Annotated in this window: 230 protein-coding genes, 2 tRNA genes and 1 pseudogene (2 of these 233 only partly in view); 121 read left to right on the plus strand and 112 right to left on the minus strand. The window is 66.3% G+C overall.

Annotation, left to right across the window (positions count from 1 at the left end):
- Both rpsL and ACRYLO_RS08550 read right to left on the minus strand, forming a co-directional pair.
- Positions 1–160, minus strand: the 5' portion of a protein-coding gene (gene rpsL / locus ACRYLO_RS08545; protein WP_129523976.1) for a 30S ribosomal protein S12. 212 nt of this gene lie to the left of the window's left edge; only the first 160 of its 372 coding nucleotides appear in the window; the start codon lies at positions 158–160; the stop codon falls past the left edge of the window.
- A gap of 181 nt (positions 161–341) precedes the next feature.
- Entirely contained in the window at positions 342–974 is a 633-nt protein-coding gene (locus ACRYLO_RS08550) for an SAM-dependent methyltransferase (RefSeq protein WP_482659755.1), read from the minus strand.
- Positions 975–1,072: 98 nt separating this feature from the next.
- On the opposite strand from ACRYLO_RS08550, the gene ACRYLO_RS08555 reads away from it, so the two are divergent.
- The 3 genes from ACRYLO_RS08555 to ACRYLO_RS08565 all read left to right on the plus strand — a co-directional run bounded on the left by ACRYLO_RS08555 (position 1,073) and on the right by ACRYLO_RS08565 (position 3,886).
- Positions 1,073–2,308, plus strand: coding sequence for an MptA/MptB family glycosyltransferase (locus ACRYLO_RS08555; protein ID WP_482659756.1), 1,236 nt, complete (start codon positions 1,073–1,075; stop codon positions 2,306–2,308).
- A gap of 41 nt (positions 2,309–2,349) precedes the next feature.
- The gene (locus ACRYLO_RS08560; RefSeq protein WP_482659757.1) at positions 2,350–2,790 is read left to right on the plus strand and encodes a bactofilin family protein; all 441 of its coding nucleotides are present in this window, start codon (positions 2,350–2,352) and stop codon (positions 2,788–2,790) included.
- A 268-nt stretch (positions 2,791–3,058) separates the two neighbouring features.
- The gene (locus tag ACRYLO_RS08565; RefSeq protein ID WP_482659758.1) at positions 3,059–3,886 is read left to right on the plus strand and encodes a lectin OAA family protein; all 828 of its coding nucleotides are present in this window, start codon (positions 3,059–3,061) and stop codon (positions 3,884–3,886) included.
- Between the two features lie 56 nt (positions 3,887–3,942).
- On the opposite strand, the gene ACRYLO_RS08570 is transcribed toward ACRYLO_RS08565, so the two are convergent.
- The 7 genes from ACRYLO_RS08570 to ACRYLO_RS08600 form a co-directional block, all read right to left on the minus strand.
- On the minus strand, positions 3,943–5,181 hold the full coding sequence (locus ACRYLO_RS08570) for a Xaa-Pro dipeptidase (RefSeq protein ID WP_482659759.1): 1,239 nt from the start codon (positions 5,179–5,181) through the stop codon (positions 3,943–3,945).
- Positions 5,182–5,372: 191 nt separating this feature from the next.
- Positions 5,373–5,642: a hypothetical protein gene (locus tag ACRYLO_RS08575; RefSeq protein ID WP_482659760.1), complete on the minus strand. Its 270-nt coding sequence runs from the start codon at positions 5,640–5,642 to the stop codon at positions 5,373–5,375.
- Positions 5,639–6,571 (minus strand): hypothetical protein, encoded by a 933-nt coding sequence (locus ACRYLO_RS08580; protein WP_482659761.1) that lies wholly within the window; start codon positions 6,569–6,571, stop codon positions 5,639–5,641. Before ACRYLO_RS08580 ends, ACRYLO_RS08575 begins: the two co-directional genes overlap by 4 nt.
- Before the next feature lie 133 nt (positions 6,572–6,704).
- A complete protein-coding gene (lpdA, locus tag ACRYLO_RS08585; protein ID WP_482659762.1) occupies positions 6,705–8,105 on the minus strand; it encodes a dihydrolipoyl dehydrogenase in 1,401 nt (466 codons plus the stop codon).
- A 50-nt stretch (positions 8,106–8,155) separates the two neighbouring features.
- Positions 8,156–8,539 (minus strand): acyl-CoA thioesterase, encoded by a 384-nt coding sequence (locus ACRYLO_RS08590; RefSeq protein ID WP_482659763.1) that lies wholly within the window; start codon positions 8,537–8,539, stop codon positions 8,156–8,158.
- Positions 8,532–8,753, minus strand: a complete 222-nt coding sequence (locus ACRYLO_RS08595; protein ID WP_482659764.1) for a hypothetical protein — start codon at positions 8,751–8,753, stop codon at positions 8,532–8,534. Before ACRYLO_RS08595 ends, ACRYLO_RS08590 begins: the two co-directional genes overlap by 8 nt.
- Before the next feature lie 10 nt (positions 8,754–8,763).
- Positions 8,764–10,056 (minus strand): pyruvate dehydrogenase complex dihydrolipoamide acetyltransferase, encoded by a 1,293-nt coding sequence (locus ACRYLO_RS08600; protein ID WP_482659765.1) that lies wholly within the window; start codon positions 10,054–10,056, stop codon positions 8,764–8,766.
- 140 nt (positions 10,057–10,196) lie between these two features.
- Between ACRYLO_RS08600 and ACRYLO_RS08605 the strand changes: the two genes are divergently transcribed.
- Complete coding sequence (locus tag ACRYLO_RS08605; RefSeq protein ID WP_482659766.1) at positions 10,197–10,652, plus strand: universal stress protein; 456 nt, start codon at positions 10,197–10,199, stop codon at positions 10,650–10,652.
- A 6-nt stretch (positions 10,653–10,658) separates the two neighbouring features.
- Positions 10,659–11,975, plus strand: a complete 1,317-nt coding sequence (locus tag ACRYLO_RS08610) for a M28 family peptidase (RefSeq protein WP_482659767.1) — start codon at positions 10,659–10,661, stop codon at positions 11,973–11,975.
- 39 nt (positions 11,976–12,014) lie between these two features.
- Here the strand turns inward: ACRYLO_RS08610 and ACRYLO_RS08615 are convergent, their stop codons facing one another.
- From ACRYLO_RS08615 to ACRYLO_RS08650, 8 genes are all read right to left on the minus strand, one after another.
- Positions 12,015–12,905: an RcnB family protein gene (locus ACRYLO_RS08615; RefSeq protein ID WP_482659768.1), complete on the minus strand. Its 891-nt coding sequence runs from the start codon at positions 12,903–12,905 to the stop codon at positions 12,015–12,017.
- 262 nt (positions 12,906–13,167) lie between these two features.
- Positions 13,168–13,653, minus strand: a complete 486-nt coding sequence (locus ACRYLO_RS08620) for a GAF domain-containing protein (protein WP_482659769.1) — start codon at positions 13,651–13,653, stop codon at positions 13,168–13,170.
- A 92-nt stretch (positions 13,654–13,745) separates the two neighbouring features.
- A complete protein-coding gene (locus ACRYLO_RS08625) occupies positions 13,746–14,189 on the minus strand; it encodes a hypothetical protein (RefSeq protein WP_482659770.1) in 444 nt (147 codons plus the stop codon).
- 42 nt (positions 14,190–14,231) lie between these two features.
- A complete protein-coding gene (gene arfB / locus ACRYLO_RS08630) occupies positions 14,232–14,636 on the minus strand; it encodes an alternative ribosome rescue aminoacyl-tRNA hydrolase ArfB (RefSeq protein WP_482659771.1) in 405 nt (134 codons plus the stop codon).
- Complete coding sequence (locus ACRYLO_RS08635; protein ID WP_482659772.1) at positions 14,626–15,312, minus strand: RluA family pseudouridine synthase; 687 nt, start codon at positions 15,310–15,312, stop codon at positions 14,626–14,628. The genes arfB and ACRYLO_RS08635 overlap by 11 nt, the downstream gene beginning before the upstream one ends.
- A 230-nt stretch (positions 15,313–15,542) precedes the next feature.
- Entirely contained in the window at positions 15,543–16,331 is a 789-nt protein-coding gene (locus tag ACRYLO_RS08640) for a dioxygenase family protein (protein WP_482659773.1), read from the minus strand.
- Position 16,332: 1 nt separating this feature from the next.
- Positions 16,333–16,935: an NAD(P)H:quinone oxidoreductase gene (wrbA, locus tag ACRYLO_RS08645; RefSeq protein WP_482659774.1), complete on the minus strand. Its 603-nt coding sequence runs from the start codon at positions 16,933–16,935 to the stop codon at positions 16,333–16,335.
- Between the two features lie 179 nt (positions 16,936–17,114).
- A complete protein-coding gene (locus ACRYLO_RS08650; RefSeq protein WP_482659775.1) occupies positions 17,115–17,813 on the minus strand; it encodes a pirin family protein in 699 nt (232 codons plus the stop codon).
- Positions 17,814–18,004: 191 nt separating this feature from the next.
- Between ACRYLO_RS08650 and ACRYLO_RS08655 the strand changes: the two genes are divergently transcribed.
- Positions 18,005–18,907 (plus strand): LysR family transcriptional regulator, encoded by a 903-nt coding sequence (locus ACRYLO_RS08655; RefSeq protein ID WP_482659776.1) that lies wholly within the window; start codon positions 18,005–18,007, stop codon positions 18,905–18,907.
- Between the two features lie 59 nt (positions 18,908–18,966).
- Here ACRYLO_RS08655 and ACRYLO_RS08660 read toward each other — a convergent pair whose 3' ends face one another.
- Positions 18,967–21,945, minus strand: a complete 2,979-nt coding sequence (locus ACRYLO_RS08660; protein WP_482659777.1) for a TonB-dependent receptor domain-containing protein — start codon at positions 21,943–21,945, stop codon at positions 18,967–18,969.
- A 331-nt stretch (positions 21,946–22,276) separates the two neighbouring features.
- On the opposite strand from ACRYLO_RS08660, the gene ctrA reads away from it, so the two are divergent.
- Entirely contained in the window at positions 22,277–22,984 is a 708-nt protein-coding gene (gene ctrA / locus ACRYLO_RS08665; RefSeq protein ID WP_066656563.1) for a response regulator transcription factor CtrA, read from the plus strand.
- Between the two features lie 120 nt (positions 22,985–23,104).
- Here ctrA and ACRYLO_RS08670 read toward each other — a convergent pair.
- Positions 23,105–23,194, minus strand: a tRNA-Ser gene (locus ACRYLO_RS08670).
- A 133-nt stretch (positions 23,195–23,327) separates the two neighbouring features.
- On the opposite strand from ACRYLO_RS08670, the gene hspQ reads away from it, so the two are divergent.
- The 4 genes from hspQ to ACRYLO_RS08690 all read left to right on the plus strand — a co-directional run bounded on the left by hspQ (position 23,328) and on the right by ACRYLO_RS08690 (position 25,322).
- Positions 23,328–23,708, plus strand: coding sequence for a heat shock protein HspQ (hspQ, locus tag ACRYLO_RS08675; protein ID WP_482659778.1), 381 nt, complete (start codon positions 23,328–23,330; stop codon positions 23,706–23,708).
- A 239-nt stretch (positions 23,709–23,947) separates the two neighbouring features.
- Positions 23,948–24,316: a 50S ribosomal protein L21 gene (gene rplU, locus ACRYLO_RS08680; RefSeq protein WP_482661705.1), complete on the plus strand. Its 369-nt coding sequence runs from the start codon at positions 23,948–23,950 to the stop codon at positions 24,314–24,316.
- 13 nt (positions 24,317–24,329) lie between these two features.
- Positions 24,330–24,599, plus strand: coding sequence for a 50S ribosomal protein L27 (gene rpmA / locus ACRYLO_RS08685; RefSeq protein ID WP_257845123.1), 270 nt, complete (start codon positions 24,330–24,332; stop codon positions 24,597–24,599).
- Between the two features lie 168 nt (positions 24,600–24,767).
- Positions 24,768–25,322, plus strand: coding sequence for a GNAT family N-acetyltransferase (locus tag ACRYLO_RS08690; protein WP_482659779.1), 555 nt, complete (start codon positions 24,768–24,770; stop codon positions 25,320–25,322).
- A 751-nt stretch (positions 25,323–26,073) separates the two neighbouring features.
- On the opposite strand, the gene ACRYLO_RS08695 is transcribed toward ACRYLO_RS08690, so the two are convergent.
- The 4 genes from ACRYLO_RS08695 to ACRYLO_RS08710 all read right to left on the minus strand — a co-directional run bounded on the left by ACRYLO_RS08695 (position 26,074) and on the right by ACRYLO_RS08710 (position 32,995).
- The gene (locus ACRYLO_RS08695; protein WP_482659780.1) at positions 26,074–27,528 is read right to left on the minus strand and encodes an efflux transporter outer membrane subunit; all 1,455 of its coding nucleotides are present in this window, start codon (positions 27,526–27,528) and stop codon (positions 26,074–26,076) included.
- Positions 27,525–30,710, minus strand: a complete 3,186-nt coding sequence (locus tag ACRYLO_RS08700) for an efflux RND transporter permease subunit (protein WP_482659781.1) — start codon at positions 30,708–30,710, stop codon at positions 27,525–27,527. The genes ACRYLO_RS08695 and ACRYLO_RS08700 overlap by 4 nt, the downstream gene beginning before the upstream one ends.
- Before the next feature lie 12 nt (positions 30,711–30,722).
- A complete protein-coding gene (locus tag ACRYLO_RS08705; RefSeq protein ID WP_482659782.1) occupies positions 30,723–31,907 on the minus strand; it encodes an efflux RND transporter periplasmic adaptor subunit in 1,185 nt (394 codons plus the stop codon).
- 227 nt (positions 31,908–32,134) lie between these two features.
- Entirely contained in the window at positions 32,135–32,995 is an 861-nt protein-coding gene (locus ACRYLO_RS08710) for a metal-dependent hydrolase (protein WP_482659783.1), read from the minus strand.
- A gap of 47 nt (positions 32,996–33,042) precedes the next feature.
- On the opposite strand from ACRYLO_RS08710, the gene ACRYLO_RS08715 reads away from it, so the two are divergent.
- The 12 genes from ACRYLO_RS08715 (at position 33,043) to lptG (ending at position 45,630) form a co-directional block, all read left to right on the plus strand.
- Complete coding sequence (locus ACRYLO_RS08715; RefSeq protein WP_482659784.1) at positions 33,043–33,675, plus strand: TetR/AcrR family transcriptional regulator; 633 nt, start codon at positions 33,043–33,045, stop codon at positions 33,673–33,675.
- A 2-nt stretch (positions 33,676–33,677) separates the two neighbouring features.
- Positions 33,678–34,727, plus strand: a complete 1,050-nt coding sequence (gene obgE, locus ACRYLO_RS08720) for a GTPase ObgE (protein WP_482659785.1) — start codon at positions 33,678–33,680, stop codon at positions 34,725–34,727.
- Positions 34,728–34,805: 78 nt separating this feature from the next.
- Positions 34,806–35,588: a MipA/OmpV family protein gene (locus tag ACRYLO_RS08725; RefSeq protein WP_482659786.1), complete on the plus strand. Its 783-nt coding sequence runs from the start codon at positions 34,806–34,808 to the stop codon at positions 35,586–35,588.
- A 162-nt stretch (positions 35,589–35,750) separates the two neighbouring features.
- A complete protein-coding gene (locus ACRYLO_RS08730) occupies positions 35,751–36,572 on the plus strand; it encodes an alpha/beta hydrolase (RefSeq protein ID WP_482661706.1) in 822 nt (273 codons plus the stop codon).
- A gap of 89 nt (positions 36,573–36,661) precedes the next feature.
- Complete coding sequence (locus tag ACRYLO_RS08735) at positions 36,662–36,973, plus strand: hypothetical protein (protein WP_482659787.1); 312 nt, start codon at positions 36,662–36,664, stop codon at positions 36,971–36,973.
- A 185-nt stretch (positions 36,974–37,158) separates the two neighbouring features.
- Entirely contained in the window at positions 37,159–38,262 is a 1,104-nt protein-coding gene (gene proB / locus ACRYLO_RS08740) for a glutamate 5-kinase (RefSeq protein ID WP_482659788.1), read from the plus strand.
- A gap of 241 nt (positions 38,263–38,503) precedes the next feature.
- Positions 38,504–39,409: an NAD-dependent epimerase/dehydratase family protein gene (locus tag ACRYLO_RS08745; RefSeq protein WP_482659789.1), complete on the plus strand. Its 906-nt coding sequence runs from the start codon at positions 38,504–38,506 to the stop codon at positions 39,407–39,409.
- Positions 39,410–39,633: 224 nt separating this feature from the next.
- Complete coding sequence (locus ACRYLO_RS08750) at positions 39,634–39,876, plus strand: acyl carrier protein (RefSeq protein WP_482659790.1); 243 nt, start codon at positions 39,634–39,636, stop codon at positions 39,874–39,876.
- 116 nt (positions 39,877–39,992) lie between these two features.
- The gene (spt, locus tag ACRYLO_RS08755; protein WP_482659791.1) at positions 39,993–41,246 is read left to right on the plus strand and encodes a serine palmitoyltransferase; all 1,254 of its coding nucleotides are present in this window, start codon (positions 39,993–39,995) and stop codon (positions 41,244–41,246) included.
- 40 nt (positions 41,247–41,286) lie between these two features.
- Positions 41,287–43,245, plus strand: coding sequence for an ATP-binding protein (locus ACRYLO_RS08760; RefSeq protein ID WP_482659792.1), 1,959 nt, complete (start codon positions 41,287–41,289; stop codon positions 43,243–43,245).
- Positions 43,246–43,330: 85 nt separating this feature from the next.
- Positions 43,331–44,530: an LPS export ABC transporter permease LptF gene (gene lptF, locus ACRYLO_RS08765; RefSeq protein WP_482659793.1), complete on the plus strand. Its 1,200-nt coding sequence runs from the start codon at positions 43,331–43,333 to the stop codon at positions 44,528–44,530.
- A complete protein-coding gene (gene lptG / locus ACRYLO_RS08770; RefSeq protein WP_482659794.1) occupies positions 44,527–45,630 on the plus strand; it encodes an LPS export ABC transporter permease LptG in 1,104 nt (367 codons plus the stop codon). Before lptF ends, lptG begins: the two co-directional genes overlap by 4 nt.
- A gap of 10 nt (positions 45,631–45,640) precedes the next feature.
- Here the strand turns inward: lptG and ACRYLO_RS08775 are convergent, their stop codons facing one another.
- Positions 45,641–45,967 (minus strand): hypothetical protein, encoded by a 327-nt coding sequence (locus tag ACRYLO_RS08775; protein WP_482659795.1) that lies wholly within the window; start codon positions 45,965–45,967, stop codon positions 45,641–45,643.
- A gap of 7 nt (positions 45,968–45,974) precedes the next feature.
- On the minus strand, positions 45,975–47,096 hold the full coding sequence (locus tag ACRYLO_RS08780) for a fatty acid desaturase family protein (RefSeq protein ID WP_482659796.1): 1,122 nt from the start codon (positions 47,094–47,096) through the stop codon (positions 45,975–45,977).
- A gap of 125 nt (positions 47,097–47,221) precedes the next feature.
- On the opposite strand from ACRYLO_RS08780, the gene ACRYLO_RS08785 reads away from it, so the two are divergent.
- On the plus strand, positions 47,222–48,382 hold the full coding sequence (locus tag ACRYLO_RS08785) for an N-acetyltransferase (protein WP_482659797.1): 1,161 nt from the start codon (positions 47,222–47,224) through the stop codon (positions 48,380–48,382).
- A 91-nt stretch (positions 48,383–48,473) separates the two neighbouring features.
- Here the strand turns inward: ACRYLO_RS08785 and ACRYLO_RS08790 are convergent, their stop codons facing one another.
- From ACRYLO_RS08790 to erpA, 3 genes are all read right to left on the minus strand, one after another.
- Entirely contained in the window at positions 48,474–48,719 is a 246-nt protein-coding gene (locus ACRYLO_RS08790) for a hypothetical protein (protein WP_482659798.1), read from the minus strand.
- Between the two features lie 194 nt (positions 48,720–48,913).
- A complete protein-coding gene (gene xth, locus ACRYLO_RS08795; protein WP_482659799.1) occupies positions 48,914–49,687 on the minus strand; it encodes an exodeoxyribonuclease III in 774 nt (257 codons plus the stop codon).
- Positions 49,688–49,694: 7 nt separating this feature from the next.
- Positions 49,695–50,036 (minus strand): iron-sulfur cluster insertion protein ErpA, encoded by a 342-nt coding sequence (gene erpA, locus ACRYLO_RS08800; RefSeq protein ID WP_294019255.1) that lies wholly within the window; start codon positions 50,034–50,036, stop codon positions 49,695–49,697.
- An 89-nt stretch (positions 50,037–50,125) separates the two neighbouring features.
- Between erpA and ACRYLO_RS08805 the strand changes: the two genes are divergently transcribed.
- The gene (locus tag ACRYLO_RS08805) at positions 50,126–50,917 is read left to right on the plus strand and encodes a hypothetical protein (protein WP_482659800.1); all 792 of its coding nucleotides are present in this window, start codon (positions 50,126–50,128) and stop codon (positions 50,915–50,917) included.
- 69 nt (positions 50,918–50,986) lie between these two features.
- On the opposite strand, the gene ACRYLO_RS08810 is transcribed toward ACRYLO_RS08805, so the two are convergent.
- From ACRYLO_RS08810 to glnE, 4 genes are all read right to left on the minus strand, one after another.
- Entirely contained in the window at positions 50,987–52,162 is a 1,176-nt protein-coding gene (locus ACRYLO_RS08810; RefSeq protein ID WP_482659801.1) for a peptidoglycan DD-metalloendopeptidase family protein, read from the minus strand.
- Between the two features lie 98 nt (positions 52,163–52,260).
- Positions 52,261–53,019, minus strand: a complete 759-nt coding sequence (locus ACRYLO_RS08815; protein WP_482661707.1) for a ferritin-like domain-containing protein — start codon at positions 53,017–53,019, stop codon at positions 52,261–52,263.
- Positions 53,020–53,192: 173 nt separating this feature from the next.
- Entirely contained in the window at positions 53,193–53,669 is a 477-nt protein-coding gene (locus ACRYLO_RS08820; protein WP_482659802.1) for a peroxiredoxin, read from the minus strand.
- A complete protein-coding gene (gene glnE, locus ACRYLO_RS08825) occupies positions 53,669–56,353 on the minus strand; it encodes a bifunctional [glutamate--ammonia ligase]-adenylyl-L-tyrosine phosphorylase/[glutamate--ammonia-ligase] adenylyltransferase (RefSeq protein WP_482659803.1) in 2,685 nt (894 codons plus the stop codon). The genes ACRYLO_RS08820 and glnE overlap by 1 nt, the downstream gene beginning before the upstream one ends.
- 80 nt (positions 56,354–56,433) lie before the next feature.
- On the opposite strand from glnE, the gene ACRYLO_RS08830 reads away from it, so the two are divergent.
- Positions 56,434–56,634, plus strand: coding sequence for a hypothetical protein (locus ACRYLO_RS08830; RefSeq protein WP_482659804.1), 201 nt, complete (start codon positions 56,434–56,436; stop codon positions 56,632–56,634).
- Positions 56,635–56,651: 17 nt separating this feature from the next.
- On the opposite strand, the gene ACRYLO_RS08835 is transcribed toward ACRYLO_RS08830, so the two are convergent.
- The 3 genes from ACRYLO_RS08835 to ACRYLO_RS08845 all read right to left on the minus strand — a co-directional run bounded on the left by ACRYLO_RS08835 (position 56,652) and on the right by ACRYLO_RS08845 (position 58,339).
- Positions 56,652–57,266 (minus strand): sigma-70 family RNA polymerase sigma factor, encoded by a 615-nt coding sequence (locus tag ACRYLO_RS08835; RefSeq protein ID WP_482659805.1) that lies wholly within the window; start codon positions 57,264–57,266, stop codon positions 56,652–56,654.
- Positions 57,267–57,345: 79 nt separating this feature from the next.
- The gene (locus ACRYLO_RS08840; RefSeq protein ID WP_422057066.1) at positions 57,346–57,483 is read right to left on the minus strand and encodes a hypothetical protein; all 138 of its coding nucleotides are present in this window, start codon (positions 57,481–57,483) and stop codon (positions 57,346–57,348) included.
- Between the two features lie 49 nt (positions 57,484–57,532).
- Positions 57,533–58,339: a response regulator gene (locus tag ACRYLO_RS08845; protein WP_482659806.1), complete on the minus strand. Its 807-nt coding sequence runs from the start codon at positions 58,337–58,339 to the stop codon at positions 57,533–57,535.
- Between the two features lie 64 nt (positions 58,340–58,403).
- Here ACRYLO_RS08845 and ACRYLO_RS08850 point away from each other — a divergent pair, with 64 nt between their 5' ends.
- From ACRYLO_RS08850 to ACRYLO_RS08860, 3 genes are all read left to right on the plus strand, one after another.
- On the plus strand, positions 58,404–58,757 hold the full coding sequence (locus tag ACRYLO_RS08850; RefSeq protein ID WP_482659807.1) for a NepR family anti-sigma factor: 354 nt from the start codon (positions 58,404–58,406) through the stop codon (positions 58,755–58,757).
- 17 nt (positions 58,758–58,774) lie between these two features.
- Positions 58,775–60,340: a sensor histidine kinase gene (locus ACRYLO_RS08855; protein ID WP_482659808.1), complete on the plus strand. Its 1,566-nt coding sequence runs from the start codon at positions 58,775–58,777 to the stop codon at positions 60,338–60,340.
- Positions 60,341–60,651: 311 nt separating this feature from the next.
- Positions 60,652–60,786, plus strand: a complete 135-nt coding sequence (locus ACRYLO_RS08860; RefSeq protein ID WP_294018957.1) for an entericidin A/B family lipoprotein — start codon at positions 60,652–60,654, stop codon at positions 60,784–60,786.
- Between the two features lie 13 nt (positions 60,787–60,799).
- Here the strand turns inward: ACRYLO_RS08860 and tatC are convergent, their stop codons facing one another.
- From tatC to ACRYLO_RS08910, 10 genes are all read right to left on the minus strand, one after another.
- Positions 60,800–61,582, minus strand: a complete 783-nt coding sequence (tatC, locus tag ACRYLO_RS08865) for a twin-arginine translocase subunit TatC (RefSeq protein ID WP_482659809.1) — start codon at positions 61,580–61,582, stop codon at positions 60,800–60,802.
- Positions 61,579–62,019 (minus strand): Sec-independent protein translocase protein TatB, encoded by a 441-nt coding sequence (tatB, locus tag ACRYLO_RS08870; protein ID WP_482659810.1) that lies wholly within the window; start codon positions 62,017–62,019, stop codon positions 61,579–61,581. Before tatB ends, tatC begins: the two co-directional genes overlap by 4 nt.
- A gap of 47 nt (positions 62,020–62,066) precedes the next feature.
- Positions 62,067–62,312 (minus strand): twin-arginine translocase TatA/TatE family subunit, encoded by a 246-nt coding sequence (locus ACRYLO_RS08875; RefSeq protein ID WP_294018960.1) that lies wholly within the window; start codon positions 62,310–62,312, stop codon positions 62,067–62,069.
- A gap of 28 nt (positions 62,313–62,340) precedes the next feature.
- Positions 62,341–62,943: an SMC-Scp complex subunit ScpB gene (scpB, locus tag ACRYLO_RS08880; protein ID WP_482659811.1), complete on the minus strand. Its 603-nt coding sequence runs from the start codon at positions 62,941–62,943 to the stop codon at positions 62,341–62,343.
- Positions 62,940–63,671 (minus strand): segregation and condensation protein A, encoded by a 732-nt coding sequence (locus ACRYLO_RS08885; RefSeq protein WP_482659812.1) that lies wholly within the window; start codon positions 63,669–63,671, stop codon positions 62,940–62,942. The genes scpB and ACRYLO_RS08885 overlap by 4 nt, the downstream gene beginning before the upstream one ends.
- A gap of 177 nt (positions 63,672–63,848) precedes the next feature.
- Complete coding sequence (gene nagZ / locus ACRYLO_RS08890; RefSeq protein ID WP_482659813.1) at positions 63,849–64,850, minus strand: beta-N-acetylhexosaminidase; 1,002 nt, start codon at positions 64,848–64,850, stop codon at positions 63,849–63,851.
- 212 nt (positions 64,851–65,062) lie between these two features.
- Positions 65,063–65,773, minus strand: coding sequence for an SPOR domain-containing protein (locus tag ACRYLO_RS08895; RefSeq protein WP_482659814.1), 711 nt, complete (start codon positions 65,771–65,773; stop codon positions 65,063–65,065).
- Positions 65,774–67,501, minus strand: a complete 1,728-nt coding sequence (gene argS, locus ACRYLO_RS08900; RefSeq protein ID WP_482659815.1) for an arginine--tRNA ligase — start codon at positions 67,499–67,501, stop codon at positions 65,774–65,776.
- Positions 67,502–67,556: 55 nt separating this feature from the next.
- The gene (gene rarD / locus ACRYLO_RS08905; protein ID WP_482659816.1) at positions 67,557–68,474 is read right to left on the minus strand and encodes an EamA family transporter RarD; all 918 of its coding nucleotides are present in this window, start codon (positions 68,472–68,474) and stop codon (positions 67,557–67,559) included.
- A gap of 80 nt (positions 68,475–68,554) precedes the next feature.
- The gene (locus ACRYLO_RS08910; RefSeq protein WP_482659817.1) at positions 68,555–69,136 is read right to left on the minus strand and encodes a hypothetical protein; all 582 of its coding nucleotides are present in this window, start codon (positions 69,134–69,136) and stop codon (positions 68,555–68,557) included.
- 77 nt (positions 69,137–69,213) lie between these two features.
- On the opposite strand from ACRYLO_RS08910, the gene ACRYLO_RS08915 reads away from it, so the two are divergent.
- Positions 69,214–70,023 (plus strand): class I SAM-dependent methyltransferase, encoded by an 810-nt coding sequence (locus tag ACRYLO_RS08915; RefSeq protein WP_482659818.1) that lies wholly within the window; start codon positions 69,214–69,216, stop codon positions 70,021–70,023.
- Positions 70,024–70,026: 3 nt separating this feature from the next.
- Here the strand turns inward: ACRYLO_RS08915 and ACRYLO_RS08920 are convergent, their stop codons facing one another.
- Positions 70,027–71,181, minus strand: coding sequence for a DUF1501 domain-containing protein (locus ACRYLO_RS08920; protein WP_482659819.1), 1,155 nt, complete (start codon positions 71,179–71,181; stop codon positions 70,027–70,029).
- Positions 71,182–71,185: 4 nt separating this feature from the next.
- The gene (locus ACRYLO_RS08925; protein ID WP_482659820.1) at positions 71,186–72,631 is read right to left on the minus strand and encodes a DUF1800 domain-containing protein; all 1,446 of its coding nucleotides are present in this window, start codon (positions 72,629–72,631) and stop codon (positions 71,186–71,188) included.
- Here ACRYLO_RS08925 and ACRYLO_RS08930 point away from each other — a divergent pair.
- Both ACRYLO_RS08930 and ACRYLO_RS08935 read left to right on the plus strand, forming a co-directional pair.
- On the plus strand, positions 72,630–72,866 hold the full coding sequence (locus tag ACRYLO_RS08930; protein ID WP_482659821.1) for a hypothetical protein: 237 nt from the start codon (positions 72,630–72,632) through the stop codon (positions 72,864–72,866). The two genes, ACRYLO_RS08925 and ACRYLO_RS08930, sit on opposite strands and share 2 nt — an antisense overlap.
- On the plus strand, positions 72,863–73,138 hold the full coding sequence (locus ACRYLO_RS08935; RefSeq protein ID WP_482659822.1) for a hypothetical protein: 276 nt from the start codon (positions 72,863–72,865) through the stop codon (positions 73,136–73,138). The genes ACRYLO_RS08930 and ACRYLO_RS08935 overlap by 4 nt, the downstream gene beginning before the upstream one ends.
- A gap of 179 nt (positions 73,139–73,317) precedes the next feature.
- On the opposite strand, the gene ACRYLO_RS08940 is transcribed toward ACRYLO_RS08935, so the two are convergent.
- The 21 genes from ACRYLO_RS08940 to ACRYLO_RS09040 all read right to left on the minus strand — a co-directional run bounded on the left by ACRYLO_RS08940 (position 73,318) and on the right by ACRYLO_RS09040 (position 97,073).
- Complete coding sequence (locus tag ACRYLO_RS08940; protein WP_482659823.1) at positions 73,318–74,484, minus strand: deoxyguanosinetriphosphate triphosphohydrolase; 1,167 nt, start codon at positions 74,482–74,484, stop codon at positions 73,318–73,320.
- A 40-nt stretch (positions 74,485–74,524) separates the two neighbouring features.
- On the minus strand, positions 74,525–76,399 hold the full coding sequence (locus ACRYLO_RS08945) for a hypothetical protein (protein WP_482659824.1): 1,875 nt from the start codon (positions 76,397–76,399) through the stop codon (positions 74,525–74,527).
- A 130-nt stretch (positions 76,400–76,529) separates the two neighbouring features.
- The gene (gene ftsZ, locus ACRYLO_RS08950) at positions 76,530–78,017 is read right to left on the minus strand and encodes a cell division protein FtsZ (RefSeq protein WP_482659825.1); all 1,488 of its coding nucleotides are present in this window, start codon (positions 78,015–78,017) and stop codon (positions 76,530–76,532) included.
- A 113-nt stretch (positions 78,018–78,130) separates the two neighbouring features.
- Positions 78,131–79,393, minus strand: coding sequence for a cell division protein FtsA (gene ftsA / locus ACRYLO_RS08955; RefSeq protein ID WP_482659826.1), 1,263 nt, complete (start codon positions 79,391–79,393; stop codon positions 78,131–78,133).
- A gap of 3 nt (positions 79,394–79,396) precedes the next feature.
- Positions 79,397–80,308: a cell division protein FtsQ/DivIB gene (locus tag ACRYLO_RS08960; protein WP_482659827.1), complete on the minus strand. Its 912-nt coding sequence runs from the start codon at positions 80,306–80,308 to the stop codon at positions 79,397–79,399.
- On the minus strand, positions 80,305–81,243 hold the full coding sequence (locus ACRYLO_RS08965; RefSeq protein ID WP_482659828.1) for a D-alanine--D-alanine ligase: 939 nt from the start codon (positions 81,241–81,243) through the stop codon (positions 80,305–80,307). The genes ACRYLO_RS08960 and ACRYLO_RS08965 overlap by 4 nt, the downstream gene beginning before the upstream one ends.
- A gap of 103 nt (positions 81,244–81,346) precedes the next feature.
- Positions 81,347–82,240: a UDP-N-acetylmuramate dehydrogenase gene (gene murB, locus ACRYLO_RS08970; protein WP_482659829.1), complete on the minus strand. Its 894-nt coding sequence runs from the start codon at positions 82,238–82,240 to the stop codon at positions 81,347–81,349.
- Positions 82,237–82,431 (minus strand): hypothetical protein, encoded by a 195-nt coding sequence (locus tag ACRYLO_RS08975; protein ID WP_482659830.1) that lies wholly within the window; start codon positions 82,429–82,431, stop codon positions 82,237–82,239. The genes murB and ACRYLO_RS08975 overlap by 4 nt, the downstream gene beginning before the upstream one ends.
- Positions 82,428–83,858, minus strand: a complete 1,431-nt coding sequence (gene murC / locus ACRYLO_RS08980; RefSeq protein WP_482659831.1) for a UDP-N-acetylmuramate--L-alanine ligase — start codon at positions 83,856–83,858, stop codon at positions 82,428–82,430. Before murC ends, ACRYLO_RS08975 begins: the two co-directional genes overlap by 4 nt.
- A complete protein-coding gene (murG, locus tag ACRYLO_RS08985) occupies positions 83,855–85,018 on the minus strand; it encodes an undecaprenyldiphospho-muramoylpentapeptide beta-N-acetylglucosaminyltransferase (RefSeq protein ID WP_482659832.1) in 1,164 nt (387 codons plus the stop codon). The genes murC and murG overlap by 4 nt, the downstream gene beginning before the upstream one ends.
- Complete coding sequence (locus tag ACRYLO_RS08990; RefSeq protein ID WP_482659833.1) at positions 85,018–86,244, minus strand: FtsW/RodA/SpoVE family cell cycle protein; 1,227 nt, start codon at positions 86,242–86,244, stop codon at positions 85,018–85,020. The genes murG and ACRYLO_RS08990 overlap by 1 nt, the downstream gene beginning before the upstream one ends.
- Entirely contained in the window at positions 86,241–87,557 is a 1,317-nt protein-coding gene (murD, locus tag ACRYLO_RS08995; RefSeq protein WP_482659834.1) for a UDP-N-acetylmuramoyl-L-alanine--D-glutamate ligase, read from the minus strand. The genes ACRYLO_RS08990 and murD overlap by 4 nt, the downstream gene beginning before the upstream one ends.
- Positions 87,554–88,624: a phospho-N-acetylmuramoyl-pentapeptide-transferase gene (gene mraY, locus ACRYLO_RS09000; RefSeq protein WP_482659835.1), complete on the minus strand. Its 1,071-nt coding sequence runs from the start codon at positions 88,622–88,624 to the stop codon at positions 87,554–87,556. The genes murD and mraY overlap by 4 nt, the downstream gene beginning before the upstream one ends.
- Positions 88,624–90,003, minus strand: a complete 1,380-nt coding sequence (locus tag ACRYLO_RS09005; RefSeq protein WP_482659836.1) for a UDP-N-acetylmuramoyl-tripeptide--D-alanyl-D-alanine ligase — start codon at positions 90,001–90,003, stop codon at positions 88,624–88,626. Before ACRYLO_RS09005 ends, mraY begins: the two co-directional genes overlap by 1 nt.
- 121 nt (positions 90,004–90,124) lie before the next feature.
- On the minus strand, positions 90,125–91,540 hold the full coding sequence (locus tag ACRYLO_RS09010; RefSeq protein WP_482659837.1) for a UDP-N-acetylmuramoyl-L-alanyl-D-glutamate--2,6-diaminopimelate ligase: 1,416 nt from the start codon (positions 91,538–91,540) through the stop codon (positions 90,125–90,127).
- Complete coding sequence (locus ACRYLO_RS09015) at positions 91,537–93,279, minus strand: peptidoglycan D,D-transpeptidase FtsI family protein (protein ID WP_482659838.1); 1,743 nt, start codon at positions 93,277–93,279, stop codon at positions 91,537–91,539. The genes ACRYLO_RS09010 and ACRYLO_RS09015 overlap by 4 nt, the downstream gene beginning before the upstream one ends.
- The gene (locus ACRYLO_RS09020; protein ID WP_482659839.1) at positions 93,276–93,887 is read right to left on the minus strand and encodes a hypothetical protein; all 612 of its coding nucleotides are present in this window, start codon (positions 93,885–93,887) and stop codon (positions 93,276–93,278) included. Before ACRYLO_RS09020 ends, ACRYLO_RS09015 begins: the two co-directional genes overlap by 4 nt.
- Before the next feature lie 10 nt (positions 93,888–93,897).
- Complete coding sequence (gene rsmH, locus ACRYLO_RS09025) at positions 93,898–94,860, minus strand: 16S rRNA (cytosine(1402)-N(4))-methyltransferase RsmH (RefSeq protein WP_482659840.1); 963 nt, start codon at positions 94,858–94,860, stop codon at positions 93,898–93,900.
- On the minus strand, positions 94,857–95,327 hold the full coding sequence (locus ACRYLO_RS09030; protein ID WP_482659841.1) for a division/cell wall cluster transcriptional repressor MraZ: 471 nt from the start codon (positions 95,325–95,327) through the stop codon (positions 94,857–94,859). Before ACRYLO_RS09030 ends, rsmH begins: the two co-directional genes overlap by 4 nt.
- Positions 95,328–95,711: 384 nt before the next feature.
- Complete coding sequence (locus ACRYLO_RS09035) at positions 95,712–96,029, minus strand: hypothetical protein (RefSeq protein WP_482659842.1); 318 nt, start codon at positions 96,027–96,029, stop codon at positions 95,712–95,714.
- 51 nt (positions 96,030–96,080) lie between these two features.
- Positions 96,081–97,073: a cysteine synthase A gene (locus tag ACRYLO_RS09040; protein WP_482659843.1), complete on the minus strand. Its 993-nt coding sequence runs from the start codon at positions 97,071–97,073 to the stop codon at positions 96,081–96,083.
- Between the two features lie 104 nt (positions 97,074–97,177).
- Between ACRYLO_RS09040 and ACRYLO_RS09045 the strand changes: the two genes are divergently transcribed.
- The 14 genes from ACRYLO_RS09045 to aat all read left to right on the plus strand — a co-directional run bounded on the left by ACRYLO_RS09045 (position 97,178) and on the right by aat (position 106,242).
- On the plus strand, positions 97,178–97,474 hold the full coding sequence (locus ACRYLO_RS09045) for a type II toxin-antitoxin system VapB family antitoxin (protein ID WP_482659844.1): 297 nt from the start codon (positions 97,178–97,180) through the stop codon (positions 97,472–97,474).
- Positions 97,471–97,860, plus strand: coding sequence for a type II toxin-antitoxin system VapC family toxin (locus ACRYLO_RS09050; protein WP_482659845.1), 390 nt, complete (start codon positions 97,471–97,473; stop codon positions 97,858–97,860). Before ACRYLO_RS09045 ends, ACRYLO_RS09050 begins: the two co-directional genes overlap by 4 nt.
- Entirely contained in the window at positions 97,857–98,354 is a 498-nt protein-coding gene (locus ACRYLO_RS09055) for a DNA-deoxyinosine glycosylase (RefSeq protein WP_482659846.1), read from the plus strand. The genes ACRYLO_RS09050 and ACRYLO_RS09055 overlap by 4 nt, the downstream gene beginning before the upstream one ends.
- Before the next feature lie 133 nt (positions 98,355–98,487).
- A complete protein-coding gene (locus ACRYLO_RS09060; protein WP_482659847.1) occupies positions 98,488–98,772 on the plus strand; it encodes a PqqD family protein in 285 nt (94 codons plus the stop codon).
- A gap of 37 nt (positions 98,773–98,809) precedes the next feature.
- The gene (locus tag ACRYLO_RS09065) at positions 98,810–99,715 is read left to right on the plus strand and encodes a phosphoenolpyruvate carboxykinase (ATP) (RefSeq protein WP_482659848.1); all 906 of its coding nucleotides are present in this window, start codon (positions 98,810–98,812) and stop codon (positions 99,713–99,715) included.
- Positions 99,712–101,649, plus strand: coding sequence for an asparagine synthetase B family protein (locus ACRYLO_RS09070; RefSeq protein WP_482659849.1), 1,938 nt, complete (start codon positions 99,712–99,714; stop codon positions 101,647–101,649). Before ACRYLO_RS09065 ends, ACRYLO_RS09070 begins: the two co-directional genes overlap by 4 nt.
- A 75-nt stretch (positions 101,650–101,724) precedes the next feature.
- Positions 101,725–101,856 (plus strand): hypothetical protein, encoded by a 132-nt coding sequence (locus tag ACRYLO_RS09075; RefSeq protein WP_482659850.1) that lies wholly within the window; start codon positions 101,725–101,727, stop codon positions 101,854–101,856.
- 64 nt (positions 101,857–101,920) lie between these two features.
- The gene (locus ACRYLO_RS09080) at positions 101,921–102,058 is read left to right on the plus strand and encodes a hypothetical protein (protein ID WP_482659851.1); all 138 of its coding nucleotides are present in this window, start codon (positions 101,921–101,923) and stop codon (positions 102,056–102,058) included.
- Between the two features lie 132 nt (positions 102,059–102,190).
- Positions 102,191–102,337, plus strand: a complete 147-nt coding sequence (locus ACRYLO_RS09085; RefSeq protein ID WP_482659852.1) for a hypothetical protein — start codon at positions 102,191–102,193, stop codon at positions 102,335–102,337.
- A 71-nt stretch (positions 102,338–102,408) separates the two neighbouring features.
- Complete coding sequence (locus ACRYLO_RS09090) at positions 102,409–102,555, plus strand: hypothetical protein (protein ID WP_482659853.1); 147 nt, start codon at positions 102,409–102,411, stop codon at positions 102,553–102,555.
- A gap of 277 nt (positions 102,556–102,832) precedes the next feature.
- Complete coding sequence (locus ACRYLO_RS09095) at positions 102,833–104,137, plus strand: DNA polymerase Y family protein (protein ID WP_482659854.1); 1,305 nt, start codon at positions 102,833–102,835, stop codon at positions 104,135–104,137.
- 98 nt (positions 104,138–104,235) lie between these two features.
- Positions 104,236–104,619, plus strand: a complete 384-nt coding sequence (locus ACRYLO_RS09100) for a hypothetical protein (RefSeq protein ID WP_482659855.1) — start codon at positions 104,236–104,238, stop codon at positions 104,617–104,619.
- Between the two features lie 133 nt (positions 104,620–104,752).
- Positions 104,753–105,490 carry a ParA family protein gene (locus tag ACRYLO_RS09105; protein WP_482659856.1) on the plus strand — a complete coding sequence of 246 codons (738 nt, stop codon included), beginning with the start codon at positions 104,753–104,755 and terminating at the stop codon, positions 105,488–105,490.
- Entirely contained in the window at positions 105,487–106,242 is a 756-nt protein-coding gene (aat, locus tag ACRYLO_RS09110) for a leucyl/phenylalanyl-tRNA--protein transferase (protein WP_482659857.1), read from the plus strand. The genes ACRYLO_RS09105 and aat overlap by 4 nt, the downstream gene beginning before the upstream one ends.
- Before the next feature lie 35 nt (positions 106,243–106,277).
- Here the strand turns inward: aat and ACRYLO_RS09115 are convergent.
- From ACRYLO_RS09115 to ACRYLO_RS09135, 5 genes and pseudogenes are all read right to left on the minus strand, one after another.
- Positions 106,278–106,706 (minus strand): annotated as a pseudogene (locus ACRYLO_RS09115) (DUF2155 domain-containing protein); the annotation flags it as partial.
- Entirely contained in the window at positions 106,706–107,098 is a 393-nt protein-coding gene (locus tag ACRYLO_RS09120; RefSeq protein WP_482659858.1) for an NADH:ubiquinone oxidoreductase subunit NDUFA12, read from the minus strand. The pseudogene ACRYLO_RS09115 and the gene ACRYLO_RS09120, both read right to left, overlap by 1 nt.
- A gap of 57 nt (positions 107,099–107,155) precedes the next feature.
- Complete coding sequence (locus tag ACRYLO_RS09125) at positions 107,156–107,611, minus strand: DUF192 domain-containing protein (protein ID WP_482659859.1); 456 nt, start codon at positions 107,609–107,611, stop codon at positions 107,156–107,158.
- A gap of 10 nt (positions 107,612–107,621) precedes the next feature.
- Positions 107,622–108,212 carry a cold-shock protein gene (locus ACRYLO_RS09130; RefSeq protein WP_482659860.1) on the minus strand — a complete coding sequence of 197 codons (591 nt, stop codon included), beginning with the start codon at positions 108,210–108,212 and terminating at the stop codon, positions 107,622–107,624.
- A gap of 65 nt (positions 108,213–108,277) precedes the next feature.
- On the minus strand, positions 108,278–108,811 hold the full coding sequence (locus tag ACRYLO_RS09135; protein WP_482659861.1) for a regulatory protein RecX: 534 nt from the start codon (positions 108,809–108,811) through the stop codon (positions 108,278–108,280).
- A 136-nt stretch (positions 108,812–108,947) separates the two neighbouring features.
- Here ACRYLO_RS09135 and ACRYLO_RS09140 point away from each other — a divergent pair, with 136 nt between their 5' ends.
- From ACRYLO_RS09140 to ACRYLO_RS09150, 3 genes are all read left to right on the plus strand, one after another.
- A complete protein-coding gene (locus ACRYLO_RS09140; RefSeq protein ID WP_482659862.1) occupies positions 108,948–110,711 on the plus strand; it encodes a fatty acyl-AMP ligase in 1,764 nt (587 codons plus the stop codon).
- A 184-nt stretch (positions 110,712–110,895) separates the two neighbouring features.
- Positions 110,896–113,214, plus strand: coding sequence for a putative bifunctional diguanylate cyclase/phosphodiesterase (locus ACRYLO_RS09145; RefSeq protein ID WP_482661708.1), 2,319 nt, complete (start codon positions 110,896–110,898; stop codon positions 113,212–113,214).
- Between the two features lie 217 nt (positions 113,215–113,431).
- The gene (locus tag ACRYLO_RS09150) at positions 113,432–114,277 is read left to right on the plus strand and encodes a hypothetical protein (protein ID WP_482659863.1); all 846 of its coding nucleotides are present in this window, start codon (positions 113,432–113,434) and stop codon (positions 114,275–114,277) included.
- A 128-nt stretch (positions 114,278–114,405) separates the two neighbouring features.
- Here ACRYLO_RS09150 and ACRYLO_RS09155 read toward each other — a convergent pair whose 3' ends face one another.
- Positions 114,406–114,816, minus strand: coding sequence for a hypothetical protein (locus ACRYLO_RS09155; protein WP_482659864.1), 411 nt, complete (start codon positions 114,814–114,816; stop codon positions 114,406–114,408).
- Positions 114,817–115,184: 368 nt separating this feature from the next.
- On the opposite strand from ACRYLO_RS09155, the gene ACRYLO_RS09160 reads away from it, so the two are divergent.
- The 4 genes from ACRYLO_RS09160 (at position 115,185) to ACRYLO_RS09175 (ending at position 116,903) form a co-directional block, all read left to right on the plus strand.
- Entirely contained in the window at positions 115,185–115,385 is a 201-nt protein-coding gene (locus ACRYLO_RS09160) for a hypothetical protein (protein ID WP_482659865.1), read from the plus strand.
- Positions 115,366–115,596 carry a hypothetical protein gene (locus tag ACRYLO_RS09165; RefSeq protein ID WP_482659866.1) on the plus strand — a complete coding sequence of 77 codons (231 nt, stop codon included), beginning with the start codon at positions 115,366–115,368 and terminating at the stop codon, positions 115,594–115,596. Before ACRYLO_RS09160 ends, ACRYLO_RS09165 begins: the two co-directional genes overlap by 20 nt.
- A 155-nt stretch (positions 115,597–115,751) precedes the next feature.
- Positions 115,752–115,964: a hypothetical protein gene (locus tag ACRYLO_RS09170; RefSeq protein WP_482659867.1), complete on the plus strand. Its 213-nt coding sequence runs from the start codon at positions 115,752–115,754 to the stop codon at positions 115,962–115,964.
- A 258-nt stretch (positions 115,965–116,222) separates the two neighbouring features.
- Complete coding sequence (locus ACRYLO_RS09175) at positions 116,223–116,903, plus strand: DUF4145 domain-containing protein (protein WP_482659868.1); 681 nt, start codon at positions 116,223–116,225, stop codon at positions 116,901–116,903.
- A gap of 61 nt (positions 116,904–116,964) precedes the next feature.
- Here ACRYLO_RS09175 and nusG read toward each other — a convergent pair whose 3' ends face one another.
- The 4 genes from nusG to ACRYLO_RS09195 all read right to left on the minus strand — a co-directional run bounded on the left by nusG (position 116,965) and on the right by ACRYLO_RS09195 (position 118,590).
- Entirely contained in the window at positions 116,965–117,504 is a 540-nt protein-coding gene (gene nusG / locus ACRYLO_RS09180; RefSeq protein WP_482659869.1) for a transcription termination/antitermination protein NusG, read from the minus strand.
- A 23-nt stretch (positions 117,505–117,527) separates the two neighbouring features.
- The gene (gene secE, locus ACRYLO_RS09185) at positions 117,528–117,725 is read right to left on the minus strand and encodes a preprotein translocase subunit SecE (protein WP_294019046.1); all 198 of its coding nucleotides are present in this window, start codon (positions 117,723–117,725) and stop codon (positions 117,528–117,530) included.
- Between the two features lie 164 nt (positions 117,726–117,889).
- Complete coding sequence (locus ACRYLO_RS09190) at positions 117,890–118,468, minus strand: YqaA family protein (RefSeq protein WP_482659870.1); 579 nt, start codon at positions 118,466–118,468, stop codon at positions 117,890–117,892.
- Positions 118,469–118,513: 45 nt separating this feature from the next.
- Positions 118,514–118,590, minus strand: a tRNA-Trp gene (locus tag ACRYLO_RS09195).
- A gap of 272 nt (positions 118,591–118,862) precedes the next feature.
- On the opposite strand from ACRYLO_RS09195, the gene rplK reads away from it, so the two are divergent.
- The 12 genes from rplK (at position 118,863) to ACRYLO_RS09255 (ending at position 128,680) form a co-directional block, all read left to right on the plus strand.
- On the plus strand, positions 118,863–119,294 hold the full coding sequence (rplK, locus tag ACRYLO_RS09200) for a 50S ribosomal protein L11 (RefSeq protein WP_066663141.1): 432 nt from the start codon (positions 118,863–118,865) through the stop codon (positions 119,292–119,294).
- 4 nt (positions 119,295–119,298) lie between these two features.
- Positions 119,299–119,997 (plus strand): 50S ribosomal protein L1, encoded by a 699-nt coding sequence (gene rplA / locus ACRYLO_RS09205; protein ID WP_482659871.1) that lies wholly within the window; start codon positions 119,299–119,301, stop codon positions 119,995–119,997.
- Positions 119,998–120,215: 218 nt separating this feature from the next.
- Complete coding sequence (locus tag ACRYLO_RS09210; RefSeq protein WP_482659872.1) at positions 120,216–121,340, plus strand: C1 family peptidase; 1,125 nt, start codon at positions 120,216–120,218, stop codon at positions 121,338–121,340.
- An 18-nt stretch (positions 121,341–121,358) separates the two neighbouring features.
- A complete protein-coding gene (locus ACRYLO_RS09215; protein WP_482659873.1) occupies positions 121,359–121,775 on the plus strand; it encodes a protease inhibitor I42 family protein in 417 nt (138 codons plus the stop codon).
- A 123-nt stretch (positions 121,776–121,898) separates the two neighbouring features.
- Positions 121,899–123,632, plus strand: a complete 1,734-nt coding sequence (locus ACRYLO_RS09220; protein ID WP_482661709.1) for a DEAD/DEAH box helicase — start codon at positions 121,899–121,901, stop codon at positions 123,630–123,632.
- A gap of 157 nt (positions 123,633–123,789) precedes the next feature.
- Positions 123,790–124,248 (plus strand): YaiI/YqxD family protein, encoded by a 459-nt coding sequence (locus tag ACRYLO_RS09225; protein ID WP_482659874.1) that lies wholly within the window; start codon positions 123,790–123,792, stop codon positions 124,246–124,248.
- A gap of 126 nt (positions 124,249–124,374) precedes the next feature.
- Positions 124,375–124,695, plus strand: coding sequence for a DMT family transporter (locus ACRYLO_RS09230; protein ID WP_482659875.1), 321 nt, complete (start codon positions 124,375–124,377; stop codon positions 124,693–124,695).
- 93 nt (positions 124,696–124,788) lie between these two features.
- The gene (locus tag ACRYLO_RS09235; protein ID WP_482659876.1) at positions 124,789–126,264 is read left to right on the plus strand and encodes a L,D-transpeptidase family protein; all 1,476 of its coding nucleotides are present in this window, start codon (positions 124,789–124,791) and stop codon (positions 126,262–126,264) included.
- Between the two features lie 19 nt (positions 126,265–126,283).
- A complete protein-coding gene (locus ACRYLO_RS09240) occupies positions 126,284–126,604 on the plus strand; it encodes a hypothetical protein (protein WP_482659877.1) in 321 nt (106 codons plus the stop codon).
- Positions 126,605–127,050: 446 nt separating this feature from the next.
- Positions 127,051–127,566 carry a 50S ribosomal protein L10 gene (gene rplJ / locus ACRYLO_RS09245; RefSeq protein ID WP_300494638.1) on the plus strand — a complete coding sequence of 172 codons (516 nt, stop codon included), beginning with the start codon at positions 127,051–127,053 and terminating at the stop codon, positions 127,564–127,566.
- Between the two features lie 56 nt (positions 127,567–127,622).
- A complete protein-coding gene (rplL, locus tag ACRYLO_RS09250; protein WP_294019037.1) occupies positions 127,623–128,003 on the plus strand; it encodes a 50S ribosomal protein L7/L12 in 381 nt (126 codons plus the stop codon).
- Positions 128,004–128,302: 299 nt separating this feature from the next.
- Positions 128,303–128,680, plus strand: coding sequence for a hypothetical protein (locus ACRYLO_RS09255; RefSeq protein WP_482659878.1), 378 nt, complete (start codon positions 128,303–128,305; stop codon positions 128,678–128,680).
- Here ACRYLO_RS09255 and ACRYLO_RS09260 read toward each other — a convergent pair.
- From ACRYLO_RS09260 to ACRYLO_RS09285, 6 genes are all read right to left on the minus strand, one after another.
- Positions 128,677–129,882: a hypothetical protein gene (locus tag ACRYLO_RS09260; RefSeq protein WP_482659879.1), complete on the minus strand. Its 1,206-nt coding sequence runs from the start codon at positions 129,880–129,882 to the stop codon at positions 128,677–128,679. The genes ACRYLO_RS09255 and ACRYLO_RS09260 overlap by 4 nt on opposite strands.
- Before the next feature lie 109 nt (positions 129,883–129,991).
- Positions 129,992–131,329: a hypothetical protein gene (locus tag ACRYLO_RS09265; protein WP_482659880.1), complete on the minus strand. Its 1,338-nt coding sequence runs from the start codon at positions 131,327–131,329 to the stop codon at positions 129,992–129,994.
- A gap of 212 nt (positions 131,330–131,541) precedes the next feature.
- Entirely contained in the window at positions 131,542–132,957 is a 1,416-nt protein-coding gene (locus ACRYLO_RS09270; RefSeq protein ID WP_482659881.1) for a M16 family metallopeptidase, read from the minus strand.
- Position 132,958: 1 nt separating this feature from the next.
- Positions 132,959–134,380, minus strand: a complete 1,422-nt coding sequence (locus ACRYLO_RS09275; RefSeq protein ID WP_482659882.1) for a M16 family metallopeptidase — start codon at positions 134,378–134,380, stop codon at positions 132,959–132,961.
- A gap of 91 nt (positions 134,381–134,471) precedes the next feature.
- A complete protein-coding gene (locus ACRYLO_RS09280) occupies positions 134,472–135,659 on the minus strand; it encodes a tetratricopeptide repeat protein (protein ID WP_482659883.1) in 1,188 nt (395 codons plus the stop codon).
- A 93-nt stretch (positions 135,660–135,752) separates the two neighbouring features.
- Positions 135,753–136,508 (minus strand): competence/damage-inducible protein A, encoded by a 756-nt coding sequence (locus tag ACRYLO_RS09285; protein WP_482659884.1) that lies wholly within the window; start codon positions 136,506–136,508, stop codon positions 135,753–135,755.
- Between the two features lie 63 nt (positions 136,509–136,571).
- Here ACRYLO_RS09285 and map point away from each other — a divergent pair, with 63 nt between their 5' ends.
- The 4 genes from map to ACRYLO_RS09305 all read left to right on the plus strand — a co-directional run bounded on the left by map (position 136,572) and on the right by ACRYLO_RS09305 (position 141,176).
- Positions 136,572–137,399 (plus strand): type I methionyl aminopeptidase, encoded by an 828-nt coding sequence (map, locus tag ACRYLO_RS09290; protein ID WP_482659885.1) that lies wholly within the window; start codon positions 136,572–136,574, stop codon positions 137,397–137,399.
- A gap of 1 nt (position 137,400) precedes the next feature.
- The gene (locus ACRYLO_RS09295; protein WP_310040644.1) at positions 137,401–137,583 is read left to right on the plus strand and encodes a hypothetical protein; all 183 of its coding nucleotides are present in this window, start codon (positions 137,401–137,403) and stop codon (positions 137,581–137,583) included.
- A gap of 166 nt (positions 137,584–137,749) precedes the next feature.
- Positions 137,750–138,949 (plus strand): BaiN/RdsA family NAD(P)/FAD-dependent oxidoreductase, encoded by a 1,200-nt coding sequence (locus ACRYLO_RS09300; RefSeq protein ID WP_482659886.1) that lies wholly within the window; start codon positions 137,750–137,752, stop codon positions 138,947–138,949.
- Between the two features lie 256 nt (positions 138,950–139,205).
- Positions 139,206–141,176: a hypothetical protein gene (locus ACRYLO_RS09305; protein ID WP_482659887.1), complete on the plus strand. Its 1,971-nt coding sequence runs from the start codon at positions 139,206–139,208 to the stop codon at positions 141,174–141,176.
- A 66-nt stretch (positions 141,177–141,242) separates the two neighbouring features.
- Here the strand turns inward: ACRYLO_RS09305 and ACRYLO_RS09310 are convergent, their stop codons facing one another.
- Positions 141,243–143,054, minus strand: coding sequence for a DUF885 domain-containing protein (locus ACRYLO_RS09310; protein ID WP_482659888.1), 1,812 nt, complete (start codon positions 143,052–143,054; stop codon positions 141,243–141,245).
- A 290-nt stretch (positions 143,055–143,344) separates the two neighbouring features.
- Between ACRYLO_RS09310 and ACRYLO_RS09315 the strand changes: the two genes are divergently transcribed.
- From ACRYLO_RS09315 to ACRYLO_RS09335, 5 genes are all read left to right on the plus strand, one after another.
- Entirely contained in the window at positions 143,345–143,683 is a 339-nt protein-coding gene (locus ACRYLO_RS09315; RefSeq protein WP_224923404.1) for a P-II family nitrogen regulator, read from the plus strand.
- Positions 143,673–144,014 (plus strand): DUF6968 family protein, encoded by a 342-nt coding sequence (locus ACRYLO_RS09320; RefSeq protein ID WP_482659889.1) that lies wholly within the window; start codon positions 143,673–143,675, stop codon positions 144,012–144,014. Before ACRYLO_RS09315 ends, ACRYLO_RS09320 begins: the two co-directional genes overlap by 11 nt.
- A 130-nt stretch (positions 144,015–144,144) precedes the next feature.
- A complete protein-coding gene (gene glnA / locus ACRYLO_RS09325) occupies positions 144,145–145,557 on the plus strand; it encodes a type I glutamate--ammonia ligase (RefSeq protein WP_482659890.1) in 1,413 nt (470 codons plus the stop codon).
- 213 nt (positions 145,558–145,770) lie between these two features.
- A complete protein-coding gene (locus ACRYLO_RS09330; protein WP_482659891.1) occupies positions 145,771–148,116 on the plus strand; it encodes a TonB-dependent receptor plug domain-containing protein in 2,346 nt (781 codons plus the stop codon).
- Entirely contained in the window at positions 148,116–149,165 is a 1,050-nt protein-coding gene (locus ACRYLO_RS09335) for a phytase (RefSeq protein WP_482659892.1), read from the plus strand. The genes ACRYLO_RS09330 and ACRYLO_RS09335 overlap by 1 nt, the downstream gene beginning before the upstream one ends.
- 125 nt (positions 149,166–149,290) lie before the next feature.
- Here the strand turns inward: ACRYLO_RS09335 and ACRYLO_RS09340 are convergent, their stop codons facing one another.
- Positions 149,291–150,082 (minus strand): hypothetical protein, encoded by a 792-nt coding sequence (locus ACRYLO_RS09340; RefSeq protein ID WP_482659893.1) that lies wholly within the window; start codon positions 150,080–150,082, stop codon positions 149,291–149,293.
- A gap of 125 nt (positions 150,083–150,207) precedes the next feature.
- On the opposite strand from ACRYLO_RS09340, the gene ACRYLO_RS09345 reads away from it, so the two are divergent.
- The gene (locus tag ACRYLO_RS09345; protein WP_482659894.1) at positions 150,208–151,506 is read left to right on the plus strand and encodes a M20/M25/M40 family metallo-hydrolase; all 1,299 of its coding nucleotides are present in this window, start codon (positions 150,208–150,210) and stop codon (positions 151,504–151,506) included.
- Positions 151,507–151,541: 35 nt separating this feature from the next.
- Positions 151,542–152,153 carry a flavodoxin family protein gene (locus ACRYLO_RS09350; protein WP_482659895.1) on the plus strand — a complete coding sequence of 204 codons (612 nt, stop codon included), beginning with the start codon at positions 151,542–151,544 and terminating at the stop codon, positions 152,151–152,153.
- A 3-nt stretch (positions 152,154–152,156) separates the two neighbouring features.
- Here the strand turns inward: ACRYLO_RS09350 and ACRYLO_RS09355 are convergent, their stop codons facing one another.
- Positions 152,157–153,131: a quinone oxidoreductase family protein gene (locus tag ACRYLO_RS09355; protein WP_482659896.1), complete on the minus strand. Its 975-nt coding sequence runs from the start codon at positions 153,129–153,131 to the stop codon at positions 152,157–152,159.
- Positions 153,132–153,220: 89 nt separating this feature from the next.
- Between ACRYLO_RS09355 and ACRYLO_RS09360 the strand changes: the two genes are divergently transcribed.
- On the plus strand, positions 153,221–154,645 hold the full coding sequence (locus ACRYLO_RS09360; protein ID WP_482659897.1) for an aldehyde dehydrogenase family protein: 1,425 nt from the start codon (positions 153,221–153,223) through the stop codon (positions 154,643–154,645).
- Between the two features lie 178 nt (positions 154,646–154,823).
- On the opposite strand, the gene ACRYLO_RS09365 is transcribed toward ACRYLO_RS09360, so the two are convergent.
- The 3 genes from ACRYLO_RS09365 to ACRYLO_RS09375 all read right to left on the minus strand — a co-directional run bounded on the left by ACRYLO_RS09365 (position 154,824) and on the right by ACRYLO_RS09375 (position 157,301).
- On the minus strand, positions 154,824–155,192 hold the full coding sequence (locus ACRYLO_RS09365; RefSeq protein ID WP_482659898.1) for a TFIIB-type zinc ribbon-containing protein: 369 nt from the start codon (positions 155,190–155,192) through the stop codon (positions 154,824–154,826).
- Between the two features lie 50 nt (positions 155,193–155,242).
- Positions 155,243–157,015: an SLC13 family permease gene (locus tag ACRYLO_RS09370; RefSeq protein ID WP_482659899.1), complete on the minus strand. Its 1,773-nt coding sequence runs from the start codon at positions 157,013–157,015 to the stop codon at positions 155,243–155,245.
- Between the two features lie 73 nt (positions 157,016–157,088).
- On the minus strand, positions 157,089–157,301 hold the full coding sequence (locus tag ACRYLO_RS09375; protein ID WP_482659900.1) for a hypothetical protein: 213 nt from the start codon (positions 157,299–157,301) through the stop codon (positions 157,089–157,091).
- 178 nt (positions 157,302–157,479) lie between these two features.
- Between ACRYLO_RS09375 and ACRYLO_RS09380 the strand changes: the two genes are divergently transcribed.
- Positions 157,480–157,665 (plus strand): hypothetical protein, encoded by a 186-nt coding sequence (locus ACRYLO_RS09380; RefSeq protein WP_482659901.1) that lies wholly within the window; start codon positions 157,480–157,482, stop codon positions 157,663–157,665.
- Between the two features lie 10 nt (positions 157,666–157,675).
- Here ACRYLO_RS09380 and ACRYLO_RS09385 read toward each other — a convergent pair whose 3' ends face one another.
- Positions 157,676–158,308, minus strand: coding sequence for a S24 family peptidase (locus tag ACRYLO_RS09385; protein WP_482659902.1), 633 nt, complete (start codon positions 158,306–158,308; stop codon positions 157,676–157,678).
- 134 nt (positions 158,309–158,442) lie between these two features.
- Between ACRYLO_RS09385 and ACRYLO_RS09390 the strand changes: the two genes are divergently transcribed.
- Together ACRYLO_RS09390 and ACRYLO_RS09395 are read left to right on the plus strand one after the other, a co-directional pair.
- Positions 158,443–158,592 carry a hypothetical protein gene (locus ACRYLO_RS09390; RefSeq protein ID WP_482659903.1) on the plus strand — a complete coding sequence of 50 codons (150 nt, stop codon included), beginning with the start codon at positions 158,443–158,445 and terminating at the stop codon, positions 158,590–158,592.
- Complete coding sequence (locus tag ACRYLO_RS09395) at positions 158,589–158,903, plus strand: hypothetical protein (protein WP_482659904.1); 315 nt, start codon at positions 158,589–158,591, stop codon at positions 158,901–158,903. Before ACRYLO_RS09390 ends, ACRYLO_RS09395 begins: the two co-directional genes overlap by 4 nt.
- A gap of 146 nt (positions 158,904–159,049) precedes the next feature.
- Here ACRYLO_RS09395 and ACRYLO_RS09400 read toward each other — a convergent pair whose 3' ends face one another.
- Complete coding sequence (locus ACRYLO_RS09400) at positions 159,050–159,964, minus strand: hypothetical protein (protein ID WP_482659905.1); 915 nt, start codon at positions 159,962–159,964, stop codon at positions 159,050–159,052.
- A complete protein-coding gene (locus ACRYLO_RS09405) occupies positions 159,934–161,175 on the minus strand; it encodes a TIGR04063 family PEP-CTERM/XrtA system glycosyltransferase (protein WP_482659906.1) in 1,242 nt (413 codons plus the stop codon). Before ACRYLO_RS09405 ends, ACRYLO_RS09400 begins: the two co-directional genes overlap by 31 nt.
- Before the next feature lie 65 nt (positions 161,176–161,240).
- On the opposite strand from ACRYLO_RS09405, the gene ACRYLO_RS09410 reads away from it, so the two are divergent.
- Genes ACRYLO_RS09410 through ACRYLO_RS09420 form a run of 3 tightly spaced genes read left to right on the plus strand, consistent with a single transcriptional unit; the run spans position 161,241 to position 164,507 of the window.
- Complete coding sequence (locus tag ACRYLO_RS09410; protein ID WP_156442820.1) at positions 161,241–161,387, plus strand: hypothetical protein; 147 nt, start codon at positions 161,241–161,243, stop codon at positions 161,385–161,387.
- Positions 161,380–162,744 (plus strand): DUF5935 domain-containing protein, encoded by a 1,365-nt coding sequence (locus tag ACRYLO_RS09415; protein ID WP_482659907.1) that lies wholly within the window; start codon positions 161,380–161,382, stop codon positions 162,742–162,744. Before ACRYLO_RS09410 ends, ACRYLO_RS09415 begins: the two co-directional genes overlap by 8 nt.
- 17 nt (positions 162,745–162,761) lie before the next feature.
- The gene (locus tag ACRYLO_RS09420; protein WP_482659908.1) at positions 162,762–164,507 is read left to right on the plus strand and encodes an asparagine synthetase B family protein; all 1,746 of its coding nucleotides are present in this window, start codon (positions 162,762–162,764) and stop codon (positions 164,505–164,507) included.
- A 242-nt stretch (positions 164,508–164,749) separates the two neighbouring features.
- Here the strand turns inward: ACRYLO_RS09420 and ACRYLO_RS09425 are convergent, their stop codons facing one another.
- From ACRYLO_RS09425 to ACRYLO_RS09440, 4 genes are all read right to left on the minus strand, one after another.
- Entirely contained in the window at positions 164,750–165,376 is a 627-nt protein-coding gene (locus tag ACRYLO_RS09425) for a glutathione S-transferase family protein (protein WP_482659909.1), read from the minus strand.
- Between the two features lie 102 nt (positions 165,377–165,478).
- Positions 165,479–166,339: a dienelactone hydrolase family protein gene (locus ACRYLO_RS09430; RefSeq protein WP_294019358.1), complete on the minus strand. Its 861-nt coding sequence runs from the start codon at positions 166,337–166,339 to the stop codon at positions 165,479–165,481.
- Between the two features lie 175 nt (positions 166,340–166,514).
- The gene (locus tag ACRYLO_RS09435; protein ID WP_482659910.1) at positions 166,515–167,612 is read right to left on the minus strand and encodes an MBL fold metallo-hydrolase; all 1,098 of its coding nucleotides are present in this window, start codon (positions 167,610–167,612) and stop codon (positions 166,515–166,517) included.
- Positions 167,613–167,692: 80 nt separating this feature from the next.
- Positions 167,693–168,349, minus strand: a complete 657-nt coding sequence (locus ACRYLO_RS09440; protein ID WP_482659911.1) for a cell cycle transcriptional regulator TrcR — start codon at positions 168,347–168,349, stop codon at positions 167,693–167,695.
- Positions 168,350–168,538: 189 nt separating this feature from the next.
- Here ACRYLO_RS09440 and ACRYLO_RS09445 point away from each other — a divergent pair, with 189 nt between their 5' ends.
- The 12 genes from ACRYLO_RS09445 (at position 168,539) to ACRYLO_RS09500 (ending at position 184,517) form a co-directional block, all read left to right on the plus strand.
- The gene (locus ACRYLO_RS09445; RefSeq protein WP_482659912.1) at positions 168,539–168,820 is read left to right on the plus strand and encodes a hypothetical protein; all 282 of its coding nucleotides are present in this window, start codon (positions 168,539–168,541) and stop codon (positions 168,818–168,820) included.
- A 52-nt stretch (positions 168,821–168,872) separates the two neighbouring features.
- Complete coding sequence (locus ACRYLO_RS09450) at positions 168,873–169,031, plus strand: hypothetical protein (RefSeq protein ID WP_482659913.1); 159 nt, start codon at positions 168,873–168,875, stop codon at positions 169,029–169,031.
- Between the two features lie 275 nt (positions 169,032–169,306).
- Positions 169,307–170,131 (plus strand): phytanoyl-CoA dioxygenase family protein, encoded by an 825-nt coding sequence (locus tag ACRYLO_RS09455; protein ID WP_482659914.1) that lies wholly within the window; start codon positions 169,307–169,309, stop codon positions 170,129–170,131.
- Between the two features lie 9 nt (positions 170,132–170,140).
- On the plus strand, positions 170,141–171,037 hold the full coding sequence (locus ACRYLO_RS09460; RefSeq protein WP_482659915.1) for a LysR family transcriptional regulator: 897 nt from the start codon (positions 170,141–170,143) through the stop codon (positions 171,035–171,037).
- 149 nt (positions 171,038–171,186) lie between these two features.
- Entirely contained in the window at positions 171,187–172,404 is a 1,218-nt protein-coding gene (locus tag ACRYLO_RS09465; protein ID WP_482659916.1) for an FAD-dependent oxidoreductase, read from the plus strand.
- A gap of 53 nt (positions 172,405–172,457) precedes the next feature.
- A complete protein-coding gene (locus tag ACRYLO_RS09470; RefSeq protein WP_482659917.1) occupies positions 172,458–175,514 on the plus strand; it encodes a TonB-dependent receptor domain-containing protein in 3,057 nt (1,018 codons plus the stop codon).
- Positions 175,514–177,100 carry an N-acyl-D-amino-acid deacylase family protein gene (locus ACRYLO_RS09475; protein ID WP_482659918.1) on the plus strand — a complete coding sequence of 529 codons (1,587 nt, stop codon included), beginning with the start codon at positions 175,514–175,516 and terminating at the stop codon, positions 177,098–177,100. Before ACRYLO_RS09470 ends, ACRYLO_RS09475 begins: the two co-directional genes overlap by 1 nt.
- Positions 177,097–178,398: a dicarboxylate/amino acid:cation symporter gene (locus ACRYLO_RS09480; protein WP_482659919.1), complete on the plus strand. Its 1,302-nt coding sequence runs from the start codon at positions 177,097–177,099 to the stop codon at positions 178,396–178,398. Before ACRYLO_RS09475 ends, ACRYLO_RS09480 begins: the two co-directional genes overlap by 4 nt.
- 120 nt (positions 178,399–178,518) lie before the next feature.
- On the plus strand, positions 178,519–180,255 hold the full coding sequence (gene ggt / locus ACRYLO_RS09485; RefSeq protein ID WP_482659920.1) for a gamma-glutamyltransferase: 1,737 nt from the start codon (positions 178,519–178,521) through the stop codon (positions 180,253–180,255).
- Entirely contained in the window at positions 180,252–181,967 is a 1,716-nt protein-coding gene (locus tag ACRYLO_RS09490; RefSeq protein WP_482659921.1) for a gamma-glutamyltransferase family protein, read from the plus strand. The genes ggt and ACRYLO_RS09490 overlap by 4 nt, the downstream gene beginning before the upstream one ends.
- 1 nt (position 181,968) lies before the next feature.
- Positions 181,969–182,817, plus strand: coding sequence for a dienelactone hydrolase family protein (locus ACRYLO_RS09495; RefSeq protein ID WP_482659922.1), 849 nt, complete (start codon positions 181,969–181,971; stop codon positions 182,815–182,817).
- A 203-nt stretch (positions 182,818–183,020) separates the two neighbouring features.
- Complete coding sequence (locus ACRYLO_RS09500; RefSeq protein ID WP_482659923.1) at positions 183,021–184,517, plus strand: helicase HerA domain-containing protein; 1,497 nt, start codon at positions 183,021–183,023, stop codon at positions 184,515–184,517.
- A 130-nt stretch (positions 184,518–184,647) separates the two neighbouring features.
- Here ACRYLO_RS09500 and ACRYLO_RS09505 read toward each other — a convergent pair whose 3' ends face one another.
- Both ACRYLO_RS09505 and ACRYLO_RS09510 read right to left on the minus strand, forming a co-directional pair.
- Positions 184,648–184,800 (minus strand): hypothetical protein, encoded by a 153-nt coding sequence (locus ACRYLO_RS09505; RefSeq protein ID WP_482659924.1) that lies wholly within the window; start codon positions 184,798–184,800, stop codon positions 184,648–184,650.
- A 97-nt stretch (positions 184,801–184,897) separates the two neighbouring features.
- On the minus strand, positions 184,898–185,650 hold the full coding sequence (locus ACRYLO_RS09510; protein WP_482661710.1) for a TlyA family RNA methyltransferase: 753 nt from the start codon (positions 185,648–185,650) through the stop codon (positions 184,898–184,900).
- Positions 185,651–185,833: 183 nt separating this feature from the next.
- Here ACRYLO_RS09510 and ACRYLO_RS09515 point away from each other — a divergent pair, with 183 nt between their 5' ends.
- The 6 genes from ACRYLO_RS09515 (at position 185,834) to ACRYLO_RS09540 (ending at position 191,035) form a co-directional block, all read left to right on the plus strand.
- Entirely contained in the window at positions 185,834–186,376 is a 543-nt protein-coding gene (locus tag ACRYLO_RS09515; RefSeq protein WP_482659925.1) for a glycoside hydrolase family 108 protein, read from the plus strand.
- A gap of 36 nt (positions 186,377–186,412) precedes the next feature.
- On the plus strand, positions 186,413–186,826 hold the full coding sequence (locus tag ACRYLO_RS09520) for a holin family protein (RefSeq protein WP_300500351.1): 414 nt from the start codon (positions 186,413–186,415) through the stop codon (positions 186,824–186,826).
- Between the two features lie 92 nt (positions 186,827–186,918).
- Entirely contained in the window at positions 186,919–187,482 is a 564-nt protein-coding gene (hslV, locus tag ACRYLO_RS09525) for an ATP-dependent protease subunit HslV (protein WP_482659926.1), read from the plus strand.
- Positions 187,483–187,505: 23 nt separating this feature from the next.
- Positions 187,506–188,555, plus strand: a complete 1,050-nt coding sequence (locus ACRYLO_RS09530; protein ID WP_482659927.1) for an aldo/keto reductase — start codon at positions 187,506–187,508, stop codon at positions 188,553–188,555.
- A 17-nt stretch (positions 188,556–188,572) separates the two neighbouring features.
- Positions 188,573–189,865 (plus strand): ATP-dependent protease ATPase subunit HslU, encoded by a 1,293-nt coding sequence (hslU, locus tag ACRYLO_RS09535; RefSeq protein WP_482659928.1) that lies wholly within the window; start codon positions 188,573–188,575, stop codon positions 189,863–189,865.
- A gap of 117 nt (positions 189,866–189,982) precedes the next feature.
- On the plus strand, positions 189,983–191,035 hold the full coding sequence (locus ACRYLO_RS09540; protein WP_482659929.1) for a hypothetical protein: 1,053 nt from the start codon (positions 189,983–189,985) through the stop codon (positions 191,033–191,035).
- 100 nt (positions 191,036–191,135) lie between these two features.
- Here the strand turns inward: ACRYLO_RS09540 and ACRYLO_RS09545 are convergent, their stop codons facing one another.
- Positions 191,136–193,166, minus strand: a complete 2,031-nt coding sequence (locus tag ACRYLO_RS09545; protein ID WP_482659930.1) for a TonB-dependent receptor family protein — start codon at positions 193,164–193,166, stop codon at positions 191,136–191,138.
- 71 nt (positions 193,167–193,237) lie between these two features.
- Positions 193,238–193,630 carry a hypothetical protein gene (locus ACRYLO_RS09550; RefSeq protein WP_482659931.1) on the minus strand — a complete coding sequence of 131 codons (393 nt, stop codon included), beginning with the start codon at positions 193,628–193,630 and terminating at the stop codon, positions 193,238–193,240.
- 74 nt (positions 193,631–193,704) lie between these two features.
- Between ACRYLO_RS09550 and ACRYLO_RS09555 the strand changes: the two genes are divergently transcribed.
- From ACRYLO_RS09555 to ACRYLO_RS09570, 4 genes are read left to right on the plus strand one after another with little or no spacing between them, the layout of a single operon-like run.
- Entirely contained in the window at positions 193,705–195,225 is a 1,521-nt protein-coding gene (locus ACRYLO_RS09555) for a fumarate hydratase (protein ID WP_482659932.1), read from the plus strand.
- Positions 195,212–196,102 carry a hypothetical protein gene (locus tag ACRYLO_RS09560; protein ID WP_482659933.1) on the plus strand — a complete coding sequence of 297 codons (891 nt, stop codon included), beginning with the start codon at positions 195,212–195,214 and terminating at the stop codon, positions 196,100–196,102. Before ACRYLO_RS09555 ends, ACRYLO_RS09560 begins: the two co-directional genes overlap by 14 nt.
- Positions 196,103–196,154: 52 nt before the next feature.
- Positions 196,155–196,547, plus strand: coding sequence for a hypothetical protein (locus tag ACRYLO_RS09565; RefSeq protein ID WP_482659934.1), 393 nt, complete (start codon positions 196,155–196,157; stop codon positions 196,545–196,547).
- 8 nt (positions 196,548–196,555) lie between these two features.
- The gene (locus tag ACRYLO_RS09570; protein ID WP_482659935.1) at positions 196,556–197,059 is read left to right on the plus strand and encodes a hypothetical protein; all 504 of its coding nucleotides are present in this window, start codon (positions 196,556–196,558) and stop codon (positions 197,057–197,059) included.
- Here ACRYLO_RS09570 and purT read toward each other — a convergent pair.
- Entirely contained in the window at positions 197,056–198,222 is a 1,167-nt protein-coding gene (purT, locus tag ACRYLO_RS09575; protein ID WP_482659936.1) for a formate-dependent phosphoribosylglycinamide formyltransferase, read from the minus strand. The two genes, ACRYLO_RS09570 and purT, sit on opposite strands and share 4 nt — an antisense overlap.
- A 313-nt stretch (positions 198,223–198,535) precedes the next feature.
- Here purT and ACRYLO_RS09580 point away from each other — a divergent pair, with 313 nt between their 5' ends.
- A complete protein-coding gene (locus tag ACRYLO_RS09580; protein WP_482659937.1) occupies positions 198,536–199,927 on the plus strand; it encodes a methyl-accepting chemotaxis protein in 1,392 nt (463 codons plus the stop codon).
- Between the two features lie 52 nt (positions 199,928–199,979).
- Here ACRYLO_RS09580 and ACRYLO_RS09585 read toward each other — a convergent pair whose 3' ends face one another.
- Complete coding sequence (locus ACRYLO_RS09585) at positions 199,980–200,810, minus strand: 23S rRNA (adenine(2030)-N(6))-methyltransferase RlmJ (RefSeq protein WP_482659938.1); 831 nt, start codon at positions 200,808–200,810, stop codon at positions 199,980–199,982.
- A 206-nt stretch (positions 200,811–201,016) separates the two neighbouring features.
- Between ACRYLO_RS09585 and ACRYLO_RS09590 the strand changes: the two genes are divergently transcribed.
- Positions 201,017–201,337, plus strand: a complete 321-nt coding sequence (locus tag ACRYLO_RS09590) for a hypothetical protein (RefSeq protein ID WP_482659939.1) — start codon at positions 201,017–201,019, stop codon at positions 201,335–201,337.
- 24 nt (positions 201,338–201,361) lie between these two features.
- Here the strand turns inward: ACRYLO_RS09590 and ACRYLO_RS09595 are convergent, their stop codons facing one another.
- A complete protein-coding gene (locus ACRYLO_RS09595; protein ID WP_482659940.1) occupies positions 201,362–202,123 on the minus strand; it encodes a helix-turn-helix domain-containing protein in 762 nt (253 codons plus the stop codon).
- A gap of 255 nt (positions 202,124–202,378) precedes the next feature.
- On the opposite strand from ACRYLO_RS09595, the gene ACRYLO_RS09600 reads away from it, so the two are divergent.
- Complete coding sequence (locus tag ACRYLO_RS09600) at positions 202,379–203,137, plus strand: DUF5131 family protein (RefSeq protein ID WP_482659941.1); 759 nt, start codon at positions 202,379–202,381, stop codon at positions 203,135–203,137.
- On the opposite strand, the gene tcmP is transcribed toward ACRYLO_RS09600, so the two are convergent.
- Positions 203,076–204,014: a three-Cys-motif partner protein TcmP gene (gene tcmP, locus ACRYLO_RS09605; protein ID WP_482659942.1), complete on the minus strand. Its 939-nt coding sequence runs from the start codon at positions 204,012–204,014 to the stop codon at positions 203,076–203,078. The genes ACRYLO_RS09600 and tcmP overlap by 62 nt on opposite strands.
- Positions 204,015–204,295: 281 nt before the next feature.
- Between tcmP and acnA the strand changes: the two genes are divergently transcribed.
- From acnA to ACRYLO_RS09620, 3 genes are read left to right on the plus strand one after another with little or no spacing between them, the layout of a single operon-like run.
- Positions 204,296–206,968 (plus strand): aconitate hydratase AcnA, encoded by a 2,673-nt coding sequence (gene acnA, locus ACRYLO_RS09610; protein ID WP_482659943.1) that lies wholly within the window; start codon positions 204,296–204,298, stop codon positions 206,966–206,968.
- Complete coding sequence (locus ACRYLO_RS09615) at positions 206,965–207,333, plus strand: hypothetical protein (RefSeq protein WP_482659944.1); 369 nt, start codon at positions 206,965–206,967, stop codon at positions 207,331–207,333. Before acnA ends, ACRYLO_RS09615 begins: the two co-directional genes overlap by 4 nt.
- Positions 207,330–207,689: a hypothetical protein gene (locus ACRYLO_RS09620; protein ID WP_482659945.1), complete on the plus strand. Its 360-nt coding sequence runs from the start codon at positions 207,330–207,332 to the stop codon at positions 207,687–207,689. Before ACRYLO_RS09615 ends, ACRYLO_RS09620 begins: the two co-directional genes overlap by 4 nt.
- 3 nt (positions 207,690–207,692) lie before the next feature.
- Here ACRYLO_RS09620 and ACRYLO_RS09625 read toward each other — a convergent pair whose 3' ends face one another.
- Both ACRYLO_RS09625 and ACRYLO_RS09630 read right to left on the minus strand, forming a co-directional pair.
- Positions 207,693–208,625, minus strand: a complete 933-nt coding sequence (locus ACRYLO_RS09625; RefSeq protein ID WP_482659946.1) for a right-handed parallel beta-helix repeat-containing protein — start codon at positions 208,623–208,625, stop codon at positions 207,693–207,695.
- 84 nt (positions 208,626–208,709) lie between these two features.
- Positions 208,710–209,261, minus strand: a complete 552-nt coding sequence (locus ACRYLO_RS09630; RefSeq protein WP_482659947.1) for a type 1 glutamine amidotransferase domain-containing protein — start codon at positions 209,259–209,261, stop codon at positions 208,710–208,712.
- A 103-nt stretch (positions 209,262–209,364) separates the two neighbouring features.
- Here ACRYLO_RS09630 and ACRYLO_RS09635 point away from each other — a divergent pair, with 103 nt between their 5' ends.
- Positions 209,365–210,372 (plus strand): DNA topoisomerase IB, encoded by a 1,008-nt coding sequence (locus ACRYLO_RS09635; protein ID WP_482659948.1) that lies wholly within the window; start codon positions 209,365–209,367, stop codon positions 210,370–210,372.
- Positions 210,373–210,381: 9 nt separating this feature from the next.
- Positions 210,382–211,575: a mechanosensitive ion channel family protein gene (locus ACRYLO_RS09640; RefSeq protein WP_482659949.1), complete on the plus strand. Its 1,194-nt coding sequence runs from the start codon at positions 210,382–210,384 to the stop codon at positions 211,573–211,575.
- Positions 211,576–211,592: 17 nt separating this feature from the next.
- On the opposite strand, the gene ACRYLO_RS09645 is transcribed toward ACRYLO_RS09640, so the two are convergent.
- The gene (locus ACRYLO_RS09645) at positions 211,593–212,546 is read right to left on the minus strand and encodes a DUF2167 domain-containing protein (RefSeq protein ID WP_482659950.1); all 954 of its coding nucleotides are present in this window, start codon (positions 212,544–212,546) and stop codon (positions 211,593–211,595) included.
- A gap of 257 nt (positions 212,547–212,803) precedes the next feature.
- Between ACRYLO_RS09645 and ACRYLO_RS09650 the strand changes: the two genes are divergently transcribed.
- From ACRYLO_RS09650 to ACRYLO_RS09665, 4 genes are all read left to right on the plus strand, one after another.
- On the plus strand, positions 212,804–213,277 hold the full coding sequence (locus ACRYLO_RS09650) for a MaoC family dehydratase (protein ID WP_482659951.1): 474 nt from the start codon (positions 212,804–212,806) through the stop codon (positions 213,275–213,277).
- A gap of 126 nt (positions 213,278–213,403) precedes the next feature.
- On the plus strand, positions 213,404–214,579 hold the full coding sequence (locus ACRYLO_RS09655; protein ID WP_482659952.1) for an acetyl-CoA C-acyltransferase: 1,176 nt from the start codon (positions 213,404–213,406) through the stop codon (positions 214,577–214,579).
- A 124-nt stretch (positions 214,580–214,703) separates the two neighbouring features.
- Positions 214,704–215,078 carry a YkvA family protein gene (locus tag ACRYLO_RS09660; protein ID WP_482659953.1) on the plus strand — a complete coding sequence of 125 codons (375 nt, stop codon included), beginning with the start codon at positions 214,704–214,706 and terminating at the stop codon, positions 215,076–215,078.
- Positions 215,071–215,622, plus strand: a complete 552-nt coding sequence (locus tag ACRYLO_RS09665) for a demethoxyubiquinone hydroxylase family protein (RefSeq protein ID WP_482659954.1) — start codon at positions 215,071–215,073, stop codon at positions 215,620–215,622. The genes ACRYLO_RS09660 and ACRYLO_RS09665 overlap by 8 nt, the downstream gene beginning before the upstream one ends.
- A gap of 9 nt (positions 215,623–215,631) precedes the next feature.
- Here ACRYLO_RS09665 and ACRYLO_RS09670 read toward each other — a convergent pair whose 3' ends face one another.
- Complete coding sequence (locus ACRYLO_RS09670) at positions 215,632–216,861, minus strand: polyhydroxyalkanoate depolymerase (RefSeq protein ID WP_482661711.1); 1,230 nt, start codon at positions 216,859–216,861, stop codon at positions 215,632–215,634.
- A gap of 150 nt (positions 216,862–217,011) precedes the next feature.
- Between ACRYLO_RS09670 and ACRYLO_RS09675 the strand changes: the two genes are divergently transcribed.
- Positions 217,012–218,805 (plus strand): ABC transporter transmembrane domain-containing protein, encoded by a 1,794-nt coding sequence (locus tag ACRYLO_RS09675; RefSeq protein ID WP_482659955.1) that lies wholly within the window; start codon positions 217,012–217,014, stop codon positions 218,803–218,805.
- Here the strand turns inward: ACRYLO_RS09675 and ACRYLO_RS09680 are convergent.
- Positions 218,802–219,095 (minus strand): hypothetical protein, encoded by a 294-nt coding sequence (locus tag ACRYLO_RS09680; RefSeq protein ID WP_482659956.1) that lies wholly within the window; start codon positions 219,093–219,095, stop codon positions 218,802–218,804. The two genes, ACRYLO_RS09675 and ACRYLO_RS09680, sit on opposite strands and share 4 nt — an antisense overlap.
- A 136-nt stretch (positions 219,096–219,231) precedes the next feature.
- Here ACRYLO_RS09680 and ACRYLO_RS09685 point away from each other — a divergent pair, with 136 nt between their 5' ends.
- The 3 genes from ACRYLO_RS09685 to ACRYLO_RS09695 all read left to right on the plus strand — a co-directional run bounded on the left by ACRYLO_RS09685 (position 219,232) and on the right by ACRYLO_RS09695 (position 221,454).
- Positions 219,232–219,906, plus strand: a complete 675-nt coding sequence (locus ACRYLO_RS09685; protein WP_482659957.1) for an HPP family protein — start codon at positions 219,232–219,234, stop codon at positions 219,904–219,906.
- Between the two features lie 72 nt (positions 219,907–219,978).
- Entirely contained in the window at positions 219,979–221,145 is a 1,167-nt protein-coding gene (locus tag ACRYLO_RS09690; protein WP_482659958.1) for a saccharopine dehydrogenase family protein, read from the plus strand.
- A 30-nt stretch (positions 221,146–221,175) separates the two neighbouring features.
- Entirely contained in the window at positions 221,176–221,454 is a 279-nt protein-coding gene (locus tag ACRYLO_RS09695) for a hypothetical protein (protein WP_482659959.1), read from the plus strand.
- An 18-nt stretch (positions 221,455–221,472) separates the two neighbouring features.
- Here the strand turns inward: ACRYLO_RS09695 and ACRYLO_RS09700 are convergent, their stop codons facing one another.
- Entirely contained in the window at positions 221,473–221,787 is a 315-nt protein-coding gene (locus ACRYLO_RS09700; RefSeq protein ID WP_482659960.1) for a hypothetical protein, read from the minus strand.
- A gap of 130 nt (positions 221,788–221,917) precedes the next feature.
- Positions 221,918–222,088: the 3' end of a ribonuclease R family protein gene (locus ACRYLO_RS09705; protein WP_482659961.1), read on the minus strand. The gene runs 2,178 nt beyond the window's last position; the window shows 171 of its 2,349 coding nt (coding positions 2,179–2,349); its start codon lies off the right edge, out of view; the stop codon is at positions 221,918–221,920.

The raw sequence follows: 222,088 nt of genomic DNA on the forward strand, positions 1-222,088 counted from the left end.
TGGCCACCTTGCGCAATGCCGAGTTCGGCTTCTTCGGGGTCGTGGTATAGACACGGGTGCAAACGCCACGCTTCTGCGGGTTCTGCTCCATCGCAGGGACCTTCGACTTGGTCTTCTGCAAAACGCGGCCCTTGCGGACCAGCTGGTTAATCGTCGGCATGAAGCCCTTCACCTTCCAATGGTTACTTTGCTGGAGCCGTGTGACCGGAAAATACGAAAGGACCCTGGCGGCCTTAGCGCGGCCTCCGGGCCCTGGCGTCTCCAACAACGTTCAGCTCAATAAAGCTCGCGGGACGGAATCCCTGCGAGCGCGCGGCCTATATACGCGTGCCCCCCACCGGTCAACGGGGTGTTTCGGCGCTGGCGGGCGGCCGTTCGGGGATACGCCACATATATACGGTCGAGCCGCCCGCCTTCCGCTTCGCCTCCGGCTTCCAGTCGCCCATGTCGAACGCGTGGCTGACGACGCGGGTGCCGGGCTTCAGCTGCGCGAACAATTGCGGACGCAGGCGCAGATTCACTTCGGGCAGCAGATACATGGTGACCACATCGGCGGAGCTGAGGTCGGTCTTGAACAGATCCGCCGCCTCGAATCGCACGCGGTCCGCAACGCCGGCATCTTCGGCCGCATCGCGCGCCTTGCGGATCAGCACCGGATCGAGATCGACGCCCAGCCCCTGCGCACCGCGCTCTTTGGCCGCCGCGATCAGGATACGCCCGTCGCCAGTACCAAGGTCGATCACCGTGTCGCCGGCCTTCACCTCCCCCATCTCGAGCATCAGCGCCACCACCTCGCGCCGCGTGCTCTTGTAGGGCACGTCCAGCTTGGGCCCGCCAAAGATGGTGGATGCCGAACAGCTGACCATCGTCGGCAGCATGCACCGTCCGCCCAAAGCGATCAGTCCCAGCGCCACCACCGCGAGGAGCAGCGCAAGCAGGCGAAGACGGGCGGCGGAGGACAGGGAACGGAGCATCGGCGTGCGGTTTCTGCAACGGCGACAGCATCTTGTCCACCGGCCATGCACGCGCGGGCTTAACCCGATCTTCAACGCATCGCCCTATTCGCGATGCCATGTCGTCTGCCGCCATGCGTCCGGGATTGCCGGCCCCCTCCCCGCTGCTCGTCGCGCTGGTCGCGGCGGTGCAGGCCTGGGCACTGTGGCCGCTCTTCACCCCGGACATGACGGCCTATCTGATCCCGTGGCTGGAGACGATCCGCGCCAATGGCGTCGCCGACGCCTTTGCGCGCCCCTTCTCCAATTACATGCCGAGCTATCTCTATCTGCTCGCGCTGGTCAGCCCGCTTGCCAACTGGCTCGATCCGATGAGCGTGATCAAACTGCTCTCGGTCGCCGGGACAGTCGCGCTGGCCCTCGCGATGCACCGCCTGCTCGGCGCGCTCGGTGTGGCGCAGCGGGCGCACTGGGCCGCGTTGGTCGTCGCCCTCCCCTCGGTCGCCTTCAATGCGCTGCTGATGGGCCAGTGCGACGCCATCTATGTCGCCGCGTGTCTGATGGCGGTCGCCATGGCGGTTGAGCGGCGGCACATCGCGATGTTCGCCTGGTGCGGAGTCGCGGTCGCGTTCAAGGCGCAGGCGGTGCTGGTCGCCCCCTTCTTCCTCGCCATCGCGATCCAGCGGCGGGTGCCGCTGCTCGAGTGGCTCGCCGCTCCCGCCGCGCTGCTCGCTTTGATGGCCCCTGCCCTGCTCGCCGGCTGGCCGCCCGCCGACCTCGCCACGATCTATTTCCGGCAGGCGGGCACGTTCAGCAACGACATCGCGCGCAATGCGCCGAATATCTGGTCGCTCGCCGGCATGATCGCGCCGGACTTTGCCCCCCGCCTGTTCGGCCTCGCGCTCGCCGCAGCGCTCGGTGCAAGCGCGTGGTTCGTCGCCAAGATGCAGATCGTCCGCTTCGACGCCGCCGGGCTGGTTGGCATGGCTGCACTCGCCGCGCTGCTCACCGCCGGGCTGCTCCCGCGCATGCATGAGCGCTATTTCCTGCTCGCCGACATGCTGATTCTGGCGTTCGCCATCGCGCGCGGTACCCGCTCCGCCTTCGCTCTCGCCGCGTTGGTCCAGATCGGATCGTTCGCCGCGATCACCGGCTATCTCGGGCTCGGCGCACCGATGGTGGCGCTGGGCGCCGCCTGCATGATCGCGGCAACCTGGATCGCCGCGAGACCGCTCGCGGTCCCGAATGCAAACGATAATCCCCCAACGGGACGAAATCCGGGACCAGCCGTGCTGCGAGGCGGGTTTCGCTATGGTATTGAACAGCGACTCAATTTCCGGGGAAGTGGGGAGTAACCATGTTTAATAACAGCCGTTCGCGCGATGACCGTCCTGCCATGCCGCCTGCACCGCCGGCGCAGAGCAATGGCGCGTCGAAGCGCGGCATGTTTTCGGTTATCGGGCCGGACATCGTCATCACCGGAAGCATCAAGGCCAGCAGCGAGCTGCACATCGAGGGCCGGGTCGAGGGCGATGTCGATTGCGGCACGCTCGCGCAGGGCGCCGACAGCCAGATTTTCGGCAGTGTCACCGCCGAAAGCGCGCGTCTGGCCGGTGCGATCGAAGGTACGGTCCGCGCCAAGCTGCTGACGGTCGAGCGTACCGCGCGCATCACCGGCGATGTCGAATATGAAAATATCACGATCGAAAATGGCGGTCATATCGATGGGCGGCTCAAGCATCTGAGCGCGATCACCGCCGCACCGGTCCGTGCCGAACCGGTGCAGCCGGGCGCATCCGCACCGGTCACGGTCGCGTCGGTCATGGGATCGAACTGACACAGGCGTTTCGGCGCGGGCAGTGATCCGCGTCCAACATTTCAGGGCGCGTTCCTTGCGGAGCGCGCCCTTGTTGCATGCGGTCGCGATTCGCTGCGACAGCTGCATCCGTAATGGCGCTCACTCTCCAGCGCCCGAACGCGGGCCGGGCTAAGCTCGACCATCGCCGACTCCGGCGATCGGTCCCAGCGTATCGGCCACAGCACTGCCCCGATCCGGCCCGCCCTGGCGCGTCCGGGTTGCGGGCGGACGTTCAGGAGAGAGCAGCGTGACGATCTATGCGATTCAGAACCAATGGGGCGGCGACAGCGCGCCCTGGCACGATGGCGGTTTGCTCAGCATCGGCAACCGCGCCGACCAGAACCCGATCGCGCTGGCGATCAGCTCGGGCGATGGCGGGCGCAGCTTCACCGGATCGATGACCTATGAGGGCGAAGGGCCGATCGGCGTCCGCGCGACGCTGGTCACCACCAATTGCTATCAGGTCGAAAACCAGTGGGGCGGCGATGACGCACCATGGCACGACGCCGGTCTGTTCCTGCTCGGCGCGCGCAACGGCCAGAATGCCGTCGCGTTCGACCTCACGTCCAGCGACGGGGGCCAGACTCTCGGCGGCTCGATGACCTATGCCGGGGAAGGCCCGATCGGCGTCAAGGGCGCGATGTCCGATGGCACGGCGTTCGACGCGACCAACCAATGGGGCGGCAACAGCGCACCATGGCATCAGGGCGGGCTGTGGATCCTTGGCTGTCGCCCGGCCCAGCCGGTGGCCGCGATCGACGTGACCAGCCCCGATAATGGCAAGACCCTGATCGGAACCATGACCTATTCTGGCGAAGGCCCGATCGGGTTCAAAGGCACGCAGACCATGGCGAACACCTATAGCGTGCTCAACCAATGGGGCGGTGACAGCGCCCCCTGGCATCCGGGCGGCACCTGGGTGATCGGGTGCCGCGGCACGCAGGGCGTCGTGGCGGTCAACGTCACCGGCACCGGCGCGGCGCTGGAGGGCAGCATGACCTATTCCGGCGAGGGCCCGATCGGCCTCAACCTGGTCCCCGCTACCGCCACTGCCGACGCGCTCGCCCCCGCCTGAGCGCACCATCGCCGGGTCCACGGTTCCTCCCGCCGTGGACCCGGCCTTTTTGTCGCTCAGTCCGTGACGCGTTCGCCGCCCTTGATCACATCAGTGACCCTGGTCAGCACATCGACGTCCTTCAACGGATCGCCCTCGACCGCGATCAGGTCGCCATAGCGGCCCACTTCGATCGCACCGACATCCTTGGTCCGGCCAAGTGCCTCGGCGGCATTGAGCGTCGCGGCGCGGATCGCCTCGATCGGGGTCATGCCGTACTGAACCATGATGCGGAACTGACCCGCAGCGGTTCCATGCGGCATCACGCCCGCATCGCTGCCGAACACCATCTTGACGCCCGCTGCATGCGCCTTGCGGAAATTGTCGCGCTGGATCTGGGCGATCTCACGATCCTTGCGGAGGTTATCCTCCAGCACGCCGTTCTTCTTGCCCTCCGCCTGGGTGTAATCGGTGTTGTAGATATCCATCGAGAACCACACCGGCTGCTTGCGCGCCGCCGCCAGCTTGATCCCTTCGTCATCGACCAGGCTGGCATGCTCGATCGTGTCGATGCCGGCGCGGATCGCCGCCTTGATCCCCGCCGCGCCATGCGCGTGCGCCGCGACCTTCAGGCCCCACTGATGCGCCTCATCCGCGATGGCGCGCATCTCGTCCTCCGACAGCTGCTGCTGTCCCGGTTCGGTGTTGCGCGAAAAGACCCCGCCGGTCGCGCAGATCTTGATCACCTCCGCGCCATATTTGCGCTGCTCGCGCACGATCCGGCGCAGCTCCTGCGCTCCGTCCCCGACCGCGACGCCCTTTTGCTTGAACGAGGGGGGCAAATAAGTGCTGTCGCAATGCCCGCCCGTTGCGCCCAGCGAATGGGCCGCCGGCACGATGCGCGGCCCGGCGATCAGCCCTTCGGCAATCGCCTGCTTGTAGCCCACGTCAGCATAATTTTCGGACCCGACATTGCGGATCGTCGTAAAGCCCGCGCGCAACATCGCCCGCGCATTCGCTGTCCCCTGGATCGCCCAGAAGCTGTCGGTGAACTGCAGGCCGGTATAGCCCCCATAAACGGGATTGCTGTCGAGATGGACATGCATGTCGATCAGCCCGGGCAGCACCGTCTTGCCGCTCAGATTGATATGCCGAACGTCGCTGCCCCAGCGCACGACACGCGCGTCGGCGATGCTGGTGATGCGCCCATCGGTGATGAAGATCGCGGGATGCTCGACCACCTTGCCGCTGACCACGTCGATCATCCGGTCGGCGGTAAGCACCACGGTTTCGGCATGTGCCGGCGTCACAGCCATCGCTGTTACCGCCAGAGCCCAGCACCCACGCGTCATTCTCGTCTCCTTCAAACAGCTCACGCTGCGCCGGTGCTCATCCCCTGCGCGATCGAACGCAATCTGCGCGCTCGCCGGGTTGATCGCAAAGGCGATCATATCACGATCGGCACCAGCTGACGCGACCAAGCGTTACGCCATACGCCGCACGTCCGCTATTTGTGATACGCCGTGACCTGCTGCGACTGCCCCAGGACGCGAACCGTACCCGTGCAGACGACGGTCTCTCCGGCCCTAGGTTGCGCGCCGCCGGGACGGAGCACCAATGTCGGAGCTCCGGATTTGTCGCTGTCGAACGTTCCGACGGTCGACCCCTCATGATTGCCCAGATCGACCAGGGCACCCCAAAGGATCTCGTATCCGTCAAGTTGCGTAGTGAGTTCGGCGAGCGAATAGCTCCCCATGAATTTACCGTTCCGGATCATGGCAGCGTGAGCCTTGATTTGAGCCTAAGTTGCGATTCCAGCCCCTCCGCCGCTGTCTTGGAACAATAGGAGGTGCCAATCTTGGTCAAGATGGCTTGCTTTTGCGCATCGAAATTGCCTCCCTTCTCGGTCGCGGTGATATCGCTCACAGTGTCAAGCACTGGCTTGTCGGTCTGCGCGTCCAACGCGTTGAGCGCCGTCGCAATCTTGGTCCACACGGGCAGCGCGCCCGCCTCTACGGTGCAGGTTTCGATCAGATTTTCATATTCCCGGACCGCTTCCGCCTTTTCTGCGGACGCATCTGTCGTCGCCGCGCCGAGCGCCTCCGCGATTGCATCGTTGAGACTTCCGGTACGTTCATAATTGTCGAGATCGCTCATCGCAGCCCAGAGCGGGTACTCATGGATCGACTTCAGCGTCGCCTTTTCGAGGATCGCTGTCTTCGCCTTGAGGCGTTTAGCGTCCATTTTCATGAGCAAAGCCGGCAGGGACTGCTGAAAATAGACTTCGCGAAATAGCGCCGCGCGGGTTCCGGTGAGTCCTGCAGCGCCGGCCGACAGGATATTCGCCGCGCTCCCGCTTACCAGCGATCCGACGCCGGTGAGCGCCATCACACCCATGTCGAGACCGAAACTGGAGCCCCGCATCTCGCGCGAGAGCGCGCGCTTGTAGTCCTCGAACCGCGCATCATGCGCGCGCAAGTGAAGTTGAATGAAGTTGTTTCGAAACAGCTTCTTCTTGTCGTCCGTATTCAGCTCGTCGAGTTTTGAGTACGCCGCGGCCGCAGAATATGAACCCGTTGAAATGTCATGGATTTTGGTGGAGGTGGGGATACTGGGCTCTATAGCACCATCAAATGACGCACAGCCTCCCAGCACCCCGACCACAAAAATCAGCAATGGCCTTGCGACGAACAGCCGAACATTCATCATGAACCGCCCCCCCGATCCTATAAGGGGCTGTTAGCAAAGAATAACGGAAATTAATACTGCCGATTTATCGAAGAGCTTCTTGCCTCGACGAAATGTGTCGCGGGCCGACGGCGCCTCGTCATGCTTGAGTCTAGATGTGGATCACCCGCCCGTAAGCCGCAAGCACGCTTTCATGCATGGACTCGCTGATCGTCGGGTGCGGGAACACCGTTTCCATCAGCTCCGCCTCGGTCGTCTCCAGCGTCTTGCCGATGGTATAGCCCTGGATCATCTCGGTCACTTCCGCGCCGATCATGTGCGCGCCGAGCAGTTCGCCGGTTTTGGCGTCGAACACCGTCTTCACAAACCCGTCCGGCTCGCCCAGCGCGATCGCCTTGCCGTTGCCGATGAAGGGGAAATTGCCGACCTTGACCTCGTAACCCGCTTCCTTCGCCTTCGCCTCGGTCAGGCCGACGCTGGCGATCTGCGGGTGGCAATAGGTGCAGCCGGGGATGTTGCGCGGGTCCATCGCGTGCGGATGCTTGCCCGCAATCGCCTCGGCCGCGATCACGCCCTCATGGCTCGCCTTGTGCGCCAGCCACGGCGGCGCGGTGATGTCGCCGATCGCCCACAGCCCTTCGACATTGGTGCGGCACGCGCCGTCGGTCTTGAGGAAGCCGCGATCGTCCACCTCAACGCCCAGTTCCTTGAGGCCGATGTCCGCCGTGTTCGGCACGATGCCGATCGCAACGATGACATGGCTGAATTCGCCATCGACCGCCTTGCCGTCCTTGTCGGTGATCGTCGCCTTCACGCCGCTCTTGTCTGCGGCGATCTTGTCGATCTTGGCGCTGGTCATGATGGTCATGCCCTGCTTCTTGAGCGCCTTCTCCAGATGCGCGGAGATGTCCTTGTCCTCGACCGGCACGATGCGGTCGAGCATCTCGACCACCGTCACGTCCGCACCCATGTCGTTATAGAAGCTGGCGAATTCGATCCCGATCGCGCCCGATCCGATCACCAGCAGCTTCTTCGGCATTTCCTTCGGCGTCATCGCGTGGCGATAGGTCCACACCCGCTCACCATCGGCGGGCAGGTTCGGCAGGTCGCGCGCGCGCGCGCCGGTGGCGAGGATGATGTTCTTGGCGGCCAGCTCGGTCACCTTGCCGTCCGCGCCGGTGACGCTGAGCTTGCCCTTACCGGTCAGCTTGCCGGTGCCCATGTGCACAGCGATCTTGTTCTTCTTCATCAGGTGCGTGACGCCCTGATTGAGCTGCTTGGCCACCCCGCGCGAGCGCTTGACCACCGCATCCAGGTCGGCACTGATCTTTTCGGCGGCCAGACCATAGTCCTTGGCATGCTGCATGAAGTGGAAAATCTCCGCCGAGCGCAGCAGCGCTTTGGTCGGGATGCACCCCCAGTTGAGGCAGATGCCGCCGAGCAGTTCGCGCTCGACGATCGCGGTCTTGAGACCGAGCTGGCTCGCGCGGATCGCGGCGACATAGCCGCCGGGTCCGGAGCCGAGCACGATCACGTCATAGGATTCAGCCATGGTTTTGCCCCTGGGGAAGAGAGGGTTGAAAGGAAATGGGGTCGCGCGGACTAACCGTCCACCGGCCGCGGCTTGCGGTCCTCGCCGACCGCGACAAAGGTGAAGTTCGCCTGCGTCACCAGCTCGCGCTCCTCACCGTGGCGACAGCGGCGCCAGGCTTCGACCTCGATCAGCATCGAGCTGCGCCCGATCTTCACGATCTGGGCATAGACCGAGACTTCATCACCGACCGCGACGGGTGCGTGGAATTGCATCGAGTCCATCGCGACCGTGACCGCGCGGCCCTTGGCCCGGCGCGCGGCGACGAGGCCGGCGGCAAGGTCCATCTGGCTCACCAGCCAGCCGCCAAAAATATCGCCATAGGCATTGGCGTCTGCCGGCATAGTGCTGACGCGGATCGAAGGTTCGATCGCGGGGGGCTCCCGGTCAGGCATCGTCGCCGCCCTCCCCGCCCTGCGGGTTGCGCTGCAGCCACATTGCGCGGCGCATCGGCCCCACGCCCATCACGACGATGCACAGGATCGCGACCCCCGTGACCAGCCACACATCCCCCTGCGCGAGCGGATAGGCCCAACTCGCCAGCGCCCCGATCAGCAGCGCAACCGCGATTCCCGCGGCAATGTGCAATGCTTCGATCAGGACACGCATGACGGGGCGCTCAGGCCAGCAGGCCCATGGGCGATTCAATCAGCGCCTTGAGCACCTTCATCAGCTCGGCGCCATCGGCCCCGTCCACCGCGCGGTGGTCGAAGCTGCCGGTCGCCGACATCACCGTCGCCACGCCCAGCGCGTCGTCGACGATGTACGGACGCTTCTCGCCCGCGCCGACCGCCAGGATCATCGCCTGGGGCGGGTTGATGACGGCGTCGAACTGCTTGATCCCGAACATGCCCATGTTCGAGATGCTGGCGGTGCCGCCCTGATATTCGTGCGGCTGGAGCTTGCCCTCCTTCGCCCGGTCGGCCAGCTCCTTCATCTGGTTCGAGATCGACGCGAGGCCGATATTCGCCGCGTCACGGATGATCGGAGTGATCAGACCGGTCGGCGTGGACACCGCGACCGAGATGTCGGCGCGGCTGTATTTGACCAGCTTGTCGCCCGCATAGGTCACGTTGCACTTGGGCACTTGGCTTAGCGCGACCGCGAGCGCCTTGATCAGCATGTCGTTGACCGACAGCTTCACCCCGCGCCCTTCGAGGCTCTTGTTGAGCTGGCCGCGCAGCTTGAGCAGCGCGTCGAGCTGAATGTCGACGGTCAGATAGATGTGCGGGATCGTCTGCTTCGCCTCGGTCAGGCGGCGCGCGATCGTCTTGCGGATATTGCTGAGCTTTTCGACCTCGTGCGGGATGCTCTCGTCATACCACACCGATGCCGGGGCAGCGGCCGGTGCCGATGCGGTCGGCGCAGCAGCGGCGGCAGGCGCTTCGGCCGCCTTGGGCGCGGGCGCAGCACCGGGCTTCGCTTCTGCGACGTCGGCCTTGACGATGCGGCCGTTCGGGCCGGAGCCCGCGACGCCAGACAGGTCCACGCCCTTTTCCGCGGCGATGCGGCGCGCCAGCGGGCTCGCCTTGACGCGCTCGCCGTCAGCCTTGGGGGCGACAGTAGGCGCAGGTGCAGGCGCAGCGGCAGGCGCCGGAGCAGCCTCAGCCTTGGGCGCTTCCGCCTTGGGCGCCTCAGCCTTTGGTGCAGACACCGACGCGGCATCCTCGCCCTCGCCCGCCAGCACGGCGATGACGGTGCCGACCTTCACCCCGTCAGTGCCCTCGGCAATGACGATCTTGGCGATCACGCCTTCGTCGACCGCCTCGAACTCCATCGTCGCCTTGTCGGTTTCGATCTCGGCCATCAGGTCGCCGGCCTTGACCGTGTCGCCTTCCTTGACCAGCCATTTGGCGAGCGTGCCCTCCTCCATCGTCGGAGACAAAGCGGGCATCTTGATTTCGATCGACATGGGTGGGGAGGATCCTGTCGTGATGTGAGGTGGTTGTCGCGCCCTCCTTGCGCGATGAACGGCTTGGGTCAACCCCGCCCCTTGCGCTCGAGGCCGCGACGCGTCACCACCTGTCACCTACGGAGGGGGGAAGTAGTTTCATGCGCACCTATCTGGTCGTGATTGACGAAAGCCCCGAGGCGCAGATCGCGCTCCGCTTCGCCGCACGCCGTGCGGTCAAGACCGGCGGCGGGGTCGAGATTTTGGCGCTGATTCCCAAGCCTGACTTCGTCCAGTGGGGCGGCGTCATGGCGACGATCGAGGAAGAGGGGCGACAACGCGCCGAAGCTTTGGTCGCGGGCGCGGCCGGCACGCTGATCCAGGAATCGGGGCTCAAACCGACCATCACCGTGGTCGAAGGCGACGGCCCCAAAGTCATTCGCGACATGATCGAAGCGAATCCAGAGATCGCCGCGCTCGTCCTCGGCGCTGCGGTCGGCGGCAAACCCGGCCCGATCGTCACCCATTTCACCAGCGGCGACATGGCGGTTCTGCCGGTGCCATTGATGATCATCCCGGGAAGCCTCGACCGCGAGGCGATCGACCGGCTAAGCTAAGGCCCTATGCGAACCCTCCTTCTCCCCGCGCTGCTGATCGCAGCCCCCGCCGCCGCCCAGCAAAAGCCCGTCGAAGCGCCCAGCGCCGAGCGGCTCAAGGCCGATGTCGAAAAGCTGGTGAGCTTCGGCACGCGCCACACCCTCTCCTCCCCCGACGATCCGGTGCGCGGCATCGGCGCGGCGCGGAAATGGGGCGCGGAGGAGCTCGACCGGATCGGCGCGGCGTGCGGCGATTGCATCAAGGTCGCGCGGATCGGCCGCACCTTCACCGGCCCGCGCGCGCCGAACGGGGTCGAGGTCGTCAACGTGCTCGGCTTCCAGCAGGGCGAAGACCCCAAGCGCGTCGTGATCGTCCAGGGCCATATCGATTCGCGCGTCAGCGACGTGATGGACTTCACCAGCGACGCCCCCGGCGCGAATGACGACGCCTCCGGCACCGCATTGGTGATCGAGGCGGCACGCATCCTCTCCAAGCACAAGCTCAAGGCGACAATCGTCTATGCGCTGCTGTCGGGTGAGGAACAGGGGTTGTGGGGCGGCACGTTGCTCGCCGAAACCGCGAAGGAGCGCGGCTGGGAAGTCATCGCCGTCCTCAACAACGACATTGTCGGCAACACCGTCGGCCAGAACGGCGTCCGCGTCGCCGATCGCGTCCGCGTCTTTTCCGAAGGCATCCGCGCGTCGGAGGACCTGCCCGGCCAGATCGGCCGGCGCGGCGATGGCGGCGAGGATGATGGCCCCAGCCGCGCGCTCGCCAAGGCGATCGACAAGGTCGCGGATGGGATGCGCGAGTCGGACAAGGACGCACTCGACGTGTTCGTCGTCCGCCGCCCCGACCGCTTCGGGCGCGGCGGCGATCACGAACCCTTCCTGCGTCTCGGCTACCCCGCCGTCCGCTTCTCGGTCGCGGCCGAGAATTACGACCAGCAGCATCAGGACCTGCGGACCGAAAAGGGCCGGGTCTTTGGCGACACGGTCGACAAGATGGACTTCCCCTACCTGGCGAAGGTCACCGCGCTCAACATCGCCACGATCCGCCGTCTCGCCAATGCGCCGTCGGCCCCATCGGGCGTCGTGCTCGACGGCGCAGTGAGCGCGGATACCAAGGTGCGCTGGAACGCTGTCCCCGGCGCGCGCGGCTACAAGGTCTATTGGCGCCGCAACGACACGCAGAACTGGAGCGAGGTGCGCGGCGTCGCCGGGCGGACCGAGACAGTGCTGAAGGACGTGGTGGTCGACGATCACTTCATCGGCGTGTCGTCGGTCGCCGCGGATGGCAGCGAGAGCATCGTGACGTTCGGCACCCGCCCGCCACGGAACTGACCCAAAGCATCGCCCCGGCCTGCGCCGGGGCGAGGGAAACTACCGACAGCAATCCTTGGTCGACCGGCGCACCGTCTTGCTCGGATAGCGCCGCACGGTCTTCACCGGCGCGCGATAAGTGCGGACTTCCTCGACCTCCTCGATCACCTCTTCGGTGACCGTGGTCGTGGTGGTCGCGCCGGACTGGATGACGATCGTCGTCACCGTGGGCCCGGCCATGTAATAGCCGCTTCCGCCATAATAGCCGCGGGCATAGCCGCCGCCCTGCGCGCCACATGGGCTGGCGCAGGACGGCGGGGCATACCCCCCCGGGTATGGCTGTGCAGGCATTGGCCGCCGCTCGCGGCGATCGTCCGCATAACCGTCATCATCGTAACCGGGCGCGTCGTAGCGTGCGCCGTAGCCGCCACCGCCGCCGCCGCCGGCAGCAGCCGCCGCCGCATAGCCGCCACCGGCATAGGCCGTGGCCGATCCGCCGCCTCCGCCGCCATTCCAGTCGATCCCGCTGACCGAATCCCACACCCGGCCATCGCGGTCGGCCAGCACGGCATCGTCATAGTAACGCAGCCAGCCATAGCCCGGCGCCGGGCGGCTCAGACCCCAGCTCGACCAGTCGCTGATCCAGAAGCCACCACCGACCCAATAGCTTGGCAGCATCCAGCCGCGCACCGGCCGACGATAGGCGCTCCACCCGCCGGGCGCGCGCATCCCCGCGTGCCAGCGCCCGCCGACCATCGGGCCCCAGCGGCCACCGCCGTGGGTCGCGCGCGGCGGATCGATCCGCGTCGGAGGCACCGACCGCGACGGATAGCGCACCGGCTCGCGCTCGCGCTGGACCCACTGCCCATCGCGCCACACCCGCTGGGCCTGGGCAGGGGTCGCAACCGCAATCGCGGCAATCGACAAGGTCGTGAGGGTCAGGACACGCATTGGCACACTCGCTGTTCTGGCGAGGCGCGACCATTCAAGCAGGGAAGAAGGACCGCGCCTCTTTACAGCGTTTTAACACTGACAACGCGCCGATCCCACCGCGCACCTTGGTTAAGAAAGTCCCAATGCGGGGCAGCGCTCAGGTCGCTTTCAGCGGTCGCTGCACCGGCCCGCTCCCCCACCCGGCCACCCATAAAATACGATGCCGTTGGGTGGCCGGGTGGGGGAGCGGGCCGGTGCCGCTTCAGCGAAGCTGAAAAATCTAAGCCGCGAGTCGCGGGGCCAGCAGCGCCATCAGCGCCTCACACCCCGCCGCATCCTCGGCATCGAAGCGGCCGGTGACCGGGCTGTCGAGGTCGAGCACGCCGAACAGCTCGCCGTCATGCACGATCGGCACGACCAGCTCGGCATTGCTCGCCGCATCGCACGCGATGTGGCCGGGAAAGGCGTGGACATCCGCGACCAGCTGCGTCTCGCGCGTCGCCGCCGCCGCGCCACACACGCCCCGGCCGAACGGAATGCGGATACACGCCGCCTTGCCCTGAAACGGCCCGAGCACCAGCTCGCCGCCGACATTGCGGTAGAAACCGGCCCAGTTGAGGTCGGGCAAATACTGCCCGATCAGCGAGGCAGCATTCGCCATATTGGCAATCGCGTCAGGTTCCCCCGCCGTGAGCGCATCGAGCGCGGCGTGGAGATCGCGATAAAGTTCGGCCTTGGACCCGGCGGCAATGTCGAAGCTGTACATATGCCGCAGGTGGCGCGGGCGTTGCCGTGATGCAAGGGGCAAGACATGGTTCAGCGTCGCTCGATTGGAAGCGCCGTCTTGCTTCGCCGAGACTAGCGACAGCGCGCCCGCGTCATCCCCTCTGACGTCAGCACGTTGCCGTCAGCCGACAGGGCAAAGACGCGCGTCTGGTCCCAGGTTTCACCCTCGCCGGCATAGCGCGCGGTCACCCTGATTTCCGGCCCGGTCGCGACGACCCCGATGATGTCCGCAGTGCTTTCGTAAAAGCGCAACTCGGTCGGCGCGATCGTCAGCCGGGTGACGTCGCTACCCTTGCCGCAGTCCGCGACATTCGCGCTCCAGTTGCCATGAAAGGCCTTGGGGATTTCAGCGCTCGCCCCGTCGCTCGCGGTTTCGGCCGGGGTTGTCGCGACCGGATCGGGCGGAGTTGGGCGATCGGCCGTCTGCATATTGTTTTGCGTCACATCCTCCAGCGTCGGCTCCTGCGAACAGGCGCTGAAGAGGATGAGGGGCACAAGCCAGATCGATCGGTTCATGACGCGCAAACGCGCAGGAAGCGCGATCGTTGCGCGGCGACATCAATCGATCTGCACCCTGCCCCGCCCCGCCTTGATCGCCGCGCGGCCCTTTTTCTCGTCCACCCGCCGCGCCTTGGCCGCCTTGCCCGGCTTGGTCTTGATCCGCCGCGCCTGCCGCTCCAGCGCCTTTTCGATCAGCTCGATCACCCGCGCGCGCGCATCCTCGCGATTGGCATCCTGGGTGCGGAACTTGCGTGCGGTCACCACCAGCTCGCCGCCCGAAGTCATCCGGCTGCCCGCCAGCTCCTTGAACCTGGCATAGGCATAGGGCGGCAGGCCCAGCGCAAACACGTTGACGCGCAGCTGCACCGCGGTCGCGACCTTGTTGACATTCTGCCCGCCCGGCCCCGACGCGGCGAGGAACTTTTCCTCGACGATCGCCGCCTCGGGCAGTTCAGCCGGCATCGTCGCCCAGATCGTCCTGCGGTTGCCCGCCCGCAAAGCCGAACGCACGGAACGAATCCGGGGTCGGTGCCTCGGCATGAATGTCGGGCTTGCCCGGACGCGGCACGGTCAGCTGCGCGGCGTGGAGCATCATCTTGCGTCCGTTCGCCACACCGTAGACCGGGTCGCCGGTGATCGGAAAGCCCAGCCCCTCGGCGGCATGGACGCGGATCTGATGCGTGCGCCCGGTTTCGGGATAGAATGCGATGAACGCCCGCCCGTCCTTCTGCGCCAGCATCCGCCAGCGCGTCCGCGCAGACTTGCCGTTCGGGCTGCCAGTCATCCGCCAGCCGCGCTCGGCGCTCGACACCTTGATCAGCGGCAGATCGATCATCCCCGATGGCGCATCGGGAATTCCGTCGATCACCGCGAGGTAGCGTTTGGTCACCTGCCCCGCCTCGAACGCCTGCTGGAACCGCGCATGCGCCTTGGGATTGCGCGCGAGCAACAGGCACCCGCTGGTGTCGCGATCGAGCCGGTGGACCGGCGTCGGCCAGCGCTTGAAGCCGAAGGTCAGGTTGGCGAGGTGGTTTTCGAGGCTGATCGAGCCGTCGCGCGGCGGATCGACCGGAAGCCCGGCGGGCTTGTCGATGATGATCGCCTCGCCATCGATGAAAAGTACGTGATCCTGGATCATCGCCACGCCTTGCCACTGCTATGCGCCGGACGCCAGCCCGTAGGTCCTATCGCGGTTGCACAATCCTCCCCCGCCAGGGGGGGGGTGGCGCCGAAGGCGACGGAGGGGGAGGACGGCTGTCCGCTTGAGCCTCCTGCCGGCGTGCTTCCGCCCCCTCCGTCACGCTGCGCGTGCCACCTCCCCCTGGCGGGGGAGGATTGGGGCGACGCATCGCGCAATCTCGATCCGATCTAGCCGAAGCGATAGGCATCCATCGCCAACACGCCATAGGTATAGCTGTGATGCAGTCGCTGCGCCGGCTCGCCGCCCGCGCCCATCGCGGTGAACAGCGGCAGGATATGGTCCATCGTGGGATGGTTCGCCCGACCGTGCGGGCCGCGCTCGACCGCGTGGAGCACCGCGTCGGTGTCCCCGGCGTCGAACCGCTCCTTTACCCAGTTGGCGAACCCCGATACCCAATCCGGCACCGGCGCATCGTGGTTGCGCCCCTCGACAAAGATCGCACGCAGATTGTGCGTGAGGCTGCCCGATCCGATGATCAGCACATTGCGCTGGCGCAGCGGTGCGATCACCTGGCCGATACGGTGATGCCAATGCGGCGGATGCGCGCTGCTGATCGACAGCTGGACCACCGGGACATCGGCATCGGGCCAGCCCAGCATCAGCGGCACCCAAGCGCCGTGATCGAGCCCGCGCGCGGGGTCGAGGAACACCGGATGCCCGGCCTTCGCGACCAGCTGCGCCACCGCTTCCGCCAGCGCGGGATCGCCCTTGGCCGGATAGCGCAGGTCGAACAATTTCTGCGGAAAGCCGCCGAAATCATGGATCGTCGGCAGATCGCTGCCCGACGCCACTACCGCCTCCGCCATGTCGTGATGGGCGGAGATCATCAGGATCGCATCGGGGCGCGCCACATGCGACGCCAGCCCGGCGAGGAAATCCCGCGCCGGGCTGGGTTCGAACAGGATCATCGGCGAGCCGTGCGACACGAACAAAGCGGGTTGCACGGCGCGCGTCATGTCAGGCGATCAGCTTGGTCGCGACTTCGGCAATGCGGCGGCCCTGATAGCGCGCGCCAGCCAGGTCGATCTCGCTCGGCATGCGGCTGCCGTCGCCACCCGCGACCGTGGTCGCGCCATAGGGCGCGCCGCCGAGCACTTCGTCGATCTTCTGCTGGTCGGCATGACCGTAATCGAGGCCGACAATGGTCAGGCCGAAGTGCAGCAAATTGGTGATGATGCTGAACAACGTGGTCTCGTTGCCGCCATGCTGGGTCGCGCTCGACGTGAATGCACCGCCGACCTTGCCGTGCAGCGCGCCCTGATACCAGACGCCACCAGCGGTATCCCAGAACGATGCCATCTGGCTCGCCATGCGGCCGAAGCGGGTCGGCGAGCCGACGATGATCGCGTCATATTCGGTCAGCGCATTGGGCCCCTCGATCAGCGGATGCGCGCTGTCGGCCTTGAAGCCGGCGGCCTTGACCACCGCCTCGGGCGCGGTCTCGGGCACGCGGCGGATATCGACGGTCGCTCCGGCCGAGCGTGCGCCCTCGGCAACCGCTTCGGCCATCGCTTCGATATGGCCATAGGACGAGTAATAAAGCACCAGGACCTTGGTCATTTAAGTTCTCCTGAAAGTCCCCCCTCCCGCTTGCGGGAGGGGTCGGGGGAGGGAATGTTCGGGAGGGGGCTGACACGCCCTCCCCGAGCCCCTCCCGCAAGCGGGAGGGGAGTTTCTAGAAAAAGGGGTGGAGCGGCCCGCCTTGGGAGGGGGGGCTTGCGGACCGCTCCGGGGGGTCGTTAGTCTGAATCGACCAGGACGATCTCGGCGTCCTCGATCGCGGTGATCGTCACGGTCTGGCCACCGCTCAACGCGGCGCCGTCGCGGGCATCGAAGGGCTTGCCATCGATTTCGATCTTGCCGACCGCAGGGACGAGATAGGCATGGCGCCCCTGCCCCACGCTGTGCGTCACGCTTTCACCGGCCTTGATCGTCGCGCCGAGCACCCGGGCATCAGCGCGGATCGGCAACGCTTCGCTGTCCTCGGCAAAACCGCTGGCGAGCGTCACGAACTTGCCCGAGCGCTCACCCTTGGGAAAGGGCTTGGCGCCCCAGCTCGGCGCGCCGCCGCCGGCACGCGGCATGATCCAGATCTGGAACAGCGTCGTGGTTTCGGACTCCAGATTATATTCGGCGTGCCGCACCCCGGTGCCCGCGCTCATCACCTGGACGTCCCCGGCACCGGTCTTGCCGGTATTGCCCATCGAATCCTGATGCGTGATCGCACCGGTGCGGACATAGGTGATGATCTCCATGTCTTTGTGCGGGTGCGGCGGAAAACCGCTGTTCGGAGCGATCTCGTCATCGTTCCACACGCGGATCGCGCCCCAGCCCATGCGGGCGGGATCATAGTAATTGGCGAAGCTGAAATGATGGCGTGCGTTGAGCCACCCGTGATCGGCATGGCCTAGGCTGTCGAACGAACGTTTGTCGATCATCGGAACCTCCTTGCTTGAGGTTCAAGATAGTTCGGGAGTTCGGCGCGTAAATGGAAACGTTTGAAACGGATCGTTTCGTCATTTATGGTGCGGCACCGGCCCGCTCCCCCACCCGGCCACCCAACGGCAGCGTATCTTATGGGTGGCCGGGTGGGGGAGCGGGCCGGTGCCGAAACGCGGAGCTACAAAAAATGCGCCTTCCCGATTTTGAAGCCTGGGCAATCTTTGCATGCGTGGTCGAGCATCGCTCATTCAGCGGGGCAGCCTCCGCGATCGGGGTCAGCAAGGCCACGGTGTCCAAGGCGATCGCCCGGCTTGAGGCGCAGCTGGGTACCGCGCTGTTCCACCGCACCTCGCGCCGCCTGACCCTGACCGACAGCGGCACCGCGCTGGCCGAGCGCGCCGGTCGCATTCTCGCCGAAGCGCAGGCGGCGGAAGAGGCTGCGATCGATTCCGCCAAGGCGCCGTCGGGCCTGGTCCGCATCGCCGCGCCGATCACCTTCGGCATCCGCTTCGTCGCCGACGCCATCGCCGATCTGATCGCCGAATATCCCGGTATCCAGATCGACCTGCGCCTGTCCGACGCGCGCGTCGACATCGTCGCCGATGGCTTCGACATCGCGCTGCGTATCGCCGATCTGCCCGACTCTTCGCTGCGCGCGCGCCGACTGTCCCCGATCAAGGCGCGCGTGGTCGCCGCCCCGGCCTATCTTGCGCAGCACGGCACGCCGCGCCACCCAGCCGACCTCGCCCATCATGCCTGCTTCCTCTATGCCAATGCGATCGGCGCCTGGCAGTTTCGCAAGGCGGATGGTGAGGAAGCCGCCGTGCGCCCGGCCGGGCCGCTGACCACCGACAATGGCGATGCGATGATGCCGGCCCTGCTCGCGGGCCTCGGCATTGCGCGCCTGCCCGACTTCATCATCGACCGCGAACTGGCCGACGGTCGACTGGTCGAGATCCTCGCCGACTGGTCGCCGATGAACGTCGCGCTCCACCTGCTGACGCCACCCAGCACCCTGCGCCCGGCGCGGGTCGAACTGGTGATCGACTTCCTGTCGCAGCGCTTCCGCAACCTCTGCAGCCGGGTATAAAAAAGGCCGGCCCGCATCGCTGCGAACCGGCCCCCTTGCTTGGGTGGATGACCCCCGGCTTAGAACCTGGCCTCCGCCGAGATCGTGAACGAACGCCCGCGGGGATCGGCAACGCGCGGCTCCCACGAGCTGCCGGCACCGGTATTGCCGTCATAGGTGATCGCGAACGGCGGATCGGTGTCGAACAGGTTCTTCACGCCCATGGTGAAGGTATAGCCCTTGAACCCGGTGAACGTGATCGACGCATTGTAGATGATGTAATCATCGACGAACGCATTGTAGCCCGGGCGCGTCACCGTGCCCGCAGCGATGCCCGGCAGCGCCTGGTTCTTGTAGCCCGAGCGGAAGATCTGGCTCAGCGTGAAGCTCACATCCTCTGTGCGGTAGCCGATATAGGCATTGTGCTTCCACTCGTTGCCGAGGTCGCCCGCATAGGTGAACACCCCGATCAGGCTCGGGCCATAGGCCGAAGACGGCGTCAGCTTCTCACGCTTCTTGATCAGCAACGTGCCGTCCAGACCCGCCGAAACCGTACCGCCGATCGCATCGAACTGGCCGCGCGCAGCGAACTCGATGCCCTGAGTGCGACGCGAACCTGCGTTGATCCAGCGCTGGTCGATCCCGATCACGTCTTGCGTCACCGGGTCGCGGATGAAGCGCTCGGGGAACAGCGACGCGTTTTCGATCAGCTGACGCAGGGTCAGCAGCTGGATCGTGTCGTCGACCGCGATCGACCACCAGTCGACCGCCAGGCTGAACCCGCGGAACGGGGTCAGCACACCGCCGACGCTGAACTGCTTGGCCGACTCCGGCTGCAGCGTGGGCAGACCGCCGGTGGCGATTTCCGGGCGGATCTGCGCGCACGGCTGGCCGCTGCCAAACGCGCTGGTCGGAACGCCGCCCGGGCAACGCACCGGGTCGGCAAGATCGCTGCCCGAATAGGGCGACAGGGTGACGCCGTTGAAGATCTGGTTGAACGTCGGAACGCGGAAGCTGGTGTTGTACGACCCGCGGAACATCAGCTGGTCGAACGGCGTGAACCTGACCGAGACCTTCGGATTGGTGGTCGTGCCAAAGCCGGTATAGTCGTCGACACGCAGCGCGCCGGTCACCTCGAGCTGCTCGATGATCGGCACCAGCACTTCGGCATAGGCAGCCTTCACGTCGCGGCTCTTGGGCGTCAGCGCGTTGACGTTGTCGAATGCGGCCAGGAAGATCACCGGCGCAGTCGCGGCCGCCGCAGCAGATCCGTTGAACGAGTAGGTTTCACGGCGATAGTCGACACCTGCGGCCATCCGCACATCGCCACCCCAGATCGGGAAGAGCGAGCCGGACACCGACGCGTCGAACTGCTTCACCTCATATTGCCCGCCATAGAGCGTCGCCCCGCGCGCCGAGACCGATTCCAACGCGGCCAGGCCCGCCGCGGTCTGGGTCAGGCTGAAGGGGTTGATCAGGCCGCTGTTCATCACGCCGACCAGACCGCGGAACCCGGCCGGTGCGCCCGCAACCTGCGGTGCATTCGGATCGTAGGAGCCATTGGCGTTGGTGCCGCGATAATAATATCCGCTGCCCAGCACCGAGGAGCTTTCGCTCTTCGCATAGCTGGCACCGGCGCGGTAATCCCACCCGTCGAACAACGGACCTTCAAGGCCCAGCGCCGCACGGAAGGTCTTGGTGTCCGTCACATATTCGCGCGGCCCGCACGCGGCGCAGCGCCAGCGATAGGAAATCGGCAACTGTGCGGCCGCGCGGGCGTTGAAATTGGCCAGCTGGGTCGGGTCGGTGATGATCCCGCGGATCGCATTGACCACCGCGTCATAGGTCGCCGCCGTCGTCGGGTTGCGCGGATAGGCGATGTTGAGGTTAGTCGTGTTGGCCGAAAGCTGCGCGTTGCTGAAGCTCTTGGCGGAATGCGCGTCGGAACCCGTCACCTCGACCGACAGCTCGTGCGAACCGCCGATGCGAACGACGCCGCGGCCATAATAGGTCAGCGTTTCGATCGGCTGCTGGATCACCGCCGCGCGGCCCGTGTCCCAGGCGCAGGCATAGACCGCCGCCGGGGTATTCCACAGCTGCTCGTCATAGGCCATGCCGCCGTCCATCGAGCTGCAGCCCCCGCCGCCCGGCAGATCGAGGATATTGATACCGCCGCCGACGATGTTCGCGCCGTTGGGCCCCGTGATCGCAAGCGTCGGGAAGCCCGCCGCAGTCCCGAGCAGCGTGCCGCTCGCATTCTGGTTTGCGTTGGGACCGATGTTGAACACGGTCGCGATCGGCGTGCCGCGCGTGTCGATCGACAGGCCGCGTTCGGGCTGGTTGCCGTTGACGAAATCGCGGTCCTCGCCGCGCAGGATCTTGTTCCAGCGGTACGAAACCGCCGCCATGATGTTGAAGCCGTCTTCGTTCAGATTGCCATAACCGGCCACGCCGCCGACGCGGTAGATTTCGCCGCCGCCCGCTTCCGGCACGTCGACATAGCCGCTGACCGAAACGCCCTCGAACGTCTTCTTGGTGATGAAGTTGATCACGCCGCCGACCGCGTCGGTGCCATAGATCGCCGACGCGCCGTCCTTGAGCACTTCGACGCGCTCGATCGCGGCAAACGGGATCTGGTTGACGTCAACCGCCGAGCCCGACAGGCCGTGCGCCGCAACACGGCGACCGTTCAGCAGCACCAGCGTCGCCGCCGATCCCTGACCGCGCAGGTTCGCGGCCGACAGACCGTTGGTGCCGCGCTGCGCGCCGGTGGTCACGTCGGCGTTGGACGCCAGATTGTCCGCGCCCGACCCATTGGTCGGAAGGAATGCGATCAGCTGCTCGGGGCTGGTGATGCCGTTGCGCGCAATCTCTTCCTGCGTCACGATCTGCAGCGGCAGCGCGCTCTTGTTCGGGTCCTGCTTGATCCGCGAACCGGTGATCAACACCTCGCGCTCGCTGCTTTCCTGCCGGTCTTCCGACGATGTCGGCGCATCCTGCGCGAATGCCGGACCCGTGATGCAGCACGCCGTCACGAACAATGCGGTCTTGAACTTCATACCCCAACCCCCTTTTTGATCCGGCGCGCATTTTTGTGTCGGCTTCGCCGGAAACCACGAAATTAATCACGCATATTCGTTGTTAGCAAATGCAAAATATCAGCCAAGGCTATAACCTTGGGCTATATCACGCAACGTTGATCTTGACAGGATTTCGTTGAAATCGCCTCGACTGCGACCCCATCTCCGCGCCACCCCGATCCGCCGCGACTCGCGGAGTCAGGCCGGTTAGGGCAAAATTAACCTTTTGCCTTCATACCAGCTTAGGTTAATGAATCAGTCGCGTTGTGTGCCACAGGGGGCCTGCAACCGGCACAGGGGAAATCAGCCGATGCGCGTGCTGCTGATCGAAGACGAGCCGACGACCGCCAAGGCCATCGAGCTGATGCTCGCGACCGAAGGGTTCAATGTCTACACGACCGATTTGGGCGAGGAAGGCCTCGATCTGGGCAAGCTGTATGATTACGACATCATCCTGCTCGACCTGAACCTGCCCGACATGCACGGCTATGACGTGCTGAAAAAGCTGCGCGTCGCGCGGGTCCAGACCCCGGTCCTGATCCTGTCGGGCATCAACGAAATGGACAGCAAGGTCCGCTCGTTCGGCTTCGGCGCCGACGATTATGTTACCAAGCCTTTCCATCGCGAAGAGCTGATCGCCCGCATCCACGCCGTGGTGCGCCGCAGCAAGGGTCACAGCCAGTCGGTCATCCGCACCGGCAAGCTCGCCGTGAACCTGGACGCCAAGACCGTCGAAGTCGATGGCGCCCGCGTGCACCTGACCGGCAAGGAATATGCGATGCTGGAGCTGCTCTCGCTCCGCAAGGGCACGACGCTGACCAAGGAAATGTTCCTCAACCATCTCTATGGCGGGATGGACGAGCCTGAACTCAAGATCATCGACGTCTTCATCTGCAAGCTGCGCAAGAAGCTCAGCATGGCGTGCGAAGGCGAAAATTACATCGAGACCGTCTGGGGCCGCGGCTATGTGCTGCGCGAGCCCGAGGAAGCGGCTGGCGCGGTCAGCGCCGTCGCCTGACACACGTTCGTTGCGTGGGGCAAAAGCGGGCCGCGTCTTCCGGGGGGATGACGCGGCCCATTTTGCATGCGCACGCAGGTGTGCTCCAGCTGCGCCAACTACCTGAATCGAATGGATAAGTGGCGGAGAGGGTGGGATTCGAACCCACGTTACGGTTCCCCGTAAACCGCATTTCGAGTGCGGCGCGATCGACCACTCTGCCACCTCTCCGCGAGGGGTCCGCAGGGCAAATGCATGCCGCTCCGTCCGGTCGAGCGCGGGCCTCTAGACCAAGGTTCGCGGGCTTGCAAGCGCCTTGCCGCACTCTTCTTGTGCATACGCGAAAGCGCACTAGATTACATGTATGACTCGCGCCTCCGACCCGCTCGATCTGGCGATTGCCGGTGTCCCCTTCCCTCCTGTCGCGCATGCGCGCTTTAACCTGGGCGAAGTGGTGCGGCACCGGTTGTTCGATTTTCGCGGGGTGATCTTCGACATCGACCCGGTCTTCGCCAATACCGACGAATGGTATGAAGCGATCCCGGAGGATGTCCGCCCGCGCAAGGACCAGCCCTTCTACCATCTGCTCGCCGAAAACGCCGAGTCGAGCTATGTCGCCTATGTCAGCCAGCAGAATCTGGTTGCGGATGACAGCGAAGAACCGGTCGATCACCCGGCGATCGATGGGCTGTTCGATGAGCTGAGTGGCGGGCGGTACCAGCTGAAGCGCGAGCACCGGCATTAGCTTTTGATGCGCCAGACGGCGCATATGCGGTGCCAGCCCGCTCCCCCACCCGGCCACCCACTTCAGGGTATCTTTGATGGGTGGCCGGGTGGGGAAGCGGGCTGGCACCGCACTCCGGGCAGCGCCCGGACAAAGGCGCAAACAAGGTTGACTTCCCCGGCCGAATCCCATAACCGCGCCGTTCCTCCCGCCGGGCTTGTCCTGCGCGGGCACATGCTTTTGAAATTGAGATGAGGCCCATGTTCGCTATCGTGCGCACGGGCGGCAAGCAGTATCGCGTTGCCGCAGGAGACAAGATCGTCGTCGAGAAGCTCGACGGCGAAGCCGGTTCGACGATCACCCTGGGTGACGTGCTGCTCGCTGGCGAAGGTTCGGATCTGAAGTCGACCGACGGCCTGACCGTTTCGGCCGAGATCGTCGCCCAGCAGAAGGGCGAGAAGGTCATCATCTTCAAGAAGCGCCGTCGGCATAACTATCGCCGCAAGAACGGCCATCGCCAGAACCACACGATCCTGAAGATCACCGCCATCGGTGCGCAGGAGACCAAGAAGAAGGCCGCTAAGGCCAAGGCGACCGAGGGCGATGCCCCGGCGGCCGCGGAAGCGTAAGGAGTAATCCGAAATGGCACATAAGAAGGCAGGCGGCTCTTCGCGCAACGGTCGCGACTCGCAGTCCAAGCGTCTCGGCGTGAAGAAGTTCGGTGGCGAAGTCGCCATTGCGGGCAACATCCTCGTGCGCCAGCGCGGCACGAAATACTATCCGGGCGTCAATGTCGGCATCGGCAAGGACCACACCCTGTTTGCGCTTACCGACGGCCGCGTGCGATTCCACGACGGCAAGCTCGGTCGCAAATTCTGCTCGGTAGAAATGATTGCGGCTGCGGCCGAATAAGCTGGGCACCGTTCGGGTTGCCCGCCAGGGTGACCCGGGTCTCCAACAGGAGACCGCAAAAGGGAGACGGGTCACCCCGGTCTCCCTTTTTTATTGCTCCCTCCCCACCCCAACTGTCGCGCTCCGGTCATCATGCCGGGGCATCGGCTGGTCCGCGAGGAGAGTAAGATGTTCGCACGTACACAGCGGCTGATGCTGCGGCCCGGCTGGATCGAGGATGCGCCCGAACTGGCGCGCGCGATCGGCCATCACGAGGTTGTCCGCAACCTCAGCCGCGCCCCCTGGCCCTATGCGGTGAGCGATGCCGAAGAATTTCTGATGATCGAGCGCAAGGCGAGCGACCTGCCCGTCTTCCTGATCTGCGCGCTGGAAGACGCGACCACCCGTATCGTCGGCTGCATCGGCCTCGACCGCATGGAGAGCGGCAGCGTCGAGCTCGGCTATTGGATCGCCCCCGAGGCATGGGGCCGCGGCTATGCGACCGAGGCTGGCCGCGCGGTGATCGACATCGCCCGCACGCTGCGCGTCCCCACGCTCACCGCCGGCCACTTCGCCGACAACCCGGCGTCGGGCCGCGTCCTGCGCAAGCTCGGCTTCCGCCCCACCGGCCGCACCCAGCCCCGCCACTCGCTGGGCCGCGGCGGCGAGGATGTGACGGTGGAGTTCGAACAGCGCCTGTCGGACTCGGACTGCACCGACCCGTGCGACCGAATGGCGGCCTAAGCTCTAAAAGCCCCTCCCCTTCAGGAGTGGCGGGTTGGACTGCCCCCGGCAGTCCAAGCCCAGTCCGGGGGACTGGGCGACCCGCCACTGGGTTGGGGTGGGGCGGAGAAGTCTCACCGAGACTGCCTCTCCTACGCGGGTAACGTCAGTATCTGCAGATGGAAGATTAGAGCAACCCGCGTTAAATCCGACTCATTCTGCCGTTTGTGCTGAGCTTGTCGAAGCACCGTTCCCGCGCTCAGTGACGACGGGCACTGCCCTTCGACAAGCTCAGGGCAAACGGCCGTTGGGCAATCCAGATTAAGCGCTCGGCGACCCAGCTGTCGCTCCAGAATTTCTGTCGCTCGAACCGTAAGCTACAATTTCTCGGCCAAACTCTTCGCCAGCTTCCGTTGACCAATCGACCAGGGCCACCAGCTCGCAAGCGAGCAACGTCCCGTCTGGCTCTCTCAGCGCAAGCGGATTTGCAGGATCAAGGCTTACGCCATCCAGCTCTGTGGCATGCTGGCGAGGGTCATAGACACCGTTCGGCCGAAAGACGCCGCTGGCTACCGCCATACCGTCATCTCGCCCCGTGAACGTGACCGCGCCAATGGCTATGTCCCCGGCCTCGACTATGAATGATATCGGCGCGGACATAGGGCAAGCATAGCGCGAACCGGACCGTTCACAACTTCCTGCCAGCCTGTAATCCTAAAAATGATCAGACGGAGCCAGCTACGCAACACGGCTCCGCCCGAAACTCTGGATCTCAGTTAGTGGCAGCCGCCTCGCGCCGCACCACGTCCGGCGCGGTTTCCCAGCCGCCGCCGAGCGCCTTGAACAGCGCCACCTGCGCCTCCGCCAGCGCCGCGTTGGACTGGGCGAGCGCCGCACGCGCCCCTGCCCGCTCGCGTTCGGCGTCGATGCGCTGGAGCAGGCTGTCGCGCCCGGCCTCGAAGCGCAGGATTGCGATCCGCGCGGCGTTGGTCGCCGACGCATCGGCGCGGCGCAGCGCGACGTTGCGCTCGATCTCGCCCGAATAGCGTGCCAGCGCCTGCTCGACTTCGCGCAGCGCGGTCAGCACCGTGCCGTCGAACGCCGCGAGCGAACCCTCCGCCCCCGCCTCGGCCTGACGCACGCGCGAACGCGCCGCAGTCAGATTGGGGAAATTCCAGCTCAGCAACGGCCCGAGCGAGAAGTTGAACGACGAGCTCTTGCCCAGATCCTCGATATTCTGCGCGCCCAGCGACACCGATCCGCCCAGCGTGATCGACGGATAGAGCGCGGCGGTCGCCACCCCCACCCGCGCGGTATCCGCCGCCAGCTGGCGCTCGGCCTGGCGCACATCCGGGCGACGCGCGAGCAACGCCTGGCCGTCGCCGACCGGGATCAGCGCCGACACGCCGGGAGGCGTCGCGCACGCATCGGCCTGCCCGTCCAGCTCCGCCGGCGGCTTTCCGGTCAGCGTGGCGAGCGCATACAACGCCGCGCGCCGCTCCGCCTCGAACGCCGGCACCTGCGCGCGGGCATTCTCGGCAAGCACGCGCGCCTGATCGACATCGCGGATCGTGCCGCGCCCCGCATCGACCAGCCGCTGGGTCAGGTCGAGCGTGCGGCTCTGCAACTGCACCGTCTCGCGCGCCACCGCCGCCTGCGCGGCAAAGCCGCACGCCGCAGCATAGGTCCGTGCCGTTTCCGCAGCGATCGCCACGCGCGCGCCGTCGAGCGCCGCCTGCGCCGCATCGACATCGCCGCGCGCGGCCTCGATCGATCGGCTCACCCGACCGAACAGGTCGACCTCATAGGACGCGTCCAGCCCGACCCGGAAGAAGTCGCCCTCGACCCCGTCCACGCCAGCGGGCAGCGCACCCTGCGCACTCTCCGCGCTGGTGCGCGAGCGGGTATAGCCCGAACTCACGCTCGTCCCCGGCAGTCGTGCCCCACGCGATTCCGACAGGATCGCGCGTGCGCGCTTCAGGTTCGCCGACGCCTGGCGGATGTCGGTGTTGTAGGTCAGCGCCTCGACCACCAGCCGGTCGAGCACCGGATCCTTGAACAGCCGCCACCATTCGCCCTCGACCGCGCCCGGCGAAACCTTGGTCATGCCGGGATCGACGAACGCCGCCGCCGCAGCCGGCGGGGTTTCCGGCCGCTGGTAGGTCGGGCCGACCGAACAGCCCGCCAGCAACGCCGCGCTCGCGCTCATGATGAAAAGGCGCTTCATGCTGCAGGCTCCGTCACGGGGTCATGGGGTTTGCGGCCCAGGCGCGCGCGCTGCGCGTTCGCCCAGATGCCGAATTTGCGGCTGATGACATAGAAGGCCGGGGTGAAGATCAGGCCAAAGATCGTCACGCCGATCATGCCAAAGAACACCGCGACACCCAGCGCCTGGCGCAGCTCCGCCGCCGCCCCGCTCGCGATCACCAGCGGCAGCACGCCGAGGATGAAGGCGATCGACGTCATCACGATCGGCCGCATACGCTGGTGCGCGGCGTGCTTGGCGGCCTCGAACATGTCCATGCCCGCATCCTCGTTCTGCCGGGCGAATTCGACGATCAGGATCGCGTTTTTCGCCGCCAGCCCGATCAGCACCACCAGACCGATCTGCGTCAGGATGTTGTTGTCCATCCCCATCACGTTGACCCCAAGGATCGCGGCGAGCAGGCACATCGGCACGATCAGGATCACCGCCAGCGGCAGCACCAGGCTCTCATAGAGCGCGGCGAGCAGCAGGAAGACGAACACCACCGCCAGGCCAAAGGCGATCACGCCGGTATTGCCCGCCGATTTCTGCTCCAGCGCCAGCTCGGTCCATTCGAAGCTCATCCCCTGCGGCAGCGTCTGTGCCGCGAGTGCCTCCATCGCATCGAGCGTCTGGCCGGTCGAGTAACCGGGCTTGGAATCGCCCTGCAGTTCGGCCGCCGGATAGAGGTTGTGGCGCACCACGCGATACGGCCCGCTGTCGTTCTTCAACGTCATCACCGAACTCATCGGCACCATCTCGCCCGACGCCGAGCGGGTCTTGAGACCCTGAATGTCGGTGGCATCGTCGCGATAGGGTGCATCGGCCTGTGCCGTCACGCGGAAGGTGCGACCCAGATAGTTGAAGTCGTTGACATAGGACGAACCGAGATAGGCACCCAGCGTCGAGAAGACGTTGGACACCGGCACGCCCATCCGCTCCGCCCGCTCGCGATCGACATCCGCGGTCAGCCGCGGGGTGCCGGTGTTGAACAGGGTGAAGGCACCCGCGACGCTCTCCTGCTGGTTCGCGCCCATCATCATGCCGAATGCCGACTGCGCCAGCGCGTTATAGCCCAGCCCCTCACGGTCCTGGATCATCATCTTGAACCCGCCACCGGTGCCGATGCCCGGAACCGGGGGCGGCGCGATGACGAGGATGTCGCCACCCTTGATCGGGGCGAGCGCACCATAGAGCGCGCCCTGAATCTCGTCTGCGGTCGCGTCGCGCTCGGCATGCGGGGCAAGGCCGAAGAACAGCACGCCGGTGTTCGGCGCGGTCGAGAAGCTCGCGCCATCCAGTCCGGCAAAGCCGACGACATATTTGACGCCGGGAAGCTTCCGCGCCTCGGTGATCGCCTGCTGCACCACCGCATCGGTGCGGTTCAGCGACGAACCCGGCGGCAACTGCACCGCGCCGATCAGATAGCCCTGATCCTGCGGCGGGATGAAGCCCGACGGGGTCGACGTAAAGCGCCACCCCGCGACAAGGATCAGTGCGACATAAACCACGCCGACCACCATCAGCATGCGCACCAGCTTCGCGGTCAGCTTGCCGTAATTCTCGGACAGCCGGTTGAAGCCACGGTTGAACGCCGCCCCCGCCCGCGCGGGGAGACCACGCCAGCCGGGCGCAATCTCGCTGTGATGCCCCTTGTGCTTCAGCACCAGCGCGCACAGCGCCGGCGAGAGCGTGAGCGACACAAATGCCGAGATCAACGTCGCCGAGGCAATGGTGATCGCAAACTGCTGGTAAAAGGCGCCGGAAATGCCCGGGATGAACATCGTCGGCACGAACACGCCGACCAGCACCAGGCTGATCGCGATGATCGCGCCCGACACTTCGTCCATCGTCTTGTGCGCGGCTTCCTTGGGGGACAGCCCCTCCTCTTCCATCAATCGCTCGACATTCTCGACCACCACGATCGCGTCGTCGACGACGATTCCGATGGCTAGGACCAGGCCGAACAGCGACAGCGTGTTGAGCGAATAGCCGAATGCCAACAGCACCGCGAACGCGCCGACCAGCGAGATCGGGATCGCGACGATCGGCACCACCGCCGCACGCCAGCTCTGGAGGAAGATGATGACGACCAGCACCACCAGCACCAGCGCCTCGATCAGCGTGTGCTCGACCGCGGTGATCGACTCGGCGATATATTCGGTCGGGTTATAGTCGATCGAATAGGTCATCCCCGGGGGGAAGTCCTTGGCCAGGCTGTCGAGTTCGGCCTTCACCGCATCGGCGGTCGCCAGTGCGTTCGATCCGGGCAGCTGGAAAATGCCCATGCCGACCGCGCGCTTGTCGTTGAGATAGCCGTTGAAGTTGTAATCCTGCGCACCCAGCTCGACCCGTGCGACTTCGCGCAAATGGGTCAGGCGGCCGGTGGTGTCACGCTTGATAACGATCGCACCGAACTCGTCGGGCGTGGTCAAACGGCCCTTGGTCTGCACGCCCAGCTCGAATGCCGGGCTCGCATTGCCATAGGGCGGCGCACCGATGGTGCCGGCAGCGACCTGGACGTTCTGGCTGCGGATCGCGTTGACCACCTCGTCCACGGTCATGTCGCGCGCGGCGGCCAGGCCGGGGTCGATCCACACGCGCATATTATAGTCGCGCCCGCCAAACGCTTGCGCCTGACCCACGCCCGGGATGCGCGCGATGCGGTCCTGAACCTGCAGCGTGACGTAGTTGGAGATATACTGGATATCCAGGCTCTCATCGGGCGACGTGAAGAACGCGACCATCAGGAAGTCGGGCGAACTCTTGTTCACCGTCACGCCGATGCGCCGGACATCCTCGGGCAGGCGCGGCTCGGCGGTCGCGACCTTGTTCTGGACCAGCACCTGCGCCTGATCGACATTGGTGCCCTGTTTGAACGCGACCGTGATCTGGGTCTGACCGTTCCCGGTCGATGACGACGTCATGTAAAGCATGTTGTCGACGCCGTTGATCGCCTGCTCGATCGGCGCGGCAACGGTTTCGGCGACGGTTTCGGCGCTCGCGCCGGGATAGGCGGCGGTGACGACCACTGTCGGCGGGGCAATGTTGGGATATTGCGCGATCGGCAGCGACGGATAGGCAATGGCACCGACGATCACGATCAGGATCGACATGACGGCGGCAAAGATCGGCCGCTCAATGAAGAAATGCGGGAATTTCATGGCTTGCGCCCCTTACTGGACGGTCGCCTGGCCCGAAGCCGGCGGATCGATGGGACGCGTTGGTGCGGCCTGCTTGGTCGCGTCGGGCGTGATCTTGCCTGCCTTGGGCGTCACCGGAGCACCGGGCTGAAGCCGGCCGACACCGGTCAGGACGACGCGGTCGGTGGGCGCAAGGCCGTCGCGGACGATGCGCAGCCCTTCGGCCTTGGCGCCGATCTCGATGACGCGCGGGGTCGCCTTGTTGTCCTTGCTCACGACATAGACGAGACGCCGGGTCTGGTCGGTGACGATCGCTTCATCGGGGATCAGCATCGCACGATAGCTGCCCGATCCAAGCAGGCGCGCGCGACCGAACATGCCGGGCGTCAGGAAGCCGGTTGGGTTGGGAACCACGGCATGCGCGCGGATCGTGCCCGAATTGGGATCGACCGCATTGTCGAGGAACGCCATGCGGCCGTTCCAGCGATACTCATTTTCGTCGGCCAGCTGGATCTGCACCGGGTTGGCGGTGGTGCGCGACGATCCACGCTCGCCGCGCTGATCCTGACGCAGGTTCTTGAGGTAAAAGGCTTCGGCGCCCTCGAACTCGAACCAGATCGGGTTGAGCGAAACGACGCGGGTCAGCACCGTCTGCCCCTCCGCCACGAAGTCGCCAATGCTGACCTTGCGGTCGGAAATGCGGCCACTGAACGGCGCGCGCACGGTGGTGAAGCCAAGGTTGAGCATTGCCTGCGATGCCGATGCGCGGCCCGCGGCCAGATCGGCGGCGGCGCTGCGCTCGGCCGCGACATTCGCCTCCAGCTCCTCGGCGCTCACCGCCTGCGCACTCGCCAGCGCGCGGCTGCGTGCGGTGACCTGACGGGCATTGTTGAGCGCCGCCTGTGCCCGCGCGATCTGCGCCTGCGCCTGCATCAGCTGGGCGCGATAGGGGCGCGGGTCGATCGTGAAGAGCGCTTGTCCCTTGCGGACATCCTGGCCGTCGCGGAAATGGACGGCGGTGATGACACCGTTGACGCGCGCGCGCAGCTCGACATCCTCGGGCGCGACGAAGCGGCCCGTATAATCGTCCCAGTCGACCACTTCGCGCTGGAGCGGCGTCGCGACCATCACTTCGGGCGGGGGCGGCGCGGCGGGCGGCTGTCCGCCACCACAAGCACTCAAAGCCGCCAGTGCCACAAAGCCTGCCAGGACACGCATAGTCGTATTTCCCCTTATTGCGCTGCAGCAATTGGGGAGCGGGAAAAGCGGTTTCAACCCCGGAACGGATAATTTCCGATATTTTCCGTTCAGTAATTAAAAATGGGGTCGGGCTGCGCTGAAAAATGCGGCCCCGGACCGCCCCACCCTGCCTCAACCGAAGGCGAATGGGGAACGGGCCGGGGCCGCACGAGACTGGCGTTTACGCCCAATCTGCAACCGAATGTTCAGGCGGCGACGGTTCCGCGCGGCATGACGGCCGCCTCATAGTCGCTTTCCACCTTCTGGATCAGCGCACGATCATCATGATTCCACGGGTGGAACCCGGGCATGAAGTAGCTCAGCCACGCCGGAATCATCCGCGTGACAATGCCCGGCGAGACCAGCAGATACTTCGCCACCATCGCCTTGGCGCGCCACCCGGTGACGCCATCCTGCGCCATCAGGTCCAGCGTTCCTTCGATCCGGTGCTTCCAGAAGGTCACCGTGATCAACAGCATCGTCAGCGACTTGATCTTCCACCGCTTCCACCGGCTCATGCCGCGCGTCGCGTGGAGATAGGTGTCATAGGCGACGCCCTTATGCTCGATCTCCTCCAGCGCATGCCAGCGCCACAGATCGGCATTCTCCTTGTCCGCGCCGGCGAGATGCTTCGGATTCTTGATCAATTCCGACGCGAGGATCGCGGTATAATGTTCCAGCGCCATGGTCGCGGCGAGCTGGACGATCTTGGGCCGCGACCGTGCGATCTCCAGCACCTGATCGACACGCGCGTCCAGTCGGCTGATGTCATAGCCATGATCCAGCACGCGCTTGTTGAACGCGACATGCTCGCGGCTATGGACGACCTCCTGCACCGTGAACGCCTTGATCTCGCGCGCCAGCTTCTCGTCGACGCCGTCGCGGAACGCCTTCACGCTCTCGATGAAATAGGCTTCACCCTTGGGGAAGGTGACCGACAGCGCGTTATAGAACGCCGTCGCGGTCACGTCCCCGCCCAGCCACAGGCGGTTCTGCTGCTGGCCGCGCCCAAACCGGCGGTCGCGCGGGGTGATGGTCAGGTCAGAGGGAGTCTTTGCGTTCGACATGATTTTGCTCCAAGGCTTGGGTAAGGAACTAACGCTTACTTACACGAATGTCAATAACACCCATCTCCGAACGCCGTCGGCTCAGCCCGGAAGAATCACGCGACGCCGCGCTTGAGGCCGCACGTGCGATCCTGATCGAGGCTGGGCCCCAAGCCGTCACCCTCAAGGCCGTCGCCGCGCGGATCGGGCGGACCCACGCCAATCTCCTCCACCATTTCGGTTCGGCGGCGGGCTTGCAGCGCGCGCTTGCCCGCAGTCTTGCGGAGACCGTCTGCGCGCGCATCGTCCGCCTGATTCAGGAGGCCCGTGCCAACGGCACCGCGCCGACCGAAGACAAGCCGCGCGAAGTCGTCGATCTCGCCTTCGATGCGTTCGACAAATCGGGCGCGGGCGCTCTCGCCAGCTGGATGATCCTGTCCGGCAATGAAGATGCGCTCGACCCGATCCTCGAAGTCATCCACGGCCTGGTCGATCAAATCGCCGCAGCCGAGGGTCAGGACACCGCGACCGAACTGCGCGAAGACACGCTCGCGCTGGTTCTCATGGCCATGGGCGACGCGCTGCTCGGCGAACAACTGGCCCGTTCACTCGACCTCCCCCGCGGCGCGGCGCGCGAAATCGCCCTGCGCCAGCTCACCGGATCGCCCCGCTTTCGCAAGATGTGGGGCCAGGACATTTAATCATGCATTTTCTCGACCAGGCCAAAATCTATATCAAATCCGGCTGGGGCGGCGGCGGCGCTGTCGGCTTCCGGCGAGAGAAATATATCGAATATGGCGGCCCGGACGGCGGCGATGGCGGCAAGGGCGGCGACATCATCTTTGAAGCCGTGCCCGGCCTCAACACGCTGATCGACTTTCGCTACACCCAGCATTTCCGGGCCGAACGCGGGCACGGCGGATCGGGCAGCAACAAGACCGGCGCGGGTGGCGAGGATCTGGTGATCAAGCTGCCCGTCGGCACCCAGATCCTGGCCGATGACGAAGAACGCACCCTGCTCGCCGACCTGACCGAGCCGGGGCAGCGCATCGTCTTCCTCAAGGGCGGCGATGGCGGGCGCGGCAATGCCAGCTACAAGACCAGCACCAACCGCACCCCGCGCCAGCACGGCACCGGCTGGCCGGGCGAGGAAATGTTCGTGTGGCTGCGGCTCAAGCTGCTCGCCGATGCGGGCCTTGTCGGCCTGCCCAACGCCGGCAAGTCCACCTTCATCAACGCCGTCACCAACGCCCAGGCCAAGGTCGGCGCCTATGCCTTCACCACCACCCGCCCGCAGCTCGGCGTGGTGCGGCACAAGGGCAACGAGTTCGTCATCGCCGACATCCCAGGCCTGATCGAGGGCGCAGCAGAAGGCGCCGGTATCGGCGACCGCTTCCTCGGCCATATCGAGCGATGCAAGGTGCTGCTGCATCTGGTCGACGCCAATGACAAGGACGTCGCCACCAGCTACCGCATCGTCCGCGACGAGCTCGAAGCTTATGGCGCCGGCCTGCTCGACAAGCAGATCATCGTCGCGCTCAACAAGATCGACATGCTCGACGACGAGCTGATCGCCGCCCTCTCCGCCGAACTGGAAGAAGCCAGCGGGGCTGAGGTCATCGCGATCTCGGGCGCGGCGGGCATCGGCGTCGACTGGGCGCTCGACAAGCTGCTCGAAGCGATCGGCCCCGACCACGCCCGCGTCAGCGACGACGATGACGGCGCGGAAGAAGTGGAGTGGTCGCCGATCTGAATCGCGCGCCTCCCGCACGACGCGATTTTCGCGCGCGACTGACTGGCGCTCGTGCCGCAATCGCCTAGATTGTGCGCCATGCTTTATCGCGTCGCCCCGCTCGCCCTGATCGCCATCGCCCTGCCCGCCACCGCGCAGGAGCAGGAACAGAAGCGCGAGCCGCTGCGCACCCGCATCTATCTCGGGCCGCAGCTGTCGCCCAAAACCCCCGGCGCCAAGGACCTCTCGTTCGGCCCCTTCTTGGAAGTCTCCCGCGCACGCGGCAATGACCCGTTCGAGTTCGAAGCGCCGGATGAGAGCTTCGGCTTTCCGGTCGTTAAAGCCGGCGGCGTCGAATTCGGCCCAGCGCTTGGCTTCAAGGGCAAGCGCAAGGCGACGGATATCGGCGTTCCGCTCCATGAGGTCGGCTTCAGCTTCGAAATCGGCGGCTTTGCTCAGACCTATGTCGCGAAGAACATCCGCGTGCGGGCGGAGGCGCGCCAGGCGGTAAGCGGCCATGATGGCCTGGTGGGTGAGCTCAGCGCCGATTACATCGCACGTGACGGCGACAAATGGCTGGTCTCGATCGGGCCGCGCGTGACCTTGGCCGACGCCAAATATCACCGCGCCTGGTACGGCATCACCGCAGCGGACAGCGCGGCATCCGGCCTCGCCCAGTTCCGCCCCGATGGCGGGATCGAGGGCATCGGCCTCGCCGCAGGTTATCTGCGCCAGCTCAACAAGCGCATTGGCATCGCCGCCTATGCCCGCTACGACCATCTGGTCGGCGACGCCGGGCGCTCGCCCTACGTCCGCGCCGCTGGGTCGCGCAGCCAGCCTTCGGTCGGCCTCGCGCTCAGCTACACCTTCGGCGGCCGGTAGCCCCGCCCGGACAGTTTCGGTTCAGCAACGATCTGACAGGCATCCGCGCAACATCAGCTGGAGGATGACATGATCCGAGTGATTCTGGGTGTTGCCGGGCTGGCACTGGTCGCGGTTCCGGTGGCGGAAGCGCAGCGATTGCGCGAGCGGCTGGCGGAGCGGATGGCCGAACGCGCCGCCGCCCGCGGTGCCGAGGCTCCCGCCGCCGGCATAGTCGAACACAGCTTCGGCACCGACCCCCTGCAAAAGCTCGATTTCTGGCCAGCAAAGGACAAAGCGAAACCCGCGCCGATCGTGATCTTCGTCCATGGCGGCGGGTGGAAGCGCGGCGACAAGCGCAACGCGACCGGCGCGGACAAGGTGACGCATTTCCTCGATCAGGGTTATGCCGTCGCCTCGGTCAACTACCGCCTCGTCCCCGCCGCAAAGGTCGAGGATCAGGCCGCCGACGTCGCCGCCGCCTTCGCCTGGCTGCGCAGCAACGCGACCAAACTCAACATCGATCCGGCCAGAATGGTGCTGATGGGCCACAGCGCCGGCGCGCACCTCGTCGCTCTGGTTGGCACCGACCCCGGCTATGCCCGCGCCGCCGGATTTGCGCTCAGCGACATTCGCGGCGTCATCCCGCTCGACGGCGCGGCCTATGACGTTCCCGCCCAGATCGCCGACGGCGGGCGGTTCATGCAGGATACCTATGCGCAAGCCTTCGGCAGCGATCCGGCGCGGCAAAAGGCGCTGTCCCCCACCCTCCACGCCGCCGGGCCGAACGCCCCTGCTTTCCTGATCCTCCATGTCGACCGCGACGACGGCAAGCGCCAGTCCGAAGGCCTCGGCGCCGCGCTGCGCAAGGCCGGCACCCCGGCCCAGGTCACGCGGATCGAGGGGCGCGGGCTGGTCGGCCATGCGGAGATCAATCGAAAGCTGGGGCAGCCCGACTATCCGGCAACGCCGATCGTCGATGCCTGGCTGAAGACGCGCTTCTAGGCCGTGAACCCATGACGACCGCCTTTGGCGCGATGGCTGAACGGCTTAAATTGGGTGGGAAGCTGACACGCTGCTATTAGTGTAACCATATGCAGCAGGACCCCCGATACCGCGATACGCAAAGTCGCTATCTGCACGCGATGTATCGCCGAATGAAGTCAAGGCTCGACATATCGGCGGCAGGATGGGGGATCGTGTTTCTCGGGCTCGCGCTGGCAGGGTTGGTGGATTGGCTGGGTTCGCTCGGCTGGGGACTTGCGGCCGATATTTGGACCTTCGCCGGTTTTGCCCTTTTTGCCCCCGCCTTTTGGGTTTTCGGGTTGATCATTATCAAGATCAATCTGGCGTATGTTCGCCACACTTACGGACCTGAACCGAGAGAACGGGCAGACGGGTCCTGACGACCGGTTTGGGGTCGTTAGCGGCCTGTCCGCTTGCCCGTTCGCCCTGAACTTGCCGAAGCGCCACAGCCGGCCTTCACTGAGCGCAGGAGCGGTGCTTCGGCAAGCTCAGCACGAACGGCGTGAGGTCGCACTTACACTTCCCCACTTCCCAAATCGCCCGCCTCGCCTGTATGCGGCGGGCGATGAACCTCTTCCCGCCCGCCTCCTGCCCGCGCCTCGTCGTCAAGATCGGATCGGCGCTGCTCGTCGACCCGGACGGCGGCGTGCGGCGCGGCTGGCTTGAGGGGATTGCCGCCGACATCGCCGAACGCGTGCAGGCGGGGCAGCAGGTTGCGGTCGTCTCCTCCGGCGCCATCGCGCTCGGTGCGCGCCGCCTCAGCCTGCCCAAGGGCGGCCGCGCCAGCCTTGAGGATGCACAGGCCGCCGCCGCGACCGGCCAGATCGCGCTCAGCCAGGTCTGGGCCGAAGTGCTGGCCGCCAACGGCCTCACCGCCGCGCAGATGCTGGTCACGCTCGACGACCTCGAGGATCGCCGCCGCTACCTCAACGCCGCCGCGACGCTGGGCCGCCTGCTCAGCCTCGGCGTGGTGCCGATCATCAACGAAAATGACAGCGTCGCGACCGCCGAAATCCGCTTCGGCGACAATGACCGCCTCGCCGCCCGCGTCGCGCAAGCCGCCGACGCGAATGGCGTCGTCCTGCTCAGCGACATCGACGGCCTCTACGACCGCAACCCCGCCCTCCCGGGTGCCGAGCATATCGCACAGGTCACCCAGATCGACGCACGGATCGAGGGGATGGCCGATCGCGGCTCCGCGTCTGGCATGGGATCGGGCGGCATGGTGTCGAAGATCGAGGCGGCGCGGATCGCGGCGAGCGCCGGGGTCAGCCTCGCCATCGCCAGCGGCCGCATCGACCGCCCGCTGTCCGCCGACGCCCGCCACACCATCTTCCTCCCCGAAAAACGCACCCGCGCCCGAAAAGCCTGGCTCGCCGGACGCCTCACCGCCAAGGGCAGCATCGCAATCGACGCCGGCGCCGCCGCCGCCCTCTCCGAAGGCCGCAGCCTGCTCGCGATCGGCGCGACCAGCGTGCGCGGCATGTTCTTTCGCGGCGACCTCGTCACGATCGAGGGCCCCAACGGCCCGATCGCACGCGGACTCGCCGAATATGACGCGGGCGAAGCGCAGGCGATCCTCGGCACCCGCAGCGACGATCAGGGCGAGATCCTCGGCTACGCCCCCCGCGCGGCGCTGGTCCACCGCAACCATATGGTGCTGCTGTGATTTGGTTCACGCGAAGGCGCGAAGGCGCGAAGAAAACTGGTTCACGCGGAGGCGCGGAGACGCGGAGATTGAACCCCCGCCGCGCCAGCGGCCCTCCAATTCACACGTTCGCCGACCATTTTTCTTTCGCGAGGGCGGCTAACGCCGCAACCCAGCATGCAGTCTCCGCGTCTCCGCGCCTCCGCGTGAAACCAACTTCTTCCGATCTTCTTCGCGCCTTCGCGCCTTCGCGTGAACCAACATGAAAACCCTCGCCCTCACTGGCGCCACCGGCTTCGTCGGCAAGGCGACCGTCGACCACGCCCTCGCCAGCGGCCACCGCGTCCGCGCGCTCACCCGCCGCGCGCAGCCGCCGCGCGAGGGCGTCACCTGGGTCGCCGGCAATCTCGACAGCGAAGATGCGCTCGCCCGGCTCGCCAGCGGTGCCGACGCGGTGATCCACATCGCCGGGGTGGTGAACGCGCTCAGCCCCGCGGGCTTCATCAACGGCAATGTCCACGGCACTGCGCGCATGGCCGCCGCCGCCGCATCGATGGGCGTGCGCCGCTTCGTCCACGTCTCCTCGCTCTCGGCGCGCGAGCCGCAACTGTCCGAATATGGCCGATCAAAAGAGCGCGCCGAGGACGAAGTGCGCAAATCCGGCCTCGATTGGACGATGGTCCGCCCGCCCGGCGTCTATGGCCCCGGCGACATGGAGATGCGCGACGTCTTCCGCATGGCGAAGTTCGGCTTCGTGGTGCTGCCTCCCGCAGGCCGCGTGTCACTGGTCCATGTCCACGACCTCGCCCGGCTGCTGGTGGCGATGGCCGAGAGCGACACGGGCCGCCACATCTATGAATGCGATGACGGGGTCGATGGCGGCTACAGCCATGCCGAATTCGCCCGTCTGGTCGGCGGCGCGGTCGGCAAGCGCCCGATCCCGATCCACGTCCCCCACGCGCTGCTCCACTTCGTCGGCCATGCCGACCGCTTCCTGCGCGAGGCGAATGCTAAACTCACCCCCGACCGCGCCGCCTATCTGAGCCACCCCGACTGGACGGCAACCCCGCACCACCGCCCGCCTGCAAGCCTGTGGACGCCACAGATCGCCACGCTCGACGGCCTGGTCCAGACCGCCGACTGGTATCGGTCGAACGGATTGCTTTAGGCACTGCAACCAGCCTTGAAATGTTGGATTTTCGCTGCTTGGGTCGGCCCATGGTTCCGGTCCGCCCCCTCCCGTCATCGCGTCGCTCGGACTGCCTGACACGCGCATGACAACCCCGCAAAATTGTCAGCTTCCCCTCCACGGGGTGTCAGGCACGCCCCGCTCTCCCCGCAATTCCGCCGCAATCGCTTGGCAGTGCCAGCCCACACCAGTAAGGACCGCGCATGAGCGACCGTAACGACATCTTCGCAACCATCTCGGCCCAGATCGAACCCTTCAACAAAAAGGGTGTCGCGCTGACCGACTCCACCACCTTTGCCGGCGATCTCGAATGGGACAGCCTGACGGTGATGGATTTCGTAGCGGCGATCGAGGATGAATTCGACATCATCATCACCATGAACATGCAGGCGGAGATCGAAACCGTCGGCCAGCTGGTCGATGCGGTCCAGAAGCTGAAGGCGTGAATTGAAAATACCGCTCGCCCTGAGCTTGTCGAAGGGCCGTCCTGCTCTTCCCCGAAACAAGAAGGAAGAACAGGGCTTCGACAAGCTCAGCCTGAACGGGTTTGGGAACTATTGAGATGACCGACGCTATCGCCACCTCCGACGCACCCGTTCCGATGACCGGCCACAAGCCCGATCTGATGAGCAAGTTCGACGCCATCATCGCGGAGCGCAAGGCGCTGCTCGATGCTGGCTTCACCGATCCCTATGCGGTGGTAATGGAACAGGTGAAATCGCCGACCGAGGCGGTGATCAAGGGCAAGGACACGATCCTGCTCGGCACCTACAATTACATGGGCATGACCTTCGACCCCGACGTGATCGCAGCGGGCAAAGCGGCGCTGGACCAGTTCGGCAGCGGCACCAACGGCAGCCGCATGCTCAACGGCACCTTCCGCGACCATATGGAGGTCGAACAAGCGCTGCGCGACTTTTACGGCACGACCGGCGCGATCGTGTTCTCGACCGGCTATATGGCCAATCTCGGCATGATCTCGACGCTTGCGGGCAAGGGTGACTACATCATCCTCGACGCCGACAGCCACGCCTCGATCTATGACGGGTGCAAGCAGGGCGTCGCCGAAATCGTCCGCTTCCGCCACAACAGCGTCGAGGATCTCGACAAGCGCCTCGGCCGCCTGCCGCCTGAGGCCGGCAAGCTGGTGGTGCTTGAGGGCGTCTATTCGATGCTCGGCGACATTGCCCCGCTCAAGGAAATGGTCGCCGTCGCCAAGAAGCATGGCGCGATGGTCCTGTCCGACGAAGCGCATTCGATGGGTTTCTACGGCCCCAATGGCCGCGGCGTGTATGAGGCGCTGGGCTGCGAGGACGATGTCGATTTCATCGTCGGCACCTTCAGCAAGTCGGTCGGCACCGTCGGCGGCTTCTGTGTGTCGAACCACCCGAAGTTCGAGGCGATCCGCCTCACCTGCCGCCCGTACATCTTCACCGCGTCGCTTCCGCCCAGCGTCGTCGCCACCGCCGCGACCTCGATCCGCAAGCTGATGACCGCGACCAAGAAGCGTGAACAGCTGTGGGACAATGCCCGCACGCTCCACGCAGGCCTCAAGGAAATGGGCTTCAAGCTCGGCACCGAACAGGCCGACAGCGCGATCATCGCGGTGATCCTGACCGATCAGGTGCAGGGCGCGGCGATGTGGCAGACGCTGCTGGAAAACGGCCTCTACGTGAACCTCGCGCGTCCCCCCGCGACCCCGGCCGGCACCTTCCTGCTGCGCTGTTCGCTGTGCGCCGAGCATACACCCGAGCAGATCCAGCGCATCCTGGGCATGTTCAAGGCTGCGGGCCAGGCGGTCGGCGTCATCGCCTGACCGCTGGTGCCGGTCGCCGCCCGGGCCTAGACAGTCGCGCATGAGCGAGACCCGCTATTCCCGTCTGATCCGCCGCTTGCCCGCGCTGGACTGGCGGGTCGCGTTGATGATCGTGGTCGCGCTGCTCGGCTGCAGCGTGCTCGTGCTGCTCGTGGTCAACCAGCGCGACGCCGACGCCCAGCATCAAGCCGCGCTGGCCCGCCAGTCGCAAAGCTACGAAGTAATGGTCCTGTCGCAGAGCTTCGCCGCCAGCATGGCGCGCGCAGAGGCGACGCTGGGCCGGTATGTCGTCGCCGGCGAGCGCGCGGTGGGACGTGATTTCGTCGCCGAATGGCAGCGCGCGAGCGGCCAGCTCAGTCTGCTGGAGCGACGGGTGCGCGGCAATGGGACGCAGGTCGATCGCGCCGCGCGCCTCCGCGCTGCTTATGCGGCGCGCGGACTCGAACTCGCACAAATTGCCCGGAGCACCGATCGCGGCCGCGACGCTGCAGCCTATGCCTATTACAATGAGGCGCGCCGCTCGCCGCATCTTGCCGCGTTATCGCTGCAAACACGCGCGATTTTCGATGCCGAGCGCCTGTTGCTGAGCGCCCGGGCCGAAGAGGCGCGGATGACCGCCGCCGGCGCTGCCGATGAGACCCGCAACCTTGTCCTGTTCGGCGCATTGCTGGCGGCCGGCGCGATCGCGCTCGGCTGGCTCAACGTCCGTGCAATCCGCGACCGCGCCGCCGCCGCCGCCGAGGCCGAGGCGCAGCGCGCACGATCGGAAGAGCTTCAGGCTGCCGTCACCGCCGCGACCGCCGGGTTGAAGGCGGAGGCGCGCGAACGGGCGGCTGCCGAGGAAAAGCTGCGCCAGGTCCAGAAAATGGAGGCGGTGGGCCAACTGACCGGCGGGATCGCGCATGATTTCAACAATATGCTGGCTGTCGTCCTGGGCGGAATCGAACTCGCCCGACGCAACCTGCCCGACGGCGCGGACGCAGCGCTGCGCCATATCGACAATGCTGCGGAAGGCGCCAACCGCGCCGCCGCATTGACCCGGCAGCTGCTCGGCTTCGCCCGATCGGAGGCGTTGGCGCCCGAAGCGATCGAGCCGACCGAGCTGATCGAAGGCATGTCGGTCCTGCTCGATCGGACGTTGGGTGAAGGCATCACCGTCGAAACGCAGAGCGAAGGGAGGCAGTGGAAGGTCTGGGCCGACCGGGTGCAGCTCGAAAATGCACTGCTCAATCTGGCAGTCAACGCGCGCGACGCGATGGACGGACGCGGCACGATCACGATCTCCTCGGGCCATGTCGCGCTTGACGGCGACGATGCCGGCGAATGCGCGCCGGGGGACTATGTCCGCATCGCGGTCAGCGATACCGGCACGGGCATGACCTGCGAAGTGATGGACCGCGTGTTCGAGCCATTCTTCACCACCAAGCCGGTCGGCAAGGGCACCGGCCTCGGCCTCAGCCAGATTTTCGGCTTTGTCCGGCAGTCGGGGGGCGAGGTGCGGATCGAATCGACCGTGGGTGCGGGTACGACGGTGACCATGTTCCTCCCCTGCCATGCCGGTACCACAAGCTCCGCTCCGCTGGCCGACCGGGTGGGGCCGCGGGCCGGGCCGCATCGCGCGCTCGACATTCTGGTGGTCGAGGATGATCCGCGCGTCCTCACCGCCACGCTGGCTGCGCTGGAGGAGCTCGGGCACCGGCCCGTCGCGTGCAGCGACCCGCTGACCGCGCCGCGCATCGTCGCGGGGCTGCGCGCGCTCGACCTGGTGATGAGCGATGTGCTGATGCCGGGCCAGACCGGACCGGAAATGGTCGCCGCGCTCCAGCCGCAGCTGCGATCCGTCGCCATCCTCTATGTCACGGGCTATGCTGGTGAGGGGGATGAGGATCGGTTCGCCGGCCGTCCCGTGCTCCGCAAGCCCTTTACCCTTGCGGGCCTGGAGCAGGCGCTGGCGGACGCGATCGCGGTCCAAGGGCATACCGACGCGGCCACAGGCTAGATTTACCTGCAACCTTCGATATAGCAGGCCTATTCCCGTCGGCGCGGCCGACATGTGATCAGTTTGAAGGCGCGAACCCAATTCGATGACCGCACTCGACCGGTACATGGCGCGCCTGATCGCGGTCCCGTTGATCTCCACGCTGCTGATCTCGGCGATGCTGCTGGTGCTCGACCGGATGCTGCGCCTGTTCGACTTTGTGGCGAGCGAGGGCGGGCCGGTCAGCGTGGTGTGGCAGATGCTCGCCAATCTGCTTCCCGAATATCTCGGCCTTGGTATTCCGATCGGGCTGATGCTCGGCATCCTCCTGGCCTTCCGCCGCCTCGCCACGACGTCCGAGCTCGACGTGCTGCGTGCGGTGGGCATGAGCTATGGCCGGATGCTGCGCGTGCCGTTCATGTATGCCATCGCGCTCGCCGCGCTGAACCTTGCGATTGTCGGCTATATTCAGCCGCTTTCTCGCTACAATTATGAAGGGCTGCGGTTCGAGCTGCGCACCGGCGCGCTCGGCGCGTCGATCAAGGTGGGTGAGTTCACCAATCTCGGCGACCGCATGACGCTGCGGATCGAGGAGAGCAAGAATGAGGGGCGCGACCTATCCGGCATCTTCGTCAGCGCCCGTGCCCCCGGCGGCGACATCGTGTCCGCGACCGCCGAAAAGGGCCAGTTCCTGCGCACCGACGATCCCGACGTCATCATCTTCCGCCTGACCAAGGGCACGCTGATCCACCAGTCGCCCAAATTTCAGGTACCACGCGTCCTGACGTTCGACGCGCACGACCTGCCGATCGATCTGCCGAAATTCGAACAGTTTCGCCAGCGTGGCGAGAACAAGCTGGAGCTGACCCTGCCTCAGCTTGCCAAGATCGGCAGCGACCCCACGGCCAGCGAGCAGGAGCGCGACGCCAGCCGGTCGACCTTCCACTTCCGCGTGGTGGAGGTTGCGACGATGCTGCTGCTGCCCTTCCTCGCCCTGGCGCTGGGTGTCCCGCCCAAGCGATCGACGTCCGCGCTCGGCGTCTTTCTGTCGATCGTGATGATCGTCACCTATCACAAGGTCAACGAATATGCCCAATCGATCGGCAGCCTGGGGCGGATCGACCCGCTGATCGCGTTATGGGGGCCGTTCCTGATCTTCGCCGCGCTGGTGTTCTGGATGTATTACACGATCGCCTTCGTCCCCGGCGGGCAACCGATCGGCGCACTTGAGAAGTTCTTTGCCAAGGCGTGGAAGTCGGTCGCGAAATATCTACCCGGCCGCCGCAAGCGGAAGGCGGCGGCATGATCCACGCACTCACCGATTTTTTCCCGTCACGGACCGTGTCGCTCTACATGGCGCGGTCGTTCCTCATCAACACCTTCGCCTTTCTGATCGGGCTGGTGCTGATCCTGCAGACGCTGGATCTGCTCAGCGAATCCGGGCGGATCCTCGCCTATCCCGGCAATGGCGATGCGCAGGTGTGGCGCTATGTCAGCCTGCGCGTGCCGCAGATCATCGCGACCTTCCTGCCCTTCTCGGTGCTGCTCGGCACGATCATCACCTTCAGCACGATGAACCAGAATAGCGAGATCATCGCGTTGAAGGCGTCGGGCCTTTCGGCGCATCAGGTGCTCGCACCGCTGATGATCGCGGGGCTGGGCGTCGCCATCATCTCGTTCAACTTCAACGACCGCATTGTCTCGCGCGCCAGCACGACGCTGGCGGCCTGGAAGAAGGTCGAATATGGCCCGCTGCCGATCGATCGTGGCGACCGTTCCAACGTGTGGGTGCGCGATGGAAGCCATCTGATCCATGCCCAACAGATCAAGGGCCGCGGCGATGCCGCGATCCTCGGGGGCGTCACCGTCTATGAACGCGACGGCGCCGCGCTGAAATCACTGGTGCGCGCCAAAACCGGGCGGCGCGAGGGCGATGGTTGGCGCGTCGCTGGGGCCGAGCGGTTCGATGTCGCAACCGGCAAGCTGACCCCGCTGGGCAGCGTCGTGGTCGCCCAGGGCGTCCGCCCCGATCAGTTCACGCTGTCCAATGTCGACGCCGAAAGCATGTCGTTCGGCGCGCTGTCCGAAGCGATCGACGACCTGCGCGCTGCCGGCCGCCCGACCAAGGCGCTGGAGGGCGCATTGTGGCACAAGCTATCCGGTCCGCTCTCGGCCGTGCTGATGCCGCTGCTCGCCGCCGTCGCCGCCTTCGGTATCGCGCGCTCGGGCAAGCTGTTCGTGCGCGCGGTGATGGGAATGGGCCTCGGCTTTCTCTACTTCGTCGCCGACAATTTCGCGCTGGCGATGGGCAATCTCGGCGCCTACCCGCCCTTCCTCGCCGCCTGGGCTCCTTTCCTGCTGTTCGCGATGATCGGCGAAGCGGTACTGCTCAAGAGCGAGGAATAGCCGTCGCTTGTCAGCGATTGCGTGAGAACAAATCCCGCTGCGCCTGATTGATCGCACCGTCGGCCCAATCGACCTCACGCTTGGTAACCGGCACATGCTCCCACCGACCGAAAAACAAGGTTCCGTGGATGCCGCCCGCATTGCGCTTCAGCACCGGACGAGACCAAATGGCGTTCAGCGCTCGGCCCGCTGCCGCCTCGCCGACCCGGTCGAGGAAGTCATTGATCAGCTCCATGTCCTGATCGCGCGGAAATATCAGCGCGAACTCCTCCTCGGTCGCTTGGAAGAGGCTGAAGGTGGCGTTGTCGGCGTCGTCGATGATCTGAACGGTCTTCAATGCTGGGTCAGCCCGCCCGCACCTTCATCGTGCTCGCCGCCAGCCGCGCCATCAGGCCGCGCAGCGTGGGGTAGTTCGCTCCCTGATAGGTCGACTCCGCCCCCAGCGCTTCCGACAGCCGCCGATGCGCCTCGCCCAGCGCATGATAGGGCAGGCTCGGGAGCAGATGGTGGAGCGCGTGGAAGCGCAGGCCGACCGGAGCCCACAGATACGGCAGGAAGCCGCCCGGAACGTTGACGCTGTCGAGATATTGCGCGGTCACCGTCAGCGGCTCGCCCTCATTCTCCCACAGATGCGCGACCAAAGTGCGGACCTGATTGAGCACCGCGACGCCCGAGATCACGACCATATAGGTCAGGAACGCCTTGAGCGGCAGCACGCCTGTGGCGACCGTGGCGATCAGCGTCACCGCAACCAGGCTCGCGCCGATCTCCTGCCAGCGCCACTGGCGGGCAAACTCACCCTCTGGCGATTTACGCTCGAACTTCGGATTGATCTGCAGGCCCGAATAGCGGCCGACGACGGTGCGCCGCAGCTTCTTGGACAGCAGCGACAGTGGCCCCAGCACGCCAAAGCGCAGCAGCAACCCGACCGGCATCAGCGTCGAAACCAGCAGGAACACCGGCAGCGTCCACGGCTTCATCAGAGCGAGCGGCAGATATTCGGGATCTTCCACGGTGCCATAGCGGGTGCGCGTATGGTGGATGGTGTGAATGCCCTCATACATGAAGCTCGGCAGCATCATCGGAATGCCGAGCAGCAGGTTCCAGCCCACGCGGAACCCCGGCAGCAGCGAATGTTTGAGGTGCGTGATCTCATGGATGAACAGGCTCGCGCGATACAGCGCCAGCACCGCGAGCACCCCGCTCGCCAGCGCCCAGCCCAGCGACGGGGCAAGGATCGCGCCCGCCAGCGCGGCATAGCCAAGCGCCGCCGACCCCAGAAAATCGGTCCAATAGATCCGCGGGTTCGGCGTCTGCAAATCGCGCGTCAGTTCGGCCGCCGCGCGCAGCATCGCCTTGTCATCGGCCATGCCCGACAGGCGGATCTTCGCCGGCGCGGCGGGCGCGTCAGCCACGCGGTCCTGCACGGCCGCATCAAGGGCAAGGGTGTTCATAGCATCGGGCATTGCCAGCAGATCGTGGCTATTGCGTGGCATTTCAACAGTCTCCCGGTGGCACGCGTGCATGCGGTTGACTTGTGCCGATGTTGGCGTGACTGCTTTAACCAAGATCAACGATAAGGTGCCCTTTCGTGGCCAATGCCCCGCTCGCCATCCGTCCGGTTACCAGCAAGGCCGACACGCGCGATTTCATCGAGCTCGCCTATCGCCTCAATCGCGGCGACCCCAATTGGGTCCCGCCGCTACGCAGCGAGGTCGCGGGGTCGATTAATCCGAAGAAGAATGGCTGGTTCAGCCATGCCGAGGCGCAGCTGTTCCTGGCCGAACGCGACGGACGCCCGGTGGGACGGATTGCCGCGCATATCGACCGGCTGGCGCTGGAAATGCCGGCCGAACAGGGCTTTGGCCCCGGCACCGGCTTTTTCGGCCTGTTCGAAGCGGAAGACGCGACGGTCGCGCGCGCGCTGATCAACACCGCGCAGGACTGGCTGCGCAAAAAGGGGATGACCCGCGTGGTCGGTCCCGTGTCTCTGTCGATCTGGGAAGAGCCTGGGCTGTTGGTCCAGGGTCATGACCATCCACCAACGGTGATGATGGGCCATCACAAGCCGGCCTATCGCAATTACATCGAGGATGCCGGCTTCGCTCCCGTCAAGCAGCTCAAAACCTATGAGCTCGACATCACCCACGAATTTCCGCCTTTGGTCCAACGCATCATCGCGCTGGGCGAGAAGAATGATCGCATCCGCATCCGCACCGTCGACAAATCGCGCTTTGCGGAAGAGGCGGCGATCATCCTGGGCATCCTCAACGATGCATGGTCGGACAATTGGGGCTTCGTGCCGCTGACTCAGCCCGAGATCGACGATGTCGGGAAAAAGCTGAAGCCGATCGTGTTCGAAAAGCTGATCCGCATTGCCGAGCTGGACGGCGAACCGGTTGCGTTCATGATCACGCTGCCCGATCTCAATGAAGCGATCGCACCGCTCCAGGGTAACCTCTTCCCGCTTGGCTGGGCAAAGCTGCTCTGGTGGCTCCGCCGGGGGAAGGCGCGGACTATGCGCGTCCCGCTGATGGGCGTACTCAAAAAGCTGCAGGGGTCGCGCATGGCGAGCCAGCTCGCCTTCATGATGATCGAATATATCCGCCGCGATGCCGTTGCTGATTTCGGCGCGTCGCGCGGCGAGATCGGCTGGGTGCTCGACGATAATCAGGGCATGAACGCCATCGCCGAGACGATCGAGAGCCGGGTCAACCGGGTTTACCAGATTTATGCCAAGCAACTTGGCTAAAGCGCGTTTGAGTTTGTTTCAGCGCAGCTGAATCCAATTTTCAGGAAATGCGGCCCGCGGCGATAGGGGGGCGCCGCGGGCCGCGCCCTCGTTACCGTTCCGGGGCGAGGGGATCGAAATTGTCGTCGGACATCCATTCCGCGCGGGTCTTGCAGAGCTTTTTCGCCAGGCGCGAACCGGTGGTCTTCGTCGCGACGCAATAGCGCTTGGTGTCCGCCTTCGGGGTCGATGCTTCGTCCGATTGCGTTGACGCCGACGGGGCGGTGTCGCGGGCCATGGCGGGCGCGGCGGTGGCGATGATCAGGCTGGCTGCGGCGGCGGTGATGAACTTGCGCATGATAGGTCTCCTCGGGAAAGCTTGGGGGCTTTGCGGGCCGGCTGGCTGCTCTGCTCTACCCGCAGCTGTGTTAGTGCATTAGTCATGCCAAACACTTGGATGTAGGCAAAACAAAGACTTAGCTCGTTGCAAGAGCAACGATCTGGAAATTATTCACCGATTGTCAGGAAATCCCACCAATGTTCAGCGCGGCCTTAGCTGCGCAGTTTCGCCCAGGTCGGCGCGTGATCGCTGGCCTTTTCGCGGCCGCGATAGTCCTTGTCGACGCCGGCATCGCCAAAGCGATCCGCGGCAATCGGGCTGAGCAAAAGATGGTCGATGCGGAACCCGGCATCGCGCTGCCATGCGCCCGCCTGATAGTCCCAGAAGGTCCACACCCGTCCCGCCGGAAAGCGGGTGCGCAACGCGTCGGTCCAGCCCTGCGCCAGCAACGCGCGATAGCCCTGCCGCGACTCCGGCTGCATCAGCGCATCGTCGGCCATCGCCCTGACCGAATAGACGTCGTCATCGTTCGGGATGACATTGTAATCGCCCGCCAGCACCACTGGGCGCTCCTCCGCCAGCAAATCGCGCGCATGCGCCGACAGTCGCTCGATCCAGCGCAGCTTGTAATCGAATTTCGGTCCCGGCACCGGGTTGCCATTGGGCAGGTAGATCGACGCGATAACCACGCCGTTCACCTCGGCTTCGATATAGCGGCTATGCTCGTCCTCGGGCTCACCCGCCAGGCCGCGCTTGCGCTCGACCGGATCCGCGCCCTTGGCCAGGATCGCGACACCGTTGAACCCCTTCTGCCCATGCCACACCGCGCCATAGCCGGCGGCGCGGATGTCCGCTTCAGGAAAGCCCTCGTCCGCTGATTTCAGCTCCTGCAGGCACACTACATCCGGCTGCTGCTCGGTCAGATATTCGATCAGGCGCGGCAGCCGCGCCTTTATCCCGTTCACATTGTAGCTGACGATCTTCAAGGCGCGATCAGACGGCGAAGCTGGTGCCGCAGCCGCATCCGGACGCAGCGTTGGGATTGGTCACCCGGAATGCCGCACCGCCGAGCGATTCGACGAAATCCACGCTGGCGCCGCGCACCAGATCCAGGCTGATCGGATCGACCAGCAGCGTCACGCCATCGGTTTGCGCGATTGCATCGTCGTCCGCTGGCGCATCGGCCAGTTCGAACTTGTACTGAAACCCCGAACACCCGCCGCCCTCGACCGACAAACGCAACGTTGCAGGCTTGCCCTGCTTCGCCGCAATCGCGGCAACGCGTGCGGCGGCAGAGGCGGTGAGGCCGATCTCTTCGGAAAGCGCAGTTGCCATACAGCGCAGATAGGCGTGCGCGGCGATGGCCGCAACCGCCCTTCGCAGGACGGCTTGACCAGGCGCAACGGCGCGCGCACCCTCAACGCATGTTCGGCTTTCGCAAGCGGCCCGAAGCGGTCGAGATCACGGGGTTCGACGACGCGCCACCCCAGCTGTTCACCGCGCTGTTGTGCGACGGCTTTGTCGTGCACAACGTACCCGACTTCGCGGCCTGGATCGCCCTGCTGCGCACGTTCCAGCGCGAACACCCCGATGTCCGCGTGCTCGGGACGCTCGATGACATCCATCAGAGCGCCTACACATCGGGACATGCAATCGAAAAGCATGACCTGGACCGTATCGAAGGATTGGCCGAGCCGGACGAAGATCGCGGCTATCTCTTGCGCCGCGACCAGTTTCCGATCCGTCTCGCCAACCTGTTGGCGCGGGCGCGTGATGTGACCTTCGCCGACTTGGCAGGATTGTTGCCATGGACCACGCCGGGCGACGCCAACGACCCGCTCACGATCAACGCCGATCCCGGCGCGGCGCTGGGCTGGCAGCACGAAAAACAGTTCCTCGCGCAGCTAGTCCCCGTCGCCACGGCGGCAGAAACGGTGGCGGCGTGGCCCAACGGCTATTTCGTTGGCGACCTCAATCCGATGCAGAATCTGGCATTGGCGCAGCATCTGGAAACCCGGTTCGCTCTCCGGCTTTGCGCCATCGGCGCGGGTCGCCTTGCCTTTGTCTCCGATACCCCACTCGATGCCGGGACCGCCGCTCAGGCGGCCGCAGACATCGTCAGTCTCTACGCGGATGCGCCATCCGACGCCGCCGACCGCCTCGCTGCGTGGCTCAGCACCCATGACACGCTGCTGATCCGCTACACCGAAAGCTGAGCACAAACGGAAAAGGGCCGCCCGGTATCCCGGTGCGGCCCCCGTCCCTCTCCTGTTATCTCGTTTGGATCAGTTGCCGCCGACGGCGGTCAGCTGCAGCCGTGCGGCGCTCTGCTCGACCTGTTCGATCACGCTGGTGTTCTGCATGAACGGCATCGGGTTCAGCGCCTTGCCGTCGACGCGCACTTCATAGTGAAGGTGGCTGCCGGTGGAACGGCCGGTCGACCCCATCAGGCCGATCAGCTGGCCGCGACGCACACGGCTGTTCGGCGCAACCAGAATTTTGGACAGGTGGCCATAGCGGGTCTCGATGCCCTTGCCATGGTTGATGGTGATCAGGTTGCCATAGCCGCCAAAGCGACCGGTGCGGCCCGTCACGCCATCGGCGGTGGCATAGATCGGCGTGCCGACCGGGCCGGGAATGTCGATGCCGGCATGCATCGCCGCCGTGCCGTGGAACGGGTCGGAACGGACGCCGAAGCTGCTGGTCAGGCGCATATTCTCGACCGGCTGGAGCGACGGGATCGCGATCACCGACTGTTCGAGTATGTCGAGCTTCTGCCACGTCTGGAACAGCGAGCGGAACTGCGCATCCGCGCTCGCCTCGCCCGCCGCTGCAGCACCCTCGGGCGCCGCCTCATACGGCCCACCCATGCCGCCAGCGACGAAGCGCTCGGGCTGAATGCCCATCTTGCGCAGCTGCTGCTGGGTCAGATGGAGGCGGATTTGCGCAGTGCGCTGCGCCTTGGCGGCCAGTTGGGCCTGCCGCGCCTCGACCTGACGGAGCGGGGCGAGCACTTCACGCGCCATCGCGCTATCGGCATCGATCGAAACATTCTCGATCGGCATGCCGACATCGGCGGGCGAGCCCTTGCCGCTCAGCACGCCGGCAATGATCTTCTGACGCTGCTCGACGCGCGCGGCGTGAACTTTGGCGGCTTCCTTGACGGCGGCGACATCGGCCTCGAGCCGGTTCATCTCGGCGCGCATCTTTTCCATCCGCGCTTCGGGCGTCGCGGCGGTACCGGCCACGCCGGTCGCCATGATCGCGCCGAACGCGGCCTGCGAGACACCATAGGCAGAGAAGGTGACAGTGATCGCAGCGACGCCGGCAAGGATCGCCTGGGTCCGCCCTGCCACGCTAAACCGCTTCAGGTCGCGGCCGTCATGAAAGATGAAGTCACGGGTCGTGAAAAGATCGCGGAACCGCGTTACCAAATTCGCGTTGAGTGTAGTGCTGACCATGAGTCCCCGGCAACCACAGACACGCGCCAATTCAGTGGCACACGCCTTCGTTAAGCTATCACGTCAGGAAGCAGCCCCTCCGCATCCGACGAATTGGGTTAGAGACTGATCGGGCCGGATCCGGCAAGGCTTTCGTAATAGTCGCGCGTTAGACCGGCTGTCTCGCGCGCCGAGTCGTTGAACGGAGGCTTAACCGTTCCGCGAAAATAACGATTCAGCAGCCTGCGCCATTCCAACCGCGAATCGATTCGTCGCGCCGCGCAGAGCGATTCGAACCAACGCGTGCCCGCGCGAACATGCACGATCTCGTCCCGGAAAATCCGTCCCAGGATCGCGGCGGTAGCGTGGTCGCCGACGGCTTCGAACCGCTCGATGGTGGTCGGGGTTACGTCGAGCCCGCGCGCCTCCAGCACCATCGGCACCACCGCCAGCCGCGCGGCCGCGTCGCCCGCAGTCGCCACCGCCGCCTCCCACAGCCCGGCGTGGGCGGGCATCGCCCCATAATGGCTGCCCAACTGTTTGAGCCGCCGGTCGAGCAGGGCGAAGTGCATCGCCTCATCCGCGCCGACCTTCATCCAGTCATCCGTAAAGGGGCGAGGAAACTGCCCGCCGAAACGCCCGATCAGGTCGAACGCCAGGTCGATCGCGACGAACTCGATATGTGCCAGCGCATGGATCAGCGCCACGCGCCCCCGCTCGGACCCTCCCTTGCCGCGCTTGGGCATGCGGTTGGGCGGCAACAATTCGGGCGCATCGGGGCGCGCCGGTTCGTCCGGCATCGCCGCGTCGAACGCGAAGTCGAGCCGCCCGAGCCGCCAGTCGCGCGCCGCCTGTCGTGCCGCCGCGACCTTTGCCATCGGATCGGCGGCGGCGAGCACCGCCCGCGCCGCCCCGGCGACGCTTGGTTTTGTGTTCAGCTGCGCTGAACCGGCACCGGCCCGCTCCCCCACCCGGCCACCCATTGAAGATACCTTGTGGGTGACCGGGTGGGGGAGCGGGCCGGCACCGTCGCTCTGTAAAGAGCGCTTGTTCACGCCGAACCCAGCTCCTTGGCAGCCTCCAGCACTTCGATCACATGGCCAGGCACGCGCACCTTGCGCCATGCGCGGACCAGCGCGCCATCGGCGTCGAACAGGAAGGTCGACCGGTCGATGCCCATATATTTCTTGCCGTACATCGATTTCTCGACCCACGATCCGAACGCCTCCAGCGCCTTGCCATCGGGGTCGGTGGCCAGCGGGACGGTCAGGTCATATTTGGTGACGAACTTCTGGTGCTTGATCGTGTTATCGCGCGAAACGCCGAGCAGCCGCACGCCCAGCGCGTCGAACTGGCTTTTGAACGCGCTGAAATCCTGCGCTTCGCGGGTGCAGCCGGCGGTGTCGTCCTTGGGGTAGAAATAGAGCACCAGCGGCGCCCCGATCATCCCGTCCAGCCGAAAGCCATTGCCGTCGAGATCGATCAGCTCGACCGCCGGAATCTTGTCACCTTCCTCAATCCGCATCATCAGCTCCCTTGCCCCTGCGCCGCCGTGACCCAGGCCCCGGCGACCTCCTGCCGATGCCGTTCGAGCGACGCAACCACATCCTGCCATTCCGCCGCGCCCACCGCATGCGCCACCATCGCGCGGGTCGCCTCCCCCGGAGGCTGGGCATCGGGTGCAACCAGCCGCATCGTCACCAGCAAGCGCGTGAGGAAGTCATGCGCTGGACCGATCGTGGGCGACAACAGCCCTGCGGCGGACAATGCATCCGCGGCTTCCCGCAGTCCCGGCATGAACGCCGTGCGGTGCACCAGCTGAAGCGTGTGGACCGCAAATTCCAGGTCGACCAGACCGCCAGGCAACAGCTTTGCGTCGAGTGGCCCCTGCGGCGGCTTGTGCGCGGCCATGTCGGTGCGCATTTTCGCCGCCTCCGCCGCAATGTCCCGCCGCGGCCGATTACCCGCAAGCACGTCGGCAATCACCTCCGCCACCGCGCCGCGCCCAGCTGCCGACCCGAACACCATGCGCGCACGTGTCAGCGCCATATGCTCCCAGGTCCACGCCTCCTCGCGCTGGTAGCGGGCAAAACCGTCGAGCGAGACCACCAGCGGCCCCTGCGCGCCCGACGGACGCAACCGCGTATCGACCTCGTACAGCGCGCCCGACGCCGTCGCGACCGACAGTGCCGCAATCACCCGCTGGGCGAGGCGGTTATAATAGGTCACCGCGCCCAGCGGCTTTTCGCCATTGGATTCGGCGAGGTGATCGCCCGTGAACAGGAAGATGAGGTCAAGGTCGCTGGCATGGGTCAGCGCGCCCCCGCCGAACCGCCCGAGCGCAAGGATCACCAGCTCGCTTTCCGGCACGTGCCCATGCCGCACCGCGAACTCCGCGACCGTCGCCTCGGCCAGCACCGCCAGCGCCGCCTCGGCCACCCGCGCATAGCCCGCCGAGACATCGAGCGGATCGCTCGCCCCCGCAACGATCTGCGCGCCCAGCGCAAAGCGCTTCTCGCCCACGATCTGGCGGACATGGTCGAGCAGCCGCTGATAATCGTCCCCCGCCTCGCGCCGCGCCATGCCCCGCGCCAGCTCCGCCACCGACCCGACCGGTGCCAGCGCACTCGCATCGATCAGGCCATCGAGCAGCTCGACCCGGCGCGCGAGCGCATCCGCCAGTGTCGGCGCATGGCTGAGGATCGTCGCGAGCAATTGTGCCAGCGTCGGGCGCGCCTCGAGCAGATGGAACAGGTTGAGCGCGGTCGGCAGCCGCGACAGGATCGTGTCGAGCCGCGCCAGCGCCGCACCCGGATCGGGGGACTGGCCGATGGCCGCGATCAGCGGCGGCAGCGCCGCCTCCATCGCCGCCTGCGCCGGCGCACTGCGCAATGCGCCATAGCGTCCGCTGCGCCACCCCTCGATCAGTCGGGTCGCGCTTGCGGGATCGGCAAATCCGGCTTCGGCCAGCCCCGTTTCGGCCACGACTGCACCGGGCGTGCCGCGTCCGCCATCGTCGCTGTCCAACGCGTCGTAGATCCGCCCCACCGCCTCGACATGCGGACGCAACAGATCGAGCAGGTCGCCGCCGCGGTCGAGCCCGTGCAGCCGTGCGACGGCATCCAGCGCTTCGCCATGCGGCAGGGCATGGGTCTGGCGATCGTCGATCATCTGCACGCGATGCTCGATCGTGCGGAACAGGATATAGGCGTCGCTTAGCTGCGCGGCCGCCTCCGCATCGATCCGCCCCGCCGCCGCCAGCGCGGCAAGCGCATCCAGCGTCGCGGGTGCCCGCAGCGCCGGATCGCGCCCGCCATGAATCAGCTGGTGGATCTGCGCGAAAAACTCGACCTCGCGAATGCCACCGCGCCCGCGCTTGAGGTCGAACCCCGGCCCGAACGCCTGGCCCTGTGCATGGTGATCGCGAATGCGGCGCGAAATGCCGCGGATCTCGCGGATCGTGCCGTAATCGAGCGCGCGCCGCCACACGAACGGACGGATCGTATCGAGAAACCCCTGCCCCAGCGTGCAATCCCCCGCCGCCGCGCGGGCGCGGATGAATGCCGCCCGCTCCCACGGCAGCGCCTGTGATTCATAATAGCTGATCGCCGCCTCGGCCGGGAGCACGATCGGCGTCACCTCGGGCGACGGCCGCAGCCGCAGGTCGATGCGCAGCACATAGCCATCGGCATCGCGCGCCTGCAAAATCTCGACTACGCGTCGCCCGATCCGCACCGCCGCCTCCTCCACCGCATCCCGCTCGCGATGCGGCAGTGTCGCAGGATCGAAGATGAGGATCGGGTCGATGTCGGAGGAGTAGTTGAGCTCATGGCTCCCCTGTTTGCCCAGCGCAATCGCCGCGAGCCCACGCGGCTCCGCCCCCGGCACGCGCTCGACGATGGCTCCGCTGATCGCGGCGTCCAGCGCATAGTCTGCAAAATCCGACAGCGCACGCGTGACCGTGACGAAGTCGAGCTGCCCCGATAGATCGCCGATCGCCGCCGCCAGCGCCAGCCGCCGCCGCTCGATCCGCAATCGGCGGGACAGCGGCATGGCGGGATCGTCGATCCGGGTCGCGCCCAGCGGATCGCGGACTGCATTCGCAATGTCGGCAATCAGCGCGTGCTCACGTTCGATCAGGTGAGCCAGGAACGGTGCATTGTTCGAGGCGCGCGCGATCGCGCCGCCGATCGCGGGGTCCGGTTCGGCCATCCAATTATCGTTTCGGCTGGCGATCAGATAGTTTCTGATCTGTCAAGCAACAAAATGCAAAAGAAGACGTTCTGTATCGCATGGGTTCCAAAGCACCTCGATCGCCCGCAGGGCAACGCGATAGCGGCTATTGGGTGGAAGCGCCACGGGCGACCGATCCGATCGGCTTCGCGCTACGCGAAACCTACGCCGATGATCGAGACGTGCCGTCCGACATGCAGGAGCTGCTGAGCCAGCTGAGCGCGGTCAAAGGGCCCGACGGACGCAATAGTCACGGCTGAGCGGCCTCGCAGTCGCATCATTCCCGACTGAGTTCGTCGACCTCATCCATGATGGTATCGAGTGCGCTGCGCCCGTCGCTGACGCTGTCCGCCCGCGATGGAAGATCGCCGCCGCTCATCAACGCCTCCAGCGCAACGCGTCCGCGCGCGACGCGGCTCTTGATCGTTCCAACCGCCACACCGCAAATTTCGGCGGCTTCCTCATAGGCAAAGCCGCCAGCTCCGACCAGAATCAGCGCCTCGCGCTGCGGCTGCGGGAGGTGCAGCAACGCGCGCTGCATGTCGGCCAGCTCGACATGGCGGTCCTGGCTGGCTGGTGCCGCCAGAATGCGGTCAGCAACCAGATCGTCCCACTCGCCCTTGAAGCGCGCGCGGCGCATCTGGCTGAGATACAGGTTGCGCAGGATGATGAAGGTCCATGCGCGCATATTCGTTCCAGCCTGAAAGCGCTGGCGCGCAGCCCACGCCTTCATCAGCGTTTCCTGGACCAGGTCATCGGCGAGATCGCGGCTGCCCGACAACGAACGGCCGAACGCGCGCAGATGCGGGATCACGACCGCGAGCTGTTTCTTGAACTCGGGATCAGAGAGCGCAACATGCTCCACTGGCGCGTATTCGTCGGTGTCGCTCATTAGAATCCGTTCGTCTTGCGCAGCATAGTGCCGCACCGCAGGAGATTGGCGCGCCGCGCACATCCACCACGCTGATCCATCAGATCAGCAGGAAAATCGCAAAGATCACAATGATCAATGTCAGCGAGATTGCCAGAATATACCGCGTCATGTGCGGGGTCGCCCCGGCACGCACGCGATCTGTCTCGATATGAAGGGGGTCGTTTTGGTCAGCCATGACCGCACAACCCCCCAAAACCGTTTTAGGTCCGTAAGAAATGGAACTTTCAGGTCGCCGGGACGGTCGCCTGATCGAAAAACAGCGCCTGGCTGATCGCGGCCTTCACCGTCGAACGCTGGAACGGCTTGGTGATCAGGAAGGTTGGCTCGGGCCATTCACCGGTCAGCAGCCGCTCGGGGAACGCGGTGATGAAGATGACCGGGACATCGAACTGCGCCAGAATATCCTTCACCGCGTCGATGCCCGAACTGTCGTCTGCCAGCTGGATATCGGCCAGCACCAGCCCAGGGCGATCCTCCATCGCCAGCGCGACCGCTTCGTCACGGGTGACCGCCACACCGGTCACGTCATGCCCCTGATCGCGGACGATGGTTTCCAGATCCATCGCGATAAGTGGCTCATCCTCGATGATCAGCACGCGCGCGCGGGTCTGGCGTTCGATTTCGGACAAGGCATGCGACACCAGGTCCTCGACCGCGTCCGCCGATTCATCCAGCAGATATGCCGCGTCCTCGCTGGTGAAGCCTTCCATCGCCGTCAGCAGCAGCGCCTGACGCGACCGCGGCGCAAGCCGCGCGAGCCGGGCACGGGCAATCGCCTCATTCTCGGTTGGATTGCCGACATCGCCGGGGTCGCGGTCGGCGTCGAGGTGGGTCGAACCCCAGATCGCCTGAAAGGTGCGATACAGCCCCAGCCGCGGATCGACGCTGCGCGGAAACTCCTCTGGTGCCGCAACGATTGCCTCAAGCGTGGCACGCACATAACGATCGCCCTCGGTCTGGCTGCCGGTGAGCGCGCGGCCATAGCGGCGCAGAAAAGGCAGGTGAGGCGCGAGCTGCTGTCCTAACGACATGGGAACATATTCTCCTTCGGCGATACCGGCTGTTTGGCCATGGTATCGGTGCATTACAAGGCGTATGCTGATCCAAAGGAAGCCCCTCCCCGGATTTCGCATCGCCTGTGGAACAAACGAGCTTGGGATTGGTTTCATTCCAGCTGTTCGACCCTGCGTCGTGTGGCCGGTGGCTTGCAGCCGTCGCAAATTTTGTGCATCCGCCCGTATCCCGGGCAATCAGGGGGACGAGGTGTTTCCGGCCGACGACAAAAACAAGGCGACGCCGTCAAACGGCGCGGACCAGCCGCCGCCAAAGAGCGGCGCGGCGCCGCAGTCCGATCGCAACATCGGCGATGCGCTGCGGCGCGTCTATCAGGATGCCGCGGGTGAGGATATTCCCGACGACCTGCTCGACTTGCTGCGCAAGCTCGACTGAACTGCGCGTGCACGGCGGTGGATGAGCTGAAGCGCCAGGGCAGTGCTGGCCTCATGGTCGCCCTCGCCCGCATGCCGACCGGGGCCAAGGTCTTTCTGATCCTGAGCGCGGCGCTCCTGCCGCTCGCGCTCATCGCATTTCTTGCGTCGCTGCAAACCACACGGATCGCCGATCAGGAGGTGCGCGCGCGTCTGCGCATCGCCACGAACGAGGCCGCCCGCTCGCTGCGCGGCGAGCTTGCGTGGGAGCTGCGCGAGGTGCGCGGCGCCCTTCCTGCGGGACCGGACCAGGCACCCAATTGCGGACGGCTGGCCGGCCTGTTCGAACCCCAGGCAGATCAGGGCGTGCGCTATGCCGTACTCGATCCGTCCTTGCGGCTGATCTGCGGCCAACCCATCCCCTCAGCCATGTCGCCGGCGGCATCCGAAGATGCCTCGCCCATCCGGTTGCTGCCCGGAACCGGCGCGCAGATCGAGGTGACCGGACCGGCAGGCCATATCGCCCGTGCGTTTTTCCCCACCGATTTCCTCGCCAAGTCGGCCACACCGACGGGCATGGCGGGCGATTACGGGATGGAACTGATCAGCCCGGATCGCACCCTGGTCCTGCGTGAGTTCAGCGCGCAGACACTGCTGGCGCGAACCGAAAGCCAGATCATCGATCTGGATATCGAGGATTTGCAGCTGCAGATGACGGTGCCGAGCGCGCCGGTCACGTCCTCGGCCATCATCGCGGCCTTGTCGCCCTTTCTGATGTGGTTCCTTGCCGCTGCCATCGCCTGGTTCGTGGTCGATCGGCTGCTGATTCGCCCGTTGCGCCAATTGCGCACCACGGTCGGCGCGTATCAACCGGGCGAGGTGATCGATCCCATCGCGGGCAGCGACATCCCGGCCCAGGAAATTCGCGCGCTCGGCGACACCTTCCGCCAGTTGAGCCAGACCGTGCAGCTGCACGAGCGCGATCTTGCCGAAGGCCTGTCGCGCCAGACCAAATTGACGCGCGAAGTGCATCACCGGGTGAAGAACAACCTGCAGGTGATCGCCAGCCTGATCAACTTCCACGCCCGCGTCGCCGCCGAGCCGGGCGCGCTCGAAGCCTATGCCTCGATCCAGCGCCGCGTCGATGCGCTCGCGGTGGTGCATCGCCACCATTATGCCGGATTCGAGGATACGCGCGGGATCGAGATCCGCGCCGTGATCGGCGAGCTCGCCTCGAACATCCGCGCAACCGCGCCCGAGCGCAACGCGGTAGGGATCATGCTCAATATCGAGCCGCTGCTGGTGTCGCAGGACGCGGCGGTCGCGGTCTCGTTCCTGATTACCGAGATCGTCGAACTGGCGATGCTCGCGTCGCCGGGTGCCCAGATCAATATTTCGACCCAGAGCGACCCGGCCAGGCCTGAAAGCACAACGCTGCGTATCAGTTCGCCGGCGCTGGCCGACTCGGCCGAATTTGCGGCCCTGTACGAGCATCGCTATGGGCGCGTGATCGGCGGGCTCGTGCGCCAGCTGCGGTCGCAATTGCATCATGATCCGCTGATTGGCGCCTTCGAACTTGCGATCGCGATTACCGGCCGGACCTGACCGCGCGTTCGACATGCATTCGACCGGTTCGAACGGAATCACCGCGGCCAAAGAAAAACCGAAAAAAAGTTGTTGCCCGTTGGAACCCCGGATCGGGTTGGGTGTTTTTTACTTCGGATAGTGACCTTTTGCCCCCCCGCTCTCGCTATCCACGACACAGGCCCGGAAGCGTCAACCCCCTCCCCCCCCCCGGTGACGCTTCCGGGCCTTATTCGTCCAAGCGACACCCCCTAAAGCGTTAGAATCCCAGGCGGAACGATGTCGCGCGCCGGGCATTTCCCCCTCACACAACTGCACAGTGGAGAAGCGTAATGCGCAAGATTCTGACGATAGCGATGCTCGCGGGCGGTCTTGCCCTGTCCGCCTGCAACACGGTCGAAGGCCTGGGCCGCGACGTGGAGTCGGCCGGCGATACCGTCGCCAAGACCGCCGAAGACGCCAAATAAGCCGAAGTTTACGTTATCCCTCGGCGGCGGCTTCGGCCGCCGCTTCCTTTTCACGCCGCTTGTGCGTGATCCAGATCGCCACCAGCGACAGGAAATACAGGCCGCACAGCGGAATCGCCAGCAACAGCTGTGAACCAACATCCGGGGGGGTTAGCACTGCGGCGATCGCGAAAGCACCGACGATCGAATATCGCCAAGCACCCTTGAGCTGCTCGAAAGTGACAATCCCGGCTCGCTCCAGCAGCATCAACAAAACCGGCAAGAGGAATGAGACGCCAAAGGCGAAGAGGAACTGCATGATGAAGCCGAGATATTTTTCGGCATCCGGCAGCGCGATCTGTTCCACCCCGCCACCCAATGCGCCCTGATAGCCGAGCAGGAAATGCAATGCGGTCGGGATCGTCACCCAATAAGCCAGCGCCGCCCCGGCGGTAAACAGAACCGGCGTCGCTAGCAGGAAAGGGAGCAACGCCTTCTTTTCCTTGCGATACAGCCCGGGCGCGACAAACTGCCACAACTGCCCCGCCACCACGGGGAATGCCACCATCACTGCGGCGAAAAACGCGACCTTCAGCTCGACGAAAAATCCGCCCAGAATGCTGGTGAAGATCAACTTGTCCTGTCCCGCCTGCGCCAGCGGATAAACGAGAAAGGCGTAGATCGGCTTGACGAAATAAAAGCACAGGCCGAACGCTACCACCAGCGCCACCACGCAATAGAGCAGCCGCCGACGCAGCTCGATCAGATGGTCGAGCAGCGGCGCTTCGCTATTGGCGAGTTCATCGGTGTCGCTCACGACTCCGCCTTCTTCTTGCGCGGGGCGCGCGGCTTGCGTGTCGGCGTTGCCGGCGCATCCGGCACCGCGTCGGCCGGATCAGCGCGTAACGCCGGGGCCTCGGTCATCACGGGTGCGGCATCCTCGTCCGACCCGCCCACGCTCGCCGGTTCCGCCCCTTGCGGATTGGGATCATAGACCGGCGCGGGCAGCATCTTCTCGGGCGGATGCTCGCGCATGATCCGCGCATTTTCCTCAGCCCACTTCTTTTCCATCTCGGCCAGTTCGGCCTCGCGGACCATATTGTCGAATCCGCTGCGGAACTGGCTCGCGACGCGACGTGCCTTGCCGACCCACTGGCCGACAAAGCGCATCGCCTTTGGCAAATCCTTCGGCCCGATCACCAGCAGGGCGACGATGCCCACCACCAGAAATTCGGGTGCGTTGAAATCGAGCATCGATCAGCCGACCCGCAAGGCTGCGGCGCAAGGCCGCAGCGGATAATTCAGCGCTCGTCCTGCGCCGGACGCGCTTCGGTCGATGCCTGGGGCTGAGGCTGCGGGTCGTTGACGCGCTTCGCCTCGATTTCGGCGGGCTTGGCCGGCGTCTCGTCGTCGTCCGCCATGCCCTTCTTGAACTGCTTGATGCCCTTGGCGACGTCACCCATCATGTTCGAGAAGCGGCTGCCGCCGAACAGAAGAATTACGAGGACACCGACGATCAGCCAGTGAACCAGACTCATGCTACCCATCGGAACTCTCCGTTGATTCCCCGGCTATCTAGTCGTCTTCGTCGGCAGTTTCCACCGCTTCCGGGCCCGCGCCCTCCGAATGTGCCGCCTCGAACGCCAGATCGACCGGATCGAGCAGCCCGGCGGCGCGCAGATCGTCGATTCCGGGCAGGTCGCGGCGGCTCGCCAGCCCGAAATGGCTGAGAAATTCGGGCGTCGTCGCATACATCAGCGGCCGTCCCGGAACTTCGCGCCGACCCGCCGGGCGGATCCACCCCGCCTCCATCAGCACGTCGAGCGTGCCTTTGCTGATCTGCACGCCCCGGATCGCCTCGATCTCCGCGCGCGTCACCGGCTCGTGATAGGCGATGATCGCCAGCGTCTCGATTCCCGCGCGGGAAAGCTTGCGGCTGTCCTCGCGGTCGCGGCGCAGGAAATTGGCCAGGTCCGGCGCGGTCTGGAAATGCCAGCGCCCGCCGCGCTCGACCAGCTCGACCCCGCGCCCCGCATAATGTTCGGTCAGCGCCGCCAGCGCCGCAGCGATATCTGCCTCGTCCCCGACATAGGCGCGCAGGTCGCTCAGCGTCAGCGGCCCCTCCGCCGCAAACAACACCGCTTCCACCGCGCGCATCGTCTCGTCGGGCGGGGTCATGCCTCGATCCCGCGCAGATAGAGCGGCGCAAACGCCGATTTTTGGCGAATCTCGACCCGACCCTGTTTGGCCAGCTCCAGCGCCGCAACGAAAGAGCTCGCTAGCGCCGACTTGCGGTAGGAGCCGCTGGCATCTTCGGGCAGGAAACTCTCGATCGTGCTCCAGTCGATCCGCTGCCCGATCAGCTCGGACACGCGGTGGATCGCATCCTCCAGCGTCATCACCGGTCGCACCGCCACGATATGCATCACCGGGCGCGTGCGCGCGCTGATCTGCCCATAGGCAGAAATCAGGTCATAGATTTCCGCCTGCCAGCGCGATTTGCGCACGGTCTTCAGCCCCTCCGGCGCGCCGCGCGTGAACACGTCACGCCCCAGCCGGTCGCGCGCCACCAACCGCGCCCCCGCCTCGCGCATCGCGCTCAGCCGCTCCAGCCGCAATTGCAGCCGCAGCGCCATTTCCTCAGGGCTCGGCTCGATCTCCGGATCGCGCGGCAGCAGCAGCGCCGATTTGAGATAGGCCAGCCACGCCGCCATCACCAGATAATCGGCGGCCAGCTCCAGCTTCAGCTCGCGCGCCTCGTTCACATAGGTCAGATACTGGTCGACCAGCTGCAGGATCGAAAGCTGGCGCAGATCGACCTTCTGGCTCCGCGCGAGCGCCAGCAACAGGTCGAGCGGCCCTTCCCAGCCGTCGATGTCGATGGTGAGGGGCGCAGGGTCGGTCACAACCAATTCCTCCCCTGCCCCGCAGGGGAGGGGGACCGCCCGCGAAGCGGGTGGTGGAGGGGCGGCCGCGCAGACGGCCATGAACAGCTCGGCAAAATTCCGCCCTCTGCGGGGCGGCCCCTCCGTCGGCGCTGCGCGCCGCCACCTCCCCTGCTGCGCAGGGGAGGAATAAGGGCGTCACACCACCCCAAGCAACGCCTCCCGCTTGGCGATCAGGTCGTCGATCGCGCCCGGCTCGGGCCGCACACTCGCCATCGCCCGCTCCAGCCGCGCGAGCGTCACCGGCGGCGCATCGCTCAGCCGCCCGACAATTTCCTCCATCTCGCCCATCCGCGCCCAACAATCGAGCGCGACATCGCATCCCGCCGCAATCGCCTGCGCGGCCTTCTCGCCCGCCGATCCGCTCAGCGCCTTCATGTCGATATCGTCGGTCATCAGCAGACCGTCGAACCCGATCCGCCCGCGGATCACGTCGCGGATCACGGTCGGCGAGAGTGTCGCGGGGTTGTCCGCATCCCACGCCTTGAACACGACATGGCAGGTCATGGCCATCGGCGCATCCTTGAGCGTGCGGAACGGAGCGATATCCCGCTCCAACGCCGCATCGTCGGCATCGACCACCGGCAGCTCATAATGGCTGTCCACCACGCCGCGACCATGGCCCGGCATATGCTTGACCACGCCGACCACGCCGCCCTTCGCCATCCCGTCGAGCATCGCACGGCCCAGCGCCGCCACCCGCATCGGATCGCTCCCGAACGTCCGCCCGCCCACCGCCGGGGTCGTCTCCGGCATGCGCACGTCGAGCAGCGGCGCGCAGTTCACATTGACCCCGACCTCGGCCAGCATCAGCGCCAGCGCCTGCCCGTTCGCCCGCGCCGCCTCGATCGCCGAAGACGGCGCGACCTCGTACAGCGCATCGAAGGCGGGACCGGCGGGAAAGGCCGGCCATTCCGGCGGCTGCATCCGTGCGACGCGCCCACCCTCCTGATCGATCAAAATCGGCACGTCGTCGCGGCCCGACAGCGCGCGCAAGCTGTCGGTCAGCGCGCGCATCTGGGCGCGGTCGACGCAGTTGCGCCCGAACAGGATATAGCCAAGCGGGTCCGCCTCGCTGAAAAACGCGGCTTCGTCGGCGGTAAGGACAGGGCCGGACAGGCCAAAGATAACGGGCTTCATGGCGCGGTTAGAACAGGGGCGAGCAGGATTTTCCAGCCCAATTCCTCCCCTGCCCCGCAGGGGAGGTGGCATTGCGCAGCAATGACGGAGGGGCGGCCGCGCAGACGGCCGTGAACAGCTCGGCAAAATTCCGCCCTCTGCGGGGCGGCCCCTCCACCACCCGCTGCGCGGGCGGTCCCCCTCCCCTGAGCCAGCTCAGGGGAGGAATTGGATCACCCCGCCGCCAGGAAACACGCCTCGCCTGCAGCCTTCAGCTTGCCGCACAGTTCGCGCGCCTGCCCGTTGCTGCCCGCATTGACGCGCAGCCGGTAGAAGGTCTTGCCGTTCACATCCGCCTTGGCGATCCCCTTGCCCAGCGGCGCAAGGTAGGAAAAGCGCTTCGACAGCCGCGCCCAGGCGGCGTTCGCCTCTGCCTCGGTCGGGAAGGAGCCGAGCTGGATGGTCGCGCTGCCCGCCGACGGCCCCGGCGCTGCCTGGGCCGGCGCGGCGGCCTTAGGCACCGCGCCAGTCGGGATCGGCGCCACGACGCGGCTCGCACCCTTGACCGGGGCCGGGCTTGCCTTGGGCGCTGCCTTGCCGTCCACTGGCGTTTCCGGCACCGCCAAGACATCGACCGACCCGTTGGTGGTCGCGCCTTCGCTCGCGGCAAAGACGGTGTCGCCCTCGCCCTCGACCTTCATGCCCCCGGGCTCGTCCGGCTTGACCTTGTAATCGCCGTCCTGCGCGTTGATCAGCGCGCCGGTCCCTTCCCCCGTCACCGTGCGCTGATACCACCACCAGCCAAAGATCGCGGCGGCGATGATCGCCAGCCCGACCAGCACCAGCAGGATGATGCGCAGGACCGATGGCCCCTCGCGATAATCATCCTCGACCGTCTCCAGCCACGGCAGCCGGTCGTCATTATAATCCTCGCCTGCGTTCATTCAGCTCAGCTCCTGAACCGCCTCGACCCCCATGATGTTGAGACCGTTACGAATAACCTGCCCGATTGCGTCGGCGAGGGAAAGGCGCGCGCGAGTCAGCGGCACATTGTCGGGCAGGATGAAGCGGCGCGAGGGATCGTCATTGCCCATATTCCACCAGGCGTGGAACTCGGCGGCCAAGTCATAGAGATAAAAGGCAATCCGATGCGGCTCCCGCGCCGCCGCCGCACCCTCGACCACCCGCGGATACTGCGCGGCAAGCTTCACCAGCGCCAGTTCGCGTGTATCAAGCAGGGACAGGTCGGCATCGCCCGACAGGTCCAGCCCGGCATCGTCAGCGCGCCGATGCAGCGAAGCGACCCGCGCATGGGCATATTGGACATAGAAAACCGGGTTGTCCTTCGACGCCTCGACCACCTTGGCAAAGTCGAAATCCATCTGCGCATCGGCCTTGCGCGTCAGCATGGTGAAGCGGACCACGTCCTTGCCCACTTCCTGCACCACGTCCGCCAGCGTGACGAAATTGCCCGAACGCTTGGACATCTTCACCGGCTCGCCCGCGCGCAGCAGGCGCACCATCTGCACCAGCTTGACGTCGAACCGCGTCTTGCCCTCGGTCAGCGCGGTGACGGCGGCGACGATCCGCTTGACCGTGCCGGCGTGATCCGCGCCCCAGATGTCGATCAGCTGGTCGGCCGATTGCGCCTTCTGGAAATGATACGCCATGTCCGCGCCGAAATAGGTCCATTGCCCGTTCGACTTCTTGATCGGACGATCCTGATCATCACCGAACTTGGTCGAACGGAACAGCGGCAGCTCGACCGGCTCCCAATCATCGGGCAGCTCGCCCTTGGGCGCTTCCAGCACACCGTCATAGATCAGGTCGCGGGCACGCAACCACGCTTCAGCCTCTTCGGGCTTACCCGCCGCCTGCAACTCGGCCTCAGACGAGAACAGATTGTGGTGGATGCCGAGCAACGCGAGGTCGCTGCGGATCATCACCAGCATGTCGGCGACGGCTTCCTTGCGGAACAGCGCCAGCCATTCGCTCTCGTCCTTGCCGACAAACGCGTCGCCATGCTCGCGCGCCAGCCGCTCGCCAACCGGCATGAGATAGTCGCCCGGATACAGCCCCTCGGGGATCTCGATCGTCTCGCCCAGCGCTTCGCGGTACCGCAGGTGCGCCGACCGCGCGAGGACATCGACCTGCCCGCCCGCATCGTTGACATAATATTCGCGGATGACTTTGTGACCCACCGCTTCGAGCAGGCTGGCGAGCGCATCGCCCACCACCGCGCCCCGGCAATGGCCCATATGCATCGGGCCAGTCGGGTTGGCGGAGACATATTCGATGTTCACGGTCACGCCCGCGCCACCCTGCGACCGGCCATACGCCTCGCCCGCCGCGTGGATCGCACTCAGCTCGTCGCGCCAGGTGCCATCGGTCAGGCTCATATTGATGAAGCCCGGCCCTGCCACCGACACCGAAGACACCGCGTCGATCTTCTCCAGCTCGGCCGCGATCTTCTCGGCCAGCGCGCGCGGATTGGTGCCCGCTGGCTTGGCCAGCACCATCGCGGCGTTGGTGGCGAGGTCGCCGTGCGTCACGTCGCGCGGCGGCTCCACCGTCACCGCACGTCGCTCCAGCCCAGCCGGCAGATCGCCGGATGCGACCAGGGCATCCAGCGCGGCGTCGAGATGGGCAGCGAAACGGGGATAGAGCGTCATGTGCAGGTCCGATGGTTTCAGGAGGCGGACCCTCTAGCGCAGCGCGCGCGGTTCGTCACGCAATGACGCGGCGTCTCCGCGCGGCAAGCAATCCATCGGCGGCGTAAATCGCAAGGCCGGTCCAGATCAGCGCGAAACAGATCAGGTGCGCAGTCGTCACCCGCTCCCCGAAATAGGTGATCGCCAGCAAGAACTGCATCGTCGGAGCGAGATATTGCAGCAGCCCCAGCGTCGAATAGGGCAACCGCCGCGCCGCTCCAGCGAACAGCAGCAACGGCACCGCCGTCACCACGCCCGACAGCACCAGCAACGTCGTCGCCACCGCGTCATTGCCGAACTCCAGCCCGCCATGCGTCGACAGCCAGAACAGATAGGCAAGGCCGAGCGGCGCGAGGATCGCGGTCTCCAGCGTCAGCCCCTCCAGCGCGCCGACCGGGGCAACCTTGCGCACCAGCCCATAGAAGCCGAACGAAAAGGCGAGCGTCAGGCTGATCCAGATGCCCTGCCCCGCACCCACCGCCAGCACCGCGACCCCGACCCCGGCCAGCCCGACCGCCACCATCTGCGCCCGCCCGAGCTTCTCGCGCAGCAGCACGATGCCCAGCAGCACATTGACCAGCGGATTGAGGAAATAGCCCAGGCTTCCCTCAAGCACATGCCCGTTCTGCACCGCCCAGATATAGACCAGCCAGTTCACTGAAATCAGCGCCGCGCTGGCGCTCAGCAACAGCATCGCCCGGCGGTTGCGCATCGCTGCCATGATCGCCGAGGTGCGCCCCAACGCAAGGATGACGATCGCGAGCAGCCCGAGCGACCATAATACACGCCCGGCAACCACCTCGCCCGCGCCGACCCCTTTCAGGGCAAAGAAGAACAGCGGAAGCACGCCCCAGATGGCATAGGCGCCCAATCCTTGGACCAACCCGGCACGGTCGAGGCGCTCGGGCGCTGGGGGCGGATCGGACCTGGCCATGCGCGGTGAGATAGGTGCTTTGCTGCACTGCGGAAAGGCAAGTGTCTGAAAGATTTCGTTTGGACTGGGTTGCGCGCGCTTCAGTCCTTCGGCGGATCGTCGCGATCGACCTTCAGCCACCGCGCCCAATCGATGCTCACCAGCGCGACCAGCACGCCCAGCATCGCCACCTGCAATGCAATCCCCCAGGGGCTGGTGAGGTTGGCAAACATCACCTCGCCGAAATCCGTCTCACGCACCTTGCGCGCGGTCCAGCCGTAAAAGGCGTAGGTAAACAGCCGGCCGGTAAAGAATGCCGCAGTAAAGCCAAGCAGCGGCACCCGCGCCAGCCCAACCGCCATGAACAATTGCGCCGATGGCAGCGGCGAGATCACGAACAGCGCCAGCAGGATCAGCACGTTATGCTTGCGCCGCTCCACCGCCGTCCGGGCTGCGGCGATATTGCGCTGCATCCGCTGCGGCAGCCATTTCCCGAAATGCCGCGCCCCGACCGCCAGCACAAGCCGCCCCAACGCCGCGCCCATCGCACCGATCAGCACCAGCGCCCAAAGCGGCTGGTCGCCATTGATCCCGTACAGCACGATGATCGACCAGGTTGGCGGCCCGAAGGCGGGAAGCAAATTGACCCCGAACGCCAGCAGGAACAGCGAGAGATAGCCCATCGACGCTGGCGTGCGGCGAAACAGCCGTGCGTGCAAGCCGCTTGACGAATGTAACATTGTATCATTATGCAGCGACCATGTCCGCCAAAGCCCCCGCAATCCATGATCCCGCCCATTGGGACTCGGTCTCCACCAATTACGCCGCTGAAGCCGACCGGATGACCGGACGCTATGCGCACGCCGCATGGGAGCTGGCCGCACTACCTACCGGTGCACGCGTCCTGGATGTGGCAACGGGAGCGGGCGCACTGCTGGTTGCAGCGCTGCGCGACGGCGCGGATGCGGTCGGGATCGACTTTTCGCCCGGCATGGTCGAGATCGCTCAGGCCCGCGCTGCGGACATCAGCCCGGGCGAGCGCGCACTGGTGATGGACGGCCAGCGGCTCGACTTCCCGGCCGACAGTTTCGATGCCGCCTTCTCGATCTTCGGCGTCTTCATGTTCCCCGATCCCGCTGCGGGCTTCGCCGAAATAGCGCGCGTACTGCGCCCCGACGGCCTTGCCGTGGTCGCGGTTTGGGAAAATGCCGGCGGTGCCGGCCCGGCCCAGCTCTTTGCCCAGGCTGCCCAGCGCATGTTCCCCGAGCAGCCGGTACCGCTGCCGATGGCGCGCCTGTTCAACGCACCCGAACTGCTCGATGCGGCATTTGTGGAGGCCGGATTACAGCCCGATGCGGTCCATCGCGTCAGCTACGCCTGGCCCGCCCCACCGGTCGACTGGTTCCGCGAACACGCCAAGCTCGCTTATGGCTGGTCGCCGGTCTGGCAGCTGCTCGACGACGCCCAACGCACCGCGTTCGCCGAAGAAGCCGCCGCCCTCGCTGCCAACCTGCCCGCCGAAGGGATCACCTCGACCGCGCTGGTGGGGATGGCGCGCAAGCCGGGCTAGGCCTTAAACCCGCACCAACCCGTCCAGCATCCGCGCGCTCTTCTGCCCCGGGAACAGCGCCGGCATCGCCCGCGCCGGGTCGACCCCGAAATGCGCCGCAGCAGCGCTGCCGATCACCGCATCCAGCCCCGCCGTGGGGCGCAGGTCGCGCCCTTCATACAAAGCCGCATCGCTCAGCCCCGGCCAGTCGGCGACCACGCGCCCGCCCTTTACCGCGCCGCCCAGCAGCCAGGCGACCGATCCGGTGCCATGATCCGTGCCCTGCGTGCCATTGACCTTCACTGTCCGCCCGAACTCGGTCGCGACCAGCACCATCGTCTTGCCCCACAGCGGCCCAAGGCCGGTCTTCAGCGCGGCAATCATCTGGTCGAGCCCATTCAACTGCGCGCCCAGCCGTCCGCGCTGCCCGGCATGCGTGTCCCAGCCGCCGGTCTCGATCATCGCGATCCGCGCACCATTGTCGGCCGCCAGCAGCCGCGCGGCAAGCGCACCGGTCGCGGCAGCATTGCGCCCATTGTTCGCCGCCAGATCGCCGGTCAGCGTCCGCGTCGCCGTCGCCTGTTCCCAGATCGCGTGGAGCTGCGGATCCTGCGCATACAACATCGCGACGCGCCCGAGCAGATCGTCCGATGCATCGGGCAGGACCGACGGCGCATAGGACGCCACCTCGACCTTGCCGCGCAACGCCATCGGGATCGTCGCCGCAATCGCGATGCCCTTGCGCTCGTCATCGGGCAGCACGGACAACAGGCGGTTCATCCACCCGTCCTTGAGCTGATAGGCCGCCACGCCACCCGTCTCGAGCACATTCTGCGCGTCGAAATGCGATCGGTCGCGATAGGGCGAGGCAACGGCGTGGACGAACATCGCCTCCTTCGCCGCATACATCTGCGCGACGTTCTTCAGGTTCGGATGCAGCGCGAACATCGCATCCAGCTTCGCCGCATTGGCGAAATCCTGCGCGAGCACCCCGCGCTGTGCGGCAAAGGCCGGATCGCCGACGGGTGCAAGCGTGCCAAGGCCATCGGCTGCCCCGCGCTGGATGATGAACACGAACCGGCGGTCGCTTGCCGCCTGCGCAAAGGCAAGGCGAGGTGCAAAGCCCAGCGACAGCGCGCCCGCAGCGCCGGTCAGGACAAGATTGCGGCGGTTGATCATCACATTATCTCCGCATGAATTCGGGGGCGACGAGCATCAGCGCCACGCCCTGAGACGCGCTTTCGGCGCGCGCGATCGCCTGGCTCGTGGTGGCACTCAGCGCGCCGGGGAACAGCACCGCCGCCCGCGCCCGCGCATCGATCGTGTCGCGGGTGCGCGCCGCCATCCGCTCCGCCGCCTCGACCCGGCGCATCACCGCATCCGGCCCGGCCCAGCTCGCCGCAATATCGTCAAACCCCGCCGGAGAGCCCGGCCGCCACACCGGCTGGCCCAGCTGGTTCATCAGCCCCAGCACCGCCTCGCCCGGAATTTCGCGCGTGCCGAGCGCGCGCATCGCTGCGACCGACCATTCCCATGGCGTGCGGAACTTGACCGGCTGCGCCACCCACGTCTCAGGTGCCTCGATCAGCACGCGGTACAGCGTCGGCAAATCGCCGCCGGATTTCAGGAACGCCGCCTCCAGCTTTCCGACCAGCGACGCGGGCGGTTCATCTCCGGCGAAATGCCGCGCCAGCTTGACTGCGATATGCTTCGCCGTCGCCGGATGCACGGCCAGATCATCGAGCACCGCCGCCGCCTGCCGCTCGCCCTGCTGGGCATAGCTTTTGCCCAGGATCGTTCGCGTCCCCGGCTCATGGATCCGCCCGGCAAAGACGAAGCTCCCCGGCTTGCCCTCGAGCCCGGCAAAGCGCGCCGCCGGGCCGCGCGTGATCCCCGCGACGCTCCACCCGGTCATCGCGCGGGCGAATTCGGTCACGTCGGCCTGCGTATAGCCGGTGCGCACGCCCAGCGTGTGCAGCTCCAGAATTTCGCGCGCCAGATTTTCGTTGAGGCCCACGCGCTGCGGCCCGCCGCGCCGCGCGGCCGCCTGCCCGGCAATGCTGCCCGGCCCGACGGACTGCGCCTGATCGAGGTACAGCAGCATCGCCGGATGCCGCTCAACCGCGTGCAACATGTCGCGAAACTTGCCCAGCACATGCGGGCGGATCGCGTCGAACTCGAACGCACCGGCCAGGCCCACCATCGTCTGCTTGTCCGCCGACACGGCAAAATGGTTCGACCAGAAATGAACGAGTCGCTCGACGAACGGCGTATCACTCGCCACCGCCACTTGCGCGCGGGCACCAGCGGCGGTCATGTAGAAGTCGCGCCCCTGTTGCCGCCCCGCCTGACGCACCTGTCGCGCCGGGTCGGCCGCCTCCCCCTCGGGCATCGCATCGCCCGCGCGGCGCTCCTGCCGCAATTCCCGCTGCACCATGCGCAGCTCTTCGAGATAATCGGCGACTGCAGCCGCAATCACCGGCGTTCCGGGCAACGCCGCAATCGCCGCCGGCCGCGCATCGAACCGCGCCATCTGGTCGATCAGGGCGCGGCGCGGGTCGGCGGGTGCTGACGCATCCGCCCTTCCGCCTAATCCGAACCGGTTGAGGGCAATGCTTGCGTCCGACATGGGCAATATCCCGAAGAGTGACCATCGAACGCTACCCCCGCTTTGTCGCAAATCTATGCCAGCGGCGCAATTTGTCGCACAAATCGCCCGCTCCGCCCTCGATGCGTCCCGCGCAATCGCACTTGCATCCTTCGCGCTTGGCATTGCTGCACCGCAGCATATCAATGGGGGCAAGAACAGAACAATATTGGATGCCGATCTGGCCCTTCAAATCTTCAAGGGAGAAAGATCGTGATCAAGACCTTCATCAGCGCCGCCGTCCTCCTCAGCCTCCCGGTCGCCGCCTATGCGAGCGAGCGTAGCTTCAAGCGTGACGGCGTCACCTATGTCTACACCAGCAAGCAGGATGGCGACGCCACCGTGCTCGAAGGCAAGGCATTCCCCGGCGGCTCGTCCTACACGCTCGTCGTCCGCGGCAAGCAGGTCACCGGCCGCGTCGGCGGCACCCCGGTGTCGTTCCGCATCGCCAAGCCGCTCGCGACCACCGTCCAGACGGCTTCGCGCTGAACCTTCCATTCCTCCCCTGAGCCCGCTCAGGGGAGGGGGACCGCCCGCGCAGCGGGTGGTGGAGGGGCGGCCGCGCAGACGGCCGTGACCAGCTCGGCAAAATTCCGCCCTCTGCGGGGCGGCCCCTCCGGCGCCTTCGGCGCCACCTCCCCTGCGGGGCAGGGGAGGAATATGGTCGTCTAAAACCCCTCCGGCAATTCGATCGGCCCCACCACCTCGCGATAGCGCGAAATCGCATAGCGGTCGGTCATCCCCGCGATGAAATCGGCGATATGCCGGCTGCGCCACGGCTCGTCCGTCGGCAGCGTCTGACGCCAGTCCTCCGGCATCAGCGCCGGGTCCGCCGCGTAGGCGGCATACAGCCCAGCGACCACGTCGTGCGCCATGTCCGCCGCCGCCAGCTGGTGCGGATGGTGATAGAGATTGGCGTACATGAAGCGCTTGAGCGCCCGCTCCTCCTCGCGCATCGCATCGGAAAAGCCGCACAGCGCCCGCCCCGCCGCGCGCACATCCCGCGCCGTTTCGATGCCCGCCTCGGCAATCCGCCGCCGCGTCTCGTCGAGCAAATCGTTGACCATCACCCCGATCTGCGCCCGCACCAGCTCGCGCATCAGCCGCTTGGGCGACGCGTCCGGGAACCGTGCCTGCACAGCATCCCATCCCCGCGCGACCAGCGGGACCGCCAGCAACTGATCCAGCGTCAGCAGCCCGGCGCGCAGCCCGTCGTCGATGTCGTGATTGTCATAGGCGATGTCGTCCGCAATCGCCGCGACCTGCGCCTCGAGCGAGCTATGCTGCGCCAGCTCCAGCGGAAATGCCGCATCCGCCGCTGCCAACGCCCAGCCCGGTGCCGTCACCGGCCCATTATGCTTGGCCAGCCCTTCCAGCGTCTCCCAGCTCAGGTTCAGCCCGTCCCACCCGGGATAAGGGCAATCGACCACCATCAGCGCACGCAGCGTGTTGCCATTATGGTCGAACCCGCCGCGCGCGCTCAGCGCCGTTTCCAGAGCACGTTCGCCGGCATGGCCGAATGGCGGGTGGCCGATGTCATGCGCCAGACACATTGCTTCGGTCAGATCCTCGTTCAGTCCCAATGTCCGCGCCACCGTCCGCCCGATCTGCGCCACCTCCAGGCTGTGGGTCAGCCGAACGCGGAAATGGTCGCCATCGGGCGCCATGAACACTTGGGTCTTGTGGCGCAGGCGACGAAAGCTGATCGAATGCACGATCCGGTCGCGATCGCGCTGAAACGCATCGCGCGGCCCGCGCGCGGTCCCCTGCCCTTCGTCGTGCAACCGCCCACGGCTGTGCGCGGGATCGCTGGCATAGCGGGCAAGGCTGGTCATGCGGCAAACGTCAGGCGAATCGACATGGCGCCCGCATAGATCAATTTACCGGCAGCTTCTCGATCTTCTGTCCCGCCTCGCTGGTCCACGCAAAGGACTCGACGCCCTTCTTGCGGATCGCGTTGACAAACTCCTGTGCGGCCGCCGACGTCTTGAACGGCCCGGCCAGCAAGCGGTTGGTAAAGCGTAGCGGCGTCGTCCACGCCTGTTTGCCCCGGAACTCGGCCGGAGCATCGGCAACCGCAGCCTTCCACGCCCGGGGCAGCGCCTTCAAGTCCGCCCCGCCCGCGACCTGCACCCAATGACGGGCCGGCTCTGCCTTGGCGGGGTCGATCTTCGGCTTGGCCTTGGCCTCCACCTTGGCGGCAGTGCCGGGCTTGGCCTTGGCATCCGGCTTTGCGGCTACAGCCGGCTTGGCCACCGGCTCGGGCTTCGGCTTGGCCGCCTCGACCACCGGCGCAGGTGCAGCGGCCGTCGCAGCAACCGGCTCCGGCTCGGGAGCCCGCCCGGGTAGCGGGTCCACGCCCAGCTCCGACGCGGGAATGGTGATCCCCGCCATGATCCGGGCGATGACATTGTCCTCGCTCCCCACGCGCGCCGCTGGTTGGCGCGGGGCCGGCTGGGGCGCGACCTCGGCGACGGGCGCGCGGGCCACCTCGACCGGCGCAGCCGGCGGCGGCGGAGCAGCAGCGGATGCGGTCGCGGCTTCGGCCGCTCGCCGCGCATCGGCCTCCCGCGTTGCGCGTTCCTGCGCCGCTCGGGCATCCGCCTCACGCTGCGCCTGGGCCGCACGTTCGGCGTCCGCCAGCCGCCGCGCTTCGGCCTGACGCTGCGCCTCGGCGACGCGTTCCATCTCCAGCCGTTGCTGCTCGGCAAGCCGTACGGCCTCGGCGCGGCGCTGCGCCTCTGCCGCCTCGGCCGCGCGGGCATCGGCAATCCGCTTCGCCTCGGCATCCGCCGCCGCCTGGCGCGCGGCAGCCGCTTCCTGAGTCCGCCGCTCGCGCGCGCTCAAGCCGCGTTCCGAACTGCCCGCTACCGACTGCGAGCCGGATACACGTGCGCGCGGTTGCGGGGGCGGGGGCGGCGCGGCCGCCACCTGGACCGGCGCGATCGCGGGAAAGGGCGGCGCAGCCTGCGCGTCGGCGATGCGCGAAGGGGTACGGCGCAGCTCGCCGAAATGCACCGCAAATGCCTTGTCGGCCGGGCTAAGCGACGGCAGACGCCGGAAGAACGGTGCCAATGCCGTCCCGACGCCGCCCATCATGCTCGCCGCAATCCGGTCGGCTCCGGCGGCATCGCCATTCATCGCCAGAATAAACGCGCGCGCGCGCCACGCTGCGCGGTCGCTCCGGCGCAGCAGCGGATCGAGGACTTTCATCGCCTCATCGGTGCGCCCGCTGATCCCCAGCGAATAGGCGAAACGGCGGGCCGTTTCATCATCCGCCCCCTGCGCCATCGCAATGCGATGCTCACGCTCGGCATGCGGCTGCGCGCCGAGCAGGTCATAGGCAAGCCCGCGGTCCGAAGCATAGGGCGCCATCGCCACCCCACCGCGCTCGGCCAGTGCGAACAGCCGCAACGCCTCGCCCGGCCGCTCGGCCCGCACCATCACCATCGCCTGTCCCGCCGCAACGCGCGGATTGCCGGGTGCCAGCGCCTGTGCGCGGGCAAAGAACCCTGCCGCCGCCGCCGGATCGTTCAGTCGTGCGCTCAGCTCGCCCGCTGCCAATAACGCGGGCACGTTGCGCGGGTCGGTAGCGAGGATGCGCATCTGCTCCGCCAGCCGATCGGCATTGGGCGTCGGCGGTGGCGCAACTTCCTGTGCGACCGCATTCGACGCGACCGCAGGGGCCACCAGGCCGAGCGTGGCGCTCAGGAGCAAGGAGAGGCGGATGGATTGGGCTGCGCGTGTCATGGGAGTCCGCAGGCTACACCATCCGGGGTCTGAATATCAGCTGTCGTTGCGCGATGCCGGGGACAGGCCGGGGCACATGCGCGATGGGATGACGGGGCTCCGGACACCGCATGCGCGGAGCCCCGTCCGATTACTGGTTGTTCTGGCGGTTAAGGAAGCGCGGAATGTCCAGCGGATCCTTGTCGTCATCATCCTTCGACCCGTTGCGCGCCGCTGCCATGCGTTCGAACAGCGTGCCGCCGGTCTTGGCCTTGGGCGGTTCGGCGGGCGCTGGCGCGGGTGCGGCAACTTCCTCGTCATCGCCACCGGTCAGCCAGCGGCGACGGATCGTCGGCTCGCGCGGCGGTTCCTGCGCAGCCGGTGCCTCGGGCACCACCGCGTCGGACCCCAGCACCAGCTCGTCCGTTTCGCCGGCGGGCAGCGCGGTCGGCGCTTCCAACGTGAATTCGTCCTCATCCGCCGCGACTGGCGCCGTTACAGGCGCTTCCGGCTCGGGCGCGACCTGCTCGACGGGTTCGGGCTGTGGCTCGGGCGCGGCGGCTGCGGGCGCTTCCGCCGCCGGGGCTGCGGCACCCATCGGACGACGCACGGTACCGAATGAGAAGCTGCGGCTCGTCTCCGGCGCGGCGGGTGCCGCCGGCTTGGCCGACATATCCGCCTCGATGCCGGTCGCGACGACCGACACGCGGATCTTGCCTTCCAACTCGGGGTTGAACGCCGAACCCCAGATGATGTTGGCATTGTCGTCGACCAGCTCGCGGATATGGTTCGCGGCCTCGTCGACTTCGAGCAGGCGCATATCCTCGCCGCCGGTGATCGACACGATGACGCCCTTCGCGCCATCGAGCGACACGCCGTCGAGCAGCGGATTGGCAATCGCCTGCTGCGCCGCCTCGATCGCGCGGTTGTCGCCGCTCGACTCGCCGGTGCCCATCATCGCCTTGCCCATCTCGCTCATGACGGCGCGGACGTCGGCAAAGTCGAGGTTGATCAGGCCCGGCATGACCATCAGGTCGGTGATGCCGCGCACGCCCTGCTGCAGCACCTCGTCCGCCATCTCGAACGCTTCCTTGAACGTCGTGTTGGCGTTAGCGACCAGGAACAGATTCTGGTTGGGGATGACGATCAGCGTGTCGACGAACTTCTGCAGCTCCTCGATGCCCGCTTCCGCCGACATTGCGCGCTTCTTGCCTTCGAACGCGAACGGCTTGGTCACCACGCCGACGGTCAGGATGCCCATGTCGCGCGCCGCCTTGGCGATCACCGGGGCCGCACCGGTGCCGGTGCCGCCGCCCATGCCGGCCGCGATAAAGCACATATGCGCGCCCTTCAGCGCCTCCTGCACATGCTCGATCGTCTCTTCGGCGGCGGCGCGGCCGATTTCCGGCCGACTGCCCGCGCCCAGACCCTGCGTGATCTTGGCACCCAGCTGGATGCGCTGCCCCGCGCTCGACTGTTTCAGCGCCTGCGCGTCGGTGTTGGCGACCAGGAACTCGACGCCCTGAACTTCGGCGCGGATCATGTTCGCGATCGCGTTGCCGCCCGCGCCGCCGACACCGATCACCGTAATGCGCGGCGTCAGTTCATCCAGGTCGGGCGGAAGGAAGTCGATGCTCATCTTCTTTGTGTCTCCTCAGGCGCGCACCCCAAGCGACACCTGTTTGTAACGTTGTTTCTGCACCATCGCTGTGGGCCATTCCAGCGATATCCGCCGATCGCCCACAGGAAATGTCAATAATTGGCTCGAAACGCCGCGATCATGCGCTGGATCAGCGCTTTCGGGTTGCTCCGGATGACCAATTGCCCGCGCGACGGCTCCAGCGTGCGAAGATCAACCGGATCGGCCGCCGCAAAGGTCGCCAGCCCCGCCAGCGTCGCAAAGGCCGGTCCGGCATGCGCCTCGGGCAGCGCCGACAGGCCGCGCGGTCGCCCGACGCGGACCGACCGGCCCAGCGCCTGCTGCGCATAATCCGCAACGCCCTTCAGCTCCGCCCCGCCGCCGGTCAGCACGATCTGCCGCCCCACCGGATCCTCGAAATTGAGCCGCGCCAGCTCGCGGGTGATCTCCGCCATCAGCCGGTCGAGCCGCAGGCGGATCACAGCGATCAGCTGCGCCCGCGTGATCCGCGCGCCATCGCCCTCTTCCTCAAGGCTGGCGGGTGCGATGTCGATCATGTCGTGATTGTCGCGCGGCGTCATGTTGGCGCTGCCATAGAAGCACTTCATCCGCTCCGCCTGGCCGCGCCGCGTCCCGAACGCGCTGGCGATATCGTCGGTAATGTCCGCCGACCCCTGCTGGATCGACGACAGGCCGGTCAGCACGCCGTCCTTGTACACCGACACATTGGTCACGCCCGCGCCGATCTCGACCAAAGCCACGCCCAGCTCGCGCTCTTCCTCGGACAGGCAGGCAAGCCCCGTCGCGACCGGCGCGGCGATGATCGAGCGGACCTCCAGGTGCGCCGATCGCACGCACAGATCGAGGTTGCGCACCGGCGCGCCCTCGGTCGACACGACATGGATATCGACGCCCAGCCGCTCGGCATGCAGCCCGCGCGGCTGCTTGACGCCCGCCAGCCCATCGAGCGTGTAGCGCGTCGGCTGTGCATGCAGCACCATCCGCCCGCCCGGATTGATCGCCTCACGGCCGGCGCGCAACAGATCGTCGATGTCCGACTGTTCGACGCGATGCCCGCCCAGATCGACCTCAAGCCGCAGGATATTGGACTCCAGCCCGCCGGCCGAGAAGCTGACCCACACATCCTCGATATTGGTGCCCGCGATCCGCTCGGCCTGCTCGACCGCCTCGCGCACCGCAACTTCGGTCGCAGCCATGTCGGCAATATAGCCGCGCTGCACGCCCCGGCTCTCGCGCTGGCCGGTGCCGAGCACGACCAGTTCGCCGCCATCGCCCTTCTGCGCGATCAGCGCCGACACCTTCGACGACCCGATATCGAGTGCGGTAATCAGTCCCTCGGGCGCGGTCTTGGCCATGTCTTATTCCCCCTGCACATTCACACTGGCAGTTTCTGCCGCCGATTCAATCTCTTTGCGGACCACCTGCCCCGGCATCCGCACCACCAGCCGCGTCGGATCGCGCAGGTCGAAGCGCAGATACCCGCGCCCCAGCAAACGATCCGCCCCGTCCAGCTCGGCGAACTTGACCAAAGCCTTGGCCGCAGCCTCTTCCCCCTCGGGCAGCGCCAGCCGCTCGCCGGTGTTGAAGGAGAGGTCCCAGCGGCGATTGCCGATCCACGTCGCTGCCTTGACCAAAGGGCGCAGCGCGGGTGCCGCCGCCAGCAGCCGCTGATAGGCGGGCTGCTGCGCATAGGCGCCATCGCCGATCACCAGCGGCAGATCCGGCATCGCCTCGGCCGACACCGGCTCCAGCAAGACACCCTCGGCATCGATCAGCATCAATTGCCCCTGATGCTGCCACACCGCCGCCGCCTTGCGCTCGACGATATCGACCACCAGCGTATCGGGCAGGCGACGCGACACCCGCGCATCGGCGACCCAGCCGATCGTCATCAACCGCGCGCGCACCTCGTCCAGATCGACCAGCGGCATCGCGCGGCTCTTCTCGTCCAGCGCGTAGTTATACACCGTCATCTTGTCGGCGCGCTTGATCCCGGTCACCTCGACCTGCTGCACGCGAAAGCCCGCCTGCCCCACACCTTCGGCCAGCGCCGTCCCGACCGCGCCGGGCACGCCGAACAGCGTCGCCACGCCGATCAGCGACGCGACGGCAATGCCCGTGATGCTCCACGCGATGATCCGGTGCAGCGTCGCCTCGCTCACCGGCATCGCCGCGACCATCCGGTCGAGCAGATGCGGCTGCTTGCGCTTCGATTGCGCGCGGCGCTTGGGCTTGACCGTGGGGCGCTTGGGCGTGGGCTTGCGGCTCATCCGGCCCCGTCCTTGAGCGCTTCGTCAACGATCGCCTGCACCAGCTGCGGATAGCTCATCCCCAGCGCCTTGGCCTGCTCCGGCACCAGGCTCAGCGGCGTCATCCCCGGCTGGGTATTGACCTCCAGAAGGAACAGCCCGTCCAGCCCCTGGGTGTCATCCCAGCGGAAGTCCGACCGCGACGCACCCTTGCACCCCAGCAGCCGATGCGCCTCAAGCGCCAGCCGCTTGCATGCCTGCGTAATCTCGTCCGGAATCTCCGCCGGACAGATATGGTCGGTCATGCCGTCGGTATATTTGGCGTCGAAATCGTAAAACCCGCTCTTGGGCTTCAGCTCGGTCACCAACAACGCCGTGTCGCCCAGCACCGCCGTGGTCAGTTCGCGCCCGCGAATGAACGGCTCGGCAAGCAGTTCGCCGAACTTCTGCCACGGCCCTGCGGCCTCGGGCGAGATCGGGTTGCCGTAATTACCCTCGGCCGTGACGATCGCCACGCCGACCGACGATCCTTCGTTGACCGGCTTCAGCACATAAGGCCGCGGCATAGGATCAGCTTCGTAGAGCGAGGCAGTCGACACGATCTGCCCACCCGGCATCGGAATGCCATGGGGGACGAGCGCCTGTTTGGTCAGCACCTTGTCGATCGCGATCACCGACGTGACCATGCCAGAGTGCGTATAACGCAGCCCCATCAGGTCGAGCATCCCCTGCACCGTCCCGTCCTCGCCGGGGGTTCCGTGCAGCGCGTTGAACACGACATCGGGCTTCGCCGCCGCGAGCTTGGCCGCCACGTCGCGATCCATGTCGATCCGCGTGACAGTATGGCCGAGCGATTCCAGCGCTTCGGCAATCCCCGCACCCGACATCAACGACACCGGCCGCTCGGCCGACCAGCCACCCATCAGGACTGCGACGTGGAGAGGGGTAACACTCACGATACTACTCCGTCGCCCCGGCGCAGGCCGGGGCCGCCCTGTGGCGGTGCTTGAACTTCAAAACTTGGCGGCCCCGGCCTGCGCCGGGGCGACGGCATGCTCGTCACTTCGCCACTCCCACGCGCTGAATTTCCCATTCCAACTTAACCCCGCTCGCCGCCTTGACCCGCGCGCGAACCTCATCCCCCAGCCCTTCGATATCCGCGCTGGTCGCGTCGCCGGTGTTGATCAGGAAGTTGGTATGCTTCTCGCTCACCTGCGCCCCGCCGCGCGTCAGCCCGCGACAGCCCGCCGCGTCGACCAGCCTCCACGCCTTGTCGCCCTCGGGGTTCTTGAAGGTCGATCCGCCGGTCTTACTCCGCAACGGCTGCGACGCCTCACGCGCAGCGGCGATGCGGTCCATCTCGGCCTGGATGGCGGCCGGCTCACCCGGCTCACCACGAAAGGTCGCGCTCACCACGATCGCCCCCTCGGGCAGTTCGGAGTGGCGATAGGTATAGCCCAGCTCCCCAACCGGCAACGTCACCCGCTCGCCCGACCGCAGCACGACTTCGCAATCGACCAGCACGTCCTTGGTCTCGCGCCCATAAGCGCCACCATTCATCCGCACGAACCCGCCCACGGTTCCGGGGATCGACCGCAGAAACTCGACGCCAGCGATCCCCGCGTCACGCGCGGTCGAAGAAACCAGAATCCCGCTCGCCCCGCCGCCACAGGTCAGCGTCTGGCCCTCGGCCTGAACCTTCGCAAACGCCTTGCCCAGCCGCACCACCACGCCCGGCACCCCGCCATCGCGCACGATCAAATTCGACCCCAGCCCCAGCGCCATCACCGGCACCGCCGGGTCCAGCTCGCGCAAAAACTCGGCCAGATCTTCAACATCCGCCGGCTCGAACAGCCATTCCGCCGTCCCGCCACTCTTGAACCAGACGAGCGGGGCGAGCGGCGCGTCGGGGGTCAGCTTCCCCCGCACCTTGGGGAGAAGCGTTGCGCTCACTTCATCCCCCACAATTTCGTCCATTGCTTCCAATAGGACAAGTTCGCCTCGGCGGCCTTGGCCCCCGCCTCCTGCAGCTTCGCGACATCCGTGCCCGCATCGAGCATCGTCTTCGCCGCATCCATCTGCGCCTGTTGCGCGCGCAGGATTTCGCGCTGCATATCGGTCGCGAGGGTGAACCAGTCGCTCATGCCGCCACGCTCCGCTTGGCGTCGACCGCTTCGGCCAGGCCAGCGGCCCATTTGGTGATATCGCCCGCACCCAGGCACACGATCAGATCGCCCGGCAGCGCCACCTCCGCAATCCGCGCCGCCAGCGCATCGGCATCGGCGACGCTCTCCGCCAGCCGGTGACCGCGCGCAAGCGTCCGCTCGACCAGAGCCTCGCCGCTCACGCCTTCGACCGGCGCTTCGCCCGCGGCATAGACCGGCGTCACCAGCACCATGTCGGCGTCGTTGAACGCCTGCGCAAAGTCATCCATCAGATTGCCGAGCCGCGAATAGCGATGCGGCTGCACCACCGCGATCACCCGCCCCTGCGCGCTCTCCCGCGCCGCCGACAGCACCGCGCGGATCTCGACCGGGTGGTGGCCATAATCATCGATCACGATCGCCGGAATCTGACCCTCGAACGCGATCTCGCCGACCTTGGTAAAACGCCTTTTGACCCCGCCGAACTTGGCAAAGCCGTTCTGGATCGTCGCGTCGTCGATCCCCATTTCCAGCGCCACGCCAATCGCGGCGAGCGCGTTCTGGACATTGTGGCGCCCCGGCATCGGCAGCTCGATCCCCTCGATCGACCGCGTCGTCCCGTCGCGGTGCCGAATGATCGCCTCGAACTTGTTGCCGCCCGGATAGGGCTGGACGTTGACCCCGCGCACGTCCGCCGACGCCGCAAAGCCATAGGTCACGATCCGCCGGTCGCGCACGCGCGGGATGATCGCCTGCACCTCGGGATGGTCGAGGCACAGCAGCGCTGCGCCATAGAAGGGGACGTTCTCGACGAACTCGACATAAGCGTCCTTGGCCCGCTCGAAGCTGCCATAATGATCGAGATGCTCGGGATCGATATTGGTCACCACCGCGATCGTGCCATCGAGCCGCAAGAAGCTGCCGTCGCTCTCATCGGCTTCGACCACCATCCACTCGCTGTCGCCCAGCCGCGCGTTGGAGCCGTACTGGTTGATGATGCCGCCATTGATGACGGTCGGGTCGATCCCGCCTGCATCCAGCAGCGCCGCGATCATGCTGGTCGTCGTCGTCTTGCCATGCGTCCCCGCAACCGCAACGGTGGACTTGAGCCGCATCAGCTCGGCCAGCATCTCCGCGCGCCGCACCACGGGGATACGCGCGGCATAGGCGGCCTGCACTTCGGGGTTGTCGCGCTTGATCGCGGTCGAGGTCACGACAACCGCCGCGTCGCCCAGATTATCCGCGCTCTGCCCGATCGTGATCGCAATGCCGCGCTTGCGCAGGCCCTCGACAACATAGCCCTCGGCACTGTCGCTGCCCTGCACCTTGTAACCCAGATTATGCATCACCTCGGCAATGCCCGACATGCCGATCCCGCCGATGCCGACGAAATGGATCGTGCCGATATCCTTGGCGACACCCTTCACGCAAACGCCTCCCCGCCCTGCGCGATTTTCACCGGCTCGGCCCGTCCCATTCCCGCCGACGCCCAGTCGGCGTCGATCGATTCCACCAGATCGGCCAGATCGCGCACCGCATCGGGCCGCCCGACGCTGCGCGCGCACGCTGCGGCATGCGCCAGCCCCTCGGGGTCCAGCCCCAGCTTCTGGATCTGCTTGGCCAGTTCCTGCGCGGTGAACGCGCGTTGCGGAATGGCCCGCGCGCCACCGGCCGCGCTAATCTCGCGCGCGTTCGCCGTCTGGTGATCGTCGGTCGCACTCGGCAGCGGCACCAGGATCGCCGGACGCCCCGCCGCAGTCAGCTCGGCAATCGTCGACGCACCCGCGCGCGCGATCACGATATGCGCCCATGCCAGCCGCTCGGGCAGGTCGGGCAGGTACGTCGCGATCTCCGCCGGAATGCCATGATCGGCATATTTGCGGCGCACCTCGTCAATATCCTCGACCCGCGCCTGATGCGTCACCTGCAACCGGCGGCGGAAATGGACAGGCAGCAGCGCGAGGCCGTCGGGCACCACCTGGCTCAGCACCGATGCGCCCTGGCTTCCGCCGGTCACCAGCACCCGGAAAATCCCATCCTCCTCCAGCGGCGGATAGGGCCGCAGCCGCAGCTCCAGCACCGCCTCCCGCACCGGATTGCCGGTCAGATGGATCTTGTTGGCATAGGCAGGCTTCAACCGCGCCACCTCGGCATAGCTGGTGGCGATCGCCCCCACCTTGCCCGCGACCAGCCGGTTGACCCGGCCCAGCACGGCATTCTGCTCATGGATCACCGTCGGCACCTTCGCCGCGAACGCCGCCGACAGCGCAGGCATCGACGCATAGCCGCCAAACGCCACCACCGCCGCCGGGCGCAACTGACGATACAGTTTCCGCGCCTGCGCCCGCCCCTTGGCCATGGTGCGGAGCGCCTTCAGCCACCCGATCGGCCCGCCGGCAAAGCGCGATGCCGGAACGACATGCGTCTCGATCCCGTCGAACAGATCGGGGAAGCGCACCCCGCGCTCGTCGGAAATCAGCGCAACCCTGTGCCCGCGCCGCATCAGCTCCGCCGCCAGCGCTGCGGCGGGAACCATATGTCCGCCGGTACCCCCGGCGGCAAGGACGTATTGCCGTCCCGATGTCATCAACTCTTCCCTCGAACCGTATAGCTTGAGCGCTTCAGATACGGGTTCCGCCGCGTGAAAGCGAGCAGCAGTCCCATCCCGATCGACAATGCCACCATCGACGATCCGCCATAAGAAATGAAGGGCAAGGTCATCCCCTTGGAGGGGGCAAGGCCGGTGTTGACCGCCATGTTGATCACCGCCTGAATCCCGAATTGGGCCGCCAGCCCCGCCGCCGCGAGCAACCGGAACGAGTCCTCCTCGTCCAGCAGCTTGATCAGCACCCGCACGACGATGGCGAGGTAGATCAGCGCGATGACGATGCACGCGATCAGTCCGAACTCCTCGCCCACGACCGAGAAGATATAGTCGGTATGCGCCTCGGGCAGCTTGAACTTGACCGTTCCGCCGCCCGGCCCGGTGCCGGTCGCGCCGCCTCCGGTCAGCACCGCATGCGCCATATCGGTCTGGTAATGCTCCGCCTGCGCCTTTTCCGGATCGGGGAACAGGAAGCTGTCGATGCGCGTGCGCGCGGTGTCGTAGAACAGATAGGCCGCTACCACTCCGGCCACGCCCGCGCCGCCGAGGAACCCGATCGCGCGCGTCGAGATCCCTGCCAGCATCAACAGCACGACCCACACCGCGGCAAAGATCATCGTCTGCCCGAAATCGGGCTGCTTCATCAGCAATGCGGCGATGACGATGGTCAGCACGCCCGTCACCGGGATCACCGGCAGGCTCGGATCCTTCGCGCGCAGCGACAACAGCCACGCGGTGGTGACGATATAGAGCGGCTTGAGAAACTCCGAAGGCTGGAACGACGCAATGCCAAAGCCGACCCAGCGCCGCGCGCCATTGACCTCGGTGCCAAAGAAGGCGGCAAGCCCGACCAGCAGCACACAGATCGCGGTGCCCAGAATCGCGCCGCGCCGCGCCAGCCCGACCGGCAGCATCGACACGATCAGCAGCACCGGGATCGACAGCCCGATCCACAGCGCCTGTCGCCAGAAATAATGCATCGACGCGAACTGCTTGGTCGTATCCGAATAGCGCTCGGCCGATGCCGGTGACGCCGCCGCCACCGCGACCAGTCCGATGCCGATCAGCAGGAACGCGAGCAGCAACAGGATGCGGTCGATTTCCCAGAACCACAGGCCCAGCGGCGTCTTGCTGCCCCGGCTCAGCTGGTCCTCGAACCGTTCCCGCAGCGGCTTGCGCTTGGTGGTCGCGCGGATCACCTCGCTCATGACAAAGCCTCCACCGCCGCGCGGAACTGGTCGCCGCGATCCTCATAATCGCGGAACTGGTCGAACGACGCGCACGCCGGGGACAGCAACACCGTCTCCCCCGCCACCGCATTCGCCGCCGCCGCACGCACCGCCTGCGCCAACGTGCCCGAGCGTTCGACCGGCATCTCGCCCTTCAGGATTTCCGCAAACATCTCCGTCGCTTCGCCGATGGTATAGGCGCGGACAATATGGGGGAAACCCGAACGGCAGGCGTCAAGATCGGCGGTCTTGGCCTTGCCACCCAAAATCCAGTGGACGCGTGGATAGGCGGCGAGCGCCGGTGCGGTCGATTCCGCATTGGTCGCCTTGCTGTCATTGACGAACAGCACGCCGTTCCTGGTCGCGACCCGCTCCATCCGGTGCGGCAGGCCGGGAAGGCTCTCAAGGCCACGGCCAATGCTCGCCTGATCCACCCCCAGCGCCTCGCACGCGGCGATGGCGGCGAGCGCGTTCTGCGCATTATGCGGCCCCTGCAATGCCGGCCAGCGCGACTGGTCCATGCAGAAGCCCGGCGCGATCTTGGTCACGTCCTCGGCCCGCCCGGAGCGCGCGACCTGCTTCGCCACGCCCTGCGACGCTTCGTCCCCGATCCCGATGATCGCGGCATGCCCCTTGGACTGCATCGCAAACAGCCGCCCCTTCGACGCCGCATAGGCATCGAACCCGGCATAGCGATCGAGATGATCCGGCGTGATGTTGAGCAGCACCGCGACCTCGCAATCGAGGCTCTGGGTCAGGTCGATCTGATAGCTCGACAGCTCGAGCACATAGACGCCACCCTCCGGCAACGGCTCCTGCCCCAGGATCGGCAACCCGATATTCCCGCCCAGCCGCGCCGGAACGCCCGCTGTGTCAAGGATATGGTGGATCAGCGCGGTCGTGGTCGATTTGCCATTGGTCCCGGTGATCCCGACGACCTTGTGCGCCGGAAGCTCGCCCCGCGCCTGCGCAAACAGCTCGATATCGCCGATAATCGGCACGCCGGCATCGCGCGCAACGATCGCCAAGGGATGGCGATTGAGAGGAACACCCGGAGAAAAGACGAAGCCATCCGCTTCGATCTCCTGCCAATCGGTGAAGTCATCGACGAACAGCTGCTCGTCCAGCAGATCACGGGCGTCGGCAATCACTGCGTCGCGCTTGTCCTTGGCATCGTCCCACGCCAGCACTTCCGCCCCGCCAGCCAGCAGCGCACGCACGGTCGCCGCCCCCGACCGCGCCAGCCCGAGTACCGCAAAGCGTTTCCCGCGCCAGGCGGCGGAAACGATCACCGCAGTTTCAGCGTCGCGAGCCCCGCCAGCGCGAGGACAAAGGCGATGATCCAAAAGCGGATCACGACCGTCGGCTCGCTCCAGCCAAGCTGTTCGAAATGATGGTGGATCGGTGCCATGCGGAACACGCGCTTGCCGGTGCGCTTGTACCAGAACACTTGGATGATGACACTCAGCGCCTCGACCACGAACAGACCGCCGATGATCCCCAGCACCAGCTCATGATGCGTCGTCACCGCAATCGCGCCCAGCGCCCCGCCCAGTGCCAGGCTCCCGGTATCGCCCATGAACACCGCCGCCGGCGGCGCATTGAACCACAGGAACGCCAGCCCCGCGCCGACAATCGCGCCACAGAAAATGGCGAGGTCACCCGCCCCCGCGACATGCGGGATGCCAAGATACGTCGCGAACACCTTGTTGCCCACGACATAGGCGATCAGCATGAACGCCATGCTCGCGATGATCACCGGCATGGTGGCCAGCCCATCCAGCCCGTCGGTCAGGTTCACCGCATTGCCGAACGCCACGATCGTGAACGCGGCAAACACGATGTAGAAATAGCCAAGGTCGACGCTGAACTGGCTGAAGAACGGCACGTACAGCATCGTCCCGTTCTGCAGCGTGATCACCCACGCAGCGATGCCCGCGATCGCGAATTCGCCGAGCAGCCGGACCTTGCCCGAAACACCCGCCGTGCTCGCCTTGCGCACCTTGTCATAGTCGTCGAGGAACCCGATCATCCCGAAACCGAGCGTCACGAAGATGCACGCCCAGATATAGGGATTGGTGAGATCCATCCACAGCAGCAGCGCGAGCGTCAGGCTGGTCAGGATCATCAGCCCGCCCATCGTCGGCGTGCCGCGCTTGGCGAGGTGGCTCTGCGGCCCATCGGCGCGGATCGGCTGCCCCTTGCCCTGCCGCACGCGCAGCCAGCCGATGAAGCGTGGCCCCAGGATCAGGCCGATGAACAGCGCGGTCGCGACAGCCGCCCCGGTGCGGAACGACAGATAGCGGAACAGGTTCAAAATGCCCGGAAAACCCAGCCATTCGGCAAGTTCGTATAGCATTAGCCCCTTCCCGCCAGCGCCGCGACGACCCGCGACAGCCCGACCCCGTTCGAACCCTTGATGAGCACCGCATCCCCGGCGCGCAGCATCGCCTCCAGCGACACGCGCGCCGCAGCGGCGTCGGGCACATGGACCAATTCGACCCGCCCCTCAAGCGCTGCAGCAAGCGGCTGCATCCCTTCACCGACCAGCAGCACCGCTTCGACGCCCGCCGCTGTCACCGGCTCGGCCAGATCGGCGTGGAAGTCGCCGGATTGCTCGCCCAGCTCGCGCATCTCGCCCAGCACCGCGATCCGCCGCGTCGCCGGGGTGGCCGCCAGCACCGCCAGCGTCGCGCGCATCGACGCCGGGTTGGCGTTATAGCTCTCGTCGATCACCAGCGCTTCGCCGCCGTCGACCTTCGCGCCAAACCGCGCGCCACGCCCGGCAAGTCCGCCCATCTCGCCCAGCGCCAGCCCGGCCTGCTCCAGATCGCCGCCCGCCGCGTCGACCGCCGCCAGTACCGCCATCGCATTGGCAACCCAATGGTCGCCCGGCTGCGACAGGGTGAAGCTCAGCGTCTTGTCCGCGCCGATCTGCGCGGTGACGAACGTCCCGCCGGGCTGGCCATGCACGATCTCGACCGCGCGCACATCGGCGCCCTTGCCGAGGCCGAAGGTGATGATCCGCGCCGCATGCGGCTGTGCCGCCGCGATCAGCCGGTCGCGATAGGGGCTGTCGAACGGCACGATCGCCGTCCCGCCCGGCTCCAGCCCCTGGAAAATCTCGCCCTTCGCATCGGCAATCCCCTCGACGCTGTCGAAGAATTCGGTGTGCGCCGGGGCGATGGTGGTGACGATGGCGATGTGCGGCCGCACGATCCGGGTCAGCGCGGCCAGCTCGCCGGCATGGTTCATCCCCATCTCGAACACGCCAAAGCGCGTGTCGCGCGGCATCCGCGCCAGCGACAGGGGTACGCCGGTATGGTTGTTATAGCTTTTGACCGAGCGGTGCGCCTGCCCCGGCTCGGGCCGGTCGAGGCACTCGAACAGCGCTTCCTTGGTCCCGGTCTTGCCGACCGATCCGGTGACGCCGATCACCACCCCGCTCATGCGCGCCCGGCTCGCCCGCGCCAGATCCTCCAGCGCCGCCATCGTGTCATCGGTCAGGACATGCGGATGCGCCGTCGCCCGCGACACCACCGCCCCCGCCGCACCGCTGGCAAAGGCCTGATCCAGAAACTTGTGCCCGTCGGTCGTCTCGCCGGTCAGCGCAAAGAACAGCGCGCCCGGTCCCACCTCCCGGCTGTCGAACGCAACCGCGTCGACGGCGAACTCTGCCGAAGCCGTTCCGCCCGTCGCGGATGCGATTTCGGCCGAGGTCCACAGCGTAGCCGTCACTTCTCCCCTCCCGCTTGCGGGAGGGGCCGGGGGAGGGCCTGTCCAATCGGGGTGCCGCCAAAAGACAGGCCCTCCCCTAACCCCTCCCGCAAGCGGGAGGGGAACTTGCAGAGCTCCCCCCTCACGCCGCCGCCTCGCGCGCCACGCTGACATCGTCGAACGGCAGCACCATGTCGCCGACGATCTGCCCCTGCTCATGCCCCTTGCCGGCGATCAGCACGATATCTTCCGGGCCCGCCGCCGCAACCGCCGCCCCGATCGCCGCGCGCCGGTCGCCGATCTCGGTCGCCTCGGGACAGCCCTTCATCACCGCGCGCCGGATCGTGGCTGCATCCTCGCCGCGCGGATTGTCGTCGGTCACGAACACCAGGTCCGCGCCCGCCACCGCTGCCTGCCCCATCGGCTCGCGCTTGCCCGGATCGCGGTCGCCGCCCGCGCCGAACACCAGGATCAGCCGCCCCGCCGCATGCGGCTTCAGCGCCGCGATCGCCGCCTCGATCGCATCGGGCGTGTGCGCATAGTCGACATAGACCGGTGCCCCGGTCCTGCTGATCGCCGCCCGCTCCAGCCGGCCCCGCACCGGCTGCAACCGCGCAAGATTGGCAAAGGTCTGCGCCGGATCGCCCCCGGTCGCGATCACCAGCCCCGCCGCAAGCAGCGCATTCGCCGCCTGATAGCCACCGATCAGCGGCAGCCCGACGCGATAGGTCTCGCCCCCGAACGCGATCTCCAGTTTCTGGTCGAGCAGAGTCGGCGCGCGCGACACCAGTCGGATCGTGTCGCCATGCTCGCCAACGGTAATGATCCGGTTGCCGCGCATCCGCGCAATGTCGATCACCCGCTCGCTATGCGGATCGTCGGCCCACACCACCGCCGTGCCATCGGGATCGAGCACATCGGCGAACAGCCGCAGCTTGGCGGTCAGATAATCCGCCATGTCCTTGTGGTAATCGAGGTGGTCGCGGCTCAAGTTCGTGAACGCCGCCGCGCGCACCGGCAGCCCCTCGGTGCGGTACTGCGACAGGCCATGGCTCGATGCCTCGAACGCCAGATGCGTCACGCCCTCGCGCGCCAGCCCCGCGACATTGGACAGGAACGTCACCACGTCCGGCGTGGTCAGTCCGGTCGACACCATCTCGCCCGCCGTGGTCACGCCCAGCGTGCCGATCGACGCGGCATGATGCCCCGCCATCAGCCACAATTGCCGCACCATCTCGACCGTCGACGTCTTGCCGTTGGTCCCGGTGACCGCCACCGAAGTCTCGGGGAAGGGCGCAAAGAACCGCGCCGCGATCCGCGCAAATTCGGTGCGCGGGTGATCGCTGGCGATATGCGCCGCACCCGCGACCGTCACTTCGGGCCGCGCGACCACCGCGATTGCCCCGCGCGCCACCGCCTCGGCAATATAATCCTCGCCATTGAACCGCGTGCCGCGAAACGCGCCGAACACGGTGCCCGGCGCGACCTTGCGGTGATCGATGGCGAAGCCGGTGACGATGCTCTGCTCGTCTCCGCCGGTGAGTTCGGCGAGCTTCACTCGTCCACCCCCGCGCCCAGCGCGGCGACGGCGGCGGGCTTGCCCTTGGCCTCCGCCTTCCACAGCAACGGCGTGAGGTCGGATACATCCACGTCCCGCCGCTCGTCAGGAACGACGCCCAGCATCGCGCCGGTGCGCATCACCACGCGGTTGACGACGGGGGCCGCGGTCCACCCGGCGGTGGACTGGCCCGCAGATTGCGCATTACCGATCGGCGAATCGAGCATCACCAGCACCACATAGCGCGGTGCGTCCATCGGGAAAGCCGCTGCAAAGGTCGATACATTCTTGTTGCGCTGATATCCGCCACGTCCAGGCACTTCGGCAGTGCCGGTCTTGCCCCCGACGCGATAGCCCGGCGCATCCGCCTTGCTGCCGGTTCCGTGCGTGACGATCAGGCGCATCAGCTGGCGCATCCGCGCGCTGGTCGCCTCGGAAATCACACGACGGCCTGCCGGGGCCTTGCCCGGCTCGATCTTGCGCAGCGTCGCCGGGCGCCACACCCCGCCATTGATCATCGCGGCATAGGCGCTGGCCAGATGCAGCGGCGTCACCGCGATGCCATGGCCATAGGCGGTGGTCATCACCGTGGTCCGCGCCCAGTATTTCGGCCACAACGGCCCGGCCACGCCGCCCAGCTCGATCGGCGCCTTGGTATCGAAGCCAAGACCGCGGAACATCGCCTCCATCCGCTCCTTGCCCAGCTCGTCGGCGATCCGTGCCGTCGCGATGTTGGACGAATGGATCAGCGTCTCGGGGATGTTCAGCCAGCGTTTTTGCGCATGATCGTCGCGGATGCGAAAGCCTCCGACCTGCAACGGCTCGGTCGCGTCGTAGCGTTTGGACATCGACGGCGCGACGCCCGTCTCGATCGCGAACGCCATGGTCAGCGGCTTGAACGTCGAGCCCAGCTCATAAACGCTCTGCGTCACATTGTTGCGGAAATGCTCGGGGTTCGCGCCCTTCACATTGTTCGGGTTGAACGTCGGCAGCGATGTCATCGCCACCACTTCGCCCGTCGCCACGTCCAGAATCACGCCAGCCGCGCCCTGCGCCTGGAAACTCGCCATCGCCGCGCCCAGCTCGCTGTCCAGCGCCGCCTGCGCGCGCAGGTCGATCGACAGCGCCACCGGTTTTCCGCGCAGCGCCGGATCGGTGAGCTGGCGGTCCAGGATATGCTCCATCCCGCTCACGCCCTTGCCGTTGAAATCGACAAAGCCCAGCGCGTGCGCCGCCAGCGTCGCCTGCGGATACAGCCGCTGCGGCTCGCGCGCGAACTCGATCCCCGGCTCACCCAGCGCGTGTACCGCAGCGACCAATTCCGGCACCGCGCGCCGCTGGAGATAGGTGAAGCTCGCCTTGCTGTTGAGCAGCTTGGCATAGTCCGCCGCGCTCTTGCCCGGCAGCGTCGCCGCCAGCATCTGCGCCAACGCCACCTTGTCGCCGATCACCCGGTCGGGCCGCACGCCGATCGACCAGGCGTCGATCGTGCGGGCAAGCGGCGCACCATTGCGGTCGACCAGATCGCCGCGCAACGGGACCAGCATCGCGTTGACGCTCGGCGCCCGCTGCGGCTCGGCAAAGACTGCGAGCAGCGCCAGCCGCCCGACGATCACCGCAAATGCCGCCGCGAACAACAGGGTCAGGATCATCAGCCGCACATGCGCGACCGCGATCGGCGACGACCGGCTGCCATCGCGTGGGCGGATCCGCGGCGCTGGGGCGACCAGGACCGTCACCGCAATTTGCGCGCCTCCGCGCGGACGCCCTGCATCAGGTCGCCAAAGCTCGAATCCTTGAGCAGCTTGCTGTCCAGCGACGCCACCGCCGCGTCCTTTGCGACGACCGGCGCCGGCGCAGCCGCCCGCTTTGCCTTGACAGCGGTTGCCGCAGCGACCGCAACCGGAGCCGACGGGGTCTTCGCGGCCGCCGCCTTCTCGAACACTGGCTTGACCGCCGCGACCGCATCGCTCGCCACCGTCGGGCCGCTCACCACTTCGGGCAGGCCCTGCGGAACGACCATCGCGGCATAGCGCTCGGCGGTGCCGTCACCTTCCATCGGGCGCAGCGCCGCGAGTTCGGTATCGCTTGCGAGGAACTGGCGCGGCGTCGGCGCGGTATAGCGCATCACCTCGCCATTCCAGCGCTCGAGCTGGGCCAGATTGGCGCGCGTGTCGAACTCGGTCTCAAGGCCGCGGATGTCCTTGTGCGCCTTGGCGATGGCACGCTCGACCGCTTCGACCTTCGACCGCTCGGCCGCAACCTGCGACGACACCAGGTAACAGGCCGGCGTGACGATCACGCCGGTCAGAAACCATCCAAAGCCGCTCAACGCCTTGACCGCCATTACCGCCTCCTCAACGCCACGCCGGTGCCGCCGTGCGCCGCGCGACGCGCAACGTCGCCGACCGGGCACGCGGGTTCACCGCAATCTCATCCTCGCCAGCCCGGATCGCCTTTGCGGGCGGTTCGAAGCTCGGCGCCTGTTCCGCCGCGACCATCGGGCGATGCCGCGATCCCGTCGGCTCGCTCCCGCTGCGTTCGCGCAGGAATTTCTTGACCATCCGGTCTTCCAGGCTGTGGAACGTCACCACCGCCAGCCGCCCGCCGGGCTTCAGCGCCCGCTCGGCCGCAACCAGCCCTTCCTCAAGCTCGTCGAGCTCGCGGTTGAGGTGAATCCGGATCGCCTGGAAGGTCCGGGTGGCCGGGTCCTTCTTCTCATGCGGACGATACCCAAGGGCCCGCCGCACCACATTGGCCAGGTCCCCCGTGCGCGCGAGAGGCCGTGCCTTCACAATCGCTTGTGCCACACGTCGGGCCTGTTTTTCTTCCCCGTAATTCCTCAGTATCGTGGTTAAATCAGACTCGCTGATTTCGTTAACGAGTTCGGCCGCAGTCATGCCCGACTGGTCCATCCGCATGTCGAGCGGACCGTCCGCCTGAAAGCTGAATCCCCGCTCGGCCTGGTCGAGCTGCATCGACGACACGCCGATATCGAGCGTCACGCCATCGACCGGCGCCAGCCCGCGTGCCTCCAGCTCCCGGTCCATCGCGGAAAAAGGCGACTGGATCAGGATGAGGCGATTTTCACTCGCGTTCACAAGGGTTTGGCCGCTTTCGATCGCGCTTGGGTCGCGGTCGAAAGCGGCCACCTCGGCGCCCCGCTCGAGGAACGCGGATGTGTAACCACCGGCACCGAATGTCCCATCGACATGGCGCTCGCCGGGCTGGATCGCGAGTGCGTCGAGCACCTGCGCCAACATTACCGGAATATGTGGACGATCCTGGTTAACGGCATCGCTGGCGAAGGTGGCGGTCACAGCACCACCCCCTTCTCGTCCAGGCAATAGCGGCACGCCGCCTTGATCTGGTCGGAGATGGTCGGGTGGTCGAGCAGGGTGCGCGGGTTCCACAGCTCGATCATCGCGCCGACGCCCATGAAAAAGGCGTAGCTGCCCTTGGCGATGCCGCCCAGGTGCCCCAGCATCCCGGGCAGCACGAACCGGCCCGACGGATCGAACGCGATATTCTCGCTCGTCCCGACGCCGTTACGCCAGATGTTCGCATCGGCCTGACCGCGATCGCCGGCAAATTCGGTGGCGCGCGCATCGAGCCGCTGCACCAGCGAGTCAAAATAGGGCTCGTCATAGGCGACCAGGCATTGGTCGGTTTCGGATGTCGACAGGATCGCGACGCGAGCTTCCTTGCTGTCGATCGGGTGGCCGCTGTTTTTCTCGAGCGTCGCGCGCAGGGCCGCGGGGATGGCGACACGACCCTTGTCGTCCACCAGCTGTAAGCCGACCCCTCTGTAGCCGCTGCGCGCCACCCTTGCCCCTTGCCTCCCGGGCACGCCTTTCCGCCTGTCGCGGCGCGCCATCGCACGCCCCGGACCCATGATGGCCGACGATAAAGGTTACCCTGTTAACCGCTGGCCTATCGCAAGCGGTCCGGGTTTTCAATGCCTGAACTCGGGATTTCGCGGTAATTTGCCCCACTTTATGCCTTGGGTTACCGCTGTTTTCACTTCATTCGTTAAGTGAGCACCTTATGTTCCACAGGGCTGGTGGGGCAAAATGCCATGATCCGTCGGCCCTGGGGCCAGACAGGGGGACAGTGGCGGCAATTCCCGGAAATTCCCGCGGCCTGCCGCGGAGTCGCGGGTGCGCGGCGCTCATTCCCCGGTCGCGGGGGCTGGCGTGAGATCGGGCTCGGGGGATTCTGCGGTGCGCGGTGCGATGCCGAGTTCGGCGATCGGTTCGTCCTTGGGCTCGGCCGCGCTGTTGGTCACCATGCCCTCGGTCATGTTGGCGACCACGTCCGGCTTGGGCGCGCCCTCGGCCATCACCGGCGCCTCTTCGCGCGCGGACGAAAAGATCGCGCTCGCCACGCCGATCAGCAGCAGCACGGTGGCAAGCCCGGTCAGTCCGACGCGGACCCGCTGCATACTGGAATGTGGATCGCTGGGCATCGACTTCATAAGCTGTGGCATAAATGTAACGCCTTAACAGCCGATTGTCGAACCCCCTTTTTGTCCGTTGCTTTACCCGCGATCGAGCCACTCGGGGACAGCCAGCCCCTTCGCCGCCAGCCATTCCGGATTGTACAGCGTCGACAGATAGCGGAAGCCGGTATCGCACAGGATCGTCGCGACCCGCGCGCCCGGCCCCAATTCGCGCCCCAGCGCCACTGCGCCTGCAACATTGATCCCCGACGACAGCCCCAAGCACAACCCTTCCTCGGCCAGCAATCGGCGCACCCATTCCATCCCCTCATCGTCACCGATGCGGAACTGCGTGTCGATCGGCGCGCCTTCCAGGTTCGCGGTGATCCGCCCCTGCCCGATCCCCTCGGCCACCGACGACCCTTCGGCCTTCAGCTCGCCATGCGCATAATAGTTGAACAGCGCCGCACCGTGCGGATCCGACAGCGCGATGCGGACCTTCTCGTCCTTTTCCTTGAGGCCCAGCCCCACGCCCGCAATCGTCCCGCCGGTCCCGGCGGCGCAGGTAAAGCCGTCGATCCGCCCCTCCATCTGGGTCCAGATCTCTTCCGCCGTCCCGACGATATGCGCGCGGCGGTTGGCGATATTGTCGAACTGGTTCGCCCAGATCGCGTTCGGCGTCTCCTCCGCGATGCGGCGGCTGGTGTGCACGAAATGCCCCGGGTTCGAATAGGGCGCGGCCGGCACCAGCACCAGCTCGGCGCCCAGCGCGCGCAGCGTGTCCATCTTCTCGCGGCTCTGCGTCTCGGGCATGACGATGATCGTCTTGTAACCCTTGGCATTGGCGACCAGCGCCAGCCCGATCCCGGTATTCCCCGCCGTGCCCTCGACGATCGTCCCGCCTGGCTGGATCAGCCCGCGCGCCTCGGCATCCTCGACGATGAACAGCGCCGCGCGATCCTTCACGCTCGCGCCGGGGTTGGCGAATTCGCACTTGCCGAAAATGTCGCACCCGGCGGCCTCGCTCGGCCCTTTCAGCCGGACGAGCGGGGTGTTGCCGATCAGCGCGATGGTATCTTGTGCAACTTTCATGGCCGGAACATAGGCACTGCCCCCGCGGCGCCGCAAGCAAGCGAAACTATGCGGCCACCGCTGCAGGCTTGCATAGCCCTTCCGCTGGTCGCCACGCCAACGTCATGGTAGAAGGCAACAGGCCGGAGGTAGATATGGGCACACAACTCAACATCAAGGACGCGGAAACCGTCGAACTGGCGCGCGACCTCGCCCGACAACTCGGCAAGACCGTGACCGAGACCATCAAGGAAGCACTTGAAGAGAAAGCCCGCAAGCGCGAGGCCGAGGTCGAGGAAAAGATCGCTGCCGTGCGGGAAATTGCGCGCGAATTTCGCGACAGCATGCCCCCTGAAATGCGCGGCAAGACCTCCAAGGAATGGATGGACGACATCTATGACGAGGACGGCTTGCCACGATGATCGTCGATACCTCGGCGATCATGGCTATTGCGCTGCTCGAGCCTGAAGCCGAGGCTTTCATGACGCGGCTGGGATCGGCCGACACGCCGCGCATCTCCGCCGGAAGCTGGATCGAACTCTCCGTCGTCGTCCTCCGTCGGCATCCCGAAAAGGCAGATCTCGTCGACCGCATCGTGCAACGCTTCGGCATCAGCGTTGAGCCGGTCACGATCGAACAGGGCCGTATCGCGCGCGAAGCCTATGCCCGGTTCGGGCAGGCCTCCCGCCACCCCGCCCGCCTCAATTTCGGCGACTGTTTCGCCTATGCCCTCGCCAAATCCACCGGCCAGCCCTTGCTGTTCAAGGGCGACGACTTCATCCACACCGACATCACCCCCGCCGCATGATCCGCAAGGCCAGTTTCCCGCCCGTCACCGACGCCCGCACCCGCGTGCTGATCTGCGGCAGCCTGCCCGGCGATCGCAGCCTCGCCGCGCGCCAATATTATGCCCACCCCCAGAACCAGTTCTGGCGCCTGCTCGCCGCCGTCATCGACCGCCCCGACCTTCCCGCCCTTACCTATGACGCCCGTCTCGTCGCCCTGCGCGAAGCCCGTATCGGCTTGTGGGACGCCGTCGCCAGCGCCACCCGGCCAGGCAGCACCGACGCGGCGATCGCGGCCGTGCGGCCCAATGATCTCGCCACCCTCGCCGCCAGCCTCCCCGACCTCATCGCCATCGCCTTCAACGGCACCACCGCCCACCGCCTCGGCCTGCGCCAGCTCGGCACGCAGGCATCGCGCTGGCAAATCCTCGCACTCCCCTCCTCCAGCCCGCTGCACACCATCGGCCTCACGGCAAAGCTTCCCGCCTGGCGCGCGCTGCGCGACCTCCTCGCCTGATCCCACGGGTCGGCCCCGCCATTTCGGGCGCATGTCGCCCCTCCCCCGACAAACGCCGGTTGCGTATCGCAGCCAGCGTTTCTATCCGCCGCTCGACCGGCACAGGCTCCATGCAGCTTCACAGGAAACTCACTTGAACATCCATCTCGACCAAAGCGTCGTCGTCAATCCCGCGGTTTTCGCCGCCGCGCTCGATCGGAACGCCGTGCTGATGGACGTTCAGTCGGGCCGTTATTTCGAGTTCGACGCCATCGGGACGGACATCTGGACCCGGATCGCGCAGCCGCGTCAGGTCGACGCCCTGTGCGCCGATCTCGCCAAGGATTACGACGCCACGATCGAAACGATCCGGTCCAGCGTCCTGACCTTTCTCGCGCATCTCGCTGACAAGGGACTGATCGAGGTCCGCGACGCATGACCGCGCCGCATGGCACCGCCGCCCGAAACCGCCATCCATGACGCTGCACCGCTATCGCGTTGCGGGGTGGAGTGTCCGCTCCCCGCGCCCGCTTCCCTATCTCGCGCCCGATGACGCGGCAGAGGCACCCGATCCGATCACGATCGATTTCACCGCGTTCGACGCCGCCTCCGCCGAGGCGCGCGCCATAGGTCCGTTCACCATCCACGGCCCTGACCTGATCGACCTCGCCCCGCCCGATGGGCCGCGGCTGCGCATCCGCGACGGCCACAGCATCACCATCGCCGACAGCGACGGGTTCAGCGCGGCGGAAATCCACACCTATCTGTTCGGCCCGGCCTTCACGATGCTGGCGCACCAGCGCGGCCGCCCGCCGCTCCATGCCGGCGCGGTTCTGCTCGACGGTCGCACCATCGGCATTGCCGGGCATAGCGGGGCCGGCAAGTCGACCACGGTCCATGCGCTGGTTCAGCGCGGCGCGCGGCTGCTCAGCGACGATCAGCTGCTGGTCGACCCTGCCACCCGCCTTGCCTACCCGGCCTACCCCTCCGCCAAGCTCTGGGCCGCCAGCGCGACACAGCTCGCGATCCCGACCCACCAGGACGCCCGGGTCAAGGACGGATTCGACAAATTTCATGTCGATCTCGGCGACAAGTTCCTCGACGCCCCCCGGCCGCTCGACCTGCTGCTCGTCCTCGCGCCGACCCCCGACCTTGCCGCCCCCGAAGCGCGCCGGTTCACCCGCGGCGAAGCGACCGCCGTCCTCTCCAACCTGACCCATTATGGCGAGGTCGCGAGCGCCGCCGGCCGGGGCGGCGCGATATTGCGGCACGCCGCCGCCATCGCCGCGCAAATCCCGGTCCATCGCGTCGCCCGCCCGACCGATTTCGCGCAGTTCGACGCGCTCATCGACCTCATCCTCAGCCTGGACGCCAGCGCATGACCGCGATCTGTGGCATCTGGAACCGGGACGGGCGGCCCGATGCCGCGCAGCATGTCGCACAGATGCGTCGCGCGCTCGCTCCCTATGGCAGCGACCGCAGCGCCGCGTGGGACGATGGCGCGATTGCGCTCGGCATCGGCCTTGCCCGGCTGCTCCCCGAAGACCGCTTCGACCGCCAGCCGCTCGTCGCACGCGACCGCTTCCACCTCGTCGCCGACCTGCGGCTCGACAATCGCGCAGAGCTGGCTGCGGCGCTCGACCTCACCCCCCGTCTCGCCACCCTCGCCGATGCCGACCTGCTGCTCGCCGCTTGGGAGAAGTGGGAAACCGCCACCCCCGACCGCCTCGTCGGCGACTTCGCCTTCGCGCTGTGGGATGCAGCCGAGCACCGCCTGCACCTCGTTCGCGACCTGCTCGGCAACCGCCCGCTCTTCTACCATTACAGCGACCGCCGCATCGCCTTCGCCACCATGGCCAAGGGGCTCCACGCCCTGCCCGACATCCCGGTCGCGCCCGATCCGTTCACCCTGCTGGACTGTATCGCGCTCGCCCCCCGCCGCGGCCCGCGCAGCTTCTTCGCCGAAATCAGCCGCGTCGAGCCGGGCCAGCGCGTCACATTCCACCCCGATGGCCGGATCGAGGCCATCGACTGGTACGATTGGGACACCCCCCGCGATCTCGGCCTGCGCAGCGACGACGATTATGTTGAGGCGCTGCGCACCACCCTCGACACCGCCGTCGCCGCCTGCCTGCGCAGTGACGAGTCCATCGGCAGCCATCTCAGCGGCGGCATGGACAGCAGCGCCGTCACCGCGTCCGCCGCGCTCCACCTCGCGCAACGGGGCCAACGCCTTTCGGCCTATACGCATGTCCCGCTCGCCGGAGCACGGCTGGACCATTGGGGCGAGCGCACGCTCGACGAAGGCCCGCTCGCAGCCCTGCTCGCCGCGCGCCACGCCAATATCGATCATGTCCGCGTCGACGCCGCCGACCGCCAGATCGGCGACGACATGGACGCCCAGTTCCACGCCGCGGAATATCCCCCGTTTAACCTGTGCAACCAGGTGTGGATGACCGAAATCTGCCGCCAGATGCAGCACCGGCGTGAGCGCGTGATGCTGGTCGGCATCATGGGCAACGCCACGATCAGCCGACAGGGGGTCGAGCGGCTGTCCCTCCTCGCCACCACCGGTGCCTGGCCCACGCTCATCCGCGAAGGGATCGCGCTCCACCGCAGCGGGTGGAAGCCGCAGCGCATCGCCTCCTCCGTGATCGGCCCACTGCTCCCCCCGCACCTGCTCGACGCGGTCCGCCGCCTGTTCGGCGGCAAAAGCCCGCCGCGCGACGTGCTCGCCTACGCCGCGCTCAACCCCGCCCTGGTCGAGGACCCGGACTATCGCGCGCATCTCGAACTGCTTGGCCACGGGCTGCATTTTCCCGCGTCGCGCACTCCGCGCGACAGCACCGCCCGCCTGCTGCGTCAAACCGATGTGATGGGGCTGACCGGAAAGGGCCAGCTTGCCCGTTTCGGCGTCGATCAACGCGATCCGACCGGCAACCGCCGCCTGATCGACCTTGCCCTCGCCACTCCGCCGCATCTGCTGCTGCGCGATGGCCAGACGCGCTGGATCTATCATCGCGCGTTTGGCGACCGCATCCCGCCCGAAATCCGCACGCAAGCGGGCAAAGGGCTGCAAGGCGCCGACTGGCCGACCCGGCTCGAACAGGCGCGCGGCACGCTCGCCACCGAACTTGACCGCGCCAATCCGGTTGCGGAAAGCTTGCTCGCACTGCCCGCCCTCCGCGCACTTGCCGCAGCCGACACCGGCACCGGCCGCGTCACGGACGATCAGCGTTACGAACAACGCATCAAGCTGTTGCGCGGCACCTCAGTCGCGCACTTCATCCGCAAGGCGCAGCGCCGCAACGATTGACCAGCGCGCATGATTGGTTGACCTGCGGGCCGCTTCATATAGGACGAATTAATGATCAATATAGGAAAGTCTGTTATGCCCCATATCACGCCGGACCTGCCGCCCGCCCCGCGGGCCTGGACCGACCCGGTCTGCGCCGAATATGCCGTTGAGGCGCTGACAGGCAATTTCAATGGCGGGGCCGGCGACAGCAATACCGGGTCGTAATCCCGCTGCCGCCGCCGGTGTCGCGGCGTTCGATCCTTGACGGTGATGAAGGGGAAAGATGATCGTGGCCCAACCCAGTACCGCATCCCATGCGCCGGCCGTCCCAAGCCGGCCGCCCTGGACCGATCCGGTGTGCACCGAATATCCGGTCGACGCGCTGACCGCAGGATCGCCCTTCTGGCCGTTCTGGCGGCTGAGTTGACGCGGGCGGTGCGGCATTAGGGATATCTTGGCGGGCCACATGGCGTAATCCGGCCCGCTTGATCTCAAGCGTTTGCAGGCCGCGCGCAGTTACGTAAGAGCCACCACTAGACTAATGCAGTTAGGAGCAAACATGTCCGATCTCGCAAACCGCACCACCGAACCCGTCGCCAGCGACGCCCGCGCTTCTTGGTCCGACCCAGCCTGCACCGAATATGCGGTTAATGAACTGACTCAGGCCGGCGCTAGCGGCCTAGCCGAAGCCGGTCTCTTCTCCTGAACCATTTGGTCAGGATTTAGAGCGACAAGGATTCCTGAACGCAGGCATTCACTCCCCGAAAGGAATCGACCATGATCAACTCTGCCGTCCCGACCATCGACACCCCAGCCAGCGACGCCCCGCGCGCCTGGGCCGATCCGGTCTGCACCGAATATGCGGTCGACGAACTGACCCAGGCCGGTGGCCCGGGTACGACCGACGGCCCCTTGCTGTCGTGATTTTCGCGGGCGCGCGATGCGAAAGCGTCGCGCGCCCGTGCAGCCCCTTTCCTACAACCCGTGAACCGGCATATCTAATCCGTCCCTCGTCACCACCGGGACGCCGCCATGCCGCACCCCTTCCTCCGCGCCCGCACACCCGGCCGCCGCGTCACGCGCGCCTGTCATCCGCGCATGACAACACCGTTTTTTTGTCAGCTTCCCCACCCAGAACTGTCAGGCACCGTCCGCCGCGCACCGCGTGACTCTGCCCCCACGTTCCGTTATTGTTCCGCTCATGGCCGACCCGGCGTTCCTCGATCTTCCGCCCCGTCCGCTGCGCTGGCTGTATCTCGATCTGAACAGCTATTTCGCGGCGGTCGAGCAGCAGTTGAACCCCGATCTGCGGGGCAAGCCGATCATCGTCGCACCCGTCGCCAGCGACACCACCGTCGCCATCGCCGCATCGGTTCAGGCCAAGAAATACGGCATCCGCACCGGCACCCCGGTGTGGGAGGCCAAGCGCCTGTGCCGCGACCTCATCGTCACGCCTGGGCAGCATGAGAAATATGTCGAGTTTCATGAGGCGATCGTCGCCGAAATCTGGCGGCACATCCCGGTCACTGCGGTCTGCTCGATCGACGAAGTCGCCTGCCGTCTGCTCGATAACGAGAACAGCCCCGAACAGGCGATGGCGCTGGCTCGGCGGATCAAGGCGGGGATCATCGCCAATGTCGGCGAATGCCTCACCAGTTCGGTCGGCATTGCCCCCAACCGGCTGCTGGCGAAGCTCGCCAGCGATATGGAAAAGCCCGACGGGCTGACTGTGTTGACACAGGAGATGCTGCCCGACCGGCTGTTCTCGCTCAAGCTGCGCGACATTGCCGGGATCGGCGCGAAGATGGAGAAACGCCTGGCGCAACAGGGTATCAACGACATCGGCCAGCTGTGCGAACGCCGCCCGCGCGACGCCGGAACGGCCTGGGGCGGGGTCAATGGCGACCGGCTCTGGTATCTGCTCCACGGCTTCGACCTGCCCGAAAAGCCAACGCAGAACCGCACCATCGGCCACAGCCACGTCCTCAGCCCCCGCAAGCGCGGCCTCGAACCCGTCCGCCTCACCGCCCGCCGCCTCGCCCTCAAATGCGCCGCCCGGCTGCGGCGCAAGGACTATGTCAGCCGCCTGCTCGTGCTCCACGCGAAGTTCGAGGATGACAAATCGGTCTGGCGCACCTCGCTGAAGCTGCCCGCGACACAGGACAGTTTCGCGATCCTCGCCGCCCTCGACGCAATCTTCCCCCGCCTCGCCGCCGCCGGCCGCACCCGCCCCGGGGGCTTTGCCATCCGGATGATCGGCGTCACGCTGGCAGAGACCGCCCCGGTCGGCGCGGCGCAGGAATCGCTGTTCGGCGCGCTCGACCCCGATGACCCGCTGGCCCGCGAAACCCGCACCTTGTCGCTCAGCAGGGCGATGGACCGGATCAACGAGAAATTCGGCCGCCACGCCGTCTCGGTTGGGCCGATGGACGGCAGCCGGGCGGACCGCGTCGGGACCAAGATCGCCTTTGGCCGAATCCCGGATCTGGACGAATTTCACGAATGAGACAGGATATTGTATCGACGCAATGCAATATGCCTCGCACCACTGTTATTCGTTATATCTTGACCCCCGATGCTGCGTGCGCAAAGGAAAGTTCCGCTATGAACATGCGTCTCCTCCCCGCCGCTGCGGTCGCGCTGCTCGCGCTCTCCGCCTGTAATCCCGAACCCGAAGTGATCAGCGAACGCGCGCCCGATCCGATGGAAACTGCGCTCAAGAACGCGCCGGCCGTCGAACTGCCGCCGTCGATCAAGGCGACCGTGTCGATGCGCTGCCAGCCGGGCAACGCGCTCGTGTTCGTCGAATTCTTCAACCAGGACAAGCTGGTCACCGTCGCCACGGAAAAGGGCGGAACCAAGACCCGCCTGACCGCTCCGGAAGCGGGCCAGCCCTTCACCGCCGAGGGCGGCTGGAAGCTGACCGGTTCGCCGACCGCCGCAACGGTCGAAATTCCGGGCAAGGGCACGCTCACCTGCAAGGGCTAAGCGGGGCGTCGATCCATTCAATAAAAGGGCCGGCGGCAGTCGGCCCTTTTTTTGTGCGCGTCCGGCCCTGTCGGTTGCGCTCCCCCCGCCGCTGCGCCACCTTGCCGATGAACTGGATCAGGGAGCGGACCGGGTGGCGACGATCGCGGTATACAGCCTGAAGGGCGGCGTCGGCAAAACTTCGCTGGCGGTGAACCTTGCCTGGTGTGCCGCCACCCGCTCCGCCCGCCGCACGCTCTTGTGGGACCTCGACCCCCAGGCTGCCTCGACCTTCCTGCTCGGCGGTGGTCAGGGCAAGGCGACGGCGCAATCGGTGTTCAGCAAGGATGTCGAGCCGGCCCGGCTGATCCAGCCGACCGACATCGAACGGCTCGACCTGCTCGGCGCCGACGCCTCGCTCCGCGGGCTCGACCTGCTGTTCCACGAGCTCGACAAGAAAAAGCGCCTGGCCAAATTGCTAGGCCAGCTGTCCGGCGATTATGACCGCGTCCTCCTCGACTGCCCGCCCGGTCTCACCGAAACCAGCGAACAGGTGATGCGCGCCGCCGATCTCATCATCGTCCCGGTCATCCCCTCCCCGCTCTCCGAACGGGCATTGGCCGAGGTCGAGCGCCATCTCGGCGGCAAGGCGAAGGTGCCGCTGATGCCGGTCCATTCGATGGTCGACCGCCGCCGCCGCCTGCATGCCGAGGCGCTGGAGCGCAACCCCGACTGGCCCGTCATCCCGATGGCCAGCCTGATCGAAACGATGGCCACACGTCGCGCCCCGCTCGGCACCTTCGCCCCACGCAGCCCCGGCGCGCGCGCCGCGGATGCGCTGTGGCAGGCGATCGAAAAGCGCCTCGCCACGCCGCGCAAGGGGACCAAATGACGCGGCACACCGCCCGCGCCAGTGATCTCGACCCCGATCTGGTGCTGCGCGCCTATGCGATGGGCGTGTTCCCGATGTCCGAGCATCGCGACGATCCCAGCGTCTTCTGGGTCGAGCCGCGCCAGCGCGCGATCCTCCCGCTCAATGGCTTTCATCTGTCCCGCTCGCTGCGCAAGACCCTTGCTACCGACCGCTTCCGCATCACCGCCGATACCGCGTTCGAAGCGGTGATCGCGCTCTGTGCGGAGGGCGCGCCCGACCGGCCCGACACCTGGATCAACCCGGCGATCGAGCGCGTCTTTGTCGCCCTCCACCGGCGCGGCTTTGCCCATTCGATCGAATGCTGGGACGGTGACCGGCTGGCCGGCGGGCTTTATGGCCTTGCACTCGGCCGCGCGTTTTTCGGGGAGAGCATGGTCAGCCGCGCGCGCGACGCGTCGAAGGTCGCGATTGCGGCACTGGTGGCACGGCTGCGCGTCGGCGGCTTCACCCTGCTCGACTGCCAGTTCATGACCGAGCATCTGGCGTCATTGGGCGCGGTGGAAATCCCGCGCGACCATTATCTCTCGTTACTGTCGGACTCGCTTGGCGAAGGTGCAGCGGGACTCGCTGCGGGAGCGGGTGCCGCCCCTTCCGTCTCCGCCGATTTCGGCGCGCTCGACCGCTTCGGCGCATCCGCTGCGCCGCCGCCCACGACCTCGCCCCCGGTATCGGGGAAGGTCATCGCACAGCTCTTGACCCAGACGTCATAGATCGGGTGCTGCACCACATTGAGCGCCGGGCGCTCCTTGTAGAGCCATCCGGAAAAGACACGCGCAGTCTTGCCATCGGTGCCGCGGACATCGACCTGAGCGAACGCACCGGTCAGCTGGTCGGTCTCCCACGGCGCGGTCTTTTCGCACGCGCGCAGCCGCACGATGACATCGCCCGCGCGCATCGCCTGTCCGGGCTTCAGCGTCAGCTCGCGTGCGACGCCATTGCGCTTGTTGAGCAGGCCGAGCACCGCCACCCGCTCGGCCATCGGCGTCACGCCGGTCACCGATGCGGTCGGCCCGGCATCGACCGCGACGATCTCGGCCTCGGCACTGGCACCGGCGGCCTTGGGCTGCACCTCGACCGTGTCGGCGGCATCGGCCGTGTTGTCAGCCGGCTTGCCCCCGCATGCCGCAAGCGCGACCGGCGCCAGCAGCAGCGCAGCCATCCGACACCGGCGCATCAGGCGCCGGGGGTCCAGGCTTCGTAGTCGCCGGTCGCACCGACGCGCTGGCCGCCCTTTTCGAGCGCGCCGGGCGGGCGATAGGCGAGTGCACTGCCGGTCATGTTCGGCACGGCGGGCTGTTCCCACTTGCGCACCGGCGGCAGCGCGCGATCGGGCACATCGTCGATCTGGTGGTGCAGCCAGCTGAACCACTCCGGCGGCACCCGGCTCGAATCATTCGAACCCTTGTACATCACCCAGCGGCGCGTGCGGCCATGCATGTCCGCGCCGCCCTGATAATAGAGGTTGCCGAGCGCGTCCTCGCCAACCTGATCCTTGCCGCGCAGCCCGACCCAGGTGCCAAAGGTGGATCCGTTCCACCAAGTGAAGATGTTCGCGAAGATTCCCATAGGCCGCGCTTTACGCCGCAGAGCGCGGCTGGGCAACGGCGTTTGCACGCGGCGGTGTCACCACCGCACCTTGTCCCCGGGCGAAATCCCCAGCTCTGCCGCGCGGCCGCCATTGATCTCCAGCACCGCCGCGACCGGTTCGCCCGACCGCACCGAATCCCCCGAAAAGGGAATTGTGTTTTCGGCGATGCTCGCGATCGTGCCGTCGGCGCGGATGAAGATGATGTCGAGCGGGCTCGGCGTATCCTTCATCCAGAAACTTGCCTCACGCGGGGCGCCGCCTTCCGGGGGATAGGGCGCGAACAACATGCCGCCATCGGCAGGGATGTTGGTGCGGAACATGAGTCCCCGTTTCTGCTCCTCCGGCGTGCGCGCGACATCGACCTTGAACACATGGCGATTCGTCCCGGATTCAACCGTGACCGTTGCCTGCTTGGCTGTGGCCTGCGTTGCTGCGTCGCCATCCTGTGCGGTGCAGCCGGGCAGCAGCAGCGCCGCGCCGAGCGCGAGCATCAATGCGCGGTCAGGCCGGCTCCACAACGACAGCGAGCGGCCCTTTTTCGCCTTCGACGATGCGGGCACGCAACGGCTGATCGGGTTCGATGTCATAAATCTCCGCACGGCGCAGGGTTTCCATATGCACGAATATATCGGCGGTTTCGCCATCGCGCACCAGAAAGCCATAGCCCTTGAGCCGGTTGAACCATTTGACGGTCACCGGCTCGAACGGCCCGGCCTGTTCGATCAGCTTTACCCGGTCGATCCGGTCGCCCGCACCCGGCCGCATCCGCACCGGCTCGACCGCGTCGGTCAGGTCGAGCTGCAGGATCTCGCGCGCCTGCAGCCCGCGGTCGCGCTGCACCACCGAACATTCGACCCGCGCGCCTTCGGGAAGGCTGCGGCGGCCATGCGGCTGAAGGACCGAAAAGTGGATCAGGATATCGCCGGCATCGGTATCATCGGCGACGATGAACCCGAAGCCGCGCGTAACGTCGAACCATTTGACGGTGCCCCAATAGGTTTCATCTTCGGGGTCTCGGACGAGCACGGGCGTCACCGCCGGCTCTTCCGCTTCCCCCTCCAGAATCGGCACGCGCTGCAGGTCGGCTCGCATTACCCTATTTCCCCCTGACCGACGATGTTAACACAGCATTTCGCGAAGGTGCGAATCCTTTGTGGTTAACGGTCGTCGAGCAGGAAATCCGGGTCGTCGCCGGGGTTCATCCGCGCCAGTTGCCAGGCCAGCGCCGGGGAGTGCCCCGCGCGCACCATCGCCGCCACCTGCTTGGCGATCCGCTCGCGATCGGCGGGTTCGGCGGCAAAGGGACCGATTCGCTTGCGCCGGGCAAAGTCGATCGCGCTCTGCCCCGCCCGCGCTTCGACCTGCGGCGCGACCGCCTCGGCATCCTCGCTCTGGACACCGGCATGGCGCAGCGCTTCCCCCACCCGCCGCGCGCCCAGGCCCCGGCGCGCCATCGCCGCCGCCTTGCTCTCGGCATAGAGGCGGTCGTTGACATAGCCGAGGTCAGCGAAGCGTTCGGCGATCTCTGCCGGGTCCGGCGGGGTGCCGTCGAACCCGCGCTCGCGGATCTTGCGGGTCAGATAGGCGGCCAGTTTCCCCCGCGTGGTCGCAAACCGCTCGACATAACGCAGCGCCAGCCGGTCCAGCGCGGAGCGGTCCAAAGGCGGGACAGGGCGGCGAGTGGGGCGCATACGCCTTCTTTGTGCCACACTGACAACCGAATTTGAACGACAGTGCGTAGCAGAGCCGCCCGCATTTCTGATGTGGGGCCTATCGTCGATGACGGGCGGGTGGCCTGACACGATCAGGGGGCACGGATTTTAGGATATGGCTTTGGACGTCAAGGATCAGGTCGAAACCACGGGCGTGGAGCTGGCACCCACCCCCACCGATTGCACGCTTCCCCGCCGCCTGGCGGATTTCGCAACGCTGGGTGATGCGCTGGACTATGCCGCGCAGGGCAGCCGCGGGCTGAACTTTCACGACGCGCGTGGCACGCTGACGCGGCCCTATCCGTTCCGTGAGATGCGGGAAGACGCGCTGGCGCAGGCACGCCGCCTGATCGCCGCTGGCGTCAAGCCGCAGGACCGGATCGCGCTGATTGCCGAAACCGGCACCGATTTCGCCTCGCTCTTCTTCGGCGTCATCTACGCCGGTGCCTGGCCGGTGCCGCTGCCGCTCCCGACCAGCTTCGGTGGCAGCCAGCATTATATCGACCAGCTCTCGGTCCAGCTCGAAAGCTGCGATCCCTCGATGCTGTTCTACCCCGCCGAGCTCTCGGCGATGGCTGGCGAAGCCGCGCGGCTCAAGGGCGTTCAGGGCATCGACTGGGAAAGCTTCGCCACCCGCGAAGCGCCCGAGGCGGAGCTGCCCACCGCCAGCACCGATGACATCGCCTATCTTCAGTATAGCAGCGGATCGACCCGCTTCCCGCATGGCGTCGCGATCACCCACCATGCGCTGCTCAACAATCTGTCGGCGCACAGCCATGGGATGAAGCTGCAGGACAGCGACCGCTGCGTGTCGTGGCTGCCTTGGTATCATGACATGGGCCTGGTCGGCTGCTTCCTCTCGGTCGTCGCCAATCAGGTCTCGACCGATTATCTCAAGACAGAGGATTTCGCCCGTCGCCCGCTCGCCTGGCTCGACCTCATTAGCCGGAACCAGGGCACGACCCTCTCCTATTCGCCGACCTTCGGCTACGACATCTGCGCACGCCGCATGTCGAGCCAGACCAAGGCATCGGAGCGCTTCGACCTGTCGCGCTGGCGCGTCGCGGGCAATGGCGCGGACATGATCCGTCCCGACGTCATGCAGGCTTTCGTCGACGCCTTTGCCGATGCCGGCTTCCAGGCCAGCGCCTTCTTGCCCAGCTACGGCCTTGCCGAAGCGACGCTCGCCGTGTCGATCATGCCCCCGGGCGAGGGCATATTGGTCGAACTGGTCGAGGAAACCCAGCTGTCGGGCGGCGTCAACGGCGGCGATCGTCCCCAGCGCTTCCGCGCGATCGTCAACTGCGGCAAGGCGGTCAAGGACATGGAGATCGAGATCCGCGAGGAGGACGGCACCCCGCTGCCCGACCGCGCGATCGGCAAGGTGTGGTGCCGTGGCCCCAGCGTCATGGTTGGCTATTTCCGTGACCCCGAATCGACGGCGGCCTGCATGAAGGACGGTTGGCTCGACACCGGCGACATGGGCTATCTGTCCGAAGGCTATATCTACATCGTGGGTCGCGCCAAGGACATGATCATCGTCAACGGCCGCAACCATTGGCCACAGGACATCGAATGGGCGGTGGAGCAGCTCCCCGCATTCAAGCAGGGCGACGTCGCGGCGTTCGCGATCACCACGCCGGGCGGAGAGGAAACCCCCGCCGTGCTGGTCCAGTGCCGTACCAGCGACGATGAAGAGCGCCAGAAGCTGCGCGAGGAAATCCGTGAGCGTGTCCGCGCGGTCACCGGCATGAACTGCGTGATCGAACTGATCCCGCCGCGGACCCTGCCCCGCACCAGCTCGGGCAAGCTCAGCCGTGCCAAGGCGCGCAATCAATATCTCAACGGCGAGATCAAGCCCTACAGCATCGCGGCGTAATCTCGTTCCGTCACCCCCGCGAAAGCGGGGGTGACGACAGGCTCGCGTGAGCCGGCCCCGGCCCCACCCGCCGGAAATATTTGCCTCTCCCCTTCCGTCTCTAACCGATCGCTAACCTCACCCCGCTAAATCTGCGCGGGTGACGAGCCAGACCACATCCCAGTTCGCACGGCCGCGTATCGACATGCGCGCGCTGCTCGGCCTTTATGATCCGGCGGATACCACCGACTGGGGGCCGATCCGTGCGGCTCAGATGAACGCGGGCAGCCAGCTCGCCCTGTTCATGCTCGCCGCCAACGTCCTCGGCGCGACGCTGATCTTCCTCAATTACGCGAGCCTGGTTCCGCTGTGGCAGCTTGCCAGCTGGGGCGCGCTGGTCGCGGCGGTCGGGACCGCCGTCGCCTTCCGCCGCCTCGCCGTGCGCCACCGCACCGAACGCACCGCCACGCTGAGCGACGTGCGCGACACGGTGCTCGACGGCATCGCGCTCGGCGCCGTCTGGTCGATCGCGCCGCTGCTCTTCGGCGCCTATGGCAATGCGCAAGCGGCCAATGGCATGTGGGTCGTGCTGTCGATCCTGATGGTCGCCTCGTCGGTCGCGATGGCCGCGCTCCCGCTCGCTACGATCTGTTTCCTCGTCGTGCTCGGCACCGCCAATGCCACCGCGCTCGCCCTCACCCAATCGCCCGCGCTTGGTGCGGCGGCGTTGCTCTTCACATCGCTGCTGGTCATCGCCTGTTTTGCGCGCGGCAAGGCGCTGGTCGTGATCCGCGCGGGCGAGATTGCGCTCGCCGAACGCGACGATACGGTCAGCCTGTTGCTGCGCGAGTTCGAGGATCACAGCGCCGACTGGCTGTGGGAAACCGATTCCCAGCGCCGCGTCCACCGCGCCAATCCGCGCTTCGCCGTCTCGCTCGGCGTCGATCCCAAGGCGATCAACGGCATGCCCTTCCTTCAGGTGCTCGCCGGTTCGGCCTGGGAAAGCGGCAATTTCGCGCAAGGCCTGCGCGACCTCGCCGAATCGCTCAAGAAACGTGAGCCGTTCCGCGACATCCTCCTCCCCGTCATCGTCGATGGCGAAGAGCGCTGGTGGGAACTCACCGGCTCGCCGCGCTTCAGCGAAGACGGCAGCTTTATCGGCTTCCGCGGCGTCGGCTCCGACGTCACCGAAGCGCGCGAATCCGCGAACAAGATCAGCAAGATGGCGCGCTACGACACGCTCACCGGCCTGCCCAATCGCCTGCTGATCAACGAAGCGCTCGCCACCGCCATGGCCGAAGCGGACAAGTGGAGCGCGCGCTGCGCCTTCATGATGATCGACCTCGACCGGTTCAAGGCGGTCAACGACACGCTTGGCCACCCGGTCGGTGACCGGCTGCTGATGCGCGTGTCCGAACGCCTCAAGCAGCTGATGACCCCGAACGAGATGATCGGGCGGCTGGGCGGTGACGAATTCGCCGTGGTCGTGCGCGACGCCAATGATTCGGTTGCGGTCGAACAGCTCGCCCGCACGATCATCGACGTGCTCTCTGCGCCCTATGACGTCGACAACCACACCCTCTATATCGGCGCCAGCGTCGGCCTCGCCTTCGGCCCGCGCGACGGTCGCACGGCGGAGATGCTGATCCGCTCGGCCGATCTGGCGCTCTACCGGTCCAAGGACGCTGGCGGTGGCCAGCTCCACGCCTATGAGCCGCAGCTGCATGTCGAGGCGGAGGAGCGCCGCGTCCTCGAAATCGCCCTGCGCGCCGCGCTCGAAAACGATCAGTTCCATCTGCTCTATCAGCCGGTGGTCCAGGCCGGCACCGGCGCGCTGATGGGGTTTGAGGCGCTGCTGCGCTGGACGCATCCCGAGCTTGGCCCGATCTCCCCCGCCAAATTCGTGCCGCTTGCCGAAGAAGCGCGCCTGATCGCCGCGATCGGCGAATGGGTGCTGCGCGCCGCCTGTATCGAGGCGGCCAAGTGGGACGACCCGATCCGCGTCGCGGTCAATGTCAGCCCCGAACAGCTGCACAATGCCGGCTTCGCCGCGTTCGTCGGCCGCGCGCTCAAGGAGAGCGGCCTCCACCCCAGCCGCCTTGAACTCGAAGTCACCGAAAGCGTGTTCATGCGCGAAGGCACCGCCGCGGTTCAGACGCTGGAGGCAATCCTCGACATGGGCGTGCGCCTCAGCCTCGACGATTTCGGCACCGGCTATTCCTCGCTCGGCTACCTGTCCCGCACCCGCTTCAGCTCGATCAAGATCGACCGCAGCTTCGTCCAGGGCGCCTCCAAGGGCCAGAAAGAGGCGGTCGCGATCATCCGCGCCGTCGTCGCGCTCGCCCAGAGCCTCGGCATGGCAACTACGGCGGAAGGCGTGGAGACCGAGGACGAACACCGCCTGATCCAGGCACTCGGCTGCACCAAGGTCCAGGGCTATTATTTCGGCCGCCCCCTCCCCGTCACCGAAGCCCGCACCCTCGCCACCCGCGACAGCATGCAAGACGCCATGCGCGTGGCGTAACCCCCTCCCCTCCCTGAAAGGGAGGGGTCGGGGGTGGGTGCGCGCGTCTGCGCGCAGCAAAGACTCAAACAGACCGCGCGGCAAAACAGCGGCAACCGAGGCATCGAGCCTCGCTTGCCACTAAACCCACCCCTAGCCCCTCCCTTTCAGGGAGGGGAATTGCGACGGCCCCCACTCCCCCCTTGCAATGTTGGATTTGGTTTCGGAACACTCACCGGTGACCGGAACCCGCCCCTTCAACCGGCGTCAGGCAAAGGAGAACGCCGCCTTCCTCGCCGCGCTCCGCCGCAGCGGCAACGCGCGGGAGGCAGCGCGCAGCCTCGGCTTCCACCGCTCCACCATGACCAAGCGCCGGGCCCGCGACGCCGCCTTCGCCGCCGAATGGGACGCCGCGCTCGCCATCGCCCATGCCCGCCTCAACCAGCCCGCATCCGACCAGCCCGACACCGCCGAGCCCCGCGCGATCCGCACCGCATCGGGCCGCATGCAACTGCGCACCCTTCCCCGCCGCGCGCTCGACCGCGCCGCCGAACAGGCATTCCTCTCCGCGCTCAGCGCCACCGCCAATGTCCGCCTCTCCGCCGCAGCCGCCGGCTTCAGCCACTCCGCCTTCTACGCCCGCCGTCGCCAAAGCCCCGCCTTCGCCCGCGAAATGCAGCTGGCGCTCGAAACCGGCTATGAGCGGGTCGAGATGGCGCTGATGGCCGCCGCCCTGCCGTCGAGCTACGCCGACGATGCCTGGCGCCACAACGATCCCCCGCCAATCCCCAGCATGACCGCGGACGAGGCGCTGATGCTCCTGCGCCTCCACCACCAGAGCGTCCGCCTCCAGGAAGACCCCCCGCACATCAAGCGCCGCCGCGGCGAAAGCCGCGAAGCGCACAGCTACCGCCTGTCCGCGATGTACGAAGCCCGCCTGCAACGCGCCCGCGACGCCTTCGACGTCGCCGAAGCCGCCCGCCGCTCCGCAACGGCGGCGACCAGCGAAAGCCCGCATGAGCAGCCCTTCCCGACGCTACCGGCGCTAGATCAGGTCAAGGGGTGGCGGAAGGGAAAGGGGTGAAACGACCTCGATCAGTGGGTGGCGATTGGGCACCGAAGGAGCAGGAGGTGATGAGGCAGGCGCAGCTTTGCGGCTCAATGTCGGCCAATCAGCTGGCGGTTTCCTCATCCCGAAAGCCGTCCTCTAGCTTAATTGGCGCAAACCGCAGTCTGCAATGCGACATCGGAGGCGCTCAGGACTGGCGCCCAGTTATTCAGCTTTGCGCCGCTGCCGGTATTCGAATGCGCTGACCCATCAACCTTTAATTGGTGGGCCTCGACGATTTTCTTGCGCTTACCTGTGCAGTCGTAGGTGGCTTTCTCATAGATCGCCGGAACGCCAATCTTGCTCATTGATGGCGTCGGGACCGATACTTTCCACACGGTGATATTTGATCCCTCGCGCGTGAGCGTCGGCCCCCGATAGTAGGTGAAGCTAGTATCGGTCAGATACGCCTTCCAACGCGCCGCCACTTCGGTTGGCGAGGGCACGGATTGCGCATTTGCCTGGACGCCTATCAGCGACGCGACTGCCGCAGCGACAATTGCTGTGAATTTCATCGGTTTCTCCATACCATAAGTCGGAATGCCGCGACTGAAACAACGGGAATGGCTCGTCCGTCTTCTACTCCATCTCTGATCGTTTGAAAGCGGCCTTCATGGGTCTGGCCCCCGCCCGCCGCCGCCAGAGCCCCGCCTCCAGGATGCCCCCCTGCACATCAAGCGCCGCCGCGGCGAAAGCCGCGAAGCCCACAGCGACCGCCTGTCCGCGACGTATGAAGCGAATGGACCCCAGAGCGCAAACCGGCGGATACCCTCGCGCGTGCAATGCGGTCGACTGCACTCCGGGGACCCGCGCAAAATGCCATTGCCGCATCCGAAGGAGGCGTCCACACCGACGGAGATCAGGGTTTGCTGGGGGAAGAATGATGTCGTTCGAATATGTCGCCTATTACGTAGCCATGGTCACGTATCTCGTCCTGTTCGGATCGATCGCGCTGACCCTGCATCGAATGCAGCGCGCGCTCAGCCGGATCGCGGACAAGTTGGAAGCGCCATCCGCAATTGCTGGCGCGCAGCCAAAACCCGCTCTCGGGAACTTCATCGACGGTGGCGAGCAGGGCGGATAAGCGCCGCCGCGGCGAAAGCCGCGAAGCCCACAGCTATCGCCTGTCCGCCGTGTACGAAGCCCGCCTGCAACGCGCCCGCGACGCCTTCGACAGCACCGAAGCCGAACGCCGCTCCGCGACAGCGGCGACCAGCGAAAGCCCGCATGAGGAGCCCTTCCCGAAGCTACCGGCGCTCGATCAGGTCAAGGGGTGGCGGAAGAGGAAGGGGTGATGGGGTATTGGGCGAATTCTGCGGGTGCCGGATCGGGGATCGGATGGGAGTGGCATTTGCCGACACACAGTTCGCGCACTCATCGGCGAGATCGCGAGGATCGCACTACGTCTTGAATTCGGAATGCTTGGTCACCAGATCAAGAGCTTGAAGGCGTGGCCACGCCTTCAAGCGAAAACAGCGAACCCGAAAACAGCGAACCCGAAAACAGCGAACCCGAAAACAGCGAACCCGAAAACAGCGAACCCGAAAACAGCGAACCCGAAAACAGCGAACCCGAAAACAGCGAACCCGAAAACAGCGAACTCGAAAAACAGAGGGTCGGCCTCTCAAAAACCGAATCGCTCGTTGCAACGATTCCCCATTGAGCTGGGGGCGCGTCCCCATCGCCGAAAGTTACGACGATGGAAATGCACTGTTTTGCGGAGATCCTATTCGGGCTTGCCGCAGTTATCGCCGCTCTCAAGGGTGGCGAGCAAAAGAATAAGAAGTGAAGCGGGCGGCAGGGGAAACCCTGCCGCCTTTTCGTTGCGTTCAAGTCGAGGGAATCTGTCCCTTGGGCACAGCGGGGCTTGTGGATAGTGAAGCATCAACGAAGTCATCCGCAACATGAGGCAACTGACTAGATGTCCGGACCAAAAGGCAGCACGCGAAAGCAAATGCACCCGAGCCGTGATGCGGCACTGAAAAGCCTCAAGGCATTTTGCAAAGTTCGCTCGACTGAAAATGCCGAGGAGCTGGGTGTAACGGTGATGAATGAGACCGATCGCGGCGCCGTCATCCTGCTAACCACGGCAGTTGAGGACATGCTGGTGCGCCGAATCAAGTCATCCATGGTGGACCTCAATGCCGACGAGAATGCGAGGATATTCGGCCCGGATGCGATTCTCGGCACTTTCTCAGCGAAGATCAAATTATCCCAAGCGATAGGGTATATCGACCGAGAGACTGCTAGAATGTGCGACTTGGTACGGGAAATGCGAAACGCCTGCGCGCACAGTGGGCGAGACATCTCATTTGCCAACAATGAGCTAAGCGACGTTATGAACGCTGCTTACCGCTATATTAGCGACGAAGAAATGGTTCCCAGTGACTACAAGGGCATCCCGATCCTCGGAAAGCTGCATTTCCTATGGCTTATCAGCTACCTGATCCGCGTAATCAGAACAGGATCCAAGGACAGTGGGGTTGAGTTAGTCAACCGACTAATCGCTGATGCAAACTCATCTGCTCAGGCAGAAATCGAGAAACAGAAAAAGTCTCGTGCAAGATCATCTAAAACGAGCGGACCTGATTACAAAGGATAACACAAAAAAGCCGGGGCGTTTCCACCCCGGCTTTCCCGTAACCCACAACCGGTCCGAAGCCTTACTTCGACCGCTCCACCTGATCGAAGTCCAGCTCGACCGGCGTCGCACGCCCAAAGATCGAAACGCTGACCTTCACCTTCGACTTGTCGAAATCCAGTTCCTCGACCACGCCGTTGAAGCTCGCGAACGGGCCGTCCAGCACCTTGACCGAATCGCCGATCTCGTAATCGACCTTGATCTGCTGCTTGGGCGCGGCGGCGGCTTCTTCCTTGGTGTTCAGGATGCGCGCGGCCTCGGCCTCGCTGATCGGCTGCGGCTTGCCGCTGCTGCCCAGGAAGCCCGTCACCTTCGGCGTGTTCTTCACCAGGTGATAGACGTCGTCGTTCATGCTCAGCTTGGCGAGGACATAGCCGGGGAAGAATTTCCGCTCCGACTGAATCTTCTTGCCGCGGCGCACTTCCGTCACCGTCTCGACCGGCACCTCGACCGATTCGACCAGCGCGTCGAGGCCAAGCCGCGTCGCGTCGGACAGGATCTGGTCCCGAACCTTGTTCTCAAAGCCCGAATAGGCGTGAATGATGTACCAGCGCGCCGCCATGGATTTTCCCGTTATCTGGCCGCTCAGCCCGCAAGGCCGAGGAGGAAGTTCACGATCGCGCCGAACAGACGGTCGACGCCAAAGAAAAAGAGGCCAAGCAGCGTCGCCATGATGAACACCATGACCGCGGTCATGATGGTTTCCTTGCGGGTCGGCCATACGACCTTCTTGGTCTCGGCCTGCACCTGGCGCATGAATTCCAGCGGATTGGTCTTCGCCACTTTTGCCTCGCGAATAATTTGCCCGGCTTCGGGACAGGTTTCTCCGCCCGGCTCCTTCAGCAAGGAACCCGGCGAACCCCATCACGATGTCGGATTGGGGACGCTATCTAGCGACTGTGCGACAGGGGGGCAAGGGGCTTGGGACGCCGCCGTCGCCCGCCCGTTCAGATCAGCGTGATGACGCCGAACCCGCCAATCAGCAGCACCATCGCCAGCCAGCCGAGCAGGGTCAGCCGCTCCTCGATAAATGCCTGCACCGGCTCGCCCCAACGATGGACGAGGAAGGCGAGCAGGTAGAAGCGAAAACCGCGCCCGACGATCGCCAGGATCACGAACAGCGGGAAATTATAGTGGAAAAAGCCGTTGGCGATGGTGATCAGCTTGAACGGCAGCGGCGTGATGCCCGCGGTCAGCGTGACCACCGCGCCCCATTCGTCATACAGCGCGCGGACGCTCTCGACCTTGCTGCCCAGGTGATACAGGTCGATGATCCACTGCCCGATCGTGTCGAACAGGAAATACCCGATCGCATAGCCGGCAATCCCGCCCAGCACCGACGCGATGGTACAGATGGTCGCGATCCAATAGGCGCGCTGGCGTTGCGCCAGCATCATCGGGATCAGCATCACATCGGGCGGAATCGGGAAGAAGCTGCTTTCCGCAAACGACACCGCGGCGAGATACCGGTCGGAGTGCCGGTGCGCGGCAAGCTTCAGCGTCCAGTTGTAGAGCGCGCGGAACATGCGGGGCGAAACCTCTGCAAGGGCTCCGGGTGCGCCCGGAAGAGTTGGCAGGGGAGCTCGGATTCGAACCGAGGGCCTTCGGTTTTGGAGACCGACGCTCTAACCAGCTGAGCTACACCCCTGTGCGGTGCCGCGCTTTAGCGACGCTTTGGAAATCGCACAAGAGCCGGTTGCGACCAAATACGGACCGGAACACATGTAGAACATGTCAATTCCAACATTGCAAGCGAAAAACCGCGCGCTTGCCTTCCGCCCGCTTTCTCGCTAAGGGCGCGCGCTTCCACCGGCTACCGTTGGAATTGCGGGAGCACCGGACGACACGTCCGGGGCGTCTGGACCGCTAAACTTGAACCGGGCGTGGCCACAAGCCGCGTCCAGCGACAGAGTGAGACACATGGCAAAGAAAATCACGGGCTATATCAAGCTCCAGGTGCCTGCGGGCTCCGCCAACCCCTCGCCGCCGATCGGTCCGGCGCTGGGTCAGCGCGGCGTCAACATCATGGAGTTCTGCAAGGCGTTCAACGCGGCGACCGGCGAGCAGGAAAAGGGCACGCCCCTTCCCACCGTCATCACCGTTTACGCCGACCGCAGCTTCAGCTTCGAAACGAAGCAGCCGCCAGCAACCTACCTCATCAAGAAGGCCGCGAACCTCAAGTCGGGCTCGAAGGAGCCGGGCAAGATCTCGGCCGGCAAGATCAAGCGCTCGCAGCTCGCCGAAATCGCGACCGCGAAGATGAAGGATCTCAACGCCAACGATCTCGATGCCGCAACGCGCATCATCGAAGGCTCCGCCCGCGCGATGGGCCTCGAAGTGGTGGAGGGCTGAACCCATGGCTAAGCAGACCAAGAAGCAGAAGGCTCTGGCCGGCACCGTCGACCGCGAAAAGCTGTACGGCGTCGATGAAGCCATCGCGCTGGCGCAGAAGAATGCGACCGCCAAGTTCGACGAGACCATCGAAGTCGCGCTGAACCTGGGCGTCGATCCGCGTCACGCCGACCAGATGGTCCGTGGCGTCGTCACCCTGCCCGCCGGCACCGGCAAGACCGTTCGCGTCGGCGTGTTCGCCAAGGGCGCGAAGGCGGACGAGGCCCGTGAAGCGGGTGCGGACGTCGTCGGCGCCGAAGACCTGCTTGAGATCGTTCAGGGCGGCAAGATCGAGTTCGATCGCTGCATCGCGACCCCGGACATGATGGGTCTGGTCGGCCGCCTCGGCAAGGTGCTGGGTCCGAAGGGCCTGATGCCGAACCCGAAGCTCGGCACGGTCACCATGAACGTCGCCGAAGCGGTCAAGGCTGCCAAGGGCGGCCAGGTCGAATATCGCGTCGAAAAGGCCGGTATCATCCATTCGGGCATCGGCAAGGCGTCGTTCTCGGCCGCCGACCTGCGCTCGAACTTCGACGCGCTGGTCGACGCGGTGATCAAGGCCAAGCCGTCGGGCGCCAAGGGCAAGTATCTGCGCAAGGTCGCAGTCTCGTCCTCGATGGGCCCGGGCGTGAAGGTCGATGTCGCCGAGGTTTCGGCGATCTGATCTTCGCACCCCATGCGAAACACGAAGAACCCCGGGGGCAACCCCGGGGTTTTTTGTTGCATGCGCCAATCGTGATGAACACGGAATTGGTGCTTTCTCGCCCTCGACTCCCCGGGGCGGTGCTGTCACTATGCGCCTGCTCGCGGCCGGAGTCGCAAGCCTTGTCCCGACCAGAGCCAGTTGTTGCGTTCGCGTGAACCCCGTTTCGGAGGTGCCACATGAACTCGTTCAAGCAAGCCGTCCCAATCATCGCAGGCGCCGTCGCGTTTGCCGCTATAGCGGCGACGCCGTTTTTCGCCGGTGCCGCACAGCAGTCGCCATCGCTCAAGAAGGCGCCACTTTCCGCGCAGATCAAGGAAGCCCCGATCTACAACCAGCGCCTGCTCAAGGCGTCACCACAGATCAGGACGCAGATCACCCAGTTGCGGCAGACCGCTGTTGCCGAACGCTGGACCTTCAACATCGGCTATACCACCGCGCTGGATCGATCGATCGAGCAGTTGACCGGCCTGAAACTTCCTCAGCCCGCCGAGCTGGAAGCCAAGATGGTGAGCCAGAACAAATTTGCGATCGAAGCGCTCGACCTCGACCGCAAGTACATGATCGCGAAGAAGTTCACGCTGGCCCCGCTGCCCTGCACCGCCGGTTCGGCGAGCTGCAGCTATGAAAGCAGGATGCCCGCGATCCGCAACCAGGGCGGCTGCGGCAGCTGCTGGGCGTTCACCGCAATGGGCGCCTATGAAGGCACCTATCGCCTGCGCTTCAATGCGGTGATCGACACCTCCGAACAGCATATCGTGTCGTGCGCGGGTGCCGGCAGTTGCGCGGGGGGCTGGTGGGACCCGGTGTTCACCTGGATGCTCGGATCCAAGGTGCGGACCGAAGCGCAGACCCCGTATACCGCCAGCAACGGCGTGTGCACACCCGCACCTGCCGGCACCTACAAGGCGGCGGCGTGGGGCTTCGTCACGGTCAAGGCGGAAGTGCCGACGGTGGCCCAGCTCAAATCCGCGCTGGTCACCCATGGTCCGCTGGCGGTCGCCGTGCGCGTCACCCCGGCGTTCCAGGCCTATACTGCGGGCGTGTTCAACCAGAATGATACAGGCTGGATTAACCACGGCGTGGTCATCGTCGGTTGGGACGATGCCAAGGGCGCCTGGCGGATCCGCAACTCCTGGGGAACCGGCTGGGGCGAGAATGGCTATATGTGGATCAAATATGGTGCAAACAGCATCGGCTATGCCGCCGCATGGGTTCGCCCGGCCCGGCAGGATCTGGTGCTGAACCCTGATTTGCTCCGGCTGATCGATCGGAACCGGCTGATCCTGCGACCGATCGGCTAAGGATGGAAGGAATGCAGCATGACCCGCTTCACCCGTTGGTCGCTTCCCGCACCCGGGTTGCTCGCGCCGCTGGCGCTGGCGCTCGCCACCCCCGCCTGCGCGGCGGGCGGGGCGCTTCCGGATGAAGCGGTCGTGCTGACGCAAGGCGAGGACGGTGCCACGCGCACCGTCCCGCTGGGCGCGACGTTCGAGGTACGCCTGCCCGCGCAACTCGGCACCGGCTATGGCTGGGCGCTTGTCCCCGTCGCGGGGATCGAGCAGGTTGGAGAACCGGTCACCCGCGATGGCGGCACGCCGGGGGGGACCGAAACCCAGGTCTTCACCCTGCGCACGACCGTAAAAGGCCGCCATGCCATCGCGTTCAGCTATGGCCAGCCCTTTGCCGGTGGACAGAAGAACGCAAAGATGGTGCGCTACACCGTCGTGGTGCAGTAATCGGCGCCTGAACAACGCCCCCTCGCCAAGTCCGCAAAAATGCGCTAAGGGCCGCGCAAATCCCCCGCGACCCGACCGATTCCAACGCGCTGCCCGCGGGGCGCGCGGCAATTTGTGAGCTTGATGCCCTTTTCGCACCTCCCCACCCGCCTCGCCGAGGCGCTGACACAGCGCGGTTACGAAGCGCTGACCCCCGTTCAGGCCCAAGTGACGCAGGACGATGCGCGCGGCCGTGACCTGCTCGTCTCGGCCCAGACCGGGTCGGGCAAGACCGTCGCCTTTGGCCTCGCCATGGCCGAAGACCTGCTGGTCGACGGCGCGCTTCCCGCGCCGCGCCTCCCGCTCGCGCTGGTGATCGCCCCGACGCGCGAACTGGCGCTTCAGGTCGCGAAGGAACTGGGCTGGCTCTATGCTGCGGCGGGCGCGCGGGTCGCGACCTGTGTCGGCGGCATGGACGCCTCACGCGAACGCCGCGCGCTGTCGCACGGCACGCATATCGTCGTCGGCACGCCGGGCCGCCTGCGCGACCATCTCGAACGCGGCGCGCTCGACCTGTCCGCGCTCAAGGTCGCGGTGCTCGACGAAGCCGACGAGATGCTCGACATGGGCTTTCGCGAGGAGCTGGAGGCGCTGCTCGACGCGACCCCGACCGAGCGCCGCACCTTCCTGTTCTCTGCCACGCTCGCCAAGCCGATCGTCGCGCTCGCCAAGCGCTATCAGCGCGACGCGCACCGCATCTCGACCGTGGGTGAGGATCGCGGCCATGGCGACATCGCCTATCAGGCGATCACCGTCGCGCCATCCGACATCGAACATGCCGTGATCAACCTGCTGCGCTTCCATGAGGCGGAGACGGCGATGCTGTTCTGCGCCACGCGCGACAATGTCCGCCACCTCCACGCCAATCTGGTCGAGCGCGGCTTTTCCGCCGTCGCGCTGTCGGGCGAGCATAGCCAGTCGGAACGCAACCACGCGCTTCAGGCGCTGCGCGACCGCCGCGCCCGCGTCTGCGTCGCCACCGACGTCGCCGCGCGCGGCATCGACTTGCCCACGCTCAGCCTGGTCGTCCATGTCGAACTGCCCCGCGATGCCGAGGCGTTGCAGCACCGTTCGGGTCGCACCGGGCGCGCGGGGAAGAAGGGCACCGCCGTGCTCATCGTCCCCTATCCGCGCCGCCGCCGCGTCGAAATGACGCTCAAGCAGGCGAAGATCAACGCCGAGTGGCTGCCCGTCCCCAGCGTCGAGGATATCAAGGCCAAGGATCGCGACCGGCTGATCGAAAAGATCACCGCCCCGGTCGAGCCGGATGAGGATGATCGCGCCCTCGCCGCCGAGCTGATGGAAAAGATGACGGCGGAGGATATCGCCGCCGCTCTTGTCCGCGCCCACCGCGCGTCGATGCCCGCGCCCGAGGAACTGATCGACCGTGGCCCGTCCGATCAGCGTGGTCCGGTCCATCGTCCCGGCTTTGACGACACGGTGTGGTTCAGCATGAATGTCGGCCGCCGCCAGAATGCCGATCCGCGCTGGATCCTGCCGCTGATCTGCCGTCGCGGCCATGTGACCAAGAGCGAGATCGGCGCGATCCGCATCGGCGCCGGTGAAACCCGTTTCCAGGTTCCGAGCGCGATCGCAGACCGCTTCATGCGCGAAGTTGCGAAGTCGGCGGGTCCGGACGAGGACGTGTTGATCGAGCGCGCCGACGGCCCGCCGCCTCCGGGCACGCGCGGCGACCACGAACCGCGTCAGGGCCGACCGCGCGATCACAGCCGCCCGATGCACCGCGCCCGCCCTGCCGGTGGTCCGGGTCCGGGCCGCGCACCGAAGCCCCATCGCGGCAAACCGCCGAAGAAGTGATTTCCACAAACGCTTGTCACCCCGGCCTTGTGCAGGGGTTCACTCGTCAGCCGCCCCTGCCGCTCGCGGCTGATGCGGGGCGAGTGCCGCAAGCGTTGGGTCAAGCTGAAGAGTGGACCCCGGCCCAAGGCCGGGGTGACGACGTGGGGGCAAGGGCATGACCTCCCCCCTCCACATTCTGGTCGACGCCGACGCCTGTCCGGTCAAGGACGAGATCTACAAGGTCGCATGGCGGCGCGAAGTGCCGGTGACGATTGTCGCCAACAGCTTCATCCGCATCCCCGATCACCCCCTCATCGCGCGGGAGATCGTGTCGGACGGCTTCGACGCGGCGGACGATTGGATCGCGGAACGCGCCGGACCAAAGACGGTCGTGATCACCGCCGACATCCTGCTCGCCGACCGCTGTCTCAAGGCGGGCGCGGTGGTCCTCTCGCCCACGGGCAAGCCCTTCACCACCAGCTCGATCGGCGCGGCCATCGCCACCCGCGCGATCATGGCCGACCTGCGCGCCGGCGGCGACCAGATCGGCGGCCCCGCCCCGTTCGGCAAGCAGGACCGCTCGCGCTTCCTCTCCGCGCTCGACGAGGCGCTGGTGCGCCTCGTCAGGGCTTGACCCCCGCCCCCCGGGGGGTAAGACGCGCGCCCAACACCGGGTCCGCCCGGTACGGCGCGCCGCCTCTTACGGGTTTCCGGCCTGCGCGCCCGCTTATCCCGAGCCCGCACGCATGGAGACTCCCGCATGGCGTGGATCATCCTCGGCATTGCCGTGGTCACCGAAATCATCTGGGCGCTAAGCCTCAAATGGGCCGCAACGACCGGCACCTGGCAGGCGGCGGCCGTGCCGATCGCGCTCAGCTTCCTCAACATGGCGCTGCTCGCGCTGGCGATGCGCGACATTCCGGCGGGCACCGCCTATGCGATCTGGACCGGGCTCGGCGCGGTCGGGGTCATCATCGGCGGCGTGATCCTGTTCGGCGACAAGGTATCGCTGGTCCAGGCTGCATTCATGGCGCTGATCGTCATTGGCGTCGTCGGGACGAAGCTGAACGCGTCGGTCTGAACAGAAGCATGAGATCAGGCATGCGTCGGCGGGTGACAAGCGCCGACGCCCGCCCTATCATCGCATGCACCGGTGATAAGGAAGCAGTTTTCGATGTTCGTACGAACCGGGCCGCATCTGGTCGCGGCCTCCCTGACGCTCGCAGCCGCCATGCCCGCGCTGGCGCAAACGGCTGCCCCGTCGCCCAGCCCCAGCGCAACGCCGACCGGTGCACCGCTTCAGGTCCAGCCGCTTCCCACGCCGCTTCCGCTTCCGACGGTGACCCCGGCGCAGGCTGAGCAGCTGCGCCGCATCATCGTGCAGGGCCGTATCGCGCACGGCCTGCGCTATTCGACGCAGGCGGCAGAGGTGCTGCCCGCCGACGACACCGGCCTCGTCCGCGCCGCGCTGGATTATGCCCGCGCGATCCATATCGGGCGACTCGACACCGCCGACTTCCAGCAGGATTGGGCGCTACGCCCGGCGGCTTGGGATCCCCTCCCCGAATTCACCCGCGCGCTGGCGGAGAACCGCCTTGCCCAATGGCTGGCGGACCTCGCCCCGCCGTACGAAGGCTATGAAACGCTGCGCACCGGCCTCGCCCGCTATCGCCTGATCGAGGCGGCGGGCGGCTGGAGCGCGATCCCCGCTGGCCCCGACATGGTCGTCGGTTCGACCGGCCCGCGCGTCGCCGCACTGCGCGCCCGGCTCGCGGTCGAGGATGACGGCGTCGCCCGGCTCGGCACGACGTTCGACGCCGAGCTGAAAGAGGCCGTGATCCGCGCCCAGCGCCGCTACGGCCTTAACCCCACCGGCACCGTTTCCACAGGCACGCTGGCCGCGCTCAATGTACCGGTCGAGGCGCGCGTGCGTCAGATCATGGCGAACATGGAACGCTGGCGCTGGATGCCCAAATCGATGCCGACCGACCGGGTCCAGGTGAACATCGCCTCGGCCAGCGTCGCGGTGTTCGAAGGCGATCGCCCGGTGATGTCGATGCGCGGTGTGACCGGCAAGCCCGGCGGCGGCGAGACGCCGATGCTGGTGTCCAACATCCATTCGGTGGTTATCAACCCGCCCTGGAACGTCCCCGCCGGCATCGCCGCGCGCGAACTGTTTCCCAAGGGCGAAGCCTATCTGGCCCGCAACGGGTTCAAGATCATCGGCACCGGCGCCAACCGCCGCTTGCAGCAACAGCCGTCGCACTCGGCGCTGGGCAAGTTCAAATTCGACTTCAACAACCCCTTCGCGGTCTATCTCCACGACACGCCGACCAAGGGGACATTTTCGCGCTTCGACCGGCTCGCCAGCCATGGCTGCATCCGGCTGGAACGCCCCGCCGATCTTGCCAATCTGCTGATCGCCGGCGACCCGGTCTGGACGCCGGAAAAGGTTGCCGAGACCCTCGCCGGCGGCAAGACCACGCGCGTGCCACTGCAAAAACAGGTCGCGGTCTATCTGCTCTACTGGACCGCCTATGGCAGCGCCAATGGCACGATGAACTTCCGCGGCGATCCCTATAATTGGGACAAGACGCTCGCATCCAAGATCGAGGCGCGCTCGGCCACCCAGGCCCAGTCCGCGCGCTGAACAACACCGGGAGACAGACATGAACTATCGCCGCACGCTCCAGCTCGCCACCGCCCTCGTCGCCGCAGCCGCGCTCGCCGCCTGCTCAGGCGCGTCGGAGGAAACCGCTCCCGCCGAGAACACGGTCAATGCGATGGAGCTGACCGAGGACCTGCCCGAAGAGAATCTGGCGGAGCCCGCGCCGATGGTGAGCGACAACATGGCTGCCCCGGCCCCGGTCGCCGAACCGGCCCAGCCCGATGAAGCGCAGATCCAGGACGACGCGGAAGCCACCGGCATGACCGCCCGCGTCGATCGCAGCGGCGGCACGTCGGGCAATCAGGCTGCGCCGGCGGAGTGACACTGTTAATCCTCCCCCGCCAGGGGGAGGTGGCGCCGAAGGCGACGGAGGGGGAGGAAGCACAGCGGCTTGAGCCTTAAGGGCATCGCCGTCCTCCCCCTCCGTCAGCTGCGCTGACACCTCCCCCTTGCGGGGGAGGATTGGATTGCCCCCACCCTTGACTCCTGCCCCCCACCCGCTATGAGCGCGCCTTCGCGTCACTGGGAAACCGGTGCGCGTTCCGTCCGAGACAGTGGGTGTGCGGCAACTGGCCACACTTAATTTCCCGCCAAGACGGGGACAGAGATTTTTCACCGGCCGCACCCGCATCGCGGAGCGTCCGGGTCAGCCCGCCGGACCCTTCCGGCCCTGACGATCATGCCCCCACGGACAATGGGAACCGGGCAGCCGCCCGGTTTCTGGCGTAACCGCTCCGGTTTCGACCGGGGCATAGTGAGGAGACAGGCATGGATCGTTCTCAGAAGACCCAGGCCGTTGCCGAGCTGAACAGCACCTTCAACGAGGTTGCAGTGGTGGTCGTCACCCGCAACCTCGGGATGACCGTCAAGCAGTCGACGGACCTCCGGAACAAGGCGCGTGCAGCCGGTGCGAGCTACAAGGTCGCAAAGAACCGCCTTGCCAAGATCGCGATCGAGGGCACCGATTATGCGGTGCTCGCGGACCTGCTGACGGGTCCGACGGCGCTGTCCTATTCGACCGATCCGGTCGCCGCCGCCAAGGTGGTGTCGGATTTCGCCAAGACGAACGACAAGCTCGAAATCGTCGGCGGCGCAATGGGAAGCATGCTGCTCGACGCAGAAGGCGTGAAGGCACTCGCATCGCTGCCTTCGCTCGACGAACTGCGCGGCAAGATTGTCGGCCTGCTTCAGGCCCCGGCAGCCAAGCTCGCGTCGATCACCCAGGCACCCGCGGCGCAGCTCGCCCGCGTGTTCAATGCCTATGCGGAGAAGGACGCGGCCTGAGCCGACGTTCATTTGCGATTTTTCGAACCAATCTGAATTTTTGAAGGGAATATCAAATGGCTGACCTGAACGCTCTTGTTGACCAGCTGTCGGAACTGACCGTCCTCGAAGCCGCTGAGCTCTCGAAGCTCCTCGAAGAGAAGTGGGGCGTCAGCGCCGCTGCTCCTGTCGCGGTTGCCGCTGCTGGTGGCGCCGGTGGCGCCGCTGCCCCCGCTGCTGAAGAGCAGACCGAGTTCGACGTGATCCTCACCGGCGACGGTGGCAAGAAGATCAACGTCATTAAGGAAGTCCGCGCCATCACCGCGCTTGGCCTGACCGAAGCAAAGGCCCTTGTCGAGGGCGCGCCGAAGGCCGTCAAGGAAGGCGTGTCGAAGGACGAAGCCGAGAAGCTCAAGAAGCAGCTCGAAGAAGCCGGCGCGACCGTCGAGATCAAGTAATCTCGCGGCTGCACCTGCGGCTTATGAAGGGGGCGGTCCGGCAACGGGCCGCCCCTTTTCGTTGGGAGCGACACAAATTGCTCCCCTGCTGCGCAGGGGAGGTGGCAGCGCGAAGCGCTGACGGAGGGGCCGCCCCGAAGAGGGCGGAATTTTGCCGAGCTGTTCACGGCTGTCTTCGCAGCCGCCCCTCCACCACCCGCTGCGCGGGCGGTCCCCCTCCCCTGAGACAAGCTCAGGGGAGGAATTGAGCCACCCCCTTGCTTGGCGGCACGCCTGCAAGCTGTTAGCCCTGCCCGCCGATGGATGAGGACAAGCCCGCCAGCGTCGGCCTTGGCGGCGACGGTGACGAGATCGCCGCAATCGACGAGATCGAGATGACCTTCGGCGTCACGCTCGACTATGCCGACGCACCGACCTGGCAGACGGCAGGCGATGTGTTCCGCTCGCTCCAGAACAGCCTCCCCGCCGAGGTCGCGAACGCCCCCGACACATGGGACCGGTTCGTCACCGCCCTGACCCACGAAACCGGCGTCGATCCGGCGACGATCACGCCGGACAGCCCGCTGCTCGACGAAGCGATTTCATGGCGCGGCCTTGGCAATCTCAGCCGGATGATGGCCGTCCTGTTGATCGCCGGTGCGGCGATCCTCGTCCTGCTCATGCTGGTCCTGCGTTAGGTTCCGCCAACGTCCTTCGGCACATACCGCTTCGCCGCCAGCCGACCGAAGCCCTCCGCCGCACGCTCGACCCACAGCGGCCCCAGCCGGTCGCTCCCCTGCGCGGGGACGGTCCCGACCATGAACGAATCGCGCAGCGTGCGGATCGACAGGCCGGCATACCATTTGAGTGCGACCGGCAGGATCGGCACGAACATCGGCTTGCCCTGAACATTGACCACGCGCATCTGTTCGCCCGCCTGGGTCACCTGACCCTTGAGCATATGGATGCCGCCGGGTGCGATGCTGAACGGTTCCGATCCCGGAGCCATCCGCGCCGCAGCGTGGAAGCCTGCGATCTGCGCGTCCTGATCGGGATTGGCGGCGAACAGGCCGAGCACCGCGCGGACATTATCCGCGGTCTCAACCCCGCGATTCTGAATGTAGAGCTCGAAATCGATACTCACCAAGCCGTCGCGGATCGCGGCGCGCAGTGGGCGAATCTCCGTTACCAGCGGTCCCGGCGGCGGCGGCACCGGCGCGACCGCCCCTGCGGCGACAGGCTGCGGCGCGGCGGACGCAGGTGAAGCCGGTTGCGGCGCGGGACGCGGCGGAGGCGTCGGAGTGACCACCCCGGCGCGCGCCGGCGGCCCAGGCGTGGGCGGCGACGCGATCACCGGCGTCTCGGCGATCTCGGCCTCCGCGTCGTCTTCACGACGACGGCGGCGTCGCCCGGCGATCGCCAGGCCAGCGCCAAGCCCCACGACCAGTGCAGCCGCCGCAGCCAGCGCAGGCCATAGCCAGACCGGCGGCGCGTCGCTGCCCGCCTCCGCCACCGGACTTGGGCCCGCCTCCACCGGAACCGTCCCCGCCTGCGGCGTCGCCACCGGCGTAAAGTCGGATGGCCCGAACCGCGTCGGGCTGGGCTGTGGTGTCGGTTGAGCCGTTGCTTCCGATGTCGCACGGGCGGCAGGCTGGCTGGCGGTCGGACGCGGCGACGGCGTCGCGCGCGGCGGGATCGGCACCGGCGTCACCGTCGGCTGCGGCGCGGGTGCCGGGGTCGGCGTGGGCGTCGCGCGGGGCGTGGGGTTGGGGTTGATGTCGAAATTGCCGATCGGCGGCGTAATCACAGTCGGCCGTTGCGCCTCTTGGGCAACGGCCGGGCTCATCAGCACCAGGATCATGGTCAGCGCGCTGGTCGCGCGGAGGGTCGTCGCAGTCACCCGCCGCGCCTAGCATGGAGAAGGCGGGCCCGCGCACCAAAAAATGCGCAGGCCCGCCTGAAAAGCGACCCGCCCCGGCGCAAACCGGGGCGGGTCTATGGTTACGTCGTCAGATCTTGGCCGGAACGCCGACCAGTTCAGCCTCGATATCGGCATACATGGACGGATCGTCCTGGATCGCGATCGGCTCCAACTGCGTGCCGCCATTGACGCGGCCGATGCGGAAGGCAGCGGCAGTGCGCCCTTCCCGCCCGTCGGGCAGGCGATAGCGCGCGTCGGCGACCAGCACCGGGGTGAAGCCATCGTCGTCACCGGCAATCGCATCGACCTTGTCGCGCGGCATGGTCAGCATGGCTTCCAGCGTCGTGCCATCGCCCGGCGCGATCGTCTCGGCGTCGATCCGCGAATCCTGCGGCGGGTTGGTCAGCATCCGCTCGATGTCGCTCGACTGAGCGCTGTGCTCGCCCAGCATGAACGCGCCGATCCGCACATCCTCGGCCGGAGCACCGCCCGCATTGGCGACGGTCAGCTCGAACCCGACCGTCGCACCGCGACGGCTCATCCCCGCGCGGATCGGACGCATCGCCAGTTCCAGCTGCGGGCGCTCGCCGGTCGGCTTGGCACCGCCAAGCATAGCGGCAACGTCCGCCGGATCGGCGTCGCTCAGCGCGGCATTCTCCAGCGCCGGCTTGGTCACGGCGGGCTTGGGTGCGATCGGCTTGGCCGTGGGCACGATCCGTTCGCCCAACTCGGGCTCATGACGCGGTGCGATAAATGCCGGAGCAGCGGCGACCGGGTCAGCGACCGGGCGCTCGACCACGCGATCGGGCATCGGACGCTCAGCGACCGGCTCACGCATCGGCTCGATGGGCGCCGCAACGGCAACCTCCTCAGCGATGTAAGGCTCGTCCGCGCGGCGGCGACGCAGCAGCATCGCGCCGGCGATCAATGCGGCCACACCACCCAGGGCAGCGAGAATCAGCCACATGGTCCCGCCCTCACCGGGCGCGGTGTCGACCGGCGCAGGCGGCGTCTCAGTGACAGGGTCGACGACCGCCGGCACGTCCTGCGCAACCGGCTCCACCGGAGCAGGGCTGGTCGCGGGTGCAGCGACCGGCGCTGCGGCGACCGGTTCGGCTGCCGGGGCGGCACGCTGCGGCGCTTCGACCGTGCGGGTCGCACGCGCCTGGCGCACTTCGGCCTGACGCGCCGCAGCGCGCTCGCGATCCTCCTGCCGTGCCTGTTCGAGCACGCCGGGCGCGACCGGCACGCTGGACGCGCCCGAGGGCGGGGTCTGCGCAGTCGGCACCTGGGCCGGCGGCGGCGTGACCGGCTGAGGTACCGGCGCCGGAGCCGGCGCGGTCGGCACCAGCACGGTCGGCGGGGTCACCGTCTCCTGTGCCAGCGCGGTTGCGGGGAGAGCGGCGGCGGCGAAAAGCAGCGCCACTGCTCGGCGAAGCGCGGGTCGCGCATGATGTGCTGTGTGGGTCATAACGGGGGGTCAACAAGTGGAACCCGCGATTCGTCGCACCTATTGCTCAAAATTGCGGCGAGTTGTTACGCGCCATCGCCCAGTTGACGATTCCGCTCTACTCAAATGAAAACGGGGACGACTTGCGCCGCCCCCGTGACTAGTTGCCCAATAACCTGAACATTTGTTCAGGGAACGGTCACCGTCTTGAATTCGATGCCCTTTAATTCCGGCAAAGCCTGAAGCTGCGGCGTGACGACCTTCAGGTCGCCGACAACGACCAGGGTCAGCTTGTCGAGCGGCAAACGTTTCGCCGCTTCGCTGATCTGCGCATTGGTCACGCCCAGCGTCAACGGGACATACTTGTCCAGCCAGTCGCGCGGCAGGCCCAGCGCGTCGCGCGTCGCCAGCGTGTTGACCAGCGCACCAGGCGTCGAGTTCTGGATCGCGAACAGCCCGGCCATATATTGGCGCATGCCGTTCGCTTCCTCATCGCCCGGCGGGGTCGTCTGCAGCTCGCGGATTTCCTTGAACACCTCGGTCAGCGACGGTCCGGTGGCGGTCGTCGTCACGTCGGCGTTGAACGTCCACAGCGCGTTGGTCGGCAGCAACGACACACCCGAACCCGGCGAATAGGTATAGCCCTTATTCTCGCGGATATTGCGCGTAATGCGCGAGCTGAACGATCCGCCCAGCAACGCATTCATCACCCGCGTCGGGATATCGCCCGGCGTCCCCGCGTCGGGCGCGGGAAAGACCAGGTTGATCGTCGATTGCGGCGAACCCGGCCGGTCGATCAGCAGCACTTGCGGCCCCGCCTTGGGATTGACCGGGATCAGCGCCCGCTCCGGCCCTGCGGCCCAGCTCCCGAACGCCTTCTCCACCGCCGCCTTCACCGCCGCCGCGTCGAAGCGCCCGGCGATGTAGAGGTGCGACCGCTTCGCCCCGAAATTCGCGGCATGCCACGCCTTGAGCTTGGCCGCGTCATAGGCGTTGAACTGCGCGGGAGTAGGCAGCACCCGGCCATAGGGGTGGTCGGTGCCGTAATAAGCGCGCGTCACCGCCGCATTGGCCAGCACGCCCGGCTGGGTCAGCCCGATGGCAAGGCGGCGGTTCCAGTTCGCCTTGACCCGCGCCAGCTCGGTCGCGGGAAAGCTCGGCCGCTGCGCGACATCGGCTACCAGTCCGATCGCGTCCACCGTGCGCTCCGACAAGACATTGATCGACACGCCCGATGAGGTCGCGCCCGACCCGGTCCCGATCCCGCCACCCATCTCGGCGGCCTTTTGCGCGATCTGCGCCGCGGTCATTCCCGCCGCGCCCTCACGCATCATGTCGAGCGTCAGCCCGGCGAGCCAGGTGTCCGGCCCCTCATTGATCGACCCGGTATAGGTCTGCAGCGACACCACCGCCTTGGGCACCACACCATAGGGGATCAACGTCACCTTCATCCCGTTGGCCAGGACATAGGTCTCGCTCGCCGGCACGTTGAACGGCTTGGGCGCCGGGATCGGCGGCGGGGTGGTGGGAAGCTCCTGCGCGGCGACGCCCATTGGCGCGGCGAGCAGGGCGGCAGCCGTCAGGCTGGCGATCATGCGGCGCATCTCACTTGCCTCCTTGCTGAGCGGCGGGCGCGGCGGGCTGGGCCGCGCCGGGGTCGATGACATAGATCGAGCGGTTGGTCGGGCGCAGATATTCCTGCGCCGTCTTCTGGATCAGCTCGGGCGTCACCTTGGCGAACCCGTCTTCCAGCGTGTTGACCTTGTTCGGGTCATTGTCGAACAACGCATAGACGGCGAGCAGGTCGATCAGGCCGATCCGCCCCGTCCCGTCGATCGTCGAGTAGAGCGACGAGCGCATCTTCGTCCGCGCCCGCGCCAGTTCCTCAGGAGTCACCTTCTTGGTGCGCAGCTCCTCGATCACTGCATCCACCGCCGCCTTGATCTCGTCGCGGCTGCGATTGGCGTCATGCGTGAAGTTGAAGCTCCACAGCATCGGCCCCTGATAGTTGAACATGTTGCCCAGCGGGAAGTTGATACCCCCGCCAACCTCGCCCGCAATCCCGGTCTCGGCGACCAGCTTGCGATACAGGCGGCTGTCATTGCCCTTGACCAGCATCTGGTCGATCAGGCCCATGGCAAACCATTCGGGCGTCCCGCGTGCGGGGACATGATAGCCGGCTGCCCAGCCGGGCTTGGGCGCGAGCTTGTCGGTGCGCGCGCGGAATTTCTCCTCCGTCTGGCGCGGTTCGCTGATGTCGGGCAGCGTGACCGGCGGCGCCTTGGGCATCCAGCCATAATATTTCTCGACCATCGCCTTGGTCGCGGCATAATCGATGTCGCCCGCCACGACGAGCACGGCGTTGGACGGCTTGTAGAAGCTGTCGAAGAACTGCTTGGCATCCTCGACCGTCGCCGCCTCGATCTCCTTCAGCTCGCCGTAAAAGTTATGGCTGTTATACCAATTGGTATTCGCCAGCATCGGCAGGTCGATCCACGGCCAGGTGCTGTAGGGCTGGTTGAGGACGTTGACCTTGACCTCGTTGCCGACGACGCCCTGCTGGTTCTTCAGCACCTCCTCATTGATCACCGGCGCGGACATGCGATCCGCCTCGAGCCACAGCATCCGCTCCAGCGCGTTCGATGGCACCACTTCGAAATAGTTGGTGAAGTCGTAGCGGGTCGATCCGTTCAGGATGCCGCCGGCATTGCTGATCGTGCTGATATGCACGCCCTTGGGCGCGTTCTTCGATCCCTGGAACAGCAGATGTTCGAACAGATGCGCAAAACCGGTCCGCTCGCGCGGTTCGATGCGAAATCCGATACCGTAATAGACGCCGACCGTCACCGTCGGGCTCAGCGTATCCTTGGCCAGCACCACGCGCAGCCCGTTGGGCAGCGTGTAATATTGCATCTCGACCTTGAGCTTCGCCGGCGCGGTCTGCGCGGCGGCAGGCGCGGCGGCCAGCCCCAGCGGCATCGCCGCCCCGGCCAGCGCAAGCGCTGTCACCCATTGTTTCATCGCCATGGAAATCCCCTCTGACTCGCGAACTGTGTTAGCCTAACCGCACAGCGGGCGAGGGCAAGGGGCGTTCGTCGAATATCGCCGACGGGTCGAGTTAACGCGAAAGGTTCCAGCTATTGCGGATCATCCTGCGGAACATCGGAACCGCCTCCCGGCGGTCGACATTCTCGGCGGGAGTCGCCGTACTCAAATACGCTTGGCGGCGCAGATGCGCGCGCATGCCTTCCAGATAGAGTCTTCGCGCTTCGGGCCAACCGTTTCGGTATGCGCCAAAGCTGCGAGCTGCGATATCGATTCTGCGCCGCAAGTCGGGATCGCTTCCATTGACGACGGCCCGGTGGGTCGGAAGGGCTTCAAGATAGAGACGAGCTGCCTCTTCATATCGCCGTTGCGCGTGGAGGTTTCGTGCCAGCGCGTCCAATTCAAGCGCCAGCGCATAGTGAACGCCCGGGACCGTCGAGGCGGCGGCATAGGCGCGGTGTCGAACCAGTTCGCTGCGACGGAGTGGCTCGGCAGCCGCGAATTGCCCCCAGCGTTCGAGATCATCGCAGATCAGGGTTGAATCGCCACCGGTCCCTCCCGGCATCACAGCAACTGCCTGTTCGGCGCGTCCAGTTGCGAGATACAGGTTCATCAAGCCCCGGCGAAGACTCCAAGCGCTGAGCTGCTCGCCATCTGCAAGCACAACGAAACCTGCGGCCCCTGCAGACTCAATCAACTTGAGCAGGACCCGCTCCGCTTTTTTCACGTCAAATCCAGGATCGAGCGGACGGCGCAGCCCGGTCGCCTTGCGAACCATGTCCTCAAGGTCGTCGGCTCCATAGTCGCCGACCACAGGTTCCTCGCCACCCGCATGGACCATCCGTGCGGACCGCGCCATCCCAAAGTCGCCGGCGCGTTCCGCGGCGCTGGCCAGATCGAGATAGATTTCGCGCGTTCGACACGCGTGCAAGCTTGAAGGGCAATCAGCTGCAAGGCGCTCATATACGCGTTGCGCACCTCGAAAATCGCCTTCGCGCAGCAACGCGTCCGCCACACCCGCGCTGGAAAGCCAGCCGAGCTCGGCTACCTTGCGGCACTCTTCAGGTGTAGCGGGGCATTTTTTGGGCATCTGCGTGTACAGCGCGGCGGCACGCCTGAAGTCGCGGGACTCGTAGGCAGCCCGTGCGCGCTCCGCCGCTGCCTGCCACGCGGCCAAGTCGGCCTGCTGTGCATTCGCCGGCAAAACGGGCAGCACGGACCACAAGGTCAGGGCGGTTGCCAACGGCCAGATCCGTTTCATCGTTCTTGTCTAGTGCCGCCAGATCGGGAGGAAAAGTATCAGATTCAGACGGACGACTGCGTACAGCAATGTCCGCACCTCTTCGATCAGGGATCATATCCCGCCCGCCGTTACGTCGCGCCCAGTCGCCTCCAGCTGCGCGGTCAGGTCGGCGAGGCACGCCTCAACCGCCGCCATCTCCGTGGCGCGCACGACGAAATTCGCGCCCACCCGCCCTTCGCGGAAGAACGGGTAGCTGCCGATTGCCACGCCCGCATGTGCCTTCTCGGTCGCGCGCAGCACTTCGGCGACCTCGCTCTCGGCGACCCAGCAGCCAATCGTCCCGCTCACCACCGGCTTGCCGCCCTCCAGCGTGCCCGTAAGCGCGTCGAGCATGCCCGCCGTGATATGCGGCACCCCGGCCATGATGAAGACATTGCCGACCCGGATGCCCGGCGCACCCGACATGCGATTGGGGATCAGGTCCGCCCCCTCCGGCACGCGCGCCATCCGCAACCGCGCCTCGGTCAGCCCGCCGCGCGTCTCGTAATAGCTTTCCAGCGTCGCGCGCGCCTCCGGGTGGATGACCACCGGCACGCCCAGCGCCGCCGCAATCGCATCGACCGTGATGTCGTCATGCGTCGGCCCGATCCCGCCGGTGGTGAAGCAATAGTCATAGCCGGTGCGGATCGCATCCACCGCCGCGACGATCCGCTCCTGCACATCGGGCACGACGCGCACTTCGGACAGGCGGATGCCCTGCACATTCAGCCAGATCGCGATCTGCGCGACATTCTTGTCCTGGGTCCGACCCGACAGGATCTCGTCCCCGATGATGACCAGCCCGGCGGTCCAGATGCGCTCGCTCATAAAGCCGCCATAGCGTGCGCGTGGCACCTCGCAAAGCGCCTGTCTTTGCCCTATATGGCGGCGATGACTGAGTATGTTGCCGTAACCGCCGACACCAATTTCGCCCGCGACGGGGCGATCAAACTCTATGGGCCCGAGGGCTTCGCCGGGATGCGCGCCGCTGGCCGCCTCGCCGCCGAGATCCTCGACGCGCTCGTCCCGCATGTCGTGCCCGGCGTGACCACGGCGGAGCTGGACGATATCGTCCGCCGCATGATGCTGGATGGCGGCGCGGTCCCCGCGACGCTCGGCTATCGCGGCTATACGCACAGCTGCTGCATCAGCATCAACCATGTCGTCTGCCACGGCATTCCGGGCAACAAGGCGCTGAAGGACGGCGATATCGTCAATATCGACGTGACGCCTTTGCTCGACGGCTGGCACGGCGACACCAGCCGCATGTACCTGGTCGGCGATGTGCCGTTGAAGGCCAAGCGGCTGGTCGACGTCACCTATGAGTGCCTGATGATCGGCATCGAAATGGCCAAGCCCGGCAACACCATGGGCGATATCGGCCACGCCATTCAGCGCCATGCCGAAAAGCACCGCTATGGCGTCGTCCGCGATTTCTGCGGCCACGGTCTCGGCCGCGTCTTCCATGACGCCCCCGAAGTGGTCCATGTCGGCCGCCCCGGCACCGGGCCTGAGCTCAAGCCCGGCATGTTCTTCACCATCGAACCGATGATCAACATCGGCCGTCCGGACGTGAAGCTGCTCGACGATGGCTGGACGGCGGTGACGCGCGACCGCTCGCTCTCGGCGCAGTTCGAACATTCGATCGGCATCACCGAGGACGGCTGCGAAATCTTCACCCAGTCGCCCACTGGCCGCCACAACCCGCCCTACGCCTGACATGGCCGAGGGCAAGTTCGAACGTCACCGCCAACCGTGGCGGCAGGACGAGATCCAGAAGCTGCACACGCTGGCGAAAAAGGGCATGGCGCTGAAAGCCATCGCCAAGGCGCTGACCCGCAGCGAGGAATCGGTCAAGGACCGCGCCAAGGAAGACGGCCTGTCGATCGCGAAACTGCGCTAGCGCTTCCGCTCTCCCGATCTCAAATCGTCACCCCGGCCTTGTGCCGGGGTCCACTGTGCCGCACATCCGGCGCTTGAGCCTCTCGCTTCGCGCCTGCCGCCCGGTGGACCCCGGCATGTTTTTTGTTGTCGCCGCCGCAAGCGTCGTCGAAGGGCCGGGATGACCAATGTTGGAAAGCGCCGCCCTGTCCACCCCGTCCCCCTACGACGCCATCATCCTCGGCGCAGGCGCAGCCGGCCTGATGTGCGCGCTCACCGCCGGCCAGCGCGGGCGCCGCGTGCTGCTGATCGACCATGCCGATCAGGTGGGCAAAAAGATCCTGATCTCCGGCGGCGGGCGCTGCAACTTCACCAATCTCGGCATCGCGCCCGACCGCTACCTCTCCGCCAACCCGCATTTCGCCAAGTCCGCGCTGCGCCGCTACACCCAGCATGACTTTATCGCGCTGGTCGACCGGCACGGCATCGCCTGGCACGAAAAGACCCTCGGCCAGCTGTTCTGCGACGGCAGCGCGAAACAGATCGTCGCGATGCTGCTCGAAGAATGCGACCGCGGCGCAGTCGAAATCGCGCTCGGCCAGCCGATCAGCGACGTCAGCCACGCCGACGGCCAGTACCGCGTCACAATCGGCGACCGCACCGCCACCGCCCCCGCACTCGTCATCGCCACCGGCGGCCCGTCGATCCCAAAGATGGGCGCAACCGACTTCGCCTATGGCCTCGCCCGCAAGTTCGGCCTCAAGGTGGTCGAACCCCGCCCTGCACTCGTCCCGTTCACGCTCGGCGGCGACGAAGTGCTGTTCCGCGAACTGTCCGGCGTCGCCGCGCCGGTGGCCGCGCGCGCAGGAAAAACCAGCTTCCGTGAAGCAGCTCTCTTCACCCATCGCGGCCTGTCCGGCCCGGCGATCCTCCAGATCAGCTCCTATTGGCGCCACGGCGCTCCGGTCGAAATCGACTTCCTGCCCGACCGCGCACCCGGCTGGCTGACGCAAGCCAAGCGCACCGCGCCCCGCACGACCCTGCGCAAGCTGCTCGGAGACGCCCTGCCCAACCGCCTCGCCGACACGCTCGCCGATCAACTGGGCCTCGACGGCGAACTCCACAACGCCGCCGACAAGCACCTCGCGCAAGCCGAGCGCAGCCTGTCGGCCTGGCCCTTCCACCCCAACGGCACCGAAGGCTATGCCAAGGCCGAAGTCACCATCGGCGGCATCAGCACCGCCGACCTGTCCTCGCAAACGATGGAGGCCCGCACCGTCCCCGGCCTCTACGCGATCGGCGAAGCGGTCGACGTCACCGGCTGGCTCGGCGGCTATAATTTCCAATGGGCTTGGTCGAGCGGCTGGGCAGCGGGAATGGCGATCTAAGTCCCGAAATTCCTCCCCTGCTCCGCAGGGGAGGTGGCAGCGCGCAGCGCTGACGGAGGGGCCGCCCCGAAGAGGGCGGAATTTTGCCGAACTGTTCACGGCCGTCTGCGCGGCCGCCCCTCCACCACTCTCTGCGCGAGCGGTCCCCCTCCCCTGAGACAAGCTCAGGAGAGGAATTTTCAATCCCACCCCCGCCAGATTTCGACCATTGCCGCCCCCGCCCCCCGCTGCCACAACCCCGCGCGGGAGGATCGCCATGCGCATTATCGTTCTGGCCCTCGGCCTGCTGCTCGCCGCGCCCGCACTTGCGCAGGAGGCCGCGCCCGCGCAGCCCCCTGCCCTCCAGCCCGAGGCCCAGGCCCGCGCCGACACCCTGCTGATCCAGGCCGCCGAACACCTCATCGCCGGCCGCCGTGCCGACGCCGCGCCGCTGGTCCGCGAAGCGCTCACCCTCGCCGGCCCCGCCGACGATGTCGCAAAGCTCGACGGCGATGACCGGTCGAACGTCTACTCCCGCTGGCTCGAAGCCCGCACCGCCGCGATGAAGGCGCGCGACTTCGCGACCTTCGCGCGCTGGGCCTGGCTCACCGCCGCCTATCGCATGAAGGGCGCGGCCGAGCGGACCAGCGAAACCGGCCCGGTCGAACCCGATGACATCACCGACATCTTCTTCATGACCTACGGCCTCGTCCTCGCCGGAGAAGAAGCCCCCGCGCGCGCCTTCATCGCCCCCTTCCTCGCCGCATCCGACCCGGCATTCGAGACCGCCTTTGCAAAAGACATGGCGCAGCGCGCAGTCAGCGTTCGAAACTGGGGCGGGCAGGACAAGCCCCGCGCCGCCCGCCTCGTCGCCTTCGCCATCGCCGCCTTCGACCGCCCCGCCGCCCGCGCGCCCGAGTCCGTCCGCGACCTCTATCGCGTGCAGGGTCAGATCCTGCGCACCGCCGGAGATTTCGCCGGAGCCCGCGCCGCCTTTGCCAGGGCGCGCAAGCCCGGCACCCCGCCCGCCGACGCCGAACTCGCATTGATGTTCGCAATGGGAGAGGTGGATGCGGGGATCCGCGCGGTGCAACAGATCGTGGGCGACAGCCCCGGTGCGCCCCTCTCCCGCCGCGCCGCGGACCGGCTGATCGAGGTCGCCGGCCAGACCGGCAGCGGCAATGCCGCAACCATCGCGATCTATGAGCGCGTCTATCCGGTGTATCTCCGCCTGCTCAAATTCGACGACCTTGCGCTGCAAAATGCCGGATCGGTCCTCGCCAACCTCTATGTCGAAACCGGCGACCCGGCCAAGGCCGAGCCGATCCTCGCCAGCCTGCTTGCCGGTGCCGAAAAGCGCTGGGGACGGGAATCGAATGGCGCGCTCGGCTATGTCATCGAACTCGCCGGCGCGGTGGAGGCCCAGAACCGCATGGCCGAGGCCGAACTCCTCTACCGCCGCATCTGGGCGCTCTCGCTGCGTTACGACAATTTCGAGGGCGACGACTCGCGTGAGGCGTTCGCCGGGATCACCCGCACCCTGCTCGCACGCGGACTGGTCGCCGACGCACTCGCCTTCACCGCCGATGGCATCGCCCGCGTTCGCGCGGCGAAGGACGTCAATGAATGGCGACGCATGTTCTACCTGCTCGCCCGCGCCGACGCGCTCGAGGCATCGGGCGCGCTGACCGAAGCCGAGGCCGATGTGCGCGAGGCGCTGGCGCTCGGCGACAGCGACGACAAGATGAACATCGCCGCCGCATTCGACGACCCCAATGTCTATGCCCGCGCCCGCCTCGCCCATCTGCTCGAACGCCAGAACCGCGCCGCGCAAGCCGAACCGATCCGCCGCCTGCTGCTCGCGAAGATCGAGGCGAACGACATGATTCCCTGGGAAGGCGAATATCGCACCGAAGCCTTGCGCGCGCTCGCCGCAAATCTGACGATGCAGGGCAAGGACGAAGGCGCCCGCCTGTTCGCCGAGCGCATCGCCGCCACGTCCCGCATCTACGGCACGGACAGTCCGCAACTGCTCGATGTCGCCGAACCCTTCGCCCGCGCCCTGCTCCAGTCCGGCCGCCCCGGCGCCGCCCTCACCCCCGCCCGCCTTGCCCTCGCCGCCCGCACCTCAGCCCGCTTCACCGGCGACGCGGCGCGCGCGAACCTCAGCGACCTCGCCCTCGCCCGCAAACGCACCGAGGCGGCACGGCTGATGGTCGAGGCGGCGTGGAAGGCGACACGGCCCTGATGACCACCCCCCGTTTGCCCTGAGCCTGTCGAAGGGCGTCGGATTGCCTCAGAGGCAAACGCCCCCCTACTTCGCCCCCGCCACCCAATCGTCGATCTTCTTCTCCAGCACCGGCATCGGCAGCGCGCCGGTGTCCAGCACTGCGGCATGGAACCCGCGCGGATCGAACTTCGCGCCCAACGCCGCCTTGGCTTTCGCCTTCGCTTTCAGGATCGTCAGCTGCCCGATCTTGTACGCCAGCGCCTGGCCCGGCATCGCGATATAGCGCTCGACCTCGGCCACCGCGTCGGTCCGCGACATCGGCGAGTTGGTGACCATGTAATCGATCGCCCGGTCGCGACTCCACCCCTTCGCATGCAGCCCGCTATCGACCACCAGCCGCATCGCGCGCAGCATCTCGTCATTCAGGCCACCCATGCGCTGATACGGCTCGACCGCGACGCCCAGTTCATCGTGCAGCGTCTCGGCATAGAGCGCCCAGCCCTCGACATAGGCGGTATTCCCACCAAAGCGCATGAAGGCGGGTAGCGCCGCATTCTCCTGCGCCAGGCTGATCTGGAAATGATGCCCCGGCGCACCCTCATGCAGGTACAATGTCTCCATCCCCCAGGTGTAGCGCGTCGGCAGATCATAGGTGTTGAAGTAGAACACGCCCGGCCGCGACCCATCGGGCGTGCCCGACGAATAGCTGCCCGCCGCGTCGGTCTTTTCGCGATAGGCGGGCACCGGCCGGATCTCGAGCGGGGTCTTGGGGATCAGCGAGAATTGCTCGCCGATCCGCGCATCCACCCGCTTGCCGATCGCCTCGAACCCGATCCGCAGCGCGTCGGCACTTTCGGGCTGAAAGCGCTTTTCGGTGCGCAGATGGGTGAAGAAGTCCTGCAAACTGCCCGAAAACCCGACCTTCGCCTTCTGCGCCTCCATCTCCGCCAGGATGCGCTTGACCTCCGCTAGCCCCAGATCATGCACATAATCGGCGGTCAGCGGCAGCGTCGTGTTGCTCTCGATCGCATAGGCATAGACCGCCGCCCCGCCCGGCAGCGCCGACGTGCCCACGCTGTCGCGCGCGGCGGGCAGATATTCGGTGGCGAGGAAATCGCGGATCTTCTTGTGCGCGGGCAGGATCACGTCGCGGATCTGCGCGGCATAGGCGGCCTTGAGCCGCGCCTGATCCGCCGCCGAAATTCCTTCGGGGAATTTCTTCACCGGGCCGTAGAAGACCGATTCCTCCACCCCCTGCGCGATCAGATTGTCGAACTGGCCGATCATGTTGGTGACGACCAGTTTGGGCTGGACGACCTTGCGCTTCACACCCTCGCGGAACAGGCCGATCACCCGGTCATAGGTCGCGGCATATTGGGCGTTGCGCTTGAGGTTATTCTCGTAATCCGCAACCGTCTTGAACGGAGCCGCGCCCTGCCCCGACGCGAAATCGGGGTAGAATGCCTGAAAGCCGGTAAAATGGTCGATCGGCAGGTATTTGGACACGGCCAAAATCTTGTCGTCGAACCCCTTCTGCGCGCGCAGCTGATCGGCCTCGAACACGTCGTACGCGATCTGGTTGACCTTGGTCAGCTTCGCGCGGTCGATCGTGCGCAGCGCTGCCAGGTCCGCCGCATTCGCCGCCTTCTCCGCCGCGATGAACGCATCGGTGTAATAGGTGCCGAGCTGGTCGGCATAGCGCATGTCGCCGCGGAACAGCGCCATCAGCGGCTGGCGCTTGAGCGACGCCTCGTCGCTGGCATGGAACAGCGCCTTCAGCCGCGCATCTTCCGCCCCCTCGCCCGGCTGCGCCGCAGGAGCGGGTTGCTGCTGCGCGGCGGTGGGCATGGCGGATACGCCGGCAAGGAGGGCGGCGAGGAGGAAAGGAGCGCGCATTGGGGGGAAATCCTAGGAACTGGTGTGATATATGGACATTACACCCGCGCCGACCCCGCGCAAGGTTGCACCGCAATCGCGCAATCACCGCGCGCCGCTGCCCATTTGTTAGGCAGTTGTTAACCCGCGCCCGCGCGCGCCCAAGCATTTGCGCGCGCCGTCAAACTGGCACGGCCTATGCAATGTCGCGCGTCAGGGGCGTTCCACTTGATCGCGATCCAATCCGCCGTCACCCTGACCGCGGAACCGGGCCGGTCGGAGTCGCGCCGCCGTCACAGAGGGAAAAAACCGTGAAAAAGATCGAAGCCATCATCAAGCCGTTCAAGCTGGATGAGGTGAAGGAGGCGCTTCACGAAGTGGGCGTGTCGGGCATCACCGTGACCGAAGCCAAGGGCTTTGGCCGCCAGAAAGGGCATACCGAGCTGTATCGCGGCGCGGAATATGTCGTCGACTTCCTGCCCAAGGTGAAGCTGGAAGTGGTGGTCGAGGACGCCCTTGCCGAGCGCGTGGTCGAGGCGATCGCCAATGCCGCGCAAACCGGCCGCATCGGCGACGGCAAGATCTTCGTCACCGCGATCGAAACCGCACTGCGCATCCGCACCGGCGAGCGCGACGAGAATGCGATCTGATGTTGGCCCCGTCATCGCCGGACGCACCTTCGACCGCGATGACGGAGCGGTGGTCGTTTCGTTTCACCAACCCGCGGCATATCCCGATCCGCGCTATGATGCCGACCCAACAGACCCGCCATGGCGATGCTTCTACACGATTGAATTTCCGGACGGCGAAACGAAGCGGGATTACGCGGTCGGGATCGACAGTATGCAGGCGCTGTTGCTGGCGATCGGCGGTGCCGAACACCGGCTTCGCTATGTCGCCGATGGGACGCCTGAAGTCCGGCCCCCGGTCTCATGGCTGGGCGAAAATGACCTCGGTTTAAGGGTCCCGAAACTCGAATAAGGACGACCGCAGCGCGTAGAATTGACGCATTGCAAAAATTTCACGAAGCTGCACCGCAGCGCAATATGATTCTCCGCCCCGGGCGCTCCCCGGGGCAGGGCAGGACAATAACAGAAAGGGCTTGGTTCCAATGGCTAACACCGCCGCCGACATTCTGAAGATGGTCAAGGATCAGGAGATCGAATGGATCGACCTGCGTTTCACCGACCCCAAGGGCAAGTGGCAGCACCTCACCATGGTCGCCAGCGTGCTGGGCGAAGATGAGCTGACCGACGGCCTGATGTTCGACGGTTCGTCGATCGAAGGCTGGAAGGCGATCAACGAATCCGACATGATCCTCAAGCCCGATCTGGACGCCGTCTGGACCGACCCGTTCTCGGCCACCCCGATGCTGATCCTGGTGTGCGACATCGTCGAACCCTCGACCGGTGAGCTTTATGCCCGCGACCCGCGCTCCACCGCGAAGCGGTCGGAGGCATATCTCCAGTCGCTCGGCATCGGCGACACCGTCTATGTCGGCCCGGAAGCCGAATTCTTCATGTTCGACGACGTCCGCTTCGAAAACAGCTATTCGACCAGCTATTACGCGATCGACGACATCGAACTGCCCGGCAACTCGGGCAAGGAATATGAAAGCGGCAACCTCGGCCACCGTCCGCGCGCCAAGGGTGGTTACTTCCCCGTCGCGCCGGTCGACAGCGCGGTCGACATCCGTGGCGAGATGGTCTCGACCATGCTCGAAATGGGCCTGCCCTGCGACAAGCATCACCACGAAGTCGCTGCAGCACAGCATGAGCTGGGCCTGACCTTCGGCACGCTGGTGCAGACCGCCGACCGCATGCAGATCTACAAATATGTCGTGCATCAGGTCGCCCATGCCTATGGCAAGACCGCGACCTTCATGCCCAAGCCGATCAAGGAAGATAACGGCTCGGGCATGCACACCCACATCTCGATCTGGGACAAGGGCACGCCGCTGTTCGCGGGCAATGGCTATGCCGGCCTGTCGGAAATGTGCCTCTACTTCATCGGCGGCGTGATCAAGCACGCCAAGGCGCTCAACGCCTTCACCAACCCGTCGACCAACAGCTACAAGCGTCTGGTCCCGGGTTACGAAGCCCCGGTGCTGCTCGCTTATTCGAGCCGCAACCGCTCGGCCTCGTGCCGCATCCCGTACGGTGCGGGGGCCAAGGCGAAGCGCGTCGAATTCCGCTTCCCCGACGCACTGGCCAATCCGTATCTCTGCTACGCCGCGCTGCTCATGGCCGGCCTCGACGGCATCCAGAACAAGATCCATCCGGGCGACCCGATGGACAAGAACCTCTATGATCTGCCGCCGGAAGAGCTGAGCCAGGTCCCGACCGTGTGCGGCTCGCTGCGCGAAGCGCTCGACAGCCTCGAGGCGGACATGGACTTCCTGCTCAAGGGCGACGTGTTCACCAAGGATCAGATCGAAGCCTATATCGAACTGAAGCGCGGCGACGTTGCGCGTTGGGAAATGACCCCGTCGCCGGTCGAATACGACATGTACTATTCGTCCTGACGGACGATCCTTTCGTCGCCGCTTCGGGGGAGGCGGCGCCGGACAGCGAGACGCCCGGGTCGAAAGGCCCGGGCGTTTTCTTGTCTGACCCATCGTGACGTTCGTGCAACGTCATTATTTTGTCACCGTTACGCAGCCGAACTGAAACGTAAATCGCGCCGAACTGACACGCGCCACACCTAAGCGCCCCTCGACTCATCATCGGGGGACGCAATGAAACTGATTCTCACTTCGCTGGCCGGCGCCAGCATCGCCACGATCGCGCTCGCCACCGCGACACCCGCCGCCGCGCAGACCGAGCCCGCGCCCGCCGCTGGCGATGACATCCAGACCGCCGAGGAAATCGTGGTCAAGGGCACCATCGCCTACCGCAACCGCAGCGAAGGCGCCGAGCCCGAGCTGGTCTATGACCAGGACTTCTTCCAGCGCTTCGAACCGCTGACCGCAGGCGATGCCCTCAAGCGCGTCCCCAGCGTCACCTTCCTCTCGGACGTGATCGAGAGCGACGGCGCCCGCCTGCGCGGCCTCGACCCCGGCTATACCCAGATCCTGATCAACGGCGAAAAGGTGCCCGGCACCAATGCCGACCGCAGCTTCTTCCTCGACCGCATCCCGGCCGAGCTGGTCAAGCAGGTCGAGATCGTCCGCTCCTCCTCCGCCCGCCGCACCGGCGATGCAGTCGCGGGCACGCTCAACATCGTGCTGCGTGACGGCTATCAGCTCGACGGCGGCTATATCCGCGGCGGCGCGCTCTATTTCGACGACGGCAAGGTCAAGCCGAGCATCGGCGCGGTACTCGGCACCGAAGTCGGCCCGGGCCGCCTGCTGATCGGCGCGAACCTTCAGGGCCGCTATAACCCCAAGAAAAAGTTCAGCCTGCGCTACACCGACTCGCCGGAGAATGACGCGAACTACGCCACCAACGAGTTCGACAATCGCCAGGACCAGTCGGACGTCCGCAACGGCACCGACTATGCACTCAATGCAAGCTATTCGATCGACACCGCAACCACCGATTTCGAACTGTCGGGCTTCTGGGTCCATACCGACCGGCTCGAGACCGAGCGGTCGTTCGACTACAGCACCGAAACCGGCTCGCGCGGCTCGGTCCGCAACGGCGCGGGCGGCAATCTGCTGGCCGACAATTCGAACATCAACAACATCCTTCAGTATAACTACAGCCTCGCCGCCAAGCTGAGCCACGAATGGGCGGCGGGCGAGACCAAGCTGAAGGCGGGCTTCGCCAAGTTCATCGACAATCAGTGGGAAACCGAGAACGAGATCGAGTTCGACCGTTCGGCCCCGCGTTTCACCGGCGACCGCTTCGACACGCGCATCATCGACCGGGAACTGTCGTTCGGGCTGGAGCACAAGGTTCCGGCTGGCGAAGACATCGATGTCGTGTTCGGCGGCTATTATCAGGACAAGGACCGCGACACCCGCATCGTCGAGGCGACGCGTCAGCGCTTCAACATGGCGACCTCGCTGCACACCGGCTACAGCCAGTTCGACGGCAGCCCGGAGAGCTTCGTCCGTGACTTCACCGGATTCACCCCGATCGTCGGCGGCTTCAGCACGATCGAGGAACAGCGCAAGGACCTGTTCGCACTGGTCGAAGGCAAGTCGGGCGCGGTGAAGTGGGAAGTCGGCGTCCGCTGGGAAAACACCAACGTCGCGATCCGCGACCTGACGCCGGGCGGGGTCAGCGTCGATACCGATTACGACCACATCCTCCCCAGCGCCTCGGCCAAGATTGAGCTGGGCGACGGCCGCGTCACCATCTCGGGCGCGCGCACCGTGCGTCGCCCGCGCTTCGACGATGCGTCGCCGGTGTTGCTTGAGGAAGAACTGGGCGACAACGACTTCCTCGGCAACCCGCTGCTCAAGCCGGAATCGGCCTGGGGCGCGGATCTCGGCTATGAGCACCGCCTCGGCCGCACGGGCGTGATCGGCGTCAACGTCTTCTACCGCAGCATCAGCGACCTGATCGAACTGGCGAACACCGGCGTCCCGGGCGCTGCCGATGACCCCACGGGTGACCGCACCTGGGTCTATCAGCCGCGCAACACCGGCGACGGCAAGGTCTATGGCGTCGAGTTTGACCTTTCGACCAGCCTCGGCTTCCTTGGCCTGCCCGACACCGGCATCTTCGGCAATTTGTCGCTGCTCGAAAGCGATATCACCGACGAACTGGGCGAACGCCGCTTCAACGGCCAGTCGAACATCGTCTATAACTTCGGCTTCATCCAGGACATCCCCAGCTTTGGCGCGGCGTTCGGCGCGACCTATCGCAAGCAGGGCGCGGCCTATGACCGCTTCGTCGCCGAAGAGGTTCGCACCACCTATGGCGCGGATCTCGAAATCTTCGTCGAGAAGCGCTTCGGCAAGCGGTTCACGATCCGCGCGGTCGGATCGAACCTGCTCGATGGGGCAAAGGCTGAGGTGTTCAACAAGTTCAACACCACGCAGGACCAGATCGACCGCAATTTCGACGAGTATGAGCTCGAAAGCGAAACCGCTGGTCCGGTGTTCCAGGTCATGGCACGTCTCGCCCTCTGATGATCAAGCAACTGACCCTGTGCCTGCTGCCCCTCGTGGCAGCAGGCTGTGCTTCCACCGGGCGACAGGTCCCGGTGGTCCCCACCACCCCCGCCGCCAGCGTGCAGGCGCGCGGTGAAACCGATGCGGTCGGCACCGCCAATGCCGATGCGGCGGACGATCCCGCGATCTGGCGCAATCCGGCGGACCCAGCCGCCAGCCTGATCGTCGGGACGGACAAGAAGGCTGGCCTCCACGTCTATGACCTGAGCGGCAAGGACCGCTTCTTCATCGACGCGGGGCAGGTCAACAATGTCGACCTCAAGGACATGGGGGCAGCGGGCATCATCGTCGCGGCGAGCGATCGCAACGATCGCAAGAACGCCAAGCTCGCCCTGTTCCGGCTCGACACCGCGACCGCCAAGCTGATCCCGCTCGGCATCGTCCCCGTCGGCGCGGGCGAGGCCTATGGCCTGTGCCTGATGGCGGTCGGCAACACGCTGCATGCGTTCAACGTGATCAAGGACGGCACGATCCGTCAGGTCGCGCTCGACCTGACGGGAGCTGCCCCCACCGGCACGATCGTCCGCACGATGAAGCTCGGAACGCAATCGGAAGGCTGCGCCGCCGACGACCGCACCCAGCGGCTCTATGTCGGCGAAGAAAATGTCGGCCTGTGGCGCTTTGACGCCCGCGCCGATGGCCCGGTCGCCGGTACGCTGATCGCCCCGGCCGATGGGCAAAAGCTGGTGGTCGATGTCGAGGGCGTGACCCTCGCCCCCGAAGGCACCGGCAATGGCGGTTACGTGATCGTCTCCAGCCAGGGCGACCACGCCTACAGCGTCTATCGCCTGTCCGACGATTCCTATGTCGGTCGCTTCCGGATCGCTGCGGGCAGCACCATCGGCGCGACGGAAGAAACCGACGGGATCGACTTCGCCCCTGGCGATTTCGGTCCCACCTATCCAGGCGGCCTGTTCGTGGCACAAGACGGCTACAACCCGCCCAAGGCGCAGAACTTCAAATATGTCGCCTGGGCCGACATCAAGGCCGCATTGGGGATTAACTGATCGTCACCCCCGCGAACGCGGGGGCCCATCTCCTGCCGTCACGGTCCATCGCACCCGAGCGGTTGTGGGCAGTGCGGGAGATGGGTCCCCGCGTTCGCGGGGATGACGAAAGCAGGTCGGTACCGCTACCGACTCCAGTCGCTCAGATCTGCCGTCTCCAGCGTCTTGACCAGCGTCGGATAGTCGTGGTCGATCACCGCCAGCGTCTTGCGGAACACACTACGCAGATAGTCCTTCAGCGCTGCCTCCGCATCCGCCGCGTCAGCCCCCGCCATCCGCACAAAGATCGCCAGCGCGGCCGTCAGCGCCTCCTCGCTCAGATAGCCCTGCCGCCGCATTTCCCAGCCCTGTTCCTCGCCGGTCTGGAACTGCCCGAACGTCTTTGCGCCATTGGCCATGAACACGCCAAAGCCCAGGAACACCGCCGCGACATCGGTGGCATGCTCCTCCAGCGCCGCACCGCCCGGCGGCATGCTGCCATCGGCATGAATCAGATAATGCGACAGCTCGTGCGCAAAGGTCGCGACCAGATCGGCCGGTCGCGCCAGTGCCGATGGGTTGTAGGTGATGACGACGCAATTGCCGTCATGGCCGAAAGTCCCGCCCGGCGGGCTGTACTCATGCTTGAGCGCATGGCCCGGCGCGATTCGCGTCTCGCGCTCTTCCTCGCCCGGCACCAGCACGCACTCCCACTCCGCCATGCCCGCATGCGCCCGCACCTGTTCGAACAGCTCGATCGCCCGATCGTGCCCCTGCGCCGCGCTGGGCGGGAAGAAGTCGCGCGTCGGCAGGATCAGCACCGCGTCGCGATAGGCCTTGTCGCGATCGACCGTCTGGATCAGCCAGGCGAAGACAGCGAGCAGCCATTCGAACTCGTCGCGGTCGATCGGCAGCTTTGGCCCAAACCATCGGAACATCGGCACCCCCGCACCCGATCTAGCGCGGAGACCTCGGCGTGACATCCTTTTTGGATGCAATCGCATCCGAAGTGAAGCAATCGCGTGCCCTTGCCGAGCGGGGCCACAGCGGCTTTAACAACACGATGTTCCGCACCCTCGCCCCGCTCGCCCTGCTGGTTGCCGCCCTCCCCGCCGCCGCCCAGACCCCCGCCGAGAGCAAGATGGCGACCACCATCGCCGCCGAGTCCGACCGCCACGTCGCGCTGCTCGAAAAACTGGTCAACCAGAATAGCGGCTCGCTCAACATCGACGGCGTGACCAAGGTGGGCCAGATGGTCCGCGCCGAACTCGAACCGCTCGGTTTTGCGGTCGAGTGGATCGACATGAAGGAAACCGGCCGCGCCGGGCACCTCGTCGCGACGCATAAGGGCAATGGCAAGGGCAAGCGCATCCTGCTCATCGCGCATCTCGACACCGTGTTTGAGCCCGAAAGCCCGTTCCAGAAATTCGTCCGCGACGGCGACCGCGCCACCGGCCCCGGCATCGGCGATGACAAGGGCGGGATCGTCGTCATCATCGCCGCGATGCGCGCGATGCAGGCGGCGGGCACGCTCAAACACGCGGACATCAAGATCGTGCTGACCGGCGATGAAGAACGCACCGGCGCCCCGCTTGCCATTGCCCGGCGCGACCTGATCGCCGCGGGCAAATGGGCCGATGTCGCGCTCGAATATGAAAATCTCGCGCGGGAGGATGGCAAGGATACCGGCACCGTCGCCCGCCGCAGCTCGACCAACTGGACGCTGCGCACCACCGGCAAGACCGGCCACAGCAGCGGCGTGTTCGGCGCATCGCTCGGCTATGGCGCGGCCTATGAACTCGCCCGCATCCTCGACGCATTCCGCCGCACGCTGCCCGAGCAGAATCTGACCTTCAACGTCGGTGTGATGGCGGCGGGCACCCCCGCGACGCTCGCCGACAATAATTATCAGGTCAGCGCGGGCGGCAAGACCAACATCGTCGCTGCCGAGGCGGTGGCGCGCGGCGATCTGCGCGCGCTCACACCGGAGCAGGAGACAAAGACCCGCGCCGCGATGCAGGCGATCGTCGCGCAAAACCTGCCCGGCACGACCGCCAGCCTCGACTTTCAGGAGGGCTATCCGCCGATGGCCCCGACCGAAGGCAACCGCGCGCTGCTCACCAAGCTCAACGCCGTCAACCGCGACTTGAAGCTCCCCGAAATGGCCGAAATGGACCCCGCCCGCCGGGGTGCCGCCGACAGCGCGTTCGTCGCGGCGGACGTCGATACCCTCGCCGGCCTCGGCGTCACGGGCGGAAACGCGCATGCCGAGGGCGAATGGGTCGACCTCACCTCGATCCCGCTCCAGGCGCTGCGCAGCGCAGCCTTCATCACTCGCCTCAGCCGCGAAAAGCGCGACTGACGGAACGCTTCAGCATCCCCGCGCGTCGTGCGGGGATGCTGAACGCCCTAGCCCTAAACTGCACGCTCAAGGCCGATGAGTCCGAGCGCTCCTCCACCGATGCGATGATCGCGGTCCTTGCCGACGCCTTCGCCAAGCACGACGTCACCATCACCGAAACCGTCCGCGTCGCCGCGCTCGATATCAAGCCCGGGGTGACGTCGGACGAGGGCGCGGGCGACCAATGGCCCGCGCTGCGCGAAAAGATCCTCGCCGCCGATATCCTGATTTTCGGCGGCCCAATCTGGATGGGTCAGATTTCGAGCATCGCCAAGCGCGTGCTCGAACGGATGGACGCTTTCATCTCCGAAACCGACGACCAGGGCCGGATGCCGAGCTATTCCAAGGTCGCTATCGCCGCGATCGTCGGCAATGAGGATGGCGCGCATTTCAGCTCCGCCCAGCTGTTTCAGGCATTGAACGATGTCGGATACACCATCCCCGCCGTCGCCGCCTGTTACTGGGTCGGCGAAGCGATGGGCTCGACCGACTTTCAGGATCTCGACAAGACGCCCAAGAAGGTCAAGGAAACCGCCGCGATGGTCGCGGGCAACGCCGCACACCTCGCCGGGCTGCTCAAGGCAAAGCCCTATCCCGGCGAAGGCTGACGGTCACGGGATCAACAGCGTCGCGCCCATCGTCTCCCCGGCGGCGATGGCGCGATGCGCTTCGGCCGCCTGCTCAAGGGCGTAGCGCCGCCCGATCTCGACCTGCAGCACGCCGCGCGCGACCAGGTCGAACACCCGCGCCACGCCCGCCGCACGCTCCTCCGGCGTCGCATAATAGTGATACAGCGTCGGGCGCGTCACGAACAGCGAGCCATGCTGGCTCAGCGTCCCCAGATTGACCCCCGTCACCGGCCCACCGGCATTGCCGAAGCTGACGATCATCCCGCGCCGCGCGGTGGACTTGAGCGACGCCTCCCAGGTCGACCCGCCGACCCCGTCCAGCACCACCGGCACGCCTTCGCCCCCGGTAATCTCCCGCACCCGCGCGGCGATGTCTTCGCGCTTGTATTCGATTACATGATCCGCCCCGATCGTCCGTGCGCGCTCGGCCTTGTCCGCCGATCCGACCGTGCCGATCACAGTCGCGCCGATATGCTTCAGCCACTGCACGATCAGCTGCCCCGTCGCCCCCGCCGCGGCATGAACCAGCACCGTCTGCCCCGGCTGCACCCGCGCGCAGCGTTCGATCAGGTATTCGGCCGTGCAGCCCTTCAACGTCACCGCCGCCGCAACGTCGAACCCGATGCCATCGGGGATCGGCAGCAACGCGTCCGCTGCGACGTAGCGCGCGCTGGCGTAAGCGCCAAGCGCGGGGCCATAGGTCGTCACGCGATCACCGACCGCAAACGCCGTCACTCCTTCGCCCACCGCTTCGACCACCCCGGCCGCCTCGCTGCCCAGGCCACTCGGCAACGGCACCGGATACAGGCCCGAGCGGTGATAGGTATCGATGAAGTTCAGCCCCACCGCTTCGTTCCGCACGCGGGCTTCCCCGGGGCCGGGCGGCGGCAGATCGACCTCGACCCATTCGATCACCTCGGGTCCGCCGGTCGACCGGATCACTGCCTGCCGCGCCATCGCCTCATCTCCAGTTTCAGGTTGCAACCCGTGCCCCCGCTCGCCACATAAGCCTCCATACCCGAACCTCAAATTTTTCGGAGACCAGGATGCGCAGCTATCTCAAACACTATATCGGCGGCCAATGGATCGAAAGCGAGGGCGGAACCCGCCACCAAGTCATTGATCCCGCTACCGAATCTGCCACCACCGAAATCACTTTGGGGTCTCAGGCCGATGTCGACAAGGCCGTTGCCGCTGCGCGCGCCGCGTTCGAAACCTTTTCCCGCACCAGCGTCGAGGATCGCCTCGCGCTGATCGATCGGGTCATCGCCGAATATAAGGCGCGGATGGACGACATGGCGCAGGCGATCAGCGCCGAAATGGGCGCGCCGCTCAGCCTCGCCAAGACCGCGCAGGTCGGCTCCGGCATCGGCCATTTGATGTCCGCCGCGCGCGCGCTCAAGGAGTTCGAGTTCGAGGAAGCGGTCGGCAACAGCCTGGTCGTCCATGAGCCGATCGGCGTCGTCGCCATGATCACCCCGTGGAACTGGCCGCTCAACCAGATCGTGTCCAAGGTCGCCCCCGCGCTCGCCGCCGGCTGCACCATGATCCTGAAACCCAGCGAGGAAGCGCCGAGCTGCGCCGCGATCTTTGCCGAGGTGATGGACGCCGCAGGCGTGCCGGCGGGCGTGTTCAACCTCGTCAATGGCGACGGCCCCGGCGTCGGCACCGCGCTCAGCAAGCACAAGGGCGTCGACATGGTGAGCTTCACCGGATCGACCCGCGCCGGCATCGCGGTTGCCAAGAACGCCGCCGACACGGTCAAGCGCGTGCATCAGGAACTGGGCGGCAAGTCGCCCTCGCTGATGCTGGAGGGCGCGGATGTCGCGGCGGCGGTGAAGGGCACGTTGTTCAGCGTCCTGCTCAACTCCGGCCAGAGCTGCATTGCGCCTGCTCGCCTGCTCGTCCCCGCCGCGCTGGAAAAGGAAGCCGCCGCCGCCGCTGCCGAGGTGATGAAGGCGACGACCTGCGGCAATCCCGCCGAAGAGGGGCGCCATATCGGCCCGGTCGTCAACAAGACCCAGTGGGAGAAGATTCAGGGCCTGATCCGCAAGGGGCTGGAGGAAGGCGCGACGCTGGAGACCGGCGGCCCGGGCCGTCCCGACGGCATCGACACGGGCTATTTCGTCAAGCCGACGCTGTTTTCGGGCGTGCGCAACGACATGACGATCGCGCGCGAGGAAATCTTCGGCCCCGTCGTCACGATCATCCCCTATGACAGCGAGGAAGAGGCCGTCCGCATCGCCAACGATACCGATTACGGCCTGTCGGCGGTGGTGTTCGGCAGCCCCGAAGCGGTCAAGCGCGTCACCCCGCGCCTGCGCGCCGGCATGGTCTATATCAATGGCGGCCAGCCCAACCCCGACCTGCCCTTCGGCGGCTACAAACAGAGCGGCAACGGCCGCGAGCACGGCAAATACGGCCTCGCCGAATTCATGGAAGTAAAGGCGATGGTCGGCGCGCTGGCGTGAACCAATTCCTCCCCTGAGCGCGCTCAGGGGAGGTGGCAGCGCGAAGCGCTGACGGAGGGGCCGCCCTCGCAGAGGGCGGAGTTTTGACGAGCCGGCAACGGCCGTCTACGCGGCCGCCCCTCCACCACTCGCTGCGCGAGCGGTCCCCCTCCCCCAGCGAGCTGGGGGAGGAATTGGTTCAATCGAACAGCTCTTCCAGAAAGCTCTTCTTGCGCTTGTGCTTGTAGTAGCGCGGGTCGTGGCCCTGATGGCCATATCCGCCGCCATAGCCCTGCTGCTGCGGATAGCCGCCACCCTGCTGCGGCCATGGGTTGCCCTGCGGCGGCATCGGCGGCTGCGGCGGCATCGGCGGTTGCGGCGCCTGTGGGGCCGTCGGCGCCTCGCCCGCGCCGCTCCGCTCGATGATCTTGTCGAGCTCGCCGCGATCCAGCCAGATGCCGCGGCATTGCGGGCAGTAATCGATCTCGATCCCCTGCCGGTCGCTCATATGGAGCCCCGTCTTGCACACGGGGCACAGCATTCCGGCAACGGCTTCGGGGGTTCGCATCGGCTACTCCTGTCGTGGTCGATAGTGGGCAGGTAGGAAGCGCCCCGCCCTTACGCAACGGGCCAGAACCACAGGATCAGCGGCGTTCCCACCACCAGCACGATCAGCGACAATGGCGCACCCAGCCGCGCATAGTCGCTGAACCGATAGCCGCCCGGCCCCATCACCAGCGTGTTGCACTGATGCCCGATCGGGGTCAGGAAATCGCATCCCGCGCCAACCGCCGTCGCCATCAGGAACGCCTCGGGCCGCAGCCCCAGGTCGCCCGCGAACGTGGCGGCGATCGGTGCCATCACCAGCACGGTTGCGGCATTGTTGAGGAACGGCGTCACCGCCATCGCCGCCGCCATGATCAGCGCCACCGCGCCCCATGGCGGCAGGCCCGACGCCGTCGCGGACAGCCAGGTGCCGATAATCTCGGTCACCCCGGTGCTGCGCAGCGTATCGCTCACCGGGATCAGCGCACCAAGCATGATCAGGATCGGCCACTCCACATGATCATACGCCTCGCGCAGCGGCAGCGCGCCGAGCAGCACCACCGCCGCCGCCGCCGCAAAGAACGCGATCGTCACCGGAACCGCCCCGGCCGCGGTCGCCGCCATCGCCACCGCCAGCACCGCGATCGGCAACAGCCCCTTGCGCACGCTGCCCAGCCGCAGCTCGCGTTCGGCCAGCGGCAGCGCGCCGAGTTCGGTCAGCGTCCCCGGAAGTGCGCCCAGCGGCCCCTGCAGCACGATCACATCGCCCGCGCGGAACACGACATTGGGCATGCGCCGGACAATCCGCTCCCCCCGCCGCGACACCGCGATCAGGTTGATCCCATAGCGCTGGCGCAGCATCAGCGATCCCGCCGTTCCGCCGACCAGCGGTGACCCGGGGCCAACCACCGCTTCGATCACCCCGATCTCGTCCCCTTCGCCCGATTCCGGTGTTTCGCTGGTGCCGACGAAATCGAGCCGGTCGCGCGCAATCGCCCGTTCCAGGCTGTCCGGGGTACCGCCCAGGATCAGGATGTCACCCTCGCGCAGCAGCATGTCCGGCCAGGGCGTCGCGCGCACGCCGTTGCGCAGGAACATGGTGATCGCGACCTCATGATCGTGCCGCTCGAGGAACGCCGACACCCGCTCGTCCTTGGCCGCCGATTGCTCGACGATCTTGGCCTCGGTCGCATAATCGTGGATGTCGAGTGCCTCGCCCATGGTCGGCGCGGCGCGGCGGTCCGCCGGCAACAGGCGATAGCCAAAGCGCAGGAAGATCAGCCCGACCAAGGTCAGCCCCAGCCCGACCGGCGCGTAATCGAACATCCCGAACGGCTGCCCGGTCATTTCCTCCCGCACGCGGCTGACGATGATGTTGGGCGATGTGCCGATCAGGGTGATCAGTCCGCCGAGCAACGACGCGAACGCCATCGGCATCAGGAACACGCTGGGCGAGCTGTTCGATTTCTTCGCCATCTGGAACGCCGCAGGCATCAGCATCGCCAGCGCGCCGATATTCTTGACCAGCGCCGAACCAAGCCCGACGCTGGCAGACAGCAGCAGCAGTTGCGACCGCACCCGCGTCACCCGCTTCTGCAACAGACGCATCACCCGCTCGACCACGCCCGACCGCTGCACTGCGCCCGACAGCACCAGCGCCGATCCGACGATGATCACAATGTCGTCGGAAAATCCCGAAAACGCATTCTCCGGCGCGACGATGCCAGCCGCCACCGCCGCCAGCAGCGCCATGACCGCGACCACGTCATAGCGAAAGCGCCCCCACAGAAAGAGCGCCATCATGCCCACGAGCACGGTAATCGACAGGATTTGCGGTAACGTCATCGATCCCCCATCCGCGCACAACGTCGGTGGGGTGCGCCGGTTGCGTCACTGCCCGATGCGGGGGACCTTTATCTCAATGGACGGTGCCAACCGCACGGTTGACGCTCATCAGCACGATCAGCCGCTCGATCTGGCGCCAGCGGCAGAAATTGATGTGGTTGCCCAGGTCCCGAAACTTGTCCGCGCGTGCGGCCGCTTCCAGACCGGCATCGTCACCGAATGCCCGGATCAGGTCGGCGGCGTCGGTCACATGGGCACGGTCGGCGAGATAGGGGATGGGCGACATCGATAATCCTTGCACAGTCTCGCGCGCACGCACGCACCGCGCGTGCCAGCTTCGGCGAAGGCGTGCAGCACTGCGGGTTTCGAGGGTAAATCGCTGGAAACCATAGCGCTTTTGCACGTGCCGAGCGTGCCGTGACGGGACAGTGGCGTCCCGTCACGGGACGTGGCATGGCGCGGGCATGAACCGCTCATCCAAACCCGCCCCGATTGCCGGCGGCGCGCTCCTCGCCCTGTCGCTGATCGTAGGCACCGTGATCGGCGTGCGTCAGGGACAGCCCTCGATCGGCTTCCTCGCCGGTCTTGGCATCGGCATTGCGCTGCTCATCATCGTCGCCCTGATCGACCGGGTGCGCGGCAGCCGCTAACCCGCGACCGTCACACCAGCGCGCGGTGCATCCATACCACGCGCCCGACCACGTCGATCGCGCGCACCGGCACGATTTCACGCCCGTAATCCGGGTTGTCGCTAACCAGTTCGACCTCGCCGCCCATTGCCCGTATCCGCTTGACCGAGAGCATCCCGTCACGGCGAAACACATGGATCGCCGCGCGCGGCCCCGGCACCCGCCGCGCGCCGTCGACCAGGATCTCGTCGCCATCGCACAGCGTCGGCTCCATCGACGCGCCCTCGACGCGGATCGTCGACGCCATGTCGGCGCGCACGCCCAACCGCCGCAGCAACGCCGGGTCGAGCAATAACGGGCTCGCCCGCTCGCTCTCCACCACCCGCCCGCGTCCCGCCGCCGCCCCGGCATCGACCCGCGCCACCGCCACCAGCCCCTCGACCGCCGGCCCGCCCAACGCCGCATCGCTCAAACCCAGATAACGCGCCAGCCGCCGCCGGTCCCCCTCGGCCAACAGGCGCGGGCTGCCCCGCGTCACGAACTGCTGCAGATAGGCGGCGTTGCGCCCGATCAGCCGCGACAGCTCCGCCAGCGACGCCCCGCGCGCCACCGCCGCCTGCGCCAATGCCCGCCGCTGTTCGTCCGATTCCATGATCGCATTCATAGCCGCAGGATTTTTCCTAGACAAGTTGGAAATGAGAACATTTAATGAACACATGAGTCGGGGGCGGCCCCGTAGCGTGAGGAAGGGCGATGGCGATTCTGGGAAAAATTGAGCGATATCTGCGGCAAACAGGCATGCCGCGCACCAAATTTGGGCGGCTGGCGGTCAATGATCCGCGACTGGTCGACGATCTGCGCAACGGCCGCGATCCGGGGCCGGAACTGTGCGCGCGGATCGAGGCGCAACTGGCCCGCCCCGCCTCGACGCAGGAGGCAGGCCGATGAGCAGCGGTCCCGATGCCGGCGTGCTGCTCGAACGCGCTTTGCCCCGCCATGCCGCACTGTGCGGCATCGACCTGTCGATCGTGTCGGCAGGCTGGACCCGCTGGGCCAGCGCGACCTTTGCCGGGGCGCGGCATGAGCTGCTGCTCACTGCAACGCCTTCACCCGCGCTGGACGCGTGGATCGCCGAGCTGCCCGAAGCCGAGCTCGCGCTGCGCGGCCATCTGGTCGCGGACCTGACGGTCGAATCGCGCAGTCGCGCCGGCGACCGCGTAGAGCTCAAGATCTGTGTGCTGACGGTGGAGGAGCGCTAACTCAATCCTCCCCCGCCAGGGGGAGGTGGCGCCGAAGGCGACGGAGGGGGAGGACGGCTGCGCATTTGAGCCGCCAGCTCAACCCTTCCTCCCCCTCCGTCAGCTACGCTGACACCTCCCCCTTGCGGGGGAGGATTAGACGATCACTAAGCCCGCATCGCCATCCGGCGCAGTTCGGACAGCGTGTCCTCCAGCTTGCGCTTGGGATCGGGTGCGGGTTCCGGCGGGGGCGGCGCGAACTTGGTGAGCCCGCGCTCCAGTCGGTCCAGCAATGCCTGCACGCTCGCCTCGGTCTGCGGCGCGGCGATCGGCGTCGCTGCCTCCGGCACCTGCGCGACCGGCTCCGGTGCCGGGCGCACGGGCGGGGTCAGTTCGAACGTCTCGAACCGCTCGCCCGCATCAAAAATCGGCGCGCGGGCGGCACGACGGCGCAGCGGGCGGACCGGCGGCGGCGGCACCATCGGCACGGCGGGAATGGCATAAGGATCGAACGCCGCGAGCGGCTGGTCGAGATCGGCCGGCAGCTCCTGCACCTCGGGCAGTGGCGCGTGCAGCGACCGCCCCTCGGACGGCGGCCCCATCGCGATCACCGGCTCTTCGGGCAGTGCCGCATCGGACAGGTCGAGGATATCGGCCACGCTGACCTCCGGCGCTGCCGCCGGAACCGGCTCAAGCGCCGGCATGTCGAGATCGCTCGCGCGCAGCGGCACCCGCGGACGCGCGTCGGGATGGGCATCGGCGCGGCGCACGGTCGGGCGACGCTCTCCCTCCGGTCCGTCAGCGATGCGCGAATCGATCCATGCGATCAGTGCCGACAGCCCCATCCACGCGATCAGCGCGATCAGTCCGCCGCTGAACAGCCCGATGCACAGCCGCGCCGTCGTGCCAAGCGGCGGTTCGGCGGCCGGCACGAACGCCGCGATGCCGCTCGCCAGCACCATGTCCTCGAGCAGCGCGCCGGGCAGCACCAGGCTCGCCAGCACCGCGCACGCGCCCGCGCCACCGGCGAGCGCGAGCGCCACATTGGGGGTCAGACGTTGAACGAGGGCGTACGCAACCATTTGGATTCCCGTGATCGGGCGTCGATCAATCTTTGGTAAACAGGTTCGTAGCGTGAAATGTTTGACGACCAGTTACGCTCGGTCTCGACCCAGCGCCGCGCCCGCATTTTTTGCGCGTCCCAGCCGGAGCGATCGACGAACACCCCCGCCACCGCATCCGCCAGCGCCGCCGGGTCATCGGGCGGGAACAACGTCCCGGTATCGCCATGGCGGATCAGCTCGCGATGCCCGCCGACATCGGACGCCGCGACCAGCCGGTGCTGCGCCATCGCCTCGATCGGCTTCAACGGCGTCACCAGATCGGTCAGCCGCATATGCTTGCGGGGGTACACCAGCAGGTCGATCAGCGAGTAATAGCGCTCGACCTGCTCATGCGGCACGCGCCCGACGAAATGGATCGCATGCGCTGCGCTCGACGTCGCCGCCTGTGCGCGCAGTGCCTGCTCCATCGGCCCGCCGCCGACCATCACCAGCCGCGCCCCGGGCCGCTGCGCCAGCAATGCCGGCATCGCCGCGATCAGATCGTCCAGCCCCTCATAGTCATAGAAGCTGCCGATGAACCCGATGGTATCGGCGCCCTCCAGCCCCAGCTGCGCCGCCAGCGTCGCATCGCGCGGCACCGGATCGCCGAACAGATGCAGGTCGACGCCATTGGGCGACACCATGATCTTGCCCGCGTCGATTCCGCGCGCGATCAGGTCGCGCTTCAGCCCTTCGCAAATCACCGCGACCGCATCGACGCGCCGCGCGGCCCAGGTCTCCAGCCCCCGGATCGCGCGATACTTGGCCGACCCCTCGCTCCCGGTGCCATTGCCGACCGCCGCATCCTCCCAAAATGCGCGAATTTCGTAGAGCAACGGCAAGCCATAGCGTTTCGCCGCACGCATCGCCGCCAGCGGATCGATTACCGGCGAATGCGCGTGCAGGATATCGGGCCGAAACCGCTCGACCACCTCGCCGATCCGCCGAGCGAACGCCGCGATCTCCGCCAGCTCGCCGACGACCGGCGGCAGGCGCCGCATCTGTTTGGTGCGGTGAAAGTCGATCCCGTCGAGCGTCTCGAACGGCGAATCGCCGGTGTGGTAGCGCGGCCCCGTCACCCCGGCGACAGTCCAGCCGCGCTCCATCTGCGCCTTCAGGATCGCGCGCGTGCGAAAGGTATAGCCGCTGTGCAACGGCAGCGAATGATCAAGGACGTGCAGGATCCGCATGGCCAGTCCTTGCCACGCGATCACTTAACGGCCCGTCAACCGAAGTTGGTTATCCCCGCCCCACGATGATCGACACGCTGGTTCTCGCGCTAACCCACGGGCTGTTGCTCGTCGTCGCCTGGCGTCTGGTGAACAGCCCCGCCGTCGATGACGACAGCCTCGACGGCAAGCCGCCGCCGCCCAAGCGCGGCTGGAAACGCCCCGGTGCGTGATCTCGCCTTCATCGCCTTTCTGGGAGCCATCTTCGCGCTCGGCCTGCGCCGGCCGTTCCTGTTCGTGCTCGCCTATGTCTATATCGACATCGTCTCGCCCCAGCGGATGAGCTATTTCCTGCTCAACGCCTTCCCGATTTCGGCGATGGCGGTGGGCTTTGCGGTGCTGTCCTGGGCGGCGATGGACGACAAGCGCGACATGCGCGTCGCCCCGCGTCAGGGGCTGATGCTCGCCTTGCTCGGCTGGTGCTATTACACCACGATCAACGCCGATTTCCCGATCGACGCGGCGTATAAATGGGACTGGGTGTGGAAGGCCTTGGCCTTTGCCATCTTCCTCCCCCTCACCCTGCGCACAAGGCTGCGGATCGAGGCGCTGTTGCTGTTCATGCTGCTCTCGGTCGCGACGATCATCATCGCGGGCGGGGTCAAGACCGCGCTGGGCGGTGGCGGCTATGGCCAGCTCAAGCTGATCGTCGACAATAATAGCGGCCTGTTCGAAGGCAGCATCATCTCCGCCGTGTCGATCTGCCTGATCCCGCTGATCCTGTGGTTCACCAAATATGGCACGATCTTCCCGCCCGACTGGCGGGTAAAGGCGTTCGGCTATGCCCTGATCTTCGCGTGCCTGTTGATGCCGGTCGGGACTCAGGCCCGCACCGGCCTGGTCTGCGCGGGCCTGCTCGCGGTGCTGATGCTGCGCGACGTCAAGCGCCGCATCCTCTATGTCGCGGGCGCCGGCTTCCTCGCCGTCGCGTCGGTCCCGTTCCTCCCGGCGAGCTTTACGGAGCGGATGGGGACGATCTCGACCTATCAGGCCGACGCCAGCGCCTCGACCCGGATCGAGGTTTGGAAATGGACATGGGAGTATGTGAAGACCCACCCGATGGGCGGCGGGTTCGAAGCCTATCGCCAGAACGAAATCAAGTACGACAAGGTCGAGATCGTCGGTGAAGGCGCCAACCGCACCGTGGTGCGTACGCCCGAAATCGACAAGTCGCGCGCCTATCACTCGGCCTTTTTCGAAATGCTCGGCGAACAAGGCTGGCCCGGCTTCATCCTGTGGCTGATGATCCATTTGGGCGGCATTTTGCGGATGGAGGTGCTGCGCCGCCGCTATCGCGACGTGCCCCCGGACAAGGCCTGGATCGCCCCGCTCGCCACCGCGCTTCAGCATGGGCACATCATCTATCTGTTCGGCTCGCTGTTCGTCGGTATCGCGCTCAACCCGTTCGTCTATATGCTGGTCGGCGCCCAGATCGGGCTCGACACCTATCTCGCGCGCAAGCGTGCCGAGGAAGGCATCCGCCCGATGGGCAAGCCGCGCGGCACTTCGCCCGCGCCCGCGGCGGCATGATCGGTTAGGACGCGACCATGGCCAGCCTGTTTCTTGTCCGGAACGACGACCCGCGCTTCGCTGATAGAGCGCTGGCCGAGGCGCGCGCGGTGCTCTCGGAACAGGGCTTCCCCGCGCCTGTCGAAACGTCGCTCCCCGGCTGGACCCTGCTCCACGCCGGCCACATCATCGCCGGGCCGCCGTCGCTGCTTCAACACGGTGACGATCTCGTCGCGGTCGCGGGGACGCTGGTCGCCGATCGCAAGATGGGCGAATCCGCGCTCGCCGCCCTGCTCGCCATGGACCCGCTCGCGCTCGACTGGGACCGGCTCGGTGGCCAGTTCGTCGCACTCGTCCGCCGCGGCGGCCGCAGCTTCCTGTTCGGCGATTATTTCTCGGCCTACCAGCTGTTCCACGATACCGACGACCGCGTCTTCGCCACGACGTTCCTCGCCGCCGCCCGCGCCCTCCCCCGACTCAGCTTCGACGCGCAGGGGGTGTATGAGCTCGTCTTCAACGTCATGCCGGTCGGCGACGACACGGTGTTCGATCAGCTCAAAACCCTCTCGCCCAACGCCGTCGTCGAGCTGACCGCGACCGGCACCGTCCGTCATGGCATCGCCAAGCCGCTGCCCGCCGCGCCCAGCAACGAGCCCCTGCCCGACCGCATCGCCCGCCACCGAGAACGGCTGCTCACCATTGTCGGCGCGCATGTCGATGCGCTCGGCGGCAATGTCCGCGCGCCGCTGTCGGGCGGGCTCGACTCGCGCCTTGTCCTCGCCGCGTTGCGCGCCCGTGGTTGCGACCCGCATATCTATGTCTATGGCGTACCGGGCGACGAAGATGTCGTGATCGCCCAGCACATCGGCGCCGAGCTCGGCTTCCCAATCGAATGGCTCGACAAGGAAGACGGCGTCGTTCCGCCCGATGCCTTTGCCGAACTGGTCGACCGCAACTACCGCCAGTTCGACGGGCTGCCGACCTTCGGCAACATCTTCGACAATGGCACCAACGGCGCGGCGCAGCTTGCCCGCCACGCCGATGGCGCGCTCGCCGTGTCGGGCGGGTGCGGCGAGATCTACCGCAACTTCTTCTACCTCCCCGACCGCCGCTTCACCGCGCACGACATTGCGCAGACCTTCTTCGCGCGCTTCACCCCGGCCGACGCCACCGACCGCTTCGACCCGCGCGGGTTCATCGACGCGATTGCGGACAAGATCGCCGCATCGCTCGCCCCGCCCGATGCGACCGGGCGGCTCGCGCGCAACCGCGTCGAGCAGATCTACCCGCGCATCCGTTGCCGCGCGCTGTTCGGGCGCGAGATCAGCCTCGAAGCCCGGTTTAGCCCCTATCTGATGCCCTTCCTCGATCATCGCGTGGTGGCCGAGGCGATGACGCTGCCGATGCCGCTCAAATATGCCGGGCGGTTCGAGGCGGCGTTGTTGAACGCGATCGACCCGGTGCTCGCCGCCCAGCCCTCGGCCTATGGCCATGACTTTACCGGGCCGCCGAATCTCGCGCATCGCCGCACCGAATGGCTCACCCGCATCCGCCCGGTCTGGCTCCGTCGCCACACCTATGCGCTGCGCCGCCGCCTCGGCGCGATGGGTGACGAGCATGGTGGCGCGCTGACGCCCGACTATATGGGCCGGGTGATCGACCTTGATTTCCCCGCGATGCGCCGCTTCTTCAACCCGTCCGCGATCAACGACAGCGCCGTGTGGCGCCGCATCGCCAACCTCGAATATCTGGCTGCACGGCTTGGGTCGCGCGTGGTGGGGTAATCAATTCCTCCCCCAGCTTGCTGGGGGAGGTGGCAGCGCGCAGCGCTGACGGAGGGGGTGTAGCTGCGATCAGCGATATGCCGGGGGCATATCGCAGCAGCGGAGCCGGCTTGCGAAGCAAGCCGCCCCGTAGACGGCGGAATTTTGCCGAGCTGTTTACGGCCGTCTGCGCGGCCGCCCCTCCACCACTCGCTTCGCGAGCGGTCCCCCTCCCCTGAGACAAGCTCAGGGGAGGAATTGGATCACCCCTCCGCCGGTGCCGGCATCAGCGCGTCGTCGAGCGCATTGGCCCGCTGCGCCGCTTCGCGCGCCTGCACCCGTTCGACGAACGCCGCGAAGGAGTCGCGCTTCGGGATCGACCCGAACCGCAGACCCCAGGTCAGATGCGCCCCGACATACAGGTCCGCCGCCGTGAAGTGATCCGCCGCCAGCCAGCCGCCGCCCGCCGCGCTCACCGCCGCATCCAGCGTATCGATCGTACGGTCATAATTGCCAAAGCCGAGCATGCCTTGTTTCTGCGGATCGTCGCCAACATCCCAGCCCATCGACCGGCTAATCACCGCCTGTTCCAGCGGCCCCGCCGCAAAGAACAGCCAGCGATAATAGGCTCCGCGCGCATCAACCGGCGGCGCCAGCTTGGCCGCCGGGAACGCGTCGGCCAGATAGGCGCAGATTGCGGCGCATTCGGTGACCACCACGCCATCATGCACGATCGCCGGCACCTTCCCCATCGCGTTCACCGCCAGAAATTCGGGCGAGCGCGGGCCATATTCGATCACGACCGTATCATATTCGGCACCCGCTTCCTCGAGCGCCCAGCGCGCGATCCGTCCGCGCGACATCGGGTTGGTATAGAGCGTCAGCGTCATCGTCTTCCCTCCGAGTCGAATGAGAACAAAATAGGAACTAAATCGCGCGGCGGGTCAAGCCCGAAACAATCCTCCCCCGCCAGGGGGAGGATCAGGCGCACCTCAAAGCGCCTTGAACGTCTCCAGCAACCGCGCCCACGCCTTTTCCGCCTGCACCTGATCGTACACCTGGCTGTCGGGCGGGCACCATCCATGGTTCGCGGGATAGACCTCGACCTCGGCGGCCAGCCCGGCACTGGCATAGGCCGCGCGCACCAGTTCCTTCTCGTTCGGGTTGCGCTTGTCGTCATTCTCGGCGACCGCGAACAGGAACCGCGCCTTCATCTTTGGCACCAGCAGATGCGGGCTGTCCGGCTTGTCGGTGGCAAGGCCCCCGCCATGGAACGACCCGCCCGCCTTGACCCGCCCGGGCAGCGCGGCTGCGGTGCGCATCGTGAACGGCCCGCCCATGCAATATCCGGTGGTGCCGACCCCGCGCTTCTTGTCCACCGCGCGCTGCCCGTCGAGCCACGCCACTGCGGCGGTCGCGTCGCGCACCACGGCATCGGGGGTCAACAGCGCCCGCCACGGCCCGATCTTCTCGCGCACGCTCGGCGTCGCGTAGCTTTCGCCCGGCTGCAGAAACCGCCCCTTCACCGACCGGTAGAACGGATTGATCGTCAGCACAGCAAAGCCCGATTGCGCCAGCCGCTCGCCCATCTGGCGGAATGCGGGGCGCAGCCCCATCACGTCGGGCCACACCAGCACCGCCGGATGCCTGCCCTTGTTGGGCGCTGCATAATAGCCATCGGCGGTCCCGTCCGGGGTCTTGAACGTCACATCGGTCGACTGGATGCCCATCGCATTGGCGGGGGTCGGCAACAGCGCCATCAGTCCCGCAGCGCCCGCCGCCGCGCCAAATTCGCGCCGGCTCATGCCCTTGATCAGCTGCTCATTGTCGGCGTTGGTCAGATCGTCGCACATTGCATCGCTCTCCAGAATCAGGCCACCCGGCGACGTGACGCTAGCTTAGCTCGGGTTTCAGTTACACTGAAACGTGCGGCACCGGCCCGCTCCCCCACCCGGCCACCCATAGAATACACTGTCGTTGGGTGGCCGGGTGGGGGAGCGGGCCGGTGCGGCTTCGGCGCAGCCGAACTTAAACGGTCCCGCGATACCACCACGCGCCGTCGCGCACCTCGCGCACGGCCCGCCCCTCGACCTCCAGCCGCCGCAGATGCGCCAGCGTCTCTCCGGTCGCGAGGCCCAGCATGTCGCCGGTAATCGACCGCCGGAACATCCGCCCGAAGCAATCGACCGCACGGCGCGGCTCGACCAGATGCTCGGCGAGAATATCCAGCCGCTTGCGATGCTCGTCGCGCAGTGCCGCCAGCCGGACATGCAGCCCGGTAAACGGCGCGCCATGCGCCGGGAGCACCAGCAGGTCGTCGGGCAGTTGCAGCAGTTTCTCGATCGACGCCAGCCATTCGCCCAGCGGATCGGCCTCGGGCTCGCTCACGCCCAGCGAGACGTTGGAGCTGATCCGCGGCAGCACCTGATCCCCCGCGATCAGCACGCCGTCGCGCGCGTTCCACAGGCACGCATGTTCCGGGCAATGCCCCGATCCCACCACCACGCGCCACATCGCATCGCCGATCGCGATGTCCTCACCATCGACGATCCGGCGATAGCCCAGCGGCATCGGCGCAACCATCCGGCGAAACTGGCCAAATCCCTTGGCACTCGCCGCCGCAACCTGTTCCTCGTCCCACCCCGCCGCGCGCCAGAAGGCGATCTGCTCGTCGGGCACCGCATCGCGCACATCGGCGGTCAACAGCCGCCCCATCAGCCACTCGCCGCGCGTCATCCAGATCGCGGCGTCGAACTTGCGCCCCAGCCATCCGGCAAGGCCAATATGGTCAGGATGGAAATGCGTGCAGATCACCCGCCCCGGCGGCGCGGACGCCAGCGGCTCTGCATCGAACAGCGCACGCCAAGCATCGACCGATGGCGGCACGTTCAGCCCGCTATCGACGATCGTCGTCGCATCGCCATCGGCGACCAGCCAGCAATTGATATGATCGAGCGGCCCCGCCATCGGGATGCGCACCCAATGCACGCCGGGCGCGACCGCAATCGCCTCCCCCACCGCCGGCGTGCGCTCGCCCAAAGGATAGGTCAGCCCGCGATGACTGGTCGCGACAAAGCTCTCGTCCTGGGTCAGCGAGATGTCGGGGGAGATCGCCGGTTCAGCCATACCGGAAACAGTGACGGCGCGGGACCCGCTTGTCGAGTCCACGCGCCGTCACGATACCGTAAAAACGAAAAAGCAGCCGATCAGCTCTTGAACAGCGTATCCCGGTCATATTCCACGCCCGGCGCGGTATCGCGCGACGCCGCGTCGCGCTCGGCGCGCAGCTGCTCGAGCAGCGCCTCACGGTCACCCTCCAGCCGCGTGTCGACCGGCGCCTCGATGCCTGCCGCCTTCGCCGCCTTGGCCACTGCTGAATCCAGCTCGCGCTGGCTGGTCAGGCCCAGCGTCACCGGGTCCTTGGGGACGATATTGGCGATGTTCCAGTGCGAACGATCGCGGATCGCCGCGATGGTGGTGCGGGTGGTGCCGATCAGCTTGCCAATCGCGCCGTCCGAAATCTCGGGATGGTTGCGGATGATCCACGCAATGCCATCGGGCTTGTCCGCGCGCTTGGACACCGGCGTGTAGCGCGGCCCCTTGGTGCGGCGGATCTGCTCGGGACCCTTGCTCATCTTCAGGCGGTAATCGGGGTCGTTCTGGCCCTTCTCGATTTCCTCCATCGTCAGCTCGTGCGCACGCACCGGATCACGGCCGGTAAGCTTGGTCGAAGCGGTGTCGTCCGCGATCGCCTGCACCTCCAGAATGTGCAGGCCGCAAAAATCGGCGATCTGCTCAAAGCTGAGCGCGGTATTGTCGACCAGCCAGGAAGCGGTCGCATGCGGCATGAGCGGCTGAGCCACGTCAAAGTCTCCAGAAACAATAAGGGCCGCCCTCCACGGGCGGCCGACTACCGGTTGGATTTAGGCGCATGACGCTGCTGAGGCAAGCTTTTTGGCCATCAAATGCCGTGATTGCCCTCGCGCCGAACGGAACCTAGTCTCGATTCAGGCGTCCTGCCCCGAACGACCATCGTTTCAGAGAGGAACAACATGAAAAAGGCCCTTCTTCCGCTCGCCGCCGTTGCCGCACTCGGCCTCGCCGCCTGCAGCGACAAGGCGCAGAACGAAACCGCTGAAGCTGCCGAGGCGATCGGCGCCGATGCCAACGCGACGATGGGCGAAGCCGCCGACGACGTCGAAGCCGCGACCGATGGCGCGCTCAGCACCGCCGAAAACACCGCCGACCGTGCGGGTGCCGCGATCGGTGAAGGCGCCGACCGCGTCGGCAACGCCGCCGATGCGGCCGAGGACGAACTCGACAAGAACAACTGATCCTTTGCCGGGGCCGTCGCGCTGACGGCCCCGCGCATTTCCGGGGGGAATCATGCGCGCCATCATCCTGCTGCCACTCATTCTGCTTGCCGCCTGCAACGGCACCGACGACGCCACCGGCGTGTCGCCAGACGAGGCTGCGCAGCTCAACGCCGCCGCCGACATGCTCGACGCGAACGCCACCGATCCCGACTCACGACCTGCTGGCTGACTGTCCCATTCCTCCCCTGCACCGCAGGGGAGGTGGCATCGCGTAGCGATGACGGAGGGGCCGCCGCGAAGACGGCGGAATTTTGCCGAGATGCTCACGGCCGTCTGCGCGGCCGCCCCTCCACCACCCGCTGCGCGGGCGGTCCCCCTCCCCTAAGCAAGCTCAGGGGAGGAATTAAGCTTACACCGGTGCCCACAAACCCGTGCCGTCACGGGGTTGACGCACTCCCGATCCAGTGAAAGCCTTACACGCGTAACGCGTGTGCGGAGGCCTGTATGGATCACGTCGCCCAATATCGGACCAATGGCTATGCCGTTGTTCGTGGCGTCTTTTCACCCGATGAGATTGCACGCATCGCCGCTGCGGTCGACGCCGTCCATGCCGAGGGCGTCGCGCATGGCCGCGCCTTCCGGCACGGCAATTTATTCTACAATGTCCGGGCCGATGCCGACGGCGCCCCGGTCGTGCCGATGGTGCAATGGCCGTCTTATCACAATGACGTGCTCAACGCCGTCCGGCTCGACCCGCGCTGGGTGGAACTGCTCGCCCCGCTGATCGGCGGCGACCTCAAGCAGATTATCAACCAGCTGCACTGGAAGGCACCCGGGTCGCTGGGCGATTTCGCCTGGCATCAGGATTCGCGCTTCCGCAAGCCCGACGAAGCCTATCGCAACCTCGGCGGCTCCTACATCCAGACCGGCCTCGCCATCGATCCGCACACGCGGGCCAGCGGCGCGATGCGGATGATTCCCAACAGCCACCGCGCCGGTGCGCTCGACCTCGACACCTCGACCGAGGTGCTGGGGAACGAGATGACCGACGACGCGCTGCGCAACGCCGGGATCGACCCGGCCGATGTCATCGATCTCGAAATGGAGCCCGGCGACATCGCGATGTGGAGCCCCTATCTGGTCCATGGATCGGGCCGCAACACGGCCGACCACCAGCGCCGCTTCTACATCAACGGCTATGTCCGCGCGGCCGATTGCGACCGCGGCGAATGGGCGTTCCGCGATGGCCAGCCGGTGCCGCTCGGCCCCGAACCGGTGCTGGTCCATTACGATGCGCTGCACGAAAACCCCGAACCCCATTATGTCTGACCGGGCCTGATGCGCCTGCGTCAGCTTGAGATCGTGCACGCCGTCTATCAGCACGGCTCGATCAGCGCCGCCGCGCGCGCGCTCGGCGTGTCGCAGCCCTCGGTGTCCAAGACACTGCACCATGCCGAGGACAGCCTGGGCTTTCGCCTGTTCCAGCTGTCGCGCGGCCGCCTGATCCCGACCGATGAGGCGCACGCGCTGATGCGAGAGGCCGGCGACCTGTTCGACCGGCTCGGCACCTTGCAACAGACCGCGCGCAACCTGTCGCACTCCGGTGGCGGGCATGTCCGGCTCGGCATCGTCCCCAGCCTCGCGCTCGACATGGTGCCCCAGGCGATGGCGCTGTTCCGCCGCGACTGGCCGCGTGTGACGTTCGAAGTGCATACCCACCACCATGACGATCTGCTCCGCTCGCTCATCGAGCGCGAACTGGACATCGCCATCGCCTACACGCCCCCGCCCCACCCCCGCCTGGCGCGCGCGGCGATGGCGGAGGGCGAACTGGTGGTGCAATATCCCGAGGGCATGTTCCCCGACCCCGGCGATCGCTTCCCGCTCGAACAGCTCGCCGACCGCGACGTCATCGGCGTCGCCGCAGCCGGCCCGATCGGCGCGGTCCTCACCGAAGCCGCCCGTGCGCGCGGCATCGCCTTTCGCGAAACCGTGTCGGTGCAGACCTTTTTCATCGCCGCGCGTCTGGCGCAGCTCGAGCGCGGCGTGACGGTGATCGACGAATTCACCGCCCGCGCCTGGCGCGCGCCGGGCTTCACCTGGCTACCGACCGACCCGCCGCTGCGTTTCACCATCTCGTGGGTGACGCTGGAGGAACGCCAGCCATCGCGCGCCGCCCACGCCTTCCTGCGCACCTTTCAACAGGTGCTCGAGGATAACCGCGCCAAACCATAAACACAGGTTATACCTACAGCAGATATTCCGCGCTTTTCGTCGGCGCGTTGAACTTTAATGTCGCTTTCCACCGCGCGATTGGAATGTCCGTCCAGTCAGCTCGGCAGGGGGAGACGCATTCTGATCGACCGGAACCCGGAATTGGCGGCATGACCGTCTCGCGCGAAGTCATTGTGCTGGGCGCGGGCGTGGTCGGCATGGCGACGGCGCTGACCCTGACCGAGCGCGGTCACCGGGTCACGGTGATCGATTCCGCGGGGGGGCCGGGGCTTGGCACCTCCTTCGCCAATGGCGCGCAGCTCAGCTATGGCTATACCGACGCGCTCGCCAGCCCCTCGACACTGGCCCAGATTCCGCGCGTGCTGCTCGGCCTGGATCGGGCGCTGCGCTTCCACCTGCGGCTCGATCCCGACTTCATCAGCTGGGCGCTCGCCTTTCTGCGCAACGGCACGGCCACGCGCTTCCGCAGCAACACCATCGCCGGCCTCGACCTTGCCGCCCGCTCGCGCACCGCACTGGCCGGGCTGGCCGCACGCCACGCGCTCGACTTCGGCCATGGCGCTCCGGGCAAGATCCATATCTATCGCAGCCAGGCGTCCTTTGCCGCAGCGCAGGACATGGCCGCGCTCAAGGCCGCGCATGGTGTCAGCCAGTCGATCCTCGACCCTGACGGCGCGGTTGCAGCCGAACCGATGCTCGCTCCGATCCGCGAAGCGATGGTCGGCGCGCTGCACACCAGCGACGAAGAGGTCGGCGACCCCCACCGCTTCTGCGTCAGCGCGCACGACGCGCTGCTGCGCGCGGGGGGCAGCTCGATGATGGGCACCGGCGTCGCCCGGATCATTGCCAACGGCGCTGGCCCGGCGATCGTCACCAGCGATGGCGCACGCGTGGGCGCCGACCGGATCATCCTCGCCGCCGGAACCGGCTCGGTCGCGCTCGCCCGCCAGCTCGGCGTGCGCCTGCCGATTCAGCCGATGAAGGGCTATTCGATCACTCTGCCCCCCGGCCCCGCCGCCCCCAGCGCCAGCATCACCGATGTCGCCAATCGCGTCGTCTTCGCCCGCATCGGCAACCGCATGCGCATCGCGGGCCTGGCCGAACTGGGCAAGCGCGACACGCGGGTCGAACCGGCGCGGCTGCGCGTGCTGGTCGACAGCGCGCGTGCGGCGTTGCCTCAGGCTGCCGATTATGACCAAATAGAGTCGAGCTGGGCCGGCCTGCGACCGATGACCCCGAACTCGCTGCCGATCACCCGGACCATCGCGCCGGGCGTGATCGCCGCGACCGGGCATGGCGCATTGGGCTGGACCTATGCCGCCGGCAGCGCAGAACGCGTCGCGGAGATCATCGAAGAGAGGGGCTGAAGGCGCACCAGACGCCAGGGCAAATAACAACAGGGAACAGGGAAGACACGACCATGAAGACCACGATCCGGATCGCAGGGCTGTTGGGCAGCATCTCGCTCCTCGCCACCGCCACCGCCGCAATCGCGCAGGATGCACCGCAGACCGCCGCCGATGTTCAGGACGACACGACCGAGGAAGTCGTCGTCATCGGTTCGCAGATCAAGGGCGCGGACGTCGCCGGCGCGCTGCCCACCGTGGTGCTGAGCGAGGACGACATTGCCGCCACCGCCGCCACCAGCGGTGACGACCTGTTCCGCTCGATCCCCCAGGCCGGCGACGTCGCCTTCAACGAAAGCCGCGACGCGGGCGGCATCAACGATGCGCGCGGCGACACCGCCTCGATCAACCTGCGCGCGCTCGGCACCGGAAACACCCTGGTCCTGCTCAACGGCCGCCGCATGGTCCTTCACCCCGGCACGCAAAGCGAAAACCTGGTGCCGGTACAGAGCGTCAACACGAACACCATCCCCGTGCTCGGCGTACGCCGCGTCGAAGTGCTGCTCGACGGCGCTGCCGCCATTTACGGTTCCGATGCAGTCGCCGGTGTGATCAACACCGTGCTCAAGGACAATTTCCGCGGTCTGCGCACCACCGCCGAAATCGGCTTCACCGAGGATTCGGGTCAGGTCGAGGCGGAGTTCGCATTCGAGTTCGGGCATCGCTTCAATGGCGGCAAGTCGAACATCTCGGTGTTCGGCTCGTACAACCACCGCGACCCGCTCTACGCCCGCGACCGCCGCAACTCGCGCTCGGCCGACCTGCGCCCGCTGGTTGCCGGAACGCCGTTCGCCGGCGATAGCGACTTCGACAACACCTCGGTCGACAGCATCTGGGGCGAGTTTCAGCGGCTGACCAACAGCTTCGTTGCATCGACCACCACCGCCTCGGTCAACGGCACGTCGCTGACCAGCAGCGGGATTTTCCATATTCAGCCGAACACCAATGACGGCTGCATCGCCGCGACCCCCTATGCGGGCACCTGCTGGGACAACAGCTCGCTGTCGACCGCCTCGACCGACAACAATCTGAAGTACGACATCAACGATGTCCGCACGATCATGGGGCGCAACGACCGCATCAACATGTTCGGCTTCTTCAACCATGAATTCGACAGCGGCCTGGAATTCTTCGCCGAAGCCGGCTGGTATCGCGCCGATTTCCAGTCGCAGCGCGAACAGGATACCGCGCTCGCCAGCCAGCGGCTGATCATTCCGGCTAACGGCTATTACAATCCGTTCGGTCCGACCGGCAGCGCGTTCCGCATTCCCGGCCTGTCCGGCGTTGCCACCACTGGCGTGCCGATCGAGCTGATCGACTATCGCCCGGTCGATGCCGGCCCGCTGGTCGTCAATGTCCGCAACGACACTACCCGCTTCCTGGCCGGTTTCCGCGGCGAAGTGCTCGGCTTCGATTTCGACAGCGCCGCGCTCTATTCGCGCGCCCGCACCGCCGACAGCATGCGCACCGTCAGCCTGACCAAATTCCAGGAAGCCCTCAGCCGCACCGACGCCAGCGCCTATAACCCGTTCAACGGCGGCGATCCGCTCAATCCCGGTCGCTATGACAGCACCCCGAACCCGCAAAGCGTCATCGACGGGTTCATGGTCGATATCGGCCGCGTCAGCACGACCGAGCTGGCGATGGGCGATTTCAAGGTGAGCAAGAACGACCTGTTCACCCTGCCCGGCGGCCGCGTCGGCATGGCGGCGGGCGTCGAGTTCCGTCACGAAACCTTTGCCGATGACCGCGACGACCGGCTTGACGGCACGATCCGCTTCGTCGCGCTCGACGGCAGCTCGAACGGCAGCGACACGATGGGCGCCAGCCCGACCCCGGACAGCAGCGGCGCGCGCGACACCATCTCGGGCTTCCTCGAATTCGCGGTGCCTTTGGTCGCGCCGTCAATGAACGTGCCGCTGATCCATTCGCTCGACCTGCAGCTCGCCGGCCGTGTCGAATCCTATCAGGGGTTCAGCACCGTCGCGAAGCCCAAGATCGCGGCATCCTGGTATCCCTTCGCCAACCTTCAGCTGCGCGGCAGCTGGTCGCAGGGCTTCCGCGCGCCGAACCTGCCCCAGCTGTTCGAAAACGGCATCCAGCGCTCGAACACCCGCACCGACTGGGTCAAGTGCGAGGCGGATTTCCGCGCCGGACGCATCGCCAATTTCGACGCCTGCACACGCAGCCAGGGCGTGGTGAGCAACCGTTCGGGCAGCCAGAGCCTGACGCCTGAGGAATCGGATAACCTGTCGCTGGGCGGCACCTTCCAGCTCAACATGGGCAAGGCCGGTCGCCTGACCTTCACCGCCGATTATTGGGAAATCCGGCAGGACAACGTCATCGGCCTGTTCGGCGACGGCAATGCGCTGATCCTCGATTATCTGCTGCGGCTGCAGGGGTCGTCGAACCCCAATGTCCAGCGCGCCGATCCCACACCACAGGAAATCCTCGACTTCGCCGGCACCGGCATCGCGCCGGTCGGTCGCGTGATCCAGGTGATCGACAATTACACCAACCTCGCCCCGCGTGCGGTGCGCGGCTATGACCTTGGCGTCTATTATCAGGTCAAGGACACCGGCATCGGCGACTTCAGCGCGCGGATCAACGCCGCCCGCCTGCTCGAATTCTATCAGACGCCAACCCCCGCGGCCCAGGCGCTGATCGATGCGCAGGCGGCCGGCACGATCGATGACACCATCGCGATTGCCGGCGCGCAGGACATCGTCGAACAGAATGGCCGCCCGAAATGGCGCGCTTCGGCCAGCGTCACCTGGCGCTATAACGGCTTCGGCATCGGCTATTATGGCAGCTATGTCGGTGAGGTGACCGACACCTCGGCCTCGCTCGCCGACGGCACCCGCTTCCGCGTCGACGATTACATGACGCACAGCCTCTACGCACAATATGAGGTCGATGGCGGACCGATGGACAGTCTCCGCCTGCGCGTGGGTGCACGCAATTTGTTCAACACGCTCGCCCCACTTGCCGATAACAGCAACGGCTATATCGGCGATCTCTACGGCAACCGCGGCCGCCAGATCTATTTCTCGGTCAGCAAGCGGTTCTGATGCGACGCGCCGTCCGCGTCATGGCGGCCCCGCTCCTGCTCCTGCCCCTCGGGGCGGGACAGGACCGGGTTCCCGCACCCCGCACGATCGACCTGGTCATCACCAATGGCCAGGTCATCGACGGCACCGGCACCCCGGCGCGGGTGGCGGAGATCGGCGTGGATGGCGACCGCATCCTCTATGTGGGGCAGCGTCCGCGCGGCATCACCGCGCGGCGCACCCTCGACGCCCGGGGCCTCACCGTCACCCCCGGCTTTATCGACCCGCACACCCATAGCGGCCCCGACGCCCGCTCGCCCGACGCGGCCAAGCGCCAACTCGCCAACCATCTGCTGCAAGGCGTCACCAGCATCGCCATCGGCAATGACGGCGGCGGCGAGGCTGACATCGCCGGCCTGTTCGCGCGCATCTCGGCCAACCCCACTGGCCCCAATATCGCCAGCTTCACCGGCTTCGGCACGATCCGGTTAAAGGTCGTCGGCAACCGCGACCGCGCGCCTACCGCCGCCGAGCTGGACACGATGAAGGCGCACGTCACCCGCGCCATGTGCAACGGCGCGCTCGGCCTGTCCGCCGGCCTCTATTACGCCCCGCAGAGCTTCGCGAAGACCGACGAAGTCGCCGCGCTCGCCGCCGTCGCGGGCCGCCATAACGGCATCTACGAAACCCATCTCCGCGACGAGGGCAGCGCCAACATCGGCCTGATCCCCGCGATCGACGAAGCCATCGCCATCGCCCGCGAAGGCAAGCTGCCCCTCCACATCGCCCATATCAAGGCACTCGGCGCCGACGTTCAGGGCATGGCCCCCAAGGTCATCGCGCACATCGCCGCCGCGCAGAAATCCGGCGTCACCATCACCGCCGACCAATATCCGTGGGAGGCCTCCAGCACGTCGCTCGCCGCCGCGCTCGTCCCGCGCCGCGCGCAGGATGGCGGCGCGCCCGCGATGGTCGCCAACCTCAAGGCGCTCGATCCGCAACTCCGCAAGGACATGGCCGAACAACTCCGCGTCCGCGGCGGCGCGCACGCCATCCTGATGGTCAGCGGCCCACACAAGGGCCAGCGCCTCGATGCGCTCGCCACAGCATGGCAGCTCGACCCGCTCGACGCCGCCGCCCGCATCCTGATCGCCGATCCCGGCACCAGCATCGCCAGCTTCAACATGACCCAGCCCGACATCGACGCCTTCGCGCGCCAGAGCTGGGTCGTCGGCAGCTCCGACGCCACCAACGGCCACCCGCGCCGCATGGGCAGCTTCGCGCGCGGCTGGCGCATGTTCGTGCGAGAGAAAAAGCTGATGACCCCCGAACGCTTCGTCCAGCGCTCGTCCGGACAAACCGCGCAGATCCTCGGCTTGCCCGATCGCGGCATCCTCGCGCCGGGCAAGTTCGCCGACATCGCGATCCTCGATCCCGCCAGCTACGCCGAACGCGCCACCTATGACCGACCCGACTTACCCAGCACCGGAGTCCGCTACGTGCTGGTCAACGGCCGGTTCGCGGTGGACAAGGGTCAGCTCACCGGCACCCTCGCCGGTCGTCCGCTACCCAAACCGCGCCAACCCGAATGGACCTGCCCCGCATGACCGACATCACCATGCCCGAACCCGCCGAACGCCGCGGACCGATCAAGCGTGCCTTCGCCTGGTGGTTTGGCGTCGCGCTGTGGAAGCGCATCCTCGCCGCGCTCGTCCTCGGCGCAGCGGCGGGCCTTGTCTGGGGTGAGGGCGCGACGTCGATCGGCTGGATCGGCACCGCGTTCGTCCGTCTGATCCGCATGCTGGTCGTGCCGCTCGTGTTCCTGACCATCGCCTCGGGCGTCGCCGCACTCGCCGACCCCAAGCGCCTCGGCAGCATTGGCGTCAAGACGCTGGCGATGTATGTCTTCACCACCGCACTCGCCGTCACCACCGGTCTGATCGTCGCGACGCTCATCGCCCCCGGCCTCGGCGCGAGCTTCGCCGGCGCCATCCCCAAGGCGATGGGCACCCCGCCCGACACCGCGCAGATGTTCATGGAGATCATCCCCGACAATCCAATCGGCGCGATGGCGCAGGGCAAGACGCTGGCGGTGATCTTCTTCGCGATCCTCGTCGGCGCGGGCGTGATCGCAGCCGGCAAGGGCGCGGAGCCGGTGCGCCAGCTGCTCAATGCCGGCTCCGAAGTGATGCTCAAGATCGTCGGCTTCGTGATGGAGACCGCGCCGTTCGGCGTGTTCGCGCTAATCGCCGTGGTGATGGGCACGACCGGCCCGTCCAGCTTCATCGCGGTGCTGAAACTCGGCCTGTGCGTCGTGGTCGGCTCGGCAATCGTCACGCTGCTCATCCACGGGCTGATCGTCGTGCGACTGATGGCATGGCTCTCGCCGCTTCCCTTCTTCCGCGGCATTGCCGACGCGATCATGGTCGGCTTCTCGACCTCGTCCAGCAGCGCCACCCTGCCCGTCGCGATCCGCGTCGCCGAGCGTAACCTCGGCGTCTCGCCTCCGGTCGCCTCGACCGTCCTCCCGCTCGGCGCAACGATCGGCATGGACGGCGCGGCGATGTATGTCGCGATGCTCACGCTGTTTTCGGCACAGGCATTCGGCATCGATCTCAGCATGGCCGATTATCTGGTCATCGCCGCCACCACGACCATCGTCGCCATGGGCGTCGCCCCGGTCCCGTCAGGCTCGCTGTTCGTGCTCGCCGCCGTGCTCCACGCGATCGGCATCACGCCCGAACAGACCGCAATCGTCGTCGGCTTCATCCTCCCGTTTGACCGCATCCTCGACATGATCCGCACCGTGCCGAACGTCACCTCCGACCTCTCGATCGCCACCGCCGTCGCCCGCTGGGAGGGCGAAATGGACGTCGCCGTCTACCAGGCGAGCGACAATGAGTGAGGCCCGCGCTCGTCACCCCCGCGAAAGCGGGGGCCCATCTCCCGCACTGTCCAATCGACGGCGCGGTCAGGAGATGGCTCCCCGCTTTCGCGGGGATGACGAAAGATTGACCGCTGCTCGATGAAACGGACCCCAGCCATGTTCCTGCGTAAATTCACCCTCACCCTCGCCGCCTTCGGCCTCGCCCTCCCCGCGCCCACGCTGGCGCAAAGCCGCCACCTCCTCGAATACCCCTCGATCCACTCCCCCGTCGTCGGCACGCGCGGGATGGTGGTCAGCCAGAATGAGATGGCGAGCGCGGTCGGCGCCCAGATCCTGCGCGACGGCGGCAATGCGGTGGACGCGGCAGTCGCGGTCGCCTTTGCGCTCGCGGTCACCCTGCCGCGCGCGGGCAATGTTGGCGGCGACGGCTTCATCACCGTCTATGATGCGAAGTCGAAACAGGTCCGCGTGATCGATTTCCGCGGCACCGCCCCGCGCGCCGCCACTGCGGCGATGTTCGTCGACAACAAGGGCGAAGAGCGCGGCATCGCCTCATACGGCTATCTCGCCCCCTCGGTCCCCGGCAGCGTCGCCGGCCTCGAACACGCGCACCGCAAATGGGGCAAGCTCCCCTGGGCCAAGGTCGTCGAACCCGCGCTCCGCCTCGCCCGCGACGGCGTCAGGCTCACCGCCGACGAAGCCTTCGTCTTCGGCTGGGGCCGCGAGCGTCTCGGCAACAGCGTCTCTGGCAAGGCCACCTTCTACAAGCCCGATGGCAGCCTCTACGCCAAGGACGAGGTGCTGAAACAGCCTGACCTCGCCTGGACGCTGGGCGAGATCCAGAAGGGCGGCGCAAAGGCCTTCTACACCGGCGAAATCGCCCGCCGCATCGTCGCGGACATGAAGGCCAATGGCGGCCTGATCACGATGGAGGACCTCGCCGCCTACCAGCCGGTCGAGCGCGATCCGTTGGTCGGCACCTATCGCGGCCACACCATCTACACCCCGCCGCCTGCCAGCGCGGGCGGCGCGACCCTGCTCAACATGCTCAACATCCTCGAGCAGTTCGACATGAAAGCCGCGGGGCAAGGCAGCGCCGCCTCGCTCCACCTCCTCGCCGAAACGATGAAGCTCGCTTACGCCGACCGCTACCGCGTGCTCGGCGACCCGGCCTTCGTCACCGCCCCGGTCAAGGGCTTCGTCTCGAAAGCCTATGCCGCCGAACGCGCGAAGCTGATCTCGACCGACAAGGTCATCCGCGGCCCCGATGCCCCGCATGGCGACCCGCTGAAATATGAAAGCCCCTCGACCACCCATCTCTCGGTCGCGGATGCCGATGGCAACGCCGTCTCGCTCACCACCACGCTTGGCTCCGACTTCGGATCGGGCGTGATGATCGCGCGCACCGGCATCCTCCTCAACAACCAGATGAACAATTTCAGCCATGAACAGGCATGGGAGGCGCAGCGCACCGGCACCCCGCCCCCGCTCAACGCGATGGCACCGGGCAAGCGCATGCTGTCCACGATGATGCCGACGATCATCTTCAAGGGCGACAAGCCCTGGCTCGTCACCGGCACGCCGGGCGGCAGCACGATCCCGACCACCGTGGTTCAGGTCATCGTCAACGCGATCGACTATGGCCTCAACATCGACGAGGCGACGCACCGCCCGCGCATCTATCAGGGAACCACCGCGTCGCTACGCGTTGAACCCGGGTTCAATCCCGACACGGTTGCGGCGCTCAAGGCAAAGGGGCATCGCATCACCTCGGACGAAACCATGGGAAGCGCGCACTCGATCATGATCACCGACAATCTCTTCCTCGGCGCCGCCGACCCCCGCCGCCCCGGCGCAAAGGCCATCGAACCATGAAGCTGACCCGCGCCCACTTCCTGCTCGCGCTCGCCGCGACGGGCCTCACCGCCTGCGCCCCGCGCGGCGCAGTCGAAACCGCCGCCCCCGCCCCCGTCACCGCGCCCGAACGTCAGGCCTTCGTTGCCGCCGCGCACCCGCTGGCGGTCGAGGCTGGCCTAAACGTCCTGCGCAAGGGCGGCAGCGCGGTCGACGCCGCGGTCGCGGTGCAGGCAATGCTTAGCCTCGTCGAACCGCAGAGCAGCGGGCTTGGCGGCGGCGCGTTCATGGTCCGCTACGACGCCAAGACGCGCGCCGTTACCGTCTATGACGGCCGCGAAACCGCCCCGGCGGGCGCCACCCCCGACATGCTGATGGGCCCGGACGGCAAGCCGCTCGGCTTCCGCACCGCGGTCCTTTCGGGCCGCGCCACCGGCGTCCCCGGCGTCGTGCGCATGATGGCACTCGCGCAGGAGAAGCACGGCAAGCTCAAATGGCGCGAGCTGTTCGCGGACGCCGAACAGACCGCCGCCAACGGCTTCACCGTCACCGCCCGGCTCGGCCGCTTCGTCAACTCCGGCGGACCCCAGGCCAACACCCCGGACTCGCTCGCCTATTTCCGCAACGCCGATGGCAGCAAGATCAAGGCCGGCGACACGCTGCGCAACCCCGCCTACGCCGCCTTCCTCCGCCGCCTAGCGGCTCAAGGCCCGGACGCGATGTACAAGGGCGAAACCGCCCGCCGCATCGTCGCCCGCGTCCGCGAAGTCGATCTCGCCAGCAGCATGACCGAGGCGGATCTCGCCGGCTACAAGCCGGTGGTGCGCGATGGGCTGTGCAACCCCTATCGCAGCTACATCCTCTGCGCCCCACCCCCGCCCTCCTCCGGCGTCGGGCTGTTGCAGCTGATGGCGATGATCGAGCGCACCGATATCGGCGCACGCGGCCCCAATGATCCCGTCGCCTGGGTCAAGTATGCCGAAGCCAGCCGCCTGATGTATGCCGACCGCGACGCCTATGTCGGCGATGTCGCGACGGTGCCGGTCAAGGGCATGCTGGACCCCGGCTATGTCGCCAGCCGCGCCGCGCTGATCGGCGATCGCGCCGGCCCCGCGCCCAGCGCGGGCACGCCGCCCGGTGCCATCGCCGCGCGCATCGACGCGACCAATGAAGTCGCCGGCACCTCGCACTTCATCGTCATCGACGGCGACGGCAACGCGGTGTCGGTGACCACCACGGTCGAAAGCTTCTTCGGCACCGGGCGCATGGTCGACGGCTTCTTCCTCAACAACCAGATGACCGACTTCTCCTTCGTACCGAGTGGTCCGAACGTGATTGCGCCGGGCAAGCGCCCGCGCTCGTCGATGGTGCCGACGGTGATCCTCAACCCCGACCGCAGCCTTGCCGGCGCGATCGGCTCGCCCGGCGGCAATGCGATCCTCGGCTATGTGTCCAAGGCTTTGGTCGGCATGATCGACTGGAAACTCCCCGTCGCCGACGCCATCGCGCTCCCCAACCTCGTCGCACGCGGCGGCAGCTTCAACGGCGAGGCTGACAAGTTCGCGCCCGAACTGCGCGCAGGAATGGCCGAACGCGGCGTTACCGTGCGCGGCGGCACCGGCGAGGATTCGGGCCTCCACGGCGTCATGATCCGCGACGGCAAGTTCGACGGCGGCGCCGACCCCCGCCGCGACGGCGTCGCGAAAACCATCACCCTGCCAGCGAGGAAATAGGATGCGCTTGTCTGTAGCCCCCATCGCCCTGATCATCGCCGCCCCCGCCGCCGCCCAGCAGGTACAGGTCGAGGAAGTCAGCTTCCTCAGCCGCGACGGCAAGACCCAGGTCAAGGGCTACCTGTTCAAACCCGCCAACGCCCCCGCCAAGGCACCCGCCGTGGTGATGATGCACGGTCGCGGCGGCGCCTATTCGTCGCTCGCCAAGGGCCGCTACGACGCCACCACCCTTGCTTCACGGCACAAGGCATGGGGCCAGTTGCTCGCGCAGAACGGCTATGTCGCGCTGATGGTCGATGATTTCGGCGCGGTCGGCTTTCCGGCGGGGTTTGAGGCTGGGACCTACAAGGACCGCCCCGAAGCGGTCGACGAAGTCAATTTCCGCCCGCTCCACGCCTATGGCGCGCTCCGCTACCTCCAGTCGCGCCCCGATGTCGTGCCCAACCGCGTCGCCCTGCTCGGCTGGTCCAACGGCGCCAGCGCCACGCTCGCCGCGATGGCCGACGACAAGCCCGGCGACATGCGCAAGATCGGCTTCGCCGCCGGCGTCGCGCTCTACCCCGGCTGCGGTCTCAAGAAGCGCTTCGACAAGGACGGCTACAAACCCTACCACCCCGTCCGCGTGTTCATGGGCACAGCCGACGAAGAAGTCTCGCCCAAGCTCTGCGAAAGTTTCGTCGCGCGCAGCAAGGGCAACGGCCACGACATTGCCCTGCGCATGTTCGAAGGCGCCACCCACAGCTACGATACCCCCACCAAATCGCGCCAGTCGGTTGAGGCCAACGTCACCGCCAAAGCCGCAACCGAAACCGACATTCTCGCCTTCCTGGCTGAGAAGCTGAAGAACTAATCAATCCTCCCCCGCCAGGGGGAGGTGGCGCCGAAGGCGACGGAGGGGGAGGACGGCTGCGTCCTCACCGCTCAAGCGACAACCCTTCCTCCCCCTCCGTCAGGCTACGCCTGCCACCTCCCCCTGGCGGGGGAGGATTCATTGCGCGCTTCCACCGCAACCCCCTTGCCCCCACCCCCCGCCATACGCCAAAGCCCCCAGCGATGACCGCCCGTATCGACATGGGACTCGACAGCGGCGGCAACCCGGTTGCCGTCGATCTGGAGGAGTTGCTCGCCACCCGCTTGCTCGTTCAGGGCAATTCGGGCTCGGGCAAGTCGCACCTGCTGCGCCGCCTGCTTGAGGGCAGCGCCGGCTACGTCCAGCAAGTCGTGGTCGACCCCGAGGGCGATTTCGTCAGCCTCTCCGAAGCCTTCGGCCATATCGCGGTCGACGCCGCCGAATACAGCCTCACCGAACTCGCCCGCCTCGCCCTGCGCGTCCGCGAACACCGCGCGAGCGTCGTCCTCAACCTCGAAGGGCTCGAGATCGACGGTCAGATGCGCGCCGCCGCCGCCTTCCTCTCCGCGCTGTTCGATGCCCCGCGCGAGCATTGGTACCCGGTCCTCACCGTCGTCGACGAAGCCCAGCTCTTCGCCCCTGCCGCCGCGGGCGAAGTGACCGAGGAAGCCCGCCGCACTTCGCTCGCCGCGATGACCAACCTCATGTGCCGCGGTCGCAAGCGCGGCCTCGCCGGCGTCATCGCCACCCAGCGCCTCGCCAAGCTCGCCAAGAACGTCGCCGCCGAAGCATCGAACTTTCTGATGGGCCGCACCTTTCTCGACATCGACATGGCCCGCGCCGCCGACCTGCTCGGCATGGACCGCAAACAGGCCGACACGATCCGCGACCTCGCGCGCGGCGAATTCCTCGCGCTCGGCCCCGCCATCACCCGCCGCCCGATCAGCGTGCGGATCGGCGCGGTCCAGACCGGGTCGAAGGCGGTCAGCCCCAAGCTCACCCCGCTCCCCACCGCACCGACGCAGGACATGCGCGACATGCTCTTCGCCCCGCCGAGCGAGGACGAACTGCCACCCCCGCCGCCGCCAGCGCCCGTGCCGATGGCAGACCTGATGCGCGCCGTCGCCACCCCCGCGCCCGCCCCGGTCCCCGACATGCCGGTGCTGGAAGAAGGCGAACAGGAAGAGATCCGCCGCGCGATCCTCGCCGAGATCGGCGCGGAGGACAGCCGCGCCCCGCTCGCAACGATCTTCCAGGATTATGGCGTCCGCTGCCGGATGCGCGGCGTCGATCCCGGCCTCGACCTGCCCGATTTCCGTTCCGCGCTCGCGCTCGCCCGCGTCGGCATCACCGACCGCACCGGCTGGGACGACGCCCTCACCCTCGCCGCCTCACTGCCCGAGGAAATGCTCGCCCCCTTCCTCGGCATCGCCAAGGCCGCACGCACCGGCGAGCCGTGCCCGTCGGACGCGCGCATCGCCGCGCTCTACGGCACCAGCTCGATGGGCCGCGCCAAGCGCATGATGGCGCATATCGAGGAAAAGGGCCTGATCGTCGCGCGCACCGACCTGTCGGGCAAGCGCAGCGTCAGCCTCCCCCATCTCGGCTGGACCACCGCCCCGTCATGGCCCGACCCGGCCAAGCCGCCCCCCGTCGGCCGCACGGCGGTGCGCGCGGCGGAACGGGCGAAGCTACTCTAAACGCAGCGCTTATTGCCACTTCGTCTGCCCGGGCTTGACCCGGGCCTGGGCTTCTTCTTCGACCCTGACCAAGGCAGCCCGCTCCCGGCTCAAGGCCGGGACGACGAGGGGCCGAAAGCCGCCCCGTGCCTCAGACCAGCACCAGCCCGACGATCACCAGCACCGCGCACGCCCCGATCGCCTCGACATAGGCGCACCAACGGACCGCCGGCTCGGGCGCGACGGCCTCAGCGGGCACCTCGCGAAACATTTCAGTGGCCGTGTGCAGCAACGACATCCGCATGACTTCCTCCCCCAAGGATGCAGCATGCTGCGCCCGGTTACCCGCGCTGTCGAGTCACAGAATCGTCATACGAGTTTGCACTTACCCAAAACGGGATTCAGGCCAGTTCCCCCGCCGCCCCGGCCCGCGCCGCGACCAGAAATTCGACATTCCCCTCCGGCCCGGTGATCGGGCTGGTCGTCACCCCCGCGACGCTCCAGCCCAGCCCTTCCAGCCAGCCGACCACTTCGGCGCACACCCGCTCATGCACCGCGGCATCGCGCACCACGCCGCCCTTGCCGACCTCGCCGCGCCCCGCCTCGAACTGCGGCTTGATCAGCGCGACCACCCACGCCCCTTCGCGCACGAACGCGAAGGGCCGCTCCAGCACCTTGGACAGCGCGATGAAGCTCGCATCGCACACCACGATGTCGATCGGCTCCGGGATATGCGCCGCCGTCAGCACCCGCGCGCTGGTCTGCTCATGCACCACAACCCGTTCATCCTGGCGCAGCTTCCACGCCAGCTGGTTGGTCCCGCTGTCCACCGCATAGACGCGGGTCGCGCCCCGGCTCAGCAGCACATCGGTAAAGCCCCCGGTCGACGATCCGACATCGATCGCCACCATGCCCGCCGGGTCGATCCCGAAATGGTCGAGCCCATGCGCCAGCTTCACCCCACCGCGCGACACCCAGGGATGATCGCGGCCCTTGACCGTCAGCGGCGCATCGGGCGCGATCGGCTGCCCCGGCTTGTCGACGCGCTTGTCGCCGCTGAACACCAGCCCCGCCAGAATCAACGCCTGCGCCCGCGTCCGGCTCTCGGCAAGCCCGCGTTCGACAAGCAGCTGATCGGGTCGTGTCTTGGCCATGGTTTTCGTTCGCACAAAGCCACGAAGCCACAAAGCCCGTTTTGAACGCAACCGCGCAAGGAGCCAAAGCCGCGAAGCGGCCTCACCTTCTTCACTTCGTGGCTTCGTGTCTTTGTGCGCAAACACCCCTTTCCTACAACGAACCATATAGGTTATCACGAGTCGGCGAAGGAGGAACAAAACATGACCATCGACCAGCTTATCGACGACGTCATCGCCCACGAGGGCGGCTATAGCGACCACCCCGCCGACCGCGGCGGCCCAACGCGCTGGGGAGTCACCGAACGGGTCGCCCGCGCGCATGGCTATGCCGGCGACATGCGCGTCTTCCCGCGCAGCGAAGCCGCTGCGATCTACCGCCGCCTCTACTGGCTCCGCCCGCGCTTCGACCAAGTGGCGGAACGCGCGCCCGCCCTCGCCGCCGAGCTGTTCGACACCGGCGTCAACATGGGCCCAGCGGTCGCCGCGCGCTTCCTGCAACGCGCACTCAACGGCCTCAACCGCAACGGCCGCGACTATCCCGACATGGGTGTCGACGGCCAGATCGGCCCCATCACCCTCGCCGCGCTCGCCGCCTTTCTCGACACGCGCGGCCCGCCCGGCGAGCGCGTGCTGCTCAAGGCGGTCGAGGCGCTGCAGGGCGAACGCTACATCGCGCTCGCCGAAAGTCGCCCCGCCAACGAAGCCTTTCTCTACGGCTGGCTCGCGAACCGCATCGGTTCGTAAGCCTGCAATTTCGTCAGCATTGTCAGGAGACCCATCATGAGTGTCATTGCCAGCCTGATCGGCCCCATCGCCGGCCTGATCGACAAGATCATACCCGACCCCAAGGCGCGCGACGCCGCCAAGCTCGAACTGCTCAAGCTGCAAGGCACGCAGGAGATGGAGGCGGTCCGCACCCAACTCTCCGCCATCGTCGCCGAAGCGCAATCCCCCGATCCCTGGACCAGCCGCGCCCGACCCAGCTTCCTCTACGTCATGTACGCGCTGCTGCTCTGGGCGATCCCGATGGGCCTGATCGGCGCGGTCCAGCCCGACATGGCCAAGGGCATCGCCGCCGCCATGAACGCCTATCTCACCGGCATCCCGGAATCGCTCTACGCGCTCTTCGGCACCGGCTATCTCGGCTACACCGCCGCGCGCCAGTGGGGGAAGATCAAGGGTGTGGAGAAGTAGAAGCTGACAGAATCGCGGTCGTTCCGCGTAACTTCGTCAGTTTCCGCCGGGGGTCTTGGCAAGGCCGAGACCCCCTCCCCATATCCCGGCGCATGAGCGACAAGATACAGTGGCACGGCACAACAATCCTTTCCGTGCGCAAGAACGGCCGCGTGGTCATCGCCGGCGACGGCCAGGTCTCGCAGGGTTCGACCGTGATGAAACCCAATGCCCGCAAGGTGCGCCCGCTGGGTGACGGCAGCGTCATCGCCGGCTTCGCCGGCGCCACCGCCGATGCCTTCACCTTGTTCGAACGGCTGGAAAGCAAGCTCGAACGCCATCAGGGCCAGCTGCTCCGCGCCGCGGTCGAACTGGCCAAGGACTGGCGCACCGACAAATATCTCCGCAACCTCGAAGCGATGCTGATCGTCGCGGACAAGTCGACGACGCTGATCGTCACCGGCAATGGCGACGTGCTGGAACCCGAAGCCGGCCCGCATGGAACCGTCGCCGCGATCGGATCGGGCGGAAACTTCGCTCTCGCCGCCGCCCGCGCGCTCGCCGAATATGAGCCCGATGCCGAAACCATGTGCCGCAAGGCCATGGCCATCGCCGCCGAGCTGTGCGTCTATACCAATGATCGGCTGACCGTCGAAAGCCTCGACGCCACGGCCTGACGACCACGGGGGAGAGGAAGACCATGCTCTATTCGCGTCTCGGCAATACCGGCCTCATCGTTTCGCGCCTTTCGTTCGGCACGATGACCTTCACGCTGGGTGGCGGCATCCCCGCCATCGCCAAGACCGGCCGCGCCGACGCCGCCGCGCTGATCGGCCGCGCGCTCGATGCCGGGATCAACTTCTTCGACACCGCCGACATCTATTCGGAAAGCGAATCCGAACAGGTGCTCGGCCAGATCCTCGCCCCGCGCCGCGATGAAGTGGTGATCGCGACCAAGGCCGGCTGGCGCGCGGGTGCCCCGCTCAACCGTTCCGGCCTGTCGGCGGCGCACCTCAACTGGTCGATCGACCAGAGCCTGAAGCGGCTCGGCACCGATCATGTCGATGTCTACATCGTCCATCGCGACGACCGGAACACCCCGCTCGAAGAAACGCTGCAGACGCTCGACAGCATCGTTCGCGCGGGCAAGGCGCGCTATCTCGGTTTCTCCAACTGGCCGGCATGGAAGGTCGCGGCGGCGATGGAACTTCAGCGCGCCAATGGCTGGGCGCCCTTCACCCATGGCCAGCTGATGTATTCGCTGGTCGGCCGCGACATCGAATCCGAGTTCTTCCCGCTCGCCGCGCATTACGGCCTCGGCATCACCGCGTGGAGCCCGCTCGCCGGCGGCTTCCTGTCGGGCAAATATACCCGCGACAATCCCGGCGACGTCGATGACCGCCTGACCGGATATGAAGGCATCCCGTTCGACAAGGACAAGGGCTTTGCCGTGATCGACCGGCTCCGCGACATCGCCGCCAGCCATGGCGCGACCGTGGCACAGGTCGCCCTGTCCTGGTTGCTGCACCGCGAGCCGGTGTCGAGCATCCTGCTCGGCGCGAGCAAAATGCACCAGCTCGATGATAATCTCGGCGCGGTGAACGTCGCGCTGACCCCGGACGAGGTCAAGGAACTCGACCGCATGACCCGCCAGCCGCGCGCCTATCCGCGCATCATGATCGACTGGATCGACCAGCCGATCGCCCAGGCGCTCGCCGCCCGCCCCGGCGCTCCCACCGAACCAAGTTGAAAGACCCGAATTTCCCCATGAACGACCAATTGACTCCCAAAGCGATCGTCGCCGCGCTCGACGCACACATCATCGGCCAGCGCGATGCCAAGCGCGCGGTCGCCGTCGCACTGCGCAACCGCTGGCGCCGCCAACAGCTGCGCGCCGATCTGCGCGACGAGGTGACGCCCAAGAATATCCTGATGATCGGCCCGACCGGCTGCGGCAAGACCGAGATCAGCCGCCGCCTGGCCAAGCTCGCCGACGCCCCGTTCGTGAAGGTCGAAGCGACCAAGTTCACCGAAGTCGGCTATGTCGGCCGCGACGTCGAACAGATCGCCCGCGATCTGGTCGAGGAAGCGATCCGGCTGGAAAAGGAACGCCGTCGCACGGCGGTGAAGGACAAGGCCGAGGCTGCGGCGATGACCCGCCTGCTCGACGCACTGACCGGCAAGGACAGCAGCCAGGCGACCCGCGAAGCCTTCCGCGAACGCCTCAACTCCGGCCATCTCGACAATACCGAGATCGAGATCGAGGTCGAAGCCTCGGGCGGCATGCCGTTCGACATCCCCGGCGCGGGACCGCAGATGATCAACCTGGGCGAAATGATGAAGGGCCTGGGCGGTCCGCAATTGAAGCGCCGCAAGATGAACGTCCACGCCGCCTGGGCCAAGCTGGTAGAGGAAGAAGCCGACAAGCGCCTCGATCAGGACGATGTCGCCCGCGTCGCGCTCGCCGACGCCGAAGCGAACGGCATCGTCTTCCTCGACGAAATCGACAAGATCGCGGTCAGCGACGTGCGCGGTGGCAGCGTAAGCCGTGAGGGCGTCCAGCGCGACCTGTTGCCGCTGATCGAGGGCACCACCGTCGCGACCAAATACGGCCCGATGAAGACCGACCACATCCTGTTCATCGCGTCCGGCGCGTTCCACGTCGCCAAGCCCAGCGACCTGCTGCCCGAACTGCAGGGCCGCCTGCCGATCCGCGTCGAACTCAAGGGCCTGACCGAGGATGATTTCGTCGCGATCCTCTCGGACACCAAGGCATCGCTGCCCGAACAATATCGCGCGCTGATCGGCACCGAGGGCGTCGATGTGAGCTTCACCGAAGACGGCATCCGCGCCGTCGCCCGCATCGCGGCGGAGGTGAATGGCGAGATCGAAAATATCGGCGCCCGCCGCCTCCAGACGGTGATGGAGAAGCTGCTTGAAGAAGTCAGCTTCGACGCCGAGGATCGCAGCGGCACTGCCCTCGTGGTGGACGCCGCCTATGTCGACAGCCAGCTGGCGAGCATCGCCCGCAACACCGACCTCAGCCGCTACGTGCTGTAACAGCCCCCTTGTGTCATCCCCGCGAAGGCGGGGATCCATTCAGGCTGACCTTGTGTAAAGCTTTGCGGCAGCCACAATGGATTCCCGCCTTCGCGGGAATGACGAGGGGGAAGGCGAATGAAGTGGATCACCGCCGCGCTGGTTCTGGGATGGGCCCTCCCCGCCGCCGCGCAGGACCGTCCCCCCTGCCGCGAAGTCGCCGACACCCCCCACATCACCATCGCCCCGCAGGCCGCGACCCAACTCGCCGATATCGGCCTCGACCGCACCGCGATCTTCGCCCGAATGCGCGAAACATCGATCCCCGAAACCATGGGCTGCTGGGCGATGCCGGTCGGCAATTTCGATTCGATGCTGGTCTCGGTCGGCATGTCGCAATGGAATTACGGCACCGGCAGCCTGCAACCGGTCCTCACCGCCTGGCGCGACAGCTTCCACAGCCGCCGCCGCTTCAAACGCACGTTGAAGGAACTCGCTCCAACTTACGGCAAGCTGTTCTTCTCCAAGGACTGCCTCAAGACCCCCGTCCGCCAGAAGTGCCGCGACGGCATCCTCGCCGCGCACGGCGAGGACGGCAAACTCAACCCGACCGCCATCGCCGAGCTCACCGCCATCTTCGACCATGACGCGATGCTTCAGGTCCAGACCGACACCTATGTCGCCCTGCTCCTCGAAGTCCGCGCCGAACTCTATCGCCTCTGGCCGACCGGCCCGATCACTGCGCGAAAGGTCAAATGGGCGATCGACACCCGCGTCCAGCAAAAGACCCTGCCCGGAGACGAAGACGCCGCCCGCCTCCGCCGTAAACTCGCGAACCTCACCCCCGCCGACCGCCCCGCCCGGCTCAAAGCAATGCTCGCCTGGTATCAGGGCCTCAGCGAAGCGGTCGATCAGGACGGCGTCAGCCGCGACTATGCGTGGAATATCCAGCAATGGACCTGCCTGATCGACGCCGGACAGATCGACGACGAACAGTTCGAACTGCTCCACCTCACCTATCTGCGCAGCCGCACCGCCACCGGCAATGCCGGCCGCTGGCAAGCCCTAACCTTCTCCCGCCGCGCCAAGATCATCCTCGGCACCGGCAGCGTGAGTGGAGTCCGGGATGGCGGGTGTCCGGCGAGCAACGCAATCCTCCCCCGCCAGGGGGAGGTGGCAGCCGAAGGCTGACGGAGGGGGAGGACGACCAAACAGCCGTCGTGCGTCCTCCCCCTCCGAGGCGCTTCGCGCCCCACCTCCCCCTTGCGGGGGAGGATTTGTCAGTCACACCTCAAAATCGCGTCCGCAACCCGACCATCACGCTCCGCCCCTCACCGGGGTGAAAGATCGCACTCGCCGCCGTCGCGGTGATCGCCGCCGACTGATCCGACACATAATGCTTGTCGGTCAGGTTCCGGGCATCGGCAAACAGCGTCACCCCGCCCAGCTCGAACCCGGCCCCGACGCCCAGCAGCGCATAGCCCGGCACCCGCATCGTGTTGCGATAATCCGCCCAAGTCGATTGCGGCCGCCAGTCGAGGTTCGGCTCAACGAACAACCCGCTCCCGCCCTCGTAGCGCAGCGACGCCCGGTACGCATGCACCGGCGCGATCGGCAGCCGGTTGTCGCCGTACACCGCATCGCCATCGAACCGGAAGTCGGACAAGGCATAGGTCTGCCGCAGCCGCAGCTTCCCCACCGACCCATCCAGGATCCACCAATCCAGGCTCGCCTCGATCCCCTGATGCACCGTCTTGTCGGCGTTGAAGATCGTCGAAGGAATCGTCGGCGAGGTCAGGAAGCTCAGCAACTCCCCCTTCACCCACGCCCGATAAGCGGTGACATCCCACGCCACCGCGCGGTTGCGCCCACGCGTCCCGATCTCTGCGGTCCAGGCGCGCTGCGGGTCGAGCGGCGAGAACACCGATCCCAGCAAATTGGTCTGCGCCAGCGCCCCGAAATGCGGCGGCTCGACCGAGCGGGTGACGTTCGCATACACCTGCGCATCGCCAGTCTCGTAGAGCAGCCCAATGCGCGGCGCGAACCATTCATAATCCTGCTCGGCCGTGCGCCCGTTCAACCGGTTCAGATAATCGCGCCCGGCATGGCCCCAGCTCGCCCCGCCGACCAGCGCAAGCCCCTCGGTCACGAACAGCCGCCCCTCGGCGAACAGGTCGAGTGCATTGGCCATCTGCCGCGCATCGCCGATCCGCGCCCCCTGCGCGCTCGCCGCATTGACGAACAGATCCTGCTCGGTCCCGCCCTCGCGGTAGAATGCGCCAAAGAACAGGTCGGCCTTCATCCCGCCCAGCTCGCCCTTCCAGTCGAACCGCCCGAACGCGCCCTGCGTATCGGTGTCCTGCACAATGAAGATGCCGACCGGGTGATACAGGTCGGTCTGCGTCGCATAGACCCCGCCCTCGAACACCAACGAGTCCGTCAGCCGCAGCCGCGTCTGCAGCGTCCCGCGAAACACCCCCTGATTGCGCCGCTGATTCTGCAACACCGCCGTCGTCCCCGGCGCACGCGGATTGGTCAGCGCCTGATCCAGCGTCACCGTCCCCGGCACACCCTGATAGACATCGGCGGCATAGAGGATCGCGCGCACCTCATTCCCGTCACCAAAGCTGTAGCCAAGGTTGAGCGTGCCGCGGATCTGGTCCTGATACCCCTGCACGCGATAGCCATCGGTGTGGAACGCATTGACCCCGGCATAGAAATCGAACGCGTCAGACCTCCCCGCAACCTGCGCGACCCCGCGCACGCTGTCGTCGGTCCCGGCCTCGACGCGGATCAGCACCTGCGACTGCGCGGTCTTGCCATTGGGCGTCACGAAGTTGATCGCCCCGCCCAGCTGCGCCCCACCGAACCGCAGCGCATTACCGCCCTTATAGACTTCGACAAGGCGCGCCCCCAGCGGGTCGATCTTCTGAAAGTCCGAAAAGCCGTCGGCATCGGCGAACGGCACGCCGTCCTGCGCCAGCATCACGCCGCGCTGGTGAAAGCTCTGGTCGAGCCCCGATCCGCGGATCGACAACCGCCCTTCCTCGCCATAGCGCTTCTGCGCCAACACACCCGGCACGTCGCGCAGGATGTCCGGCGTCCCGACCGCGAACCGGTCCTCATAGGCTTCGGCCGCCACCACCGACACCGACCCCGGCGTCCGCGCCAGCCGCGCGCGCGCCTCGGCCACGACGGGCGGGTCTTCGGGATTGGCCTTGGCGGTGACGATGATCACCGGCACCTGGTCGCTGTCATTGGCAAGCGCCGGAGTCGCAAGGCAAGTGGCCGCAAGCAGCGCGACCGCAAATTCAGTCTTCATGATATGGGCATTCCTGATCGGCGCGCAGGATCGTCGTCCCGCGCGCTGGTTCGTGTGAGGTTACGAAGGGATCAGGAAATCAGCGGCGGCCCGCGCAGCGGCGGCCAATATTGCCGCGCCCGATCGACGCGCACCACCGCAACGCCAACAAAGCCAAGCGCCAGGATAAACGCCAGCGCCCCGGCCAGCAGCACCGGGTCCACCCCCGGCATCATGTCCAGCCCCAGCCCGGCAAAGGCGCACGGCTGCCCCGCCGCCCGCGTCGCGCCATCCTCTTTCACCGGCATCCCTGGCACGTCGATTTCGACCTGCTGCTGGCCCATGCCGGTACAAACCATCACGACGATCTTGCCCGCCTGCTCGACCGGCATGAACCCCGCCGGCACGGCAAGCTTCATCGCCAGCGCCAGCACGATCAGCGCGGCCGCCCACCAGCGATGCGAAAGGATCAGCCCCCGGAACACGGCGTGGCGGTTAGCGGCTGGAAACCCGCCTGTCATCCGCTAAAGGAACCGACAAAAGTGGACAGGGACAGGCAATGGCTACGATCAAGACCGACGACCTCATCGACAGCGTCGCCGACGCGCTTCAGTTCATCAGCTACTATCACCCGATGGACTATATCCGCGCTCTGGGCGTCGCCTATGAGGCCGAACAGTCCCCCGCCGCCAAGGACGCGATCGCCCAGATCCTGACCAACAGCCGCATGTGCGCAGAGGGGCATCGCCCGATCTGTCAGGACACCGGCATCGTCAACGTCTTCGTCAAATGGGGCATGGACTGCCGCCTCGACGACGCCAGCCGCAGCCTTCAGGACGTGGTCGATGAAGGCGTGCGCCGCGCCTATCTTCACCCCGAAAACAAGCTGCGAGCCTCGGTCCTCGCCGACCCCGCCTTCACCCGCCGCAACACCCGCGACAACACCCCCTGCGTCCTGCATGTCGAGCTGGTCGCGGGCGACAAGGTGCATGTCGACGTCGCGGCCAAGGGCGGCGGGAGCGAGAACAAGTCCAAGTTCAAGATGATGAACCCCAGCGACTCGATCGTCGACTGGGTGCTCGAAATGCTGCCCCAGATGGGCGCCGGCTGGTGCCCGCCCGGCATGCTCGGCATCGGCATCGGCGGCACGGCGGAACATTGCGTCCTGCTCGCCAAAAAGGCGCTGATGGAACAGATCGACATGGCCAGCCTAAAGCAACGCGGGCCCCAGAACGACCTCGAGGCGCTGCGCATCGAGATTTTCGACAAGGTCAACGCACTCGGCATCGGCGCACAGGGGCTGGGCGGCCTCGCCACCATCCTCGACGTCAAGATCATGGACGCCCCCTGCCACGCCGCGGGCAAGCCGGTCGCGATGATCCCCAACTGCGCCGCGACCCGCCACGCGCACTTCACCCTCGACGGCTCCGGCCCGGCCTATCTCGAAGCGCCCAAGCTCGACGAATGGCCCAACGTCAACTGGACCCCCGACAAGGCCGCGATCCGCGTCGATCTCGATGCGCTGACGCCAGAAGTCGTGCAAAGCTGGAAGCAAGGCGACCGCCTCCTCCTCAACGGCAAGATGCTCACCGGCCGCGACGCCGCGCACAAGCGCATCGCCGACATGCTCGCGGCGGGCGAACCCCTGCCCGTCGAATTCAAGGGCCGCGTCATCTATTATGTCGGCCCGGTCGATCCGGTCGGTGAAGAAGTCGTCGGCCCCGCCGGCCCCACCACCGCGACGCGCATGGACAAATTCACCCGCATGATGCTCGACCAGGGCCTGCTCGCGATGGTCGGCAAGGCCGAACGCGGCCCCGCCGCCACCGACGCAATCCGCGACGCCAAGAGCGCATACCTGATGGCCGTCGGCGGCGCTGCCTACCTCGTCGCCCGCGCGATCAAGGGCAGCAAGGTCGTCGGCTTCGAAGACCTCGGCATGGAAGCGATCTACGAATTCGAAGTGCAGGACTTCCCGGTGACGGTCGCGGTCGATGCCGAGGGCAACAACGTCCACCAGCTTGCGCCGTTGGTTTGGCGCGACAAGATCGCCAAGGAGGGGCTGCTTGAAAAGGCCTGATCCGGAAACGGCGGCACTGCTGCTGCCATTCGCCTTCAGCATCTTGTTCGTCGCGATTCCACTCGCGATGATGCTGGCGGGGGTCAGGCTTGTCTGGATCGGCTGGCTCAGCATCGCGTTCGGCGCGGTTGGAATCGTCGCGGTCGGCGCGCAACTGCTGGGCTATCGCCCACAGCAGCGCACTGGCCGATCGCGGTCGGGCAAGTCCCGCGCGCCGGAAAAGCCCGTCCACCATAAGGGGCCGCCTCCCGAACTCTCGGCCAACAAACAGGCCCAGGTCCGCCGCGCGGTCAAGGTGATGGCACAGGCGGGCGTCTTCGCTCCGACCCCGCCCGACCCCGCACTGCTCTACGCCGGGGCAGCGGAAATGGACTGGTCGATTCAGCCCGACTTGATCCTGCTCGCGCTATTGGAGGCCGAATACTACCACCCCGGCTTCGACCCTGCGCCGCACCTCGGCAATCTCGTCCTCCACGACATCCAGGTCGAAACTCCGGCTGAGGTCATCGAAGCGATGATCCGCGACCTCGAGCGCCTGTCCGCCGGCGCGCTCGTAATCGTCGACCTTCAGGTCACTCAGGAGATCACAGACCCCGACGCGCGCACCGTCCGGACCAGCGCGACGATGACGATCAACGGCGCGCCGCTGACCTTCACCGAAGAACATCACTTCAAATATTTCCCGACCGGCCTCCATCCCGCGATTTCCGGGCACATGCCGCCCGATCGGCGCTTTGCCGCTCTCTGGGTCGATCAGGGCGCTTTCGTCACAGTCCTTGCCCCCGGCGCGGTCGAGACGATGAACGCCGCGCTCAAACTGACCCCGAACAGCCGCTGCCATTGGGACTGGATCGTCGACGCGCCATCAACCGCTTGAGATCGCGCCGCCGCACGATAGTCTCACGCCCGAACCGCGTCGGGGACATCGGATGAAGCTCACGAACATCGCGCTGACCGCCGCCACAATCGCCCTGATCGGTGCGCAGCCCGCGCTGGCCCAATATTTCGACGGCCTCAAGGGCAAGAAGCTGCGCACCGCGATCACCGCCGCACAGGCGCACCCCCTGGGCAGCGAAAACAATCCGGTCCGCGCCAAGGGGCCGGAGGGCGAGCGCGGCTATCTCGCCCGCCTGCGTTGCGCCGACGGCAATGCCCCCGCATTCGAACGTCAGGGCAGCACCGGGATCGGCCCCTATCACAACATCCTCGACCTCTACACGGTCCAGTGCGCCGGTGCCGCGCCCCTGTCGGTCTATATCGACATGTACCACAAGCATGCGGAACCCGCCCCGCTCCCCGGCTTCACCATCGTCGCGCCCTGAGTTCGGCAATGGCGCGGATCGACCTCATCTCGCCTCACGCCCCGGTCAACGCCGCGACCCGGCTGAAGGCGGCGATGGAGGACAAGACACCCGACTCCCCGCAATGCGTGCTCGGCACGGGGACCGAGCATGACATGACCCTCTGGGTCCACCGCCCCAATTTCCGCAACGACATGAAGACCCGCCTCGTCGCGACCATGCAGCCCCATGCCGGTGGCACCCGGATCCGCGGCCGGATCGGTGGGCCGCGCAGCGTATTCGTGTTCTTCGGCTGCTGGTTCGGCTTCGTGTCGCTGTTTCTGGTGATCGGCCTCACCATGCTCGCCGCCTCGTTCGCCGAGGGGGTCGGACTTCACGCCCTGATGTTCGTGGTCGTGCCCGTCTTCATGCTGGCAGTCGGCGGCTTCATTCTGTGGGTCGGCAACAGCCACGCGCGCAGCGACCGCGCCGCAATCCTCGCCTTCCTCCACCAAACCCTCGCCACCCGCCCGTTTAACCCGCGCGACCTCTAGCGATAGACGATCCGCACTTTTCCCGCTGCCTCTACCGCCACGCGCCGCGCGCTATCCACATCCCCCGCCAGCGCCAGCGCCACCCCCATCCGCCGATAGGGCCGGGTCGTCGGCTTCCCGAAAATTTGCACATCCACCTCGCCGCCCGGCGTCGCCAAAGCCTCCGCCAGTCCCGCGTACCCCGGCCCTTCGCTGTCCCGATCCGCCAGGATCACCGCCGAAGCCGCCGCCCCGCGCAGCACCACCTCCGGCACCGGCAGCCCCATCACCGCGCGCGCATGCAGGTCGAACTCGGTCAAATTCTGCGAAATCAGCGTCACCAGCCCCGTGTCATGCGGCCGCGGCGACAGCTCGCTGAAGATCACCTCTTCGCCCTTCACAAAGAACTCGACCCCGAACAGCCCGTATCCGCCCAGATCGTCGACCACCTTGCGCGCCATCTCCTGCGCCGCCGCGATCGCGCCCGGCGTCATCGCCGCCGGTTGCCAGCTTTCCTGATAGTCGCCCCGCTCCTGCCGGTGCCCGATCGGCGGACAGAACACGACGCCCTCACGCGTCCGCACCGTCAGCAGCGTGATCTCGTAATCGAAATCGACAAACTCCTCGACGATCACCCGCCGCCGGTCGCCGCGCATATTGGCGACCGCATAGTCCCACGCCGCCTCAAGGCCCTCCGCCTCGCGCACCGTCGTCTGCCCCTTGCCCGACGAGGACATCACCGGCTTGATCACGCACGGCAGCCCCGTATGCGCCGCCCCCGCCAGCACCTCCTCCAAACTCTCGGCATAGCGATAGCGCGACGTGCGCAGCCCCAATTCGACCGCCGCCACCTCGCGAATCGCGTCGCGGTTCATCGTCATCATCGTCGCGCGGGCCGACGGCACCACGCTCACCCCCGCCGCCTCGACCTCCGCCAGCACCTCCGTCCGGATCGCCTCGATCTCGGGCACCACCAGGTCGGGCGCATGCCGCTCGATCGCCGCGCGCAGCGCATCGCCGTCGAGCATCGAGAATACCTCGCACCCGTCCGCCACCTGCATCGCCGGCGCATCGGGATAGGCGTCGCACGCAATCACCTGCGCCCCCAGACGCTTGGCAGAGATAACAAACTCACGCCCCAGTTCCCCGGAGCCCAGCAGCAGGATTTTCGCGGTAAAAGTCATGCCGTGAGCGTTAGGCGATGCGACGCGCGCGGGAAATGGGAAATGGGCGCGACGCCCTCCGCCATGCCGGCCAGACCCTCCAGAAGAGGTCAAAGGCTTCAACAAATGGTAAATTCGGACCTGCGGGCCAACACCACCGAACTCCTACCAAAACTCACCCAAGATATTGATAATAAAAGATAATTTGGCACGCAACCGAGAGGTCCGGATGTATGCGACACCAACAAGGTTCCACCCCGGAGACCAGCGGCAGCACTCCCCGGCTATAGATCATTCGATTCATATGCAGAATGACGCGAAAGGCCCAACGATGATGCACTGGTTCGAGGCGATTGCGCCAATCCGCCAAAAGACACTGGTGGCGTTCGGAACACTGGTCGGCCTGATCCTGTTCACCGGCCTGATCGAACTAGCCAAAGGCGATTGGGTCGCCGCCGCGATCAACGCCGTCTGCGCCATCGTCGCCGGTGCGCTCAGCCTGCAGTTCCGCAAGGCGATCTGCGATCCCTATGTCAACACCGTCGTGCGCATGGAGGCGCTGGCAGCCGGCGATCTCGACAGTCCGATCGCCTATACCGACTATCAGGATTGCGTCGGCCGCATGACCCGCGCGATGTTCACCTTCCGCGACACTGCCAGAGCCCAGATCGAAAGCGCCGCCGAGCAGGCCGAGGTCGTGACCACGCTGCGCTCCAGCCTGCAATCGCTGACCCAGGGCGATTTCACCGCCGATATCCGCACCGAATTCCCGCCGGCCTATGCCGAACTCAAGAACAATTTCAACGCCGCGCTGGCGTCGCTGCGCAACCTGATCGGCTCGGTCATGGACAGCACGCGCAGCATTACCACCGGCTCGACCGAAATCGCCCACGCGTCCGAGGATCTCGCCCGCCGCACCGAAGCCAATGCCGCCAGCCTCGAACAGACCTCCGCCGCCGTGTCGCAGATGCGCGAGCGCCTGCAGTCCAATGCCGAAGCCGCCGAGCGCACCGTCACCCGCGCCGATGGCGCGATTCAGAGCGTCGCCACCGGCCGCACCACCACCGAAGAAGCGGTCCAGGCAATGACCCGCGTCAGCGACAGCGCCAAGGGCATCGACACGGTGATCGAGGGCCTCGACAAGATCGCCTTCCAGACCCGCGTCCTCGCCATGAACGCCGCGGTCGAAGCCGGCCGCGCGGGCGAAGCCGGTCGCGGCTTTGCCGTCGTCGCCGACCTCGTCTCCGCCCTCGCCATGCGCGCCGAGGAAGAGGCCGGCCGCGCCCGCGAACAATTGACCACGACCCAGGCCGATATCGGCACCGCCGTCGACATGGTCCGCAACGTCGACTCCGCCTTCGCCAACATCTCGGGCGATGTCGGCGAAGTCCATGTCCTCCTCGCCGACATGGCCAGCGCGAACGAGGCACAGGCGACCGCGATCCGCCAGATCAGCGTCGCCATCTCCTCGATGGACCAGTCGACGCAACAGAATGCCGCGATGGTCGAGGAAACCTCCGCCGCCGCCCGGAACCTGTCGCGCGAAGTGGAAATGCTCGCCGGACAGGCCGGCCAGTTCAACGTCGGCGGCACCAACACGCCCCGCGCGACCGCCACAGCCCCGGCACGCCAGCCGGCCCGCAAGACGCCGCGTCCGGCCGCGCCAGCCCCGGCCCCGGCCCCCCGGCTGGCCGTCGCGGGCGGCGATCCGTGGGACACGTTCTGATCCGACCGCGTGGAATCGATCCTCCCCGCCAGGGGAGGACCGGCACGAATCCTCAACCGTCCAGCCAGCCGGCCGAGATCACGCCGCGATGCCCGTCCGGCGCAAGCGTGGCGCGGAGCGCTTCCAACACCGGCGGCAGCGCTTGCGTAAAGGCATAGGGCGGATTGACGATAAACAGGCCCGCGCCATTATAGATGCCGGGCTGATCGGCATCATATAACCAATGCTCGACGACCAGGAATTTCGGGATGCGCAGGTTCCGCAGCCTGGTCTTCCACTGCTGATGCGTCGCGCGGTCTTTCAGCGGATACCAGATCACCGTCACGCCATGCGCCCATTTGCGGTGCGCTGCGGCGAGCGTGGCCGTGATCCGGGCGCGCTCGTCGGTCTGCTCGTACGGTGGATCGACCACCACCACCCCGCGCGGCGTGCGCGTCGGCAGCATCGCCAGCCACAGCTCGTACGCATCGCGCTCATGCACTGCAGCCGGCGTGCCCCGCATCGCCCCGCGCAGCGCATACGCGTCCTCGGGATGTTTTTCGTTGAGGATCAGCACGTCCTGCGGGCGCAGCAGTTGCGCTAGCACCCGCGGCGATCCGGGATAGAGCTGCGGCTCCGCCCCGACATTCACCGCCCGCACCGCCGCGCGATAATCGTCCAGCAACGGGTTCGCGTCGGCAAACACCCGCACCACCCCCTGCGCCGCCTCCCCGGTGCGCTGCGCCTCCTCACCGCCCAAGTCATAGAGCCCGCACCCTGCATGGGTGTCGATCAGCGTCAGTGCGCCCTCTTTCAGCTGCAACGCGCGGACCAGAGCGATCAACAGGCTGTGTTTCACCACATCGGCGCTGTTGCCGGCGTGGAAGGAATGGCGATAATTCATTGAAGATCCAAATCCCTGCCGCTCTACCCTTGCCCGCGCGTCGCGCCGCGCAAACGGCGTCGATGCCCCTCTGGCCAAGCCTCAAATCAGCTTTCGCCCTCGGCGGCAACCGGCAGCAGCAACAGCAGCGATCCGCACTCCAACCCGCACCACGGGCCGACGTTCGACTAGGCCCGACCGGATCGGTCATGCTAAGGGCCGCGCCTATGTCGAAATCTCAAAGCAAGGGCGGCGCTGTCCAGGTCGATGGCATCCTCTACGATTGGCACCTGCAACGCGAACCGCATCTGTCCGATGACGAAGGGTGGCGGGGCATGACCCTCTCCCTGCAACAGCGCGATTCCAGACGCGAGGCGCTGGTGGAATTCCCCCCGCCCAAGCGGCTGATGAAGGGCTTGCCGCCCGGTCGTCTCCAGCTCGACGACGCGACAATCACGCGCTGCATCCGCGCCGCGCTGGCGGCGGGATGGGAACCGACCACACGGGGCAAACCGGTGCAGTTCATGGTGGACGCCGACGGCAATTAAGGTGCCGGGCGCTGTCAGCCGCGCTCACGGCACCAGCCCCGGCCGCTCCCCCGCGATCACCGCGCGCTCATACTCCTGCCACGCATCGGCCCGCACCACCGCCTCACGCCGCCGCGCCTGAGCGATCCGGTCCAGCGCCTTCAGCAATGCCGTGTCGGTCTCGTCCCGCGTCGCAAACTCAGGCACGGTCCGCGCCTTCGCCGCCACCACCCGCTCCGCCTGCCGCGCCGCCTGTTCGCGGACCAGCAGCGTGCGCAGCAGTGTCTCCGAATAGCGCCGCCGCGTCCCCGTCACCTTGCCGCCATGGACGATCGGCTCGTCCCAGCCCTCGACGGCGCGCTCCCACGCCACCTGCTCCAGGCACGGCAGCGCCCGCGCCAGCGCCGCCTCGCACGCCGCTGCAAATTCGGGTGAGCGCGTCTTCAGCCGCGTCACCGCACTGCGCGACATCCCCACCCGTTCCGCAGCTTCGGCAATCCCGCCCGTCTCGGCCAGCGCGCGCAGAAACGCCCGCCGCCGCACGTCCGACCACCCGTCCCAGCGTTCGCGCGGCGCAGTCTCCGCGACCTTCGTGCCGCGCTGCTCGATCCACTGCGCCTGCCACTCCGCCACCATCGCGTCCCAGCGTTCGCGAAACTCCGGCTGCCGCCGCCGCCGCGTATAGGCCGACTGGGCGCACCGCCCAATCGCATCCGCCGCCGCCCGCGCCGTCCCGGTCTGTCGCAGCGCCAGCAGAAACGCCGTCTCGGTATCCTGCGTCCAGCGCATATAAGGTCGCTTGATCATCCCCCACCCCGTCCGTCACGTTGAGGGGGAACCAGTTATACGCGACGGGGCTTGTAGGAAAGAACATTTTGGGAACAGAGATCCTCCCCGGAACGGGGAGGGGGACCAGCCGCAGGCTGGTGGAGGGGGCCCGAGGCAGGGGATACCTGTGCGTACACCAGTCATTCCTCCCAGCTAAGTATTTTGGAATTTCGAACCATTGGAATCACTTAGCGACCCTTGCCTAACGCTATGATTCATTTATATTTTCTAACCATGTCTGAGAACTCTCCTATCGAATGGACAGATGCTACGTGGAACCCCGTCGCCGGGTGTTCGCTCGCGTCCGCAGGCTGCACGAACTGCTACGCGATGCGTATGGCGGCGCGGCTGGAAGCGATGGGAGTTCAGAAGTATTCAGGCCTAACTCGAAAGTCCGGCGGGCGAGCAAAGTGGACCGGAAAAGTCCGTTGTGACGAGACATCGCTTGAAGTCCCTCTCAAGTGGCGGTCGCCTCGCAAGGTTTTCGTCAACTCGATGTCGGACCTGTTTCACGATGAGGTGCCCGAAGAGTTCATTCGTAAGGTGTGGGACGTGATGCGGTCGACGCCCCGTCATGACTACCAGTTGCTCACGAAGCGTCCGGACCGAATGCGTGAAGTCCTGTCCAAGCCCGGCTTCGACGTGCTTCCAAATGCTTGGCTGGGAACGAGCGTAGAGAGTGGCGACGTGGTTGGTCGGATCGAACACCTTCAACGTACGCCCGCAGCAATTCGGTTCATTTCATTTGAGCCGCTGATCGGCCCGATTGGCTCGCCTAACCTTGATGGGATTGCGTGGGCGATCGTCGGCGGTGAGTCGGGGCCGGCGGCTCGCCCAATGAATGAAGATTGGGTTTGGGCGATTGAGCGCCTGTGCCGCCGGTTCGACACCGCCTTTTTCTTCAAGCAATGGGGCGGCACCAACAAGAAGGCTACAGGCCGCCTGTTGGGTGGCCGGACCTACGATGAGATGCCGGCGTATATTTCCGCATGACGTGATTGACGCCCCGCTTAATGAGATCGATAGCGCGCGGATTGTTGGATAAGCAGTACAGCTCAAAGAAGTCGCTACCCTTCACGATCAGCGGGAGCGGATCAGACACGTAGCAGAACAAGCTTCCAAGCCTCTGCTTCGCAAAGGCAGCGATTTCAGAAGCTGAAGCTGCCCGCCCTTTCGTTTGATCGGGCACGGGATCGAAGAGCGATGTTTGCGCTGGCCTAGCTTTGTAAAATTGCTCCTCCCACTGATCTCCACCAAAAATCTGCGCTAGCTTGGCTCGTTTGCTCTCATCCACACCCCTTATGTCATGTGCCAACTGCTGCACGACGGCCTTGCGGGGAAAAAGATACCAAACATCAACACGCTTCGTCTCTGCGAGCATTCGTAACGTGTCCCAATCTACGCTCATTCCGTATGGATCGAGAAAAACGACAGCACGCTGTCTCTGAGCGTTCGGCCCTCCTGACCATGGCCGGCGTGAAAATAGCTTGCAAAGTTCCGCATTGGCCTCCCCGTGGGTCACTTGGATATCCAGTGCAAACTCATTCCGAAGCGCTAGCAACTGTTGGCTACGTCGCCGGTGCTGCTCGGCAAACCAATAATGCGCAAAGGGCGGATCTATTCCGAGTGCTTTCTTGGCACTTCCATCCAGATTCCGTTCGAAATGCTCGATAGGCTGACCTTCGAATATCCCACCTCGCTGAAGTTCAGCATGGCGATCTCCTGTTCCAGCGAAGGCGTCAATATACCACGTCTCGAATGACTGATTTCGCAACGCTTTCTGATAAAAATCGAGATACTCTGTAAGAGCCTTCAGCTTGATTTCTGTCCAAACGCCGCCAAAACGGTGCTCAACTCTCTTGCTCGCCATTATGGAACCGCTCCAACCGCAGTAACTTCTCGACCAAACCAAAAGTACTTTCCTGAGCAAGCTAGTTCAAAGCTATACCGCCGTCTATTGGGTCCGCCTGAGCTGCGTGGGAGTGCATCCACTCCGGCTTAAACGGTGAAGTTTCCCCTCCCCTTCCCCCCACGCCCCCTGCCTGCTATCGGCCACGCGAATCTTCGCATTCGCACACCGGCGCGCTCGCGCGGCATTTGCCGCCTCCCCGTGACGCCCGGCGTCAACACGACAGGGAAAGGGACCCGCACATGACAGCCATCGGTCAGGACAGCCTCGGGACGCGTGACACGCTTACCGTGGGTGGCAAGAGCTACACCTATTTCAGCTTTGCCAAGGCGGCCGAGAAGCTGGGCGATGTCAGCCGTCTGCCGTTCAGCATGAAGGTGCTGCTGGAAAACATGCTCCGCTTCGAAGACGGCGTGACCGTCAGCACGGAGGATGCCCAGGCGATCGTCGACTGGCAGAACAACCCGAAGGCGCCGGAGCGTGAGATCCAGTATCGCCCCGCGCGCGTGCTGATGCAGGATTTCACCGGCGTGCCCTGCGTGGTCGATCTGGCCGCGATGCGCGACGCGATGAACGCACTCGGCGCGGACGCGTCGAAGATCAATCCGCAGGTGCCCGTCCACCTCGTCATCGACCATTCGGTCATGGTCGACGAATTCGGCACGCCCCAGGCGTTCGAGGATAACGTCGAGCTGGAATATCAGCGCAACATGGAGCGCTATGACTTCCTGAAATGGGGCAGCAAGAGCCTCGACAATTTCAAGGTCGTCCCCCCCGGCACCGGCATCTGCCATCAGGTGAACCTTGAAAATATCGCGCAGGCGGTGTGGTCGTCGACCACGCCGGACGGCGATCTGGTCGCCTATCCCGACACCTGCGTCGGCACCGACAGCCACACCACGATGATCAACGGCCTGGGCGTGCTCGGCTGGGGCGTCGGCGGGATCGAGGCGGAGGCCGCGATGCTCGGCCAGCCGGTGTCGATGCTGATCCCCGAAGTCGTCGGCTTCAAGTTCACCGGCGAACTGGCCGAGGGGATCACCGCGACCGACCTCGTGCTGACCTGCACCCAGATGCTGCGCGCGCGCGGCGTGGTCGGCCGCTTCGTCGAATATTTCGGCCCGGGCCTCGCCTCGCTCAGCCTCGCGGACCGCGCGACGCTCGCCAACATGGCGCCCGAATATGGCGCGACCTGCGGCTTCTTCGGCATCGACGACAAGACGCTCGATTACATGCGCCTCACCGGCCGCTCGGAAGAGAATGTCGCGCTGGTCGAAGCCTACGCCAAGGCACAGGGCTTCTGGCTCGACCCGAATGCAGAGCCGGTGTTCACCGACGTGCTCGAACTCGATCTTAGCAGCGTCCAGCCGTCGCTCGCCGGGCCGAAGCGTCCGCAGGACAAGGTGCTGCTGGGCAGCGTCGATGACGTCTTCAACGCCGACCTGACCTCGGTCTACAAGAAGGACGAGGCCGTCCGCGTGCCGGTCGCGGGTCGCGACCATGACATCGGCGACGGCGACGTCGTGATCGCCGCGATCACCAGCTGCACCAACACCTCGAACCCCAGCGTGCTGATCGCCGCCGGCCTCGTCGCCAAGAAGGCGGTCGAAAAGGGCCTCAGCCCCAAGCCGTGGGTCAAGACCTCGCTCGCCCCGGGGTCGCAGGTCGTGACCGACTATCTGATCAAGGCGGGGCTGCAGGATTATCTGAACCAGGTCGGTTTCAACCTGGTCGGCTATGGCTGCACCACCTGCATCGGCAATTCGGGTCCGCTGGCCGAGCCGATTTCGGCCGCGATCAACGGCAACGACATCGTCGCCGCGTCGGTCCTGTCGGGCAACCGCAACTTCGAAGGCCGCGTGTCGCCCGACGTGCGCGCCAACTTCCTCGCCTCGCCCCCGCTGGTCGTCGCCTATGCGCTCAAGGGCACCGTGGTTCAGGATTTCATCACGACCCCGATCGGAACCGGCTCGGACGGCGCGGCTGTCTACTTGAAGGACATCTGGCCCACCAATGACGAAATCCGCGCGGTGATGGACGGCGCGCTAACCCGCGACATGTTCGTTTCGAGATATTCGACCGTGTTTTCCGGCGACGAACGCTGGCAGGCCATCGACGTCACCGGCTCCGCCACCTACAGCTGGCGCGCCGGGTCAACCTATGTCGCAAATCCCCCGTATTTCGAGGGACTTACGATGGACCCGAAGCCGGTGACCGACATCATCGAAGCCAAGCCGCTGGCGATCTTCGGCGATTCGATCACCACCGACCACATCTCCCCCGCCGGCTCGATCAAGGCGGACAGCCCGGCCGGAAAATGGCTGCAAGAACATCAGGTTAGCAAGGCCGACTTCAACAGCTACGGCGCGCGTCGTGGCCACCACGAAGTCATGATGCGCGGCACCTTCGCCAATATCCGCATTAAAAATCAGATGCTTGACGGCATCGAAGGCGGCATGACCCACTATCACGGCGAAGTCATGCCAATCTACGACGCCGCGATGCGCCACAAAGCCGACGGCACCCCCCTGGTCGTCATCGGCGGCAAGGAATATGGCACCGGTTCGTCGCGCGACTGGGCGGCGAAGGGCACAAATCTCCTTGGAGTCCGGGCAGTTATCGTCGAGAGCTTTGAGCGTATCCACCGCTCGAACCTGGTCGGCATGGGCGTCCTGCCGCTGCAGTTCGCCGAGGGTGTGACCCGCGAAACGCTCGGCCTCAAGGGCGACGAAACCTTCACCATCACCGGCGTTTCGGGCCTGCGCCCGCGTGAGGATGTCGAGGTCAAGCTGACCCGCGCCGACGGCAGCACCGAAACCTTCCTGACCCGCTGCCGCATCGATACCGTCAACGAACTGGAATATTTCCTCAACGGCGGCATCCTGCAGTATGTGCTGCGGAAGCTGGCTGCATGATCTGCATGGCGCTCCCGTTGTTCGCGGCCGGGCTGTGCCTCGACCGCGAGCCGGGGGCGCCATGGATCCGGTTCCAGGAAAAGGGCCAAGGGCCGGTGTTCGTCGATCCGACCAGCGTCAAGGACGAGGGCGGTGAGAAGGTCATCCGCCTGCTCGATACCGCCGAAACCCCGGCCACGCGCGACATCTATATCGACGTGTCGGTATCCTGCGTGAAGCGCCAGGCAATGATCATCCGCCTGACCGAAGCGAATTCGGACAAGACAACCGACGTCGCACCTGAAAATCGCGAACGGGCCGATCCCGACCATCCGTTCACACGCAAGCTCGTCGACTTCGTCTGCGACGGAAAGCCGCTCAAATGATCCGCGCCACCATTACGCTCGGCCTGATCGCCCTAGCGCTACCCGCCAACGCACAGACGTGGAAGCCGGTGCCGGGCGCGGCGAACGTCGCCTTTGCGATCGACACTGCGAGCATCAAACGCGAAGGCAAATGGCGTGTGTTCCGCACCCGCACGACATCGCTCGGAGTGGAGGGTACGATCATCGGCACGGCAGCGATGGACTGCGCCGCAGGGGTTACCGAATTGCGCGGCCAGCGCCTGCTGGCGCGCGGCCGGGTCGTGCGCGAGCGCGTGTTCCCGATCGGCAAACGCCCGCGTCAGAAGATCGCCAATCCGGCCAAGGATCCGGCGTTCCGGATCGTCTGTCGGGGGTAACCCTTAGCGTCGCGCCATCACCGCGATCCGGTCGGCCAGATCGTTGTCGCGCACCGTCACCGCGTCGCGCGACCAGTTGCCGACGAATGTCGTGCTCTCCTTGAACCCCGGCGACAGCCACGCCTTGTTGCCTTCGATCACAAGTCCCGCAGAGCTGTGCTTCGCCCCTTCCGGCGCAACGGCGATGATTGTGCCGTAATTGTCCTTGGCTGGCCCTTGTTCGAACGCGTTGCCCGCGATCCGGCCCGATGCGCCGTTGGACAGGTCGATCGCGTAATTGGTGTTGCGGCCCAAGCTGTCGTCGAAACTGGAGTTGAGGATTTCGACGCGCGGCGCGCGCACCTTCACATAATGCCCCCCCGTGCCGCGTTCGAAACGCGATTCGAACACGCGCACGCTGCCGTAATTGCCGACATAGATGGCATGCGCGCCATTGCCGGTCGGGTCCTTGCCCAGGCCAGCAAAGGTCGAGCGTTCGATGGTGATCGTCCCGCGCGGATCGCTGGCGGTGAGGATGCCGCACTGGCCGTCGATGAACATGGCGTTGGTGACGTGGAGATTGCCGGTTTCCAGCCGGATGCCGGCGCCATTCCCGTCCTCGACCAGCGTGCGCATGAACACGATACCGTCCACCTTCGCACCGCGCCCGCGCAGCACCAGCGTCGCCTTGCCCTCACAGATCGCGCGGTCGAACACCGCCTTGCCGGGCACCTGTGCGACATAGGTGATGTCGCCCGCCTCTTGCACCGCGCATTCGCCATAGCGGCCCGGCGCGATGCGGATCGTGCCGCGGCGTTCGCCGATCGCGGTGACCGCTTCCTGGAGGCTGGCGAAGGACTGGCCCGTTTCTTCGATGGTGAAGGGCGCCTCCTGTCCCTGCGGCAGCGCGGGGGCGGTGGTGGCGAGCAGGGCGGCGGCGAGCGTGAACAGGCGCATGAGGATGGCTCCGGCGGTTTGCCGGAGGATATGCGCGCGGAATGTTAAAAAGCCCCTCCCGCGCGTGGGAGGGGCTTTGAAGGGTCAGGCGTCCGCTGTCTCTTTCGTCAGCGCCGCCTTGATCGCATCGATGAAGGCGGGGATGTCGTCGGGGTTGCGGCTGGTGATCAGATTGCCGTCCACGACCACTTCTTCATCTTCAACCGTCGCGCCGGCATTTTCCAGATCGGTGCGCAGGCTGGGCCAACTGGTCGCGCGCTTGCCATCGACGATATCCGCTTCGATCAGCAGCCACGGCGCGTGACAGATCGCGGCGACGGTCTTGCCGTCGTCGAAAAACTCCTGGATCAGGCTGATCGTGGTGTCGTCCATCCGCAGTGTATCGGGATTGTGGACGCCGCCGGGCAGGACCAGCGCGTCGAAGTCTTCGCTATCGATGTCGCTGACCAGCGTGTCAGGCGTAATGCTCTCGCCCTTCTCACCGCCGCTCTCGCCGGTGATCGGGTCCATCTTCAGCGACGCCAGCGTCACCTGAACGCCCGCGTCGAGCAGCGCCTGACGCGGCTTCATCAGTTCGGACGTTTCGAAACCGTCGGTTGCGATCATCAGTACGCGTGCCTGGGAAAGCTCGGTCATCTTCGTTTCTCCTCATGGGGGTTGCCCCCTCAACAGGTCAGCCGCGACGCAGTTCCGGAACGATGCGGCGGGATGCGCATTGATCCGCCATGACGAGGGCGAAATGAGCGGAAAGCTGCGCTATTGCGATGATCGGCAACCCGGTATTGCGCGCCGGGCGGTGCGCGGCGGTTGGGGCTATTGGGATGCGGATGGCAACCGCATCACCGACCGCGACGAGATCGACCGGTTGAACGCGATCGCCCTGCCCCCGGCTTATATCGACGCCTGGTATTGTCCACATGCCGACGGGCATCTGCAGGCGACCGGCATCGATGCCCGGGGGCGCAAGCAATATCGCTACCACCCGGAGTTCCGTGCGGCGCAGGAGGCGGCGAAGTATGACCGCTGCGCCAGTTTCGGCCATCGCCTGTCGCGCCTGCGCGCCAAGATCGAGATCGACCTCCGCAAGCGCGCGCTGACCCGCGACCGCGCGGTCGCCGCCGTCGTGCGCCTGCTCGACCTGGGCCATGTCCGCGTCGGGAATGAGGGTTATGCCAAGGCGAACAAGAGCTTTGGCGCAACCACGCTGCGCCGCCGCCATGCCAAGCTGGAGGGGCGCAGCCTGAAGCTGCAATATCGCGCCAAGTCGGGCCGCATCCGCGTGCTGCGCATCACCGACGGCAGCCTGATCGGCTTCGTCAAGAAGTGCCAGGATCTGCCCGGCCAGCATCTGTTCGGCTGGCTCGACGATGCAGGCGAAGCGCATCCGGTTACGTCGAGCGACGTAAACGCCTATATCCGCGACGCGATGGGCGATGATTTCACCGCCAAGCATTTCCGCACCTGGGGGGCGAGCGTGATCGCGTTCGAGACGCTGGCGACAGCGCCCGGCCATGTCGGGATGAAGACGCTGCTGGAGCCGGTGACCGCCGCGCTGGGCAACACGCCGAGCATCGCCCGCAAATCCTATGTCCACCCCGACCTGATCGAACTCGCCAAGGACCGCGATGCGCAGGCCGCGTTTCGCGAGACCCTCGCGCTGCCGCGCACGACGCGCTACCTGTCGCGCGCCGAGCGGGGGCTGATCGCCTTTCTCGAGACCGGCGGCATCACCGCCAAGGCCGCCTGAAGGATTTCAATGACTGTTGCCAATACCTCTGCTGCTGCGCAGGACGCCGCCGCTAATTCCAGCGAAGCGCTGGAGGTGCAGACCCGCGCCTTCTTCACCGACGCCAGCCTGTGGGTGCAGTCGCATTGGCTGCAAATACTGATCGCAACCGGCATCGCGGTCGGCGTTGTCCTGTTGCTCTATTGGTTGCGTAGCTGGGGCACGAAACTGTGCCAGCGTGCTGACGGACCAATGGGATGGGGCACGATTGTCGGGCGCGCGGTTTCGCGCACCGGCAGCTTTTTCATCGTGATGCTCGCGGTCCGGCTGGTCTCCAACTATGCCGCGCCGCCAGCGATGCTGGAGCAGACAATCGCCTTCCTGTTCACCGTGGCGGTGGTGTTCCAGGGTGCGATTTGGGCGCGGGAGCTCATCCTCGGCGCCATCGAGAAAAAGACCGAGTCCGAGAATTACCATGGTGAGGCGCTATTGTCGGCGCTGGGCCTGATCCGCCTGCTCGTCACGGTCGCGCTCTTCGCGATCGCGCTGGTCGTGGTGCTCGACAATCTGGGCGTCAACGTCACCGGTCTGGTTGCGGGTCTGGGCGTCGGCGGAATCGCCATCGGCCTGGCGGCGCAGGGCATCTTTGCCGATTTGTTCGCGGCGCTGGCGATCATCTTCGACAAGCCGTTCCGCCGAGGGGACAAGGTCATGTACGACCAGACCGTCGGCGTGGTGGAGGAAATCGGCCTCAAGTCGACGCGCGTGCGCTCGTTCGACGGCGAGGTGCGGGTGATCGCCAACAAGCAGCTGCTCGACAAGGAAATCCACAATATTTCCAACCGCGAGCATGTCCGCATCAAGCTGCCGGTGGGCGTCGCCTATGAAACGCCGCCTGAACAGCTGGAGGCGTTGCCCGCCATGCTGACCGGTATCGTTGAAGAGGCTGGCGGGATCGTGGCGCGGGCGAGTTTCGAGACGCTGGGCGCGAGCTCGGTCGATTTTGCCTTGTGGTTCGACATTCCGGGCGACGACTGGCCGACTGCGCACAAGGTGCGCGATAAGGTGATCATCGGGATCCTGCGCCGCTTTGCTGCCGAAGGCATCTCGATCCCCTATCCGACGCAGACGACCTACACTGCTGATCCGAGCGGCAAGCTGATCCTGCCCTATCCCGAGGTGCAGCCGGTGATGCGCGTCGACAAGGAGGCGGGGGAGCGCTGAGTCGCCCCCCGACTGCCTCATTCCTCGACCGCATCCTTGTCGACGTCGCGACCGGTCAGCTTGCGGACAAAGCCCATGACTGCCCCGCCGACGGCCAGAAGGCCGAAGAGGATCAGTTTCCAGAATTTGGCAAGGACGGCGAGCAGGCCGGCCTTCTTGGCAACGGCCGCCGCCGCGCCCCCGCCGACGAGGCCGGCCAGGCCATAGCCCGCCGCCTGATCGGTGGTGGCATCGAAATCGGCATAGCGCGCGCCCGGTTCGAACTCGGCGGCCCTCCCGAAGGCAGCAGCCGCCGCGCGGACCTGTGTCAGCATTGGCATGGTCGCCACCATGTTCAGGCTCAGCACGCCCGACCGCCCGAGCAGGCGGACGTCATAGTTGAGGCTGTTGACCTTGCTGTCATTGGAGGCGAGCTCGCGCGCCCAGATCAGCGAGTGGTGGCCCGGATCATAGGATGGCGACTGCGCCCATCCGACGAGGGTGAGGGTCGGCAGACCCGCCTGAGTGCGCTGGGCATTGTCCGCCGCCTCACCTTCGCGCAGCGATTGCAGCACCGCGTCGTAATCCTGGCTGGCCGCATCCGAATCCGACACGTAACCGGTGTCGCGATAGGTGATGACCGCGCCCCACGCATCGTCGAACGGCGTCTTGCCACGTTCCATGACCATGCCGAGCACATCGGACACCGAGTCCGGGTGATTGCCCCAGACCTGCGTCAGGACACGCTTCGCATCCTCGGCAGGCAGGAAATAATAGCGGTCGCCAAGGTGGAGCACCGCCCGCGCCTCCGACAGGCGCACGTCCCCGGATTGGGGGGCGAGCGCGCGGAGAAACGCCTTGGCATCCTTCGGAAGCGAGTCGTCGATGCGGATCATCGCCGCGGCTGGGGTGGTGGGAATCTGGGCGGTTGCCGGTCCGGACAACACGGCAGCCGTCAACAGCGCCACGGCGGCGCGAGTCGCAATTTTCATGAATCTTACCCCCCTGTTCCCCAAAGTGATTAGGCCAGCACCAGCATTGGGTCGTCAAGTGCGTTTCGGAACCTCCGTGCGGCGCGCGCGGCGTCGAACCCCCGCCTTGCCGCAACGTCACTTTCGAAGATTGGGTTTGGTCGAATCATACTGTTAGCCGGGGATTGCGCGGAAGTTTTCAGAATTGAAGTAGGCGGTCTTGCCCCACGCCGCGCTTGCCCCTAGATGCGGGAACCAGCTTGGCGCAGGGATTTGTCATGGCCGATACCGACACGCAGGATAGCGTCACGATCCAGCAGCTTGCGGCGCAGGCGGGCGACGCGCGCGTGTCGGACTGGGTCACCGTGTCGCAGGAGATGATCGACAAGTTCGCCGACGCGACCGGCGATCATCAGTTCATCCATGTCGATCCGGCCAAGGCCGCGATGACCCCGTTCGGCGGCACGATCGCGCACGGGTTTCTGACCCTGTCGCTGATGCCGCTGCTCAGCCAGAAGACGCCGCAGCCCCGGATCGAGGGGCTGAAAATGGGCGTCAACTATGGCGGCAACAAGGTGCGGTTCCTGACCCCGGTACGCTCTGGCAGCCGGGTACGCGGGCGCTTCAAGACGCTCGAACTGGTCGAGAAACGCCCGGGCCAGTGGCAGCAGACCGTCGAATTCACCATCGAGATCGAGGGGCAGGACAAGCCCGCATTGATCGCCGAATGGATCAGTCAGCTTTTTGTCTAAGTCCCCCTCCCGCTTGCGGGAGGGGTTAGGGGAGGGTCTGTCCCGAACCTCAGGTGTCAACAGGGGGGCGACATGCCCTCCCCCGCCCCCTCCCGCCAGCGGGAGGGGAGAAGAAGGAAGAAGAGCATGCGTTCTGCCGTCATCGTTTCCACTGCCCGCACCCCGATCGGCCGCGCCTATCGCGGGGCGTTCAACGCGCTTCCGTCCCAGACGCTGGCCGCCAAGTCGATCGAGGCCGCGGTCGCGCGCGCCGGAATCGATGGCGCCGAAGTTCAGGACGTGATCCTCGGTGCCGCGCTGCAGCAGGGGCATCAGGCCGGTAACATCGCGCGCCAGGCGCTGCTGCGCGCCGGCCTGCCCACCAGCGTGTCGGGCATGTCGGTCGACCGCCAGTGCGCCAGCGGCCTGATGGCGATCGCCACCGCCGCCAAGCAGATCGTGGTCGATAACATGGACATCACCATCGGCGGCGGCGTGGAGAGCATCAGCCTGGTGCAGACGCCGCAGATGCGCGTTGCGATGGATCCCGAGCTGCTGGCGATGCACAATGACGTGTACATGCCGATGCTGCAGACCGCCGAAGTGGTCGCCGCGCGCTATGGCGTCAGCCGCGAAGTTCAGGACGAATATGGCTTCCAGTCGCAGCAGCGCACCGCCGCCGCCCAGGCCGCGGGCAAGTTCGATGACGAGATCATCCCGGTCACCGCGACGATGAACATCGTCAACAAGGAGACGAAGGAAGTCACCCAGAAGGAAGTGACGCTGACCAAGGACGAGGGCAACCGCCCCGAGACCACGCTGGAGGGCCTGCAGTCGCTCCAGCCGGTCGTTCCCAACGGCACCGTCACCGCCGGCAATGCCAGCCAGCTGTCGGACGGCTCCTCGGCCAGCGTGCTGATGGAGGAAAAGCTCGCCGAGAAGCGCGGCCTGACCCCGCTCGGCCGCTACGTCGGCATGGCGGTTGCGGGCACCAAGCCCGACGAGATGGGCATCGGCCCGGTCTATGCGATCCCGGCATTGCTCGACCGCTTCAACCTGAAGATGGACGATATCGGCCTGTGGGAGCTGAATGAGGCGTTCGCGGTGCAGGTGCTGTATTGCCGCGACAAGCTCGGCATTCCGGACGAACTGCTCAACGTCAACGGCGGCTCGATCTCGATCGGCCACCCCTATGGCATGACCGGCGCGCGCTGCACCGGCCACGCGCTGATCGAAGGCAAGCGCCGCGGTGCGAAGTACGTCGTGGTGACGATGTGCGTCGGCGGCGGCATGGGCGCGGCGGGGCTGTTCGAGGTTTTGTAAGCCGCTTTCGCGCGTAGAGTTGGAAGAAGCCGGCGGAGCGATCCGCCGGCTTTTTCGTGCCGATGGTGTAGTGCCAAAATCTGTGCCGCTTGACGCCGCGCGGGCGGTGGCACATCGCAGGCGCATGGCCAACCGACAGTCCTTCACGCACCGCATCCGGGTCGAGGCGCATGCCGTGTGGCTGGCCGTGCGCGATCCGCGCACGCCGGTGTTCGCCAAGCTGGTCGGGCTGCTGGTCGCTGCCTACGCGCTCTCGCCGATCGACCTGATCCCCGATTTTATCCCGGTGCTGGGGCTGGTGGATGACGCGATCCTGATCCCGGCGGGCATCTGGCTGTTTGAAAAACTGGTCCCCGCTGGCTTGATGGCCGAACACCGCGCGACCGCTGCCGCCGCAGCAGAGCGCCCGGTCAGCAAATGGGGGATCGCCATCGTGATCGCGTTATGGGCGCTCATCGCGTTCGTGGTCTATGAGTTCCTGATGCTCGGCTATGACTGAGCCGAGCCTTACGGCAACGCTGCACGGTTCCGAAACGCTCGGCGACCGGATCATGAAGGTCAATCATGCGGGCGAGCAGGGCGCGATTGCGGTGTATGCGACCCAACGCTGGATTGCGCGTTGGCGCGCACCTGAGATGGTCGCTGAACTTACCGATTTCCTCGCCCATGAGCGCCGACACCGCACGCTATTCGCAGCCGAACTCGCCACGCGTGGACGCGCCCGTTGCCGCAGCTACCACCTGTGCGCCCTTGGCGGCATCGCAGCCGGGATCGTGACCGGCCTTATGGGTCGCCACGCTATCGCTGCGACCACCGTAGCGATCGAGCGCGTGGTGCTGCACCATTTGACGCTCCAGCTCGCTGCACTCAACGGCAAGGATGCCGCCGCATGTGCAACGATCCGCGCAATCATCGCCGAGGAGCAGGAGCATCACGACCGTTCCGCCACCCGGCTGGGCGCGCCGACGCTGCTTGAACGCGTCATCGACCGCGCCGTCGCCAGCGCGACAGAGACGGTCATCTGGCTCGGGATGCGCCTCTGACCGCCCCGCTCAGCTGTGCGCTGCGATCCAATCTTCCAGTACCGGCGCGATGCGGTTGCGCCATTTGCTCCCGTTGAAGATGCCGTAATGGCCGACATCCTCGGCCATATGATATTTCTTCATCTTGGCGGGCAGCTTGGTGGCGATGGTCAGCGCCGCCTTGGTCTGGCCGAGGCCTGAGATATCGTCCTTCTCGCCCTCGATCGCCAACAGCGCGGTGTCGGTGATCGCCGCCGGATCGACCCGGCGGCCACGGTGCATCATCTCGCCCTTGGGCAGGGCATGTGACTGGAACACGACATCGATCGTCTGGAGGTAGAATTCCGACGTCATGTCACACACCGAGCGATATTCGTCGTAGAAGCGCATCGTCGAATCCGCGCTTTCGCCATCGCCCTTCACCAGGTGCTTGAACATCTCCCAGTGCGAATTCATGTGGTTGCCCAGGTTCATGGTCATGAACCCGGCGAGCTGGAGAAAGCCCGGATAGACGGTGCGCCCGGCCCCCGGATAGGTGCCGGGGACGGTCGCGATCACATTCTGCTTGAACCAGCTGTGCGGCCGTTCGGTCGCCAGCGTGTTGACCGCGGTCGGCGCCTCACGCGTATCGATCGGCCCGCCCATCAGGGTCAGCGTGCGCGGCGTATTGGGATGCTTGTCGGCATTCATCAGCGCGACGGCGGCATAGACCGGCACCGATGGCTGGCAGACGGCGAGCACGTGCGGCCGGGCATCGCCCTCCGCCCCGATCGTCGCGAGAAATTCGATCACGTAATCGACATAGTCGTCGAGATCGAAGCGCCCGTCGCTGAGCGGCACCTGTCGCGCGTCGCGCCAGTCGGTGATGTAGACATCGGCCACGGGGAGCATCCGCTGCACCGTGCCGCGCAGCAGCGTCGCGAAATGCCCGCTCATCGGCGCGACGATCAGCAGCTTGGGTCCGCCCTCGACGCCTTCGCGCACGAAGCGCTTGAGCTGGCCGAACGGTTTGCGCAGCACGATTTCCTCATGCACCGCCACCTGCTTGCCGTTGATCTCGGTGACATCCAGCCCAAATTCGGGCTTGCCGCGCGGCGCCGAGGCATGGGCGAACACTTCGAGCGCGGAGGCAAGGATCGGGCCGCCGCCGAAATAGGCAAAGGGATTGGCCGGATTATTGAGCAGGCCTGCGCTGAAATTCGCCAGCGCGCTCGCACCGGCCAGCATCGAGCGCTGAAGTTCATAGGCGTTATACAGCATCGGCAATCAACATCCCCGCCCCGGGCGGGGCAATGACAACGGTCTCCTAGACTTTATAGCGGGCTCATGCTGCAGTGCAAACGCGACGTACCGGATTTTCGATCCGCCAAGCCTGTTCCCTTGCCTCTCGCTTCACGCTAGGCGGCGGCTATGGCCGATATCCAGCAGCCGCCCGCCCCTGTCCCCGCCCAGCCGCAGCGCAAGTTGTCGAGCTTGACGATCGTGTGGGGCTATACGCGCCGCTATCCGCTGCAACTGACGCTGGCGATTTTCGCGCTGCTGCTCGCCGCTGGCGCGACCTTGTGGATCCCGCGGACCTTCAAGGAAGTGGTGGACAAGGGCTTTGGCGCGGACGCCGATCCGGCGCAGATCGGCGGTTATTTCCAGGGGCTGTTGCTGGTCGTGGTAGTGCTCGCCTTTGCCACCGCAATGCGCTTTTACTTCGTCTCCTGGCTGGGTGAGCGGACCGTTGCCGACATGCGCGCCGCGGTGCACCGCAACCTGCTGCGCCTGCCCCCGCGCTGGTTTGAAGAGAATCGTCCGTCGGAAATCGCCAGCCGCCTGACCGCCGATACTGCGGTGGTCGAGCAGATCGTCGGCACCACGGTATCGGTTGCGCTCCGCAACCTGCTGATCGCGATCGGCGGGACGCTGTACCTGTTCGTGCTGGCGCCCAAGATTGCGGCCTATCTGCTGGTCGGCATCCCGGTGATCGTGCTGCCGATCATGTGGCTGGGCGGGCGCGTGCGCCGCTTTTCGCGCACCAGCCAGGATCGCGTCGCCGATATCGGGTCGATCGCCTCGGAAACGCTGGGCGCGATGCGGATCGTGCAGGCATTCGGGCAGGAGGACCGCGAGAGCGCCCGCTTCCAGGGCGCGGTCGATCGCGGCTTTTCGACCGCGCGCAAGCGGTTTGCGACCCGCGCGCTGATGACCGCGCTGGTCATCTTCGCTTTGTTCACCGCGATTACCCTCATCATGTGGGACGCGGTCTATGGCGTCGCGCAGGGGCGCATTTCGGGCGGGTCGATCACTGCCTTCGTCATCACTGCGGGCCTTGTCACCGGTGCGTTCGGCGCGCTGACCGAAGTCTATGGTGATCTGTTGCGTGCTTCGGGTGCTGCGGGGCGCCTTGCCGAGCTGCTGTCGGAGGAGCCGGAGATCGCCGCACCCGCCAATCCGGTGGCGCTGCCCCAGCCGGCGCAGGGTGCGATCGACTTCGATCACGTCACCTTCCGCTACCCGACGCGGCCCGAGGTTTCGGCGCTGAACGACTTCACCCTGTCGGTTGCGCCGGGTGAGACGGTAGCGGTGGTCGGACCGTCGGGCGCGGGCAAGTCGACGCTGTTCCAGCTGGTCCAGCGCTTCTACGATCCCGAGGCGGGCGAAGTGCGCGTCGATGGCGTGCCGTTGCCCAAGGCCGATCCCGGCGCAGTCCGCGCGCGCATGGCGATGGTGCCGCAGGAGACGGTGATCTTCGCCGCCAGCGCGCGCGACAACCTCCGCTATGGCCGCTGGGACGCGACCGAAGAGCAGATCTGGCAGGCCGCCGAGGCCGCCAATGCCGCCGAGTTCCTGCGCGAGCTGCCGCAGGGGCTCGACACCTTCCTCGGCGAAGATGGCGCGCGCTTATCGGGTGGGCAGCGCCAGCGCATCGCCATCGCCCGCGCGCTGCTGCGCGATGCGCCGATCCTGCTGCTCGACGAGGCGACGAGCGCGCTCGATGCGGAGAGCGAGCGTCTGGTGCAGGACGCGCTGGATCATCTGATGCAGGGACGTACCACCCTCGTCATCGCCCACCGCCTCGCCACGGTCCGCGCGGCGCAGCGGATCATCGTGATGGATGACGGGCGCATCGTCGAGACCGGGACGCATGGCGAACTGGTGGCCAAGGGCGGGCTCTATGCGCGCCTTGCCAGCCTGCAATTCAGCGAAACCGCCTAACGCGAGAGATACCAGGCCGCGAAGGCAAGCACGCTGCCGAGCGCGATCGCGACCCTCAGCTTTGGGTTGCGCGCGCCGCTGCGGTCCTGCCCCATGCGGTCAAGGTCGAACCAGTAATGCGCCGGATGCGCCTCCCGGATCACGCCCGCGTCTCGCAACCGGTCGAATGCTGCCCGCTCGACTTGACCCGGCGCATATTCGATCGCAGTCCCGGGCGAGATCGCGCGATGTTCGGCGAAATGACGCTGGACGCGAAACTGGCCAAGGTCGGCAGCGCCGTTGGGCGACATGGTTTGCGGATCTCCGTTAAAGCGCCCTAGATAGTCGGGAAGCGCACGGCTGGTTTCAAGGCCGAAGATAGCTGGAGCTTTCGCCGCAGAGGAATCCCCTGCTCGCCCTCGCAATGGCTTGGCGATAAACAGCGGCATGCAATTTCGCCTGTTCCGGCCAATCCTCGCCGGAGCGCGACCAATCGACCGGATGGTCGCCTGCCTCGGTGCGACGATCTGCATCGCGCTGACCATGTTCATCGGTGCGGGACTGGGACTGACCGCATCCGACCTGCCGCTAATCGTCGCACCGATGGGGGCATCCGCCGTGCTGATATTTGCCGTGCCGGCCAGTCCGCTGGCCCAGCCCTGGCCGGTGGTAGGCGGCAACACCATTTCTGCGCTGGTCGGAATCGCTGTGTATCGGCACGTTGCCGACCCCATGATCGCGGCGGGACTTGCTGTCGGGCTGGCCATCCTTGCCATGTCGCCGTGTCGCTGCCTCCACCCGCCGGGTGGTGCCGCCGCGCTGACTGCGGTAATTGGTGGCGATAGCATCCATGCGGCGGGCTATGCCTTCGCCCTCTCCCCGGTAGCGCTCAATTCTGTCGCACTGGTTATGCTGGCGATGGTGTTCCACCGCGTGTCGACACACAGCTATCCCCACCGGCCTGCGCCACTCGCGATGCCGCCAGCCGCCGCCGGACTGCACCTCGACGATATCGACCGCGCACTCGCCGACTTGCCCGACAGTTTCGATATCAGCCGCGAAGATCTGGACGTGCTGCTGTCGCTTGCTGAAACCCATGCGGCAGCGCGGCGCCAGCGCTGACCCGGCCTTTCAATTTTTGGAAAGTGCGGTACGCTCGGCCAAAAGCTGAGAGCAGAAAGCCGAGAGGAAAGCATGACCCGCGAATTCGATCTGATCGTCTATGGCGCAACCGGCTTCACCGGGCGGCTTGTCGCCGAATATCTGGCGCAGTGTTACAATGATGGTTCGCTCAAATGGGCGATGGCGGGACGGTCGCTGACCAAGCTTCAGGCGGTCCGCGACGAGATTGGCGCGCCCGCTGACACGCCGCTGCTCACCGCCAATGCCGACGATCCCGCCGCGCTGCGCGCGCTGACCGCGCGGGCGACCGTCGTCCTCACCACCGTCGGCCCCTACCAGCTTTACGGCAACGACCTCGTCGCCGCCTGCGTCGAGACCGGCACCGCCTATGTCGATCTGTGCGGCGAGCCCAACTGGATGCACGACGTGATCGCGCGCCATCAGGATACGGCAAAGGCGAGCGGAGCGCGCATCGTCCTCTCGTGCGGCTTCGATTCGATCCCCTTCGACCTGGGCGTTTGGACCGCAGAGCAGGCGGCGATCGCCAAATGGGGCCGCCCCGCCCCGCGCGTGAAGGGTCGCGTGCGCAAAATGCAGGGCACTTTCTCCGGCGGCACCTTCGCCAGCGGCAAGGCGACCGCAGCGGCGGCGGCCAAGAACCCGGCGGTATTCAAGGTCCTGCTCGACCCCTTCGCACTCACCCCGGGCTTCACCGGACCGGACCAGCCCAAGGGGATGATGCCCGAATATGACGATGCTGTCGGCGGCTGGGTCGCGCCGTTCGTGATGGCGGTGATCAACACCAAGAATGTCCACCGCACCAACTTCCTCGCCGGCCACCCCTATGGCACCGACTTCCGCTATGACGAGATGATGGTCGCGCCGGGCCTTGGCGATATCGGCAAGGCGGCGGCGGAGGCGATTGCCAAGATGAACCCGATGAACGCCGACAAGGGCCCCGCCCCCGGCGAGGGTCCGTCGAAGGCGGAGCGCGAGGCGGGCTTCTACGAAATCGACTTCATCGCGGAGATGCCGACCGGGGAGTCGCTGACCTGCACCGTCACCGGCGACCGCGACCCCGGCTATGGCTCGACATCGAAGATGATCGCCGAAGCGGCTTTGTGCCTGATCCGCGACGTTGCCGGCGAGGGCGGGGTATGGACTCCCGGCGCGCTGATGGCCGAGCCGCTCAAGGCGCGGCTGGAGGCTAATGCGGGGCTGACGTTCACCGTGGCCTAAAGCTTGGCAATATCACAAGATGGGCGCACCATGCTCCAAAACCGTCGCCATCTCACCACGCTGCTCAACCGCCTCCACGTCGATTGGGATCGGGTGAGCGTTTATGATGACGGGTTTAAAGATGACGCGCTTTTTTTACGCGATAGCGATACAGGATGGCGCGTATTCTACATGGAAAAGGGCAAAGAATCGGGCGTCGTATATTTCGAAGCCGAGTGGCAAGCCTGCCGATATTTTTTGGGTGTGGTTTTCGCTGAACCGGATTTTTTCCTCTCGCCGGGCCATCCCCTTGGTTTTCTACGCGAGTAGCGGTCGCAGATTTATGTCCTAACCCACGTAAAAGCCGAGCATCAGCACCAGCGCCAGCACGACCGACACGGCAATCAGCACCGGCGCGCGCTTGCGGCGGTGGTGCGCGATCACCGCGTCATGCACGCGCAGGTCGAGCCAGTAATAGCCCTGTCCCTCGCGCCGGATCACGCGTTGCGCGATCAGCTTGTCGAACACCGGCTTCAAGTCGGCAGGCGGGGTGTAGAGGATCGTGCTGAGCGGTGTGATCGCGTGCTCGGCGCAGAAGTGATCGACGATACGCCGCCGCCCGCGCGCGAATTTGGTGATCGGAACCGATTCAACGACCGCCATTAGCTACTCCCTTCGTCAACCCGGCCTTGTGGCGGGGTCCACCCAGACGCGCGTCCGACGCTCGCCCTAACAGCGCTGCGCTTGCCGCACCGTGGACCTCGGAACAAGTCCGGGGTGACGAAAAGAGGGGTTAGCGCTTGCGCCCCTGATGCTTGATATTCGCCGGACGCCCGCGCCGCTTGAGCGGGCGCGGCGGGCCGGACTTGCGGCGCTCGCGGTCCGGACGCGGGCCCGACCCGCTGCCCTTGCCGTCGGGCAGTTCGAAGCGCAGCGCCCCCGACACCGGGTTCGCCTCGACCAG

The sequence above is a fragment of the Sphingomonas sp. SDUR79 genome (assembly GCF_056821745.1).

What these genes read in the sequence shown, in the direction of transcription:
- ACRYLO_RS08550 (WP_482659755.1), bottom strand. Translation starts at nt 974, where the DNA reads ATGCTCCGTTCCCTGTCCTCCGCCGCCCGTCTTCGCCTGCTTGCGCTG.
- ACRYLO_RS08555 (WP_482659756.1), top strand. Translation starts at nt 1,073, where the DNA reads ATGTCGTCTGCCGCCATGCGTCCGGGATTGCCGGCCCCCTCCCCGCTG.
- ACRYLO_RS08560 (WP_482659757.1), top strand. Translation starts at nt 2,350, where the DNA reads ATGCCGCCTGCACCGCCGGCGCAGAGCAATGGCGCGTCGAAGCGCGGC.
- ACRYLO_RS08570 (WP_482659759.1), bottom strand. Translation starts at nt 5,181, where the DNA reads ATGGCTGTGACGCCGGCACATGCCGAAACCGTGGTGCTTACCGCCGAC.
- ACRYLO_RS08575 (WP_482659760.1), bottom strand. Translation starts at nt 5,642, where the DNA reads ATGATCCGGAACGGTAAATTCATGGGGAGCTATTCGCTCGCCGAACTC.
- ACRYLO_RS08580 (WP_482659761.1), bottom strand. Translation starts at nt 6,571, where the DNA reads ATGAATGTTCGGCTGTTCGTCGCAAGGCCATTGCTGATTTTTGTGGTC.
- lpdA (WP_482659762.1), bottom strand. Translation starts at nt 8,105, where the DNA reads ATGGCTGAATCCTATGACGTGATCGTGCTCGGCTCCGGACCCGGCGGC.
- ACRYLO_RS08590 (WP_482659763.1), bottom strand. Translation starts at nt 8,539, where the DNA reads ATGCCTGACCGGGAGCCCCCCGCGATCGAACCTTCGATCCGCGTCAGC.
- ACRYLO_RS08595 (WP_482659764.1), bottom strand. Translation starts at nt 8,753, where the DNA reads ATGCGTGTCCTGATCGAAGCATTGCACATTGCCGCGGGAATCGCGGTT.
- ACRYLO_RS08600 (WP_482659765.1), bottom strand. Translation starts at nt 10,056, where the DNA reads ATGTCGATCGAAATCAAGATGCCCGCTTTGTCTCCGACGATGGAGGAG.
- ACRYLO_RS08605 (WP_482659766.1), top strand. Translation starts at nt 10,197, where the DNA reads ATGCGCACCTATCTGGTCGTGATTGACGAAAGCCCCGAGGCGCAGATC.
- ACRYLO_RS08610 (WP_482659767.1), top strand. Translation starts at nt 10,659, where the DNA reads ATGCGAACCCTCCTTCTCCCCGCGCTGCTGATCGCAGCCCCCGCCGCC.
- ACRYLO_RS08615 (WP_482659768.1), bottom strand. Translation starts at nt 12,905, where the DNA reads ATGCGTGTCCTGACCCTCACGACCTTGTCGATTGCCGCGATTGCGGTT.
- ACRYLO_RS08620 (WP_482659769.1), bottom strand. Translation starts at nt 13,653, where the DNA reads ATGTACAGCTTCGACATTGCCGCCGGGTCCAAGGCCGAACTTTATCGC.
- ACRYLO_RS08625 (WP_482659770.1), bottom strand. Translation starts at nt 14,189, where the DNA reads ATGAACCGATCGATCTGGCTTGTGCCCCTCATCCTCTTCAGCGCCTGT.
- arfB (WP_482659771.1), bottom strand. Translation starts at nt 14,636, where the DNA reads ATGCCGGCTGAACTGCCCGAGGCGGCGATCGTCGAGGAAAAGTTCCTC.
- ACRYLO_RS08635 (WP_482659772.1), bottom strand. Translation starts at nt 15,312, where the DNA reads ATGATCCAGGATCACGTACTTTTCATCGATGGCGAGGCGATCATCATC.
- ACRYLO_RS08640 (WP_482659773.1), bottom strand. Translation starts at nt 16,331, where the DNA reads ATGACGCGCGCCGTGCAACCCGCTTTGTTCGTGTCGCACGGCTCGCCG.
- wrbA (WP_482659774.1), bottom strand. Translation starts at nt 16,935, where the DNA reads ATGACCAAGGTCCTGGTGCTTTATTACTCGTCCTATGGCCATATCGAA.
- ACRYLO_RS08650 (WP_482659775.1), bottom strand. Translation starts at nt 17,813, where the DNA reads ATGATCGACAAACGTTCGTTCGACAGCCTAGGCCATGCCGATCACGGG.
- ACRYLO_RS08655 (WP_482659776.1), top strand. Translation starts at nt 18,005, where the DNA reads ATGCGCCTTCCCGATTTTGAAGCCTGGGCAATCTTTGCATGCGTGGTC.
- ACRYLO_RS08660 (WP_482659777.1), bottom strand. Translation starts at nt 21,945, where the DNA reads ATGAAGTTCAAGACCGCATTGTTCGTGACGGCGTGCTGCATCACGGGT.
- ctrA (WP_066656563.1), top strand. Translation starts at nt 22,277, where the DNA reads ATGCGCGTGCTGCTGATCGAAGACGAGCCGACGACCGCCAAGGCCATC.
- hspQ (WP_482659778.1), top strand. Translation starts at nt 23,328, where the DNA reads ATGACTCGCGCCTCCGACCCGCTCGATCTGGCGATTGCCGGTGTCCCC.
- rplU (WP_482661705.1), top strand. Translation starts at nt 23,948, where the DNA reads ATGTTCGCTATCGTGCGCACGGGCGGCAAGCAGTATCGCGTTGCCGCA.
- rpmA (WP_257845123.1), top strand. Translation starts at nt 24,330, where the DNA reads ATGGCACATAAGAAGGCAGGCGGCTCTTCGCGCAACGGTCGCGACTCG.
- ACRYLO_RS08690 (WP_482659779.1), top strand. Translation starts at nt 24,768, where the DNA reads ATGTTCGCACGTACACAGCGGCTGATGCTGCGGCCCGGCTGGATCGAG.
- ACRYLO_RS08695 (WP_482659780.1), bottom strand. Translation starts at nt 27,528, where the DNA reads ATGAAGCGCCTTTTCATCATGAGCGCGAGCGCGGCGTTGCTGGCGGGC.
- ACRYLO_RS08700 (WP_482659781.1), bottom strand. Translation starts at nt 30,710, where the DNA reads ATGAAATTCCCGCATTTCTTCATTGAGCGGCCGATCTTTGCCGCCGTC.
- ACRYLO_RS08705 (WP_482659782.1), bottom strand. Translation starts at nt 31,907, where the DNA reads ATGCGTGTCCTGGCAGGCTTTGTGGCACTGGCGGCTTTGAGTGCTTGT.
- ACRYLO_RS08710 (WP_482659783.1), bottom strand. Translation starts at nt 32,995, where the DNA reads ATGTCGAACGCAAAGACTCCCTCTGACCTGACCATCACCCCGCGCGAC.
- ACRYLO_RS08715 (WP_482659784.1), top strand. Translation starts at nt 33,043, where the DNA reads ATGTCAATAACACCCATCTCCGAACGCCGTCGGCTCAGCCCGGAAGAA.
- obgE (WP_482659785.1), top strand. Translation starts at nt 33,678, where the DNA reads ATGCATTTTCTCGACCAGGCCAAAATCTATATCAAATCCGGCTGGGGC.
- ACRYLO_RS08725 (WP_482659786.1), top strand. Translation starts at nt 34,806, where the DNA reads ATGCTTTATCGCGTCGCCCCGCTCGCCCTGATCGCCATCGCCCTGCCC.
- ACRYLO_RS08730 (WP_482661706.1), top strand. Translation starts at nt 35,751, where the DNA reads ATGGCCGAACGCGCCGCCGCCCGCGGTGCCGAGGCTCCCGCCGCCGGC.
- ACRYLO_RS08735 (WP_482659787.1), top strand. Translation starts at nt 36,662, where the DNA reads ATGCAGCAGGACCCCCGATACCGCGATACGCAAAGTCGCTATCTGCAC.
- proB (WP_482659788.1), top strand. Translation starts at nt 37,159, where the DNA reads ATGAACCTCTTCCCGCCCGCCTCCTGCCCGCGCCTCGTCGTCAAGATC.
- ACRYLO_RS08745 (WP_482659789.1), top strand. Translation starts at nt 38,504, where the DNA reads ATGAAAACCCTCGCCCTCACTGGCGCCACCGGCTTCGTCGGCAAGGCG.
- ACRYLO_RS08750 (WP_482659790.1), top strand. Translation starts at nt 39,634, where the DNA reads ATGAGCGACCGTAACGACATCTTCGCAACCATCTCGGCCCAGATCGAA.
- spt (WP_482659791.1), top strand. Translation starts at nt 39,993, where the DNA reads ATGACCGACGCTATCGCCACCTCCGACGCACCCGTTCCGATGACCGGC.
- ACRYLO_RS08760 (WP_482659792.1), top strand. Translation starts at nt 41,287, where the DNA reads ATGAGCGAGACCCGCTATTCCCGTCTGATCCGCCGCTTGCCCGCGCTG.
- lptF (WP_482659793.1), top strand. Translation starts at nt 43,331, where the DNA reads ATGACCGCACTCGACCGGTACATGGCGCGCCTGATCGCGGTCCCGTTG.
- lptG (WP_482659794.1), top strand. Translation starts at nt 44,527, where the DNA reads ATGATCCACGCACTCACCGATTTTTTCCCGTCACGGACCGTGTCGCTC.
- ACRYLO_RS08780 (WP_482659796.1), bottom strand. Translation starts at nt 47,096, where the DNA reads ATGCCCGATGCTATGAACACCCTTGCCCTTGATGCGGCCGTGCAGGAC.
- ACRYLO_RS08790 (WP_482659798.1), bottom strand. Translation starts at nt 48,719, where the DNA reads ATGCGCAAGTTCATCACCGCCGCCGCAGCCAGCCTGATCATCGCCACC.
- erpA (WP_294019255.1), bottom strand. Translation starts at nt 50,036, where the DNA reads ATGGCAACTGCGCTTTCCGAAGAGATCGGCCTCACCGCCTCTGCCGCC.
- ACRYLO_RS08805 (WP_482659800.1), top strand. Translation starts at nt 50,126, where the DNA reads ATGTTCGGCTTTCGCAAGCGGCCCGAAGCGGTCGAGATCACGGGGTTC.
- ACRYLO_RS08810 (WP_482659801.1), bottom strand. Translation starts at nt 52,162, where the DNA reads ATGGTCAGCACTACACTCAACGCGAATTTGGTAACGCGGTTCCGCGAT.
- ACRYLO_RS08815 (WP_482661707.1), bottom strand. Translation starts at nt 53,019, where the DNA reads ATGGCAAAGGTCGCGGCGGCACGACAGGCGGCGCGCGACTGGCGGCTC.
- ACRYLO_RS08820 (WP_482659802.1), bottom strand. Translation starts at nt 53,669, where the DNA reads ATGATGCGGATTGAGGAAGGTGACAAGATTCCGGCGGTCGAGCTGATC.
- glnE (WP_482659803.1), bottom strand. Translation starts at nt 56,353, where the DNA reads ATGGCCGAACCGGACCCCGCGATCGGCGGCGCGATCGCGCGCGCCTCG.
- ACRYLO_RS08830 (WP_482659804.1), top strand. Translation starts at nt 56,434, where the DNA reads ATGGGTTCCAAAGCACCTCGATCGCCCGCAGGGCAACGCGATAGCGGC.
- ACRYLO_RS08835 (WP_482659805.1), bottom strand. Translation starts at nt 57,266, where the DNA reads ATGAGCGACACCGACGAATACGCGCCAGTGGAGCATGTTGCGCTCTCT.
- ACRYLO_RS08840 (WP_422057066.1), bottom strand. Translation starts at nt 57,483, where the DNA reads ATGGCTGACCAAAACGACCCCCTTCATATCGAGACAGATCGCGTGCGT.
- ACRYLO_RS08845 (WP_482659806.1), bottom strand. Translation starts at nt 58,339, where the DNA reads ATGTCGTTAGGACAGCAGCTCGCGCCTCACCTGCCTTTTCTGCGCCGC.
- ACRYLO_RS08850 (WP_482659807.1), top strand. Translation starts at nt 58,404, where the DNA reads ATGCTGATCCAAAGGAAGCCCCTCCCCGGATTTCGCATCGCCTGTGGA.
- ACRYLO_RS08860 (WP_294018957.1), top strand. Translation starts at nt 60,652, where the DNA reads ATGCGCAAGATTCTGACGATAGCGATGCTCGCGGGCGGTCTTGCCCTG.
- tatB (WP_482659810.1), bottom strand. Translation starts at nt 62,019, where the DNA reads ATGCTCGATTTCAACGCACCCGAATTTCTGGTGGTGGGCATCGTCGCC.
- ACRYLO_RS08875 (WP_294018960.1), bottom strand. Translation starts at nt 62,312, where the DNA reads ATGGGTAGCATGAGTCTGGTTCACTGGCTGATCGTCGGTGTCCTCGTA.
- scpB (WP_482659811.1), bottom strand. Translation starts at nt 62,943, where the DNA reads ATGACCCCGCCCGACGAGACGATGCGCGCGGTGGAAGCGGTGTTGTTT.
- nagZ (WP_482659813.1), bottom strand. Translation starts at nt 64,850, where the DNA reads ATGAAGCCCGTTATCTTTGGCCTGTCCGGCCCTGTCCTTACCGCCGAC.
- ACRYLO_RS08895 (WP_482659814.1), bottom strand. Translation starts at nt 65,773, where the DNA reads ATGAACGCAGGCGAGGATTATAATGACGACCGGCTGCCGTGGCTGGAG.
- argS (WP_482659815.1), bottom strand. Translation starts at nt 67,501, where the DNA reads ATGACGCTCTATCCCCGTTTCGCTGCCCATCTCGACGCCGCGCTGGAT.
- rarD (WP_482659816.1), bottom strand. Translation starts at nt 68,474, where the DNA reads ATGGCCAGGTCCGATCCGCCCCCAGCGCCCGAGCGCCTCGACCGTGCC.
- ACRYLO_RS08910 (WP_482659817.1), bottom strand. Translation starts at nt 69,136, where the DNA reads ATGGGCTATCTCTCGCTGTTCCTGCTGGCGTTCGGGGTCAATTTGCTT.
- ACRYLO_RS08915 (WP_482659818.1), top strand. Translation starts at nt 69,214, where the DNA reads ATGTCCGCCAAAGCCCCCGCAATCCATGATCCCGCCCATTGGGACTCG.
- ACRYLO_RS08920 (WP_482659819.1), bottom strand. Translation starts at nt 71,181, where the DNA reads ATGATCAACCGCCGCAATCTTGTCCTGACCGGCGCTGCGGGCGCGCTG.
- ACRYLO_RS08930 (WP_482659821.1), top strand. Translation starts at nt 72,630, where the DNA reads ATGGGCAATATCCCGAAGAGTGACCATCGAACGCTACCCCCGCTTTGT.
- ACRYLO_RS08925 (WP_482659820.1), bottom strand. Translation starts at nt 72,631, where the DNA reads ATGTCGGACGCAAGCATTGCCCTCAACCGGTTCGGATTAGGCGGAAGG.
- ACRYLO_RS08940 (WP_482659823.1), bottom strand. Translation starts at nt 74,484, where the DNA reads ATGACCAGCCTTGCCCGCTATGCCAGCGATCCCGCGCACAGCCGTGGG.
- ACRYLO_RS08945 (WP_482659824.1), bottom strand. Translation starts at nt 76,399, where the DNA reads ATGACACGCGCAGCCCAATCCATCCGCCTCTCCTTGCTCCTGAGCGCC.
- ftsZ (WP_482659825.1), bottom strand. Translation starts at nt 78,017, where the DNA reads ATGAGCATCGACTTCCTTCCGCCCGACCTGGATGAACTGACGCCGCGC.
- ftsA (WP_482659826.1), bottom strand. Translation starts at nt 79,393, where the DNA reads ATGGCCAAGACCGCGCCCGAGGGACTGATTACCGCACTCGATATCGGG.
- ACRYLO_RS08960 (WP_482659827.1), bottom strand. Translation starts at nt 80,308, where the DNA reads ATGAGCCGCAAGCCCACGCCCAAGCGCCCCACGGTCAAGCCCAAGCGC.
- ACRYLO_RS08975 (WP_482659830.1), bottom strand. Translation starts at nt 82,431, where the DNA reads ATGAGCGACTGGTTCACCCTCGCGACCGATATGCAGCGCGAAATCCTG.
- murG (WP_482659832.1), bottom strand. Translation starts at nt 85,018, where the DNA reads ATGACATCGGGACGGCAATACGTCCTTGCCGCCGGGGGTACCGGCGGA.
- ACRYLO_RS08990 (WP_482659833.1), bottom strand. Translation starts at nt 86,244, where the DNA reads ATGAGCGAGGTGATCCGCGCGACCACCAAGCGCAAGCCGCTGCGGGAA.
- mraY (WP_482659835.1), bottom strand. Translation starts at nt 88,624, where the DNA reads ATGCTATACGAACTTGCCGAATGGCTGGGTTTTCCGGGCATTTTGAAC.
- ACRYLO_RS09020 (WP_482659839.1), bottom strand. Translation starts at nt 93,887, where the DNA reads ATGGCGGTCAAGGCGTTGAGCGGCTTTGGATGGTTTCTGACCGGCGTG.
- ACRYLO_RS09035 (WP_482659842.1), bottom strand. Translation starts at nt 96,029, where the DNA reads ATGCCACAGCTTATGAAGTCGATGCCCAGCGATCCACATTCCAGTATG.
- ACRYLO_RS09040 (WP_482659843.1), bottom strand. Translation starts at nt 97,073, where the DNA reads ATGAAAGTTGCACAAGATACCATCGCGCTGATCGGCAACACCCCGCTC.
- ACRYLO_RS09045 (WP_482659844.1), top strand. Translation starts at nt 97,178, where the DNA reads ATGGTAGAAGGCAACAGGCCGGAGGTAGATATGGGCACACAACTCAAC.
- ACRYLO_RS09050 (WP_482659845.1), top strand. Translation starts at nt 97,471, where the DNA reads ATGATCGTCGATACCTCGGCGATCATGGCTATTGCGCTGCTCGAGCCT.
- ACRYLO_RS09055 (WP_482659846.1), top strand. Translation starts at nt 97,857, where the DNA reads ATGATCCGCAAGGCCAGTTTCCCGCCCGTCACCGACGCCCGCACCCGC.
- ACRYLO_RS09065 (WP_482659848.1), top strand. Translation starts at nt 98,810, where the DNA reads ATGACGCTGCACCGCTATCGCGTTGCGGGGTGGAGTGTCCGCTCCCCG.
- ACRYLO_RS09070 (WP_482659849.1), top strand. Translation starts at nt 99,712, where the DNA reads ATGACCGCGATCTGTGGCATCTGGAACCGGGACGGGCGGCCCGATGCC.
- ACRYLO_RS09075 (WP_482659850.1), top strand. Translation starts at nt 101,725, where the DNA reads ATGCCCCATATCACGCCGGACCTGCCGCCCGCCCCGCGGGCCTGGACC.
- ACRYLO_RS09085 (WP_482659852.1), top strand. Translation starts at nt 102,191, where the DNA reads ATGTCCGATCTCGCAAACCGCACCACCGAACCCGTCGCCAGCGACGCC.
- ACRYLO_RS09090 (WP_482659853.1), top strand. Translation starts at nt 102,409, where the DNA reads ATGATCAACTCTGCCGTCCCGACCATCGACACCCCAGCCAGCGACGCC.
- ACRYLO_RS09095 (WP_482659854.1), top strand. Translation starts at nt 102,833, where the DNA reads ATGGCCGACCCGGCGTTCCTCGATCTTCCGCCCCGTCCGCTGCGCTGG.
- ACRYLO_RS09100 (WP_482659855.1), top strand. Translation starts at nt 104,236, where the DNA reads ATGAACATGCGTCTCCTCCCCGCCGCTGCGGTCGCGCTGCTCGCGCTC.
- aat (WP_482659857.1), top strand. Translation starts at nt 105,487, where the DNA reads ATGACGCGGCACACCGCCCGCGCCAGTGATCTCGACCCCGATCTGGTG.
- ACRYLO_RS09120 (WP_482659858.1), bottom strand. Translation starts at nt 107,098, where the DNA reads ATGGGAATCTTCGCGAACATCTTCACTTGGTGGAACGGATCCACCTTT.
- ACRYLO_RS09125 (WP_482659859.1), bottom strand. Translation starts at nt 107,611, where the DNA reads ATGCTCGCGCTCGGCGCGGCGCTGCTGCTGCCCGGCTGCACCGCACAG.
- ACRYLO_RS09130 (WP_482659860.1), bottom strand. Translation starts at nt 108,212, where the DNA reads ATGCGAGCCGACCTGCAGCGCGTGCCGATTCTGGAGGGGGAAGCGGAA.
- ACRYLO_RS09135 (WP_482659861.1), bottom strand. Translation starts at nt 108,811, where the DNA reads ATGCGCCCCACTCGCCGCCCTGTCCCGCCTTTGGACCGCTCCGCGCTG.
- ACRYLO_RS09140 (WP_482659862.1), top strand. Translation starts at nt 108,948, where the DNA reads ATGGCTTTGGACGTCAAGGATCAGGTCGAAACCACGGGCGTGGAGCTG.
- ACRYLO_RS09145 (WP_482661708.1), top strand. Translation starts at nt 110,896, where the DNA reads ATGCGCGCGCTGCTCGGCCTTTATGATCCGGCGGATACCACCGACTGG.
- ACRYLO_RS09155 (WP_482659864.1), bottom strand. Translation starts at nt 114,816, where the DNA reads ATGAAATTCACAGCAATTGTCGCTGCGGCAGTCGCGTCGCTGATAGGC.
- ACRYLO_RS09160 (WP_482659865.1), top strand. Translation starts at nt 115,185, where the DNA reads ATGTCGTTCGAATATGTCGCCTATTACGTAGCCATGGTCACGTATCTC.
- ACRYLO_RS09175 (WP_482659868.1), top strand. Translation starts at nt 116,223, where the DNA reads ATGTCCGGACCAAAAGGCAGCACGCGAAAGCAAATGCACCCGAGCCGT.
- nusG (WP_482659869.1), bottom strand. Translation starts at nt 117,504, where the DNA reads ATGGCGGCGCGCTGGTACATCATTCACGCCTATTCGGGCTTTGAGAAC.
- ACRYLO_RS09190 (WP_482659870.1), bottom strand. Translation starts at nt 118,468, where the DNA reads ATGTTCCGCGCGCTCTACAACTGGACGCTGAAGCTTGCCGCGCACCGG.
- rplK (WP_066663141.1), top strand. Translation starts at nt 118,863, where the DNA reads ATGGCAAAGAAAATCACGGGCTATATCAAGCTCCAGGTGCCTGCGGGC.
- rplA (WP_482659871.1), top strand. Translation starts at nt 119,299, where the DNA reads ATGGCTAAGCAGACCAAGAAGCAGAAGGCTCTGGCCGGCACCGTCGAC.
- ACRYLO_RS09210 (WP_482659872.1), top strand. Translation starts at nt 120,216, where the DNA reads ATGAACTCGTTCAAGCAAGCCGTCCCAATCATCGCAGGCGCCGTCGCG.
- ACRYLO_RS09215 (WP_482659873.1), top strand. Translation starts at nt 121,359, where the DNA reads ATGACCCGCTTCACCCGTTGGTCGCTTCCCGCACCCGGGTTGCTCGCG.
- ACRYLO_RS09220 (WP_482661709.1), top strand. Translation starts at nt 121,899, where the DNA reads ATGCCCTTTTCGCACCTCCCCACCCGCCTCGCCGAGGCGCTGACACAG.
- ACRYLO_RS09225 (WP_482659874.1), top strand. Translation starts at nt 123,790, where the DNA reads ATGACCTCCCCCCTCCACATTCTGGTCGACGCCGACGCCTGTCCGGTC.
- ACRYLO_RS09230 (WP_482659875.1), top strand. Translation starts at nt 124,375, where the DNA reads ATGGCGTGGATCATCCTCGGCATTGCCGTGGTCACCGAAATCATCTGG.
- ACRYLO_RS09235 (WP_482659876.1), top strand. Translation starts at nt 124,789, where the DNA reads ATGTTCGTACGAACCGGGCCGCATCTGGTCGCGGCCTCCCTGACGCTC.
- ACRYLO_RS09240 (WP_482659877.1), top strand. Translation starts at nt 126,284, where the DNA reads ATGAACTATCGCCGCACGCTCCAGCTCGCCACCGCCCTCGTCGCCGCA.
- rplJ (WP_300494638.1), top strand. Translation starts at nt 127,051, where the DNA reads ATGGATCGTTCTCAGAAGACCCAGGCCGTTGCCGAGCTGAACAGCACC.
- rplL (WP_294019037.1), top strand. Translation starts at nt 127,623, where the DNA reads ATGGCTGACCTGAACGCTCTTGTTGACCAGCTGTCGGAACTGACCGTC.
- ACRYLO_RS09255 (WP_482659878.1), top strand. Translation starts at nt 128,303, where the DNA reads ATGGATGAGGACAAGCCCGCCAGCGTCGGCCTTGGCGGCGACGGTGAC.
- ACRYLO_RS09270 (WP_482659881.1), bottom strand. Translation starts at nt 132,957, where the DNA reads ATGCGCCGCATGATCGCCAGCCTGACGGCTGCCGCCCTGCTCGCCGCG.
- ACRYLO_RS09275 (WP_482659882.1), bottom strand. Translation starts at nt 134,380, where the DNA reads ATGGCGATGAAACAATGGGTGACAGCGCTTGCGCTGGCCGGGGCGGCG.
- ACRYLO_RS09280 (WP_482659883.1), bottom strand. Translation starts at nt 135,659, where the DNA reads ATGAAACGGATCTGGCCGTTGGCAACCGCCCTGACCTTGTGGTCCGTG.
- ACRYLO_RS09285 (WP_482659884.1), bottom strand. Translation starts at nt 136,508, where the DNA reads ATGAGCGAGCGCATCTGGACCGCCGGGCTGGTCATCATCGGGGACGAG.
- map (WP_482659885.1), top strand. Translation starts at nt 136,572, where the DNA reads ATGACTGAGTATGTTGCCGTAACCGCCGACACCAATTTCGCCCGCGAC.
- ACRYLO_RS09295 (WP_310040644.1), top strand. Translation starts at nt 137,401, where the DNA reads ATGGCCGAGGGCAAGTTCGAACGTCACCGCCAACCGTGGCGGCAGGAC.
- ACRYLO_RS09300 (WP_482659886.1), top strand. Translation starts at nt 137,750, where the DNA reads ATGTTGGAAAGCGCCGCCCTGTCCACCCCGTCCCCCTACGACGCCATC.
- ACRYLO_RS09305 (WP_482659887.1), top strand. Translation starts at nt 139,206, where the DNA reads ATGCGCATTATCGTTCTGGCCCTCGGCCTGCTGCTCGCCGCGCCCGCA.
- ACRYLO_RS09310 (WP_482659888.1), bottom strand. Translation starts at nt 143,054, where the DNA reads ATGCGCGCTCCTTTCCTCCTCGCCGCCCTCCTTGCCGGCGTATCCGCC.
- ACRYLO_RS09320 (WP_482659889.1), top strand. Translation starts at nt 143,673, where the DNA reads ATGCGATCTGATGTTGGCCCCGTCATCGCCGGACGCACCTTCGACCGC.
- glnA (WP_482659890.1), top strand. Translation starts at nt 144,145, where the DNA reads ATGGCTAACACCGCCGCCGACATTCTGAAGATGGTCAAGGATCAGGAG.
- ACRYLO_RS09330 (WP_482659891.1), top strand. Translation starts at nt 145,771, where the DNA reads ATGAAACTGATTCTCACTTCGCTGGCCGGCGCCAGCATCGCCACGATC.
- ACRYLO_RS09335 (WP_482659892.1), top strand. Translation starts at nt 148,116, where the DNA reads ATGATCAAGCAACTGACCCTGTGCCTGCTGCCCCTCGTGGCAGCAGGC.
- ACRYLO_RS09340 (WP_482659893.1), bottom strand. Translation starts at nt 150,082, where the DNA reads ATGTTCCGATGGTTTGGGCCAAAGCTGCCGATCGACCGCGACGAGTTC.
- ACRYLO_RS09345 (WP_482659894.1), top strand. Translation starts at nt 150,208, where the DNA reads ATGTTCCGCACCCTCGCCCCGCTCGCCCTGCTGGTTGCCGCCCTCCCC.
- ACRYLO_RS09350 (WP_482659895.1), top strand. Translation starts at nt 151,542, where the DNA reads ATGCTGAACGCCCTAGCCCTAAACTGCACGCTCAAGGCCGATGAGTCC.
- ACRYLO_RS09355 (WP_482659896.1), bottom strand. Translation starts at nt 153,131, where the DNA reads ATGGCGCGGCAGGCAGTGATCCGGTCGACCGGCGGACCCGAGGTGATC.
- ACRYLO_RS09360 (WP_482659897.1), top strand. Translation starts at nt 153,221, where the DNA reads ATGCGCAGCTATCTCAAACACTATATCGGCGGCCAATGGATCGAAAGC.
- ACRYLO_RS09365 (WP_482659898.1), bottom strand. Translation starts at nt 155,192, where the DNA reads ATGCGAACCCCCGAAGCCGTTGCCGGAATGCTGTGCCCCGTGTGCAAG.
- ACRYLO_RS09370 (WP_482659899.1), bottom strand. Translation starts at nt 157,015, where the DNA reads ATGACGTTACCGCAAATCCTGTCGATTACCGTGCTCGTGGGCATGATG.
- ACRYLO_RS09375 (WP_482659900.1), bottom strand. Translation starts at nt 157,301, where the DNA reads ATGTCGCCCATCCCCTATCTCGCCGACCGTGCCCATGTGACCGACGCC.
- ACRYLO_RS09380 (WP_482659901.1), top strand. Translation starts at nt 157,480, where the DNA reads ATGAACCGCTCATCCAAACCCGCCCCGATTGCCGGCGGCGCGCTCCTC.
- ACRYLO_RS09385 (WP_482659902.1), bottom strand. Translation starts at nt 158,308, where the DNA reads ATGAATGCGATCATGGAATCGGACGAACAGCGGCGGGCATTGGCGCAG.
- ACRYLO_RS09390 (WP_482659903.1), top strand. Translation starts at nt 158,443, where the DNA reads ATGCCGCGCACCAAATTTGGGCGGCTGGCGGTCAATGATCCGCGACTG.
- ACRYLO_RS09395 (WP_482659904.1), top strand. Translation starts at nt 158,589, where the DNA reads ATGAGCAGCGGTCCCGATGCCGGCGTGCTGCTCGAACGCGCTTTGCCC.
- ACRYLO_RS09400 (WP_482659905.1), bottom strand. Translation starts at nt 159,964, where the DNA reads ATGGTTGCGTACGCCCTCGTTCAACGTCTGACCCCCAATGTGGCGCTC.
- ACRYLO_RS09405 (WP_482659906.1), bottom strand. Translation starts at nt 161,175, where the DNA reads ATGCGGATCCTGCACGTCCTTGATCATTCGCTGCCGTTGCACAGCGGC.
- ACRYLO_RS09410 (WP_156442820.1), top strand. Translation starts at nt 161,241, where the DNA reads ATGATCGACACGCTGGTTCTCGCGCTAACCCACGGGCTGTTGCTCGTC.
- ACRYLO_RS09420 (WP_482659908.1), top strand. Translation starts at nt 162,762, where the DNA reads ATGGCCAGCCTGTTTCTTGTCCGGAACGACGACCCGCGCTTCGCTGAT.
- ACRYLO_RS09425 (WP_482659909.1), bottom strand. Translation starts at nt 165,376, where the DNA reads ATGACGCTGACGCTCTATACCAACCCGATGTCGCGCGGACGGATCGCG.
- ACRYLO_RS09430 (WP_294019358.1), bottom strand. Translation starts at nt 166,339, where the DNA reads ATGTGCGACGATCTGACCAACGCCGACAATGAGCAGCTGATCAAGGGC.
- ACRYLO_RS09435 (WP_482659910.1), bottom strand. Translation starts at nt 167,612, where the DNA reads ATGGCTGAACCGGCGATCTCCCCCGACATCTCGCTGACCCAGGACGAG.
- ACRYLO_RS09445 (WP_482659912.1), top strand. Translation starts at nt 168,539, where the DNA reads ATGAAAAAGGCCCTTCTTCCGCTCGCCGCCGTTGCCGCACTCGGCCTC.
- ACRYLO_RS09450 (WP_482659913.1), top strand. Translation starts at nt 168,873, where the DNA reads ATGCGCGCCATCATCCTGCTGCCACTCATTCTGCTTGCCGCCTGCAAC.
- ACRYLO_RS09455 (WP_482659914.1), top strand. Translation starts at nt 169,307, where the DNA reads ATGGATCACGTCGCCCAATATCGGACCAATGGCTATGCCGTTGTTCGT.
- ACRYLO_RS09460 (WP_482659915.1), top strand. Translation starts at nt 170,141, where the DNA reads ATGCGCCTGCGTCAGCTTGAGATCGTGCACGCCGTCTATCAGCACGGC.
- ACRYLO_RS09465 (WP_482659916.1), top strand. Translation starts at nt 171,187, where the DNA reads ATGACCGTCTCGCGCGAAGTCATTGTGCTGGGCGCGGGCGTGGTCGGC.
- ACRYLO_RS09470 (WP_482659917.1), top strand. Translation starts at nt 172,458, where the DNA reads ATGAAGACCACGATCCGGATCGCAGGGCTGTTGGGCAGCATCTCGCTC.
- ACRYLO_RS09475 (WP_482659918.1), top strand. Translation starts at nt 175,514, where the DNA reads ATGCGACGCGCCGTCCGCGTCATGGCGGCCCCGCTCCTGCTCCTGCCC.
- ACRYLO_RS09480 (WP_482659919.1), top strand. Translation starts at nt 177,097, where the DNA reads ATGACCGACATCACCATGCCCGAACCCGCCGAACGCCGCGGACCGATC.
- ggt (WP_482659920.1), top strand. Translation starts at nt 178,519, where the DNA reads ATGAAACGGACCCCAGCCATGTTCCTGCGTAAATTCACCCTCACCCTC.
- ACRYLO_RS09490 (WP_482659921.1), top strand. Translation starts at nt 180,252, where the DNA reads ATGAAGCTGACCCGCGCCCACTTCCTGCTCGCGCTCGCCGCGACGGGC.
- ACRYLO_RS09495 (WP_482659922.1), top strand. Translation starts at nt 181,969, where the DNA reads ATGCGCTTGTCTGTAGCCCCCATCGCCCTGATCATCGCCGCCCCCGCC.
- ACRYLO_RS09500 (WP_482659923.1), top strand. Translation starts at nt 183,021, where the DNA reads ATGACCGCCCGTATCGACATGGGACTCGACAGCGGCGGCAACCCGGTT.
- ACRYLO_RS09505 (WP_482659924.1), bottom strand. Translation starts at nt 184,800, where the DNA reads ATGCGGATGTCGTTGCTGCACACGGCCACTGAAATGTTTCGCGAGGTG.
- ACRYLO_RS09510 (WP_482661710.1), bottom strand. Translation starts at nt 185,650, where the DNA reads ATGGCCAAGACACGACCCGATCAGCTGCTTGTCGAACGCGGGCTTGCC.
- ACRYLO_RS09515 (WP_482659925.1), top strand. Translation starts at nt 185,834, where the DNA reads ATGACCATCGACCAGCTTATCGACGACGTCATCGCCCACGAGGGCGGC.
- ACRYLO_RS09520 (WP_300500351.1), top strand. Translation starts at nt 186,413, where the DNA reads ATGAGTGTCATTGCCAGCCTGATCGGCCCCATCGCCGGCCTGATCGAC.
- hslV (WP_482659926.1), top strand. Translation starts at nt 186,919, where the DNA reads ATGAGCGACAAGATACAGTGGCACGGCACAACAATCCTTTCCGTGCGC.
- ACRYLO_RS09530 (WP_482659927.1), top strand. Translation starts at nt 187,506, where the DNA reads ATGCTCTATTCGCGTCTCGGCAATACCGGCCTCATCGTTTCGCGCCTT.
- hslU (WP_482659928.1), top strand. Translation starts at nt 188,573, where the DNA reads ATGAACGACCAATTGACTCCCAAAGCGATCGTCGCCGCGCTCGACGCA.
- ACRYLO_RS09540 (WP_482659929.1), top strand. Translation starts at nt 189,983, where the DNA reads ATGAAGTGGATCACCGCCGCGCTGGTTCTGGGATGGGCCCTCCCCGCC.
- ACRYLO_RS09545 (WP_482659930.1), bottom strand. Translation starts at nt 193,166, where the DNA reads ATGAAGACTGAATTTGCGGTCGCGCTGCTTGCGGCCACTTGCCTTGCG.
- ACRYLO_RS09555 (WP_482659932.1), top strand. Translation starts at nt 193,705, where the DNA reads ATGGCTACGATCAAGACCGACGACCTCATCGACAGCGTCGCCGACGCG.
- ACRYLO_RS09565 (WP_482659934.1), top strand. Translation starts at nt 196,155, where the DNA reads ATGAAGCTCACGAACATCGCGCTGACCGCCGCCACAATCGCCCTGATC.
- ACRYLO_RS09570 (WP_482659935.1), top strand. Translation starts at nt 196,556, where the DNA reads ATGGCGCGGATCGACCTCATCTCGCCTCACGCCCCGGTCAACGCCGCG.
- purT (WP_482659936.1), bottom strand. Translation starts at nt 198,222, where the DNA reads ATGACTTTTACCGCGAAAATCCTGCTGCTGGGCTCCGGGGAACTGGGG.
- ACRYLO_RS09580 (WP_482659937.1), top strand. Translation starts at nt 198,536, where the DNA reads ATGCACTGGTTCGAGGCGATTGCGCCAATCCGCCAAAAGACACTGGTG.
- ACRYLO_RS09585 (WP_482659938.1), bottom strand. Translation starts at nt 200,810, where the DNA reads ATGAATTATCGCCATTCCTTCCACGCCGGCAACAGCGCCGATGTGGTG.
- ACRYLO_RS09590 (WP_482659939.1), top strand. Translation starts at nt 201,017, where the DNA reads ATGTCGAAATCTCAAAGCAAGGGCGGCGCTGTCCAGGTCGATGGCATC.
- ACRYLO_RS09595 (WP_482659940.1), bottom strand. Translation starts at nt 202,123, where the DNA reads ATGATCAAGCGACCTTATATGCGCTGGACGCAGGATACCGAGACGGCG.
- ACRYLO_RS09600 (WP_482659941.1), top strand. Translation starts at nt 202,379, where the DNA reads ATGTCTGAGAACTCTCCTATCGAATGGACAGATGCTACGTGGAACCCC.
- tcmP (WP_482659942.1), bottom strand. Translation starts at nt 204,014, where the DNA reads ATGGCGAGCAAGAGAGTTGAGCACCGTTTTGGCGGCGTTTGGACAGAA.
- acnA (WP_482659943.1), top strand. Translation starts at nt 204,296, where the DNA reads ATGACAGCCATCGGTCAGGACAGCCTCGGGACGCGTGACACGCTTACC.
- ACRYLO_RS09615 (WP_482659944.1), top strand. Translation starts at nt 206,965, where the DNA reads ATGATCTGCATGGCGCTCCCGTTGTTCGCGGCCGGGCTGTGCCTCGAC.
- ACRYLO_RS09620 (WP_482659945.1), top strand. Translation starts at nt 207,330, where the DNA reads ATGATCCGCGCCACCATTACGCTCGGCCTGATCGCCCTAGCGCTACCC.
- ACRYLO_RS09625 (WP_482659946.1), bottom strand. Translation starts at nt 208,625, where the DNA reads ATGCGCCTGTTCACGCTCGCCGCCGCCCTGCTCGCCACCACCGCCCCC.
- ACRYLO_RS09630 (WP_482659947.1), bottom strand. Translation starts at nt 209,261, where the DNA reads ATGACCGAGCTTTCCCAGGCACGCGTACTGATGATCGCAACCGACGGT.
- ACRYLO_RS09635 (WP_482659948.1), top strand. Translation starts at nt 209,365, where the DNA reads ATGAGCGGAAAGCTGCGCTATTGCGATGATCGGCAACCCGGTATTGCG.
- ACRYLO_RS09640 (WP_482659949.1), top strand. Translation starts at nt 210,382, where the DNA reads ATGACTGTTGCCAATACCTCTGCTGCTGCGCAGGACGCCGCCGCTAAT.
- ACRYLO_RS09645 (WP_482659950.1), bottom strand. Translation starts at nt 212,546, where the DNA reads ATGAAAATTGCGACTCGCGCCGCCGTGGCGCTGTTGACGGCTGCCGTG.
- ACRYLO_RS09650 (WP_482659951.1), top strand. Translation starts at nt 212,804, where the DNA reads ATGGCCGATACCGACACGCAGGATAGCGTCACGATCCAGCAGCTTGCG.
- ACRYLO_RS09655 (WP_482659952.1), top strand. Translation starts at nt 213,404, where the DNA reads ATGCGTTCTGCCGTCATCGTTTCCACTGCCCGCACCCCGATCGGCCGC.
- ACRYLO_RS09660 (WP_482659953.1), top strand. Translation starts at nt 214,704, where the DNA reads ATGGCCAACCGACAGTCCTTCACGCACCGCATCCGGGTCGAGGCGCAT.
- ACRYLO_RS09665 (WP_482659954.1), top strand. Translation starts at nt 215,071, where the DNA reads ATGACTGAGCCGAGCCTTACGGCAACGCTGCACGGTTCCGAAACGCTC.
- ACRYLO_RS09670 (WP_482661711.1), bottom strand. Translation starts at nt 216,861, where the DNA reads ATGCTGTATAACGCCTATGAACTTCAGCGCTCGATGCTGGCCGGTGCG.
- ACRYLO_RS09675 (WP_482659955.1), top strand. Translation starts at nt 217,012, where the DNA reads ATGGCCGATATCCAGCAGCCGCCCGCCCCTGTCCCCGCCCAGCCGCAG.
- ACRYLO_RS09680 (WP_482659956.1), bottom strand. Translation starts at nt 219,095, where the DNA reads ATGTCGCCCAACGGCGCTGCCGACCTTGGCCAGTTTCGCGTCCAGCGT.
- ACRYLO_RS09685 (WP_482659957.1), top strand. Translation starts at nt 219,232, where the DNA reads ATGCAATTTCGCCTGTTCCGGCCAATCCTCGCCGGAGCGCGACCAATC.
- ACRYLO_RS09690 (WP_482659958.1), top strand. Translation starts at nt 219,979, where the DNA reads ATGACCCGCGAATTCGATCTGATCGTCTATGGCGCAACCGGCTTCACC.
- ACRYLO_RS09695 (WP_482659959.1), top strand. Translation starts at nt 221,176, where the DNA reads ATGCTCCAAAACCGTCGCCATCTCACCACGCTGCTCAACCGCCTCCAC.
- ACRYLO_RS09700 (WP_482659960.1), bottom strand. Translation starts at nt 221,787, where the DNA reads ATGGCGGTCGTTGAATCGGTTCCGATCACCAAATTCGCGCGCGGGCGG.